The organism is Leisingera sp. ANG-M1 (assembly GCF_000813745.1).
In the GTDB taxonomy this organism is placed as follows: Bacteria; Pseudomonadota; Alphaproteobacteria; order Rhodobacterales; family Rhodobacteraceae; genus Leisingera.
In genome coordinates this window covers 1-222273 of the sequence record NZ_JWLC01000007.1, presented here as the reverse complement: position 1 = coordinate 222273, position 222273 = coordinate 1, and the positions used below count along the sequence as shown (strand labels likewise).

Annotated in this window: 218 protein-coding genes, 2 tRNA genes, 3 pseudogenes and 1 riboswitch (1 of these 224 only partly in view); of the genes and pseudogenes, 117 read left to right on the top strand and 106 right to left on the bottom strand. The window is 62.5% G+C overall.

Annotated elements, in window-relative coordinates:
• A protein-coding gene (locus RA19_RS06485) for an SDR family NAD(P)-dependent oxidoreductase (protein ID WP_039160740.1) crosses the window boundary here: on the top strand, positions 1 to 309 show its end. 420 nt of this gene lie to the left of the window's left edge; only the last 309 of its 729 coding nucleotides appear in the window; its start codon lies off the left edge, out of view; the stop codon is at positions 307 to 309.
• Between the two features lie 243 nt (positions 310 to 552).
• Here RA19_RS06485 and RA19_RS06480 read toward each other — a convergent pair whose 3' ends face one another.
• The 11 genes from RA19_RS06480 to rpmH form a co-directional block, all read right to left on the bottom strand.
• On the bottom strand, positions 553 to 1953 hold the full coding sequence (locus RA19_RS06480) for a PepSY-associated TM helix domain-containing protein (protein ID WP_039160737.1): 1401 nt from the start codon (positions 1951 to 1953) through the stop codon (positions 553 to 555).
• Positions 1954 to 2037: 84 nt separating this feature from the next.
• Complete coding sequence (locus RA19_RS06475; RefSeq protein WP_039160735.1) at positions 2038 to 2412, bottom strand: DUF2946 family protein; 375 nt, start codon at positions 2410 to 2412, stop codon at positions 2038 to 2040.
• Positions 2413 to 2415: 3 nt separating this feature from the next.
• On the bottom strand, positions 2416 to 3063 hold the full coding sequence (yihA, locus tag RA19_RS06470; RefSeq protein WP_039160733.1) for a ribosome biogenesis GTP-binding protein YihA/YsxC: 648 nt from the start codon (positions 3061 to 3063) through the stop codon (positions 2416 to 2418).
• Entirely contained in the window at positions 3063 to 3815 is a 753-nt protein-coding gene (locus tag RA19_RS06465) for an MOSC domain-containing protein (RefSeq protein WP_039160731.1), read from the bottom strand. Before RA19_RS06465 ends, yihA begins: the two co-directional genes overlap by 1 nt.
• Positions 3815 to 5617, bottom strand: a complete 1803-nt coding sequence (gene yidC, locus RA19_RS06460) for a membrane protein insertase YidC (protein WP_039160729.1) — start codon at positions 5615 to 5617, stop codon at positions 3815 to 3817. Before yidC ends, RA19_RS06465 begins: the two co-directional genes overlap by 1 nt.
• Positions 5618 to 5760: 143 nt before the next feature.
• Positions 5761 to 7305, bottom strand: coding sequence for a putative bifunctional diguanylate cyclase/phosphodiesterase (locus RA19_RS06455; RefSeq protein ID WP_039160727.1), 1545 nt, complete (start codon positions 7303 to 7305; stop codon positions 5761 to 5763).
• A gap of 66 nt (positions 7306 to 7371) precedes the next feature.
• Positions 7372 to 8259 carry a tRNA 2-thiocytidine(32) synthetase TtcA gene (ttcA, locus tag RA19_RS06450; RefSeq protein WP_039160725.1) on the bottom strand — a complete coding sequence of 296 codons (888 nt, stop codon included), beginning with the start codon at positions 8257 to 8259 and terminating at the stop codon, positions 7372 to 7374.
• 96 nt (positions 8260 to 8355) lie between these two features.
• On the bottom strand, positions 8356 to 8589 hold the full coding sequence (locus tag RA19_RS06445) for a hypothetical protein (RefSeq protein WP_039160723.1): 234 nt from the start codon (positions 8587 to 8589) through the stop codon (positions 8356 to 8358).
• Between the two features lie 363 nt (positions 8590 to 8952).
• Positions 8953 to 9198 carry a membrane protein insertion efficiency factor YidD gene (gene yidD, locus RA19_RS06440; protein ID WP_039160721.1) on the bottom strand — a complete coding sequence of 82 codons (246 nt, stop codon included), beginning with the start codon at positions 9196 to 9198 and terminating at the stop codon, positions 8953 to 8955.
• 56 nt (positions 9199 to 9254) lie between these two features.
• Positions 9255 to 9680: a ribonuclease P protein component gene (gene rnpA, locus RA19_RS06435; RefSeq protein WP_039160719.1), complete on the bottom strand. Its 426-nt coding sequence runs from the start codon at positions 9678 to 9680 to the stop codon at positions 9255 to 9257.
• A 23-nt stretch (positions 9681 to 9703) separates the two neighbouring features.
• Positions 9704 to 9838 carry a 50S ribosomal protein L34 gene (gene rpmH, locus RA19_RS06430; RefSeq protein WP_008554144.1) on the bottom strand — a complete coding sequence of 45 codons (135 nt, stop codon included), beginning with the start codon at positions 9836 to 9838 and terminating at the stop codon, positions 9704 to 9706.
• A gap of 319 nt (positions 9839 to 10157) precedes the next feature.
• Here rpmH and RA19_RS06425 point away from each other — a divergent pair, with 319 nt between their 5' ends.
• The 4 genes from RA19_RS06425 (at position 10158) to RA19_RS06410 (ending at position 13919) form a co-directional block, all read left to right on the top strand.
• Positions 10158 to 10919 carry a TVP38/TMEM64 family protein gene (locus RA19_RS06425; protein WP_039160717.1) on the top strand — a complete coding sequence of 254 codons (762 nt, stop codon included), beginning with the start codon at positions 10158 to 10160 and terminating at the stop codon, positions 10917 to 10919.
• A gap of 3 nt (positions 10920 to 10922) precedes the next feature.
• Positions 10923 to 12341 carry a dihydrolipoyl dehydrogenase family protein gene (locus RA19_RS06420; RefSeq protein ID WP_039160715.1) on the top strand — a complete coding sequence of 473 codons (1419 nt, stop codon included), beginning with the start codon at positions 10923 to 10925 and terminating at the stop codon, positions 12339 to 12341.
• A gap of 15 nt (positions 12342 to 12356) precedes the next feature.
• Entirely contained in the window at positions 12357 to 13742 is a 1386-nt protein-coding gene (locus RA19_RS06415) for a sensor histidine kinase (RefSeq protein WP_039160713.1), read from the top strand.
• 100 nt (positions 13743 to 13842) lie between these two features.
• Positions 13843 to 13919: transfer RNA gene (locus RA19_RS06410), tRNA-Arg, on the top strand.
• Between the two features lie 528 nt (positions 13920 to 14447).
• Here RA19_RS06410 and RA19_RS06405 read toward each other — a convergent pair.
• Both RA19_RS06405 and RA19_RS27745 read right to left on the bottom strand, forming a co-directional pair.
• On the bottom strand, positions 14448 to 15548 hold the full coding sequence (locus RA19_RS06405; protein WP_275041714.1) for an RNA-directed DNA polymerase: 1101 nt from the start codon (positions 15546 to 15548) through the stop codon (positions 14448 to 14450).
• Positions 15549 to 16124: 576 nt separating this feature from the next.
• Positions 16125 to 16361 (bottom strand): hypothetical protein, encoded by a 237-nt coding sequence (locus RA19_RS27745; RefSeq protein ID WP_446720263.1) that lies wholly within the window; start codon positions 16359 to 16361, stop codon positions 16125 to 16127.
• Positions 16362 to 17026: 665 nt separating this feature from the next.
• Between RA19_RS27745 and RA19_RS26480 the strand changes: the two genes are divergently transcribed.
• Positions 17027 to 17911, top strand: coding sequence for a hypothetical protein (locus RA19_RS26480; RefSeq protein ID WP_152615698.1), 885 nt, complete (start codon positions 17027 to 17029; stop codon positions 17909 to 17911).
• 134 nt (positions 17912 to 18045) lie between these two features.
• On the opposite strand, the gene RA19_RS06395 is transcribed toward RA19_RS26480, so the two are convergent.
• The 3 genes from RA19_RS06395 to RA19_RS26920 all read right to left on the bottom strand — a co-directional run bounded on the left by RA19_RS06395 (position 18046) and on the right by RA19_RS26920 (position 20017).
• On the bottom strand, positions 18046 to 18918 hold the full coding sequence (locus tag RA19_RS06395; protein ID WP_039160707.1) for a glyoxalase superfamily protein: 873 nt from the start codon (positions 18916 to 18918) through the stop codon (positions 18046 to 18048).
• Positions 18919 to 19207: 289 nt separating this feature from the next.
• A complete protein-coding gene (locus RA19_RS26475) occupies positions 19208 to 19792 on the bottom strand; it encodes a hypothetical protein (protein WP_152615697.1) in 585 nt (194 codons plus the stop codon).
• A 60-nt stretch (positions 19793 to 19852) separates the two neighbouring features.
• Positions 19853 to 20017: a hypothetical protein gene (locus RA19_RS26920; protein WP_193748233.1), complete on the bottom strand. Its 165-nt coding sequence runs from the start codon at positions 20015 to 20017 to the stop codon at positions 19853 to 19855.
• 1355 nt (positions 20018 to 21372) lie between these two features.
• On the opposite strand from RA19_RS26920, the gene RA19_RS25685 reads away from it, so the two are divergent.
• The 4 genes and pseudogenes from RA19_RS25685 to RA19_RS06380 all read left to right on the top strand — a co-directional run bounded on the left by RA19_RS25685 (position 21373) and on the right by RA19_RS06380 (position 25733).
• Positions 21373 to 23754, top strand: a complete 2382-nt coding sequence (locus RA19_RS25685) for an FG-GAP repeat protein (RefSeq protein WP_052261678.1) — start codon at positions 21373 to 21375, stop codon at positions 23752 to 23754.
• Positions 23755 to 23867: 113 nt separating this feature from the next.
• Entirely contained in the window at positions 23868 to 24077 is a 210-nt protein-coding gene (locus RA19_RS26470; RefSeq protein WP_152615696.1) for a hypothetical protein, read from the top strand.
• Between the two features lie 117 nt (positions 24078 to 24194).
• Positions 24195 to 24422: pseudogene (locus RA19_RS27740) on the top strand (hypothetical protein); the annotation flags it as partial.
• Between the two features lie 39 nt (positions 24423 to 24461).
• The gene (locus RA19_RS06380) at positions 24462 to 25733 is read left to right on the top strand and encodes a tetratricopeptide repeat protein (protein WP_241479030.1); all 1272 of its coding nucleotides are present in this window, start codon (positions 24462 to 24464) and stop codon (positions 25731 to 25733) included.
• A gap of 59 nt (positions 25734 to 25792) precedes the next feature.
• On the opposite strand, the pseudogene RA19_RS26465 reads toward RA19_RS06380, so the two are convergent.
• The 3 genes and pseudogenes from RA19_RS26465 to RA19_RS06375 all read right to left on the bottom strand — a co-directional run.
• Positions 25793 to 25876, bottom strand: a pseudogene (locus tag RA19_RS26465) (IS5/IS1182 family transposase); the annotation flags it as partial.
• A 156-nt stretch (positions 25877 to 26032) separates the two neighbouring features.
• A pseudogene (locus RA19_RS26095) lies at positions 26033 to 26164 on the bottom strand (integrase core domain-containing protein); the annotation flags it as partial.
• A gap of 832 nt (positions 26165 to 26996) precedes the next feature.
• Complete coding sequence (locus RA19_RS06375; protein WP_052261677.1) at positions 26997 to 27881, bottom strand: LysR substrate-binding domain-containing protein; 885 nt, start codon at positions 27879 to 27881, stop codon at positions 26997 to 26999.
• A 112-nt stretch (positions 27882 to 27993) separates the two neighbouring features.
• On the opposite strand from RA19_RS06375, the gene glyA reads away from it, so the two are divergent.
• Both glyA and RA19_RS06365 read left to right on the top strand, forming a co-directional pair.
• On the top strand, positions 27994 to 29259 hold the full coding sequence (gene glyA, locus RA19_RS06370; RefSeq protein ID WP_039160701.1) for a serine hydroxymethyltransferase: 1266 nt from the start codon (positions 27994 to 27996) through the stop codon (positions 29257 to 29259).
• Between the two features lie 170 nt (positions 29260 to 29429).
• Positions 29430 to 30725, top strand: coding sequence for a D-serine ammonia-lyase (locus RA19_RS06365; protein ID WP_052261676.1), 1296 nt, complete (start codon positions 29430 to 29432; stop codon positions 30723 to 30725).
• 16 nt (positions 30726 to 30741) lie between these two features.
• Here the strand turns inward: RA19_RS06365 and RA19_RS06360 are convergent, their stop codons facing one another.
• From RA19_RS06360 to dctP, 8 genes are all read right to left on the bottom strand, one after another.
• The gene (locus RA19_RS06360; RefSeq protein ID WP_039160699.1) at positions 30742 to 31713 is read right to left on the bottom strand and encodes a GlxA family transcriptional regulator; all 972 of its coding nucleotides are present in this window, start codon (positions 31711 to 31713) and stop codon (positions 30742 to 30744) included.
• A 166-nt stretch (positions 31714 to 31879) separates the two neighbouring features.
• A complete protein-coding gene (locus RA19_RS06355) occupies positions 31880 to 32449 on the bottom strand; it encodes a sarcosine oxidase subunit gamma (protein WP_193748232.1) in 570 nt (189 codons plus the stop codon).
• The gene (locus tag RA19_RS06350; protein WP_039160697.1) at positions 32442 to 35441 is read right to left on the bottom strand and encodes a sarcosine oxidase subunit alpha family protein; all 3000 of its coding nucleotides are present in this window, start codon (positions 35439 to 35441) and stop codon (positions 32442 to 32444) included. The genes RA19_RS06355 and RA19_RS06350 overlap by 8 nt, the downstream gene beginning before the upstream one ends.
• A gap of 1 nt (position 35442) precedes the next feature.
• The gene (locus RA19_RS06345) at positions 35443 to 35784 is read right to left on the bottom strand and encodes a sarcosine oxidase subunit delta (protein ID WP_082020465.1); all 342 of its coding nucleotides are present in this window, start codon (positions 35782 to 35784) and stop codon (positions 35443 to 35445) included.
• Between the two features lie 11 nt (positions 35785 to 35795).
• Positions 35796 to 37040 carry a sarcosine oxidase subunit beta family protein gene (locus RA19_RS06340; protein WP_039160695.1) on the bottom strand — a complete coding sequence of 415 codons (1245 nt, stop codon included), beginning with the start codon at positions 37038 to 37040 and terminating at the stop codon, positions 35796 to 35798.
• Positions 37041 to 37143: 103 nt separating this feature from the next.
• A complete protein-coding gene (locus RA19_RS06335; RefSeq protein ID WP_039160693.1) occupies positions 37144 to 38433 on the bottom strand; it encodes a TRAP transporter large permease in 1290 nt (429 codons plus the stop codon).
• Positions 38430 to 39008: a TRAP transporter small permease gene (locus RA19_RS06330; protein WP_052261674.1), complete on the bottom strand. Its 579-nt coding sequence runs from the start codon at positions 39006 to 39008 to the stop codon at positions 38430 to 38432. The genes RA19_RS06335 and RA19_RS06330 overlap by 4 nt, the downstream gene beginning before the upstream one ends.
• A 95-nt stretch (positions 39009 to 39103) precedes the next feature.
• Positions 39104 to 40108, bottom strand: coding sequence for a TRAP transporter substrate-binding protein DctP (dctP, locus tag RA19_RS06325; protein WP_082020464.1), 1005 nt, complete (start codon positions 40106 to 40108; stop codon positions 39104 to 39106).
• A 178-nt stretch (positions 40109 to 40286) separates the two neighbouring features.
• Here dctP and RA19_RS06320 point away from each other — a divergent pair, with 178 nt between their 5' ends.
• Both RA19_RS06320 and RA19_RS06315 read left to right on the top strand, forming a co-directional pair.
• A complete protein-coding gene (locus tag RA19_RS06320; protein ID WP_039160692.1) occupies positions 40287 to 41297 on the top strand; it encodes a GlxA family transcriptional regulator in 1011 nt (336 codons plus the stop codon).
• Positions 41298 to 41336: 39 nt separating this feature from the next.
• On the top strand, positions 41337 to 42230 hold the full coding sequence (locus RA19_RS06315) for a LysR substrate-binding domain-containing protein (protein ID WP_039160690.1): 894 nt from the start codon (positions 41337 to 41339) through the stop codon (positions 42228 to 42230).
• Positions 42231 to 42348: 118 nt separating this feature from the next.
• Here the strand turns inward: RA19_RS06315 and RA19_RS06310 are convergent, their stop codons facing one another.
• The 4 genes from RA19_RS06310 to RA19_RS06295 all read right to left on the bottom strand — a co-directional run bounded on the left by RA19_RS06310 (position 42349) and on the right by RA19_RS06295 (position 46468).
• The gene (locus RA19_RS06310; protein WP_052261673.1) at positions 42349 to 43536 is read right to left on the bottom strand and encodes a M20 family metallopeptidase; all 1188 of its coding nucleotides are present in this window, start codon (positions 43534 to 43536) and stop codon (positions 42349 to 42351) included.
• Positions 43536 to 44081 carry an amino acid synthesis family protein gene (locus tag RA19_RS06305; RefSeq protein WP_039160688.1) on the bottom strand — a complete coding sequence of 182 codons (546 nt, stop codon included), beginning with the start codon at positions 44079 to 44081 and terminating at the stop codon, positions 43536 to 43538. Before RA19_RS06305 ends, RA19_RS06310 begins: the two co-directional genes overlap by 1 nt.
• Positions 44082 to 44150: 69 nt before the next feature.
• Positions 44151 to 45416 carry a pyridoxal phosphate-dependent decarboxylase family protein gene (locus RA19_RS06300; protein WP_039160686.1) on the bottom strand — a complete coding sequence of 422 codons (1266 nt, stop codon included), beginning with the start codon at positions 45414 to 45416 and terminating at the stop codon, positions 44151 to 44153.
• A 158-nt stretch (positions 45417 to 45574) separates the two neighbouring features.
• Positions 45575 to 46468, bottom strand: coding sequence for a LysR family transcriptional regulator (locus RA19_RS06295; RefSeq protein ID WP_039160684.1), 894 nt, complete (start codon positions 46466 to 46468; stop codon positions 45575 to 45577).
• A 125-nt stretch (positions 46469 to 46593) separates the two neighbouring features.
• Between RA19_RS06295 and RA19_RS06290 the strand changes: the two genes are divergently transcribed.
• From RA19_RS06290 to RA19_RS06265, 6 genes are all read left to right on the top strand, one after another.
• Positions 46594 to 47913 (top strand): NAD(P)/FAD-dependent oxidoreductase, encoded by a 1320-nt coding sequence (locus tag RA19_RS06290; RefSeq protein WP_039160682.1) that lies wholly within the window; start codon positions 46594 to 46596, stop codon positions 47911 to 47913.
• Positions 47914 to 47985: 72 nt separating this feature from the next.
• Entirely contained in the window at positions 47986 to 48813 is an 828-nt protein-coding gene (locus RA19_RS06285) for a transporter substrate-binding domain-containing protein (protein WP_039160680.1), read from the top strand.
• 60 nt (positions 48814 to 48873) lie between these two features.
• A complete protein-coding gene (locus RA19_RS06280; protein ID WP_039160678.1) occupies positions 48874 to 49839 on the top strand; it encodes an amino acid ABC transporter permease in 966 nt (321 codons plus the stop codon).
• A 40-nt stretch (positions 49840 to 49879) separates the two neighbouring features.
• The gene (locus RA19_RS06275; RefSeq protein WP_152615695.1) at positions 49880 to 50635 is read left to right on the top strand and encodes an amino acid ABC transporter ATP-binding protein; all 756 of its coding nucleotides are present in this window, start codon (positions 49880 to 49882) and stop codon (positions 50633 to 50635) included.
• A gap of 80 nt (positions 50636 to 50715) precedes the next feature.
• Positions 50716 to 51888: an IS5 family transposase gene (locus RA19_RS06270; RefSeq protein ID WP_039160846.1), complete on the top strand. Its 1173-nt coding sequence runs from the start codon at positions 50716 to 50718 to the stop codon at positions 51886 to 51888.
• Positions 51889 to 52198: 310 nt separating this feature from the next.
• Complete coding sequence (locus RA19_RS06265) at positions 52199 to 53197, top strand: GlxA family transcriptional regulator (protein WP_152615694.1); 999 nt, start codon at positions 52199 to 52201, stop codon at positions 53195 to 53197.
• A 21-nt stretch (positions 53198 to 53218) separates the two neighbouring features.
• Here RA19_RS06265 and RA19_RS06260 read toward each other — a convergent pair whose 3' ends face one another.
• The 5 genes from RA19_RS06260 to RA19_RS06240 form a co-directional block, all read right to left on the bottom strand.
• The gene (locus RA19_RS06260; protein ID WP_152615693.1) at positions 53219 to 53758 is read right to left on the bottom strand and encodes a GNAT family N-acetyltransferase; all 540 of its coding nucleotides are present in this window, start codon (positions 53756 to 53758) and stop codon (positions 53219 to 53221) included.
• Positions 53715 to 54626, bottom strand: coding sequence for a GlxA family transcriptional regulator (locus RA19_RS06255; protein ID WP_039160842.1), 912 nt, complete (start codon positions 54624 to 54626; stop codon positions 53715 to 53717). Before RA19_RS06255 ends, RA19_RS06260 begins: the two co-directional genes overlap by 44 nt.
• Before the next feature lie 154 nt (positions 54627 to 54780).
• A complete protein-coding gene (locus tag RA19_RS06250; RefSeq protein ID WP_039160673.1) occupies positions 54781 to 55806 on the bottom strand; it encodes a succinylglutamate desuccinylase/aspartoacylase family protein in 1026 nt (341 codons plus the stop codon).
• A gap of 17 nt (positions 55807 to 55823) precedes the next feature.
• Positions 55824 to 57008 (bottom strand): aminotransferase-like domain-containing protein, encoded by a 1185-nt coding sequence (locus RA19_RS06245; protein ID WP_039160671.1) that lies wholly within the window; start codon positions 57006 to 57008, stop codon positions 55824 to 55826.
• A gap of 17 nt (positions 57009 to 57025) precedes the next feature.
• Positions 57026 to 57955, bottom strand: coding sequence for an ornithine cyclodeaminase family protein (locus RA19_RS06240; RefSeq protein WP_082020460.1), 930 nt, complete (start codon positions 57953 to 57955; stop codon positions 57026 to 57028).
• A 382-nt stretch (positions 57956 to 58337) separates the two neighbouring features.
• Here RA19_RS06240 and RA19_RS06235 point away from each other — a divergent pair, with 382 nt between their 5' ends.
• The 10 genes from RA19_RS06235 to RA19_RS06190 all read left to right on the top strand — a co-directional run bounded on the left by RA19_RS06235 (position 58338) and on the right by RA19_RS06190 (position 68127).
• On the top strand, positions 58338 to 59501 hold the full coding sequence (locus tag RA19_RS06235; protein WP_039160669.1) for a M24 family metallopeptidase: 1164 nt from the start codon (positions 58338 to 58340) through the stop codon (positions 59499 to 59501).
• A gap of 61 nt (positions 59502 to 59562) precedes the next feature.
• Complete coding sequence (gene ehuB, locus RA19_RS06230; RefSeq protein ID WP_039160667.1) at positions 59563 to 60417, top strand: ectoine/hydroxyectoine ABC transporter substrate-binding protein EhuB; 855 nt, start codon at positions 59563 to 59565, stop codon at positions 60415 to 60417.
• Between the two features lie 55 nt (positions 60418 to 60472).
• Positions 60473 to 61231 (top strand): maleate cis-trans isomerase family protein, encoded by a 759-nt coding sequence (locus RA19_RS06225; RefSeq protein ID WP_052261670.1) that lies wholly within the window; start codon positions 60473 to 60475, stop codon positions 61229 to 61231.
• 27 nt (positions 61232 to 61258) lie between these two features.
• On the top strand, positions 61259 to 62116 hold the full coding sequence (ehuB, locus tag RA19_RS06220) for an ectoine/hydroxyectoine ABC transporter substrate-binding protein EhuB (RefSeq protein WP_039160665.1): 858 nt from the start codon (positions 61259 to 61261) through the stop codon (positions 62114 to 62116).
• 61 nt (positions 62117 to 62177) lie between these two features.
• Positions 62178 to 62900 carry an ectoine/hydroxyectoine ABC transporter permease subunit EhuC gene (ehuC, locus tag RA19_RS06215; protein WP_206540262.1) on the top strand — a complete coding sequence of 241 codons (723 nt, stop codon included), beginning with the start codon at positions 62178 to 62180 and terminating at the stop codon, positions 62898 to 62900.
• A gap of 3 nt (positions 62901 to 62903) precedes the next feature.
• On the top strand, positions 62904 to 63569 hold the full coding sequence (gene ehuD / locus RA19_RS06210; RefSeq protein ID WP_039127002.1) for an ectoine/hydroxyectoine ABC transporter permease subunit EhuD: 666 nt from the start codon (positions 62904 to 62906) through the stop codon (positions 63567 to 63569).
• A gap of 8 nt (positions 63570 to 63577) precedes the next feature.
• A complete protein-coding gene (ehuA, locus tag RA19_RS06205) occupies positions 63578 to 64342 on the top strand; it encodes an ectoine/hydroxyectoine ABC transporter ATP-binding protein EhuA (RefSeq protein ID WP_039160663.1) in 765 nt (254 codons plus the stop codon).
• Positions 64343 to 64353: 11 nt separating this feature from the next.
• Positions 64354 to 65742 carry an amidase family protein gene (locus RA19_RS06200; protein ID WP_206540261.1) on the top strand — a complete coding sequence of 463 codons (1389 nt, stop codon included), beginning with the start codon at positions 64354 to 64356 and terminating at the stop codon, positions 65740 to 65742.
• A gap of 12 nt (positions 65743 to 65754) precedes the next feature.
• Positions 65755 to 66456 (top strand): GntR family transcriptional regulator, encoded by a 702-nt coding sequence (locus RA19_RS06195; RefSeq protein WP_039160661.1) that lies wholly within the window; start codon positions 65755 to 65757, stop codon positions 66454 to 66456.
• A gap of 27 nt (positions 66457 to 66483) precedes the next feature.
• Complete coding sequence (locus RA19_RS06190; RefSeq protein WP_039160659.1) at positions 66484 to 68127, top strand: choline dehydrogenase; 1644 nt, start codon at positions 66484 to 66486, stop codon at positions 68125 to 68127.
• 192 nt (positions 68128 to 68319) lie between these two features.
• Here the strand turns inward: RA19_RS06190 and RA19_RS06185 are convergent, their stop codons facing one another.
• Together RA19_RS06185 and RA19_RS06180 are read right to left on the bottom strand one after the other, a co-directional pair.
• Entirely contained in the window at positions 68320 to 69747 is a 1428-nt protein-coding gene (locus tag RA19_RS06185) for an aldehyde dehydrogenase family protein (protein ID WP_052261668.1), read from the bottom strand.
• 481 nt (positions 69748 to 70228) lie between these two features.
• Positions 70229 to 71332, bottom strand: coding sequence for a cis-3-hydroxy-L-proline dehydratase (locus RA19_RS06180; RefSeq protein ID WP_039160657.1), 1104 nt, complete (start codon positions 71330 to 71332; stop codon positions 70229 to 70231).
• 139 nt (positions 71333 to 71471) lie between these two features.
• Between RA19_RS06180 and RA19_RS06175 the strand changes: the two genes are divergently transcribed.
• Complete coding sequence (locus tag RA19_RS06175) at positions 71472 to 72509, top strand: GlxA family transcriptional regulator (RefSeq protein WP_039160655.1); 1038 nt, start codon at positions 71472 to 71474, stop codon at positions 72507 to 72509.
• A 104-nt stretch (positions 72510 to 72613) separates the two neighbouring features.
• On the top strand, positions 72614 to 72865 hold the full coding sequence (locus RA19_RS06170; RefSeq protein WP_039160653.1) for a hypothetical protein: 252 nt from the start codon (positions 72614 to 72616) through the stop codon (positions 72863 to 72865).
• A gap of 35 nt (positions 72866 to 72900) precedes the next feature.
• Here RA19_RS06170 and betC read toward each other — a convergent pair whose 3' ends face one another.
• The gene (betC, locus tag RA19_RS06165; protein ID WP_039160651.1) at positions 72901 to 74436 is read right to left on the bottom strand and encodes a choline-sulfatase; all 1536 of its coding nucleotides are present in this window, start codon (positions 74434 to 74436) and stop codon (positions 72901 to 72903) included.
• Positions 74437 to 74521: 85 nt separating this feature from the next.
• Positions 74522 to 75502 carry a Bug family tripartite tricarboxylate transporter substrate binding protein gene (locus RA19_RS06160; protein ID WP_052261667.1) on the bottom strand — a complete coding sequence of 327 codons (981 nt, stop codon included), beginning with the start codon at positions 75500 to 75502 and terminating at the stop codon, positions 74522 to 74524.
• 111 nt (positions 75503 to 75613) lie between these two features.
• Between RA19_RS06160 and RA19_RS06155 the strand changes: the two genes are divergently transcribed.
• The 10 genes from RA19_RS06155 to RA19_RS06110 all read left to right on the top strand — a co-directional run bounded on the left by RA19_RS06155 (position 75614) and on the right by RA19_RS06110 (position 87475).
• Positions 75614 to 76831, top strand: a complete 1218-nt coding sequence (locus RA19_RS06155) for an ROK family transcriptional regulator (protein ID WP_039160649.1) — start codon at positions 75614 to 75616, stop codon at positions 76829 to 76831.
• Positions 76828 to 77337 carry a tripartite tricarboxylate transporter TctB family protein gene (locus tag RA19_RS06150; RefSeq protein ID WP_039160647.1) on the top strand — a complete coding sequence of 170 codons (510 nt, stop codon included), beginning with the start codon at positions 76828 to 76830 and terminating at the stop codon, positions 77335 to 77337. The genes RA19_RS06155 and RA19_RS06150 overlap by 4 nt, the downstream gene beginning before the upstream one ends.
• 10 nt (positions 77338 to 77347) lie before the next feature.
• Positions 77348 to 78856: a tripartite tricarboxylate transporter permease gene (locus RA19_RS06145; protein ID WP_039160644.1), complete on the top strand. Its 1509-nt coding sequence runs from the start codon at positions 77348 to 77350 to the stop codon at positions 78854 to 78856.
• 1 nt (position 78857) lies between these two features.
• Positions 78858 to 80651 (top strand): metallophosphoesterase family protein, encoded by a 1794-nt coding sequence (locus RA19_RS06140; protein WP_052261666.1) that lies wholly within the window; start codon positions 78858 to 78860, stop codon positions 80649 to 80651.
• A 209-nt stretch (positions 80652 to 80860) separates the two neighbouring features.
• Positions 80861 to 82426, top strand: a complete 1566-nt coding sequence (locus RA19_RS06135; RefSeq protein WP_039160643.1) for an ABC transporter substrate-binding protein — start codon at positions 80861 to 80863, stop codon at positions 82424 to 82426.
• 146 nt (positions 82427 to 82572) lie between these two features.
• Positions 82573 to 83553 carry an ABC transporter permease gene (locus RA19_RS06130; protein ID WP_039160640.1) on the top strand — a complete coding sequence of 327 codons (981 nt, stop codon included), beginning with the start codon at positions 82573 to 82575 and terminating at the stop codon, positions 83551 to 83553.
• Positions 83550 to 84500, top strand: coding sequence for an ABC transporter permease (locus RA19_RS06125; protein WP_039160638.1), 951 nt, complete (start codon positions 83550 to 83552; stop codon positions 84498 to 84500). The genes RA19_RS06130 and RA19_RS06125 overlap by 4 nt, the downstream gene beginning before the upstream one ends.
• Before the next feature lie 4 nt (positions 84501 to 84504).
• A complete protein-coding gene (locus tag RA19_RS06120; RefSeq protein WP_039160635.1) occupies positions 84505 to 85500 on the top strand; it encodes an ABC transporter ATP-binding protein in 996 nt (331 codons plus the stop codon).
• Positions 85497 to 86540, top strand: a complete 1044-nt coding sequence (locus RA19_RS06115; protein WP_039160633.1) for an ABC transporter ATP-binding protein — start codon at positions 85497 to 85499, stop codon at positions 86538 to 86540. Before RA19_RS06120 ends, RA19_RS06115 begins: the two co-directional genes overlap by 4 nt.
• 14 nt (positions 86541 to 86554) lie before the next feature.
• On the top strand, positions 86555 to 87475 hold the full coding sequence (locus tag RA19_RS06110) for a LysR family transcriptional regulator (RefSeq protein WP_039160631.1): 921 nt from the start codon (positions 86555 to 86557) through the stop codon (positions 87473 to 87475).
• A gap of 12 nt (positions 87476 to 87487) precedes the next feature.
• On the opposite strand, the gene RA19_RS06105 is transcribed toward RA19_RS06110, so the two are convergent.
• From RA19_RS06105 to RA19_RS06095, 3 genes are read right to left on the bottom strand one after another with little or no spacing between them, the layout of a single operon-like run.
• A complete protein-coding gene (locus tag RA19_RS06105; protein WP_039160628.1) occupies positions 87488 to 88285 on the bottom strand; it encodes an SDR family NAD(P)-dependent oxidoreductase in 798 nt (265 codons plus the stop codon).
• Between the two features lie 41 nt (positions 88286 to 88326).
• Entirely contained in the window at positions 88327 to 88629 is a 303-nt protein-coding gene (locus RA19_RS06100; RefSeq protein ID WP_039160626.1) for a DUF1330 domain-containing protein, read from the bottom strand.
• Positions 88630 to 88683: 54 nt separating this feature from the next.
• Complete coding sequence (locus tag RA19_RS06095) at positions 88684 to 89685, bottom strand: zinc-binding alcohol dehydrogenase family protein (protein WP_039160830.1); 1002 nt, start codon at positions 89683 to 89685, stop codon at positions 88684 to 88686.
• A gap of 122 nt (positions 89686 to 89807) precedes the next feature.
• Between RA19_RS06095 and RA19_RS06090 the strand changes: the two genes are divergently transcribed.
• On the top strand, positions 89808 to 90719 hold the full coding sequence (locus RA19_RS06090) for a LysR family transcriptional regulator (protein ID WP_039160624.1): 912 nt from the start codon (positions 89808 to 89810) through the stop codon (positions 90717 to 90719).
• On the opposite strand, the gene RA19_RS06085 is transcribed toward RA19_RS06090, so the two are convergent.
• Complete coding sequence (locus RA19_RS06085; protein ID WP_039160622.1) at positions 90716 to 92311, bottom strand: GMC family oxidoreductase; 1596 nt, start codon at positions 92309 to 92311, stop codon at positions 90716 to 90718. The two genes, RA19_RS06090 and RA19_RS06085, sit on opposite strands and share 4 nt — an antisense overlap.
• 108 nt (positions 92312 to 92419) lie before the next feature.
• Between RA19_RS06085 and RA19_RS06080 the strand changes: the two genes are divergently transcribed.
• The 4 genes from RA19_RS06080 to RA19_RS06065 all read left to right on the top strand — a co-directional run bounded on the left by RA19_RS06080 (position 92420) and on the right by RA19_RS06065 (position 96564).
• Positions 92420 to 93652, top strand: a complete 1233-nt coding sequence (locus tag RA19_RS06080; RefSeq protein ID WP_039160620.1) for a TRAP transporter substrate-binding protein — start codon at positions 92420 to 92422, stop codon at positions 93650 to 93652.
• Positions 93653 to 93750: 98 nt separating this feature from the next.
• Positions 93751 to 94419 carry a TRAP transporter small permease gene (locus RA19_RS06075; RefSeq protein ID WP_039160618.1) on the top strand — a complete coding sequence of 223 codons (669 nt, stop codon included), beginning with the start codon at positions 93751 to 93753 and terminating at the stop codon, positions 94417 to 94419.
• Positions 94419 to 95777, top strand: coding sequence for a TRAP transporter large permease (locus RA19_RS06070; RefSeq protein WP_039160615.1), 1359 nt, complete (start codon positions 94419 to 94421; stop codon positions 95775 to 95777). The genes RA19_RS06075 and RA19_RS06070 overlap by 1 nt, the downstream gene beginning before the upstream one ends.
• Before the next feature lie 13 nt (positions 95778 to 95790).
• Complete coding sequence (locus tag RA19_RS06065; protein ID WP_039160613.1) at positions 95791 to 96564, top strand: IclR family transcriptional regulator; 774 nt, start codon at positions 95791 to 95793, stop codon at positions 96562 to 96564.
• A gap of 85 nt (positions 96565 to 96649) precedes the next feature.
• On the opposite strand, the gene RA19_RS06060 is transcribed toward RA19_RS06065, so the two are convergent.
• The 11 genes from RA19_RS06060 to RA19_RS06010 form a co-directional block, all read right to left on the bottom strand.
• Entirely contained in the window at positions 96650 to 98023 is a 1374-nt protein-coding gene (locus RA19_RS06060) for an ammonium transporter (RefSeq protein ID WP_039160610.1), read from the bottom strand.
• A gap of 336 nt (positions 98024 to 98359) precedes the next feature.
• Positions 98360 to 98436, bottom strand: a tRNA-Pro gene (locus tag RA19_RS06055).
• 43 nt (positions 98437 to 98479) lie between these two features.
• The gene (locus RA19_RS06050) at positions 98480 to 99439 is read right to left on the bottom strand and encodes a DMT family transporter (protein ID WP_039160607.1); all 960 of its coding nucleotides are present in this window, start codon (positions 99437 to 99439) and stop codon (positions 98480 to 98482) included.
• 175 nt (positions 99440 to 99614) lie between these two features.
• Positions 99615 to 100718 (bottom strand): 3-isopropylmalate dehydrogenase, encoded by a 1104-nt coding sequence (gene leuB / locus RA19_RS06045; RefSeq protein WP_039160605.1) that lies wholly within the window; start codon positions 100716 to 100718, stop codon positions 99615 to 99617.
• A gap of 113 nt (positions 100719 to 100831) precedes the next feature.
• A complete protein-coding gene (locus RA19_RS06040; RefSeq protein ID WP_039160601.1) occupies positions 100832 to 101875 on the bottom strand; it encodes an endonuclease/exonuclease/phosphatase family protein in 1044 nt (347 codons plus the stop codon).
• The gene (locus tag RA19_RS06035) at positions 101872 to 102708 is read right to left on the bottom strand and encodes a hypothetical protein (protein ID WP_039160600.1); all 837 of its coding nucleotides are present in this window, start codon (positions 102706 to 102708) and stop codon (positions 101872 to 101874) included. The genes RA19_RS06040 and RA19_RS06035 overlap by 4 nt, the downstream gene beginning before the upstream one ends.
• 375 nt (positions 102709 to 103083) lie before the next feature.
• On the bottom strand, positions 103084 to 103689 hold the full coding sequence (leuD, locus tag RA19_RS06030) for a 3-isopropylmalate dehydratase small subunit (RefSeq protein WP_039160598.1): 606 nt from the start codon (positions 103687 to 103689) through the stop codon (positions 103084 to 103086).
• Entirely contained in the window at positions 103689 to 104516 is an 828-nt protein-coding gene (locus RA19_RS06025; protein ID WP_039160596.1) for a hypothetical protein, read from the bottom strand. Before RA19_RS06025 ends, leuD begins: the two co-directional genes overlap by 1 nt.
• A 16-nt stretch (positions 104517 to 104532) precedes the next feature.
• Positions 104533 to 105939 (bottom strand): 3-isopropylmalate dehydratase large subunit, encoded by a 1407-nt coding sequence (gene leuC / locus RA19_RS06020; protein WP_039160594.1) that lies wholly within the window; start codon positions 105937 to 105939, stop codon positions 104533 to 104535.
• 52 nt (positions 105940 to 105991) lie between these two features.
• A complete protein-coding gene (locus RA19_RS06015; protein ID WP_039128958.1) occupies positions 105992 to 106105 on the bottom strand; it encodes a hypothetical protein in 114 nt (37 codons plus the stop codon).
• A gap of 114 nt (positions 106106 to 106219) precedes the next feature.
• Complete coding sequence (locus RA19_RS06010) at positions 106220 to 106714, bottom strand: DUF3592 domain-containing protein (protein WP_039160591.1); 495 nt, start codon at positions 106712 to 106714, stop codon at positions 106220 to 106222.
• 111 nt (positions 106715 to 106825) lie between these two features.
• Here RA19_RS06010 and RA19_RS06005 point away from each other — a divergent pair, with 111 nt between their 5' ends.
• The 3 genes from RA19_RS06005 (at position 106826) to rlmH (ending at position 109263) form a co-directional block, all read left to right on the top strand.
• Positions 106826 to 108199, top strand: coding sequence for a mechanosensitive ion channel family protein (locus RA19_RS06005; protein WP_039160590.1), 1374 nt, complete (start codon positions 106826 to 106828; stop codon positions 108197 to 108199).
• 168 nt (positions 108200 to 108367) lie between these two features.
• Positions 108368 to 108730, top strand: a complete 363-nt coding sequence (gene rsfS / locus RA19_RS06000) for a ribosome silencing factor (protein WP_039160588.1) — start codon at positions 108368 to 108370, stop codon at positions 108728 to 108730.
• Positions 108731 to 108792: 62 nt separating this feature from the next.
• Positions 108793 to 109263, top strand: coding sequence for a 23S rRNA (pseudouridine(1915)-N(3))-methyltransferase RlmH (gene rlmH, locus RA19_RS05995; RefSeq protein ID WP_039160585.1), 471 nt, complete (start codon positions 108793 to 108795; stop codon positions 109261 to 109263).
• A gap of 50 nt (positions 109264 to 109313) precedes the next feature.
• On the opposite strand, the gene RA19_RS05990 is transcribed toward rlmH, so the two are convergent.
• Together RA19_RS05990 and RA19_RS05985 are read right to left on the bottom strand one after the other, a co-directional pair.
• Positions 109314 to 109664: a hypothetical protein gene (locus tag RA19_RS05990; RefSeq protein ID WP_052261683.1), complete on the bottom strand. Its 351-nt coding sequence runs from the start codon at positions 109662 to 109664 to the stop codon at positions 109314 to 109316.
• Positions 109665 to 109699: 35 nt separating this feature from the next.
• The gene (locus tag RA19_RS05985) at positions 109700 to 110422 is read right to left on the bottom strand and encodes a DUF599 domain-containing protein (protein WP_039160582.1); all 723 of its coding nucleotides are present in this window, start codon (positions 110420 to 110422) and stop codon (positions 109700 to 109702) included.
• Positions 110423 to 110502: 80 nt separating this feature from the next.
• Between RA19_RS05985 and RA19_RS05980 the strand changes: the two genes are divergently transcribed.
• The 7 genes from RA19_RS05980 (at position 110503) to RA19_RS05950 (ending at position 117434) form a co-directional block, all read left to right on the top strand.
• Complete coding sequence (locus RA19_RS05980; RefSeq protein WP_039160580.1) at positions 110503 to 111951, top strand: FAD-linked oxidase C-terminal domain-containing protein; 1449 nt, start codon at positions 110503 to 110505, stop codon at positions 111949 to 111951.
• Positions 111952 to 112004: 53 nt separating this feature from the next.
• Positions 112005 to 113102: an FAD-binding protein gene (locus tag RA19_RS05975; RefSeq protein WP_039160828.1), complete on the top strand. Its 1098-nt coding sequence runs from the start codon at positions 112005 to 112007 to the stop codon at positions 113100 to 113102.
• A gap of 3 nt (positions 113103 to 113105) precedes the next feature.
• Entirely contained in the window at positions 113106 to 114428 is a 1323-nt protein-coding gene (glcF, locus tag RA19_RS05970) for a glycolate oxidase subunit GlcF (protein ID WP_039160578.1), read from the top strand.
• Between the two features lie 110 nt (positions 114429 to 114538).
• Positions 114539 to 115348, top strand: a complete 810-nt coding sequence (locus RA19_RS05965; protein WP_039160575.1) for a trypsin-like serine peptidase — start codon at positions 114539 to 114541, stop codon at positions 115346 to 115348.
• Positions 115345 to 116160 (top strand): trypsin-like serine peptidase, encoded by an 816-nt coding sequence (locus tag RA19_RS05960; RefSeq protein ID WP_039160573.1) that lies wholly within the window; start codon positions 115345 to 115347, stop codon positions 116158 to 116160. The genes RA19_RS05965 and RA19_RS05960 overlap by 4 nt, the downstream gene beginning before the upstream one ends.
• A gap of 133 nt (positions 116161 to 116293) precedes the next feature.
• The gene (locus tag RA19_RS05955; protein ID WP_039160571.1) at positions 116294 to 116758 is read left to right on the top strand and encodes an Hsp20 family protein; all 465 of its coding nucleotides are present in this window, start codon (positions 116294 to 116296) and stop codon (positions 116756 to 116758) included.
• Between the two features lie 277 nt (positions 116759 to 117035).
• On the top strand, positions 117036 to 117434 hold the full coding sequence (locus RA19_RS05950) for a globin domain-containing protein (protein WP_039160569.1): 399 nt from the start codon (positions 117036 to 117038) through the stop codon (positions 117432 to 117434).
• 7 nt (positions 117435 to 117441) lie between these two features.
• Here RA19_RS05950 and RA19_RS05945 read toward each other — a convergent pair whose 3' ends face one another.
• Entirely contained in the window at positions 117442 to 118914 is a 1473-nt protein-coding gene (locus RA19_RS05945; protein ID WP_039128994.1) for an NAD-dependent succinate-semialdehyde dehydrogenase, read from the bottom strand.
• Between the two features lie 186 nt (positions 118915 to 119100).
• On the opposite strand from RA19_RS05945, the gene RA19_RS05940 reads away from it, so the two are divergent.
• Positions 119101 to 119886, top strand: a complete 786-nt coding sequence (locus RA19_RS05940) for an alpha/beta hydrolase (protein WP_039160567.1) — start codon at positions 119101 to 119103, stop codon at positions 119884 to 119886.
• A gap of 294 nt (positions 119887 to 120180) precedes the next feature.
• On the top strand, positions 120181 to 121389 hold the full coding sequence (locus RA19_RS05935; protein WP_039160565.1) for an aminopeptidase P family protein: 1209 nt from the start codon (positions 120181 to 120183) through the stop codon (positions 121387 to 121389).
• A 95-nt stretch (positions 121390 to 121484) separates the two neighbouring features.
• Here RA19_RS05935 and RA19_RS05930 read toward each other — a convergent pair whose 3' ends face one another.
• Positions 121485 to 121958 carry a phosphoribosyl-AMP cyclohydrolase gene (locus RA19_RS05930; RefSeq protein ID WP_039160827.1) on the bottom strand — a complete coding sequence of 158 codons (474 nt, stop codon included), beginning with the start codon at positions 121956 to 121958 and terminating at the stop codon, positions 121485 to 121487.
• Positions 121959 to 122114: 156 nt separating this feature from the next.
• Positions 122115 to 123341, bottom strand: coding sequence for a 50S ribosomal protein L11 methyltransferase (locus tag RA19_RS05925; protein WP_052261665.1), 1227 nt, complete (start codon positions 123339 to 123341; stop codon positions 122115 to 122117).
• Positions 123342 to 123608: 267 nt separating this feature from the next.
• On the opposite strand from RA19_RS05925, the gene RA19_RS05920 reads away from it, so the two are divergent.
• The 12 genes from RA19_RS05920 (at position 123609) to RA19_RS05865 (ending at position 136261) form a co-directional block, all read left to right on the top strand.
• The gene (locus RA19_RS05920) at positions 123609 to 124352 is read left to right on the top strand and encodes a CDP-alcohol phosphatidyltransferase family protein (RefSeq protein ID WP_039160563.1); all 744 of its coding nucleotides are present in this window, start codon (positions 123609 to 123611) and stop codon (positions 124350 to 124352) included.
• Positions 124353 to 124379: 27 nt separating this feature from the next.
• Positions 124380 to 125003 carry a class I SAM-dependent methyltransferase gene (locus tag RA19_RS05915; protein WP_039160561.1) on the top strand — a complete coding sequence of 208 codons (624 nt, stop codon included), beginning with the start codon at positions 124380 to 124382 and terminating at the stop codon, positions 125001 to 125003.
• A gap of 262 nt (positions 125004 to 125265) precedes the next feature.
• The gene (locus tag RA19_RS05910; RefSeq protein ID WP_039160559.1) at positions 125266 to 126348 is read left to right on the top strand and encodes a hypothetical protein; all 1083 of its coding nucleotides are present in this window, start codon (positions 125266 to 125268) and stop codon (positions 126346 to 126348) included.
• Positions 126338 to 126640, top strand: a complete 303-nt coding sequence (locus RA19_RS05905) for a hypothetical protein (protein ID WP_039160557.1) — start codon at positions 126338 to 126340, stop codon at positions 126638 to 126640. The genes RA19_RS05910 and RA19_RS05905 overlap by 11 nt, the downstream gene beginning before the upstream one ends.
• Positions 126641 to 126748: 108 nt before the next feature.
• Positions 126749 to 127870, top strand: a complete 1122-nt coding sequence (locus RA19_RS05900) for a hypothetical protein (RefSeq protein ID WP_039160555.1) — start codon at positions 126749 to 126751, stop codon at positions 127868 to 127870.
• Between the two features lie 105 nt (positions 127871 to 127975).
• Entirely contained in the window at positions 127976 to 129913 is a 1938-nt protein-coding gene (locus tag RA19_RS05895; RefSeq protein ID WP_039160553.1) for an AAA family ATPase, read from the top strand.
• Positions 129914 to 130055: 142 nt separating this feature from the next.
• Complete coding sequence (locus RA19_RS05890) at positions 130056 to 130958, top strand: hypothetical protein (protein WP_039160551.1); 903 nt, start codon at positions 130056 to 130058, stop codon at positions 130956 to 130958.
• On the top strand, positions 130955 to 132316 hold the full coding sequence (locus tag RA19_RS05885) for a DUF6638 family protein (protein ID WP_039160549.1): 1362 nt from the start codon (positions 130955 to 130957) through the stop codon (positions 132314 to 132316). Before RA19_RS05890 ends, RA19_RS05885 begins: the two co-directional genes overlap by 4 nt.
• Before the next feature lie 157 nt (positions 132317 to 132473).
• Complete coding sequence (locus RA19_RS05880; RefSeq protein WP_039160547.1) at positions 132474 to 132740, top strand: hypothetical protein; 267 nt, start codon at positions 132474 to 132476, stop codon at positions 132738 to 132740.
• 10 nt (positions 132741 to 132750) lie between these two features.
• Entirely contained in the window at positions 132751 to 133395 is a 645-nt protein-coding gene (locus RA19_RS05875; protein WP_039160544.1) for a DUF1523 family protein, read from the top strand.
• 231 nt (positions 133396 to 133626) lie between these two features.
• Positions 133627 to 133826, top strand: a riboswitch (cobalamin riboswitch).
• Positions 133827 to 133935: 109 nt separating this feature from the next.
• Entirely contained in the window at positions 133936 to 135171 is a 1236-nt protein-coding gene (locus tag RA19_RS05870; RefSeq protein WP_039160541.1) for an aromatic ring-hydroxylating oxygenase subunit alpha, read from the top strand.
• A 4-nt stretch (positions 135172 to 135175) separates the two neighbouring features.
• A complete protein-coding gene (locus RA19_RS05865; RefSeq protein WP_039160538.1) occupies positions 135176 to 136261 on the top strand; it encodes a hybrid-cluster NAD(P)-dependent oxidoreductase in 1086 nt (361 codons plus the stop codon).
• 54 nt (positions 136262 to 136315) lie between these two features.
• Here the strand turns inward: RA19_RS05865 and RA19_RS05860 are convergent, their stop codons facing one another.
• Together RA19_RS05860 and RA19_RS05855 are read right to left on the bottom strand one after the other, a co-directional pair.
• Positions 136316 to 137968 (bottom strand): ABC transporter substrate-binding protein, encoded by a 1653-nt coding sequence (locus RA19_RS05860; RefSeq protein WP_039160537.1) that lies wholly within the window; start codon positions 137966 to 137968, stop codon positions 136316 to 136318.
• 105 nt (positions 137969 to 138073) lie between these two features.
• Positions 138074 to 139732 (bottom strand): BCCT family transporter, encoded by a 1659-nt coding sequence (locus RA19_RS05855; protein ID WP_039160534.1) that lies wholly within the window; start codon positions 139730 to 139732, stop codon positions 138074 to 138076.
• 118 nt (positions 139733 to 139850) lie between these two features.
• Here RA19_RS05855 and RA19_RS05850 point away from each other — a divergent pair, with 118 nt between their 5' ends.
• Both RA19_RS05850 and RA19_RS05845 read left to right on the top strand, forming a co-directional pair.
• A complete protein-coding gene (locus RA19_RS05850) occupies positions 139851 to 140783 on the top strand; it encodes a LysR family transcriptional regulator (protein WP_039160532.1) in 933 nt (310 codons plus the stop codon).
• 62 nt (positions 140784 to 140845) lie between these two features.
• Positions 140846 to 141163 carry an ArsR/SmtB family transcription factor gene (locus RA19_RS05845; protein WP_039160530.1) on the top strand — a complete coding sequence of 106 codons (318 nt, stop codon included), beginning with the start codon at positions 140846 to 140848 and terminating at the stop codon, positions 141161 to 141163.
• Between the two features lie 3 nt (positions 141164 to 141166).
• On the opposite strand, the gene RA19_RS05840 is transcribed toward RA19_RS05845, so the two are convergent.
• Together RA19_RS05840 and RA19_RS05835 are read right to left on the bottom strand one after the other, a co-directional pair.
• A complete protein-coding gene (locus RA19_RS05840) occupies positions 141167 to 142570 on the bottom strand; it encodes an MATE family efflux transporter (RefSeq protein WP_039160527.1) in 1404 nt (467 codons plus the stop codon).
• A 119-nt stretch (positions 142571 to 142689) separates the two neighbouring features.
• The gene (locus tag RA19_RS05835) at positions 142690 to 144267 is read right to left on the bottom strand and encodes a DUF5928 domain-containing protein (protein ID WP_039160525.1); all 1578 of its coding nucleotides are present in this window, start codon (positions 144265 to 144267) and stop codon (positions 142690 to 142692) included.
• A 142-nt stretch (positions 144268 to 144409) separates the two neighbouring features.
• On the opposite strand from RA19_RS05835, the gene RA19_RS05830 reads away from it, so the two are divergent.
• The gene (locus tag RA19_RS05830; RefSeq protein WP_039160523.1) at positions 144410 to 145228 is read left to right on the top strand and encodes a sulfotransferase family protein; all 819 of its coding nucleotides are present in this window, start codon (positions 144410 to 144412) and stop codon (positions 145226 to 145228) included.
• An 87-nt stretch (positions 145229 to 145315) separates the two neighbouring features.
• Here the strand turns inward: RA19_RS05830 and RA19_RS05825 are convergent, their stop codons facing one another.
• The 3 genes from RA19_RS05825 to RA19_RS05815 form a co-directional block, all read right to left on the bottom strand.
• Positions 145316 to 145792: a hypothetical protein gene (locus tag RA19_RS05825; RefSeq protein ID WP_039160521.1), complete on the bottom strand. Its 477-nt coding sequence runs from the start codon at positions 145790 to 145792 to the stop codon at positions 145316 to 145318.
• 243 nt (positions 145793 to 146035) lie between these two features.
• Positions 146036 to 147880, bottom strand: coding sequence for a dihydroxy-acid dehydratase (gene ilvD / locus RA19_RS05820; RefSeq protein ID WP_039160519.1), 1845 nt, complete (start codon positions 147878 to 147880; stop codon positions 146036 to 146038).
• Positions 147881 to 148014: 134 nt separating this feature from the next.
• Positions 148015 to 149193: a benzoate/H(+) symporter BenE family transporter gene (locus tag RA19_RS05815; protein WP_039160516.1), complete on the bottom strand. Its 1179-nt coding sequence runs from the start codon at positions 149191 to 149193 to the stop codon at positions 148015 to 148017.
• A 105-nt stretch (positions 149194 to 149298) separates the two neighbouring features.
• Between RA19_RS05815 and RA19_RS05810 the strand changes: the two genes are divergently transcribed.
• The 4 genes from RA19_RS05810 (at position 149299) to RA19_RS05795 (ending at position 152049) form a co-directional block, all read left to right on the top strand.
• Positions 149299 to 149859 carry a helix-turn-helix domain-containing protein gene (locus RA19_RS05810; RefSeq protein ID WP_039160514.1) on the top strand — a complete coding sequence of 187 codons (561 nt, stop codon included), beginning with the start codon at positions 149299 to 149301 and terminating at the stop codon, positions 149857 to 149859.
• A gap of 81 nt (positions 149860 to 149940) precedes the next feature.
• Complete coding sequence (locus RA19_RS05805) at positions 149941 to 150795, top strand: DMT family transporter (protein ID WP_039160512.1); 855 nt, start codon at positions 149941 to 149943, stop codon at positions 150793 to 150795.
• 44 nt (positions 150796 to 150839) lie between these two features.
• Positions 150840 to 151322, top strand: a complete 483-nt coding sequence (gene smpB / locus RA19_RS05800) for an SsrA-binding protein SmpB (RefSeq protein WP_039160509.1) — start codon at positions 150840 to 150842, stop codon at positions 151320 to 151322.
• Positions 151323 to 151566: 244 nt separating this feature from the next.
• Positions 151567 to 152049 (top strand): hypothetical protein, encoded by a 483-nt coding sequence (locus tag RA19_RS05795; RefSeq protein ID WP_039160507.1) that lies wholly within the window; start codon positions 151567 to 151569, stop codon positions 152047 to 152049.
• A gap of 50 nt (positions 152050 to 152099) precedes the next feature.
• Here RA19_RS05795 and RA19_RS05790 read toward each other — a convergent pair whose 3' ends face one another.
• The 4 genes from RA19_RS05790 to RA19_RS05775 form a co-directional block, all read right to left on the bottom strand.
• Entirely contained in the window at positions 152100 to 152705 is a 606-nt protein-coding gene (locus tag RA19_RS05790) for a hypothetical protein (RefSeq protein ID WP_039160505.1), read from the bottom strand.
• Between the two features lie 17 nt (positions 152706 to 152722).
• The gene (locus RA19_RS05785) at positions 152723 to 153445 is read right to left on the bottom strand and encodes a HupE/UreJ family protein (protein WP_039160503.1); all 723 of its coding nucleotides are present in this window, start codon (positions 153443 to 153445) and stop codon (positions 152723 to 152725) included.
• A gap of 39 nt (positions 153446 to 153484) precedes the next feature.
• Positions 153485 to 153820: a hypothetical protein gene (locus RA19_RS05780; RefSeq protein WP_206540260.1), complete on the bottom strand. Its 336-nt coding sequence runs from the start codon at positions 153818 to 153820 to the stop codon at positions 153485 to 153487.
• Positions 153821 to 153958: 138 nt separating this feature from the next.
• Positions 153959 to 155002 carry a leucine-rich repeat domain-containing protein gene (locus RA19_RS05775; RefSeq protein WP_241479029.1) on the bottom strand — a complete coding sequence of 348 codons (1044 nt, stop codon included), beginning with the start codon at positions 155000 to 155002 and terminating at the stop codon, positions 153959 to 153961.
• 329 nt (positions 155003 to 155331) lie between these two features.
• Here RA19_RS05775 and sseA point away from each other — a divergent pair, with 329 nt between their 5' ends.
• The 3 genes from sseA to RA19_RS05760 all read left to right on the top strand — a co-directional run bounded on the left by sseA (position 155332) and on the right by RA19_RS05760 (position 158043).
• Positions 155332 to 156186 carry a 3-mercaptopyruvate sulfurtransferase gene (gene sseA, locus RA19_RS05770; protein WP_039160501.1) on the top strand — a complete coding sequence of 285 codons (855 nt, stop codon included), beginning with the start codon at positions 155332 to 155334 and terminating at the stop codon, positions 156184 to 156186.
• Positions 156186 to 157370, top strand: a complete 1185-nt coding sequence (locus RA19_RS05765) for an amino acid aminotransferase (protein ID WP_039160499.1) — start codon at positions 156186 to 156188, stop codon at positions 157368 to 157370. Before sseA ends, RA19_RS05765 begins: the two co-directional genes overlap by 1 nt.
• A gap of 415 nt (positions 157371 to 157785) precedes the next feature.
• Positions 157786 to 158043 carry a hypothetical protein gene (locus RA19_RS05760; RefSeq protein WP_039160497.1) on the top strand — a complete coding sequence of 86 codons (258 nt, stop codon included), beginning with the start codon at positions 157786 to 157788 and terminating at the stop codon, positions 158041 to 158043.
• Between the two features lie 148 nt (positions 158044 to 158191).
• Here the strand turns inward: RA19_RS05760 and RA19_RS05755 are convergent, their stop codons facing one another.
• The gene (locus RA19_RS05755; protein ID WP_039160494.1) at positions 158192 to 159526 is read right to left on the bottom strand and encodes an ammonium transporter; all 1335 of its coding nucleotides are present in this window, start codon (positions 159524 to 159526) and stop codon (positions 158192 to 158194) included.
• A gap of 26 nt (positions 159527 to 159552) precedes the next feature.
• Positions 159553 to 159891 (bottom strand): P-II family nitrogen regulator, encoded by a 339-nt coding sequence (locus tag RA19_RS05750; RefSeq protein ID WP_039129668.1) that lies wholly within the window; start codon positions 159889 to 159891, stop codon positions 159553 to 159555.
• A 269-nt stretch (positions 159892 to 160160) separates the two neighbouring features.
• On the opposite strand from RA19_RS05750, the gene RA19_RS05745 reads away from it, so the two are divergent.
• Positions 160161 to 162371 (top strand): transglycosylase domain-containing protein, encoded by a 2211-nt coding sequence (locus RA19_RS05745; RefSeq protein ID WP_039160492.1) that lies wholly within the window; start codon positions 160161 to 160163, stop codon positions 162369 to 162371.
• 260 nt (positions 162372 to 162631) lie between these two features.
• On the opposite strand, the gene RA19_RS05740 is transcribed toward RA19_RS05745, so the two are convergent.
• Both RA19_RS05740 and RA19_RS05735 read right to left on the bottom strand, forming a co-directional pair.
• Entirely contained in the window at positions 162632 to 163219 is a 588-nt protein-coding gene (locus RA19_RS05740; protein ID WP_152615689.1) for an MlaC/ttg2D family ABC transporter substrate-binding protein, read from the bottom strand.
• Between the two features lie 3 nt (positions 163220 to 163222).
• On the bottom strand, positions 163223 to 163984 hold the full coding sequence (locus tag RA19_RS05735) for an MlaA family lipoprotein (RefSeq protein ID WP_039160488.1): 762 nt from the start codon (positions 163982 to 163984) through the stop codon (positions 163223 to 163225).
• A 163-nt stretch (positions 163985 to 164147) separates the two neighbouring features.
• Between RA19_RS05735 and RA19_RS05730 the strand changes: the two genes are divergently transcribed.
• From RA19_RS05730 to RA19_RS05705, 6 genes are all read left to right on the top strand, one after another.
• Positions 164148 to 165881: a type I secretion system permease/ATPase gene (locus tag RA19_RS05730; protein WP_039160486.1), complete on the top strand. Its 1734-nt coding sequence runs from the start codon at positions 164148 to 164150 to the stop codon at positions 165879 to 165881.
• Complete coding sequence (locus RA19_RS05725) at positions 165878 to 167182, top strand: HlyD family type I secretion periplasmic adaptor subunit (protein WP_039160484.1); 1305 nt, start codon at positions 165878 to 165880, stop codon at positions 167180 to 167182. The genes RA19_RS05730 and RA19_RS05725 overlap by 4 nt, the downstream gene beginning before the upstream one ends.
• A gap of 111 nt (positions 167183 to 167293) precedes the next feature.
• Positions 167294 to 167752, top strand: a complete 459-nt coding sequence (locus RA19_RS05720; protein WP_039160481.1) for a RidA family protein — start codon at positions 167294 to 167296, stop codon at positions 167750 to 167752.
• Positions 167749 to 168522 carry a glycerophosphodiester phosphodiesterase family protein gene (locus tag RA19_RS05715; RefSeq protein ID WP_039160479.1) on the top strand — a complete coding sequence of 258 codons (774 nt, stop codon included), beginning with the start codon at positions 167749 to 167751 and terminating at the stop codon, positions 168520 to 168522. Before RA19_RS05720 ends, RA19_RS05715 begins: the two co-directional genes overlap by 4 nt.
• A 48-nt stretch (positions 168523 to 168570) precedes the next feature.
• Positions 168571 to 169758: a GNAT family N-acetyltransferase gene (locus tag RA19_RS05710; RefSeq protein ID WP_039160477.1), complete on the top strand. Its 1188-nt coding sequence runs from the start codon at positions 168571 to 168573 to the stop codon at positions 169756 to 169758.
• Positions 169755 to 170063, top strand: a complete 309-nt coding sequence (locus RA19_RS05705; protein ID WP_039160475.1) for a 4a-hydroxytetrahydrobiopterin dehydratase — start codon at positions 169755 to 169757, stop codon at positions 170061 to 170063. Before RA19_RS05710 ends, RA19_RS05705 begins: the two co-directional genes overlap by 4 nt.
• A gap of 27 nt (positions 170064 to 170090) precedes the next feature.
• Here the strand turns inward: RA19_RS05705 and RA19_RS05700 are convergent, their stop codons facing one another.
• Together RA19_RS05700 and RA19_RS05695 are read right to left on the bottom strand one after the other, a co-directional pair.
• On the bottom strand, positions 170091 to 170357 hold the full coding sequence (locus RA19_RS05700) for a hypothetical protein (RefSeq protein ID WP_039160473.1): 267 nt from the start codon (positions 170355 to 170357) through the stop codon (positions 170091 to 170093).
• Positions 170358 to 170504: 147 nt separating this feature from the next.
• Positions 170505 to 170993 (bottom strand): peroxiredoxin, encoded by a 489-nt coding sequence (locus tag RA19_RS05695; RefSeq protein WP_039160470.1) that lies wholly within the window; start codon positions 170991 to 170993, stop codon positions 170505 to 170507.
• A 95-nt stretch (positions 170994 to 171088) separates the two neighbouring features.
• On the opposite strand from RA19_RS05695, the gene RA19_RS05690 reads away from it, so the two are divergent.
• From RA19_RS05690 to RA19_RS05675, 4 genes are all read left to right on the top strand, one after another.
• On the top strand, positions 171089 to 172300 hold the full coding sequence (locus RA19_RS05690; RefSeq protein WP_039160466.1) for an NAD(P)/FAD-dependent oxidoreductase: 1212 nt from the start codon (positions 171089 to 171091) through the stop codon (positions 172298 to 172300).
• A complete protein-coding gene (gene rsmD / locus RA19_RS05685) occupies positions 172297 to 172857 on the top strand; it encodes a 16S rRNA (guanine(966)-N(2))-methyltransferase RsmD (protein ID WP_039160463.1) in 561 nt (186 codons plus the stop codon). Before RA19_RS05690 ends, rsmD begins: the two co-directional genes overlap by 4 nt.
• Positions 172858 to 172982: 125 nt before the next feature.
• Complete coding sequence (locus RA19_RS05680) at positions 172983 to 173645, top strand: HAD family hydrolase (protein WP_039160461.1); 663 nt, start codon at positions 172983 to 172985, stop codon at positions 173643 to 173645.
• A gap of 24 nt (positions 173646 to 173669) precedes the next feature.
• On the top strand, positions 173670 to 173852 hold the full coding sequence (locus tag RA19_RS05675; RefSeq protein ID WP_039160459.1) for a hypothetical protein: 183 nt from the start codon (positions 173670 to 173672) through the stop codon (positions 173850 to 173852).
• A gap of 82 nt (positions 173853 to 173934) precedes the next feature.
• Here the strand turns inward: RA19_RS05675 and map are convergent, their stop codons facing one another.
• Positions 173935 to 174744, bottom strand: coding sequence for a type I methionyl aminopeptidase (map, locus tag RA19_RS05670; RefSeq protein ID WP_039160457.1), 810 nt, complete (start codon positions 174742 to 174744; stop codon positions 173935 to 173937).
• Positions 174745 to 174917: 173 nt separating this feature from the next.
• On the bottom strand, positions 174918 to 175619 hold the full coding sequence (gene sfsA, locus RA19_RS05665) for a DNA/RNA nuclease SfsA (RefSeq protein WP_039160454.1): 702 nt from the start codon (positions 175617 to 175619) through the stop codon (positions 174918 to 174920).
• A 48-nt stretch (positions 175620 to 175667) separates the two neighbouring features.
• On the opposite strand from sfsA, the gene RA19_RS05660 reads away from it, so the two are divergent.
• From RA19_RS05660 to RA19_RS05645, 4 genes are read left to right on the top strand one after another with little or no spacing between them, the layout of a single operon-like run.
• Positions 175668 to 176390 carry a competence/damage-inducible protein A gene (locus RA19_RS05660; RefSeq protein WP_039160452.1) on the top strand — a complete coding sequence of 241 codons (723 nt, stop codon included), beginning with the start codon at positions 175668 to 175670 and terminating at the stop codon, positions 176388 to 176390.
• On the top strand, positions 176387 to 177112 hold the full coding sequence (locus RA19_RS05655) for a GNAT family N-acetyltransferase (protein WP_039160450.1): 726 nt from the start codon (positions 176387 to 176389) through the stop codon (positions 177110 to 177112). Before RA19_RS05660 ends, RA19_RS05655 begins: the two co-directional genes overlap by 4 nt.
• 5 nt (positions 177113 to 177117) lie before the next feature.
• Positions 177118 to 177690, top strand: a complete 573-nt coding sequence (locus tag RA19_RS05650; RefSeq protein WP_039160823.1) for a peroxidase-related enzyme — start codon at positions 177118 to 177120, stop codon at positions 177688 to 177690.
• On the top strand, positions 177687 to 178595 hold the full coding sequence (locus RA19_RS05645; protein WP_342586043.1) for an OmpA family protein: 909 nt from the start codon (positions 177687 to 177689) through the stop codon (positions 178593 to 178595). Before RA19_RS05650 ends, RA19_RS05645 begins: the two co-directional genes overlap by 4 nt.
• Positions 178596 to 178787: 192 nt before the next feature.
• On the opposite strand, the gene RA19_RS05640 is transcribed toward RA19_RS05645, so the two are convergent.
• Entirely contained in the window at positions 178788 to 179711 is a 924-nt protein-coding gene (locus RA19_RS05640) for a GlxA family transcriptional regulator (RefSeq protein WP_039160447.1), read from the bottom strand.
• Between the two features lie 96 nt (positions 179712 to 179807).
• Here RA19_RS05640 and RA19_RS05635 point away from each other — a divergent pair, with 96 nt between their 5' ends.
• Entirely contained in the window at positions 179808 to 180599 is a 792-nt protein-coding gene (locus RA19_RS05635; RefSeq protein WP_039160445.1) for a class II aldolase/adducin family protein, read from the top strand.
• A 66-nt stretch (positions 180600 to 180665) separates the two neighbouring features.
• Here the strand turns inward: RA19_RS05635 and RA19_RS05630 are convergent, their stop codons facing one another.
• Positions 180666 to 181532 carry an MBL fold metallo-hydrolase gene (locus RA19_RS05630; RefSeq protein WP_052261663.1) on the bottom strand — a complete coding sequence of 289 codons (867 nt, stop codon included), beginning with the start codon at positions 181530 to 181532 and terminating at the stop codon, positions 180666 to 180668.
• 96 nt (positions 181533 to 181628) lie between these two features.
• On the opposite strand from RA19_RS05630, the gene RA19_RS05625 reads away from it, so the two are divergent.
• Complete coding sequence (locus RA19_RS05625; RefSeq protein ID WP_039160443.1) at positions 181629 to 182255, top strand: TetR/AcrR family transcriptional regulator; 627 nt, start codon at positions 181629 to 181631, stop codon at positions 182253 to 182255.
• Positions 182256 to 182342: 87 nt separating this feature from the next.
• Here RA19_RS05625 and RA19_RS05620 read toward each other — a convergent pair whose 3' ends face one another.
• The gene (locus tag RA19_RS05620) at positions 182343 to 183254 is read right to left on the bottom strand and encodes a LysR family transcriptional regulator (protein WP_039160441.1); all 912 of its coding nucleotides are present in this window, start codon (positions 183252 to 183254) and stop codon (positions 182343 to 182345) included.
• Between the two features lie 546 nt (positions 183255 to 183800).
• On the opposite strand from RA19_RS05620, the gene RA19_RS05615 reads away from it, so the two are divergent.
• Together RA19_RS05615 and RA19_RS05610 are read left to right on the top strand one after the other, a co-directional pair.
• The gene (locus RA19_RS05615) at positions 183801 to 184136 is read left to right on the top strand and encodes an NIPSNAP family protein (protein WP_039160438.1); all 336 of its coding nucleotides are present in this window, start codon (positions 183801 to 183803) and stop codon (positions 184134 to 184136) included.
• The gene (locus RA19_RS05610) at positions 184133 to 184477 is read left to right on the top strand and encodes an antibiotic biosynthesis monooxygenase family protein (protein WP_039160436.1); all 345 of its coding nucleotides are present in this window, start codon (positions 184133 to 184135) and stop codon (positions 184475 to 184477) included. Before RA19_RS05615 ends, RA19_RS05610 begins: the two co-directional genes overlap by 4 nt.
• A gap of 332 nt (positions 184478 to 184809) precedes the next feature.
• On the opposite strand, the gene RA19_RS05605 is transcribed toward RA19_RS05610, so the two are convergent.
• The gene (locus RA19_RS05605; RefSeq protein ID WP_039160434.1) at positions 184810 to 186837 is read right to left on the bottom strand and encodes an NADPH-dependent 2,4-dienoyl-CoA reductase; all 2028 of its coding nucleotides are present in this window, start codon (positions 186835 to 186837) and stop codon (positions 184810 to 184812) included.
• 139 nt (positions 186838 to 186976) lie between these two features.
• Between RA19_RS05605 and RA19_RS05600 the strand changes: the two genes are divergently transcribed.
• Together RA19_RS05600 and RA19_RS05595 are read left to right on the top strand one after the other, a co-directional pair.
• Positions 186977 to 187459, top strand: a complete 483-nt coding sequence (locus tag RA19_RS05600) for an RNA pyrophosphohydrolase (protein ID WP_039160433.1) — start codon at positions 186977 to 186979, stop codon at positions 187457 to 187459.
• A 1-nt stretch (position 187460) separates the two neighbouring features.
• Positions 187461 to 187976 carry a hypothetical protein gene (locus tag RA19_RS05595; RefSeq protein ID WP_241479028.1) on the top strand — a complete coding sequence of 172 codons (516 nt, stop codon included), beginning with the start codon at positions 187461 to 187463 and terminating at the stop codon, positions 187974 to 187976.
• A gap of 6 nt (positions 187977 to 187982) precedes the next feature.
• Here RA19_RS05595 and RA19_RS05590 read toward each other — a convergent pair whose 3' ends face one another.
• Positions 187983 to 188852 (bottom strand): EamA family transporter, encoded by an 870-nt coding sequence (locus RA19_RS05590; RefSeq protein WP_039160430.1) that lies wholly within the window; start codon positions 188850 to 188852, stop codon positions 187983 to 187985.
• A gap of 75 nt (positions 188853 to 188927) precedes the next feature.
• On the opposite strand from RA19_RS05590, the gene RA19_RS05585 reads away from it, so the two are divergent.
• The gene (locus RA19_RS05585; RefSeq protein ID WP_039160427.1) at positions 188928 to 189416 is read left to right on the top strand and encodes a MarR family winged helix-turn-helix transcriptional regulator; all 489 of its coding nucleotides are present in this window, start codon (positions 188928 to 188930) and stop codon (positions 189414 to 189416) included.
• Between the two features lie 183 nt (positions 189417 to 189599).
• Here RA19_RS05585 and RA19_RS05580 read toward each other — a convergent pair whose 3' ends face one another.
• The 4 genes from RA19_RS05580 to RA19_RS05565 form a co-directional block, all read right to left on the bottom strand.
• Positions 189600 to 190592, bottom strand: a complete 993-nt coding sequence (locus RA19_RS05580) for an adenosine kinase (RefSeq protein WP_039160425.1) — start codon at positions 190590 to 190592, stop codon at positions 189600 to 189602.
• A 60-nt stretch (positions 190593 to 190652) separates the two neighbouring features.
• A complete protein-coding gene (gene nth, locus RA19_RS05575) occupies positions 190653 to 191297 on the bottom strand; it encodes an endonuclease III (RefSeq protein ID WP_039160422.1) in 645 nt (214 codons plus the stop codon).
• A 95-nt stretch (positions 191298 to 191392) separates the two neighbouring features.
• Positions 191393 to 192049, bottom strand: coding sequence for a cysteine hydrolase (locus tag RA19_RS05570; RefSeq protein ID WP_039160420.1), 657 nt, complete (start codon positions 192047 to 192049; stop codon positions 191393 to 191395).
• 1 nt (position 192050) lies between these two features.
• Entirely contained in the window at positions 192051 to 192500 is a 450-nt protein-coding gene (locus tag RA19_RS05565) for a MarR family winged helix-turn-helix transcriptional regulator (protein WP_039160417.1), read from the bottom strand.
• Between the two features lie 133 nt (positions 192501 to 192633).
• On the opposite strand from RA19_RS05565, the gene RA19_RS05560 reads away from it, so the two are divergent.
• The 5 genes from RA19_RS05560 to RA19_RS05540 all read left to right on the top strand — a co-directional run bounded on the left by RA19_RS05560 (position 192634) and on the right by RA19_RS05540 (position 196831).
• Positions 192634 to 193503: a methylated-DNA--[protein]-cysteine S-methyltransferase gene (locus RA19_RS05560; protein ID WP_039160414.1), complete on the top strand. Its 870-nt coding sequence runs from the start codon at positions 192634 to 192636 to the stop codon at positions 193501 to 193503.
• A gap of 271 nt (positions 193504 to 193774) precedes the next feature.
• A complete protein-coding gene (locus tag RA19_RS05555) occupies positions 193775 to 194464 on the top strand; it encodes a helix-turn-helix transcriptional regulator (protein ID WP_039160412.1) in 690 nt (229 codons plus the stop codon).
• Between the two features lie 128 nt (positions 194465 to 194592).
• A complete protein-coding gene (locus RA19_RS05550; protein WP_039160409.1) occupies positions 194593 to 195252 on the top strand; it encodes an OmpA family protein in 660 nt (219 codons plus the stop codon).
• A gap of 181 nt (positions 195253 to 195433) precedes the next feature.
• Complete coding sequence (locus RA19_RS05545; RefSeq protein ID WP_039160406.1) at positions 195434 to 195976, top strand: NADPH-dependent FMN reductase; 543 nt, start codon at positions 195434 to 195436, stop codon at positions 195974 to 195976.
• 36 nt (positions 195977 to 196012) lie between these two features.
• Positions 196013 to 196831, top strand: coding sequence for an acyl dehydratase (locus tag RA19_RS05540; protein ID WP_039160404.1), 819 nt, complete (start codon positions 196013 to 196015; stop codon positions 196829 to 196831).
• 231 nt (positions 196832 to 197062) lie between these two features.
• Here the strand turns inward: RA19_RS05540 and RA19_RS05535 are convergent, their stop codons facing one another.
• The gene (locus tag RA19_RS05535; protein ID WP_039160402.1) at positions 197063 to 198103 is read right to left on the bottom strand and encodes an NAD(P)/FAD-dependent oxidoreductase; all 1041 of its coding nucleotides are present in this window, start codon (positions 198101 to 198103) and stop codon (positions 197063 to 197065) included.
• 58 nt (positions 198104 to 198161) lie between these two features.
• On the opposite strand from RA19_RS05535, the gene mnmD reads away from it, so the two are divergent.
• Entirely contained in the window at positions 198162 to 198830 is a 669-nt protein-coding gene (gene mnmD, locus RA19_RS05530) for a tRNA (5-methylaminomethyl-2-thiouridine)(34)-methyltransferase MnmD (protein ID WP_039160400.1), read from the top strand.
• On the top strand, positions 198827 to 199717 hold the full coding sequence (locus RA19_RS05525) for a DMT family transporter (RefSeq protein WP_039160398.1): 891 nt from the start codon (positions 198827 to 198829) through the stop codon (positions 199715 to 199717). The genes mnmD and RA19_RS05525 overlap by 4 nt, the downstream gene beginning before the upstream one ends.
• Here the strand turns inward: RA19_RS05525 and RA19_RS05520 are convergent.
• The gene (locus RA19_RS05520; RefSeq protein WP_039160396.1) at positions 199691 to 201649 is read right to left on the bottom strand and encodes a lytic transglycosylase domain-containing protein; all 1959 of its coding nucleotides are present in this window, start codon (positions 201647 to 201649) and stop codon (positions 199691 to 199693) included. The genes RA19_RS05525 and RA19_RS05520 overlap by 27 nt on opposite strands.
• A 139-nt stretch (positions 201650 to 201788) precedes the next feature.
• On the opposite strand from RA19_RS05520, the gene dapA reads away from it, so the two are divergent.
• A complete protein-coding gene (gene dapA / locus RA19_RS05515) occupies positions 201789 to 202661 on the top strand; it encodes a 4-hydroxy-tetrahydrodipicolinate synthase (protein WP_039160394.1) in 873 nt (290 codons plus the stop codon).
• Between the two features lie 177 nt (positions 202662 to 202838).
• On the opposite strand, the gene scpA is transcribed toward dapA, so the two are convergent.
• Positions 202839 to 204968, bottom strand: coding sequence for a methylmalonyl-CoA mutase (scpA, locus tag RA19_RS05510; protein ID WP_039160391.1), 2130 nt, complete (start codon positions 204966 to 204968; stop codon positions 202839 to 202841).
• The gene (locus RA19_RS05505; protein ID WP_039160389.1) at positions 204934 to 205869 is read right to left on the bottom strand and encodes a hypothetical protein; all 936 of its coding nucleotides are present in this window, start codon (positions 205867 to 205869) and stop codon (positions 204934 to 204936) included. Before RA19_RS05505 ends, scpA begins: the two co-directional genes overlap by 35 nt.
• Positions 205870 to 206046: 177 nt before the next feature.
• Here RA19_RS05505 and RA19_RS05500 point away from each other — a divergent pair, with 177 nt between their 5' ends.
• The gene (locus RA19_RS05500) at positions 206047 to 206481 is read left to right on the top strand and encodes a DUF4174 domain-containing protein (protein WP_039160386.1); all 435 of its coding nucleotides are present in this window, start codon (positions 206047 to 206049) and stop codon (positions 206479 to 206481) included.
• A 22-nt stretch (positions 206482 to 206503) separates the two neighbouring features.
• On the opposite strand, the gene RA19_RS05495 is transcribed toward RA19_RS05500, so the two are convergent.
• The 3 genes from RA19_RS05495 to RA19_RS05485 all read right to left on the bottom strand — a co-directional run bounded on the left by RA19_RS05495 (position 206504) and on the right by RA19_RS05485 (position 209535).
• The gene (locus tag RA19_RS05495; RefSeq protein ID WP_039160383.1) at positions 206504 to 207007 is read right to left on the bottom strand and encodes a hypothetical protein; all 504 of its coding nucleotides are present in this window, start codon (positions 207005 to 207007) and stop codon (positions 206504 to 206506) included.
• A 132-nt stretch (positions 207008 to 207139) separates the two neighbouring features.
• Positions 207140 to 209185: an acetyl-CoA carboxylase biotin carboxylase subunit gene (locus RA19_RS05490; protein WP_039160382.1), complete on the bottom strand. Its 2046-nt coding sequence runs from the start codon at positions 209183 to 209185 to the stop codon at positions 207140 to 207142.
• Between the two features lie 146 nt (positions 209186 to 209331).
• A complete protein-coding gene (locus RA19_RS05485; protein ID WP_039160380.1) occupies positions 209332 to 209535 on the bottom strand; it encodes a hypothetical protein in 204 nt (67 codons plus the stop codon).
• A gap of 677 nt (positions 209536 to 210212) precedes the next feature.
• Between RA19_RS05485 and RA19_RS05475 the strand changes: the two genes are divergently transcribed.
• Positions 210213 to 211364 (top strand): DcaP family trimeric outer membrane transporter, encoded by a 1152-nt coding sequence (locus RA19_RS05475; RefSeq protein WP_039160374.1) that lies wholly within the window; start codon positions 210213 to 210215, stop codon positions 211362 to 211364.
• A gap of 83 nt (positions 211365 to 211447) precedes the next feature.
• Here the strand turns inward: RA19_RS05475 and RA19_RS05470 are convergent, their stop codons facing one another.
• From RA19_RS05470 to RA19_RS05450, 6 genes are all read right to left on the bottom strand, one after another.
• Positions 211448 to 211792, bottom strand: coding sequence for a hypothetical protein (locus tag RA19_RS05470; RefSeq protein ID WP_039160373.1), 345 nt, complete (start codon positions 211790 to 211792; stop codon positions 211448 to 211450).
• A gap of 69 nt (positions 211793 to 211861) precedes the next feature.
• Complete coding sequence (locus RA19_RS26915) at positions 211862 to 212002, bottom strand: hypothetical protein (RefSeq protein WP_193748230.1); 141 nt, start codon at positions 212000 to 212002, stop codon at positions 211862 to 211864.
• A gap of 214 nt (positions 212003 to 212216) precedes the next feature.
• Positions 212217 to 212579: a DUF6497 family protein gene (locus RA19_RS05465; protein ID WP_342586054.1), complete on the bottom strand. Its 363-nt coding sequence runs from the start codon at positions 212577 to 212579 to the stop codon at positions 212217 to 212219.
• A 119-nt stretch (positions 212580 to 212698) separates the two neighbouring features.
• Positions 212699 to 213127, bottom strand: coding sequence for a hypothetical protein (locus RA19_RS05460; protein ID WP_039160368.1), 429 nt, complete (start codon positions 213125 to 213127; stop codon positions 212699 to 212701).
• Positions 213127 to 213732, bottom strand: a complete 606-nt coding sequence (locus tag RA19_RS05455) for a hypothetical protein (RefSeq protein ID WP_039160367.1) — start codon at positions 213730 to 213732, stop codon at positions 213127 to 213129. Before RA19_RS05455 ends, RA19_RS05460 begins: the two co-directional genes overlap by 1 nt.
• A 17-nt stretch (positions 213733 to 213749) precedes the next feature.
• On the bottom strand, positions 213750 to 215282 hold the full coding sequence (locus RA19_RS05450; RefSeq protein ID WP_039160365.1) for an acyl-CoA carboxylase subunit beta: 1533 nt from the start codon (positions 215280 to 215282) through the stop codon (positions 213750 to 213752).
• Between RA19_RS05450 and RA19_RS27180 the strand changes: the two genes are divergently transcribed.
• Positions 215281 to 215487, top strand: coding sequence for a hypothetical protein (locus tag RA19_RS27180; protein ID WP_206540259.1), 207 nt, complete (start codon positions 215281 to 215283; stop codon positions 215485 to 215487). The genes RA19_RS05450 and RA19_RS27180 overlap by 2 nt on opposite strands.
• 10 nt (positions 215488 to 215497) lie before the next feature.
• Entirely contained in the window at positions 215498 to 216709 is a 1212-nt protein-coding gene (locus RA19_RS05445; RefSeq protein ID WP_039160363.1) for a multidrug effflux MFS transporter, read from the top strand.
• 3 nt (positions 216710 to 216712) lie between these two features.
• Here the strand turns inward: RA19_RS05445 and RA19_RS05440 are convergent, their stop codons facing one another.
• Positions 216713 to 217567, bottom strand: a complete 855-nt coding sequence (locus tag RA19_RS05440) for a LysR family transcriptional regulator (protein WP_039160360.1) — start codon at positions 217565 to 217567, stop codon at positions 216713 to 216715.
• A 78-nt stretch (positions 217568 to 217645) separates the two neighbouring features.
• On the opposite strand from RA19_RS05440, the gene RA19_RS05435 reads away from it, so the two are divergent.
• Both RA19_RS05435 and RA19_RS05430 read left to right on the top strand, forming a co-directional pair.
• Complete coding sequence (locus tag RA19_RS05435) at positions 217646 to 217948, top strand: YciI family protein (RefSeq protein ID WP_206540258.1); 303 nt, start codon at positions 217646 to 217648, stop codon at positions 217946 to 217948.
• A 65-nt stretch (positions 217949 to 218013) separates the two neighbouring features.
• A complete protein-coding gene (locus tag RA19_RS05430) occupies positions 218014 to 219402 on the top strand; it encodes a helix-turn-helix domain-containing protein (protein WP_039160356.1) in 1389 nt (462 codons plus the stop codon).
• Between the two features lie 116 nt (positions 219403 to 219518).
• Here the strand turns inward: RA19_RS05430 and RA19_RS05425 are convergent, their stop codons facing one another.
• The 4 genes from RA19_RS05425 to RA19_RS05410 form a co-directional block, all read right to left on the bottom strand.
• Entirely contained in the window at positions 219519 to 219995 is a 477-nt protein-coding gene (locus RA19_RS05425; protein ID WP_152615687.1) for a hypothetical protein, read from the bottom strand.
• 19 nt (positions 219996 to 220014) lie between these two features.
• Positions 220015 to 220200, bottom strand: a complete 186-nt coding sequence (locus RA19_RS05420) for a hypothetical protein (protein WP_039160350.1) — start codon at positions 220198 to 220200, stop codon at positions 220015 to 220017.
• 345 nt (positions 220201 to 220545) lie between these two features.
• Positions 220546 to 220785 carry a YdcH family protein gene (locus tag RA19_RS05415; protein WP_039160349.1) on the bottom strand — a complete coding sequence of 80 codons (240 nt, stop codon included), beginning with the start codon at positions 220783 to 220785 and terminating at the stop codon, positions 220546 to 220548.
• Between the two features lie 164 nt (positions 220786 to 220949).
• On the bottom strand, positions 220950 to 222273 hold a 1324-nt coding region (locus RA19_RS05410), incomplete at its 5' end, for a choline dehydrogenase (protein WP_039160347.1).

Genomic DNA, 222273 nt, shown 5'->3' with positions numbered 1-222273 from the left:
ATTGCGGGCAGCCGTGTGCATCCTTTTGCGGGTGCGGCTTATGCCACCTCCAAGGCGGCTCTGGCGGCGCTGACGCGGGAGATGGCGCATGATTTCGGCCCGCTGGGGGTGCGGGTCAATGCGATTGCCCCGGGGGAGGTGGAGACCTCGATTCTGTCGCCCGGCACTGAGAAGATTGTCGAGAAGCTGCCAATGCAGCGGCTGGGCCAGCCTGAGGAAGTGGCCTCGGCGATCTATTTTCTGTGCTCGGAGGGCAGTTCCTATATCTCCGGCGCCGAGATCGAGGTGAACGGGGCGCAGCACGTCTAAAGGCTTGGGAAATGGCTGCGCGGCGCCTCAAAGGACGCAAAAGACACCGCGCAGCTGCCGGCTCTGCCAAAGACGGAACAGAGCCGGAAGGCGGCACGCGCTGCGGTTCCTTTGCCGGTCAACGGCCTCCTCAGGACAGGGGAAGCCATGAGCCGGTTCCGGAGACGCAAATCCGCAATGCGTGCCTGATCAGATGCCCGCCGGTGAGGGATTGGCGGGCATCTGTTCCGGGGTCAGGCGGGCTCAGGTCAACGCGCGTTTCATCGCCGGGATGTTGCTGACCAGCAGCACGTCAAAGGCCAGTACGGCCAGCAGCGTGATACCGACCAGCGGGAAGGCCAGGGAGGTGAAGAGGCCGATCAGCAGCGCGCCCTTCCAGAACGGCAGATCCGCGGGCACCGGCGGCGCAGCCAGGCGGGCGGCACCGGCCGGGCGGCGCTTCAGCCACATCACCACGCCGGAGACCGACACAAAGATCACAGAAAGGCAGAACACCACGTTCAGCACGAAGTTCCAGGTGCCCATCAGCCCCATGTGGAAGGGAATGCCGACGGCCATGGATTTGCCGGCCCAGGAGTAATCCTCGAACTTCACGTCAGCGAGGATCTTGCCGCTGTGCCGGTCGATGTGGATGGTACGGTCGATGAAAGGATCGTCGGAGTCGCTGCTCATGCTGTCGCGGTTGATGGTCCAGACGCCGTCCTCACCGCCGGGATAGGCGAGGCGGAAGCGGCCTTCCATGCCCAGCAGCCGGCCCAGGATCACCAGGCTGTCGCTGTTCACCGGGGTGCCTGCGGGAATGCCGTCGATGCCGGCGTCAGAGCCCGAGGCAGGCATCGGGGTCTGTTCCAGCGCCCAGGGCACATCGTTGGTGTGGCCGTGGTTCATATGCTCGGCGTGGGTGGTGTCCGACAGGGGCACGTTGTCCCATTTCTCGGCCGGGAAGGTGGACCAGGCCTGCACGAACTTGCCGCCCCAGATGCCGGTCCACGACAGGCCTGAGATCAGGAAGACAATCAGCAGCGCCGACATCCAGAAGCCGGTGACCGCGTGCAGAGATTTCCACAGGGCGCGGCCGCGGGCGCGGAAATTGGGGATGAAGGCCGAGGCGGCATTGCCGCGGGGCCACCAGATGTAAAGGCCGGTGAAGACCAGCAGCAGGCCGAGACCCGCAGCGATCTCAATCAGCCGGTCGCCAGTGTCGCCGATCAGCAGAGAGCCGTGCATATTGTCGGCCCAGTCGTACCAGCCCGCGCGGCGGTCCCAGCTGGAGAGCACCTCGCCGGTGTACTGGTCGATGGCGACCAGGCGCTGGCCTTCCTCGGTTTTCACCCGGAACACTGTGGCCAGATCCGGGGCCTTGGGGCCGATCCACTCGGCGATAGCGCCGGGCTGGGCGGCCAGGACGCTGTCTTCAAGCCGGGGGAGGGGCAGGGCGGTCTCGCCCTGGGTGATCCGGATGGTTTCGCCGTCGCGGCCGTCGAATTGGGTGATGAACATCATCATCAGGCCGGTCACTGCCAGCATGATCATGAACGGCACCACATAGAGGCCGGCATAGAAATGCCAGCGCCAGGCGGCGAAGTAGAATTTTTCGGTAAGCGGACGCGATTGGCCCGCGGAATGCGGTTGGCTGGTCGCCATTGTTCTCTCCATGTCAGAACAGGGCCGGGCACAGGAGGTGCCGGCGGGAATGTCAAAGATTGTTCAGGGACAGGCCGTCAGGCCTTAGGAGAGCGCGGGCGGTCCGCGGGCGTCATAGCGCCAGTGGAAGCCGGCAGTATGGTGGGTGAAGGCCTCGCGCGACCAGCGGTCGGACAAGGGCGCATCCAGGTTCAGGTCAATCAGATTATCCGGCAGCAGGGCAGTGGCGCCAAGGGCGGCAAAGGGGCAGCTGCGGTCTTCCATCTGTTCGGTGGGGGCATGGCCGCCGCTGCTGTCGCCGCCGTCCAGGTCGACCCAGGTTTCGACGGCGCCCTCGGTGGTACAGATCACCAACAGCACTTTGCCGTCAGACCCGGTGCCCGGCATCCATCCAGCCGGGATCAGCCCGGCCACGGCCAGGGCAATCACAACCAGGTAGGAGGCGAGCCGGTCAAACATTGCTCAGAGAGTAGCGATAATCGACCTAAGCGTCGAGATTCCATCGCCTTTTTCAGACGAGGTCAGGACGATTTCCGGGTAGGCGGCAGGGTGCTTTGCCAGCGCACCACGAACCTGCTCCAGCACCTTGGCGCGGTCCTTTTCCTTGACCTTGTCGGCCTTGGTCATCACGCACTGGAAGGTCACCGCAGAGCTGTCCAGGAGCTTCATGATGTCGTCATCGACTTTCTTGACGCCATGACGGCTGTCGATCAGCACAAACGCGCGGCGCAGGGAGACGCGGCCGGAAAGATACTGCTTCAGCAGCTTCTGCCATTTCTCCACCACCGACAGCGGCGCATTGGCATAGCCATAGCCGGGCAGGTCGACGAGATAAAGCTCGGGGCCTTGGGTGAAGAAGTTGATCTCCTGCGTGCGGCCCGGCGTGTTGGAGGCGCGGGCAATGCCCTTGGTGCCGGTCAGCGCGTTGATCAGGCTCGACTTGCCGACGTTGGAGCGGCCGGCAAAGCAGACCTCAACCCGGTCAGCGGGCGGCAGGCCGTTCATCGCCACGACGCCCTTCAGGAAACCGGTTTCACCCGCAAACAGCTTGCGGCCCTTTTCGGTGGAGAACTCGTCCGGCGCTTCGGCCAGGGGAAATTGCATCTGCATCACAGCACCTTTACCGCATCAGTGATGCGGATGCGGCCGCCGCGGACGACCTCGGCATAAACCGAGAAGTCCTGGTGGCCCCAGTTGTCTTTCAAAGTTTTCAATGTGTCGGCGTCGCGTTCACCGGTTTCCGGGCTGGCAGCGGTGGCCAGGCAGCGCACCACGCGCTCACGAACAGCGAACACGGCCTCGCCAATCTGGACCTCGCGGCCGAGCCAGTTGTTCTCGGCCCAGGGCTCATTCAGATCAAACCAGATGTTGCCGCGCCAGCGCTTGGCCGAGAGGTCGTGGCCGATTGCCTGTTCCACGGCCCGGTGGGAGGCCCAGTTGCACAAGGTGATCGAGGGGAATTCGGTGTCGGTCATGCCGCGGCCCGGGACGCGCACGATATGGGACGAGCCGGCGCGGTTTTCCGGCAGCAGCGGTTTTTCCCATTCCAGGAAACGGGCCTGATCTTCCGGTTTGTCCGGGTCAAAGGTCAGGCCGGGGCGGTCCGGGTGGGTCAGGGTCAGAAGGCCCGCTGCCTCGTCATAAGACGAGTTGATCGCCATCAGCCGGGGGGCCTTGGCGCCGCGGGTGAAATTGGCCCAGGATACCCACTGGCTGCCGTCGGCATCCGAGGCCTCATGCGCAACCGCCCAAACGCGGTCGCCGGGCATGGTCTGCCCGGCGCTCACGGTAACGTCCTCCAGTGCCTCCCGCCCATGCGATTTGAGCGGGTGGCGCCAGATATGTGTGACCTCGGCGGTCATCAGCTGTCGGCCTTGGGCTTCTTCTTGAAGCCCGACTTGATGTTGCCGAACACGTCCGGCGTATAGCCGTGGCGGCGCATGATCAGATACTGCTGCGCGAAGGTGATCGTGTTGTTGGCGATCCAGTAGACCACCAGGCCGGAGGCAAAGCCGCCGAGCATGAACATGAACACCCAGGGCATCCAGGCAAAGATCATCTGCTGCGTCGGGTCGGTGGGCGCCGGGTTCAGTTTCTGCTGCAGCCACATCGAGATGCCGAGCAGGATCGGCAGGATGCCGATAAAGACCAGGGCCAGGATGCTTTCCGGTGCCGGTGCTGCAAAGGGAAGCAGGCCGAAGAGGTTCATGATCGAGGTCGGGTCCGGCGCGCTGAGGTCCTGGAAGGGGCCGAAGAAGGGCGCGTGGCGCAGTTCCAGAGTGACGAAGATCACCTTGTAGAGCGAGAAGAAGATCGGGATCTGGATCAGGATCGGCAGACAGCCCGCGGCGGGGTTCACCTTCTCCTTTTTGTACAGCTCCATCATCTCCTTTTGCATCTTCTGGCGGTCGTCGCCGGCGCGCTCTTTGAGCTTCTCCATCTCCGGCTGCAGTTCCTTCATCTTCGCCATCGACGCATAGGATTTATACGCCAGCGGGAAGACCAGGATCTTGATCAGCACGGTGAGGCCGATGATCGCCCAGCCCATGTTGCCGATCATCACGTTCAGCCAGTGCAGCACAGCGAACATCGGCTTGGTCAGGAAGAAGAACCAGCCCCAGTCGATCGAGTCGAGGAAGCCCTGGATGCCATCTTTCTGGTAGCCGCGGATGGTGGCCCATTCCTTGGCGCCGGCAAACAGTTCGGTGGTCACTTCCGAGGACTGGCCGTCGGCCAAGGTCACGGTCGGCAGCACGATGTCGGTCTGGTAGATCTCGCGGCGTTCGTCGAATTTGGCGATTGAGCGGAAGGGCTGACCCGGAGCAGGCGCCAGGGTGGACATCCAGTAATGGTCGGTGAAGCCGGTCCAGCCGTTGGTTTCGACCTGTTTGACCTCAGATTTGGAGCCGTCGCGCGGATCGGGCTCGAAATCGGCCATGTCGTCATAATCGGTTTCGGCCAGCTCGCCGTCCGCCATCGACACCAGGCCCTCGTGCAGGATGAAGAAGTTCTTCAGGTCCGCAGGCTGGCCGTGGCGTGCCAGGGTGCCATATGGCGCCAGGGCGACGGTGCCGCCGGAGGTGTTGGTAACCGACTGGGTGACCGAGAACATGTAGTTTTCATCCACCGAGATGGTGCGCGAGAATGCCAGGCCCTTGCCGTTGTCCCAGGTGAGGGTGACCGGGCTTTCGGGGGTCAGGGTTGCGTCAGCGGGTGCGGTCCAGACGGTGTTGGCGCCCGGCACGTCGCTGGGGCTCAGGCCCGCGCCCGGAGCCCAGCCGTAAAGCGCGTAATAGGCCTGGGCTTCGCCCACGGGTTTCAGCAGTTTGACGATCGGAGAGTCTGCGTCCAGGGTCTCGCGGTAGTCTTTCAGCGACAGGTCGTCGATCCGGCCGCCCTGCAGCGAGATGCTGCCGGTCACCCGCGGGGTGTCGATGGAGACACGCGGCGCTTGCGGGGCTTCGGCCTCTTCCGCGGCGGTTCCGGCCACCGCATCCGCAGAGGCGCTGGGTGCCAGGGCGGTATCGCCTGCTGGCGCGGTTTCGCTGATTGCGGTTTCAGGCGCCTGTTCCGGCTCCGGCGGCGGGAACAGGGTGTACCACCCGAGGATCACCAGAAAGCTGAGTGCGGTTGCGAGAATAAGATTTTTGTTCTGATCGTCCATTGGGGACAGGCGCCTCGTGCATGGAATGACAGAAGGGGTTCAACAGAGGTGGGCCGCAAAGGTCAAGCAGAATCGCGGCGCGCCGGGGCGGCATAGGGCCCCGGCGCGGCAGAAAATCAAAGGAATTGCGAGGATTCGGGCGCTCAGGGCGTATGGCGGCCGATCACCGGAGCGTCCTGCAGCTTGGCCTCATGGGCGGTGATCCAATCCAGGGTCTGGTCGAAGGGCATCGGGCGGCCGATGCCGAAGCCCTGGACATGGCCGCAGCCCAGCTGCGCCAGTAAGGCATGCTCGCCTGCGGTTTCGACACCCTCGGCCAAGGTTTCCAGATCCAGCCGCTCGGCCATGGTGAGGATGGCGGAGATCAGTTTCTGCTGCTCCGGATCCCGGTCCGCCTTCATGACAAAGGAGCGGTCGATCTTGATGCGGGAAATGCTGAAACGGCGCACCGCAGCGATGGAGGCATGGCCGGTGCCGAAATCATCCAGGTCGATCTGGCAGCCCAGGTCGCTCAGCGCCAGGATGTTGCGGGTGACCACATCATCGGGCTGATCGGTCATCACGGTTTCCAGAATTTCCACACAGAGCCGTTCCGGCGGCAGCTCAAAACGCTCAAGCTCCCATTTCACCCGGGAGGCAAGACCGGGGTTGCGCAGTTCCTGGGTGGCGAAGTTCACCCCGACGCTGGGCACATGCACGCCCGCTGCGTCCCAGGCCTTGATCGCGACCAAAGCGTTGTAGAGCATCACCTGGCTGAGCCGGTCCATCAGCCCGGCTTCTTCCAGCGCGGGCAGGAAGGTCGAGGGCGGGATCAGCCCTTGCACCGGGTGCGACCAGCGCGCCAGGGCTTCAAATCCCGATACCCGGCCGGTGTCAGTGCAGATCTGCGGCTGGAACCAGGCCTGGATCTGACCGCCCTCCAGTGCAGCGGCGGCCTCCTCGCGCAGGTTGGTGCGGGAATTGCCGCGGCCCGACATGTCGGCGGAAAAGGCGCGAATGCCCCCGGGGCCGCTGCTTTGAGCTTCGGCCAGGGCGGTGGTCGCGGAACTGATCCAGTCGTTGGCACCTGTTGCGGGAGCCCGGTTGCGCTGGCAGAAGCCGATAGAGGAGGTCATGTAGACAGTGGTGCCGTCCAGAGGCACAGGTTCTTCGGCGGCGGTCTGCATCCGGCCCGCCAGCTGAATGCAGAGTTCCAGGTCCAGCTGCAACGTGGGCGCAAGGGCGATGGCAAACCGGCTGTCGCCGATCCGGGCCACCGTATCGCTTTGGCGCAGCACCGAGGCGATTTGCGCCCCGCAATGCTGCATGATCCGGTCGCCGGCTTCCTGGCCGTGGCGGTCCGCCAGATCCTTGTAGTCATCCAGCTCCAGCACAAAGATGGCTGAGCGGAGATCGGAATCGGCGCATTCCTCGTAAATGCGGGCGGTTTCCTTTTCAAACCCGTCGCGCAGAATCATGCCGGTGACACTGTCACGCGGAAGGCTGGAGCCGCCGAGCTTGCTGAAGCCGCCGGTCGCGGCAATCAGCACCGGCAGGCCGAGGGCAACCGACAGCAGCGCAGCCTCGCCGCCAAGCCAATAGGTGGCCAGGGTGAGGGCAGGCAGAAAGGCGAGCACGGGCGGCCCGAAAAGTGCGGGGGCAAGGGTTTGCCGGAGGCGCGCCAGGAGACCTGAACCCGTGTTTGTCATTCTCAGACCTTTCGTCTGCAGCCAGTCGTTCCGGCATGAGACTAAGGCGCTGTTCTAACCCGGGAGTTAACGCAGCTTGGGAATTCCATCTATTTCCGGTTCGGAAACCGGATTCTTCAGTTCCAGACCCGCGAAATCGAACAGTTTCGGGTCGAGCAGGTGCGAAGGACGCGCATTCATCAGCGCCCGGAACATCACCTGGCGCCGCCCGGGTGAATTTGATTCCCACTGATCCAGGATCTGTTTCACCTGCTGGCGCTGCAGCCCGTCCTGGCTGCCGCAGAGGTCGCAGGGGATGATCGGGTAGTTCATCGAGCGGGCGAATTTCTCACAGTCGGCCTCGGCCACATGCGCCAGCGGGCGGAACACGAACAGGTCGCCTTCCTCATTGACCAGCTTGGGCGGCATGGTTGCTAGCCGGCCGCCGTGGAACAGGTTCATGAAGAAAGTTTCCAGGATGTCATCCCGGTGATGGCCCAAAACCACCGCCGAGCAGCCTTCTTCGCGGGCAATGCGGTATAGGTTGCCGCGGCGCAGGCGCGAGCACAGGGCGCAGTAGGTGCGGCCCTGCGGCACCTTGTCGACGACGATGGAATAGGTGTCCTGGTATTCGATCCGGTGCGGCACGCCCATCTTTTCCAGGAACTCGGGCAAAACAGTAGCCGGAAAGCCGGGCTGGCCCTGGTCCAGGTTGCAGGCCAGCAGATCCACCGGCAAAAGGCCGCGCCACTTCAGTTCGTAGAGAACCGCCAGCAGTGTGTAACTGTCCTTGCCGCCGGACAGGCAGACCAGCCACTTGGGCGTGCTGCCGTCTTCGCGGCGCTCCACCATGCCGTATTGCTCGATCGCTTCGCGCGCATAGCGTACGATGCGCTTCCTGAGTTTCTTGAACTCAGTCGTCGAGGGTGCGCCTGCAAACAGCGGGTGGATTTCGTCCAGATCATCATCAAGCATGGCCGCGCCCTAGCCGAGGCCGCGCGTTTTGCCAAGGAAAAAAGGCAAATGCCCAAAGGCCGGGCCTGTGCCGGCCTCTGGTGGTTCAGCCCTGAGCTACAGGTAGCCGCGCGACGAGGGCAGTTCCTCGGGCAGCGGCGCCAGGCCGATGTCGCGGCGCATGTGGTTGCTGAGCGCCTGGGTGCGCGCTGCTTTTCGCGGAGGACTGTGGGCGGCAAGGATCTGGCGCAGGATCGCCGTCAGGGTGCGGCGCAGGCCGAGGTCGGCCAGGATCTGGGCCAGGGCGGCATGGGGGTCGCGGATAGGCGTGGTAAACTCTGTGCGTGTCATGGTTTTCTCCGGCTGCGGGCAGCCGGGTCCTGTTGTGTGAAGTTGAAAGGTGACGCTAAAGCGGTCAGCGTGAGCCGGAAAACGGGCTCTGGCAGAGGCTTAGCTGTCGGTGGTTTGGGAAGTGACGATCAGAGCAGGCGCGGGTCAGCGCATGGAGCGGGTCATAGGCCAGCCGGAACCGGCGGCTGCCATACCTGCATAAGCTGCGGGAGCGCGTCGCGAGCGAACCAGATTGTTCATGAACAGCCCTCCCTGCATCTATAGGTTGATCGTTCGCACCGGTTAGCATGGCCGCCAGGCTGCGGATCATGCCGGATTTCCTTACTGTGGCAAAAATGCAGCAAAAGCGCCGGGGGGAGAGGATTACTCACCGGGTTTGCGGCTGGTTTGATCCGGCACCGGGTCATATCCATCGCCACCAAAGGGATGGCAGCGGCCGATGCGGCGCGCGGTGAGCCAGGCGCCTTTGATGGCCCCGTGTTTCTCCAGCGCTTCCAGCGCGTAGGCCGAGCAGGTGGGCTGGTAACGGCAATTGAAGCCGACCCAGGGGCTGAACAGCAGCCGGTAGGCGCGCACGGGCAGGGCGAAGATTTGAGCCAGCAGGGTCATGCGGGATAGATAGGGGCAGGGCGGCTGCGTGGCAATGAGGCCAAAAGTCCGGCCGGCTACTTCCCGTGGATTTTCTTCAAGGCGTAGACCAGGTCGCGCTTCAGCTCCTCGAAGGGACGCTGGGCGGTTTCTACGGCCCGGCCGATCAGAACATAGTCCCAGCCGGGGCGGCCATGGATGGGCAGAATCATCCGCGCGGCCTCGCGTAGGCGGCGCTTGGCACGGTTGCGGGCAACGGCATTGCCGACTTTCTTGGAACAGGTGAAGCCGACGCGGATGCCGCCCTCGTCCTTTCGGTTCCGGCCCTGCACCATCATCCCCTTGGTGCCCTGCTTGCGGGCAGGCGGGCGGGCGCAGGCGAGGAAATCACGGCGCTTGGCCATGACCTCGGGCTTGGGCGCAGCAGATGCGCAAACGGACACCGCCGGAGGCGTATCCCCGCGGGCAGCGTTGCCGTCCTTGGGGGCCTCCGGCGGTGTCATGTCCGTCAGAACGGGAACTGAGCTTATGCGCTCAGTTCTTTGCGGCCGCGTGCGCGGCGAGCGTTCAGGATCTTGCGGCCTGCTTTGGTGGCCATGCGCGCACGGAAGCCGTGGCGGCGTTTACGAACCAGGTTCGAAGGCTGATAGGTGCGTTTCATCGCTCCGGTCTCCACATTGTCTACGGGCACAGCGGAATCGCCCGCCCGGGGTCTATCTCGAAGCCCGGTCTTTAGAAGCGAACGGCGGGTAAGTCAAACCCTGCAGCACGGGTTTTCGGGAAGATGTGCAACATTTCTGCCAAAAACCGCGCCGGAAGCCGTCTCCGGGCAAGGTGGATGTAACAAGCCCCGCCTGATTCTGCCACAAATCTCACGAATCCGGGGGCGGGTGATCAAGCGGCCGTGAGCCGGGCTGCCGTGCCCTCGCATGCAGGCCATTTAACACGTAGCAACAAAGGGCACCTATAGAGACGGACCTATGAGCGATATGAGCGAGACCCCGAAAACCGATTCCCAGTCCGGCAGCAAGCCTGGCCTGGCCCGTCACCTGCCGTTGATCGCCCTTGTGGCGGTCGCGCTGGTCGGGGCGATGACTCTGAAGGACTACCTGACCTTTGACACGCTGCGCGACAACCGCGAGGCGCTGATGGCCTTCCGCGACCAGAACTATCTGGGCCTCGCGGCGTTGTTCATCGGCATCTATATCGTGATCGTGGTGTTCTCGCTGCCCGGTGCGGCAGTGGCCTCGGTCACCGGCGGGTTTCTGTTCGGGCTGTTAACCGGGACAGCCTTTAATGTGATTTCGGCGACTATTGGTGCTGCGGGGATATTCCTGGCAGCGCGTTGGGGGCTTGGGGCCACGCTGACTGCCAAGATGGAATCAGCCGAGGGCCGGGTGCAGATGCTGAAGCAGGCGCTGCGGCAGAATGAGATCGAGGTTCTGCTGCTGCTGCGGCTGGTGCCGGCAGTGCCGTTCTTTGTCGCCAATCTGCTGCCCGCGCTGGTGGGGGTGAAGTTCCGCAACTTCCTGTGGACCACTGCGGTGGGCATCATTCCGGGCGGCATCGTGTTTACCTGGATCGGGGTCGGCCTGGGTGAGGTGTTCGACCGCGGCGAGAGCCCGGATCTGAGCCTGTTGTGGGAGCCGCATGTGATCGGGCCGATTCTGGGCCTGTGCGTGCTGGCGGCAATGCCGATCATCGTGAAATCCATCCGCGGCAAGAAAAACAAGGGTCTGTAAGTCATGAGCAGCATTACATGTGATCTCCTGGTCATCGGCGCCGGGTCGGGCGGGTTGTCGGTGGCAGCAGGGGCCAGCCAGATGGGCGCATCGGTGGTGCTGCTGGAAGGCCACAAGATGGGCGGCGACTGCCTGAACTATGGATGTGTGCCCTCCAAGGCGCTGCTGGCTAGCGGCAAGGCGGCGCATGTGCAGGCCCATACGCAGGGTTTTGGTGTCGCAGATCAGGTGCCGCATGCGGACTACGCTGCCGCCAAGGATCATGTGCAAGCAGTGATTGATACGATCGCGCCGGTTGACAGCCAGGAGCGGTTCGAAGGCTTCGGCGTGCGGGTGATCCGGGAGTTCGGACGTTTCGTGTCGCCCACCGAGGTCGAGGCCGGCCCGCACCGCATCACCGCGCGGCGGGTGGTGATTGCCACAGGATCCTCGCCGCTGGTGCCGCGGATTCCCGGCTTGGACACAGTTCCTTATGAAACCAACGAGACCTTGTTTGAGCTGCGTGAAAAGCCGGAGCATCTGCTGATTATCGGCGGCGGCCCGATTGGCATGGAGATGGCGCAGGCGCATATCCGGCTGGGCAGCAAGGTGACAGTGATCGAGGGCTACAAGGCGCTGGGCAAAGATGACCCAGAGGCTGCAGCCCTGGTGCTGGACAGTTTGCGCGCCGAGGGCGTGGAGATCGCCGAGGGCGCCATGGTTTCGCGCATTGGCGGGCAGGCAGGGGCCATTGAAGTCGAGACCAAGGACGGCAGCCGCTTCAAGGGCACGCATCTGCTGATGGCGGTGGGGCGCAAGGCCAATATGGAACGGCTGAACCTTGAGGCCGCCGGGATTGAGACCCAGGGCAACGGCATCAAGGTGGATGAGAGCCTGCTGACCACCAACAAGAAGGTATACGCCATTGGTGATGTGGCTGGCGGGCTGCAGTTCACTCATGTGGCGGGCTATCATGCGGGCATCATCATCCGCTCAGCCCTGTTCGGCCTGCCCTCCAAAGCCAAGACCAGCCATATCCCCTGGGCCACCTATACCGATCCGGAACTGGCGCAGGTCGGGCTGACCGAGGCACAGGCGCGGGACATCTATGGCGTGAAACTGGAAGTGGCACGGTTCGACTACCACCACAACGACCGCGCCATTGCCGAGCGCAAGACCAAGGGTTTCGTCAAGGTGATGGTGTTCAAGGGCCGCCCCGTCGGCGTCACCATCGCAGGCCATCAGGCGGGCGAGCAGATCGGATTGTGGTCGATGGCCATCGCCAACAACCTGAAAATGAGCCAAGTGGCGGCAATGGTTGCGCCTTATCCAAGTATCAGCGAAATTAACAAGCGGGCGGCAGGGGCGTATTTTTCCCCGCGGCTGTTTGAGAGTAGCTTTGTTAAACGCGCAGTGCGCTTTGTTCAGCGCTGGATTCCTTGAAGCAAAGGCGGCGGAATGCTCAACACGCTTTCGGGCAGATTTCTGATCCTGACCACGGTCTTCGTGATGCTGGCCGAGGTTCTGATCTTTGTGCCATCGATCGCGCGGTTCCGCGAGGATTACCTGTCTGACCGGCTGCAGCGGGCGCAGATCGCCTCGCTGGCATTGCTGGCAGACGACATGCTTGAGACCGAGCTGGAAGCGGAGCTTCTGGAAAATGCGGGCGTCTACAACGTGGTGCTGCGCCGCGATGAAATCCGCCAGCTGATGCTGGCCTCGCCGATCCCGCAGGAGATCGGTGCCACCTATGATTTGCGCATGGCAGGCGCCATGGTGCTGATCATGGATGCAATGAACCGTCTGCTGCGCCCGGAGAATGAGATCATCCGGGTGATCGGGGCGCCGGTGCGGGATGCGGGCCTGCTGATCGAGGTCACCATGGAGACCGCGCCCCTGCGCGCCGCAATGGTGGACTACGGGGTGCGGATCCTGATTCTTTCGGCGGTGATTTCAGTCTTTACGGCGCTGCTCTTATTTGTCGCGGTGCGGATTGTGCTGGTGAAGCCGATCAAAGGGGTGATCGGCTATATGCAGCGCTATGCGGCAGCGCCGGAAGACGGGCGCGGCATCATCAACCCAAGTTCCGGCGTAGTGGAGCTGCGCGAGGCGGAAGAGGCGCTGATGCAGTTGCAGACCGAGCTGACCCACGCGCTGAAGCAGCGCGAGCGGCTGGCGCAGCTGGGCGGAGCGGTGGCAAAGGTGAGTCATGATCTGCGCAATATCCTGACCTCGGCGCAGCTGTTCACCGACCGTATCGAGATGAGCGAGGACCCCTTGGTGCGCCGTCTGGCGCCAAAGCTGGTGAATTCGATCACCCGCGCAGTGTCCCTGTGCGAGGGCACGCTTGCCTTTGGGCGCGCGGAAGAGCCGGCCCCCGCCTTTGCCCATGTGGCGCTGGGCGAGTTGGCAGCAGATATTGCCGAAAGCGAAACCCTGGCGGCGGGAGAGGCCGGGGTGGAGATCGTCAGCGAAGTGGCGCCGGGGCTGATGCTGCGCGCCGATCCCGAGCAGCTGTTCCGCATCATCATGAACCTGGTGCGCAACGCCCGCCAGGCGATCGCCGCCACCGGCAAGCCTGGCAGAGTCGTGATTTCCGCCAGCGACGGCGACGAGGCCTGGCTGATCACTGTGGCCGACACCGGCCCGGGTTTGCCGAAAAAAGCGCAGGACAACCTTTTCACCCCGTTTCAGGGCGGTGCTCGCAAGGGCGGCACCGGGCTGGGGCTGGCGATTGCCGGCGAGCTGGCCCGCGGCCACGGCGGTTCAGTGATGCTGAAGAACACCGGCCCGGAAGGCACGGTGTTTGAGATTTGCCTGCCCAAGGGGGACGGTGCGCTTTGACCGTTCCATCCCTGTCAGGGCAAAACGTAACAGGCAGGTGAAACTATTTTTGTTTTTGGGGTTGCGACTCTGCGGTGCTATGATTAAACCCCGCCGCAGTGGACCGATAGCTCAGCTGGATAGAGTACTTGACTACGAATCAAGGGGTCGGGGGTTCGAATCCTCCTCGGTCCGCCACTACCTTCTTGTCGGGCGACAGATAGTTTTGCCAGTTGCGACAGAACCTTTCCTTTTTCCGTGTCTCCAACATCTCCGCTCGCGCCTCCTATTCCGCCAGTGGCGAAGCCTTCCCTGATTTTCACTTCGGAAGACCTCGTGTCTTCCGGAGGGCAAAGCAGGGTGGGCGCAGCCCGGACTGCGGCCGGAAGGTGATCTGACACACGGGGCCGAAGCGGCGAAATTGGGAGGGGCCCGCGCCTGGCGCGGGAGGAACCGGATTTCTCCGTGGAGGCTGACGCGCAGCGGCATCAGAACCCGTGTTCAGATTGCCAGCCGGATGGCAGGCGGACTAATCAAACGGAAGATGCCAGGCGCGCAAGAGCGGAGCGGAGGCGCGGCTGTCTCCTGTGCAAGCGATCGCGGTCTCGTCCGCGATCACATTCTAAACTAGACAGGATGGGCAGGAGGAAAGCAGCCGGGACGGAAATCAGCTGTCTATCGCTACCATAGCTCACCATATAGCAGTGTTCTTTGGTAGATTAGCCGTCAATAACCACCAGAGTTTGCACCGAAATCCACGGTCTCCCGCTCCATTCTGGCCACTTGCCCTCGAACGATTGACCAATAGAGCTCATCAAGATCTTCCCGGTCCATTCGACCTAGACGCTCCTCCGAAATCCCGCGAATAAGAGAAATGACGCGAATTTTGTCAGCTAGAGTGAAGTGATCAAAATCTGGGATATGGGTCGTCGCCTCTCGATTATACCTGATCTCGCGATAAGCTTTTACGAAACTCTTGGCCCGGCCAACTTGGTGCGCAAGTCCATAGATTCCCATTTGTTTCGCGACGAAAACATCCATGCGGTGAAACTGTGCCATGTCCGTTGACTGCCGAAAGAAGAAAACCCAACCAACGGAACGGTTCTCAAATCGGCAACCAGTGACGATCAAATTGAGTTTCCAAAGCACTTGTTCCACTGTGCCTGTGCCTCGTAAAGACCGCAAGCACCCTACAATCGCACGAAACATTATTTTGTACGACGTATCACGAATACTGAGACCAGTGGCTCTAACCCTGTACCCTAGATAGTCTGTTCCCATAGCCACAGTTGAAATCATTGTCATACCTCCTCCTTCCTCCAGCGGATGGGTTTCCAAACGCAGACGGTCAGAAAGATATTCTTCGATATCTGAGTGAATTCCGCTGACTTCTCCTTGCTTTGCTAGGACCACAATGTCGTCTACATATCGAAAATAATTGTGTTTCCGATTGCAGGAGGTCTCGAAGTCATGAATGTAAACCATTGATAGAATATTCGATATGCTCAGCCCCTGCGGGACGCCCAGCGAACGTCTTTCCGGCTCATCAAACCCTGTTGGTGTCGCTATCGAGTCACGAACAAGCTGCAATGCGAGGTGATCTGGCACACGTTTCCTCAGCTGCGCAAGCAGCAGATCATGAGCAATGGTCGGGTAAAAGTTGACGACATCCATCCGCAGAAAACAATCATCGGCCGCTGCCGCCCGTGCTGCCGTAGCTAAACGTTTGATGACATCATGCGGCGGTGTCATGCGGCAATCATCAAAGAATCTGGTTAGATAGTCACACAGTGCGCGCAACACCAGGGCGTCTCGGACCGTTGGGATCTCGATCTGCCTCGGGGGTTTCTATGGTTCTTAATGATCAGTTTTTCACGAAACCTAGTGAACCTGTAGCGGCCCGCATGTATCTTCATCACCACTGTGGCAACAACGTCTTCAAGGTTCTCTTCCAGCGCTGAAGCGCTCACTCCATCCAAACCAATGAATTTTGCATCTCTAATACGCTCATCGAATATACGGGATAGATTTTCTTCACAGAAGAAAAATTCAAATAGCAGGCTTTGATCATTAGATGACATAGATCGCAGCAATAACAATGGCGGGAGAGGTGATCATAGCCACCCCGAACACCCAAACAAAAAGTTCTTTCACCAAGTACTTAACAGCCCTCGGTCAACCCATTTTTACAGGCCCTCGCGCCGTTTCCAATGACGTATCCTCAATCCATAATTTCCGAAAGATAAATCGCTCATAGTCAAGATCGCTTTGGTCTGGGTGTTTCTCTAGAATGTCTTGGTAGGCAACTCTTTTATCCACTTCACTCAAATCAGCATCATAAAGCTTTTGTAAGGATAAATAGCATTCACGGTGATTTCTGGCTGTTTCCCCAAATCCCAACCCCTATACCACAAGAGAGGCACAAAGAATGCTGGCAGAAAGAACTATAGAAATCTCTGAGGTGTAGGGTCCAAGGGGAGTGTTTGCTAAATGAGATTGGAATACAGAAAAACCGAGTAGAGCGACTGAGTAAATCGTCAAAGTTATGTGTGAAAGTCGGTCGAGGCGAGTGAACTTCGCGTGGGCATCCATGCGAATTCGGCTCGTGATCCAAATATTGCCGAAGGGGTCACTGCTCATGTCGTTCAACCTATTCTCCTGGTGTGTGCGAGCGTAATTTTTTCACCGTTTAGCCCCCTAGAGGCCCTAGAGGTAGCCGAAACTGGGCCGTTGACCCGTGCTTTAAGTTTAGTCCCTGCAATGGGAACTAGCGCCGTGCGCTCCGCCCGCACACACCACTACCGTATGTATTACACGCACAATTTCAACAAGAACCTTTACACTTCTGCACGCCACTAAGGGGTCCTAGTTGCTTCCGCGAACAACGGCCGTTTTGGTTACGCCGCGTTGCGGCATCGGTTGATCAAGCGTTGGTAGCCATGCGTGACAATAGTTTCTCCAAGAACTCGAGTGTTTGATAGTTCGCTCTACCGAACGAACAACAGAAGACATCAGCGGTTCACCAGAGGAAAAGGGCATCTCGATAGGGAACTCTACTGCAACACAGGACGCAAATTAGTGACCCCCTTTAAACTTCTCCTGGTCGGAAATTTTCGCAGTCACTTCGGAAGAATGGTTGAAAATTCTAAATGGAGCTCCTAGTTTCAAATTTCCGGAGCACGCCACCCGAGCCGTCCACATTGGCAAAGCCTACCCGGCAGGTTTGAAGAACTCTTGATGCAACCCGAATCAGAGCATCTAGCGCAGTGGACACGTTGAGATACAGCTCTGGTTGGAGTTAAATCATGAGACTACGTCATCTGCCTATCGGTAGCGTGAACAAAGCCGCCAAAATGCTGGTGCACGAATCGGCAGCGTCCCTGAGTCAGTGCCGTGAGGTAATCTCGACGGCCGTTGGTTACAAAGACTACTTTGATCTCAGCCGGAACGGGCCAACGGAACCTGGAGAGCATAACCTTTCAGAAGACCAACTGATTGAAATCGAGATCACTACCACGGCACAGATCTCGAACCAGCTTGGTGTAGGTCCAGTGGCCGCCCAACATGTTCTTGCAAATACCATTTTTCGTAGTGGCCGCACGTCTGACATGAGCCGCGCAATCCAGGTCATTACTCAGGTCTTTGAAAAAACTGCCCTTCCGCCGCAAGGTTGGCGCCAACCTGGCCAAATCGGAAAGTTGAAAAGCCCAGGCCGCAATGGTGAACATGTCATTTTGCGTGAATTTGGCCGACCAACCCGTGTTATTACTCACAAGTCAGCAAATGCCGGGGTGGCTGACTTCGAGTACATCGGACCTCGCACTCCATTGCCACTTTTTATTCCGATGCGCCTTTACGTTCCCTATGGTGTTTGGACTGAACAAGATGGAAGCCGAGTTCTATTCTCCAGGGACTACTTCCCAATGTGGCGGTTGCGCGAAGGCAAAACACCTGAACGCATGAACCCATGGGAACGGATCAACTTCGTAGAGGAGACATGGCTTCTCTCAGAAGGGCAAATGCCGTGGTACAATTCGAACAACTTTAATCTTTGCATAAGCGTTCTTGAGCGCGCAGAGATCAGATCATTCCCACGCCTACTGGAAGCTCTACCCTTGATTGTCAAAGACCCGTCGGTGGGTGATTATCGCCAACTGGCAAAAGTGCTTAAAGCCCGAGCCAGCAGTTAGTGGCACTCAGCGCCTTCTACATGCAAAAGACGCTCTAGTAACAAAAGGCCCGCCCCAAAAGGGCGGGTTCATTGTCGTTCAAGATCAAGAGAATTTGCCCCTGCCTTATGACAAAAAGGCGGGCCTCTTATCGCTCAACGAAAGATGCTCAGGGACTGGATCGGTCCCAGCGGATCCTTGCTCCGTGTCGCACGGATGTTTAGCCCGGTCCGGCCGGTAAAGGACACGTACTCAGGATCCTCTACAACGACGCCACCGTTAAAAGTTTCGAATGTCTTGAATTTCTTGCGTTCACGAGCGTGCCAGAGACAGGTCAGCTCATCCCCGTCTAGGAGCTTGGCGCGCCTAATTTTGGGGAGGAAGTCTTCATAAAACACCTCCGGGTGTGTGTCGAAGCCGAGACGTTCGAGCCAGACTAGTACTGCGGCAAACCCAGCAGGGCGTAGTCCCGTGGTAGCATAAGTGGTCGTGTCGGTGGCCTTCGGTCGGTGATACCGCGCAATCTCCGCCGCACCGGATAGCTCTGTGATTGTGTCCGCCCCTATGTCAAAAACCATTCCACCTAGATTAGGGTCCAGCGTGTCTAGCCAGCCCTCAAGGGAGATCGGGAGAATAATTTCCTGCTTCAAAAGCTCGGCAGTTTTGGCCCGGGTTTTTCCGGTAGGTGCGGTGTCTCGGGCCTTCTCGAGGCCGCTCAACAGCGCCCTAATGGTGCGTTGTTCGAGCATCTTTCCGGAGGGAGATGGCGGTCTGGTGGCTGGTGCGCTTTGAGGAGTTTCCTCTCGCTTTGGGGGAACCGGCTCGGAGGTGCTGATAAGCGAGTTCAAACGCCCCCAGCTGGTTTCTCCATGTACCCGGGCGATGAGTTCGAGTGCTTGACTATGCCCGACCTTGTAGTCCGGGGCGAGGGCAGTCCGCAGGCGCTTGGCCTGGGCTTTGGCAACGTCGGTGGTGGCCGGGAGGCCGAATTTTTGATCAGATTTTTGATCAGATTTTTGATCAGACATGGCTATTTCGTTTCCCAAAAGGGTCATCGAGATCGAGGGCTCGGTCCATTGCCGCCACGAAGACCCTGGGTGAGGATGCCTTGTTGCGATCATCTGTGCGCATGTTCTTCATGGGAAACCCGGACCGGAATGGCCATGCGCGGCACGGTTTCAATATGGCTAGACCCCGGCACAGATACAAGGGGCCATGGCTTAACCGCGTAAAAGTCTGCTTCGAGATTTCGGACGGCAACCCAGGATCGGTTGACTTAGGCTAGCAGCAGATAACCAAAGTGTTTTTTCCCTACACTTAGTTTCTGGCCAAGTCGCTAAGCGTTTCGATATTTGAGATTCGTTCGGGCAGGATTGCGACCCGTTGCGTCATACAACAGTCGGTTCGCAGCTTTTCGATATCAAAGCTAGGATTTGCCGCTTTGAATGCCCAGGGGTTAAGGAAGGTTCGTGCAATCCCAGGTATTTCGCCCATGCCCAAGATGTCGGAATAGCTGAAGTGCGGATGAGCGCCTTGAATGAGCTCTTCGCCGCTGAAGCAGACATGAACAAGGAAGGGAACGGTCTCAGAGTTGAGCAACTGGAGGCCTGACTGGTCACCAAATAGCAGCCGCACAACATGCTGATCAAACTCTGACCCATGCGTCAAATAATGGTCGAATCCATTCACCAACCCTGATCTGGAAAGGCTAAAATGGACTTGCCCTTCCCTTCGGCCCTGCTTTTCCTTTGGGCCAACATTTTCAAGTATTTCACAAAGTTTGTTTTTTATAGAATTCCAATTGGAATGGCGCTCAAGGATTTCTCTAAGGCGTTTTTCGCGGTCACCGGCAATCAAGGGGCGTAGGCCTTCCTGCTGCACAGAGAGAATTTCCTCGGGCAACAGTCTAGTTCCATGGAAGACGCAAAAATCACGTGCCTGGAGCCAGCTTTGAATTGCGTCTTAAATTGATATGACATCCGTATGGCTGACCACGTAATCGCCCGCATCTTCAATATATTCGAAGGTCGACGCAGCGAGGTTATCAACCACTTCCTTTCCCACCAGATCAACGACTAGGTCGCCGAAAGACCCGCCCCACGTTTCGAATTTGTCGTAGTAAATCATCATGTCTCCGGTGAAGTTTTACAGGCGCTTACAACCCCACTCGTCTAGCTTGTGGGGTGAACTCGGCGATCAGCGTTCCCTGCCTATAGCTGACGTTCGAGTGAGATGCAGCATTGATCAAAGTCGGTTAAAGTCCGATTTCGCCGCGCACGGCATGAAATTCTGCTTCCGCCAATGGAAAACCTATGAGTCGTAAAAGGAAAGACTGGTGCGATCGAGAGAACCCCTTTGGTTTGCAATCAATGACTTGGCGGATCCTAGATGGAAATACTATGTGTCGCCCGACACTTCTTGTTGATCGACGCATAGTTTTGCCATTTGGCACCCACAGTCGTTCCATTCCCCGTCCTTTCGGTTCTATACGCTGGCGGCTGAAGTGCAAGCCAGACGCCGAAGGCGCCTGTTCCAGCTGATCTGCCACGCGGCGAACGGGGGAGAGGTCGAGGCATTACTATTCGACAGGGTTGGTGCGGCCCGCAGGCGCAGCCTAGGAAACGTCCTTATCTAATTGGGGTGCCCGAGGGGGAGGGCAGTGCACTCACCCTTACGGCCAGGGGCGGTTGGCTTGTCAAAATCCCGTTGGTTCTCAAAATAAAAAAGCAGTGGCGTAGGTGGCTGCTATCGGTTGTAGGCATCTAAAATTGGAAATGCGGATTCACACAATGGGGGCAGCGCGCTGGCGCAATTTTCTACGACGAATTTGCAGACGCACTGACAATAGCTGCAGCTGTTGAAATTGGCTCACTTGGGCCGTTCGGTGTGGACGGCTCAGAGCTGCCCTTGGTCAGGGTTTCCGCCGCCGCAGTGCAGCTTCTCCAGAGCGGCCATTCGCAATCAAATGCAGAATTTCAAACCGAACGATGCTCCGTCCGGAACCTTGCGGACATTCGCTGCAACTGCAAACCCCTACGTCCGAAAAGTAGCGGGTACTCCTTTCAAAATCCGCTTTCCCGGTCTCGCATACCCGCTCCCTCAGCTCAGGCTGCGGTACGGGAATAGATCGTCGAGGCCCCCTCTAAGCAAAGGGGTCACGCACTTGTTACCGCATTGGGCGGGCTTTCATGCGGCAATTCACAAAAAGGGATAGAAAGCACAACTGGCCATTTGCTAGATTTTCGGAATGCAAAGTTCTGGGGAGTTCCGATCGATTTGAGACCCACACCCATTTTTTGATTTCGGACCTAACACTAGTTCGTCCGGCCCAATGAGACAGAATGCTTGCTTGGCGTTACCGCAAGCAACATGTGGCAGCCGCTAAGGGCCCTTTCCGTCATTGTGCGGTGCAGGGCCATTTTGGCTCGCTCTCACAAGGCATTCAATCCTTTAGTCCTAATGAGTAACGAAAGAAAAAGAGTATGATTAAGTCCTTTGTTTTGCTTGGCGAAGATGCAGCCGCACGTGGTGGTTCAGCCGAGGAATTTGGAACCTCGGTTGCACTAGGCGACACCAACGCAGACGGTATCTCAGAAATGCTGATCGGCGGACCGGAAACGGACTTCGGCCAAGCCCAGAATGCAGGGGTCTTCCTGCTCACCACGGGAGATCTCGCAGCCGCCGACGGCGCTGACGGAAGCCGGGACAACCAACTGGACATCGCTCGGCTTGTCGGCACAAACGCCTACCATTTCAGTCATGGTGCAGAGAGCGACACCGGCTTTGGCGAAACCGTTGCCTTTGCCGACGTTGATGGCGATGGGCGCGACGACGTCATTATCGGCGCTAGCTTTGACGATACCTCTGCCACCAATGCCGGCGCGGTTTACATCTTTTTAGGAGATGAACTTGCAGCGGCTGACGCAGCCGATGGCGATATCGACGGCCGGATCGATACATCTCAGGCCTCCTATACACTTTATGGAAACAACGAAGCCAACTTGCTGTTCGGCAGCAGTATTGGCCGCCTTCCTGCCAGCTTCGACCAAATTGGCCCAGCAGAAGGCCTTCTGATCGGAACGCCCGGCGCGGACGGAACGATTGAGCCGGACCGTGGCGGTTTCTGGATTGTCTCCGGTGATGATCTGGACCGCCTGGATGCTCTGGATGGCACCGTGGATGGCGAAATCACGATGACGGATGACGCTCCGCGACCGAGCTTCATTAACGGCACAACCCTGGTGGATGGCGAGCTGTCCGGCGACGGGTTGGGCACGAATGTCGTGTCAGTCGGTGAAGTCCTGGACAGCGCCGCCGATACGCCGCAGTTTCTGGTTAGCGGTGAAACCCACAGCGGCGGGGCTGGTGTTGCCTATCTGGTGACGGCTACTGCCCTGGGTGCGGCTGACACCAACAATGACGGGCGGATTGATGCCGAATTTCTGGACGGGGCTGGTGGCAGCTACCGTTTCATTGGAGTGGACACACCGCTCGAAGACGGCCTCGGCCGCGGTCTGGGTACGGCAGGCGATATTGATGGCGATGGCCTGAATGATCTGCTGATTTCAGCCACGGACTCTGAGGCCGGATCGGCCAACGGCGGCGCGGTTTACCTCATAACATCCAAGGGACTGCTAACCGCTGACCGGGCGGACGGCGTTGACGATAATTCCATTGATCTGTCTATGATTGCCGGGCTGGAAGTCAGTGATGCGCCGGCTGTTTACCGGTTGCTGGGCGATGCGCCGGGTGCAAGGCTCGGGACCGATGTGGCCTCGGCAGGGGACTGGGATGGCGACGGGCTGGGCGACTTCCTGATCTCCGCTCCCTTTTCAGCAGCGAACGGAGGGAACAGCACCTATCTGGTGACCGGTGCAGCGCTCCGGCTGGCTGATGCCGCTGATGGCAGCGCGGACGGGGATATTCTAATGTCCAACGTACCCGGTACCGCGGGCAGCTATCGCTTTGATGGCCCTGCGCTGGGGAGCGATGACCAGTTGGGCCTGTCAGTCTCCATGGCAGGGAATATCGACAGTGATGGTTTCGGGGACTTCCTGATCGGCGCCCCGCAGCTGCAGGCCGTCGCTTTTGAAAATAGAGGCGGCGCGTATGTGCTGTCGGGTGCAGAGCTGGATGAAGCCGATGCCCTGGACGGAACCCAGGACGGAATAATCGACTTGGGCCTTATCCTTGATGACACAATTGCTTTGAACATGATGGGAAGCCGTTCAGCCGATCAGATGACCGGCCGCAGCGGTGCCGACACGCTTATCGGCAAAGGCGGCAACGATACAATCAGCGGCGACCGGGGCAGCGACGCTCTGGAGGGTGGTCGTGGCAATGACGTTTTGAGGGGGCAGCAGAACCGCGACACTCTGGAAGGCGGCGGTGGCAATGACCTTTTGCTGGGCGGTACCGGAAGTGACAGGCTCTCAGGGAATAGTGGCAGAGATACACTTTCAGGCGGATCCGGAAACGACCAAGTAAACGGAGGCCGCGGCAATGACCGGCTTCAGGGTAACGGCGGCAATGATGATTTGTCCGGGAGTTCTGGGAATGACCGCCTGATTGGCGGCGGCGGCAGAGACACTTTGGACGGCGGGTCTGGTAATGATATCCTGCAAGGCGGCCGCGGCGCTGATCACTTCATATTCTCACGCGGCGATGACAGGGTCCTGGATTTTGGTGGCCGGGACGTAATCGACCTGAGTTCCGCCAGAGGTATTCGTTCCTATAACGACCTGAGCAGAAATCACATTTCACAGGACGGCAGCTCTGTTCTGATCGAGGATGCAAGAGGAAACACCTTGGAGCTTGTAAACACCAGTCTTTCGGATCTGAGCTCTTCGGATTTCCTTTTCTGAATTTGGCCCCCCAAGGGTTCAAAGGAAAATCCAGCGCTCTTCCCTTTCTTCAGGTCGCCGAAGAATTCCGGTGCCCTGGAGAAAGGGCTTGCCGCCCGCAAAGAGGCATCCTGGTGGCCAATGACCGCTTTGGGCTCCTGACGCCATTGGAACTACCCCTAGCATTAGAGCGTCATCAGCTCGACTCCGATTTCGCCCTGCTGGATGAAGCACCAGGACGTGTGATGCGCGCGCGTGCGTCTTTTGTTGACGGGTCAGAGTATCAAACCAAACGCTGTGGTGAGCTCCTCTCCCGGATCAACGCGGCCGAGGCTGGCGAATAAAGCAGCACCCTAATAAGCACAGCACCCCTCCACATCCTCGCCTTAAACGCTTATTAAAAATTTATCATGTGAAGCACTGCAAGATGTGTTTGCAGCTGCTGTTTCAAAGGACTTTCTATGTATTTCACGCGTAATTCCACCTGGGCTGCCAGTGCGTCGCTGGCGGTTTCTCTACTCACTGCTCCCGGTTTTGCCCAGGATCACTCTGACCGGTTCGCTCAGCTCGACACCAATTGCAGCGGCGGTGACAGCGAAAGCTGCTTTAAGCTCGGCCATATGTTTTATGAAGGCGACGGCGTCTCGCCTGACAATGCAAAGGCGCTGGCGCTCTACACCCAGGCCTGTAAAGCGGGCTATCAGCCCAGCTGCGCCGATGCTGGCTATATGTTTGCCCGCGCTGAAGGCACCGATCTCAACTACACCCTGGGCGTGGACTATCTCGCCCTGGGCTGTGACGCAGACGTAGGCTGGGCCTGCAATGAACTGGGCAGTATCTTGCTCCATGGGCGTGAAAATACCCAATCTGATGGGAGCCAACTGCCCCAGAAAAACGTTGCAGCTGACGCGCCCCGCGCAGCGGATCTTTTTGGCAAGGCCTGCGGCACCGGGCATCTCTATGGCTGCAACAACTTTGCCGAAGTGCTCAAAGAGGGCCATGGCACAGCACAAGATTACACCCGCGCCGTTGCGCATTTTGAAACCGCCTGCACCGGTCGCATCGCTTCTGCCTGTATGAACCTTGCGCATCTGCTTGCGGGTGGCAAAGGCGTCGAAAAAGATGAACCGCGCGCCGCGCTCTTGCATGCCTACGCCTGTGACCGCCAGCAATGGAAAAGCTGCCGATCGCTGGGCAATATGTATGAATACGGCTATGGCACGCTGATGGACAAACAGCTGGGGCTCTCCAAATACCGTACTGCCTGCGCGGGGGGCTATGGCTATGATGCCACCGGCTGCACCTATGCGGGGATCATCTATGAAAACGGCGAAATCGTCGCACGCGATGCCACTCGTGCGCTGAAATATTATCAGCGCGGCTGCGACGGCGGCTCCGGTTATGGCTGTTCTTTGCTCGGGGGCTCCTATGCCAAGGGCGACATTGTTGAGATCAACTATGAGAAAGCCCATCACTTTTCGAAACTCGGGTGCGACATGGGCGAAGACGCCGCCTGCTACAATCTGGGCCTGTTTTATGAACACGCCAATGGGGTGGAACATGATGCGGCCACAGCTGCAGCCTATTACCAGCAGGCCTGCAGTATGAACCATACCTACGCCTGCACCAATCTCGGCAATGCCAAACAACATGGCAAAGGGGTAGCGCAGGATCTGAAACAGGCTTTCGCCCTTTATACGCAGAGCTGCGAAGCAGGCGACGGTCTGGCCTGCAACAATCTCGCCTGGCTCCACCGCGAGGGCGACGGCACCCCCCGCGATCGCAGCGCAGCCGTGCGCTACTTTGAAAAATCCTGTGAGCTCAACCACGCTTCCGGCTGCAACGCCATGGGCTTCCATTTGCGCGACGGTGATGGTGTGGCCAAAGACAAGGATCAGGCCCTCGCCTATTTCGAGCGCGGCTGCGACATGGGCAACGCCCAAAGCTGTGAAGAGCTCGAAAGCAGCGGCAACGGCTTCAAAACCCGCAAACGCAGATAAACACGCCAAAGGTAGGCTGTCGCTCGGATGGCCTGCGCTTTCGCCACTAAGGTCAGGGTTCACGACCAATAGATGACGAGTGCGGCGAGAGCGATGGCTGAGAGGAACACATTGGGGCATCTATCATGGCCGGTATTCACCCGCGCCCTGCTCCCGTTCCGAGGGTCCGGTCACGCCGCCTCTAAAACGAGGCGGATGTCTTGAAAACGCTGCTTGCGCCATGCTGCACATGCGGAGAACTGTGAGCTAACCAAGGGCTGCTATGGGCTCTGACGTGCTCCCCTTAGAGCCCGCGTTTTTCAGTTAGCTCTGTTCAGGGTTTGGTCCGCTCTTGACCCTTGGTGATACTCCCGCGGGATGAGCCCGTCGAGGCTCGAATGCGGGCGGTGGTGATTGTAGTCGTCGCGCCAGGCATGGATCAGGCGACATGCGCACATATTGCGCCGCGGCAATTAGGCGTCTGTCTCTGCTGTTGTCGCCGTTTGACCAACTCAATGCCTTGGCCCTCCGTTTTCCAAATTTGCAAATCTGCGCAGTTGAGTTGCGATTCTGCCCTCAGTTTGAGCGGTAGAGGACCGGAAACATGTTTCATAAAACGGGCAATACGTTTCATCGAACGGGTCAAGGAGCGGTTTCTGCGGCAGAATACCGGGAAGGAAACAGCGCAGCATTGTCGCAAGAACTGGATAGCAGGATCGTATGGACCGACAGGCGAACATTTGATCGAGCTCCTGAGGCATTCAGATACTGTCTTGGTTGTCGTCTTGGAACTGGCGGGGCGGCAAGAGGTGCTTGCGGCACATCGCATGGGCCTCCTGAGGCGAAAACTGGCTAGCATTCTATGCCGTTTAGACGAAATTTGCGGTGTCAGCGAAAGCTAGCCAGTAAGCCTAACGGTCAACGGAACCCGAAGTGCTGCTCACCCAAGTGGAAAAGCTATGAGGCGCAAAAGGTAATTCTGCTGCGTCGGCTGAAAATATTTCCCTTTAAAATCAATTGGCCAAGTCTCCAAAAGGAAAAACTATGTGTCGCCCGACACGTCTTTTAGCAGAAAATCCCTTCTGGCACCTTGGATCACAAGGTGATGTCCGGTGCTGGAAGTTCCTCATTCCGGGCGCAGGCAGGCTGTCTGGCTAAGGCCGGCCTCAAGATTGTTCCCTGGGGACGCCATCTTTTACTTTTCCAATTTTTAAACGGGTTTTGTTGTTCCCCGGTTATTCGCGGAATCTCTGCGGCATTGGCGGGCTGCGGCGGCCTAATGTCTCAGCCCGTCTCGAACAACACGCTTCGCAACTGATCAAAGAATGCGGAACGGTGCAATGACGGGGTGATGCGCGCGACGATTCTCGCAGGCAGCTCGGTGGCTTCTGCGAAGGGGCGCACGAGTTCCCCGCTGTCGAGCAGAGGGGCAACCAGGGCCTCGTGGGCGATCAGCACGCCGCCGCCATGCCGGGCTTCTTCCAAGGCAACCGAGAACAGGGAGTGCACCGTCCCGCCGCGGGCGACTGAGCCGCCGCCGGGCAGGGCGTTCAGCCACATGTCCCAGTCATTGGCCCAGGCGCCGTCGTGCAGCAGAGTTTCGTTGTTCAGATCTTCGAGCCTGGAAATCCGGGCCGCGATTTCCGGCGCGCAGACCGGAAAGATCCGGTCCCGGGCGACTTCGGCTTCGTCTGTTCCTAGCGGGGCAGCGCTGTAAAACAGGGTCAGGTCAAAGGGCTCGCGGGTCAGGTTGGGCGGGGATTCCATCGCCACCACCGAGACCGAAATCTCCGGCGCTGCCTGGCGCAGCCGTCCAAGCCGCGGCGGCAGCCAGAGCTGGGCAATTGACGGCAGTGCGGCGACCTTGATCTTGCCGGGGGCCGCCTTGGTGCGCAGCGCCTGCACGGCCAGGCCCAGCTGATCAAAAGCTGCGGTGAAACCGGGCAGCAATTCCTCGGCCAGGGGGGTTAGCACCACGCCGCGGGCATTGCGGAAGAACAAGGGCGCCTCGGCCCATGCCTCCAGTGATTTGATATGCTGCGTCACCGCGCCGGGGGTCACCGACAGCTCCTCAGCGGCGGCGGTAAAGCTGCCCAGCCGGGCGGCGGCTTCAAAAGCCCGAAGCGCGTTCAGATGCGGCCCTTTGGGGCGGACGGGGGCAATTGCCATTTTTTTGAGCCTTAGTTTTTCTACGCGAAAATAATAGCAATACTGATTTGCTGTGAACAGGGCCGAAGCCGCATCCTTGAGGCAGTTCTACATGTGATGCGGAGGAGCCCTCATGTCGCAGCATTTCACCCAAACCGTTGCCGCCGCCGACCCGCTGGTGGCCGAAGCCCTGGCTGGCGAAAAGTCGCGCCAGCAGGATCAGATCGAGCTCATTGCCTCGGAGAACATCGTCAGCCGCGCAGTGCTGGACGCGCTGGGCCACGAGATGACCAACAAAACGCTGGAAGGCTATCCGGGCAACCGCTTCCACGGCGGCGGGCGCTTTGTCGATGTGGTCGAGGATGCTGCGATCGACCGTGCCAAGCAGCTGTTCGGCTGCGATTACGCCAACGTGCAGCCGCACTCCGGTTCGCAGGCCAACCTGGCGGTGTTCTTCCTGCTGCTGAAGCCCGGCGACAAGGTGCTGTCGCTTGCCCTGGCGGCTGGCGGACACTTGAGCCATGGGCTGAAGGCCAACCTCTCGGGGCGCTGGTTCGAACCGCACCACTATGGTGTCGATGCGGACAGCGAAGTCATCGATTATGACGCGCTGGAAAAGCAAGCCGAAGAGATCCAGCCCAAGCTGATCATTACCGGCGGCTCAGCCTATCCGCGGGCGATTGATTTCGAGCGTATGGGGGCGATTGCCAAGAAGGTCGGCGCCTGGTTCCACGTCGATATGGCTCATATCGCAGGCCTGGTTGCCGCGGGCGAGCACCCGTCGCCGTTTCCGCATGCGGATATCGTCACCTGCACCACCACCAAGACTCTGCGCGGCCCGCGCGGCGGCCTGATCCTCACCAACAACGAGGAGTGGTTCAAGAAGCTGCAGTCAGCGGTGTTCCCGGGTGTCCAGGGGTCGATCCACAGCCAGGTGCTGGCGGCCAAGGCGGTCTGCCTGGGCGAAGCGCTGACTGGTGAGTTCAAGGATTATGCGGCCCAGGTGAAAGCCAATGCGGCAACCCTGGCGGCGACCCTGCAAAAGCGCGGCCTGCGGATCGTTTCCGGCGGCACTGACACCCATCTGGTGCTGGTGGACCTCAGCCCCAAGGGCATCACCGGCAAACGCGCCGAGGTGGTGCTGGAGAAGGCCAATATCACCGCCAACAAGAACGCCATCCCGAACGACAGCCCGCGTCCGCCCGAGTGGGTCGGCTTGCGGCTGGGCGCCGGTGCCGCCACCACCCGCGGCATGAAGGAAGCGGAGTTCGAGGCGCTGGGCGAAATGATCGCGGACCTGGTGGAAGCTGAGGCGGCCGGGGATACGGATGCCGCCGTGGCGCGCTGTGCCGCACAAGTGGCCGAGCTCTGCGCCGCTTTCCCGGTCTACCGCGGCTGACGCCCGCGTTCTCCCCGGCAGGCCGCCCACGGCCTGCTGACCCGGCCCCGCCGCGCTCCATTTCGCGGCGGGGCTTTTTCGTGCCGCAAACGCTTTGCCTGTCCGGCGCTTTTCCGGGTGGCGGCTGCGGCAAAACCGGGCATTGTGCCTGCAATCAAGAGGACAGAGATATGGATGAAACCCTGCTGCGCCGCCTGCAATCGCTTGAGCCGCTTATGTGGATCAACCCGGAGCTGGGACCTGTTGCCGCCGCCCAGGTGCCGGTGCGGCCGGACCAGGTAGTCCAGGCGGAAGCCAACTGGCGTGCGCTGGCGCCCTTGCTGCAGCATTGCTTTGCGGATCTGGAACCGAGCGGCGGGGTGATTGCCTCAGAGCTTGCCGAAGCGGCGGAACTGGCTGCGGCTTTGGGGCTGGGCGCTGGGCGGTATTTTGTGAAAGGCGACCACGCCTTGCCGGTGGCTGGTTCGGTCAAGGCGCGCGGCGGCGTCTACGAGGTCTTCCTGCATGGGCTGTCGCTGGCGCGGGAGCTGGGGCTGGTCGCGCCGGATGCGGCGCCGGAAGCGCTGGCCTCCGAGGCCGTGCGGGCGCGTTTCGGCAGCTACACTGTGGCGGTGGGCTCGACCGGCAACCTTGGCCTGAGCGTCGGCATTGCCGCCCGGGCGCTGGGATTCCGCGCGGTGGTGCATATGTCGGCGGATGCCAAGCCCTGGAAGGTCGAGCGCCTGCGCCGCCATGGGGTTGAGGTGGTGCAGCATCAGGCGGATTACGGCACCGCGGTGGCCTCAGCCCGGCAGCAGGCCGAAGCGGATCCAGCAATCTATTTCGTCGACGACGAACGCTCGGAGCTGTTGTTCTTTGGCTATTCCGCCGCGGCCGCCGAACTGCGCGATCAGCTGGCAGAGAAGGACATTCCGGTGGATGCCGTGCACCCGCTGTTCCTCTATCTGCCCTGCGGCATCGGCGGCGCGCCGGGTGGCGTGGCCTATGGGTTGAAGCAGGTATTCGGTGATCACGCCCATTGCTTCTTTGTCGAGCCGGCCCAGTCGCCCTGCGCGCTGGTGCAATTGGCCTCGGGGCTGGAGCAGGTGGTCAATGTCTATGACGCGGGCCTCACCAATAAGACTGAGGCCGACGGCATGGCGGTGGCCGAGGTGAGCCAGTTTGTGGCGCAGGTCATGCAGCCGCTGCTGAGCGGGGTATACACCGTTGCTGACGACGATCTCTTCCGCTGGCTGGCGCTTGCGCAGGACCATGCCGGGCTGCAGCTGGAGCCTTCGGCAGCAGCCTGTCTGGGCGGGCCGCAGATGCTGCTCTCAACCGCGGAGGGGCAGGGCTATCTGGCACAGCACGGGCTGGAAGGCTGTATGGGGCAGGGCACTCATGTGATGTGGGCCACCGGCGGCAGTCTGGTTCCGGAGGCTGAGTATCAGGGCTTTCTGCAGAAGGGCCGCGCCCTGCTGGCCTGATATCGGCCGGGGCGGTTCAGCCGGCCGCCCCGGTATAGCGGGTCTTGCGGGCCTGGGATGGCATCTGCCCGTACCGCTCCCGGTACCAATGGGCAAAGTTGGATTTGGACGCAAAGCCGCTGGCAATGCAGACTTCCATCATCGGCAGATCGGTCTGATAAAGCAGCTGGTGCGCGTGCTCGAGCCGGATGTTGCGGTAGACGGTCATCGGGGTTTCGCCGAACTTGGCCCGGAAGCTGCGTTCCAGCTGCCGCGGCGACACCGCCAGCGCTGCGGCCAGCTGGCGCCCTGGTATCGGATTTTCGATGTTTTCCTGCATCATGCCCAGCCCGCGCAGCAGCAGCAGGCTGCCTTCGGCCTGGCGCATGTATTTGCTGCGCTCAGACAGTTTGCGCGCCCGACCGCTGGGGCTGAGGCCGACATCCTCGGCGACGGATTGCGCCAGGAATGCCCCAAGATCCTCGGCAATCATCGCCAGGATCATATGCATCGCAGCAAGGCCGCCAAAGGCGCTGTGGACGGGGCCGTCCTGCCAGACCGGGCCGGGGTCGGAGCAGACGGTGATCCGGCTTTCGCGGGCCGCAAACTCCAGACGGGGGTGGACGGTCGCCTCGCGGTCTTTCAGCCCCGGCAGGTCCTGCAGCAGGAACACGGCACCGCCGACCAGGCCGATGCGGTGAAAGCAGGGCAGCTTGCTGCGCAGCGGAGCCTGGATTTCCGGCGGTGCTTGCCAGCGCTCGCTGCTTTGGCCGAACAGGATCAGGGTCTGATTGCGGCCAGCGCTGTTCAGCCCGCGCAGCGGGTCCAGCCCATAGGCGATCTCAAAACTGTAGAAACCTTTCCCTGACAGCTCGTTTGCCGCCTCCAGCAGTTCCGCGGAGGCGCCAACTGCCGCGGTCGAGCGGTCGGAGTGCACTAGGAAAATGATCCTGTGCAGACTGGCAGCGGCTGTATCGCTGCTGCGCTGGGCAGGTGCTTGATCATACATTGGAACACTCCTGCATGAGGGGGCGGGAATTGGCTAAGTTTCGCTGCCGGGGCGGGGCGGAGCAAATCAGTATTTCTGTAAACTTGGCCTAGAAAAAATGAGTCATTTGCGGAATTGGACCCGGTATGAAATGGCAGGCCCGGTCACACCGGGCCTGCCTGCGGGTTCAGCCTTTGGCGATGGCATCGGCCAGCGCATCCCACAGGTATTCGCTCATCGAGCGGCGTACCCGCAGCAGGTAGCGGTCCTGATCCAGCTGGGCGAGGAGGATTACCGCCTGAAGGAAGTGGCTCTGGGCACAGTGGCCGGTGCTGAAGGTCCGCGGGTGCAGATCCAGAGGGCAGCCTTTTTCCAGGATCCGCCGGGCGCCGGCGCCGCTCAGCACCATGGCGACCGAGTGGTCCGACACTTCTGTCACCGCCGCGTGCTGGCCGGACAGTGCAGCCTCCAGCGCCGCCTGCAGATCCGCAAGCGTATCGCGCGGGGCCTGCGCCATCCACTCGTCCGGACCCAGCCACAGAACCGTGACCGAGCCATTGCTGGCGAAAGTATTGGCCGTCTTCGGCACCGCGACGCCCAGGGCCTTGGCGGCGGCGGCGCGGGCGGTCTCATCCGCCAGACGCAGGTTCAGGGTGCCGAACTCCTCGGACTGGTTCAGGCTGGCGGTGCCGGCCACCGGGGATTTTCCGGTGATCAGCGACCGTGCAACGGGGGCAAAAACCATGTCTTTAGGCATGGGCGCGTTCTCCTTTTGCATCATAGAAGACCGGGTCGGTCAGGGTGACCTTTTCGGCATCGCCGTTGATGTTGCGCACCGTCAGGCTTTGGCCGATGCGGGCGCGGCCGTCTTCCACCAGCGCCAGTGCGATTGAACGGCCCAGGGTTTCCGACCAATAGGTCGAGCAGACCCAGCCCACGGTTTTCACCGGCGGCGCCTGGGTGGCCATTTCGACCAGGTGGCTGCCGTGCGGGATCACATAGTCCCGCTTGTCGGTCAGCAGGCCGACAAGCTGCTTGCGCCCGCCGCGTGCCACTTCCGGCGCGTCGAAGCCGCGTTTGCCGATGAAATCGCCTTTGTTCTTGGAGACGATCCAGCCCATGCCCAGATCCATCGGCGTCACGGTGCCGTCGGTGTCCTGGCCGACCACGACAAAGCCGCGCTCGGCGCGCAGGATGTGCAGCGCCTCGGTGCCGAAGGGGATGATATCGAACTCCCGGCCGGCTTCCATGATCTGTTCCCAGACATATTGGCCGTAACGCGCGGGCACGTTGATCTCAAAGCTCGATTCACCGGTGAAGCTCACCCGCAGGATTCGCGCGTCGACGCCCGCCACCTTGCCTTCCTTCATAGTCATGAAGGGGAAGGCACCGGCCGAGACATCCAGCGAGGTGAGCTTTTCCAGCACCTTGCGGGCGTTCGGACCGGCCAGCGAGCAGACCGCCCATTGTTCGGCCACATTGGTCAGATGCACGTCCAGGTCGGGCCATTCCACCTGCAGCCAGTCTTCCAGCCAGGCCAGAACCGCCGCCGCGTTCCCGGTGGTGGTGGTCATGTGGTAGTGGTTCTCGCCCAGTTTGGTGGTGACGCCATCATCATAGACCATGCCGCGCTCGTTCAGCATGAAGCCATACTTTGCCCGGCCCACCTTCAGCTTGTCCCATGCGTTGGTGTAGACAAGGTTCAGGAATTGGGTGGCGTCCGGCCCGCGCACGTCGATCTTGCCCAGGGTCGAGGCGTCATAGACCCCAACTGACTGGCGCACCATCTTCACCTCGCGGTTCTCGGCCGCCTTGGTGCTTTCACCCGGGCGGGCATAGGCCAGCGGCCTCAGGTAGTCGCCCATGGCCTCCATCACCGCGCCGTTGGCGGCGTGCCAGTCCCACATCGGGGTCTTCTGAGTGAAGTGGAACAACTCGCCCGCGCTTTGTCCCGCCATCGCGCCGAATGTGGTTGGCGTGTAGGGCGGGCGGAAGGTGGTGGTGCCGACACCGGGGATGGTGTCGCCGCGCAGATCCGCCATGATCGCCAGCGCGTTCACGTTCGACATCTTGCCCTGGTCGGTGGCCATACCGGTCGTGGTATAGCGCTTCAGATGCTCGACCGAGATGAACCCCTCGCGGTGGGCGAGGTGGATGTCTGCGGCGGTCACATCGTTCTGGTGATCGTGGAAGGCTTTCTTGCCTTCGCCAACTGGTCTTCGCGATGGCACATAGTAGATCGGACGCAGGTCAAAGGCTTCTTCGGCAGCCGCAACAGGCGCCTTGGCAATGCCGTCGAATCCGGCATCCCGAGCTGCGGCAACGCCGGCCTCGGCGCCCTCGGCCAGGCAGCCAGCAAGGTCAAAGGTGCCGTTGCAGGAGCCTGCGGCCCGGACCTTCTGCTGGCAGAAGTCCGGCTTGAAGCAGGCAACCGCCGGATCCCAGGCGACCTTGCCGCGCGCTTGGCTCCACATGTGGACCGAAGGGTTCCAGCCTGCGGATACACCGATAGCGTCGCAGGGGATCAGGATCGATTTGCCGGAGACTGAGCGCCCGTCATTGCTGAGCGGCGCAATCTCGCAGCCTTTGACCCCGTGCTTGCCCTTGGTTGCGACAATGCCATAGCCTTCGTCGATGTGGATGCCCTTGGCTTTGGCTGCTTCAAATGCAGGCCCCGAGGGCGACGGGCGGGTGTCGACGATGGTGACCTCGGCGCCGGCATCCTTGGCGTCGATTGCCGCTGCATAGGCCGAGTTGTTGTTGGTGAAGATCACCACCTGCTTACCCGGCAGCACGCCGTACTGGTTCACATAGGTGCGCAGAGCGCTGGCCATCATGATGCCGGGGCGGTCGTTTTCGGCAAACACCGGCGGGCGTTCATGGGCGCCGGTAGCCAGCACCACCTGGGCCGCCCGGATTTTCCAGAACCGCTCGCGCACGCCTTGTTGACGCGGGCCAAAGTGATTGGTCACACGCTCGGGCGCGGTGATGTAGTTGTGGTCATAATAGGCCGAGGCGGTGGTGCGGGTCAGCACGGTCACCTCTTCCATCGCGTCCAGCTCGGCCAGGGTGTCGGCGATCCACTGGTCTGCGGGCTTGCTGTCGATGTCCTCGCCGGTGGTCAGCAGCGAGCCGCCGGCCTCGGCGTTTTCATCCAGCACGATGACCCGCGCACCGCTACGCCCCGCGTTCAACGCCGCTGACAGGCCCGCAGGCCCCATGCCGACAACCAGCACGTCGCAATGCACATGGCGGTGCTCATAGACGTCCGGGTCGTTCTCCTCGGGGCATTTGCCCAGGCCCGCGGAATGGCGGATCGCCTTCTCATAGACGCTTTCCCACCAGCTGGCCGGCCACATGAAGGTTTTGTAGTAGAACCCCGACGGGATCAGGCGGGAGCCGAGGTTGTTGACCTCGCCCACGTCCCAGCGGACCGAGGGCCAGCAGTTCTGGCTGGCGGCACTCAAGCCCTCATAAAGCTCGATCATGGTGGCGCGGGTGTTCGGCTCGGTATAGGCGCCGGTTTCCAGCTGCACGAGGCCTGAAGGCTCGTCCGACCCGGCGGTGTAGACGCCGCGCGGGCGGTGGTATTTGAACGACCGGCCCAGCAGTTTGACATTATTGGCCAAGAGCGCTGAGGCAAGCGTGTCGCCCTCGTAGCCCTGGTAGCTTTTGCCATTGAAGGTGAAGCTGACCGGTTTCGAGCGGTTCACCCGCCCTTTGCCGGTTACACGGTTTACTTGTGCCATCTTACTTGGCCCCGGTTTCAGTGGTTGCTTCGAATTCGGATTTCGACAGGACGCCGTCCCAGCCTGCGGGCGGCAGCGGTGCGGTCTCGCCCACCTTGTAAGTGGCCCAGAACTGGTCGGTCACCGTGTGGCGCACCGCGTTGAACCAGCGGCGGCAGCCCATCGCGTGGTTCCAGCGCTCCTGGTGGGTGCCCTTGGGGTTCTTGCGGGTGAACAGATAGCGGGCGAACTCCGCATCGCTGATTTCGGCGATGTTTTCCGGCCGCGCGATGTGGGCTTCGCCGCCATAGGTGAATTCCGTCAGGTTGCGTTTGCCGCAGAAGGGGCAGTCTACTTGGATCATGCGCATTCTCCTTAGTGGGCAGCCGCAGCCGCAGCGGCCTCGTCGACCAGGCGGCCGGAGGTGAAGCGGTCAAGCGAGAAGGGTTTGGCGATGGTGTGCAACGCGTCCTGGGCAAGGCTGGCGGCAAAGACGTTGCCCGAGCCGGGTGTCGCTTTGAAACCGCCGGTGCCCCAGCCTGAGTTGACGTACAGGCCATCGACTTCGGTATGGCTGATGATCGGCGAGCGGTCGGGCGAGATATCCACGATCCCGGCCCATTGCCGCATCATCCGAAGGCGCGAGAAGATCGGCATCAGTTCGATCAGCGGGCCGATCACATGGTCGACCGCATCCAAGCCCCCGCGCTGCGAATAGGAGTTCTGCGGGTCGGTGCCTGCGCCCACCACCAACTCGCCCTTGTCGGACTGGCTGACATAGACGTGGATGCCGTTGGACATCAGAACGCAGTCGATGACCGGTTTGATCGGCTCGGAGACCAGCGCCTGCAGCGGCACTGATTCCAGCGGCATCTCCACGCCCGCCTTCTGCATCACAACCGAGGTATGGCCCGCTGCCACCACGCCCACGCGGTTCGAGCGGATGTCGCCGCGGGTGGTTTTCACCCCCATCACCCGGCCGCCTTGGATGTCGAAGCCGGTAACCTCGCAGTTCTGGATGATATCCACGCCAAGGCTGTCCGCCGCACGGGCATAGCCCCAGGCCACCGCGTCATGGCGGGCTGTGCCTGCGCGTTTCTGCAGCAGTGCGCCCATCACCGGATAGCGGCAGTCGATGTTGATCTCGGGGATCATCTCCTTGACCTGGCCGGGTGTCAGGAACTCATTCTCGATGCCGTTCAGGTGGATCGCATTGCCGCGGCGCTGGATCTCCTGCATCTCATGCTCGGAATGCGCGAGGAAGCAGAGCCCGCGCTGCGAGAACATCAGGTTGTAGTTCAGCTCCTGGGTCAGCCCTTCCCAGAGCTTCATCGAATGCTCGTAGATGGCCGAGCTGTCGTCCCACAGGTAGTTGGAGCGCACAACGGTGGTGTTGCGCCCGGTGTTGCCGCCGCCGATCCAGCCCTTTTCCAGGATCGCGACATTGGTGATGCCGTGTTCCTTGGCCAGATAGTATGCGGTCGCCAGGCCATGGCCGCCGCCGCCGATGATGATCACATCATAGGCCGGTTTGGGCTCGGGGTCGCGCCAGGCGCGCTGCCAGCCCTTATGATACCCTAGGCTTTTGCCCAGGATATTCAGGAATGAATATCGTTGCATTTTCAGGAGTCTCTTGGTTGGTCTTGCCGCCCCGGCAGAGCGGGCCGGCAAGGAGCTTGTTCAAACATGGCCGGGAGTTTTCTGCCCCGGTAGGGAGTTTGCCTCAGCCGAAGATCAGCGTCGGCAGCCACAGCGCCACAGAGGGCACGTAGGTGGTGATGATCAGCGTCGGCAGCCAGGCAAACGCGATAAACATCAGGATCGGCTTCAGCATGGTGTTCACCGGCGTGTCCGTCACCCGCGCGCCCAGGTAGAGCAGCGGCGCAGTCGGCGGGGTGATGTTCGCCATCCCGAGGTTCACGCCCAGAACAGCCGCGAAATGCACCGGGTCCATGCCCACCGAGGTCACGATCGGCAGCAGCAGAGGCGCCGACAGCAAGAGCCCGGAGATGTCGTCCATCAGCATCCCGATCAGGATCATCACGATGTTCACCATCAAGAGGATGATGATCGGGTTTGAGGACACCGAATAGACCAGTTCCTTGGCCAGGGTCGGGATGTCTTCGAAGATCAGGAAGCGCGACACGATCAGCACCATGAAGATCATCGCCATCACCACGCCGATGGTGACACCGGACTGGCGCAGGGTCAGCAGCAGGGTGCGCCAGGTCAGGCCCTTGTAGATGTAGATGCCGATCGGGATCGCATAGAGCACGGCGACGCCCGCAGCCTCGGTCGGGGTCATGATGCCGCCATAGATGCCGCCCAGGATGATCGCGGGCATCAGGAAGGCGGGCATGGCGATCGCAGACCGTTTGCGCCATTCACGCAGGAAGTGCTGCGGCCGGTCGGTCAGCACGATGTCCTGGTTCTTGCGCAGCATGAAGAAGTTCACGATGCACAGCAGCGTCACCAGGATGATGCCCGGCACAACGGTGGACAAAAAGCACTTCAGCACCGACTGCTGGGTCACCCAGGCATAAAGGATCTGCGCCGCCGATGGCGGGATCAGCAGGCCCAAGGGGCTCGCCGCCACGATCAGGGCTGCCGACATGCCTTGAGGGTACTTCGCCTCACGAAGGTGCGGCATCATGATGCCGCCGATGCATGTCAGCGTGGCCGCGCCCGAACCGGAGATGGCCCCGAAGACCGCCGAAGCCACAACCGCTGCTGCTGTCAGGCCGCCCTTGATATGGCCCACGAACAGCTCGGCCAGGTTGACCAAGGGTCCGGCGATCTTGCCTTTTTCCATGATCGCGCCGGCCATGATGAACAGCGGAATCGCCAGCAGCACGACCGAGTTCATCTTCCAGTGGCCCGAGGGCAGGTAGCCCGCCACGTCATGGCCGCCGAACAGCCACAGGAACACCAGCACCCCGCCGAAGGACAGCGGTACCGAGACGCCGATCAGCAGCAGGAAGCAGATGATGAGAATGGAGATGCCGATGATCATTTGTTGGCTCCTCTCGCGCTCTGGCGCGGGATCAGCTGGTTGTCCTCGCGGGTGTCCGGTGCACCGGTTTTCAGCAGGACGTACAGATGCAGGATTGAGTAGACGGCCATCAGGATGAAGCCGAGGAAGATGCCGATGCGCGGCACCAGGAACGGGATCTGCAGCGCGATGGTGGTCTGCCAGTTCGGGTAGTAGCTGATCTCGTCCGCGATCATCAGCCAGGCCCAATAGATGATGGCGAAGGTCACCAGCACCTCGATGAACTCGATGATCACATTGCGCAGCCACAGTTTGCGCGGATCCTTGATGACGAAGCCGAGCAGGTCGGCGTTCACATGGCTTTTGTCATAGGTGCCCATGGCCGAGGCCATGAAGAACATCCAGAAACAGATCACCATCAGCCATTCTTCATAGGCAAACAGGTCTGCGCTGAAGCCGTAGCGGGCGACCACGACAAAGCCGAAGGTTACGGCCATGATCAGCGAGGCCACAACGATGATGAAGTTCTTGATCGCCAGCGCAACCCGGACGGGCCCGGCGATGGCATTTGGAAGTTTGTCGACAAGCTCAGGCATTGTCTCTCCCCTGTCTTGTGGAGGGTCCGCGTCTGCGGACAAAAAACGGGCGGCAGCCGGCTTGCACCGTGCCACCGCCCGGCGGGGAGAAGGGCTTATTTGTCAGCCAGCAGGCGGTCCAGAATGTCCTGGCCGACGATCTCGCCAACCTGCGGCCAGACGTTTTCGCGGACATGGGCAACCATCGCCGCTTTTTCCTCGGCGGTGGGGTCCAGGATCTCGTAGCCGGACTCCAGCAGTTTGGCGCGGAAGGCGTCGTCGTTGTCCAGGTTCCACTGGGTGAATTCGGCCGAGGCTTTCTCGAACGCCGCGGTGACAACCGCTTGCTGCTCGTCGTTCATTTTCTCCCAGGTGCGGTTCGAGGCGTAGTAGGTCGAGCCTTCGATGAACGCGCCGTAGGGGATGAAGTATTTGCCGACGTCGGAGACCGCAAAGGTGGTGTAGGTCAGCTGCGCGGTGCAGCAGATGGCGCCGTCAACCACGCCGGACTGGATTGCCGGGAAGACTTCTGCCCAGTTCATGGTGGTTGTGTTGAAGCCGAGGCTCTCGGTGGTTGCCTTGGCGACATTCGAGGACCACACGCGGATGTTCATGTCCTTGGTGCCGGTGCCGGCCCAGTCGGTGGGCTTCTTGTCGGCCACGATGCCGATGAAACCTTCGGCGTTGTTGGCCAAGAGGTGGATGCCGATGTTGTCCAGACGCTCGCGGAAGATCTGGTTATAGGCGCTGTCGCGATTCATGTAGATGCGCTCGACGTCGGCATTGTCCGACACCAGGAACGGCAGCGAGTTGATTTCGAACGCCGGGTCCTTGTGTGCATAGACAAAGCCGTAGACCAGATCGACGTTGCCGCGGATCGCGTCTTCCAGCAGCTCTTCACCGGAGCCGAGCTGGTTGGCGGGGAACAGCGAAACTTTCAGGCCGACATCCGCGGCTTCAATCTCGGCTTTGATCTGTTCCATCATTTTCGAGCCCTGATGCTCGACCGGGAAGGTGCCGGCGAATTTCAAGCGCAGATCGGCGGCCATTGCGGGCAGTGCAGATACGGCTGCAACCGCGCCTGCAAGCAGGGCGCCCATGACGGATTTCTTGAATGTCATCGTAGAAGTTCCTCTGTTTTCCTGCCCGGCTGTTTTGCGGCAGCGCGGGCCTCCTCCCATCCGGCGAATCTGCTGATTCACCGTTGGCACAGAATTCCAAGGCGCCCGTGCTTTGTATTGAACATGAAGACGGATTCGTTGTAGAAAACGGACAAGGCAAAACAGAATTTGGTCTTAAATGTTCAGCAGCGCAGCATATCCGAGCGAACCCGACCTGCGAGTCGGTCTGGTCCCGCTCAATCAATTCACCCTGATGCCCTTTACCTGCATGGTGGAATGCCTGCGCCATGCGGCTGATAGATTGGACTTTAGCCGTCAGATTTACTGCCAGTGGAGCCTGCTTTCTAAAGATAAAATGCCGATCCGGGCTAGCTGCGGCTTTGAAATCCTGCCGACTGAAATTTTCAACCCTAAGGCCAAGTTTGATTATCTCATCGTATTTGCCGGGTTGATGCCAGCCGCTCTGATGGCGCCGCCGGAGACCCGCGCGTTCCTTCAACAGATGCATGCGGAGGGCACGCCGCTAGTTGGGGTCGACACCGGGGTGATGCTGCTGGCGCAGCTTGGCCTGCTGGATGCGCGCGACTGCGCCACCCACTTTCACCACAAGACCGATCTGGAGGAGAACTTCCCCGCAGTCCGCCCGGTGCTGGACCAGCCCTTCATCGACCATGGCGATGTTATCACCTGTCCCGGCGGTGCCCGGGCGCTGGACCTCATCCTGCATCTGGTCGGCAAGCACTGCGGCAAGGCGCGGGCGCAAAAGGCGATGCGCCAGCTGATGGTCGACCCCAAGCATATCTCCAGCACCTCCGCTCATATGCCCTATGCCAGCCTCACCGATTGCGGCGACTGGCGGGTGGAGAAGGCGGTCGCGCTGATGGAGGAGCATGTCTCCAGCCCGCTGCAGGTCTCGGAACTGGCCGGGCTGATGGGGATCAGCAGCCGCAACCTGACCCGAGCCTTTCAGGAGCAGGCCGGCGAAAGCCCCGCCGCCGTGTTCCGCAATATCCGCCTGGCCAGCGGCCACTGGCTGCTGCTGAACACCAACCGCTCGATCGCGCAGATCGCCTATGAATGCGGTTTTGCCGATTCCGCCCATTTCAGCCGCTGGTTCCACAAGACCTACAGCCTGCCGCCCAACGAATTCCGCCAAAGCCGCAAACGGCTTGGCCAGATCGACGGCTGACTCTAGTCTAGCCGATGCTGCGAACAGAAAGAGACTGACATGCGCCGCCGTTTGCCCCCGCTTTACTCCTTGCGCGCCTTTGAGGCCGCTGCCCGCCATTCCAGCTTCTCCAAGGCTTCCAAGGAACTGAATCTGACCGCGGCGGCCATCGCCCATCAGGTCAAGAAGCTGGAGATGGAGCTGGGGGTGGAGCTGTTCTCGCGCCAGCCGCGCGGGGTGGTGCTGAATGCGGCGGGGCAGGAGTATCTGCGCATTGTTGAACGGCTGCTGGACGATCTCACCCGCGAGACCCAGCTGTTCAAGGCGCAGCACCGGGCCCAGCCGATCCGCATCGCTGCGCTGCATGTGGTGAGCGAGCGGCTGGTGCGGCCTTTGGTGCAATCGTTCCTGTCCGATCATCCGGATGTGCGGGCCGAGTTGATCGCCGACACCATCGAGCCGGACTTCCGCTCCGGCAATCTGGATGTGATTGTCTGGCACGGTGAGATGCCGCCGCCGCAATATCCGTCGATCCGGATCATGTCGGAGACCCTGACCCCAGTCTGCGCGCCGCAGTTGCTGGAGGAATACCCGGACGGGCTGACGCTGGAGGATGTACGCGAGATCCCGGCGCTGTATGACCTGTATTGGGACGACGACTGGACCGCCTGGCTGGAGGCCGCGGGCGGCAAGGACCTGCAGAACAGCCTCGGCTTCAGCCTGTATTCGGTGATGATCCAGACCGTGCGCGAGGGCGCCGGCATCGCCATTGGCCACACCGGCCTGCTGGAGAAAGAGCTGGCCAGCGGCCAGCTGGTCAAGCCCTTCGATCTCGAGATCCCCAGCCGCAAGAGCTACTACGCGCTGACCACTTCCGAGATTCTTAGAAAGCCGGGCGTGGCGGCGTTCTGGGAGTGGCTGTCGAATTCCGCGCGGGCCATGGGCAAGGACTAGGCCTTATGCCTGGCCGATAGGCCGGGCAGCGCCCGACCCTCCCCACGGGAGGGCGCTTACGCACCCACCCAGGGTCGGGCGCTGCCCTCCGCGTTGTTTCCCAAAACTTTTTCGCGTTTCAGCCCTGGCCGTTCATCTTCAGCACCGTCTGCAGATAGATGCTGCTGGCCTGCACCAGCTGCTTCACTTCGATGTATTCGTCAGTGCTGTGCGCTTGCGCCAGATCGCCGGGGCCGCAGATCACGCAGGGAAAGCCCAGGTTCGGCGCGTCGGTGCCGCCGGGGAAGGCGGTGATCTCGGGCTCCCGGCCCAGCACGCCTCGGGCAGCCTCAGTCAGGGCGGCCACAACGGCTGAATCCTGCGGCACGTTCAGAGCGGGCGCCAGCAGGGAGGGGCCGGAAACCTCTGCCTTCAGATCCGGCAGCTCTTTCTTCAGCTCCCGCAGCCGGCGGCGGTAGTCCTCCAGGATTTCCTCCGGGTCTTCGCCGGGCAGGAAGCGGCGGTCGATCTCCATCTCGCAATAATCCGGGATGCCGGAGACAAAGGCGCCGCCACGGATTACATTCATCGAGAACCGGCCGGTGCCGCACAGCGGGTGCGGTTCCGGGTTCTGCTGCAGCTCTGCGTTCAGGCCGGAGAGATGCGCGATCACCGCGCCCATATGCTCCACCGCGTTGACTCCGTTTTCCGGCCCCGAGGAATGAGTGGCCACGCCATAAGTGCGGATCATCGCACCTAGCTGGCCCTTGTGCGAGGGGCAGATTGCCAGCTTTGAGGGTTCGCCGATGATGCCGAAATCCGCACCAGGCCCGTTGCGGCCCATTTCCGCTGAGCCAGTCAGCAGGTGCTCCTCATCTGCGATGCCGGCAATGATCAGGTCGCCAGGCAATTCGGTGCCGCTGGCCTGCAGCATCCGGATCACCTCAAGATAGCAGGCAAAGGCCCCCTTCATGTCGCAGGAGCCGCGCCCGGTGACCTTGCCGTCGACCAGCCGAGCGTCAAAGGCGTCGCCATAGCCCTCGGTGCCAACCGTATCCATATGCGCCGCCAGCATGATCGCGGGGCCGCCGCCGGTGCCTTTGAGCCGCCCCCAGATATTGGGGCGGCCTTGCTCCACTTCGCGCCAGCCGGTTTCCAGGCCCAGCAGGTGAAAACGGGCCAGCAGATCCTCGGCCATCTCCTGCTCGCGGCGGCCTGGTCCGGGCGCCTCGTCAAACGGGTTCACGCTTTGGATGCGGACCAGTTCGATCAGGGTGTCCGCCAGCCGGGTTGCATCAGGTGCCGCATTCATCATCAGGTCTTTCATCACACCGCAGCCCGGGCCTTGCCTACCCGGGCGTTCAGGCGCCCGCCGTCGGCCAGCGCCACCACCATCATGATTTCATCGGGGCGCGGGCTGTCCGCCACGCTGACGGTCATCGCGTCGAAATGATCAAACGACCAGGCGTCGTCCTTGTGCCCCAGCGGCACGTCCAGCGCGGCGCCCGCCGCTGCCAGCTTGGCGGCTGAGGGGATCAGCGCTTTGCCGCCGCCAACCGGTGCCCGCATCACCTTGCCCAGCTTCGGGTGCAGCAGCGCATGGCCATGCTCAATGTCGCCATTGACGCCGACAATCGCCGCTTTGCCGTAAGATACCGCCCGTCCTGGCAAATGCGGCAGCGCCGCCTGCATCAGCCGCTCGCCCAGGGCCTCGCCCATGTCGAACAATGGGCTTAGATCCTCCTCGAACCGCCCGGCAAAGGGGTTTGCGAGGATCCCGCAGGCAGCAACGCGGGTGACCGGGGCAGGAGCGTCCTGCCCGGCCTCGGCAAACAGGGTTTCACTATACACCGCAATCTTGCGCAGTTTCATCGTGTGCTCCTCCTCCAAGAAGCCTGCGGGGACGGCCAAGAGACGGCCCGCCCCCGCAGGCGCATGGCATCAGTAGATGCCATAAACTTCTTCTTCGCCACGGGCCTTCAGGCTGCCGGCCTTGACCGCGGCCACCACCGCACAGAGGTCACCCAGGAAGTCCTCGGCGATCTGGTGGTGGTGGCAGCTGAGCATCAGCAGGATCGCATCCGGCTTGCTGCCGATGTTGATCGCCCAGCCCTTGGCCATCAGCCCGTCGGCCACCGCAAGGATGTTCAGCCCTTCGGCCTTGAAGGCAAAATGCGGCCCCTGCGGGGTGCCCAGGATCTCCAGGCCTTCGATCGCCGCGATGCCCTCGCAAAAGGCCTGTCGGCCTTTGATGATATCCGCGGTGACCCGCAGAAAGCCCGCGCGGCCGAGGTAGTTGAACACCGCCCAGGCGGAAGCGATTGGCCCCGAGTTCCGCGATCCGGCAGTGTTTTTCGAATAGTAGTCGCCGGCATTCCAGTTGCTGGCGGCAAAGCCCTGCCATTTGACCAGTTCCTCATCCAGCAGCACCAGGATCGAGCAGCCACGGTAGCCATAACCGTATTTGTGGAAGTCGGCCGACATCGAAGTGACGCCCGGCACCCGGAAATCAAAGTCCGGCACGTCCTCGCCCAGTTCCTTGGCAAAGGGCAGCATGAAGCCACCAATGCAGGCATCCACATGCATCCACAGGTCATGTTTCTGCGCCAGCGCGGCGATCTCGGTTATTGGATCCACGACGCCCAGCGGGAACGGCGGGCAGGAGCCGACCAGCATGATGGTGTTCTCATCGATTGCTGCTTCCATACCCGCCACGTCGGCGCGGTAGTCCGGGCTCTCCTGCATTTGGATCACTTCGATGCCAAGGAAATGCGACAGTTTGTTGAACACCGCATAGGCCGACTGCGGCACGATGATGTTGGGGCTGGTGATCCCCTTCAGCTCCCGCGCCCGGTCGCGTGCAGTTTTCAACGCCAGAACAATGCTTTCCGAGCCGCCGGTGGTGATGGTCGCGGCGGCGTTTTCCGGTGCGTTGAACAGATCCTTCACCATGGCGATGACGTCGGTTTCGTATTTTCGCACCGACGGGTGCAGCCCGGTCTGATGCACCACATTGTCGCCGATATGCTTGACAAAGGCTTCCTTGGCGACCTCAGCCACATCCGGGCCGCCATAGTAGGAGGCGGTCAGGTTTTTCAGTGAAAACCAGTCCCAGTCGCCGGCGCGGGCGGCGTCCATTTCGCCGAGGATTTCAGCGCTTGGCTTTCCGGTCTCGGGAAAGCGCTGGGTGTTCTGAGGTGTGCTCATAGCGGGTCTCATTCAGGCAATTTCGTTGCCCGGAAGCATGCAGAGCCGTCCCTGGCCGCGCAAACGCAAAGAATTGAGTCTTGGCATAGGCAGATTTGGCCAAATTGCTAAAACTGCCTGTCTGAGGGGGCTAAGCCAGCATCCGCAGGGGCCAGCGGCTAGAACTCGGCCAGCTTTTCTTTCACTGCATTCAGCAGCAGTTGGGCGGGCGGCGAAAGCCGGCGGCAGTTGGGCCAGACCAGGTCTATCGCCTCAAAGAACGGTCTCTGCAGCTTTTTGTAGCGCACGTTGGGGTAGAGGGCGTTGTCCAGGCTGTGCCGGTGGCTGATCGGATCGACGATGGTCATTCCCATTTTCAAATCAACCAGTTGCAGGGCCTGAAGCGTGTTGTCTACAAACAGGCCCGAGCGGAACAGGCCGCCGCTTTCGATATAGGCCTGGCGCAGTTGCGGCAGCATGCCGTGGCGGGAGCCGAAAGTGATCCAATTGGCACCGTCTAGGTCTTCGAAGCGGAGCCGCTCCGGCAGGACGCCCGCCTGGCTTTGGTGAACCGCGGCGAGGCATTCCATTTTGAAATGCTGCGAGCTGTACCGGTGGCTACCGGTATCGGCGTCAGTGAGGCCGATGTCGATTTGCCCGGTCGCGGCCAGCTCGCGGATTTGCTGGCAGTCATTGACCCAGAGCTCCAGCTGGATGCCGGGGCTTTTCTCCAGCAGCCTTTGCGCCTGGTCGGCGATCAGCCCCATCATGATGCCAACGGTTCCCGACACCACGACTTTGCCGCGCCCGCCTTCGGAGGTGGCAGCAAAGCTGCGGTTCAGGTCGTCAAAGCGCTCCAGCAGCCCGCGTACCTCTTCGAACAGATGTTCCGTGCCGGGGTTGGGCCGCAGGTTGCGGCCGTCCCGTGAAAACAGCTTCATGCCGACTTCCTCTTCCAAGCTGCGCAGCAGCTTGCTGGCGGCGGGCTGGGTCACGCAGATGCGGTCGGCGGCATAGGTCAGAGATCCCGAGGAGTGGATCTCGTAGAAGAGCCTGAGCTGCTTGATGTTCATAGATAGCCCCCGGGTTATCAATCTATGACATGTCATTATGTGTATCGAAATTTGCCTATCAATAAGAAAATTGCATGTTAGGCCGGGTGCCGAACGATCCTGCAAACAGCAATTGAGACAGCAGCATGACGCGGCATTCAGTTATTCCTGCAAGCGGTTCCTACCGGGACACATACTATACGCGCTCGATGCAGCCGCCTTTGGGGGCGCCGCTGCTGAATGGCCAGGCGGAGGCGGATGTCTGCATTGTGGGCGGTGGTATTGCCGGGATCAGCTGTGCTTATGAACTGACGGCGGCGGGCAAATCGGTGGTCCTGCTGGAAGCGGATCAAATTGCCTGGGGCGCGAGCGGCCGCAATGGCGGGCTAGTGCTGCCCGGGTTTGCGGCTGAGACGGATGCCATTGAAAGACGGGTGGGGTTGGAGCGGTCCAAGGCGATCTTTGATCTTTCCACCGAAGGGATGGAGATTTTCCGTTCTTACACCAAACGCCTTGCCTTGCCGGGGGTTGGGATCCGCCGGGGCGGTATCGTGGTGTCGCGTTACCGTGATGCAAAGGCAATGCAGGCGGCAGCGCAGCATAAGGCCAAGGCCTATGGCTATGATGTCGAGTATCTGCCGGCAGGCAGGCTGCGGGAGCTGGTGTGTTCGCAGCGGTATTTCGACGGGCTCCATGATCCGAACGGCTTTCACGCCCACTCGCTGAACTACTGCCTTGGGCTGGCGCGGGAGGTGCAGCGGCAGGGCGGCCGCATTTTTGAGAACTCGCGGGCGCTGTCGATGACACGGCAAGGGGCCGGGCACCTCATCACGGTCCCGCAAGGCACCGTTGCATGCCAGACCGTTGTGCTGTGCCAGGGCGGGCTGGTGGACGGCTTTGACAGTAAAATGCAGCGCAGCCTGCTGCCGGTGGGCACCTTTGTCACGGTGACCGAGCCATTGGGCGCGCTGGCGCAGGAGGTGATCAAGACGTCTGCCGCGATCGTCGATACGCGGATGTCCTGCGACTATTTCCGGATCACGCCGGACGGGCGGCTCTTGTGGGGCAGCGGCATGTCGGGTTTTGCCCGCGAGCCTGCCAATCTGGCACAGAAGCTGAAGCGGGGGTTTGCCTCGGTTTTCCCGCAGCTTGCCGATGTGCGGACCGAGGCCGTCTGGAGCGGGCTGACCGGCTACACCCGCCACCGGATGCCCTATTTGCGGGAACTGCATCCGGGTGTCTGGGCGGCGACGGGTCTGGGCGGCCACGGGGTGAATACCGGGCCGCTGTTCGGGCGGCTTGTAGCAGAGGCTTTGGTGGAAAACGGCCGTCGCCACCGGGTGTTCGATCCCTTCGGGCTGACCTGGAACGGTTCGGTGTTCGGGCCGCTGGCGGCCGATACGGTCTATTTCTGGGAAGCGCTGAAGGAAAGCTGCAATGAATGGCGGCATGGCAAAAAGCTATGAGTTCATAACCTGGCATGCCTTGTTGGGATGAAAACGCCATCCTAGCGTCAACAAAATCCAAGGGAGGAAAATATGTTTAACTTGAAAACGGCGTCGCTGGGCGCCGCATTCATTCTTGCGGCCTCGTGGTCGCTGGCGGGCGAAGCGTTGGACCGGGTGATGGAGTCCAAAACCCTGACAGTGGCCACCGATCCGGCCTGGCCGCCGCAGTCGTTCCTGAATGACAATCAGGAGATGGACGGTTTCGACGTGGACGTGGCCCGGGAGATCGCCAGGCGGCTGGGCGTCGGCGTGGAATTCGTCACTCCCGACTGGAGCCTGATAACCGGAGGCCGCTGGGCCGGGCGCTGGGACATCTCGGTGGGGTCGATGACGCCGACACCGGCGCGGGCGGAGGTGCTGCAGTTTCCGGCAATCTACTACTACGTGCCGGCTTCGGCAGCAGTTCATAATGACTCGGACGCCAAGACCATTGCGGATCTCAATGGCCGCAAGATAGGCGTCAGCGCCGGCTCGACCTGGGAGGAGTACCTGAAACACGAGCTGGTAATCAGCGCCATCGGCGCGCCGGAGTTCGAGTATCAGATCACTCCGGGCGAGCTGCAGTCCTTTGATGCCTCGGCGTTCAACGTGGTGGACCAGCTGCGCATCGGCGACGGGGTGCGGATCGAGGGCATGGTCGACTCGCTGTCCGCTTTGAACAACGCCATTGCGGAAGGCTACCCGATCCGGGTGGTTGGCGATCCGCTTTTCTATGAGCCGCTGGCTGTGGCCATTGATCTGGGTGATGAGGCCTTTAACGGTAAGGTCGCCGGGATCATCGCCGGGATGAAGGCAGACGGCACGCTGAAAGGCCTGTCTGAGAAGTGGTACGGCACCGACTACACGTCCACCAAGTAATCCAGCTCCCCCTGCGCGGTCCGTTTCCGCGCGGGGGCACGAAATACGGGAGACGGTAACGTGCTTTTTGCCGATACAGTCCGAAACCGCGGCCTCCATGAGAAGCCGCGCATCATCCTGGCTTTGTTTGTCCTGTCCTCGCTTCTGGCCTGGTGGGCCGGCGGCGGCGCGGCGGGGTATGCAGCCCTGTTTCCCGTCCGGGAAGCCGCCTTGGGTCTGCTGGGCGATCTGGGCCTGGCCTGTCTGCTGGGCGCTGCCTTCACCGCCAATCTGGTGCTGATCTCGCGGTTCCGCTTCCGGCTGCAGGTGCTGATCGTCTGGGCCGAACTGCTGACCCTGTTCCTGCTGTTTTTCCTGGCTTTCGATCTGAGTTTCCCCTTCATCCTGAAGAAGCTGCCTTATCTGATCACCCAGGGCGCGGTTACGACGGTTTATGTGTCGGCTATTTCGATCGCGATTGCGTCGGTGATTGCCATCATCGGCGCGGTGGCAAAGCTGTCATCCAATGGCTTTGCCTTTGCGGTTGCGTCTTTCTACACCTCGCTTTTCCGCGGCCTGCCGCTGCTGGTGCAGATTTACCTGCTGTACCTCGGGCTGCCGCAGCTGGGCATTTACATCGATGCCATCCCGGCCGGTATCATCGCCCTGTCTCTTTGTTATGGCGCCTATATGACCGAGGTGTTCCGGGCCGGCATCCTGAGCATTCCGGCCGGGCAGTGGGAGGCCTCGCGATCGATGGGGTTCAAGTTCGGCCTCACCATGCGGCGTATCATCCTGCCGCAGTCGGTACCGGTGATCATCCCGCCCCTGGGCAATCAGTTCATTGCCATGCTGAAGGACAGCTCGCTGGTGTCGGTGCTGGGGATCTGGGAGCTGATGTTCCTCGCGCGGACCTTGGGCAACAAGGAATTCCGGCACTTGGAAATGCTGATCACCGTTGCCGTGATCTATTGGGTTCTGACCATCCTGTTCGAACTCGTTCAGGCCCGGATCGAGGCCTATTTCCAGAAGCACCGGAAGCGCTGAGCCTTTGCAGGCAGCAAATCGAGATACAAGGAGCGGAGCTATGGACAACGCGCAGCCGAAGGCAGGTATCATCCAAATCAGGGGCATGAACAAATGGTACGGCTCGTTTCATGCCTTGAAAGACATCAATCTGACGGTGCGTCTGGGTGAGCGGATTGTTGTCTGCGGTCCCTCCGGCTCGGGCAAGTCGACGATGATCCGCTGCATCAACCGGCTGGAGGCGCACCAAAGCGGTTCTATTTCGGTGGACGGTATCGAACTGCACGAGGACATGCGCCAGATCGACGTGGTGCGGCAGGAGGTCGGCATGGTGTTTCAGCACTTCAACCTGTTTCCGCATCTGACGGTGCTTGAGAATCTGACGGCAGGCCCGATGTGGGTCAAGAACACGCCGCGGACTGAGGCCGAAGCAAATGCCCGCACATATCTGAAGCGGGTGAATATCCTGGAGCAGGCGGACAAGTACCCCGGGCAGCTGTCGGGCGGCCAGCAGCAACGGGTGGCTATTGCCCGGTCTTTGTGCATGGAGCCGAAAGTTCTGCTGTTTGACGAGCCCACATCGGCGCTGGACCCGGAAATGGTATCCGAGGTGCTGGATGTGATGACCGGGCTGGCCCGCGGCGGCATGACGATGATTTGTGTCACCCATGAGATGGGTTTTGCCAAGGCTGTGGCGGACCGGGTGGTCTTCATGGATGCGGGGCAGATTGTCGAGGAAGGTGCTCCGGTGGAGTTTTTCGGAAATCCGCGCAGCCGCCGCACCAGGGACTTCCTCAGCCAGGTGCTTCAGCACTAACAGGCTGCTGAAGAAGTCGGCTCTCGACGCGGCCTGAGGAACATGATTCACCCTCAGCACAATTTCGGCGGGGGTTGGTGATGCGCGGGACGGACGAAGCGAGCGGATCGCTTTTCAGCTATGTCGATCTGGAAGAGCGCATCCCAGCACGGCACCCTCTCCGCAAGATCAGGCAGGTGGTCAACGACGCGCTGGCCAGTCTGGATGCCGATTTCGAGGCGGTCTACACCGATTTCGGCCGCCCCTCGATCCCGCCGGAACGACTGATCCGGGCCAGCCTGCTGCAGATCCTGTTCTCAATCCGCTCCGAGCGGCAGTTGATGGAACAGATGCAGTATAATCTGCTGTTCCGCTGGTTCGTTGGCCTCGGGATCGACGATCCGGTATGGGTGCCGACGGTGTTCACCAAGAACCGCGACCGGCTGCTGACGGCCGACATGTCGCGCAAGGTGATGGCGGCTATCCTGGCGCATCGCGAGGTCGCGCCGCTACTGTCGGACGACCACTTCTCGGTCGATGGCACGCTCATAAAGGCCTGGGCGTCGATGAAGAGTTTCCAGCCGAAGTCGGCGGGCACGCCGCCCGGCGATGATGGGCCGGATGACCCGCCCGCGACATCCATTGCCCCTGCCGCACAACCCGCCCAGACCGAACCCGAGACCGCTCCAATGCCCCGCTACAGCCGCCGCACCCGAAATCCCGAGGTCAACTTCAAGGGCGAGAAGCGTTCGAATGCGACCCATGCCTCGGTCACCGACCCGGACGCACGGCTCTATAAGAAATCCCCTGGCACAGGTGCGGTGCTGTGCTTCATGGGGCATGCGCTGATGGAGAACCGGCACGGGCTGGTTGTGCAAGGCGACCTAACCCACGCTGACGGCCGCGCCGAGCGAAAGGCTGCGCTGGACATGCTGCACCGCCACTCCCCCGGATCGACCCGGCAGCTGACCTTGGGAACCGACAAGGGATACGATGCGGCCGAATTCGTCGCAGATCTCCGCCAGGCCTGCGTCACCCCGCACGTCGCCAGGAAGGCGCGGCATTCAGCAATCGACGGGCGCACAACCCGGCACAAAGGCTATGCCCTGTCCCAGAAGCACCGCAAACGGATCGAGGAGGCGTTTGGCTGGGCCAAGACCGTTGGCGGCATGTCCCAGACCGTCTATCGCGGCGTCGAACGGGTGCGGTCGCGCTTCATCCTGACGCTCGCAGCCGGAAATCTCGCCCGGCTGCCCCGGTTGCTGGCGGAATGAGGCTGGAGGGGGGGGGGCGCAGGCCTGCTTCCAGCCACCCAATCCGGAAGACCGATGAGAGAACTCATTCCACCACGGAGAACAGCGTCCCACTGGCCTGACTAATTCAGCGGCCTGCTAAGGCGGGATTTGCAGCCGGGGAAAATCCAGTCCGGCGTCGTTTCCGGAGGCACTGTGTGCCGGTTCGGGATAGTCCGGTTGGCACAGGGCGCTGCTATAATGCTGCAATCGCGGTTCTTTTCCGCTTGGCAGCGCGGCGGCTGGCGGCGAAAATCCAGAGATCGCAAGCTGTCAGCATGGAAAGGATGCAGTGCCAGTCCGTCCCCAGAAACCCGCCCCGGCTCCGGATAGGCCCGGGAAGGTTCAGAGCTTTGAAATCTATGTGCGGCCCGGGTTTTCGCATCTTGAGCTGTCGTCGGTCATTGCGGTTCTGCAGGCGGCCAGCGCGCTGGAGACCGGGGTGCATTTCACATGGCAGGTGGCGTCGGATCTCCCGGGGCTGGTCTCCAGCAGTTCGGAAATCCTGGTGCGGGCGGAACCTGCGATCGGCGACCAGTATTTGAAGGATTACCTGTTCGTCACCGGCGGGCGGAACTGCCGGGGCGGCAACTGGATGCAGCGTGCACGGGCGATGCAGAAGCTGCGCCGGCCGGTGTTCCTGCTGTCGGATGCCGCCACGGCCTATATCCGGTCTTCGGCGCGTTTGTCGGGACCGGTTACGACCCATTGGCAGGACGCAAGGGCTTTGGCGGAAACCGGCGATTACCCCACGGTTTCCAACCGGCTTGCCGAGGAGAATGCCGGGATCTTCACCTGTGCAGGCCATGCGCATACGGCGGAAATTGTCATTCGGCTGCTGTCCGGCGTGCTGTCACCGCAGGATTGCGCAGAGCTGACCAGCGCCATGACCCTGGAAACCGCACGCGGCTTTTCAGGGGAACAGCCGAAAGGAGCCGGCGGCAATTTCAACTTCCTAGGGGGCAAGCTGGCCAAAGCGGTCGCTATCATGGAAGAAAGCGTTGAGACACCGCTGCCCACTGCGGTCATTGCCGAGCGGGCCGGGCTTTCAGTGCGCCACTTGGAACGGCTGTTCCTGACCCATCTGGATACCACGCCGGCACGGCACTACCGGCGGGTGCGGCTGAAACTGGCCGGCAAGCTGATTGCCGACACCAGCCTGCCGGTGGTCGATATCGCTCTGGCGTGCGGCTTTCCCTCTTCGGCATCCCTGGCCAAGGCCTACCGGCATGAATTCGGCGTGACCCCGCACCAGTTGCGCAACAGCAAAAAGGGCGGCCGGGCAGGTTAGCACGGCAGGGCCTGCTTTGGCTCAATCCACCCGGCGTGCCATCCGGAAGGTGGTGATCCCCTGGTATCCGGCGTGGGCCCGGCCGCCGGTGATCTGAAACCCCAGAGCACGGAATTTGGCCTGATTTCCGGTCAGGGCGGTGCGGGTTTCCAGCACCAGCGTGGACTTGCCGCGCTGGCGGGCCAATTCGGCTGCGTGCCTGATCATCCGGCGGGCCAAGCCACCGCCTTTGTATTCGTTGCGGATGGCAAAGCGGCCCAGGAACAGCTCGTGGCCGGTCTCCTTCAGAAACAGGCAGCCTGCCAGCCGGATGCCGTCTGCGGCGACCATCAAGTGCTCGCGCTTTGCCCGCTGCGCCAGGTCGGCAGCGGTGCAGGCGTAGACCGTGCTGGGCGGGTCGACTTTGCCGACAGTATGGGCAAAGGCATGGCGCAAGAGCCCCAGCAGGCAGGGCCAATCGTCAAAACCATCCGGGTTGAGCGTGATTACTGGCCGGGCTGGGCAGGGGGCGAAAATCTCAGGCGCGGCGGGGCCTGCGGGATTGGTATTCAACAGGAGCAATGCCGAATTTCCTTTTGAAGTTGCGGGCAAAGACAGTGGGGCTCGAAAAACCGCAGGCGGCCGAGATAACGGGAAGCCTGTAGTCGGTCTCACTCAGCAGCTTGCGGCCGCGCTCCAGCCGCAGGTCGCGGTAGTAATGCGCAGGCGTGCGGCCGGTGTGGGTGCTGAACAGGCGTTCCATGTGGCGGCGCGAGATGGCGGCGCGGTGAGCGATCTCCTGCAGCGGCAGGGGGTCCTCCAGGTTTTCGGCCATGATGCCTGCGGCCTTCACCAGATGCGGGCTGCGGCTGCCAAGCACATAAGAGAGCGAGCTTTGCGGCCGCTCCCCTCCGCTGCGCAGGCCGGCATGGACGCACATGTCCGACACTGTGCGGGCAAACCGCTGACCGTGATGGGTGGCAATCAGATGCAGCGATAGGTCCAACGCTGCGGTGCCGCCGCTGCAGGTGAGGATCTGGCCGTCGGCGCAGAACAGCTGGTCTAGAGGTTCCAGCCCGGGGAAATGCTCGCAAAAACCCAGCCGGTCCTCCCAGTGCAGGGTGAAACCGCCGGATGCCAGCAAGCCGGCCTCGGCCAGCAGCCCGGTACCGCCGGAGATGGCCCCCACCGTGCCGCCGAACCGCGCCTTGCGCCGCAGCCAGCTGACGGCGGGAGATTGTGCAGCGTTTTGCGCCGCAGGACCTGCCACGATGAGCGAGTAGTCCGCCTGGGGCGCGTTCGAAAGCGGCCCGTTGACCGTCAGTTCGGTGCCGTTGGAGCAGGTCACGCTGGTGCCGTCTTCGGACAGGGTGTGCCAGGAATAAAGCGGCTGTGCTGCCAGCTGATTGGCGATCCGAAGGGGTTCGATCGCCGAGCTGAAACTGAGCATGGAAGCGCCGGGCAGAAGGAAGAACGCAAAGGACTTTTGCGGCAGGTCCCGGGGGAGAGAGAGGGTGGGCGCCTGCGCAAGGGCTTTGCCAGGTCCGGCGCTTCCAGCTGAGCACGGCCCCATGGAGCCAGGGGGCCGTGCAGAGAGGTTCCGGTCAGCCTTCATAATCGCTGAGGGTGAAGAACAGCGTATCGCCGATTTCGCAGAGCGCTGGCGTGCGTTTGCAGAACACCACGCCGCCTTTGTTGAAATGCAGCTCTTCCGGCTTTTCCCATGGCTCTTTCAGGTTCCAGATGTAGCCGGCCAGCTGGCCGTCTTCGACCACGTCGCCCAGATTGACAACCGGCTCGAACATGCCGTCCTTGCCTGCAAAGATGTAGTGGTCGCCGGTCTGCATCGCCTTGAGCGCAACCTTGTGCTCAGGCTCGGGCAGGTGCTCGTCTTTGACGAAGAGGCCCATTTCCCGCATGCAGCGCTTCATGCCGTTGAAGCCGAATTCGCGGATCCACGGGCGGATCTTGCCGGCGCCGCCCAGTTCGGTCGACAGGTAGATTTTGTCTTGCGGCAGGATCTCGCCCGACAGGGTGGTCTCATGCACCCGGTCGCCGACGATGCCCAGGGGCGCGCCGAAGAGTTCCAGGAATTTCATCTGCATCGCGTCTTTTTGGGCGTCGCCCATCAGACGGATTTTGACCGAGGGGTGGTGATCGATGGATTTGCCGGCCGAGTGCAGGTCAAAGAAGGCATCGCCGCGCGGCACGATGTGGTTGGTGATGTACCAGGCGATCATCTCGGTCGGGGAGCCGTACTGGTTGCCCGGGAACATCCGGTTCAGGTTAGCTTCGCCGGTCCAGTCGAGCGGCGAGGTGCGGCGGCCGGCATAGAAGGCCGGCGCGTTGGCCGCGGGCAGGAAGATGATCTGGCCTTTGATGTCTTCAGGCTCAAGCTCCTGGTAGAGGCCGTTGCAGATCGACACGCCTTCGTACTCGTCGCCATGGTTGGCGCCGATCACCACCGCGACGGGGCCGTCGCCGTTCTTGATCGACATGATCGGCATCGGCAGCCAGCCGTAGGCGGAGCGGTCCGAGGAGAACTGGATGCGCACGTAGCCGTGCTGTTTGCCTTCGGCGTCCAGATCGATCTCGCAGCTGGGGGCGAGGGAGACTTTGGGGCAGGGCATGGGAATATTCCTTCTTTTTATGCCGCTTGAGCTTGGGATTGGAGTTTGCGCCAGGCGGCGCCGAGTTTGGCGATGCCGTCCTTGATGTCGTCCACGGTGATGAAGCTGTAGGCCATGCGGATGCAGTTGCCGGGATCGTCATTGGGGAAGCTGAGGCGGCCCGAGGAGACCTCGACGCCTTCCTCAATGCCCAGTTCGACCAGGCGCTCGGTATCGGTGCCTTCGGGCAGGGTCGCCCAAAGGAAATAGCCGCCTTTGGGGGCCTTGATGGTGGCTTCGGGGATGTGTTCGGCAAAGGCCTCGATCATCGCATCGCGGTGAATGCGCATCTGGTGGATCATCTCGTCGATGTGATGCGCCATCTTGTTGGACTGCATCAGCTGCACCACGATGCGCTGGGCAAAGGCGTTGGAGCCGCCGTCGGCCTTTTGCATTGCCATGCGGCGGATCACGCCGGCATCGCCGATGGCCCAGCCGACACGCAGGCCGGGGGCGAGGATTTTCGAGACGGTGCCGAGGCTGATCACATGGCCGGTGGTGTCCATCGACTTGATCGAGGGGATCACCTCGCCCTCAAAGCGGATACGGCGGTAGGGGTCGTCCTCGCAGATCACGAAGTTATAGCGCTGCGCCAGCGCCAGCATTTTCTTGCGCCGCGCCAGCGAAGTGGTGATGCCGGTCGGGTTGTGGAAGTCCGGCACGTCGAACAGCAGCTTGGGCATCTGCTCGGCGTTGTTTTCCATCCGCTGCAGCTTTTCTTCCAGCTCGTCGGCGCAGAAGCCTTCCTCGTCCTGGCCGATGTCCAGGAAACGCACGTTGTGGGTGCGCATGATGTGGACGGCGGTCATATAGGTCGGGCGGGTGACGATCACGGTGTCGCCGGCCTCGCAGAAGGTGCGCAGGGCAAGATCAAAGGCGCTTTTGGAGCCGTAGGTGACCAGCACGTTTTCGCGGGAGGCCTTGATGCCATCCTCGGCGACGAAATTGCAGATCTCGTCACGCAGATCGTCGAGGCCCATCAGCGGCGCGTATTGCATGGCTTCTTCGCGCAGGGGGCCCACGGCCTCGGTCGCCTCGCGCACCACGTCGGGCAGGCAGGGCGGGTAGGCGGCGCCGGAATTGAGGGCGATGGTGCCCGGCGCGTGGTCAAACACCGATTTGCCAAGAATGGCAGAGCGGCGGGCGAATCTGAAATCAGTCATTGTCTTTCCAGTCAGGTTCAGGATGCGGCGGCCATGCGGGCGGCGGTAAAATCCTCGATCGCGGCCCCCACGGATTTGAAAACGGTGATTTGGCTGTCCGAGGTGCGCGGCTGCGCCTCGCCGCGGCACAACTCGGCCATGTCGCCCACGATGTCAGCGCGGGTGATGGTGCCCTCAGCAAGCGGCTGGGTGATGTCGCCGGCCTCGGCCATGGCGCCATCATAGGTGTCAACGATGATGCCGCCGGCGGCGCGTTTCAGCGCCTCGCTGTCGGCTTCGCGCATCTCAGTCGTGAAGCCGCCGACCAGATCCAGATGCGCGCCGTCTTTCAGCAGCGCACCCTTGATCAGCGGCTCGTTGGTGATGGTTGCGGCGGCGATCACATCTGCCTCTGCGACGGCGGCGTCCAGATCGGTGGCCACGGTGACGGCCTCGTCGAACTGACCGGCCAGCGCCTGGGCCTGCTCGGGGCGGCGGGCCCAGATCTTGACCGTTTCATAGTCGCGAACTGCGCGGTGGGCCGGGATCAGGTTTCCTGCGATGGTGCCCGCGCCGACGATCAGCAGCGATTTTGCATCTTTGCGCGCCATCTGATCTGCGGCGAGGGCAGAGGTGGCGGCAGTGCGGCGCGCGGTCAGCTCGCCGCCTTCCATCACTGCTTCGGCCTGGCCGGTCACCGCGTCGAAGACCATCACGCTGGCGTTCACTGCGGGCAGGTTGCGGGCCGAGTTTCCGGGGGCGATGAACAAGATCTTCACCGCCAGCTTGCCGCCTTCCTCCCAGGCGGGCATCGCCAGGAAGGAGGCATCCGGCTCGCCCGGCACCGGCACCGCATGCGCAGTGCGCAGGGGCTGCGAGACGCCTTTGGCAAAGGCCTCCTTCAGTTCGGAAATCAGCGCCTCCCAGGGCAGGGCGGCCTGCATGTCGCTGTCGGTGAAGAGTTTCAACTGGCTATCCTCCCGCTGCCGGTTTTGCTGGATAATATATTATCTAGTATCAAGTGGCGTCAAGCGTTGTGACAGCCCGCGTAAAAGCGCCGGATTGGCCCTGCGCAGCAAGGCCGGGCGGCAGTTCACCTGCCGCTTCCGCCGGGATGCCGTTTTGAGAATCAGCCTTGCCGGATTGCAGGTTCGATCCTGTGATTCTTCGGGGCGCCGCCTGTTTCGGCAGATTGCGCGGCTGAGGAGGGTGCGCGCTGAGAGGCCCTGTTTTCTTGGGCAATTACCCCATTGCGGATACTGCTTCTGCTCAATTTGCAGAAATTTCTTGCCCTGAATAATATATTATCTAGTATGGCGGCACGCAAACACAGCTCGTGTAAGGTACGACATGACAGCCCCATACGCAGATTTCACCAAAGAAGAGTTCGAAGCGCGCTACGCCAAAACCCGTGCGCTGATGGCCGAGAAAAACCTCGACGCCATGCTGATCACCGAACGGCTGAACTATCAGTATTACACCGGCCACCGCTCCGAGCAGTGCGCCGTGGACAAGATCCGCTCCTACATGTTCATTCTGCCCAAGGATGGCGACCCGACCCTGATCACCATGCCGTTCGAAGTTGCGCAGGTGGAGCAGACCTCCTTCATCACCGACATCCGCACCACCGGCGGGCTGATGGGCCATCCCGAGTTCATCATCGGCGTGCTGAAGGATCTGGGCCTCAGCAAAGCCCGCATCGGCGCCGAACTGGGCCGCGAGCAGTATCTGGGCATTTCCTACCTGGGCCTGCAGGAAGTGATGAAGGGCCTGCCGGAGGCAGACTTCATCGACGCCGCCGACATCATCCTGAAGGTGCGCAACGTGAAGTCGCCGCAGGAAATCGAATACCTGCGCCGCGCCTCGATCATTTCTGCCGAAGCGCAGAAGAAGACCTTCCAGGAGGTGCGCGCGGGCATGACCGAAAACGAGGTCGCCCAGATCCTGCGTCAGAACCTGATTGCCAACGGAGCTGAGAAGATCTCGCTGCTGTGCGTGCTGTCCGGTGCCAATGAAAAGGGCATTGTGCTGCTGCCGACCGACCGGGTGATCCAGAAGGGTGAGACCCTCGGCTTCGATGTGGGCGTCAGCTACAAGGGCTACTGGTCCGACCTGGCGCGGACCGCCTCCATCGGCAAACCCTCGGATGCGCTTAGTGAATTCTACACCTGGGCCATGCAGCTGCGCCATGACTGCAACATGCAGCTGACCGCGGGCAACACCCCGGCGCATGTGATCGAGGTGGTCGACAAATACCTGTCCGAGCGCGGGCTCAAGACCATGGGCGTCGGCCGGGTCGGCCACGGCGTCGGCATCGAGACCACCGAATACCCGTCGCTGGCGGCGTTTGAGGATATCACCTTCGAGGTTGGCAACGTCTTTGCCTGCAACCCGAATTTCTCGAACGAGCTGGGCTTCATCAACGCCGAGGATAACTGGGCGGTGACGGAAGGCGAGCCGGACCTGCTGTCGGCGCCGGTTGCCGAATGGGAGATCCCGGTCATCGAAGCTTGATGCGGATGCGAACCATTGGCGTCACGGGGAGACCCGTGGCGCCGCACCAAGGGAGGAAACAATGAAATTCAACGGATTGCGCCGGACACTGCTCAAGACAGTGGCGGCTGCTGCATTTGCCGGAGTGCCCGCGATGGGCACGGCCGAGACGCTGGAAGACCGCGGCAAGGCGGATGGCCTGCGCGTCGCCTATTACAACTTTGCCCCCTTCGCCTATGTCGATGGCGAGGGCAAGGTGATCGGCGAGCAGGTGGAAATCCTGCGCCATGTGCTGGGCGAAATGGGCCTGAGCATCGCCTCTGAGACCTCGACCGAATGGGGCAACCTGATCCCGGGGCTGAAGGCGGACCGGTTCGATATCGTGGCGGCCGCGATGTTCGTCACCCCCAAGCGCTGCAACGAAGTGGCGTTTTCCGAGCCGACGTTCGGCATACAGCAGGCGCTGGTGGTGAAAAACGGCAACCCCTCTGGCCTGACCGAATACGAAAGCGTGCGCGAGGCGGGCGTGACCATGGCAGCGATCTCTGGCACCGCACAGGTTGACTGGGCAAAGAGTGTTGGCGTCCAAGAGGCCAGCATCATGCAGGTGCCGGATACCCCGACCGGGCTAGCGGCCGTGCGCGCGGGCCGGGCGGATGCCTTTGCCATCGATGCGCCGGGTGCCCGGCTGGCAGTGGCCAGCAATGACGGCGGCGAATTTGAAATGCTGCAGCCTTTTGCCGAGGTGGATGGCAAACCCGCCAGCCCGCATGGCGCCTATGCGGTGCGCCCGGATGAAGCGGCTTTTGTCGCGGCGTTCAACGCCAAGCTGGCCGCGTTCATCGGCACGCCGGAACACCTGAAGATCATGGAAGCGCATGGGCTGCAGCCCAGCGAGCTGCCGTCGCGCAGCACCGCCGATCTTTGCAAAGGCTAACCCGGGCGGGGCCTGCGGGCCCCATCCACTGACTGCTCAAGGCCGGAAGGTGACGATGCAAGACCAGACCCCGCTGACAGAGACCGTGCTGGGCGACAGCCCCGGCCCGTTCCGCGTGGGTGTGCTGGCGCTGGCCAATGATCAGGTGATCGAACGCGACCTGGGGCTGCTGCTGCCGCCGGAGGTGCTGACCTTCACCACCCGCATCGCCTTTGGCGGCGATTGCACGATGGAGCAGCTGGCAAAGATGGTGCCGCAACTGGCGGAAGCCGCCCAGCTGCTGAACCCGGAGGTGGCGCTGGATGCGGTCATTTTCGGCTGCACTTCGGGCACGATTGCAATCGGACCGGAGACAATCCGCGATGCTATCCAATCCGTGAGTCCCGGCGCCTTGGCGGTGAACCCGGTGGAGGCCGCCTCAGGTGCGCTGCGCCACCTGGGCGCCCGCCGCATCAACCTGGTGACGCCCTACGAATTCGAAATCGCCGACCGCATGGCGGCGCAATTCGAGGCAGCGGGCTTTGCCATCAACCGCAGGTTCGACTTCGGCATCACCGCCTCGGAAGATATCAGCCGGGTCCGGCCTGAGGCGATCCTTGAAGCTGCAGCCCGGCTGGGCGGCGAGGGGGCGGAGGCTACCTTTATCTCCTGCACGGATTTCCAGTCGCTGGAGGTGCTGGAGCGGATTGAAACAGAAACCGGCATGCCGACGGTATCCAGCAACCAGGCAATGGCCTGGGACATTCTGGCCTCGCTGGGTGTGACGGGCGGCGTGCCGGGCTATGGCCGGCTGCTGCGTGAACTACCGAATTGACGACACAAAAAAACAGGGAGAATACTCATGACACTCAACAAAATCCGCAGAACCGTGCTGAAAGGTGCCCTGGCGGCAAGCGTGGCAATGCTGCCGGCAATGGCGGCCCATGCTGAAAGCCTGATGGACCGCGCCAAGGGCGAGGGCCTGCGCGTCGCCTTCTACAACTTCAAGCCCTACGCTTATAAGGACGACAGCGGCAATCTGACCGGCACCGATGTGGAAACTCTGCGCGCTGTGCTGGACGCGATGGGCGGTAAGATCGCCGAGGCGAAATCCACCGATTGGGGCGCACTGATCCCCGGCGTCAAGGCCGACCGTTTCGATGTGGTGGCCGCGGGCATGTTCGTCACCCCCAAGCGCTGCGCCGAAGTGCAGTTCTCTGAGCCGACCTTTGGCATCCAGCAGGCGATGGTGGTGTCCAAGGGCAACCCCAAGGGCGTCACCAACTATGAATCCGTGGCCGAGCAGGGGCTGAAGATCGGCGTGGTCTCTGGCTCTGCACAAAAAGGCTATGCCGAGGCGGTGGGCCTGAGCGATGCCAGCATCTCGCAGCTGCCAGATAACCCGACCGGGGTGGCTGCCCTGCGCGCGGGCCGCATCGACGCTTGGGCGGTCTCGGCCCCCGGCGTGCGCCAGATTATCGCCAGCCTGCCGGATGCGCCGATTGAGTCCACCGAGCCCTTTGCCGAGGTGGCGGGCAATGTTGCTGTGTCTCATGGTGCGTTTGCCTTCCGCCCGGCGGATGCTGAATTCGTCGCAGCATTCAACGCCGAGTTGACTAAATTCATCGGTTCTGACGCGCATATCGCGCTGCTGCAGGAACACGGCATGACTGCCGATGAACTGCCGATCAGCGCCACTGCCGAACTCTGCGGCAGCTAAGACCAACAGCCTCCTCCGGGGCCTGTACCCGGGGGAGGCATGAACGGATGGGGAGGGCCGGATGGTACCAAGAATTGCCATTGTCATTGGCTTGGCCGCCTTTTTGGCAGGCTTGTCGGTGGCGACTTTTGCCGAGCTGAAGATGTTTCTGCCTGCGATCCTGAGGGGCGCGGTGGTGACGGTTCAGATTTCGGTGCTGTCCTGGCTTGTCTTCATGGCTATGTCGCTGATTGCCGGTGTTGCCCGGGCCAAGGCTTCGGGCGCGGTGCTGTGGCTGGCGGTCGGCTATATCGAGGTCTTCCGCGGCACCTCGCTGCTGGTGATCCTGTTCTGGCTGTTCTTCGTGATGCCTGAGTTCGGCCTCACCATGTCGCCGGTGCTGGCGGGTGTTTTGGGCATCGGGCTGAACTTCGGCGCCTATGGTGCTGAGATTGCCCGCGGTGCCATCGGCGCAGTGCCGCGCGGCCAGACCGAGGCAACTATTGCACTCAACATCTCGCCCTGGAACCGGATGACTCGGATCATCCTGCCGCAGGCTATCGCCATCATGATCCCCGGCATGGTCAACCTCACCATCGAGCTGATCAAGGCCACCGCGCTGGTCTCGGCCGTTACATTGGTCGATATCACCTACGCCAGCGTGCAGCAGAACCAGCTGCATTTCCGCACCGTGGAGATCTTCGCGATCACGCTGATGCTGTATTACTGCTTTGCCCAGTTCGTGCGCTTTGGCGGTGACGCATTGGAAGAGCGCTTCTCCCGCCACCTGAGCAAGAGGGTCTGAGCCATGGACTGGAGATGGGATTTCACATTCGATGTGGTGCTGCCCAAGATGTGGGAAGCGGCAGGCGTCACCGTCTGGGCTACGGTTGCGAGCTTTGTGCTGGCGCTGATCGGCGGTCTGATCCTGATGCTGCTGAAGACGCACCGCTCACCCTGGATCAGCAGGCCGGCCACTGAGTTCATCGAGTTCATCCGGGCCACGCCCCTCTTGGTGCAGATTTTCTTTCTGTTTTTCCTGCTGCCCGATTTCGGCATCACCCTGCCGCCGCTGACCACCGGCATTCTGGCCATCGGCATCTACAATTCGGCTCTGTGCGCCGAGGTCTACCGGGCCGGGTTTCAGGCCGTGCCCAAAGGCCAGTGGGAGGCCTGCATTGCGCTGAACCTGTCGACCTACCGCACCTTCCGGGATGTGATCATCCCGCAATCGCTGCCGCCGATCGTGCCTGCGCTGGGCAATTACCTGGTGGCGATCTTCAAGGAAACGCCGCTGCTGTCTTTCGTGGCGGTAGCGGAAATCATGCAAATCTCCAAGCTGATCGGCGCGGAATACTACCGCTTTACCGAAGCCGTCACCATTGCCGGGATCTTCTTCCTGGTGATGAGCCTGATCGCCGCCTTCCTGATCCGCCTGGTTGAGAATTACGTCAAGAGGAGCATCCTGCATTGACCCATCCCATGATCCAATTCGACAAGGTGCTGAAGGCCTATGGCGCGCTGCAGGTTCTGAAGGATCTCGATTTCAGCGTCGGCAAGGGCGAGGTGGTCTCGATCATCGGGCCCTCCGGCTCGGGCAAGACCACGGTGCTGCGGGTGCTGATGACGCTGGAGGGTATCCAGGACGGCACCATGTATGTCGACGGCGAGCCGCTGAACCGGATGCAGAAGAACGGTGTGCTGGTGGATGCCAGCAAGGCACATGTGCGCCGGATCCGCTCGAAAATCGGCATGGTGTTCCAGAACTTCAACCTGTTCCCGCATATGACGGCGCTGGAGAACTGCATCGAGGCGCCGGTGCATACTTTGGGCCAGTCGAAGGCCGAGGCGACCGAAGAGGCAATGCGGCTGCTGACCATGGTCGGGCTGGCCGACAAGGCAGGCCATTACCCCAGCCAGCTGTCAGGCGGCCAGCAGCAGCGGGTGGCGATTGCCCGCACCCTGGCGATGCACCCGGAAGTGCTGCTGTTTGACGAGCCGACCTCGGCCTTGGACCCGGAGATGGTAGGCGAGGTGCTGGAGGTGATCCGCGATCTGGCCAAATCAGGCCGCTACACCATCCTGCTGGTCACCCATCAGATGGGTTTTGCCAAAGAAGTGTCTGACCGGGTGTGCTTCTTTGACGGCGGCCGCATGGTTGAGCAGGGGGCGCCGGACCAATTGTTCGACAACCCGCAGAACGCGCGGCTGCAGCAGTTCCTGTCCAAGGTGCTGGAGGCAGGCTGAGCATGGTGGCGGTGCGGTATCCTCTGCCGGAGGGCGTGTGGCCCGATGCGGTTGCGCTGCGTCAGGCGCTGGCGCAGGGGGCGGTTTCCGCGCGCGCAGCGCTGGAGGGCTGTTTCGCGGCCATCGACCGGGTAAACGGTGCGTTGAATGCGGTGGTCTATCAGGACCGGGCCGGGGCGCGTGCGGCGGCTGAGGCCTGCGATGCCGCGGCGGCTCCCATCGGGCCGCTGCACGGGGTGCCGGTGACGGTGAAGGAGTGTTTCGACTGGCAGGGGCACCCCACTACCTGGGGCGATCCGGCGCGGGCGGGTGATATTGCCGCGGAGGACTCCGCCGTGGTGGCGGCGCTGAAACGGGCTGGGGCGGTGATCCTGGGCAAGACGAACATCCCGCCATACCTGTCTGATTGGGAGACTGCCAACCCGCTGTTCGGCGCCACCCGCAACCCGCATGATCCGGAGCGCAGCGCCGGCGGTTCCTCGGGCGGGTCGGCAGCGGCGGTGGCTTCGGGCATGTCCTACATCGACATCGGCAGCGACCAAGGCGGCTCGATCCGCCTGCCGGCGCATAACTGCGGGGTGCATGGGCTGAAGCCGAGCTGGGGGCGGATTTCGCTGCGCGGCCACAGCCCCTTGGGTGAGCTGCGGGAGCCGGATATCGGCGCAGCAGGGCCGCTGGCGCGTTCGGCGCGGGATGCAGCGCTGGCCTATGGGGTTCTCAGCGGCGATGCCAATACTGATGCGGTGGGGGTGGAAGGGCTGCGGATTGCGCTGCTGCCTGATTTGCCTGGCTGCCCGATGGACGACAGCTATCGCACAGTCATTGCAACCTTCGCCAACCGGCTGCGCTCTGCTGGCGCTGACGTCACAGAAACTGCGCCGGATATCGATTTCACCCGCGCGACCGAGCTGATGAACCTGCTGGTGCGGGCCGAAACCGCGCGCAAGTCGGAGCTGGCGGCAGAGTTCCGCGCCCGGCAGGGGGCAGATGCTCCGCAGGGTGCATACGCGGCGCTCAATGCTCGCGGCAATACGCTGAGCCACCGCGATTGGCTGGTGCTGCACGAGGAACGTCTGCAGCTGTGCCGCAAGCTGGAGGGGTTCTTTGCGGACTACGACCTGCTGCTCTGCCCGGCGGCAGCCGGGGCAGCTGCGCCCCTGCGCCCAGATTGCGATCCCACCGCACGGACGGTGGTGGTGAACGGGTGCGAAGAACCCATACTCAAGCAGCATATGCTGCAAATGCTGGGCAGCCTGTGCTATCTGCCCGTGCATGTGATGCCAATCGGGGGGCTGCCTTCCGGCCTGCCGCTTGGTATTCAGCTGATTGGCGCTTTGGGGCAGGACCATAAGGTCCTGGCGGCGGCCGAGGCCTTTAGCCGCCTGGAATGTGACGAATAGGTACGGTGGATCATGAAGAACATCCTCAACTACGGTGATGGCCCCAAGGCGATCTATGAAGTGCTGAAGCAGCAGATCATTGCAGGCGAACTGAAGGCCGGGGAAGAGCTGAAGATCATGCCGCTGGCCAAGGAGATGGACATCTCCATCGTGCCCCTGCGTGAGGCGATCCGGATGCTGGCGGCGGAAAGCCTGGTGGAGCTGCGGCCGCGGCGCAGCCCGATCATCGCCAAGATGAACGAGCGCGAGCTGATCGAGATGAACCAGATCCGCGGCGCTCTGGAACCCATCGTGCTGGCCGACGCGGTGCCGCGCCACACCGAGGCGACCATTGCCGCCTGCCAGACGCTGATCGAACAGGACGAGCGCTCCACCGATCTGTGGGAGAAGGTGGAGCTGAACCGGCAGTTCCACCTGTCGCTGCTGGAGCCGTCGATCATGAAGCGCTCGCTGGCGATCATCGGGGACCAGTATGACGGCATCGCCCGCATCACCCAGTTCCGGGTGGTCGATCATGGCGGCCTGATCGGCAAGCACAATTTCGAGCATGAGGCGATCCTGGACGCGGTCCGGGTGGCCAATGTGGAAAAGGCGGTGGTGCTGATGACCCGCCATATCGATCACGCCACGGTGCGTGCCAGGCACGAGCTGAGTCAAGCGGTGGAGGCGGGCCCGGCTGCGGGCGGCTCCGCTGCGCAAGCGACCAAGGGCTGATCCAGCCCTCAACAGGGAAGACAACAGATGAAGACCTGCGACTATGTCGTGGTGGGAGCCGGCAGTGCCGGCGCCATCATTGCTGCACGCCTTGCGGAAGACCCCTCGGTCTCTGTCCTGCTGCTGGAGGCGGGGCCGAGGGACAACAGCCCCTTGTTCCATGTCCCGGCGGCGATGCGCTATGCCTACAACGCTCCGAAGTACAACTGGAACTACGAGACCGAGCCGGAACCGTTCCTGAACAACCGGGTGCTGGTGCAGCCGCGCGGCAAGGTTCTGGGCGGCTCAAGTTCGATCAACGGCCAGCTGTATCTGCGCGGACATCCGATGGATTACGAGGGTTGGGCAGAGGCGGGCGCGCGCGGCTGGTCCTATGCCGATGTGCTGCCTTACTTCAAAAGGCTGGAGACAAGGGTGGACGGCGCCAGCGGCTACCGCGGGGGCGAAGGCAGGATCCGCGCCTCGACGATGGGGGCGGACAACCCGCTGACCCAGGCCTTCCTGCAGGCGGGCAGCGAAGCGGGATACCTGCGCACCGATGATGTGAACGGCGGCCAGCAGGATGGCTTTGGCCTGTTGCCCAAGAACGTCGCCGACGGCCGCCGCTCCTCGACCGCGCACTGCTATCTGCGCAATCCGCCTGCCAACCTGACCATCGAGACCGGCTGCCATGTGCGCAACATCGTGATGGAGGGGCGCAAAGCCACCGGCCTGCGGATGGTGCAGAACGGTCAGGAGGCGACGGTCAAGGCCAACCGCGAGGTGATCCTGTCGGCGGGCGCCTTCAACAGCCCGATGATCCTGATGCATTCCGGCATCGGCCCCGCGGGACAGCTGCGCGGGCAGGGGATTGAAGTGCTGCACGACCTTCCGGGTGTAGGCGAGAACCTGATGGACCACCCGCTGACCTCGCTGCAGGTGGCCTGTACCCAGCCGGTAACGCTCTACAAGCATCTGAACCTGTTCTCGCAGGCGAAGGGTGTGCTGGACTGGCTTCTGACCCGCAAGGGGCTGCTGGCCAATAACCACTTCGATGCGGTGGGTTTTGTGCGGACCAAGGCAGGTGTGCGCTTCCCCAACCTGCAGATCGCGCTGTTCCAGATTGCGGTGGCCGAGGGGTCGGCGGATTTCGTCAAGGAACACGCGTTCCAGCTGCAATTCGCCAACCAGCGCCCGCAAAGCCGCGGCTATGTGCGGCTGGCGTCAAACGATCCCTTTGCCGCGCCGCGCATCCGCTACAACATGCTGGAGCATCCAGAGGATGTGGAAGAACTGAAGGCAGGCTTCCGCCTCAGCCGGGAACTGGTGCAGCAGCCGTCGCTGGCGGCCTTTACCGGCAAGGAGATCTTCCCCGGCTCAAAAGTCGAAAGCGATGCGGATCTTGAAGCCTGGCTGCGTGAAACCTGCCATTCCTCGTATCACCCCTGCGGCACCTGCAAGATGGGGACTGATCCGATGGCAGTGGTCGACCCGGAATGCCGGGTGCATGGCATCGAAGGCCTGCGGGTGGCGGATGCCTCGGTGATGCCCATTATCCCCTCGGCCAACCTCAACTGCCCGTCGATGATGATTGGCGAGAAGGCGGCCGATATGATCGCGGGCAAGGACCCGTTGCCGCCGTCGAACCTGCCCTATTACAGCGATCCGAACTGGGAAACCTCCCAGCGCTAGAGTGCTCAGCTGTGTCGGTTAATTTGTTGAGGGCAGCGCCCGACCCTGGGTGGGCGTGAAGCGCCTTCCTGTGGGGAGGGGCGGGCGCTGCCCGGCCTATCAGCCGGGCGGTTCAGTTTATCAGATCACAGCGTTAGGCAAAAAAAGAGGGCGCCCGGTTGGGCACCCTTTCCAGTCGGGGGAGTTTCCGGCCTATTGCGCAGCCGCCGTCAGCCGCGGGAAGAGATACTCCTGCACCGCCGCTTCGCCGCCGACGCAGCCCAGCCCGCTCTGCTTGATGCCGCCAAAGGGCACGTCGATATAGGCCGTGGTCAGCTGGTTCACCGCAACGCTGCCGACCTGCAGCCGGGCGCCAACGGCTTCGGCTTCAGCCTGATCGGGGCCGTAGACATAGCCCGACAGCGCCAGCTCGCAGTTGTTGACCTCGGCAATCACCGCTTCCAGGTCGTCATAGGGGGTGATGCAGGCAATCGGGCCAAAGATCTCTTCACGCAGGCCTAGAGCGTCCCAAGGCACATTGGCAAAGACCTTGGGCGACACCCAGTTGCCTCCCTCCTGCGGAGCGGAGTCATTCACGATGGCGGTTGCACCCTTGGCCAGGGCATCCTCGGCAATCCGCTGCATTGAGGCGACGCGCTCGGTGGTGGCCAGCGGTCCCATGGTCGTCGCGTCTTGCAGCCCGTCTCCCAGCACCAAATTGCGCACATAGGCGCCTGCGGCCTCGGCAAAGGCATCATGCTGGGCGCGGTTCACAAAGATCCGGTTGGGCGCGGTGCAGACTTGGCCCGCGTTCCAGAAACGTTTGGAAATCAGCGCCTTGGCGGCTGCCTCCACGTCCGCGCCGGGCAGCACGATGGCGGGCGCATTGCCGCCCAGCTCCAGCGTGCAGCGCATGATCTCTGCGCCGCATTGCGCCGCCAGCTGGCGGCCCACCCGGACCGAGCCGGTGTAGGAAAGATGCCGGGTGGCGGGGTGCTTGATCAGGGTTTCCGACAGCATGGCCGAAGAGCCCATCAAGAGGTTCACCGCGCCCTCCGGCAGACCGGCCTCATGCATCAGGCCGATCAGCCGGGCCACCGAGGCAGGGGTGGAGTTGTTGGCGATCACCACAGCGGTGCAGCCGGCTGCCAGCGCCGGGGCCAGATGCACGGCTGCAGTTTCGACCGGGAAGTTCCAGGTGGTGATGATGATCACAGGCCCGGCCGGGATCATGTCGATGGTGCGGTTGGTGCCCTTGTCGGGGCGCTCATAGCGGAACGGCATGGTCTCGGCGACCGAGGCGAAATGTTCGAACATTTCGATCACCCCGTCCATCTCCATCCGCGCTTCCGCCAGCGGCTTGCCCTGCTCGGTGGTGATCAGGCGCGAGAGCTCTTCATGCGCCTCCTGAACGCGCTGCGCAATGGTACCCAGCATCCGCGCCCGTTGCTGGGGAGCCAGAGCGGACCAAACAGGAAAAGCCTTGGCTGCCGCATCTGCCGCGGCCCGCGCGTCTTCTGCAGTGGCGCAGACCATGGTGCCAACCGGCGCGCCGGTTGCAGGCGACAGGTTGTCCCGGGTTTCGCGGTTTGTTTCGGAGAGCCATTCGCCGCTGACGAAGGGCGCGCAGTTCTGGGCCATGGGAAAGTCCTGAGTGTGGTTTGATCTTGATAATATATAATATATTATTTTTCGGACAGCAAGCACACTCTGCCTCATGACAGGCGTCCCGGGATGTTGCTGCAGGGCGGTGGGTGCCATCAGATTGATATGGGCGCACCCGGCAGTTTTGTTGAGGGTGATCTGCTCCAGGCAGCGGGCGGGGCGCAACCGGGTCAGCTTTGCCCCGCCGGGAATTGCGTAGATTCGCTTGCTGTTTTCGTCGATCCCGCAAAGGCGGTAGGCTCTGCCAGGGAGGGCCCGGTTTCGACAGATTAGGTGAGTGGGCTGAGGCGATTTTCATGCCCATCCCCGGATCCGGCAGAATGGCCATGCGTCCGAACAGCGAAAAGGCGCCGTCATTCGGTGGCAGGTCCCGCATTATCGGCGTCACCCGGAAATGGCGCTCCCCAAACCTGGCCCGGCGCAGAACTCAGCGGCGGAAAGCAGTTTCACTCACTTCTCATGCGGTGACGGTTGCAACGGGCGCGCCTAGCAGATCCCAATCCGGTTCCACGCCAAGCCCCGGTGCGCCGGACATGGCCATGAATCCGTCTTTGATGACCGGCCCGCCAGAGGCAATCGGATGAGTCGCGTATTCATGGAAGGCAGAGGACTGGAAGTGGAAATTCCGCGGTGTCGAATGCGCCAGATGAGCAATGGCTGCATCTGCTATTTCACCGCCCCAGCTGTCCTCGATGGTCATGATGATGCCCAGCTGCGTGCAGACATCGCGGATGGTGCGGGACTTGGTCAGCCCGCCCATGCGGCTGATCTTGAGGTTGACCACATCCATCGCCCGTTCCTGGTGGCCGCGCAGCACCGCTTGCAAGCTGTCCATGCATTCATCCAGAATCATCGGATGGGCAGAATGATCGCGCACCACCCGGCATTCTTCGTATGTTTCGCAAGGCTGCTCGATATAGAGGCTCATGTCCGACACCGCCGAGACCACCCGCACGGCGTCGTGCTGGCGCCAGCCGCAATTGGCGTCTGCCGCCAGTTTCTTGCCCGGCTGCAGTGCAGAGGCCACCTTGCGGATGCGTTCGATATCGGTGTCCGGATCCGCGCCGACCTTCATCTGGAACTGGCTGAACCCTTGTTCCTGGTAGGAAATCAGCTTCTCTGCCATCACCTCGGGATCCGCGCGCGAGACCACTTTGAACAGCCGCACTTGCTCCTGCAAGCGGCCGCCCAGGAGGTTGCATACCGGCTGACCGGTGGCCTTGCCCCAAATGTCGTAGCAGGCGATGTCTACGGCCGGTTTCACATAAGGGTGGCCTTTCAGCAGCTGGTCCATCAGCCTATTGATGGCGCCGGGCTGTGTTGGGTCCTGGCCGATCAGTCCCGGCGCCATTGTGGCTATGCCGGTGCGCGCGCCTTCGGCATAGGCAGGCAGATAGGCCGGGCCCAGCGGGCAGATTTCGCCAACGCCGTAAAGACCCTCGTCGGTGTCGACCCGCACAACGGTGCTGTCAAAGGCGGCAAAGCTTTGGTTGGACCAGGAATAGGCGCCTTCCTTCATTGGCAGGCTGACCTGATACAGGCTGATCTTGGTGATTTTCATGGAAAACCCTCTCCCTTGCGGGGCCTGGCTGATGCGCAGCCGCCCCAGATGCTGGCGGAGAGTGTGGGATTTCGTTCTGGGCAAGAATAGTACATTTGGGTCATAGTTTTGTACGTGCGCTTCAGAAGGAGAGGGGGCGATGGCCGACCGGACAGACTATCAATGGATCGGCCCGACCATGCCGCCGCCGGAGATTGAGCCACCGCTGAAGGTGGCAATTGTGCCAACCCCGGATTTCACGCTGATGTCCTTTTCCTGCCTGGTCGAATACTTGCGCCTCGCCGCGGATGAGAGCGACTTCAGCCGCCAGGTCTATTGCTCCTGGTCGCTGCTGGCCGCCGATGACCGGCCTTTGGTTTCCAGCAGCGGCCTGGCGATGCTGCCGACCGCGGATATGGGCAATCTGGAGCAGTATGACGTGGTGGTTTTTCATGGCGGCACCATGCATTCCACCAAGCCGGTGCCGCAGTATGTCTATGACGGTATCCAGCAGGCGGTGGACAAAAACCTGCCTATTGTAGGCCTGTGCACCGGGCAGTTCCTGCTCGCCGAGATGGGGCTGCTGGATGGCCGCCAATGTGCTGTCCACTTCTCTCTGGAGCCGCTCCTGCGCAAGCATTTTCCAAAGGTTACACCGATTTCAGACCGTCCGGTGGTGGAGGACGGGCGTTTCATGACATGCCCCGGCGGGTTGGCCTCCATCAACCTCGGCACCCAGTTGGTGTCTAAACGCTGCGGCGCCTCGCGGGCGGAAAAAGTGCTGCACTACCTGATGGCCGACAAGAAAAGCATTTTCGAGGGCACCGCCGCACAGGATCAGGCTTTCATCGGCGAGCATTGCCTGGACCGGCGGGTGGTCAATGCCATTGGCATCATGCGCCAGCGTATGTACGAGCGCTGCGATATCTCGGATATTGCCCAGCAGGTCGGCACCACCAAGCGCGAGCTGACCCGGCTGTTCAACCGCTATCTGCGGGTGCCGCCGGCCGAGTACTGGCGCGGTATCCGGCTGTCGGCGGCGCATTGGATGGTGGTCAACACAGACCGCTCGATCACCCAGATCGCCTATGAATGCGGTTTTACCGACAGCTCGCACCTGATCCGCTGGTTCCAAAAGCGCTACAAGCTGACCCCGACGGCGCTGCGCAGGGCCAGTATCTCGGCCAGCGTTCACTGACGGACTTACAATTTCCTGTCCCTTACATACAATTAATCATCGGCATACGGCTCGAACCGTTTACATCGGTGATGATACGGCTGTGGGTCTGTATATTGGCCTGCATGGCCGACGCGGTGAAGCTTGGCATCAACCTTAACGCGGAAAAGGGTGAGGTGATGGATACCTTCCGGCTGCTGGCGGACGAAGGGATCACCATGATCGCGGTGGTGCATGAGGTTCCCTTTTTTCCGCGAGGTCACCGGCCGGGTGGCATTCTTCCAGCAGGGGGCCTTCACGAGAACGGGTCCGCTGAGGAGCTGACCAGTTACTCGCCGTTGCCACGGACGCAAGAGTTCCGGAGCAAGATCCTCTGATCGCTGCCGGGTTCAGGTGCAATTGGCCGCCTGCGCTACACCAAGTCGGGCTTGGCAGGCGCCACATAAGGCAGGCGGGCGCGGGCCTTGGTATCGGCAGCGCCGGCATTGCGGATGTAGCGGGTATCGTCATCAAGCCGGATCGAATGCACATAGGTCGGATCGCCGCCGGTCACTTGGTGGATCGCCAGGCGGCGGACCTGGCTGGCGCGGATGGTCTCGCGCAGCGCCTCCGGATCCCAGCCATCGAACAGGATGGCTTCCAGCTCCGCCCGGATCTTCGCGCAGGCAGGATCATCTGCCCTGTTGCTGACCTCGTTGGGGTCTTCCTCGATGTTGTAGAGCAGGGTGTCCACCCCTTCGAGCCACATCAGCTTCCACGGGCCTTTGCGCACCATGCGGCTGGGGCCGGTGGAGCCGTCGGCTGCAAACTCGGACATCGCCACGTCGCGCAGTCCCGACGTATCGCCATTCAGCGCGGGCACCAGAGACTGCCCGTCAACCGGTGCGGCATATTCTTCGAACGGGCGGCCAGCAGCCAGATCGCTGAGGGTCGGGAGGAGATCCACCAGCGAAATGTTTTCCTTCACCCGCGCGGGGGAGAAACGATCAGGCGCGTAAACGATGAAGGGCACACTGGCAGCCCATTCGAAGAAATGCTGTTTGAACCACATGCCGCGCTCGCCCATCATCTCGCCGTGGTCGGCGGTCAGGATGACGATGGTGTTCTGCATCTGGCCGGTCTTTTCCAGAACATCGACCAGGCGGCCGACCTTCTCGTCGATATAGGAGATCATGCCGTAGTAGCCGTGCCGCGCCATGCGGCGGTGCTCGGGCGTGACAGTGAACTCATGGCGCGACTGGCAGTAGTGCAGATTGCGGCTGAGGTGGTCCATGTCATCAAGCTCCAGCGGCGGCACCGCCGGAGACTCGATATCGTCGTGGTCGTAGAGGTCCCAGTACTCCTGGCCGATCACAAAGGGCGAATGCGGCGAGGTGAAGGAGACCGTAAGCATAAAGGGGCGGTCGTCGCCCTTGCGGGCCAGATCATACAGCGCCTGCACGCCGTGGTATTCGACCTCGTCGTCATAATCCATCTGCATCGAGCGGATACAAGGCCCGCTTTCAATGATCGGCGCCATGGTCAGATTGGTCGGCTTGTACTCGCGCCCCTTGGACCAATCGACGGTCCAGGCAAAGTTGGCCGGATAAATCTCGGTGGTGTGGCGCTTGTCGTAGCCGTGCAGCTGGTCGGGGCCGACAAAATGCATCTTACCGGACATCTCGACCCGGTAATCCATGGCGCGCAGGTAATGGGCAAAGGTCGGGATGTCGGCGTGAAATTCGTTGGCATTGTCGTACATGCCAATGGAGAACGGCAGCCGTCCTGCATGCATCGAGGCGCGCGAGGGGCCGCACATGGGCAGGTTGCAGTAGCAGTTTTCAAAGACCACGCCGTTCTGCGCCAGCCGGTCGATATTGGGCGCCTTGACGGTCTGGTTGCCATAAGCCGCAAGCGCATTGGCGGCGAGCTGGTCGGCCTGAATGAACAGAATATTGGGGCGTGTCATCCTGAAAACCTGTGTCTTTGCGTGAGAGGGTAAGTGCCGGGCGGCGCACTTTAGGAGAGAGAGCCGCCCGGCCGCGAGGGCAGGATTATTCGATTACCATGCCCAGGCTTTCGGCGACGCTGCTGAAGGTCTGAACCTGGCCTGCAACAAACGCCTGGGTATCGGCGGGGGATAGAACCGCAGGCACCGAGCCCAGCTTGCCGGTGGCCTCCAGCCAGCTGTCATCGGCCGAGATCTTGCCCAGCACATCAACCCAGGCCGTAACCACATCCTCGGGCAGGTCCTTGGGCCCCCAGACGCCGGTCCATCCGATGACGTTTTCCAGGTTGGGGTGGCCCATTTCCTGCGCGGTCGGCGTGTCCGGGATGGAGGCGAAGCGCTCGGGCGTAGTGGTCAGCAGCGGGCGGATCTGGCCGGATTCGATGGCGCCGGACAGGCCCGACAGATTGTGGAAGATCAGATCGGCATGGCCGCCGACCACTGCCGCGGTCGCCTTGCCGCCGCCCTTGAAGGGGACATGGATCAGTGCCTCAGACCCGACTCCGATGTCATCCAGCAGGATCAGCATGGCCATATGCAGCAGGGTGCCGACCCCGGCCGACGCATAAGACAAGCGTTCGCCGTTCTGGATTGCCGCCTTCAGCTCTTCAAAGCTCTGGTATTTTGAATCCGCGGCGACGCCCAGGACAAAGGGGTTCTTCTCGATCAGCCCGAGGAAGGTGAAGTCGTCCCACTTATAAGGAATGGTGCGGTTGATGGCCGGCACTGTCGCCTGCGAGCCGACCCGCGCCATCAGCAGCGTGTAGCCGTCCTTGCGCGATTTCGCGACCTGGGTCGAGCCGACCACGCCGCCGGCACCGGTCTTGTTCACCACCAGGATATTCTGCCCCAGATACTCAGGCGCCTCATTGCTGAGGGTGCGCGCCGCAAGGTCCGCAGCCCCGCCCGGGCCATAGGGCACCACCAGGGTCACCGGTTTGGCCGGGTAGTCAGCAGCCATGGCGCCGCCTGAGGCAACCAGAGCGGCCAAACCCGCCGCGGCCCCGAGCCGTTTGAGAATCATCATCGCATTTCCTCCCTGTTGTCCGCTGGTTTTCCTCACCCAATCATATTTGCTTGCAGAAAGCAATTAAATATGCAGAATGAATTTCAGGAGAGAGAAACACGAGGAAAACCAATGGCTGCGCGCACCCATGAAGAGACAGGCAAGCTGAACCGCAGGCTGGTGCTGGGGGAGGTTTTGAAGAATCGCTGCATCTCGCGCACCGAGATCGCCAGCAATGTCGGGCTGAACGCCGCCAGCATCTCGCGCATCACCCGCGACCTTCTGGATGCCGACCTGATTGTCGAGCAGGAGCTGTCTGACCCCAACGGCCGCCGCGGCCGCCGCTTTGTGCAGCTGGCGCCGCAGGCCGAGGGCGGCTTCATCATCGGCATCGGCATCAATGCCTTCCGCCAGTCCGTGACCCTCGCCGATCTGGAAAACAACAAAATCGCCGCCTGGGAGGCCACTGGCACCCCGCTGCACGACGGTCCGGCCTTTCTGGATCTCTGCGCCCAGAAGGCCGCTGAGCTGGTGGCGGAGCACGTCGGGGACCCGAACCGGTTCTTCGGCACCGGAATCGCCATCGCCGGCCATATTGACAAGCGCTCGAAGAAACTTCTCTCCGCGCCGGTGCTGGGCTGGGTGGAGGAAATCGATGTCGAGGCAATCTTTGCCCGTCATCTGGACGGCCCGCTGGCACTGGAAACACCATCCGCGGCAATCAATCTGGCCGAGGGCACATTCGGCATGGCCCGCGACTATCAGAACGTTGTCACTTTGAACTGCAGCCTGGTGACAGGCATCGGCCTGACCGTGAACGGCGGTGCCGTCGGCGGCGCGCTGAATGCCAGCAGCGTTCTTAGCGATACGCCCTATACCTTCGTGCCCGAGGCCACCGGTCCGGTAGAGCATTTCCCAACCTTGGAGGACGCGATGAGCGGCCGCTCCTTTGTCCGCGAGATGCTGGGCGAAAAAGCTGGCAACCTGAAGGATGACGCGGAGCTTGGCCGCGAACTGATGGCGCTGATCGCCCAAGCTAATGCAGGCGATGCGCGCGTAGCTGCGTCGCTGACAAACCTGGGCGCAGCTTATGCCCGGTCCTTTGCCATGCTGTTTTCTGTGCTGCGGCCGGAATTGGTGCTGCTGGCCGGACCGCTGTCGGAGTCCAAAGACTTCGTGCAGGCGCTGCAGCAGCAGCTTGCCTATCAGACGCCGCCGCGGCTTGGCCCGATCCAGGTTCAGGCGACGGAGATGACTCACATCGGCGCCGCCCGCTGGCTGTCGATCCGCGAGAACCTGATCTTCAAGGACATCAATCTGAGCCAGCTATTGGACAAGGGGGGAACATGAACAACCGGCCCAAGGACCTGATTACCGCGGTGCTCTTCATCGCCCTGGGACTGGCCGCAGTCCTGCTGCTGATCCCCTCCGGCGTGGTGGTGCCCGGATCCGTCAGCATCCCGGCGCTGTCGCCGGACTTCTGGCCCTATACCATTGCCTGGGGCGTGATCCTCTCTTCCGCCTTCCTGCTTGTGGAGGCTTTGGCGCTGAAGGTCCCCGGCGGGGGCGAGGAGGATGACACCGAAGACGCGCAATACAATCTGGAAACCCTTCCGGCCACGCTGCGCACCGTCATTCTCACTTTCGCTCTGTTTCTCTTTTACTATGTGCTGACCCATCTGGGCATCGTTGCCAGCTCCATCGTGCTGATGCCCGCCATGATGCTGTTCTTCGGCGAGCAGAACTGGAAGTTCATCCTGCCGCTCAGCATCCTGATCCCGATCGGTCTCTACCTGTTCTTCCTGCACGCCGCCGGCATCCCGATGCCGCTGGGCATCTTCGAAAACCTGCTGTGAGGAGACGCAGATGATCGAGAACCTATCCGCCGCATTGGACCTGTTCCTGAGTGTCGAGAACTTCCTGGCCGTGGGGCTGGGCGTGCTGATCGGCACCATCATCGGCGCCATCCCCGGCATGACTACTCCAATGGGCGTGGCGCTGGTGCTGCCCTTCACTTTCTCGCTGCCGCCGGTGACCGGCATCCTGCTGCTGCTCGGGGTCTACAAGGGCGGCCTCTACGGCGGCTCGCTGACCGCGATCCTGATCAAGACGCCGGGCACGCCCGCCGCCTCCTGCACCATCCTCGACGGCTATCCGCTGGCGCAGAAGGGCGAAGCGCGCAAGGCGCTGGACATCGCGCTCTATGCTTCCTGTGTGGCGGATATGATTTCGAACATTGCGCTCATCCTGTTCGCTGGGGTGCTGGCGAGCTTCGCCCTGCGCTTCGGCCCGCCGGAGTTCTTCACCCTGATTGTCTTCTCGCTGACCATCATTGCAGGCGTCGCGGGCCCCAGCCTCACCAAGGGCATCCTGTCTGCCTGCCTGGGCCTGATGCTGGCCACTGTCGGGCTCGATTTGATCTACGGCACTGACCGCTTCATCTTCGGCAATTTCGAGCTGATGTCGGGCCTCAATTTCATACCCGTGCTGATCGGCCTGTTTGCCCTGCCTGAGATCATCCACCGCTCCACCCGCCTGCCGCGGTTCGGCGCGGGGCAGCGCAGCCGGCTGGGCAATGGCGCCAGTTTTGCCGAGTTCAGCAAGACCCTGAAATCGGTGATCCGCGGCAGCGTGATCGGCGTGATCCTAGGGGCCATCCCGGGCATCGGCGGCGCGCCCGCGGCCTTCCTCAGCTATTCCGAGGCCCGCCGCAATTCCCCCAACAAGGACAACTTCGGCAAGGGCGAGCCCGAAGGCGTCGCTGCGGCCGAGGCGGGCAACAATGGCGTCGCCGGCGCCACGATGATCCCGCTCTTGGCACTCGGCGTGCCGGGCGATGTGATTACCGCGGTGATCCTCGGTGCCTTCATGATCCACGGGCTGCGCCCCGGGCCGATCCTGTTCGAGCAGAACCTGCCGATGATCTATGCGCTGTTCATGGGAATCCTGCTCAGCTCCGCTTACCTGTTCGGCATCGGCAAGATGGCAATCCGGGTGTTCAGCCGCGTAGCGCTGGTGCCCAACCGCATCCTCTACCCGATTGTCTTCGTGCTCTGCGTCTATGGCGCCTATGCGGTGAACAACAACCTGTTCGACATTCTGGTGATGCTCTGCATGGGTGTGGTCGGCTACATGATGCTGCGGCTTGAAATTCCGGTGGCACCCTTCCTGATCGCATTTGTGCTGGGTCCGCTGCTGGAGGACAATTTCCGCCAGTCGCTGCTCCTGTCAGACGGCGACCTTACGATCTTCCTGCGCAACACGATCTGCATTGCCTTCTGGGTGCTTACCGCCCTGTCGGTCTTTGTGCTGATCCGCAGCCGCATCCAGGCCTCCCGCACCGGGCAGGCATCCACCCTGACAACCGGAGGCTAATATGGCCGGACATTTGGGCGCCAAGCTTGGCTGCTTTGCAGTCATTTCCGACACGCATGTGAACCCCGAGGAGGACCGCTGCAATTCCCCTTTTCCAGTCAACAAACGCGCCAACCGCCGGTTCCGCCATGTGATCCGCGATCTCAACCAGCAGCCGGTTGATTTCGTAGTTCACACCGGAGACCTGGTGCATCCGGTGCCGGAAGCGGGTCCAGCCTATGCGCAGGCGGCGGAGGTCTACCGCGGCCTCACTGCCGAGCTGACCGTGCCGCTCCACGAGCTGCCAGGCAACCACGATATTGGCGACACGCCGATCAGCGGCGCGCCGGCCAGCCCGGCCACGGACAGTATGATCGAGGCCTGGACCCAGGAGTTTGGCGCCCAGTATCAGGCGTTTGAGGCTTATGGGATCAAGTTCGTCCTTCTTAACGCCCAGCTTATCAACTCCGGTCTGCCCAGCGAGGCGGCGCAGCGGGAATGGCTGGATGCCGAGCTGCAGCGAGCCAGCGGCCAGCGCATCATGCTGTTCCTGCACCATCCGCCCTACCTGATGGAACCGGAGGAGGGCGACCACTACGACAACACCAACCAGCCCGGCCGGGCCTGGCTGTTGGATCTGGTCCAGCAGCACGGGGTGGAGGCGATGTTTGCAGGCCACGCCCATAACTTCTGGTACGACCGCCTCGGGCAAACCGATTACTACATGGCGCCTGCCACCAGCTTTGTCCGCCAGGATTACAGCGAAATGCTGCGCGCCGCGCCGCCCGAGGACAGCGAGTTTGGCCGCGACGACAAGGCCAAGCTCGGCTATTTCCTGGTCACCGTCTACGAGAACGGTCACACCACCCGCATGATCCGCACCAACGGGGCAGAGGCGGGGGCAGAGGACAGCGTGCCGGCTCCGGCACTGCAGGCTGCGGATCCGCGCGGCCCCTCCCGTCCGGTGCTGGGTTTCGACCTGCGCCAGAACTGGGCCGAAGTCACCGAGGTGCCGCCCAGCGGCGGGTTGGACGAATTCGACCGCAAGCTGGTGCGCAACGACTACCCGCTGCTGGCGCTGCAGGAGATGGGGGTGCAGCACATCCGTATTCCGCTGACCGATCTGGCGGACCCGCAGCGCAGCAAGCGCCTCGCCGCGCTGAGGCATCTGGGGTTCGAGATCACCTTGTTCTCCTACGGCCCGGGCAGTGAGGCCGCGCAAGCGCTGATCCAGCGCCATACCCACCTGCTGACGGATTGGGAGGTGACGGTGGACTGGCCCGATTTCCCGGCGCTCTGGCCCGCCATCGCACAGGCGGCGGAGCGGGCAGGGCTGCCGGTCTATGTCTCCCGGATGCGCACCAAGGACGACGTGCGCCGGTCCGGCACCTATTTCCACGTCATCAACCACGGGTTTGCCGCGCAAGACCAGCTTATGCTGCAAGACCTCGCTGCAGCCGGAGCTGCCGGTGCGGTCTTCCGCCTCGGCTGCCAGGACCCGGTCCCGGAGATCCTGCAGCAGATTGAGCAAGCCTCGGCGGAGGCCGGAATCCGTGCCTCAGTCCACCTGCGGATGGGGGCAGACAACCCGGCTGAGGCGGTCACCGATACCGGGGTTCAGGCTGAGCGGCTGGCGCAAGCGATGCGCACAGCGGCGGCTCTGACACGCTCCCGGCTGGTCTGCGACACACTGGTCTCGGTCGACCGCGGCTACTTCCCGCGCACTGGCATGATCGACCGCTGCGGCAACCCGACTCCGCTGCTGGACGTGGTCAAAACACTGCATTGCCAGCTGGGTGGAGCAGGCGGAAACTGACCCAAGGCCCTGCCGTTCACGCACCGATTGCAGGGCGGCAGGCCGGTCCGACAGTCAGGCAGCGGCTCGCTAAGCTGCTGCCAGTGCTTGGTTATTCCTGCTTTGCATAGCCCCGATGTGCTGCCTGCATACCCTATGCGATATCGGCATTTCACAGTGCCGAGCCCAGCGGGTAGCGTTTGCGCCATAATCACAGGGGAGTATGCCTAATGACGAAATTTGTCAGAAGCCTGGCGGCCGCAGCCGTCGTGGCGGCAATGGCACCGATGGCCTATGCCGAAACCACCGTGCGCGTTGCCTATGACGCCGACCCGGTCTCGCTGGACCCGCATGAGCAGCTGTCCGGCGGCACGCTGCAGCTGTCGCACATGGTCTTTGACCCGCTGGTGCGCTGGACCCAGGACCTGCAGTTCGAACCGCGCCTGGCCGAGAGCTGGGAGCAGATCGACGGCACCACCATGCGCTTCAAGCTGCGCAGCGGCGTCACCTTCCACAGCGGCAACCCGCTGACCGCCAAGGACGTCGACTGGACCTTTGACCGCCTGAAGCAGAGCGACGATTTCAAGGGCATCTTCGCCCCCTTCACCGACGTTGAAGTTGTCGATGACATGACCTTCGACCTCAAGACCGCAGAGCCCTATCCGCTGGTCCTGCACACCGCGACCTACATCTTCCCGATGGACAGCGCCTATTACACCGGCACCACCGCTGACGGCAAAGACAAGGGTGAGATCGTCAAGCACGGCGACAGCTTTGCCTCGCGCAACGTTTCCGGCACCGGGCCGTTCATCGTGTCCGAACGTGAGCAGGGCGTGCGGGTGGTCTTCGACCGCTACGCAGACTATTGGGACACCGAAAGCGGCGGCAATGTCGACAAGATTGTGCTGACCCCGATCAAGGAAGACCCGACCCGCGTGGCGGCCCTGCTGTCCGGCGACGTGGACTTCATCGCACCGGTCCCACCGACCGATCTGAAGCGCGTGGCCGATGCTGACGGCGTCGACTTGATCACCATGCCCGGCACCCGCATCATCACCTTCCAGATGAACCAGAACCGGGTTGAGGCCTTCAAGGACGCCCGCGTCCGCAAGGCGATCGACTATGCGGTGAACAACGCAGGCATCGTTGACCGCATCATGCGCGGCTTTGGCACCGTCGGCGCACAGGCGAGCCCGGCCGGCTACCTGGGCTACAGCGAAGATTTCGCCCCGCGCTATGACCTGGAGAAAGCCAAGGCGCTGATGGCCGAGGCAGGCTATGCCGACGGCTTCTCGATCACCATGATGGCGCCCAACAACCGCTATGTGAACGACGACAAGATCGCCCAGGCGGTGGCCTCGATGCTGTCCAAGATCAACATCACCGTTGACCTGCAGACCATGCCCAAGGCGCAGTACTGGCCGACCTTCGACGAGCGCGCTGCGGACATGATGATGATCGGCTGGCACGCGGATACCGAGGACTCGGCCAACTTCCACCAGTTCCTGACCGCTTGCCCGGATGAAGCCACCGGCAACGGCCAGTACAACTCGGGCAACTACTGCAACGCCGAGGCCGACGCGCTGATGAACCAGGCCAACGCAGAAACCGACCCGGCCAAGCGCGCCGACCTGCTGCAGAAGCTGGAAGGCATCCTGTATGATGAGGCCGCCTTCATCCCGCTGCACTGGCAGAACCTGGCCTGGGGCGCAAAGTCCGGCATGAACTCCGCCGACATCGTGAACGCCCTGAACTTCCCCTATTTCGGTGACCTGGTTGTCGAGACCGGCAGCTAAGACACGCGAAAGACCCGGGCCGGTCTCCCCCGGCCGGCCCGGGACCCTTCAATAACAAGCGGCTGCCAAGGCCGTGCTTGCAGGATGTGCCGTTCCACGGAACAATGCACCTTGCGCCGTCAACAAACTCTACAAAGGTCAGGAAGATGTTTGCCTATCTCGCGAAGCGAGTGATTCAGGCGATAGCCGTGATGTTTGTCATCTCGCTCATCGCCTTCGCCATCCAGGGCAACCTGGGCGACCCGCTGCGCGAGCTGGTCGGGCAGTCGGTCTCGGAAGAAGTGCGCCAGCAGCTGCGCGATGAACTGGGGCTGAACGACAGCTTCGTGACCCAATACCTGCGCTTTGCCGGCAATGCGCTGCAGGGCGATCTGGGCACCTCTTATTTCTTCAAGGAACCGGCGCTGGACGTGATCCTGAAAAAGCTGCCCGCGACGCTGGAGCTGGTGTTCGGCGCCACCCTGATCATCGTCGGATTCTCGGTGCCGCTGGGCGTCTATACCGCGATCAAGCCCGACACCATCTTCAGCCGCATCATCATGGGCCTGTCGATCATCGGCATCTCGATCCCTGTCTTCCTGACTGCGATCCTGATGATCTTTGTCTTCTCGGTGGAATACGGCTGGCTGCCCTCCTACGGCCGCGGCGACACCGTGCATGTCTGGGGCTATTGGCAGACCAACTTCGCCACCGCCGACGGCTGGCTGCACATCATCCTGCCCAGCTTTGCGCTGGCCTCGATCATGCTGCCTCTGTTTGTCCGCCTGATCCGCGCCGAGATGATGGAAGTGCTGCAGTCGGAATACGTCAAATACGCCAAGGCCAAGGGCATCAAACCCTGGCGGATCTATTTCATCCACGCGCTGAAAAACACGCTTTTGCCAGTGATCACCGTGGGCGGTGTGCAGATCGGCACCATGGTTGCCTACACCATCCTGACCGAGACGGTGTTTCAGTGGCCGGGCATGGGCTTCATGTTCCTTGAGGCGGTGAACCGCGTCGATACCCCGCTGATCGTTGCCTATCTGATCGTTGTCGGCTTCATCTTTGTGGTCACCAACACCATCGTCGACCTGATCTACGGCCTGGTGAACCCGACCGTGAACATCGCGAGGATGGGCGCATGAGCACCGAAATGCTGAACTCGAAACAGCAGCCCTCGCGCTGGTCCAAGGCCTGGAACTCCAACATGGGCTACAGCTTCCGCCGCAACCCGGTGGCAGTGGTGAGCATGGTGGTCTTCCTGCTGATTGCGGCGGCCTCCTTCCTGGCCCCGCTTATCGCGCCTTATGATCCCTACGATCCGGCGCAGATCGACATCATGAATTCCGAGTATCCGCCGATCTGGATCAACGACTCGCTGCCCGAGTTCCTGCTGGGCACTGACGACCAGGGCAGGGACCTGCTGTCAACAATCCTCTATGGCACCCGGCTGTCGCTGCTGATCGGCATCTGCGCGGTGGCGCTGCAGGCCTTCCTGGGCATCTCTATCGGCCTCATCGCCGGCTATGTCGGCGGCCGTCTGGACAGCCTCTTGATGCGGCTTGCGGATATCCAGCTGTCCTTCTCGACCCTGATGGTGGCGATCATCTTCCTCGCCGTGACCCAGGCGATGTTCGGCTCAGAGACCTTCAACCGCTATGCCATCGTCTTCCTGATCGCGGTGATCGGCGTGGCCGAATGGCCGCAATATGCCCGCACCGTCCGTGCCACCGTGCTGGCCGAGAAGAAGAAAGAATATGTCGACAGCGCCCGGGTGCTGGGCTTTGGCCCGATGCGCATCATGGTGCGGCACATCCTGCCCAACTCGCTGTCGCCGATCTTTGTGATCTCCACCGTTCAGGTCGCCAACGCGATCATCTCCGAGGCCTCGCTCAGCTTCCTGGGCCTGGGCATGCCGCCCAGCCAGCCGTCGCTGGGCTCGCTGATCTCCTCGGGCTTCGACTACATCTTCTCGGGCAGCTGGTGGATCACCGCCATCCCCGGCGTGGTGCTGGTGGTGCTGGTCCTTGTCATCAACCTGCTGGGCGACTGGATGCGCGACGTCCTGAACCCGAAACTCTACAAGGGGTAACGCGATGAGCCTGCTTTCCGTTCGCGACCTCACCGTCAAATTCGCCATGCGCGACCAGACGGTCACCGCCCTCAACGGCATCTCCTTCGACCTCGCCAAGGGCGAGCGCCTCGGCATCGTCGGCGAAAGCGGCGCCGGCAAGTCGATCACCGGGTTCTCGCTGATGAACCTCCTCAGCCGCCCGGGCTATATCGACAACGGCCAGATCCTGTTCGAGGGTGAGGATGTCGTTCAAATGAACGACAAGCGGTTGCGCAACCTGCGCGGCAACCGGATGGCGATGATTTTCCAGGACCCGATGGTGACGCTGAACCCGGTGCTGACCATCGGCCAGCAGATGACCGAAACCCTGATGGCGCACCGCAAGCTCAGCCGCGAAGAGGCCCGTCAGATCGCCATCGTCAAGCTGCGCGAGGTCTATATCCCCTCGCCGGAGGAACGGCTGGAGCAATACCCGCACGAGTTGTCGGGGGGCATGCGCCAGCGGATCATCATTGCGATTGCCCTGCTGCTGGACCCGCAGCTGATCATCGCCGATGAGCCGACCACCGCTCTGGATGTGACCATCCAGGCCGACATCATGGAGCTGATGCTGGAGCTGTGCCAGTCCAACCAGGTCGGCCTGATCCTGATCACCCACGACCTGGGCGTCGTCAGCCAGATGACCGAGCGCACGCTGGTCATGTATGCGGGCCGCATCATTGAATCGGGCCGCACCCGCGAGATCATCAACGACCCGCAGCACCCCTATACCCAAGGGCTGATCAATGCGCTGCCGCAGCAAACCCTTCCGGGCCAGCGGTTGAAGCAGATCCCGGGCAACATGCCGGGCCTCGCCAGCATCCCCGCCGGCTGCGCTTTCAACCCGCGCTGCAAATACGCTACCGACCTTTGCCGCAGCCGGGTTCCGGAAACCGTGCACTACGGCGAGGTTGAGGTGGCCTGCCACGAGGTGCAGCGCCTGCACAGCGATGAAGACCGTCAGGAGGCACGGGCATGAAGGACGCCAAGACAGACCGCCCGCTCTTGGAGATCAAGAACCTGGAAAAACGGTTCGACCTCGACCACGGGTTCCTGGAGACGCTCAAGTTCAAGCAGGGCCGGATCGTGCGCGAGACCCGCTCAGTCCATGCGGTGAATAACATCTCGCTGGAGGCCAGCCGCGGCGAAGCACTCTGCGTGGTTGGCGAGTCCGGCTGCGGCAAGTCCACCGTTGCCCGTCTGGTGGCGGGTCTGCTGACCCCGACTGCGGGGGAAATCCACTATGGCGGCCAGCGCATCGACAGCCTGTCGCGCGGCGAGATGCAGCCGCTGCGCAAGAAGATCCAGATGATCTTCCAGAACCCCTATGCCTCGCTCAACCCGCGCATGACTATTCGTCAGGCACTGGAAGAACCGGTGCGCCATCACAATCCCGGCGCCTCGGCGGGCGAGGTGCGCGACAAGGTGACCGCGGTGATGATGTCGGTGGGGGTCGATCCCAGCTGGGCGAAACGCTACCCGCACGAATTCTCCGGCGGCCAGCGCCAGCGGATCGCCATCGCCCGCGCCCTGACCGTGGACCCTGAATTCATCATCGCGGATGAACCGATCAGCGCGCTGGACGTCTCGATCCAGGCGCAGGTGCTGAACCTGATGCTGGAAGCCAAGGAAAGCCGCGGCCTCACCTATCTGTTTATCACCCATGACCTTAGCGTGGTGGAGCACTTCGGTACCCGCGTCGCGGTGCTTTACCTCGGGTCGGTTTGCGAGGTGGCGGACACTAGGACGCTGTTCTCCAACCCGAAACACCCCTATACTCGGGCCTTGCTGTCCGCGGTGCCGCAGCTCAAGGACGACCGGCCGAACCATATCCGCCTCAAAGGCGAGATCCCGACGCCGATCAACCTGCCGCAAGGCTGCCCCTTCCAAAGCCGCTGCGCCTTTGCGGACGCACGTTGCAAGAGTGAAAAGCCCAAAGCCATTCACCAGCCCGATGGCAGCACTGTCGCCTGCCATGCTGTCGAAGAAGACAGGCTGGATGCGGTGGCCGCCGGTTAAGACGGGACGCCCAGTTGGACATCATCTGGCTCAAAGACTTCGAGGCTTTGGTCGCGTGCAAGAATTTCTCGCGCGCGGCCGAGGAGCGCAATGTCAGCCAGCCGGCCTTCTCCCGCCGCATCCGGGCGCTGGAGAACGAAATCGGCGTGCGGCTGATCAACCGCGAGACCCTGCCGTTGACGCTGACCCCGGCAGGGGAGGTGTTCCTGTCCCAGTCCCGTATCATGCTGCGCACCTATGAAGAAACCATCGAGCGCTGCCAGACCATTGACGCAGCCAGCGAAAACGTCATCCGCTTTGCCGCTTCGCAGTCGCTCTACATGACTCATTACAAGACCCTGATCGCGCCCCTGGCCAGCGAAGGGGGGCTGGACACCGACCTCAACTCCACCTCCTGGGCCGCCGACCAGTTCGTGAGCGCGCTGCAGCAGGGCTATTGCGACGTGATCCTGACTTACTGGCATCCGTCAATGGACTTCCTTGGACCGCTGGAAGTCGCCAATTTCGAATACCTGACACTGTCCACCGATCGCTATGTTCCGGTTTCCCGCACCACACCGGATGGCGCGCCGGAATTCGGCTTCAAGGAAGGTGCCAAGGACGCGGTGCCGCTCTTGTCCTATGGCGCGGTCTCTGCCCTGCGCTCGGTGCAGGAGTTCGCGCTGGACCAGCTGCTGCCCGGCCAGAAGGTCTTTGTGGTCAACCAGAACGCGCTCGCCAACAGCGTTAAGGCGATGATTCAGGAGGGCTTTGGCATGGGCTGGCTGCCACTCAGCCTATGCCGCGAGGAGATTTCCGCCGGGCGTTTCGGGATTGTCGACGAACGCCTGGCCACCGACTTGGAAATTCGCCTCTACCGCGACCCGCGCAGCACCAAGCAGACGCTGGACGTGTTGTGGAAGCAGCTGAAACGCTCGGCTTTGGAAACCGCCTGACCTTGAAAAGGGTTACACTCTCCCGGCAAGGATCGCCTCGATTGCCTTGACCACCGCGGCACGTTTGCCCGGGTCCAGCGCATCGGGGTGCGGTTGCGCAAACCCGCCGGTATCATTGTCAAAATACTGGCCGGAGGCCTTTGCGAAACTGTCAGACAGCGCTGCATCCTGCAGTACTGCGGCGCCAATGCCCAGATCGTTTCCCGCCACGCCAAAGCCTTCCCTGACCATTTTGCTGGCCAGCAGCGAGCCCGGGTTGACAGCAAGCATGACCGGGCTGCCGCTTATACCGGCCAGATGCAGAGACCACATCGTGAGAGCCAGCTTGCTTTGCGCATAGGCCTCCATCGCGGGCAGGGTGCCTTGGCCTGCTAGCGCTTGAAGATTGACCGGCGCTTGCGCTGCCGACGATAGGTTGATCACCCTGCCGCCGGAGCCCAGCAGCGGCCGCAACCGCTTGGCCAGCAGATAGGGCGCCACGGTATTGACGGCAAAGCGCACATCCAGCCCGTCCGGGGAGCGCGTGGCCTCTGTCTTGAAAATGCCGGCATTGTTGATCAACACGTCCAGCCGTTCATGCGCCCCGGCGGCAGCCTCCGCCAGGGCAGCGGTTTCCTTCAGATCGGACAGATCCGCAACGTATGTTTCCAAGCGGCCTGCGCCAGGCAGTGCTGCCAGCATTTGCGCCGTCTGCGCCAGCTTCGCCTCATTGCGGCCATGCAGCAAAAGGGTGTGGCCCTGGCCTGCAAGACGCTTTGCCGTTTCCAGCCCGATCCCGTCGGTCGCGCCGGTAAGCAGAATAGTTTTCATGCCTTTCCCCTTTGTTCACTCTTGCGGGATGGCCGGGCGGTTCAGCCCAGCTCGTCCTTGCCCTCGACCAGAAAATGAAAGCTCTCGGATCCTTTGCTGCGGGCGTTCAAATGAGGAGTATACTCCGCATCGTTCATGAAGCCGATTGCCGCTTCGCGGGATGGCCATTCGATGACGATCCGCAGTGCAGCAGGCTGGGCAGCGCCTTCCAACTGCTCATGGCTGGAGGTCCGGGCAAGGTAGGTGCCGCCGTACTGCGCCACCAGCCTGTTCGCTGCTGGCAGGTAATCGGGCACCCAGCCATCACTGGAAGGCGTGACGGCGAGTACAGAGTAATAGGCCATAGTTTTTTCCTTCAGTTACGCATGTTTGAGACGGGCGGTGTGCCTGCCTCCCGTTCAAAATCCCTCAAGAACGTTTTTGCCGATAACCCGGCCGCTCTCCTGAAGCATGTGGGCCTGCTTCAGCGTCTCCACACTCATCCGGCCAAGGTTGGCAGTCACGGTTGATTGCAGCCTCTCAGCGTCGACCAGTTCAGACACCCGGTTCAGCAAGGCGCGCTGCTGATCCATGTCGGCGGTCTGGTACATCGGGCGGGCAAACATGAACTCCCAGCTGAGGCTCAGCGCCTTCATCTTGATGGCCTTGATATCCAGCACTTCCGGATCGTCGATCAGCGCAATATGGCCGCGCGGCTGGATCAGCTCCACGATGCCGGCAAAATGCTCTCCGGTTCCCGAAAGCGATGCAACATAGCGCGGCTCCAGCCCCAGTGCCTTGACCTGAGGGGGCAGCGGCTCGCGGTGGGTAATCACGTGGTCGGCTCCCATGTTCCGGACCCAATCCGCCGTTTCCGGGCGCGACGCAGTGGCAATCACAGTAAGGCCGGTCAGCTGTTTTGCCAGTTGGATCAGGATCGAGCCAACACCGCCGGCCGCGCCGATGACCAGCAGGCTGTCGCCCTGGCCGCCGCCTTCGGCCAGCCGGAAACAATCAAACAGGATCTCCCAAGCCGTGATCGAGGTCAGCGGCAGTCCTGCCGCTTCGGCAAAGCCAAGCGTCTGCGGCTTACGCCCCGCGATGCGCTCGTCCACCGCATGCAGTTCGGCATTGGTGCCCTGGCGGGTGAAATCACCTGCGTAGAAGACCTCATCGCCAACCGCAAAACCGCTGACACCGCTGCCAACAGCGCGGACGATACCAGCCGCATCAAACCCAAGAGTGCGAAGGCCCTCAGGCTCCAGCAATGCGCGGAGTTTCACATCCACCGGATTGACCGAGACGCCCTTGACCTCAACCAGCAAGTCGCGCGGGCCGATTTCCGGCACTTCTGCCTCAAATCTGACCAGGGCTTCCGCTTCGGTGATGGGGCCGGTGTTCCGGTATCCAACAGCTTTCATGAACATGTCCTTTCATCTGGCGCCCTGCGCCTGTGTCCTTTCTGTCTCCCCAGGTATCACTTGTGAAAATTGGATAAAGGCGCCAAAAGTGAGTTCATAATTCGGATTTTGGAGATAATGCCGTGGATACTGACAGCGTGCGCCTGTTTGTGCTGGCAGCGGAGAAACTGAACATCAGCGCTGCGGGCCGGGCGCTGGGGATGGCGCCTGCGGTGGCCAGCGCCCGGCTTGCCAAGCTGGAGAATACGCTGGGGGCCGATCTGCTGCACCGCTCGACCCGCAAGGTGGTACTGTCGCTGGAAGGTGCGGAATTCCTGCCGTATGCACGCGAAATCCTGGCCCAGGAGGCAGCTGGCCGCGCTGCTCTGGGGCAGGGCAGCTCCGACCCCACCGGCACCCTGCGGTTCACCGCGCCCAGCACTTTTGCACAGCTTTACATTGCCCCGCAGCTGCCTGAATTCCTGCGGCTTTATCCCGGCATTTCATTAGATCTGAGGCTGTCGGATTCCCGCTTTGACCTGATTGAAGGCAGTTTTGACCTTGCCTTGCGCAATGCGGCGCTGGAGGACACCAGCCTCAAGGGGCGCAAGCTGGCCGAGGATACCCGCATTTTATGCGCCGCGCCGCAGTACCTGGAGGAGTACGGTCAGCCGCAAAGCCCGGCTGATCTTGTTGCGCACCAGCTGATCGCCTTTCAGGACCAGTCACCGCGCAGGCTGATCAGCGCCGAAGGGGCACAGGGGCTGTTCGATCCGGGGCAATCCGCGGGCCGCCTCATTCTTGATGACGGGCTGAGCCAGAAGCTGGCCACAATCGCCGGAGGCGGGATCTCCATCAACTCGCTGTGGAGCGTCCACCGTGAACTTGCTGACGGAACCCTGGTGCGGATCCTTCCTGAATACAGGATTGATGACCAATCGGTCCTGTGGCTGGTCTATCCCAAGTCGAACGTGCTGTCCGCCAAGGTCCGGGTTTTTATGGATTTCCTGCTGGACCGGATTGGCAGGGACCCGGCCTGGCTGAAGCCGGCCTAGGCCGAGGCCGCGATCAGGTCGCTGGCCTTCTCTCCGATCATGATCGCAGGCGCGTTGGTGTTGCCCGAGACGATCTCTGGCATGATCGAGCAATCCGCCACCCGCAGCCCGCGGATACCATGCACGCGCAACTCAGCGTCGACAACTGCGTCCTCGCCCTGGCCCATCTTGCAGGTGCCGGTGGGGTGGTAGATCGAGGCGGTGTTGCTGCGCGCCCAGTCCAGCGTCGCCTCGTAGTCGTCCATCGGCAGATCCGCGCTGGGGCGGAACTCCTCCGAGATCTTCGAGGTCAGCGGCGCGTGGCGGGCGATTTTGCGGGCGATGTTCACCCCGGCCACCACGGTGCGGCAGTCGGTTTCCGCCGACAGGTAGTTCGGGATGATCTTGGGGTAGGTATTGGGATCGGAGGACACAATCCGGATCTCCCCCTTGCTTTCCGGCCGCAGCTGGCAGACCGACATGGTGAAGGCCGAGAAGGGATCAGCACCTTTTCCCGGGTTCTCGGCCGACAGCGGCTGCACGTGGAACTGGATGTCCGGGGTCTCCAGATCGTCGCGGGTCTTCATGAACCCGGTGGCAAGGCTTGCCGCCATGGTCATCGGGCCAGCCCGGAACAGCGCGTATTTCAGGCCGATCTTGGCCTGGCCGAACAGGGTGCGGACTTCATCGTTCAGCGTCGGCTCGTTGCATTTGTAAACCAGCCGCGCCTGCAGGTGGTCCTGCATGTTCTTGCCGACACCATAGAGGTTCTTCTTCACCTCAATCCCTTGTTCGGCAAGCTGCGCGCCCTCGCCGATGCCCGACATCATCAGAATCTGGGGCGAGTTGATGGCGCCGCCCGACAGCACGATCTCGCGCCGGGCGGTGATTCTCTGGATCTGCCCCGCGCGGTCCTTGTACAGAACCGCCACGGCGCGGCCTTCCTGGATATCGACCTTCTGCACCATGGCGCGGGTGATGATCTGCAGGTTCTCACGCTTTTTCACCGGGTTCAGAAAGGCCACGGCCGCGCTGCAGCGGCGGCCATTCCGGGCAGTCAGCTGGAAGAAGCCGACGCCTTCCTGGCTGGCCCCGTTGTAATCCGGATTGAACGGATAGCCCGCAGCCTGCGCCGCGGCGACCCAGGCGTCAGTAATCGGGCGCTGAATGCGCATGTTGGAAACCGACAGCGGCCCGTCGCTGCCATGGAACTCATCCGCGCCGCGCTCGTTGTTTTCCGAGCGTTTGAACAGCGGCAGAACATCCTCCCAGCCCCAGCCCGCATTGCCCATCTGGCGCCAGCGGTCATAGTCCTGCGGCTGGCCGCGCACGTACAGCAGCCCGTTCAGCGAGGAGGAGCCGCCCAGCACCTTGCCGCGGGGCCACTCAATGGAACGGCCATTGAGACCCGGGTCCGGCTCGGTCTTGTAGCACCAGTCGACCGAGGGGTTATGGATCGTCTTGAAGTAACCGACCGGAATGTGGATCCAGGGATTGATATCCCGCCCGCCTGCCTCCAGCAGCACCACTTTGTTGTTAGGATTTGCGCTCAGCCGGTTGGCGATGACGCACCCCGATGACCCCGCTCCGATAACAATGAAATCTGCTTCCACGACCTTCTCTCCGCCCTGTGTGGAAAAAACTTCTATACAGATCGCAGGAAATAATCTAGATATTTTTGATACGAAACGTCTCAATAATTGATCTTAGGGAGGAGAATTATGGGGCTTACTAACAAACTGAGCCGTATTTCGCGGCGGGATCTGTTCCGTGTAGCAGGGACTTACGGGATGAGCTCGACCCTGCTTGCGGCAGGCAGCTTTGGCGGGGCGATGAGCCTGGCGAATCTCGCCTCGGCGGCCGAATCGACCTACGAGCGGCGCTTTTCCAAGCCTGCTAAACACACGCTGAAATTCGGCGCCTCGGGCTTTAATGCGCGCAACCTGCTGATCGAGCGGGCCGGCGCCTTGGAGTTTGCACGCGACCTGGAAGCTCGGACGGATGGGGAGATCCGGATCGAGTTCATCGGTGACAACCAGATCTGCGGCCAACTGAGCTGTGTTGAGAAAACCCAGCAGGGGATTGTCGACATCTATGCCGCCTCGACCCAGAACTCGGCTGGCGGCGCGCCTTATCTGAACGTGCTGGACTATGCCTTCATGTTCCCGGGCCGCGCTTCGCAGTATCATTTCCTCTATCACCCCAAGAGCCAGGAAATCCTGCGCGACCCGCTGGAGAAACGCCACGGGCTGAAATTCCTGTTCAGCCACTGTGAGCTGCGCGGCATCCAGCTGGGCCTGAAGTACAAGGACGCGCCCACCATCACCAAGCTGGAGCAGCTGTTCGGCACCAAGAACCGCGTGACCGGAACCCAGCTGGGCCGCATCGCCATGAAGGCGCTGAACCTGAACCCGGTGCCGGTGGCCTGGGAAGAAACCCTGGACGGCCTGAAACAGGGTCTGATCGACGGCGCCGAAACCTGGGCCTCGGCTGTGGCCTACGCCAACATGTCACCGGTGGTCAGCCAATCCGTCGACCTCAAATTCTTCTGCGGCACCGAGCACACCTCGATGTCGGCGAAGGTTTTTGATGGTCTCGAAGGCTACCTGCAAGACGCGGTGATGGAGAGCGCCTATTGGGCTCAGGCCCATGTGCAGGCGGCCAACGAGGCGGCGCTGGTCAAGACCGTGGGCTTCTCGGACCCGCAGCTGCCAGGCACCATGTTCGTCGAGCACAACGTGCGCCCAGCCTTCCTGCCGGATAGCGAGATCCGCATGGCCGAGGAAATGTGCTCACCCGAGTTCCAGCCGCAGCTGTGGGAGCAGTGGCGCGACCGCCTGAACAAATGGGCCGGCGGCATCGACACTTACCAGGAAATCTACAACATCGCGCGCGAAGTCGACAAAGACATGAAGCCCGAAAACGTAGAGCCCCGCCGCTGGTGGAAAGGCTGACCAGCACTTAGGCTGAAACGATCCGTTCCCCGGCGCTGCTACAGGCGCCGGGGAACGCCCCTCCGGACGGGAGACCGGAGGTTTCATGGGAGGAACGAATGACGCTCTGGTCTGATATCAGTGCGATTTTCAGCGCGTTTGCATCGCAGGACAGCTGGGAAATCCGCAATGCCTTGGAAAGCAATGCAGCCTGGGTGCTGGGCACCGCCGCCGCCGCCATCGGCGGCCTTGTGGTGATACTGATCTACAAGCTGGTGCCGCTGCTGGACCGGCATCTGGAGCGCACCATCATGGTGTGGAGCTACCTGGCGATTGCCTTCATCATTTTCTGGGGCGTGATAGACCGCTTCGTCTTCAAAAACCAGGAGCCCTGGTCCACCACCATTCCGCCCTTGCTGTTCATGGTGATGGCCTGGTTCGGAGCTGCCTTTAACGTCAGGCTCCGCACGCATCTGAGTTTCTCTGAATTCCGCACCATCATGCCCCGCTGGGCCCAGATGGGCTGCCTGGCATTGGACGCAGTGCTGTGGTTCGGCTTTGCCGTCATCGTCTTTGTCACCACCACCCGGCTGACCGCGCTGTCGGCCTCCAACTTTCAGATCGTGCTGGGCACTGACAGCGTGCTGCAATGGTGGTTCCTGATCACCGCGCCCTTGTCCTTTGTCCTGATGATCGCCCGGGTTTTTGAAAACCTGGCTGACGACATCCGCAACTACCGCAGCGGTGAACCGCTGATCAAACAGGCCGTGATCGGAGGAGACGTGTAATGGATACCGGAACCTGGGTCACGCTGATCTCGCTTGGGGTTACCTTCCTGTTCATGCTGGGCGTACCGGTGCTGCTGGTCATCGGCTATTGGGTCATCGGCTGCTCCTTTGTGCTGGGGCTGACGCTCGACAACATGGGCGCGGAGCTGCTGAACGTCTTCAACAAGGGCTTTGCTCTTCTGGCGATGCCGCTGTTCATCCTGACCGGCGACCTGATCAACCAGTCAGGGATTGCGCGGCGCCTTTCGGACTTCGCCTATGCCTGCCTTGGCTGGATGCGCGGCGGGCTGGCGATGGCCTCGCTTGGTGCCTGCGGTTTGTTTGCCGCAATCTCCGGCTCCAACTCAGCCACCACCGCCACCATCGGCTCCATGCTGCACCCGGAAATGGTCAAGGGCGGCTATGACGAGCGTTTCTCGGCTGCCACCGCCGCCGCGGGCGGAACCGTGGGCATCATCATTCCGCCGTCGATCATCTTCATCGTCTACGGCTTCCTGATGAACCTGCCGATCTCGGACCTGTTTGTGGCCGGCATCCTGCCGGGCGCAATGATGGTCATCGGCATGCAGCTCGCCTGCTGGATCATCTGCTACCGCAACGGCTGGGGCTTCCTGATCCCGCTGCAGCTGACCCGGGTGCTGAAAACCGCCTTCGGCGCCTGGCTCGGCTTCTTTGCCATCGGCCTGGTGCTGTGGGGCATCTACACCGGCAAATTCTCCCCGACCGAGGCCGCAGGCGTCACCGTCGGCTTCTGTGTCATCGCAGGTGTTCTGTCCTGGGTGGTGACCAAAATCACAGGTGCCAAGACGGACAAGACCTGGGAGGAGAAGTCTTATGCCGAGATGCTGGTTGTCGAAGGCTTCACCATCCCGCAAATCCCCTCGATCGTGGTGCGTTCAGCCCAGATCACCGGCATCCTGGCACCGCTGATCGCGATCTCGGTGGTGATGCAGCAGATCCTGTCACTCTTGGGCGCGCAGCAGACCATCGGTGATTTCGTCACCTCGATGGGTGGCTACCATGCGGTGCTGTTCACCTCGATGGTCATCGTGTTCTTCTCGGGCATGGTGCTGGAAAGCCTGCCGGTCACCATCATCCTGGCCCCGATCCTGGCCCCCATCGCGGCCTCGGTCGGTGTGGATCCGATCCATTTCTCGGTGATCTTCCTGGTTGGTGCCTCCATCGGCTTCATCACGCCGCCTTACGGGCTGAACCTCTACGTCGCATCCGGTGTTACCGGTGTTCCGTATTTCCGACTGCTTCGCTATACCGTTCCTTACCTTGCAGCCCTGATCGGGGTCTGGGTACTGGTCTCTCTGGTGCCTGACTTCGCCCTGGTGCTGCTGCCCAACAAGTAGGGAACAAGCGGCCATGGCAGAGGACGCGTCAGACAAGAAAGAGGGCCAGCTCCCCACCAACCTGCGACTGCTGGTACTGCTGGAGGAGGTGGCCCGGCGCGGGGTGGCGGTGAAGCCGGCCGAGATGATCGAGGCCATGGGACTGCCCAAGCCGACCGTCCACCGCCTGATGCAGACCGCCGAAGCCGAAGGTTTTCTGCAGCGCGACCTTGACGGGCGGGCCTACGGGCCCGGCCCGCGGCTGCGCAAGCTGGCCTTGAACACAATGTCCTCGGAGCATCTGCGCACCGCCCGCCTCAGCATCCTCAAAAGCGTGGCCGAGGATTTCGGTGAGACCTGCAATCTGGCGACACCGGACCGCGAGGGGATGATCTACCTCGACCGGGTCGAAACCAAATGGCCATTGCGCATCCAGCTGCCGATCGGCACCGAGGTACCCTTCCACTGCACCGCCAGCGGCAAGATGTATCTCTCCACCTTGAAATCCAGTTCGTTGGAGGCGGTGCTGCGTTCGCGCGCGCTGCCGGCCATGACAGAGCAGACACGAACGGATCCGGATGCTCTGATCGAAGAGCTGGAGGAGATCCGCCGCCGGGGCTATTCCACGGATGAAGAGGAATTCATCGCCGGTATGGTCGCGGTTGCCGTACCGGTGCTGGATGCCCGGAACCGGCTGATGGCCACTTTGTCGATCCACGCCCCGGTGCAGCGCCGCAGCCTGGAGGATCTGATAGGGTTCCTGCCGTCGCTGCAGGAAGCGGCTGCCGAACTGGCCAATCTGTCCTGACAGGCTGATCCCGGCGGCTCTGCTCAGGTTCTGCAATAGAAAAGGCCCCGGCAGATACCGGGGCCTTTCTGCTTTCTTCGCTGGATCAGGCGTTCTGCGCGCTGTCCGCGTGGGTGATGACGTCGGGCTCCAGATCCCAGATCTTGCCGTCCAGGCCGTCGATCTGGTCATCTTCCGAGACCCGCAGGCCCACGGTCCGCTCCAGGATGAAGCTCAGGATCAGGGCGGTGACGACACCGGTGCCGATGCAGGTTGCGGTGCCAACCAGCTGCATCACCAGCGAAATCTCACCATGCTGGAAGGCATAGGCGCCTTCTTCGATGCCGAAGAAACCACCGCGCGGGGTGCCGGCCTTGAAGATGCCCAGCATCACCATGCCCAGGGTTCCGCAGCCCAGGAACAGAGGGAACAGCTTGTGCTCGTCGATGCCGCGCTTGAGGGTGAACTCATAGACGATGAAGGCTGCAAACGGCGCCACCAGGCCGACGGTGAAGGCCTGCCAGGGCAGGTAGACGTCAAAGCCCGACGCACCCGCAACATAGCCCGCAAGCGGACCCAGCAGGGTATAGGCATAGTTGCCGGAGGCATAGGCAATCACCAGGCCGGTGACCGCACCGCCTGCCCAGACCAGAGCATAGTTGTTGATGGCAATGCCAACGCTGGTGTCGGCCATGGTGACACTGATTGCCAGCGCTTCCGGATCAAAGAAGAACAGGCAGGACAAGATCACCATCGGCAGGCCGGCAAAGATCAGCAGCAAGCCGGGGGCGCACAGGCCGATGCTCGGTGCCAGGTACTTCGACACCCGCGGATGCGGGGTCATCATGCCCGGACGGGCGCCCAGCTTGGGGGTGAACACCAGCGCCATGCCGGCCGGGAACAGGTAGACAAAGCCCACGCCGAAGAAGTCGTGGAAGCCTGCGTTGGTCAGCGGACCGACCGAACCCCAGGTGGCCCAGCTCAAGGCCGACGAGACCACAGCCGCGACGACACAGGTGATGAAATAGGCCGAGGCCTTCATCCGCTCGGACACGGCAAAATGCAGCAGGATGTTGATGATGCCCGCAAACACAGCCAGGAAGAACACGAAGATCTGGAATGTGTTCAGCCCCGGGAAAATTGCCGGATCAACATGGTGCGCCACCGAATTGGTCATAGCGCCGCCAAGCCACCAGTCCTTGATCGAATCCATCATGGTTGCGTCCGCCATGATATAGTACTGGCCCGCCCACAGGCCAAAACCGATCACGTAATAGGTTGCGAAGCCCAGGAAAAAGCCAAGCGTCTTTTCGATGGTGGAGTTGAAGAGGTTCCTGCGCCGTGCGGTGCCCGCGTCGATCAGCAGAAGCCCGACAACCACCAGAAGCGCCCCGACGACGCCCGAAGCATACAGAATGTTCTGTACCAGCGAATTCAGGGTGACCTGCTGAGCATATATTGTGCTCACGTCCAATGACATTACCAATTTCCTCCCGGTTTATTTGTCATCGCGCCGATTTTTTCTCTATCGGCTTGGTTTGGCCGGCAGGCAGCGCTCATGAGAGCGCCGCTCGCCGGTCCGCAGTGCGCCAGGCGGGGTCAAAGGGGAGTGACTGGCCCGGCTAGGAGGAATGATGGGGAATTTAATGTACTTTACAAAGACATTTTTTCACTTGTGGAAAAAATGTTCACTCTCAGTACGCATATGGCCAAGTTGATGCCGCATCTCATGAGGGTGAGGGGGCGGCGTGCTTGGATATTAGGCTAAGCGGATTGGTTTTGAAAATAAAAAAGGCGCCTTGCGGCGCCGATTTTTTGGTCGGAGTGAGAGGATTCGAACCTCCGACCCCTGCCTCCCGAAGACAGTGCTCTACCAGGCTGAGCTACACTCCGACCGTGGCGCGTGACTAAACGCCAGCCGGGGGATTTGCAAGGCCTATTTCGGAGTATTTTCCCGGGTGGAGCGTTTTTTCAGGATCACCGAAATATTCATGCCGCCGTTGGTCACGGCACGGCTGCGGGTGCGCAGAACCGGGGTGTTGGCAGACCGGCCGCCGCGGGATTCGCGGATCACGATAAAGACGCCGCTGAGGATGATAATGGCCGCGCCCAGCAGCGTTGAGACGTCCAGTGGCTCGCCAAACAGAAGCACACCGGAGACCGTTGCCCAGATGATCTGGGAATACTGCATAGGCGCCACGATGACGGCCTCGCCAAGCGTGTAGGCCTGAACCAGAAGCAGCATTGCAACAAATCCGAGAACGGCAATGACTGCGAGGCCGGCCAGACCGGTACCGCTCATGGGGACGTAGACGAAGGGCAGGGCCAGGCCCGTCATCAGCAGTGTCACGAGCATAGGGTACAGCATCAGTACCACGCCGCGTTCGCAATTGCTGAGGCGGCGCAGAATGACAGACTGCAGCGCCGTTCCAAACGCCGCTGTCAGGGCCGCAGCATGGCCCAGCCCCAGTTCCGTTCCGTCCGGGCGCAGCACGACGAGAACTCCGGCAAACCCTGCCACGACCGCCAGCAGCCGCGGCAGGCCCACCTTTTCTCCCAGCAGGGGGATGGCCAGTAGGGTAATCAGCAGCGGCGAGGCAAACAGCAGGGCATAAGTCTGCGCCAGTGGCAGCACCGAAAAGGCATAAAACGCGCTCACTGGCACCACCGACATCGCCAGAGACCGGAGGGCGGTCCAATACGGGTGCCTGGGCCGCAGGTTTCCCGGGCTGGCATCCCGCACCATGAGAAGTGTCAGCAACGGAAAGGACAGCAGGATGCTGAAGAACACGATCTGAAAGGCCGGCACGTTCCCGCTGACGAACTTCACCACCACGTCATGGGCTGAAAACAGGGCAAAGGCGCTCAGCGCTAAAAGGGCAGCTTTGGAGTTCATGGAAGCCAGGGCAATGGATCGGGAAGAACAAGTTTAGCGCTACCGGCCGCTTGGCCGCAACGCAAGTCAAGAATGCAGGCGGTGTTCGGGAGAGCGCGGCAGCGCACCGCGAGCAGCAAAAGAAAAAGGGCCGGAATGTCCGGCCCTTTCCCTTGTTTCGTGATGAAACGCCGTGTCAGAGGCTTGCGTCCAGCGCTGCAATCACAGCATCGCCCATCTGGCTGGTCGAGACCGGCTCGACGCCTTCGCTGGCCAGCAGGTCCGCGGTGCGCACGCCGTCGGCCAGCACCTTCTCGATTGCAGCTTCCAGGCGGCCGGCCTCTTCACCCTGGTCAAAGCTGTAGCGCAGCGCCATGGCAAAGCTCAGGATGCAGGCGATCGGGTTGGCCTTGCCCTGGCCCGCGATGTCGGGAGCGGAGCCGTGCACGGGTTCATACAGCGCCTTGGGGCGGCCGTTTTCCATCGGCGCGCCCAGCGATGCGGAGGGCAGCATGCCGAGCGAGCCAGTCAGCATCGCGGCACAGTCGGACAGGATGTCGCCGAACAGGTTGTCGGTCAGGATCACATCGAACTGCTTGGGCGCGCGCACCAGCTGCATCGCACCATTGTCAGCATACATGTGGCTGAGCTCGACTTCCGGATAATCCGCTGCAACACGGGTCACCACCTCGCGCCACAGGATACCGCTCTCCATCACATTGGCCTTCTCCATCGAGCAGACCTTCTTGTTCCGGCGCATCGCCAGTTCAAAGGCGGAGCGGGCTGCACGTTCGATTTCGGACTCGGTGTAGCGCTGGGTGTTGATACCGACGCGCTCATTGCCTTCCTCGAAGATGCCCCGCGGCTCGCCGAAGTAGACGCCCGAGGTCAGCTCGCGCACGATCATGATATCCAGACCGGCGACGATGTCCTTTTTCAGCGAGGAGAAATCCGCCAGTGCGTCAAAGCACTGCGCCGGGCGCAGGTTGGAATAAAGGTCCATCTCCTTGCGCAGGCGCAAGAGGCCGCGCTCGGGCTTCACCGAGAAGTCCAGATCGTCATAAGCCGGGCCGCCAACAGCGCCCAGCAGCACCGCGTCGACTTCCTGCGCCTTGGCCATGGTCTCATCCGCCAGCGGCTTGCCGTGCTTGTCATAGGCCGCACCGCCGACCAGATCCTCGCTCACATCGAACTGCAGGCCGCGCTTGTCGCCGAACCATGAGATGACCTTGCGCACCTCGGTCATGACTTCGGGGCCGATCCCGTCGCCGGGCAGAATCAGAATCGATGGGTTGGGCATGGGGATCCTCCTAAAAACAGCTGGCACGGGCGTAGCGGGACAGCGGCGCAGGGTCAATAACAGCCCCGGGAAATATGGGGTTATGCAGGGGAATTGCTGAGCTTTGCAGACGCCTAGTCGAAAGCGATATCGACCCAGACCAATCGGTGCCGGCTGGCTTTGGCGGCAGCGGCTTCCGGATCCTCCGGCCACACAACGCCGCTGCCGGCAACAGTCAGCCCGGCCGAGGGCAGCACATAGTCAACCCGCATCTGTCCAACGCCCTGCCACTCCACCGTGGCTGTGCTGCCCCCGGGACTTTCCGGGCGCGGGTCCTGCAGGCGTGGATCGCCGAGCAAATTGCGGATTGCAGGTTTCAGCCCCTCACCGCGCTCAGGGTCGAGATTGGCATCCCCGGCAATGACAAAATCCCCTTTCGGGGCAAGCCCCAGCTGACCGTCCAGCAGCAACTGCCACAGGCGGATTTCGTCTCGGTTGCGGCGGCCGTTGCGGTCCTCGGGCCCGTCAAAGACCGGCGGAGCGGCGTGGAATGTCATCACGTTCAGCCGCCCGCCATCCGGCAGCGCGACCGGCACCAGCCAATGCGTGGTGGAGGACAGCCGCTGAACAGCCAGCGCTTCAGGTGACGGAAAGGGAGAGCCATCCGGATGCCGCGGCAGCAGCGCGCCGGGCAGGTCCTGCCACAGCAGTTCTGAAAAGTCGCGGAGGCCGTCGCGGTCCACTGGCAGCCGCGACATCAGTGCGATCCCGCCCTGGCCGCGGAACCGCCCGTATCCCTGATTGTCGCGCGGGCCTCCGTTCCGCCCATCGCCATCCAGGTCCAGAGGCTCCGGCGGCGGCAGGCCGGCGTTGGGCTGCAATGACACCAGATGCGGATAGGGAGCGCCTGCTGCTGCCAGCGCCTCTGCCAGGGCGGCCAGGGCACGGCCTTCGTAGTCCCAGTCGATTCCCTGCAGCGCCAGAATATCGGGTTGCGACGCGGCTATGACCTCCACAACCGCAGCAATCTGCGGGTCCTTGCCGCGCTGGATATCGCGCAGCAGCAGGCCGGGGCCGTCGCGGGAGAGTTCGGTGTTGAAGGTGGCGATGCGCAGCGTTTCCGCCCGGGCCGCTCCGGCGGCAAGGATCAGCAGAAGACAGCCCGCCAGCCGCCTCATGCGGTCTGCATTGCCTCATTTGCGTCCAGGCTGGCGGCGCGCCGTTTCTGCGCGATCAGCCCGGCGATGCGCAGCATTGCCATGCCGCGCATGACCATCGAGGCAGGCACCAGTGCCCAGCCGCTGACCGCCCAGACCAGCATATGCGGTGCGGCGAGCATGGCCGGATCAATCAGCCCGGTGGCAAGTTTGACCGCGGCGGGCAGCGCAAAGGGCAGCAGCACACCGCAGATGATGTTGATCCGGGCATCCCGCTGCAGCCGCTGCACCACATCGCCGCCAGTGGTGGGATCGAACAGCGGCAGATTGATCCAGACATTGAAAGCACCGCTGCCGACCGGCCAATGGCCGACCCGGATCACCAGCGCAAAGACCGCAATTGCCGCAACGGCGGCGGCACTGGCCAGCGCGGCGGCATCGCGCACCATCAGCACTGTGGCCTCAGGCACCTGCGGCGGCATCATCAAAACGGCGAGCTGTACCGGTGAAAACGCAAATTCCAGCTGGCTGCCCAGCCAGCCGCCCAGCTGCTGCACCAGGGCTGTCAGCCCGGTCGGCGCCAGCGGGTGTGCGGCCAAAAGGCTTAAGCTGCCGACGGTGGCGGCAAAGGCGGCAAACCGCATCCGGTTGATCGGCGGCGCGCTGCGGAATTCCACGAAGCTGGGGAAATGGGAATAGTATTCGGCAAAGGCAAGCGCCGCGCCCAAGAGCGCGATAAAGACGATGATCTCGGGCGACTCGGTGGCCGATGCCGGCAGAATCAATGACGGCATGGCAAACAGCATGGCCACCAGTATGCCGCGGAACGCCGCGCCTGTGATGCGTGCAAACACGTCTACGTTTCCCTTCAAACCGGACCGGGCGTTTTTTCTCCCTGGTTCCGGCTTTGAAGCCCCCCGGATTGAATCGGGGTGCTCTGCCTCATTTTTGCCCCATTCTTGCCCGCCGGCATCTTTCCGCTCAAGGGCTGGCAGCCGGACAAGCGGCACATTCGCTGCAGCACTGGTGCGGGATTGCATCAGCGTTTTGGTTGAATTTGAGAGGCTTGGCCGTGCGGACACCAGATGATGTGCCAGCCGCGCCACAGCGCACAAGGGGGCGGCGCCATTTGAATTACGGCGGAAATGCGGCGCGAATCTGGCGTGCTGGCCAAAAAAGAGCCGCCCGGGCAGGGCGGCTCTGAAGCGCTTGCAGAGGCTAAGCCGGGATCAGACCCAGGGGCGCGCCTGTGCAGCCTGTTCTTCGAAGGTCTTGATCGAGTCCTGTTTCTCCAGGGTCAGGCCGATATCGTCCAGCCCGTTCAGCAGGCAATGCTTCTTGAAGGCATCAACTTCGAACTTGATCACTTCGCCGTCCGAGGTGGTGATTTCCTGCGCTTCCAGGTCCACGGTCATGCGGGCGTTTTCGCCCTTTTCCGCGTCGGCCATCAGGATGTCGACCTGTTCCTGCGGCAGCACGATCGGCAGGATGCCGTTCTTGAAGCTGTTGTTGAAGAAGATGTCGGCAAAGGAGGTGGAGATGATGCACTTGATGCCGAAATCGGCAATCGCCCAGGGCGCGTGCTCGCGCGAGGAGCCGCAGCCGAAGTTGTCGCCCGCGACCAGGATCTCGGCGTTGCGGTACTGCGGCTTGTTCAGCACGAAATCCTCGATCTCGGTGCCGTCGCGGTTAAAGCGCATCTCGTCGAACAGGTTCTTGCCGAAGCCGGTGCGCTGGATGGATTTCAGGAACACCTTCGGGATGATCATGTCGGTGTCGATGTTCACCAGCGGCATCGGAGCTGCGATACCGTGCAGTTTCTCGAACTTTTCCATTACTCGTTTCCTTGTTTCTGGTGCTTCAAACCGCCGAGATCAAATCCGATCTCTTCCGCCAGGCGGGCGATGAAGCTGTGTTTTTCGGGCCGGTGCGCCTTGTGGTAGCGGCGCACCATTGATGCGTAGAGGTGGATGGCCAGCGTATCGCCGGTGAGCCAGCCGTCTTCCTGGCAGTTGCCGCTGAACAGAACGTCGGTCAGCACGCCGCGGATCGGGTAGAACACATCCGGCTCACGGACATGCTCCACTTCGCCGGTCTGTTTCAGCGTGTAGTCCAGCGCCCTTGGGCCCAGCGAAGGCCGCTGCAGCTCAAACGCTGTCAGCAGCCGTTTGCCGGGCGCCGCCGCCTCGACCTCTGCCTTGACCTTCCGGTTCAGCCAGGGCGGCACAAACCCAGGGTCCTCGAACCAGTCCAGAAGATGGTTCAGGGTTGCCGAGTTTTTGGGCAGCCGCAGCACCGCGCCGTTGATCGACCGCGTCGGCTCATAGCCCACGTGATAGTCCGTGTCCGGCAAAGGCCGGTAGCAGAGCATATCGGTGTCGATCCAGATCATCTCCGTCTGCTTCAGCAGATACAGGCGGAACAGATCCGACAGCATCGAAGCAGGCGCGTCCCCATGCCCTGCCGCGGCAGGGTCCCAGATCTCCGCCGCCGGGCAGGTGCGGACACCTGCCGGAACCGGCGGCGCGGCCGGGCCTGTATGGAACAGTACAACCTCGTGGCCGCGCTGCACGAAACTGGCCAAGGACAGTTCGTGCAGCCAGTTGAGGCTGTCGCCGACCCACAGGCTTGCAACCGCAGGGAGGGAAGTGCTGGACGCCATTGCTGCCCCCTCAGGCTCAGATCAGCTCGCGCACATCCGTCAGCTTGCCGGTCAGCGCAGCCGCCGCGGCCATCGCCGGGCTCACCAGGTGGGTGCGGCCCTTGTAGCCCTGACGCCCCTCGAAGTTCCGGTTCGAGGTTGCGGCGCAACGCTCGTGCTCGGACAACTGGTCGGGGTTCATCGCCAGGCACATGGAGCAGCCTGCAAGGCGCCATTCGAAACCGGCTTCCTCAAAGATCGCGGCCAGGCCTTCTTCTTCGGCCTGCGCCCGCACCAGGCCGGAGCCCGGAACGATCATGGCGCGGATGCCGTCCTTGATCTTCTTGCCCTTCACCACTTCGGCCACGGCGCGCATGTCTTCGATGCGGCCGTTGGTGCAGGAGCCGATGAACACGGTGTCGATTTCGATGTCGGTCAGCTTCTGGCCCGGGGTCAGGCCCATGTACTCGAGCGAGCGGCGGGCCGCTTCGACCTTGCCGCCTTCAAAGTCCTCGGGTGCCGGAACAACACCGGTGATCGGCAGCACGTCCTCAGGGCTGGTGCCCCAGGTCACAACCGGCTCGATGTCTTCGCCGCGGATGGTAACAACCTTGTCGAAATGCGCGCCTTCGTCGGTGTAGAGGGTCTTCCACCAGTTCAGCGCGGCTTCCCACTGGGCGCCCTTGGGCGCATGGGTGCGGCCGTTCACATAGGCAAATGTGGTTTCATCCGGCGCCACCAGGCCCGCGCGCGCGCCGCCTTCGATGGCCATGTTGCAGACGGTCATGCGGCCTTCCATCGACATGTCGCGGAACACTTCGCCGCAATATTCGATGACATAGCCGGTGCCGCCGCCGGTGCCGGTTTCGCCGATGATCGCCAGGGTCACGTCCTTGGGGGTGACGCCGGGGCGCAGCTTGCCGGTGACTTCGACCTTCATGTTCTTGGATTTCTTCTGGATCAGCGTCTGGGTGGCCAGCACGTGCTCCACTTCCGAGGTGCCGATGCCATGCGCCAGCGCGCCGAATGCGCCGTGCGTTGCAGTGTGCGAGTCGCCGCAGACCACGGTCATGCCGGGCAGGGTCCAGCCGTTTTCCGGGCCGACGATGTGCACGATGCCCTGGCGGATGTCCGACACCGGGTAGTAATGCACGCCGAATTCCTTGGCGTTCTTGTCGAGCGCCTCAACCTGGATGCGGCTTTCCTCGGTCATCGTGGCCGGGTCGGCGCGGTCCAGGGTGGTCGGCACGTTGTGATCCGGCACCGCGATGGTTTTGTCCGGCGCGTGCACCTTGCGGCCGGCCATGCGCAGGCCTTCGAAGGCCTGCGGGCTGGTCACTTCGTGGACCAGATGGCGGTCGATATAGAGCAGGCAGGTGCCGTCCTCTGCTTCATGCGCAACATGCGCATCCCAGATCTTGTCATAGAGTGTTTTGGGGGACATGAGTCCTCTCCCGTATCTTGTAGAAATGCTGGCTTTGGGCTGGGCAGGCACCTTATAGGCGCGCCAGGACCGTGCGGGCGGCGCCAAAGAACCGCTCGCGCAGGCGTGCGCGGTCTTGCAGTTCAATCTTCTGGGCCAAGACATAGGTCATGGCTGTCAGATACATCCCGACGGGCCGGCAATCAAGATTCGTTCGCAGGCGGGTACTGACGCCTGATATGCGTGCAAGAGGGCAGGAGGCCGTTCAATAGAGAAACCGTGCCCCAGATGCTGGCCATGGTCAGGCACCGCGGTTTTTCTCCGCCAGCCGCCTGGCATCAGCCCGCGACATCGACCGCAGGGCAAACCGCATGCCAAAGGCGCCGGCAATGCCTAGCCCGGACATGATCAGCGGCATCATCCAGGTGGAGAAGAAACCGTGCCGCTCCTGCACCCAGCCGCGGTTTTCCTCATGATACAGAATCCCGAATGTCTGACCCACCTCGGGCGTGAAGCGCACCGGCAGAAAAACCTCTGCCTGCCACCAGTCGCCGGCGGCATCCTGATAACGGACAGTCGGGTAATAATCGCCGTCATCAACCGTGCGTTTGGTGACCGTATCGGTGCGGGTCCCGTGGACATAGCGGACTGACAGGATCTCGGCTTCGGCAGGCAGCGCGTGGCGCACGAAGCGCCAGCTGTCCAGAAAGGCGATCAGGCCGAAGAGGATGAAAATCCCCGGCACCAGAAACATCAGGATGCGCATCCACAGCGGTTGTTTGACAGTTTCTGCCATATGCCCCTCCGTTTTCTGCAGCTTAGCAAAGCCTTGGCTGCCTGGCGATGTTTCCCGTGCGGCTTGATCGAAACGCGGCAGAGCGGCAGACTGCTCTGAAAAGGGGGCGTGATGGAGCAGGAAGAAACCCAACCAAAGGACGCTCTGGCGGAAAGCACCGCCGAGGCGCTGGAATTCGGCCAGCGGATCTGGGAGCTGGCAGCCCAGGGCGGCGAGATGCTGATGCGGCCCTGGAACGCCTATCAGGTCGGTATTGCCGTTGCTGTCTTTGTGCTGGCGGCCCTGGTTGCCCGGCCGCTGGGGCGGGCCTACCACGACTGGCTGCGCAGCCGCAGCGGCTGGCCGCGCTGGCGGATGCGGGTGGCGCTGGTCTTGCACAAGCGAGTGCGGGCAATCCTGTTTGTGGTGCTGATCTGGGCCGTGGTGCTGATCATGCAGGAGGCGACCTGGCCCAGCCGCTCCCGCGTTCTGATGGTGATTGCCAACCTGTCTCTGGCCTGGCTGATCGTTGCTTTCGCCACCCGGCTGGTCAGCAATCCGCTGCTGCGCAACCTGGTCAAATACGGCGCCTGGACCTGGATCACCCTGCGTATTCTCGGCATCACGGCTGAGGCCGAGGACCTCTTGAACAGCGTTGCCATCGATTTCGGCGATCTGCGAATCTCGCTTCTGCTGATCATTCAGGCGGTGGTGATCCTTGGGCTGATGCTGACGCTGGCGCGGCTGGTTTCCGCTGCTGCCGCCAACCGCATCCGCAGCAACCCGGAAATCTCCCCTTCGATGCAGGTGCTGGGCGCCAAACTGGCGCAGATCCTGTTCTACAGCGCCGCCTTTTTCATCGGACTGAAGGCAATCGGCATCGACCTCACCGGCCTGGCGGTGCTCTCCGGCGCCATCGGCGTTGGCCTTGGCTTCGGCCTGCAAAAAGTGGTCTCGAACCTGGTTTCCGGCCTGATCATTCTCTTGGATAAATCCATCAAGCCCGGCGACGTGATCTCGCTGGGCGACACCTTCGGCTGGATCAACGCGCTGGGCGCCCGCTATGTCTCGGTGGTGACCCGCGATGGGCGTGAGTACCTGATTCCAAACGAGGATCTCATCACCTCGCAGGTGGTGAACTGGTCCCATTCGGACAAATACGTGCGCCTCGACCTGCGGTTCGGCACCGGTTACGGCGACGATCCCCACAAGGTGCGCAGGATCGCCATCGAGGCCGCCTCTGCCGTCGACCGGGTGCTGAGCTCTGCGGGCAAGAAACCGGTCTGCCACGTCACCGGCTTCGGCGACAGCAGCGTCGACTACGTGCTGCGGATCTGGATCGACGACCCCACCGGCGGCCTCACCAATATCCGCGGTGCGGTCTTCCTGGCGCTGTGGGACGCGTTCCAGGCCGAGGGCATTTCGATCCCCTTCCCGCAGCGCGAAGTGCGGATGCTGAACGACCCCCTGCCGGTTCGGGTTGCACCTGCCGGGAATGACGGATAAAGCACAGTCTTCGCAACGCCAGGGCGGGGTTTCATTGAAAGTTTACCCTCTGGTTGCTACATTATTAACAGGCCCGGCGCCGGGGCATTGGCGGCGCGTTGTAAGGAGGACTATGTCCTGTCACCCGTACCTCAAGCGGCAGATGCCGCTGCTAATGGGGCAGCCGTGATGGCTTCCCAGTCCCAGCCCACCAGCGAACAGCTGCTGGAGCGGATTCTCTCCTCACTCAGCGATGACAAAGCCGAAGATGTTGTGCAGATCGATCTGCGCGGCAAGACTGAGATCGGCGATTACATGGTCATCGCCTCCGGCCGTTCGACCCGTCAGGTCGCTGCCATGTCGGAAAAGCTGATGGACCGCCTGAAACAGGACTACGGCATCATCTGCAAGACCGAAGGCAAAGGCGCCGGCGATTGGGTGCTGATCGACAGCGGCGATGTGATCGTCCATCTGTTCCGCCCGGAAGTGCGCGAGTTCTACCAGCTCGAGAAGATGTGGATGCCTGCAGGCTCCGCCGCTGCCGAAGGCTGAACCCGGGACTGATTTGATGCAGGCCCGCGCATGGGTGCGGGCCGGATTGCTTCGGGAATTTCATGCGTCTGCATATCTGTGCGGCCGGGCGCCTGCGCTCTGGCCCGGAAAAATCCCTCATCGACGACTATCTCACCCGCTTCGACCGCACCGGCCGGGCGCTGGGCCTGGGGCCTGCGCGGGTGGTCGAGATCGAGGACAAGAAAAACGGCGGCATGGCAGCCGAAGCGGTGCTGCTGCGCAAGGCGCTGCCCAAGGGCGCGGTGATCTGCACCCTGGATGAGCGAGGCAAGGTGATCTCGTCCCCGGATTTCGCGGACAAGCTGGCCGGCTGGCGCGACAGCGGCCGCCAGGACCTGGCGCTGATCATCGGCGGTGCCGACGGGATTGACCCGTCCTTGCGCGCTGAGGCCGATTTTTCGATTTCTTTCGGCAAGATGGTCTGGCCGCATATGCTGGTGCGGGTGATGCTGGCCGAGCAAATCTACCGTGCAGCCACCATTCTGGCCGGGAGCCCGTATCACAGGGTATGAATGCGCCTGCGGCGCATGCCTCCGGCGGGAGTATTTTTGGAAAGATGAAATCAGGGCAGGGTGAGGATGTAAGTGCCCTGGCCCCAGCCGTCGACCAGGCACCGCGCCTGGATTTGCACGCTTGCGGTTCCCTCCGGGATCTGCACGCCGCTCAAGGACCGGGTGAAAGGCTGCTCGTGCTCATGCGGATGCGCCAGCACCCGCAGGCCCAGCTCGTTGCCCTCCATGTCCAGCACCCGCCAGCCGTCGGCGTAATGCTCCCAGCCGGTATCGGGATGGGACAGCGTGACGCTGAAGGTCCAGCTGCTGCCGGACTGGCGTGCTGTGGCGTTTTCGATCACCGGCTCCTCTGCAAAGGCGGGGGCGGCGGCGAGCGTGAAAGGCAGGAGCAAGTGTTTCATATCGCCACCATATCCGCGCAAAACCGCAGTCATAGTCACGAAACCGTGTCCCCTTTGCTGTTTGGCGGGATGCGCAGCAGGATCATGCGGGAGTGCGAGGCAAATTCCCGCCGGTAGAGCACCGCAAAGGTGATCAGCACAGCAGCGGCGAGAGCTGCGGCACCCGCCAGCCAGGCCACTGCCGCAAGTGCGAAATAGGTTGCCCGCATGCCGCGGTTGAAGCTGCGCGCGGCGGTGATGCTGATCTCGGCCGCCTGCGCCGCGCGCGGGTAAGCCAGCGCGTCGTCAGGATCATTCGGCACTGCAGCCATCAGCACCGAGCAATAGCCGAACAGCCGGTGCGCCCAGACGTATTTCAGAAACGCATTGGACAGAAACAGCAGCACCACCAGGATCTTCACTTCCCAGACAAAGGCCGGGGCGCTGTCCTGGATCAGGTCCTGGGCCACGCCTGCCAGCTGCTCGGTATTGCCGATCAGCGCCAGCCCGCCGCCGATGGCGATCATCGAGGCGGATGCGAAAAACGCCGTGCCCTGGCGCAGGTTGCCGATCAGCTGCGCATCAAAGATCCGCGGATCGCGCCCCACCATCTGCTTCATCCAGTCACGCCGGAAATCCGCCATCAGCCAGGACACCGACGGCTTGCCCGCCGGCGGGTTCTCGATGCGCCAGCCGATCCACAGCCAGCCGGTGATCAGCAGGGCAAGGGCAGCAAGGTCAAAGAGGGAAAACTGGGTCAAACGGTCGAGCCAAATCATGGCCCGACCCTAGCGCGGCAATCCGCCCCTTGCCAGACGGGATAAATTGGTAATATTATTTTACCAAATAGGAGAGCCCGATGCAGATGCCATCCCCGAACCCCGCCATTCTGGCCCGCAAGCAAGCGCTTGCAGCGCGGCTTTTGAAGGTGCTGCCGCCAGATGCGGTCATTCAGGACGAGATGGAAACCCGGGCCTATGAGTGCGATGCGCTGACCGCCTACAAGTGCCCGCCGCTGCTGGCGGTGTTGCCGCGCACGACGCAGGAGGTCTCGGATATCCTGCGCATCTGCCATGAGGAGGGCGTGCCGGTGGTGCCGCGGGGTGCGGGTACCTCGCTGGCGGGCGGTGCGCTGCCGACAGCAGACTGCGTGATCCTGGGCGTGGCGCGGATGAATGAAGTGCTGGAGACGGATTATGAGAACCGCATCATCCGGGTTCAAACCGGGCGCACCAACCTCAGCGTGTCCGGCGCGGTGGAGGAAGAAGATTTCTTCTATGCGCCCGACCCATCCTCGCAGCTCGCCTGCGCCATTGCGGGCAATATCGCGATGAACTCCGGCGGGGCGCATTGCCTGAAATACGGGGTGACGACGAACAACCTCATGGGCGTCACCATGGTGATGATGGATGGCACTGTGGTCGAGATCGGCGGCGCCCATCTGGATGCCGGAGGTTTGGACCTGCTCGGCGTGATCTGCGGCAGCGAGGGGCAGCTGGGGGTGGTGACCGAGGCCACCCTGCGGATCCTGCGCAAGCCCGAAGGCGCACGCCCGGTGCTGATCGGCTATGACAGCAATGAGGTGGCGGGCGCCTGTGTCAGCGATATCATCAAGGCGGGCGTGCTGCCGGTGGCCATCGAATTCATGGACCGCCCCTGCATCGAGGCCTGCGAGGCCTTTGCCAAGGCGGGCTATCCGATGTGCGAGGCGCTGCTGATCATCGAGGTCGAGGGCAGTGACGAGGAAATCGCCCACCAGCTAGGGGTGATCACGGAGATCGCCCGGTCGCACAGCCCGGTGGAGCTGCGCGAGGCTGGAGATGCCGATGAGGCTGGGCGTATCTGGCTGGGCCGCAAGTCGGCCTTTGGCGCCATGGGGCAGATCAACGACTACATGTGCCTGGACGGCACCATTCCAGTGTCTTCACTGCCGTTTGTGCTGCGCCGGATCGGCGAGATGAGCAAGGAGTTCGGGCTGGACGTGGCCAATGTATTCCATGCGGGCGACGGCAATATGCACCCGCTGATCCTGTTTGACGCCAACAAGCCCGGCGATCTGGAAACCTGCGAGGCCTTTGGTGCCGAGATCCTGAAGCTCTGCGTCGAGGCAGGCGGGTGCCTGACCGGCGAACACGGGGTGGGCATCGAGAAGCGCGACCTGATGCTGCATCAGTATTCAGCTGAAGACTTGGAAGCGCAGCTGAAGGTCAAGGATGTGTTTGATCCCAAGTGGCTGCTGAACCCGGCCAAGGTGTTTCCGCTGTCTGTGACAGAGGGCCGCCGCAGCATGGCGCTGGCGGCTGAGTGATCTTTGGGGGCTAGCCCCCAAACCCCCAGAGTATTTTTGGCAAGATGAAAATGATGACACCTCAGAGCGAGGCCGAGCTGGCCGAAATGATAGCGGGCGCAAGCGGGCCTTTGTGCATCCAGGGCGGTGGCACCCGCGGACTGGACGTTGAAGGCGGGGTCTTGAGCACGCGAGGCTTGTCCGGCGTTGAACTCTACGAACCCGGCGCGCTGACGCTGGTGATCAAGGCGGGCACGCCGGTGGCTGAGGTGGAGGCGCTGCTGGCTGCCGAGAACCAGCGGCTGGCGTTTGAGCCGATGGATTGCCGCGGGCTGCTGGGCACGGCGGGTGAGCCGACCATTGGCGGGGTGATTGCTGTAAATGTCTCCGGCCCCCGGCGCATCCAGACGGGGGCGGCGCGGGATCATCTCTTGGGCGTGCGCTTTGTAGATGGCGCCGGCCAAGCGGTGAAGAACGGCGGCCGGGTAATGAAGAACGTCACCGGCTATGATCTGGTCAAGCTGATGTGCGGCGCCCATGGCACGCTGGGGGTGCTGACGGAAGTGTCGCTGAAAGTGCTGCCGCAGGCCGAAGCAATGGCCACGGTTGCAGTGGCAGGCGTGGGCTTGAGCCAGGCAGTGGCGGCGATGTCGGCGGCCTTGGGCTCACCTTATGATGTGACCGGCGCAGCCTATGATCCGGACAGCAAGACCGCTTTTGTCCGGGTGGAAGGCTTTGGGGCTTCGGTGAACTACCGGAGTGGAAAACTGGCTGCCGAGCTCGCGGACTTAGGCGATACAAGCATTACAGCGGACGGGGAGAGGCTTTGGCAGGGTATCCGCGATGTCTCTGCTTTCCATGGGAAGGACGGGGATGTCTGGCGGATCTCGGTGAAACCCTCCGATGCGGTGATCCTGGCGCCGCGGCTGGAGGCGGAGGCGCTGCAGTTCGACTGGGGCGGCGGGCTGATCTGGGCGCGGGTCGCCGAAGGCACGGACTTGCGGGCGCGGATCAATGTGCCCGGCCATGCCACGCTGGTGCGGGCCAGAGCGGACACCCGGTCACGCCTGGGTGTGTTCCAGCCGCAGCCTGGCCCCTTGGCTGCGATCTCAGAAGGATTGCGCCGCCAGTTCGACCCGAAGGGCATCCTCAACCCGGGACTGATGGGGTAAGACATGCAGACCACTTTCACCGATGAACAGCTGCAGGACCCCGGCACCAAACGCGCCAATGAAATCCTGCGTTCCTGCGTGCATTGCGGGTTTTGCACTGCCACTTGCCCCACCTACCAGGTTCTGGGCGACGAGCTCGACAGCCCCCGCGGCCGGATCTATCTGATCAAGGACATGCTCGAGAACGAACGGGTGCCGGACGCAAAGACCGTCAAGCACATCGACCGCTGCCTGTCGTGCCTCGCCTGCATGACCACCTGCCCCTCGGGCGTGCATTACATGCATCTGGTCGACCATGCCCGCGCCTATATCGAGAAACACTATGACCGGCCCTGGAGCGACCGTGCCCTGCGCTGGCTGCTGGCGCAGATCCTGCCCTATCCCACAAGGTTCCGGCTGGCGCTGATGGGGGCGAAGCTGGCGAAACCCTTTAAAGGCCTGCTGCCAGACGCGCGGCTCAGGGCGATGCTGGATATGGCGCCGAAAACCATTCCGCCGGTCAGCCGCAATGACGATCCGCAAAGCTTTACGCCGGCCCAGCCGCTAAGGAAACGCGTGGCGCTGATGACCGGCTGCGCCCAGAAGGCACTCAACACCGACATCAACGACGCCACCATCCGTCTGCTCACCCGGCTCGGCTGCGAGGTGGTTGTGGCTAAAGGCGCTGGCTGCTGCGGCGCGCTCACTCACCACATGGGGCGCGAGGACGAAAGCCACGCAACAGCCGCCAGGAACATCCGCGCCTGGGCGGCAGAGATGGACGGGCAGGGGCTCGACGCCATTGTCATCAACACCTCCGGTTGCGGCACCACGGTCAAGGACTACGGGTATATGTTCCGCAATGAACCCTTGGCCGCAGACGCGGCGCGGGTATCGGCAATCGCAATGGACATCTCGGAACTGCTGATGCAGCTGGAACTGCCGGAGGGCGCGGACATGGGGCTGACCGTGGCATACCATGCGGCCTGTTCCTTGCAGCACGGCCAGCAGATCAAGACTCATCCCAAGACCTTGCTCAAACGCGCAGGCTTCAAAGTGGTGGAGCCTGCCGACAGCCACCTGTGCTGCGGTTCTGCCGGTACCTACAACCTGATGCAGCCAGAGATCTCGGCCCAGCTGAAGGAGCGCAAGGTGCGGATGCTGGAAGCTAAAAAGCCGGACCTGATCGCTGCAGGCAATATCGGCTGCATGATGCAGATCGGTTCCGGAACAGAACTGCCCATCATGCACACGGTCGAGCTTCTGGATTGGGCCACCGGCGGCCCGCAGCCTCCTGCGCTGACCGCACCAGGCAAGCGGGCGCCGGAGGTGCCCATCTTGCGCTGACGCAGCCCGGACAGGATGTCAAAGAATCGGGCTGCATAAACCGCGCGCTTGCCCTAATTTTGCCTGAGCAAACGAATAACCTCCCACCCGGTGGATAAGAGGAGACGCATGTGAGGCAGTGGATTCTGGCAACTCTGGCGGCATTGCTGCCGGTTGCGGCCGCAGCGCAGGACAGTCGCTTGCAGCGGATGGACACGCTGGACGCGGGCCGCCAGTGGGAAGCCGTTGGGCGCCTGGACGTGAATGGCGAAGGTTTTTGCACCGGTGCGCTGATTGCGCCCGATCTCGTGCTGACCGCAGCCCACTGCCTCTATGACAGCCGCACCAAGGAGCGGATTGACCCCGCCACTATCGAATTCCTGGCCGGCTGGCGCAACGGCCGCGCCTCGGCCTACCGTTCGGTGCGACGCGCGGTGCAGCACCCGTCGTATGTCTATGACGGTGAGCTGTCGACCGACCGGGTGCGCAACGATATCGCACTGCTGCAATTGCAGCGCCCGATCCGCAACACCACTGTCACTCCGTTTGAGACCGATGCGCGCCCGCGCAAGGGCGCCAGCATCGGCGTGGTTTCCTATGCCCATGACCGCTCCGAGGCACCATCCCTGCAGGAGGTCTGTGCGGTGATGGCACGCCAGCAGGGCGTGCTGGTGATGTCCTGCGACGTGGATTTCGGCTCTTCCGGGGCACCGGTGTTTTCCTTTGAGGGCGATGTGCCGCGAATTGTCTCGGTGGTGTCGGCCAAGGCCGAAGTGAGCGGCGAACGGGTGTCGCTTGGCTCTGCCCTGGCTGAAGAGCTGACGCTGCTGCAGGCGCAGCTGACCGGGGTTGCAACCGGGGGCCGCTTGCCGCCGGGCGTGGGCCGGGTGAAAGTGGGCGAGGGGCGCAGTTCCTCTGGCGCAAAGTTCATCAAGCAATGATCTGGCGTGCGCTTATATTGGCTGTTGCCACTCTGGCGTACGCTGGCAGCGCAACAGCCCAGAACACCGGCCTCCGGCGTTTGACAGATCGCGATGACCTGTTCGGCTGGGAGGCCGTCGGGAGGCTGGAGCTGAACCGCCAGGGTTTTTGCACCGGCACGCTGATCGCGCCGGATCTGGTGCTGACCGCGGCTCATTGCGTCTATGACCGCAACAATACCCTGCGTCCGGCAGAGCAGATTTCCTTCCGGGCCGGCCTGCGTGACGGGATCGCCATTGCCGAGCGCCAAGCGCTGCAGATCGCTGCGCACCCGGGCTTCACCCCGGGGGGACGGCTGGACGTGGAGAACATCCGGCACGACGTTGCGCTGATCCGGCTGGCGGAACCGATTCTGAGCGGCGAGGCAGATGCCTTTGCGCTGCACTCGGGCCGCGATTACGGCAGCGATATCTCGGTGACCTCCTATGGCATGGGCCGGGCCGAGGCTTTGTCGCGCCAGCGCCAGTGCAACCTTATGGGCGAATTCAGGGATGTGCTGATGATCGATTGCAATGTCACCTTCGGCTCCTCCGGCGCACCGGTTCTGTCGCAGGTCGGCGGGCGCGGGCGTATCCTTGCGCTGGTTTCCGGCGGCGGCGCGTATCAGGGCCGGCAGGTGGCCTTTGGCATGAAACTGCCCGAGCGTGTTGCCGAGCTGAAAGCCCAGCTGCGCCGCAATCCGGTGGCGCCGCCGGACCGGCGGATCAAACGGATCCGGGTCGGCGGCGGCGCGTCCGCGGGCGGCGCGAAATTTGTGCGCGTGGGCGAGTGATCCCCCTCTTGAAGGCGCCTTTTCCTTCCCTATCTCGAGTGTATCCGGACAGCCGCTGATTGGGGTCCGGAAAATTCCAGCCTGTCCCCGCGGGGAAGGCGCCTTGAAATCGCTCAGATATGAGGATGACACTATGCGTACGTTTGATTTTGCACCGCTGCACCGGGCCACCATCGGTTTTGACCAGATCGCCAGCCTGATGGACCGCGCGCTCAGCGCCGATGCCGCGCAGCCGAGCTACCCGCCCTACAACATCGAAAAGACCGACGCCGACAGCTACCGCATCTCGATTGCTGTTGCCGGTTTTGCTGAGGACGACCTCAGCGTCGAAGTGAAAGAAAACGCGCTGGTGGTGGCCGCCAAGAAGGCCGATAGCAAGGATGAACGCACCTTCCTGCACCGCGGTATCGCCACCCGCGCCTTTGAACGCCGTTTCACCCTGGCCGACCACGTCCGCGTGACCGGAGCGAGCCACGAAAACGGCATGCTGCATATCGATCTGCACCGCGAGGTGCCCGAGGCGCTGAAACCGCGCCGGATCGAAATCTCCTCCTCCCGCTCGAACCGCCCCGAGATTGAGGCCAAGGCCGTCAACTGATCCCCCTCGGTAAGGTTTGAGTGCACCTGCCCCCCTGGCCCTGCCTGGGGGGCTTTGCCGTTTTGCGGCGCTGTCCCCGCGGGGACAGGCGGCCCAGCGGCGTGGGTAACCCGCCGGAATCCTAGGATTTTACGGTAACTAAATTATATATTAATTTTCGCATGTTAAGATAGGTTAAGTTGATTGGTTTTGTGCCGGGCCAGCCTGCCGGTGCATGGTGCGCCCATGCGGCAAGCAGCTTCCGGTCCCGGTGCCCTAGGTGTTTCAGGGAGGGCAGATGAATACTCAGGAAATTGATTTTGTGCAGCAAAGCTTTGCGCTGGTGTTTGCGCGCAAGGCGGATCTGGCGGAACGGTTTTACGTGCATCTCTTTGCCCGAATCCCCGAGGCGCGCGCCATGTTCCGCGGCGATTTTCTCAAGCAGAAGACGATGCTGACAACGATGATTGCCGCCTGCGTGAAAAAACTGGATGACAGGAGAACGCTGCAGGAGCTGGGCGAGCAATTGGTCCTGGTGCATGCCCATCTTGACCTGGGGCAGCGCGAGACCGAAGCGGCAAAGCGGTCGCTGATTGCCGCTTTGCGCGATGTGCTTGGCGCCGACCTGGACCGCCAGACCGAAGCCGCCTGGGGCCGCGCCATCGGCCTGGTGGCAGGCACAATGACGCGGCATTGAGGCCGGATCAGACCGACATGCAGATGTATTTCATCTCCAGGTAGTCCTCGATGCCGTGGTGGCTACCTTCGCGGCCCAGGCCCGACTGTTTGACGCCGCCAAACGGGGCCACTTCGGTGGAGATGATGCCGGTGTTGACGCCGACAATCCCGTATTCCAGCGCCTCGGCGACCTTGTACACGCGGCTCAGGTCCTTGGCGTAGAAATAGGACGCGAGGCCGAAGATGGTGTCATTGGCCATGGCAATGACTTCGTCCTCGTCCTCGAACTTGAACAGCGGCGCCAGCGGGCCGAAGGTCTCGTCGGTGGCGAATGCCATCTCCTGGGTTGCGCCCTTGACAATGGTCGGCTGGAAGAAGCTGCCGCCCAGTTCCGACGGGTTGCCGCCCAGGATCACTTCGCCGCCTTTGGAGGTCGCGTCGGCAATATGCTCCTGCACCTTCTCGACCGCTTCCATGTTGATCAGCGGACCGAAGTGGATGCCGTCCTTGAGGCCATCGCCCACGTTCATCGCTTCAACCGCTGCTTTCAGCTTCTCCGCAAAGGCATCGTAAACGCCGGCCTGCACATAGATCCGGTTGGCGCAGACGCAGGTCTGGCCGTTGTTGCGGAACTTGCACATGATGGCGCCTTCGACGGCGGCGTCGAGGTCTGCATCGTCAAACACGATGAAAGGCGCGTTGCCGCCCAGCTCCATCGAGCATTTCATCACGGTATCGGCGGCCTGGCGCATCAGGATGCGGCCGACCTCGGTGGAGCCGGTGAAGGTCAGTTTGCGCACCGCGTCGTTCTCGCAGAACTCCTTGCCGATTTCCGAGGCGCGCGAGGACGGCACCACGTTGAAGACGCCAGCCGGAATGCCTGCGCGCTCCGCCAGCACTGCCAGCACGGTGGCTGACAGCGGGGTCTCAGCTGCCGGGCGGGCCACAAAGGCGCAGCCTGCGGCCAGCGCCGGGCCTGCCTTGCGGGTGATCATCGCGTTGGGGAAATTCCAGGGCGTGATCGAGGCGGCGACGCCGATCGGCTGCTTCAGCACGGTGATGCGCTTGTCGCGCTGGTGGCCAGGGATGGTCTCGCCGTAGATCCGCTTGGCCTCTTCTGCGAAGAATTCGATGAACGACGCACCATAAGCAATCTCGCCCCGCGATTCCGCCAGCGGCTTGCCCATTTCGGCGGTCAGGATCACCGCCAGGTCCTCCTGGTTCGCCATCATCAGGTCGAACCACTTGCGCAGCACGGCAGCGCGTTCCTTGCCGGTCCACTTGGCCCATTCCTTTTGCGCGGCTTCCGCCTGGGCAATGGCACCGGCTACTTGGGCGCGGCTGATATCGGCCATTTGGGCGATCACATCGCCGCGGGCCGGGTTGGAGACGTCAAAGGTGCTTTCACCGTCAACAAACTGGCCGCCGATATAACCGCGGGTCTCCAGCAGGCTGGGGTCTTTGAGCAGGGATTTCAGATCTGTGGTTGCGTCGAGCATTGCGGGCCTCCCGGGGTGTTCTGTCGCTGGAATGCAAATCAGCTGTGCCTTGATATGTCCAGAAGCTTCGATGAGTCCAGAATTTGATCAAATTTTTCCTGCACTGCATTTCTGCCGCGCAATTTGACATGTGCTGTGGCAGACTGTCAGGTAGCCGATAATAAGAATTTTCAGGGGAGAATGGGCATGGAATTGGATGATGCCTATGCCAACGGGGCCTATATCGAAAATGCAGAGAGCTATCCGCCGCGCTGGGGGGCTTCGGCGGAGGATTTCCGCAACAGCTTGCATGAGCGCGCCCGGCTGGACATTCCCTATGGCGCGGGGGAGCGGCAGAAGTTCGACCTGTTCCTGCCGGAGGGTGCGCCCAAAGGCGTGTTTGTCTTTGTGCATGGCGGGTATTGGCTGGCCTTCGACAAAAGCTCCTGGTCGCATCTGGCGCGCGGCGCAATTTCCCATGGCTGGGCGGTGGCGATGCCGTCTTATGACCTGTGCCCCGAGGTGCGGATTGCCGATATCACCCGGCAGATCACCGCGGCGGTGACCCGGATTGCCGGGGAAGTGGAGGGGCCGATTGCGCTGGCGGGGCATTCCGCGGGCGGCCATCTGGTGGCGCGGATGCTGGACAAGGGCTTGCTGACTGCGGAAGTCGGGAAACGGATCAAGACGGTGATCCCGATCTCGCCGCTGGCCGATCTGCGGCCGCTGCTGCGCACCTCGATGAACCAGAAGTTCAAGATGGATTCGGCGGCTGCCATTGCCGAAAGCCCGGTGGATATGACAGAGCGCTACCCGGCTGAAGTGACAGTCTGGGTTGGCGGCGAGGAACGCCCGGCGTTTCTGGATCAGGCGATCTGGCTGGTCGAAGCCTGGGAGGCGGATCATGTGATTGCTTTCGGCAAGCACCATTTCAATGTGATTGATCCGCTGGCGGACCCCGAGAGCGATCTTGTGGCGTTGATAGTGAACTGAAATCTTCTGTCCGGCCTGCCGGCCGGACAGCGCCCGACCCTCCCCGTCAAACCAAAGGTTTGCCTCCGGCAAAACGGGGAGGGCGCTTTCAGCCCCCACCCCGAGGATCGGGCGCTGCCCTCAGTGAGAAATGGCGGGAGGCAGTTTATCTTTTCTCTTGCCAGAATCCGCATTCCGCCCCATCTTCCAGCCAAGGGCCAGGCGATGGCGTCGCCGCATGGATCACATGCCGCCCTCAAAATCCAAAACTGTCCTGAACGCCGGGACCTTTCTTGTAAGAAGGAAGGGTCTAATATGACTTCACGTCCTGAAATGTACCGTTTTCACAATGGTGAAAAAGCGCCGCTGCAATTTGCTGTCTCGGAATACGAGGCCCGGATCGCAGGCCTGCGCAAGATCATGGCTGAAACAGGGGTAAGCGCCGCTGTCTTCACCTCGATGCACAACATTTCCTACTACTCGGGCTTCACCTACTGCGCCTTTGGCCGCCCCTATGGTATGGTGGTGACAGCGTCTGAGGCGGTGACTATCTCGGCCGGCATCGACGCAGGCCAGCCGTGGCGCCGCTCGTTCTGCGACAACATCACCTACACCGACTGGCAGCGCGACAATTTCTGGCGTGCAATCAAATCGGTAAGCGGCGAGGGCGCGGTTGTTGGCTATGAAAGCGACCACCTGACTCTGCTGCAGAAGGCCAAGCTGGAAGGCTTCCTGGCGCCGTCCAAGCTGGTTGATCTTTATGAGCCGACCATGCGTCAGCGCATGGGCAAATCCGCGGCTGAGCTGGAAATGATCCGCGCCGGTGCTGCCGTGGCCGACGTTGGCGGCTTTGCGATCCGCGACGCGGTCAAGGAAGGCGCGCGGGAGATCGACGTGGCGATGGCGGGCCGCGATGCGATGGAGCTGGAGATCGCCAAGCGCTTCCCGGATGCGGAGTACCGCGACACCTGGGTGTGGTTCCAGTCCGGCATCAACACCGACGGCGCCCACAACCCGGTCACGGGCCGCACCCTGCAGCGCGGTGATATCCTGTCATTGAACACCTTCCCGATGATCTCGGGCTACTACACCGCGCTGGAGCGCACCATGTTCGTGAAGGAAGTGGATGCCGAATCCCTGCGCATCTGGGAGGCCAACGTGGCGGCGCATGAGCTGGGTATCTCGCTGCTGAAGCCGGGCGCGAGCTGTGCGGAAATCACCCATAAGATCAACGCCTTCTTCGAAGAGCAGGATCTGCTGCAGTACCGCACCTTCGGCTATGGCCACTCCTTTGGTGTCCTGTCGCACTACTATGGCCGCGAGGCAGGCCTGGAGCTGCGCGAGGACATCGACACGGTGCTGGAGCCCGGCATGGTGATCTCAATGGAGCCGATGCTGACCATCGCCGACGGCCAGCCGGGTGCCGGCGGCTACCGTGAGCATGACATCCTGATCATCCATGAGGACGGCAACGAGAACATCACCAAGTACCCCTACGGGCCTGAGTTCAACGTCGTCGGCTGAGGTTTTCAGTCCTTGAAATGAAACAGGGGGTGCCGTGCGTGCACCCCCTGTACACCCCCGGTACACCGGCGGGGGCATCCGGATATTGCAGCCGCTTACGGCTTGTAGGGCAGCGACGAGTGATGCAGCACAATGCGCAGCACGCCGTCAGCGTCCTTTTTGTAGCCAAAGCTCTTGTCGACCTTGGTGACCTGGCCGTCCTTGTCGGTCAGCGAGATCCAGCCCATCCACATGCCGACATCGCCTTCGATGAACTCGGCCGCGGTTTCGGACGTCATGCTGCGCCAGCCCTTGATGCCAAAGCCGCCGTCCAGCGGGTATTCGGCGTCATGGCCGACAAAATAGGACAGGGCGCCCTCGCGGGTGGGGCGGAAGGTCTGGTCGCCGCTGGCCAGCGTCGGTTTGAACAGAACCGGGCCCAGGTTGTAGCCATAGGCTGAGTCCAGCACCCCTTCGGCTACCGCGCGGGCGCCGTCGATCCCGTCCGCCTCAAAGGCTTTGGAAATGGCGATGAGGGCATCGCCCCAGGCCTGGCGGGCGTCTGCGAGTTCGGTTGAAGTGATCGGCATCATGTCGTCCTTCTGATGTCCCCTGCCGCCCGAAGACTGGGGCCGGGCGTGCAGTCTGTTGCGCTTGGAGGCTGATACTGCAAAACGGCGCCGTGATCGACAGGCATTTTCGCCGCGGGCTGTGGCGCCCGCAGCAGAGGATTTCAGGCCGCGGCGTTAGTGGCTGACGCGGGTTTCGCCGCCGGTGGCGTCGGCCTGCTGCCACACCGGATTGGCCGCGGCAGCAGGATGGTCCTGGCCCGCGGGAGCGCGGCGCGCGTTCCAGCCCCGGGTCATCCAGAGTGCGGCCTGGTCCGCCGCTTCTGCGCGCGGCAGCCAATCCTGCACCGTCAGGCTCAGCTGCGCGGCATCATGCTGCGCGGTTATCTGCAAGCGGTCCCCGGCCTCGGCCGCATGAGGGCGCTCGAGCAGGAAGGCGGTGCGCCCCCAATGGCCGCCGGTTTCCAATCCGTTTGCCACCTGGATGCCGGGTGCCAAGTGCATCTCGAAGCTGACAAAGACCGCATGGGCGGTGCCGGCAGCGGTGCAAGCCAGATCCGTTTCTGTCCGCGCCGGGTTGATGTTCGGCCGGGTGAAGTCGAACTCGAAAAGGTCGGCCGCGGGGCCCAGCGGACGCAGATCGCAGGCGGCCAGATCATTGGGTGTGATTTGCGCAATATTGGCAAAATGGTGGAAGGCGCTCAGGTCAAAGCCCTCGGCCTGTTGCGGGCGCCAGAGGTTCAGGAGCTTTTCGCTTTCGATCACCTGGGCCATCAGGGTGCCGCGTTCGGGCACTGCCCGCGCGTCCGGTTTGGCCAGCACTGCCATCGCATGGGTCAGCGTGGCCAGTGCCCCTTCGCCCAGTAAAACAGTGTCGACGATTTCCGAAATCACCACATCCGCTGGCTCCGGCATATCCGCGCCCAGGACAATGTCGTGTGACCATTTCGGGATGACGGTAATGCGGCTGCTCAGCCCATTGTCCGCAATGACACGCTCTGCCGCCTGGGCGATCAGCGGCTGCTGCTCGCAGGTATAGACGTGCTTGGCCCCGGCGCGCGCTGCCAGCATCGCCGTCAGCCCGGCACCGCAGCCGATGTCCAGAACCACATCGCCCGGCTTGACCTTGGCTGCAATGGCCTGGGCGTAGGCGCGGTTGCGGGCGGTGTCTGCCAGCATAGGGAAGTGCCAGCGGGGGACAAAGGTTTGAAACAGCCGCTCCTGCAGCACCTGCGCTTCGTGGTGGCTGGGGTCGAGGGACAGGGCTTGGGACAAAAGCTGCGAGGTGCGGAGCCCGCCGTCCTCCAAGGGTTCTGATTTGGCGCGCCGGACGAGTTCTTCGGCGTTCTGGGCTGCGTGGCTGTTATGGCTTTGGGGGAGTTCGGGCGGTTGTCTGTCAGGCAACTGGAATTCTTCCTTAGTTGAAGCAAATGCGACTGACCGGCATATTCTGCACCCGCCGCTAAGATATCGTAAATCGGGAGCACAGCCTGCTCAGGGCCTTCCTGGCGCGCCCGGATGCGCCGTTCTGCGCGGGCGCAGGCGTTGCGCCGGGGCGGGTCTTGGGGCATATGTCGCGCAGCCCCGAAATTTGCCTCCCGGCTGCTCCGGGCAGCGGCGCGGACCCCGTGCCCCCGTGAGCGCCCCGATGAGGAAGAAAGAGCCGCCGCCATGTATGACGTTCCGGAAAAGAAGAAATCCGAGTTTGCACTGATTCAGCTGATGCCGAACATGATGACCATCGGTGCCATCTGTGCAGGGCTGACCGCGATCCGCTTTGCGGTTTACGGCAATTTCAAGCTGGCGGTGATGATGATCATCCTGGCTGCGGTGCTGGACGGGCTCGACGGACGGCTGGCGCGGGCGCTGCGCAGCGTCAGCAAAATGGGCGCGGAGCTGGATTCGCTGGCGGATTTCCTGAATTTCGGGGTGGCAACGCCGCTGGTGATCTATCTTTGGGCCTTGCAGGACATGCGCGGGCTGGGGTGGATCTCGGTCTTGGTGTTCTCGGTCTGCTGCGTGGTGCGGCTGGCGCGGTTCAATGTCAGCTCCAAGTCCGAGGAGGAGGCGCCGAAGCTGCGCAAGGGGTATTTCGAGGGCATCCCGTCGCCCGCGGGCGCCTTGCTGGCGCTGCTGCCGATGTTTGCCTCCTTTGCCTATGACGGTGCGCCGGTTCTGCCGGAACTGCTGATCTGCCTCAATATGGTGCTGGTGGGACTGGCAATGATCAGCCACATTCCGACCTGGTCGCCGAAAGCGATGAAAATCTCCCGCGAGCATGTTAAATATCTTCTGGTGGGCTTTGCCTTCATGGCTGCGGCATTGTTGACCTATGCATGGACGGTGCTGGTTGTGCTATGCCTTGGCTATGTGGCGATGGTGATATGGGGGCTGATCGCCAAGCCGAAGGGCTGAGCCAAATCGCCCCGCGGGAGGGACGAATTGGACATCAAGGCGGTTGAAGACTCATATGCGCGCTGGGCGCCGGTGTATGACAAGACTTTTGGCGCGGTGACGCGCGCGGGCCGCCGCCGGGCGACCCGCTTTATCAATGCGCGTCAGGGCCGGGTGCTGGAGGTTGGGGTCGGCACTGGCCTGTCGCTGCAGCATTACGCGCCGCATCTGCAGGTGACGGGCATCGATTTCAGCCATGACATGCTGGAGAAGGCCGAGGCCAAGGTGCAGGAAATGGGCCTGGCCCAGGTCGAGGCGCTGCGGCAGATGGATGCGCGGCAGCTGGATTTTCCGGACAACAGTTTTGACAGCGTGGCAGCGATGCATGTGCTGTCCGTGGTGCCCGAGCCCGAACGGGTGATGCGCGAGATCGCGCGCGTCCTGAAACCAGGAGGCAAGCTGGTGATCACCAACCACTTCAAGAGCGGCAAGGGGGTGCGGGCGTCGCTTGAGCGGCTGTCAGCGCCGCTGGCCAATGTGATCGGCTGGCATTCGGATTTCGAACTGCAAACCGTACTGCAGGAGGACCGTCTGCGGGTGGAGCAGCAGGAGAGTATTCCGCCTTTCGGCATGATGACCTTCCTGGTGCTGGGCAAGCAGCAAACCATGTGAAGCCGCTGCCGGAGCCAATCGGCTGCGAGGGGAGCATGGGGGTTTCACCCCCAAACCCCCAGGATATTTCTGGCAAGAGGAAGGGGGCTGGCGGGCTGTCGGCCAGGGTGCAGGGATGCTGCCGGTTATCCCTGCTTTCCTTTCTGCGGCCTCTCTGCAACAGTATCGGCGAAACGGGCGGAATTTGACTGCCCGAAGGGATGTAAAGTCCATTTACATCCCCATCTATGGATCAGAAATTTAAGCGGGAGGAACGGATACTATGAGTGTTTCCCAGTTCGAGAAAATGGTGGCGGAGAGCCAGGACAAGGTCCGGGAGTCGCAGAGCAAGATTGAAGCTTTGACCAGCCGGATTGAAAGCGCGCGCAGCAAGATCGAAGCGGGCGAGGATGCCAGCATCGACATCGAGAACGCGACGCTGGATGACGTGCACGCCCATACCGAGGTGATGAACGCGAACATTGCCGAGCTGATCATGGGGCTCGATGACGTGACGGCGGCATTCTCCAAAGACTTTGACGAAATGCGCTCGAAAACCGGCTGGGAGAACTTTGTCGGTTTCTTCTCCAAGGGCAAATCGGACTCGATGCGCCAGGAGCGGATGCGCACCGCTAATATCGATGACAAGCTGCAGGACCTGATTGCCAAGTCGGATGTGATCGTGAAGCTGCTGGAAGGCCAGCTGGCGACGCTGGAAGAGCAGCGCGAAAAGGTGCAGGAGAATCTGACCGCGACGCTGGATGACCGCGAGTTCACCGTGCAGGAGTTGGAAGCCGTGAAGGCGGAAATCACTGCGCTGGACCCGCAGATCATCGAGCTGGAAAACAAGATCGCAGTTGAGCAGGACGCCGCTGCGCGCACCAAGCTGGAGACCGAGTTGGCCGAGCTCAATGCGAAATACAACGCGCTGGTGCAGGACGAGCAGGTGAAGCTGGCGAAGAGCCAGACGCTGGAGCGCTATATCGAGAAGGGCAAGACCTGGGTCGACTCACTGCAGAACCAGGCGGCGACGCAGATGGTGCTGATCAACAAGCTGCAGACGGACACTCAGCAGCGGGTGGTGCTGTATGACGCGCTGACCAAATCGCTGAAGACCGCGCAGCAGCAGGATGTGGCGCACCGGATCAACGAGATCGGGGTGCAGACCGACAAGGAAGCCCAGACCGCAATGGCGGCGATCGGCACTGCGACCAACCAGAAGATGGCTGACATGCTGGAAGCGCATGAGGACAACATGGTGTTCGCCCGAGACGTGCTGGAGAAGAAGGCCAAGGCCGATGAACGCTTTGCCCGGCGGTTTGCGGCGATTGTCGAGAAGCACGACAAGAATCTGTATGGGGGGTAAAGGCCGCGAAGGCAGCCCGTGGGGCTTTCTGCCTGTCTGGGCCATACTGGGCGCATTCGTTCTGGCAGGTTACCTTGTTGGGGGCGTGGTGCTGGATCACCGGGAGACAGCAGAAGGGTATGAGCTGCTTTTCCGTGATCCTCAGCAGAATTGGCAAGCTGTTGCGGCTTGGCAGTATTGGTTGCACCGCTTCAGTATGGTCGCCTTTTTTGCCATCTTCTTTGCGGCTCTTGCGGCGGGGCTGTTCACTTGGTGCAAGAAAGAAATGTTCGATGGAAACAGCCAGAGCTGAATTGGTTTGGAACAGAGGATCGCGCCCGGCCCGAGGGTGGGCGTTCGCGCCCGCCCTGGGGGGCGGGTCGGGCGCGATCCGGGCTGCTGCGCACCCCGGAGGTTTGTCATGACCGACCCTGCCAAAGACCATGCTGGCCTCACCGATACCTTTGCCTCGCGCCGGTACTTCAAGAAGTTCGACACTATCATCCGGCATCTGACCCGGGTGGCCGCAGCGATGCAGGCGGAGGGGCGGCTCTCAAAATCCGATGTGAAGGTGTTGACGGCTTATCTGATGCGCCTGAACTTCACCTTCCGCGCGCTCTCGATGAAATACCTGATGACAGGCCGCGACACCGGCCGTTTCTTCGGCAGCCTTGCGATGGACAAGCGCGACAGCGGCTTTCCGGTGGCGGCTGAGCTGATGACCATGGCCAATGATGCCCAGCAAGCAGAGCGGCATCTGGCCAATATGGCCAGCGAAGGGGTGCTGAAGGACGATATGGTGCGCACCATCATCTCGGACCGGGTTGTGCCCTCGAAGCTGCAGTTCGCGCTGTCGCAGCGGCTTTATTATCAGGAGCTGCTGAAGGGCGAGCTGTTCTGGACGCAGAACGATCCGGAATGCGAATGGCTGGAGAACCTTGGCCCGCGCCGCCGGCGCTTCCTGCTGCATTGGGCGGCTTATGACAGCCAGGTGAACCTGCCGGTGATCTACCTGATGGAGCTGGAGGACAGCGGCAAGGTGGCGCTGCCCAAGGACGAGCGCCGCTGGCCGGAAGTGCAGGCGCATCTGATGGCGCAGGCCTTGGCGGGGCTGAAGCTAGTGACCATTGCCAAGGGGTTTGACGAGGATTTCGATGACCTCCATCCCAAGCTTCTGCGCCGCTACCACGTAGGGCCGATGTATTCCTCGGCCTATACCGAGCAGACCGGGCCGCTGCGCCGTGTGCTGGAGGAGGCGGAGGCGCCCGCGGGCCAGGACTGGGCGCTGGCCTGGACGCTGGAGGAGCTGGAAAGCGAAGACGTGCGCGAGGAGCGTTCGGGCTGGTTCGGCAAAGTGGAGCGGGAGATCTTTGCGCTCGATCCTTTTGGCGGCCGTGGCGCGGACACCGGGGCGACCCGCACCCAGCGAGCGATCATTTTGCCGCAGCGTCCGTTCCAGGTGCTGGCGGAGCTGGACCCGCCGGGGTTTGCGGATGTGCAGAAGTTCGTGGTGAGCGAGGCGGGGCAGGTGCTGCGGTATTGACGCCTGCGCGTGTTGCCGGGTGCGGGAGCCTCCGGCGGGGATATTTTTAGCCAGATGAAGAGCGGATCGGAATTGCGTTCGCAGCGTAGGGATTGAGAGGGTGAGATGAGCATTTCAGGCAATCAGATGGAGCTGCGGGAAGAGGATATCCGCAAACATTACGCCGCTGCGGCTGCGCTGCTGGAAGGGTTTGACCACACGCCGCGCATTGCCAAGCCCGCGGTGGAAGGGAAGGCGCCGGAGCGCTCGCCCGGGATTGCCCGCACCCGCCGCTTCCGCTCGACCACGCCGGGGCTGGTGACGCGCTCCACCGCGCGGCCCGAAGGGGTGCATCTGATTGCCCGGATTGAGGCCGCGGATGACGATGACCCGCTGACCTCGCCCCTGCAGGCGACGTTGCAGCATGCCTTGCGCCGGGCGCTGGCAATTTCGCTGGCGATGGGGGAGGCTTATGCTGAGGTTTCTGGCCTAGGGGATCTGAAGCGCGCTAATTTGGCTGGCTCGCTGGATGCCGCCCGCAAGGGGGAGTTCACAGAACTGCTGGCCGCCGAGGCGCTGATTGCCGCGCATGTCTTTGCCAATGCGGCAGCCTATCTGCTGGCCCCGCATGGGAGTGAGGCACAAGCGGAAGTGGGCGAGGCAGAGGAACTGCTCACAGACAACGCACCGCTGGCCTTGCATGGGGCGCTGTGGGAGCTGGATCAGAAGCTGGCGCTGCATGCGCCCGATGATGCGCATCTGATTGCGGCTGCGGCGGCCTATGCCGAGCAGCTGATGGAGAAGGCGGCGTTGCGCGCCCAGAATGCTCCAAGACTGGAGGCGTTTACCGCTGCGGCCTGGCGGGTGGAGGCGGATGACCTGACCATCAGCGGCTTTGAGCCGGCGGCCAAGGCGAAGTCCACAACGCTCACCATGGCGTTCAAGAAACCGCATGAGGTGGTGGGCAACCATATCGCCAAATATCAGGCGCTGCGGCTCGCCAAGATGCTGATGGCCTATGACTTTGACCGCCGCCTGAACCCCTTTGCCGAAATGGGCGGTTTCATCTTCACCTTCATGGGCGATGGCAAGCCGGGGACCGGTAAGACGACGCTCATTCAGATGATGGCCGGCCTCATCCACGACTATTGCCAGAACGCGGGCTATGCCTTCCGGTACCAGAACTTCGGCATCGACAATATCGACAGCTATCAGGGCAAGTCCGGCCAGAACGCCAAGAGCTTCATCCAGAATGTGATCGACCCGGGCGTCATCGGCTTTGGCACCATCGACGACATCGACCAGATCGCGGGCAAGCGCGGCGACCGCCAGTCCAGCGCAGGCCAGCAGGAGGTGACGGCAGTCTTCATGGAGGCCTTTGCCGGCGCCAATACCGTGGTGCGCGGCAACTGCACCTTTGGCATGTTCTCCAACTACCCGGAGAATGTGGACGACGCCCTGCGCCAGCGTGCGGGCGCGCGCTTCCTGGTGGACGGGCCGCAGACACGGGAGGATTACATCGACATCCTGACCCTGCTGATGGGCAAGAACCACGCCATCCCGCAGGGCGATCACGACCTGTATGGCGCGCAGGAGATCAAGAAGGCCGTCGCGCGCTCATTCGAGGCCCACAACCGGCCGCAGGAGCCGGGGCTGGCGGAGGTATTCGGCCGGGTGCATGACCAGATCGGGGAACTGGATGATCTGGCCAAGCTGGGCACTTATCTGAAGGCCATTCAGCAGGCGGATGAGCGCTTTACCGGCCGCGCCATCAAGAACATCACCGATGCGGTTAAGGTCCGGGCGATGGATTTCGAGCTGCCTGATGAATGGATGGAGAACCCGGAGCTGTTCCTGTTCAAGGACTACGATACCAAATCCGCGATGATTGCCGAGCTTCGGGTGCCCATCACGGTCGACATGGTGGTGCAGGAGATCAACCGCTACGCCGACTCTGAGTTCCGCTATGCCGACAAGTCGGATGAGGTGGCGATTGAAAACATGGTGCGCGATTTCGGGCGGCAGGAAGAGGCCAAGCGTCGGTATCTGGAGGGGCAGGGGTGACTGTTGCGCGCAACACAAGGGCAGAGCCTGTCCGCGGGCGGAAGCGGAGCGCCCGCCCGTTTCGCCGGAGGCAAACCTTCGGTTTGACGGGGCGGACGGGCGCTGCCCGAGCCGCAAGCGCCTCGGGCGGGGTGGTCGACCCGTGAACCGGTTTGTTGAGTGGCTGATTTATGTCGTGATGTGGTGGCGTTTCACAAGGGTGCGCGATGAAGTGCTGCGGAGGTATGCTCGCATCTACTGGAGAACCGTTGATGGGTTAATCAAGTTTGGCTTGGCAGGGACGCTAGTATTCCTCTCGCTCGCGTTGGCTTTCTCACTAGATGATACGTGCAGCTATTGGGGACGTTGTGAAATGCGCCTCGTGGCTTTCTTGGATGCGCCAGCAAATGAAGCGGGAGACACTCTGGCAGGGCTAGCTGGCGCGCTAGCGTTTCTTTGGTTGATCGTCACCGTAACACTCCAAGGAAAAGAGCTCTCGGCTCAACGGAATGAGTTGAGGCTGACACGTCGTGAGTCCGCAAAAATGGCAGCAGCGTTGGAGGCTCAGGCCGATGTCTTCATAGATGAGAAAAAACAACGCGATGAAACTAGAGCCAAGAGGCACCTGGATGAGCTGCTAGCCGGGTTGGTTGATCAGTTAAAGACAGAGCCAAACTCAGGAGCAACTTGGCTGCGGCGCAGCAGGACAAACAAAGAGTTCCGCCAGGAAAACTTTCTAGAGGTGTTCCATCATAATCCGTTGAGTGATCGAAACTTGGACCAAGAGATAAAGATACAAGCGGCAAGGCCAATTGCTTTCCTAGAAGAGTTCAAGCTTTTGAAACAGGACCGTTTAGTTTCAGGAAGGTCCCAGTACAATTGGTACTTTGCAGGTCTATCAGAGCAAGTGGATCGAATTTGGGATTTGCATGATAGGTTGGCTGACGATCAAAAAGAAAGACTCCGAAACTTGCGTTTGGAGTTGTTCTCCAGCGGTTTAGAACTAATGCTTAGCAATGAAGAACTGTGGATAAAGGCTGAAAAAAATCTGGAGGCCGCCGAATGAAACGCCTCATCCAGCATGGCCTGATGTTCGGCAATCTCTTCCATGTGGCCTCGCCCGCGCTGGTGGAGCGCTATAACCGCGCGCTGAAACATCTGACCGGCAAGACCACGGCTCTCACCGATTTCCACGTTGATATCTCGGGCTTTTCGCCGGAGATCGGGGATGAACTGGGGGACGATCACTATCTGAACCATGCGGGCGTGAACCGGCAGTTCATTCTCCTTAGCACCGAGCAGAAGCGCTGCCCGCTGCTGCATGTGAAATTCTCCACCAGCCGGGACATTCTGCGCCGGTTCATCGAGGTCAACGAACGCCAGCTGTTTGCGCTGACCGCGACCGATGCGGTGGCAGGGGAGCTGGTGAATTCGGTGTTTGAGGTCTCCACTCCCGCCAAGCTGTTCGACATCCAGCAGGTGCGGATCGAGGCGGATACCACCAAGGGCACGCTGCGCCATGCGGACCGTCTGGCGGAGCTGGTGGAGCGGTTCAAGACCGGCGAGGATGCTTGGTTTGATGATGTGCTGATCGGGGAGATGATCTCGACCGCGGAAAAGACCGGCGATGTGACTCGCAATCCGGTGCATCTGGAGCATGAGGTGTTTGCGCAGTCGAACTTCTGGACCGCGCATTTCGGCGGTATGTATGTGTTTCAGGGCGTTGAGCATCCGGCTGTGATTGCCAGCGGTGAGAAGCCAGAGGGTGTGCCGCTTGACCGGGTGTTTGATCTGGGGCAGCGCAATGCGATTGCCAAGTTCCTGGAGCTGAACGGCTTGGCCGAGCCGGTGATCCGGGCGCGCGGCGTTGATGGCGCGGCGATCCTGCGGCAGAAGATGGGGTTCCTGGCGGTCTCGGTGCTGACGGAGAAGGGGCGGGACTTGTCAGACATGTCGCGCGCGGATCTGCGGCGGCTGGCGGCGCGGCATGCCGACGAACTGCCGGAGGAGTTCGAGGGGTTGTCCGCGCTGGTGCGCTGGGCGGAGGGCGGCGGCAAGTGGCCGAAGATCCGCTCGGACCATCCGGCCTATTTCTATTCCCTGCGGGCGGCGGATACGCCGGAGCGGGATCTGGTCAATATGCTGCTGGCGGAGCTCTGCCCGCATGACTTCCGCCAGATGTTCATCTGCCACAAGGAGCTGTTTTACAGCCAGTACCGGGGCTGGCCGGAAACCAAGAAGGCTTATGCGGCGGAGTTCCTGGCGCGGGAGTATGCGGTGGACAAGGCCGGGGCGCGCGAGGCGCTGTTCGGGCATGAGCCGGACATGGAGGGCCGCTCGCCCGCGCTGCCGCGGGTGCGGCGCAAGGGGATGGTTGAGCGGGTCGGCCCCTGGGGTGCGGTGAACCGGGTTAGGGGGCGCTGATATGAGGATTTTGGATCGTGAATGCTTTTCCCGGGCCGCTTGCGGCCCGGTTCACGCCCGACCCGCCCCCCAGGGCGGGCGTGAAACGCCCCCCCACGGGACGGGCGCGAACCTCTGTTGGATGCAAACCTGCGGTTTAGGTGGGGGAGAGTGCTGAATGTTCGGCTTCTTCCGCCTTGTGCTGATCCTTTTGGTCGGGCTGACCGTGATCTACGGAGTTGCCCGGCTCTACTCGCGCGAGATGCGGCGGGCGCAGCTGAAGCGGCGCTGGAAACAGAAGGGGTTGACCGGCGACCGCGCGGCCTTCATCCAGCGGGGGCTGAAGCAATACGACCGCTCGCCCCGGCGCAAGCTCTTGCTGCTGATCTACATCATTCCGCTGGGAGCGCTGGCGCTTCTGGTCTACGTCATTAACTTCATGTGAGGTCACTCCCATGCGTTTCATCAAATGGGCCTTCCTGATCACCTTCTGGGGGCTGTTCGCCGCCTTCCTGCATTACACGCTGCCGCAATACGACGTGGTGCGCATCGTCAACACCTATGAGGAGCGGCAGGAGCTGAACGATTGGACCCGGATTTTCTGGTCCAAGCCGGATGACCAGTCGGCCGAGCTGTTGAACCGCGATGTGCAGTTCATCCAGGGCGTGCGGCCGGGCGGCGATCCCATTGTTTACCGCAACGAGGACACCGGCTGGAACTGGCCGCCTTATTTCAAGTTCGACACTGCCAACCTTTATACAGATGCCAATGACGCGGTTTCGACCAAGGACGCGCCGGAGTGGGTCTCGGTGATGCATTACGGCTGGCGCAACCAGTTTCTGTCGATCTTCCCCAATGCGGTGACGATCAAGCCGGTGGCGGGGCCGGACGACAAGCCCACCAACTGGTTTGCGATCATCTTCCTGGTGCTGCTGGCGGCGGTGATGTGGGCCATCTATGTGCGCTGGCGCCGGTTCCGGCAGGCCAGGATCGACCCGATGATCGAAAGCGCCGAGGACAGCCTTTATGCAGCGGGCGATGCGCTGGCCGAGCGCAAGGGGCGGTTCCGCCGCTGGCTGGACAGCTGGAAATCGAAGTGAGCAAAGGCCGCCGGTTGGGCGGCCTTTTTCTTTGGCATCGCGGGGTGTGAATCGATTCGCCAGGCCGGGCGGCTGGTAACTGTGTGGAAGATCAGCACCTTGCCGCAAAAAGGCGGGCGAGTGCCGGTTTGGGATTCTGGACATCTCTGTGCACCTTGGCGCGGCACACATGCATGTCTTTTTCCGGTTTCGGCGGGTCGGATTTGTTTTCGCCGAACGGCCCGTGATCGGGCAATTTCCCCTCAGCAAGGTGCCGTCCTTCGGGGCGGAGAATTGGGAAGCTGGTGAAAGTCCGGCACTGCCCCCGCAACGGTGACCCCGGGTCAGGCCTGGCAAAGACCACTGAAGCCGATGGTTTCGGGAAGGTGCCAGGCTCCGCCGCCAAGCGGCCCCGGGACAGTCCGGAAACCAGCCTTGCCATGAAAACACGTCAACCGCGGGCGGCGGCGGGGCGGTTGCGGGTGCGTGGCCTGCAATCTCTCTTCCTATGCCTGTACCCTAGCCAAGACGCCGCGGGGATGCGGCAAAGGAGAGAAGCAGATGCTTCACGACAGTGAGATTCTGGCCAAACTGGTGGCCCGTCAGAAAAACTATTCCCTGGAGCAGGCGTTTTACACCGATCCGGGTGTGCTGGATCTGGACATGCGCCAGATCTTCTACCGCGAGTGGCTGTTTGCCATTCCGGCCTGCGAGATCCCCAAGGCGGGCAATTTCGTGACCCATCAGGTGGGCGCCTACAACGTTGTCATCGTGCGCGGCACCGATGGCGAGGTGCGCGCCTTCCACAACGCCTGCCGCCACCGCGGCTCGGTTGTCTGCAAGGCCAAGAAGGGCAATGCGCCGAAACTGGTCTGCCCCTACCACCAGTGGACCTATGAGCTGGATGGCTCGCTTCTGTGGGCGCGCGACATGGGGCCGGACTTTGATGCCTCCAAGCACGGGCTGAAGCCGGTGCATTGCCGCGATCTGGCTGGGCTGATCTATATCTGCCTGGCCGATGAGGCGCCTGATTTTGACGCCTTTGCCGAAGTCGCACGCCCCTATCTGGCGCCGCATGACCTGGGCAATGCCAAGGTGGCTTATGAAAGCTCGATCATCGAGAACGGCAACTGGAAGCTGGTCTGGGAGAACAACCGCGAGTGCTACCACTGCGGCGGTAACCACCCGTCGCTGTGCCGGACTTTCCCGGAGGATCCCTCGGTCACCGGCATTGAGGGCGGCGAGACCCCGGCACACCTGCAGAAGCATTTCGAACGGGTCGAGGCCGCGGGCATCCCGTCGGCCTTCACTATCGACACCCGCGGCCAGCACCGGCTGGCCCGGATGCCGCTGAATGAGGGCGCCGAGAGCTATACGCTGGACGGCAAGGCAGCTGTGGCCAAGAAGCTGGGCCGGGTGCCCTTTGCCGATGCGGGCACATTGCTGAAGTTCCACTACCCGACCACCTGGAACCACTTCCTGCCGGATCATTCCATCGTGTTCCGGGTGACCCCGATCAGCCCGACCGAGACCGAGGTCACCACCAAATGGCTGGTGCACAAGGATGCGGTTGAGGGCCAGGACTATGACCTGAAGCGCCTGACCGAGGTCTGGATCGCCACCAATGACGAAGACCGGATCGTGGTCGAGGACAACCAGCGCGGCATCAACTCGCCCGCTTATGAACCGGGCCCGTACTCGGAAGTGCAGGAAAGCGGCGTCATCCAGTTCTCCAACTGGTATGCCGACCACCTGACCCGCGCGCTGACCGGGCGCCATCTGATCGCGGCGGAGTAAGCATATGGGACTGCAGGCCAATTTCGAGACGCTGGACGAAACCCTGGCGTGGAAGGACGACGAGATGCTGGAATGCGTTTCGGTTGTGCCGGAAGCGCCGAACACAGCCACCTTCAGCTTCCGCGCGCCGTCCGGCGCGTGGTTCAAGTACCAGCCGGGCCAGTTCCTGACGCTGGAGCTGCCGGTGCCGGGGGAGACTGTCTGGCGCACCTACACCATCAGCTCCTCGCCGTCGCGGCCGCTGTCGATTTCGGTGACGGTGAAGGCGCAGGCGGACAGCATCGGCACCCGCTGGATGCTGGACCACCTGAAGCCGGGGATGTTCCTCAAGGCCTCCGGCCCGGCGGGCGTGTTCACCCTGCCCAAGCGGCCGAACGGCAAGTTCCTGTTCATCTCGGCGGGTTCCGGTATCACGCCCAGCCTGTCGATGACCCAGTATCTGTTCGACCGCGGCCAGTCGCCGGACATCTGCTTCATCAACTGCGCCAAGCGGCCGAGCGAGATCATCGCGCGCCAGCAGCTGGAAAGCATGGCGTCGCGGGTGCCGGGGCTGAAGCTGAACTTTGTGGTCGAAGAGGACGACCCTTATCAGGTCTGGACCGGCTACCGCGGGCAGCTGAGCCAGATCATGCTGGGGATCATCGCCCAGGACTATCTGGAGCGCGAAGTCTACTGCTGCGGGCCTGAGCCGTTCATGCAGGCGGTGCGCGACATGCTGATCGGCCTCGGCTTTGACATGGAAAACTACAACCAGGAGAGCTTTGGCGCGCCGGTTGAGACTGAGGCAGACGCGCCGGAGCTGGACGATGTGGTTCCAGAGGAAAGCGCCACCGCCGAGATCAGCTTTGCGGCATCGGGCGTCATGGCGACCTGCACCGAGACCGATACGGTGCTGGCGGTTGCCAAGGCCTCGGGCCTCAACATCCCGTCGGGCTGTACATTCGGCATCTGCGGCACCTGCAAGGTCAAGAAAACCGCGGGCGAGGTGCATATGGTCCACAACGGCGGCATCTCGGAGGAGGATGTGGAGGCAGGGTACATCCTGGCCTGCTGCTCCAACCCGATCGGCCGGGTTGTGGTCGATATCTAAAGACACAGGGCGCGCGCCGGATCCGGCGCGCACCCTTTCTGTTGCAGTGCCTGATCAGGCTTCCAGTGCCAGCTTGTGCACGTGGATTTCGTTGATCGGGTGGCTCTCGGCGCCGATGATGCCGGGGCGGGCGTGGCGGTAGAGCGAGCGCCAGTAGGGCTGGATCACGGTGCCGTCGTCACGCATGAACTGCTCGATCTTCTCCATGTGGCCGCGGCGGGTGTCGGCGTCGGCAATGGCCGATGCAGCCTCGAGCATGCTGTCGAACTCGGCGCTGGCGAGGCCGGTTTCGTTCCAGGCGACCCCGGTCTTGTAGGCCAGTGTCAGCACTTGCACCCCCAGCGGGCGGTGGCCCCAGTCGGTGGAGCTGAACGGGTATTTGTCCCAGTCGTTCCAGAAGGTGTTTCCGGGCAGCACGGTGCGTTTGACCTTGAGGCCCGCATCGCGCATCTGGGCTGCTAGCGCATCCGTTGTGTTGCGGCGCCAGTCGTCGTCGATCGAGACCAGCTCATGCTCGAAATCGAGCATTCCGGCCTCTTCCATCAGCTGGCGGGCAGCCTCCGCGTCGCGCACTGGGGCGCCGATGTCGGCGTATTCCGGGTGGATCGGGCAGACGTGGTGGTTTTCGGCCAGGGTGCCGCGGCCGTCATAGCCCAGCTCCAGCAGCACCGAGTTGTCGCAGGCCAGCGCCAGGGCGCGGCGGACGCGGGCGTCGGCATAGGGTGCGGTGCCATCCACCAGCGAGTCGCGGTTGGTGCGCAGCACCAGGGTGTTGGCGGAGACCGACTCGCTGACGTTCCAGCCAATGGAGGTGAAGATATCGACATATTCGCCCACGGTTTCGTAGGTCATGTCGATTTCCTCGGCCTCGGCTGCCGACAGATGGGTGGAAGCATCGGTGCCGAAGTCGATGAACTCGATCCGGTCGAGATAGGCGCCTTCGCCCCACCATTCGTGATCGGTGTTCTTTTCCAGCGCGACCTTCACGCCGACCTCGTATTCCACCAGCTTGTAAGGGCCGGTGCCGACCGGATCGGCGCCCGGGTCGCCGGACCAGCCGTCTGGCACGATGGCCGCGGGATATTCTGTCACGGCTGGGATGATGGTGATGTCCGGGCGGGTGAGCTTCAGCTTGAGCGTCAGATCGTCGACGATCTCCAGCGCGCCCTCGGCCGGGCCGTCGCCGGCCTCGTTCTGCAGCGAGCCCATGCGGGCCGCCATCGAGTTGCCTTCCCATTTGCCGTCGCACCAGCGGGCGAAGTTGTAGGCGACGTCTTTGGCGGTCAGGGTGCCGCGGCCGTCGTTCCAGTTCACGCCGGGGCGGATGTGCAGCAGGTATTCGGTCGCGTCCTCGTTGACCTCCCAGCTTTCCAGCAGGCGCGGCTCAAAAGTGCCGTCGGCGTTGTACTGCACCAGGTACTCCAGGTAGCCGCGCACAAGGTTGCCGAGCTGCGGCCAGTTGAACAGCGGCGGGTCGAGCAGGGCACGCACGACCTGCTGAATGCGGATGGTGCCGCCCGCTTGCGGGTTGGCGGCGGCCTGCACCGGCTGGCTGAGGCCGATCATGCCGTAGGCGGCAGAGGCAGTCACGCCAAGCGCGGTTGCGCGCGACAGGAACTCGCGGCGGTCCAGTTTGCCTTGGGCGGCTTCCTTCGCATGCATGCGGACCGCGGGGTGGAGGGTTTCCCTGTTATAGTATTGGGTCATTTTGCTTCCTTTGTTGCTGTTGTCAGCGCCGGAAAGGGTGCGGGCAGCAGTATGGAGGATGGAACGGCAGCCCTGCCCGCTGGCCGCCGTTCCCGGGGAGATGCCTTATTCAGCAGGCTCCTGCGTGACCGTGGTGGCGACGCCTGCTTGTTCGCGGCGGCCGTCGTTGTAGATCGCTTTCACCAGGGCAGCGCATTGCAGCACCATCACCAGCGAGAAGGGCAGGGCGCCGATCACCATCGCGGTCTGGATCGCCTTGAGGCCGCCGACCAGCAAGAGTGCCGTCACCACCGAACCCAGGGCGACGCCCCAGAAGATGATATGCGGGCGGGCCTTGGGGCCTTCGTCACCGGCGGCGTTGATGGTGTTGACGATCAGCACGGCGCTATCCGCGGTGGTCACCAGATAGGTCATCAACAGGACCACGATCATCACCGACATCGCCCAGCCCAGCCAGGGCGACAGCATGTACTGCACCATGGCAAAGATCTTGTCGCCATCTGGCGCGGTGGCGATCTGGCCGCCGGCATTGCCGTTCAGCTCAAGGTCGATGGCGGTGCCGCCGGCCCAGGTGAACCAGACAAAGCACATCAAAGACGGCACGATCATCGCCCCCAGCACAAACTCGCGGATGGTGCGGCCCTTGGAGATGCGGGCCAGGAACAGGCCGACGAAAGGCGCGAACGCAATCCACCAGGCCCAGTAGAACACCGACCAGCCGCCCTGCCAGCCTTCCAGCTTGGAGGCGACGCTGTCGGGGTTGCCGTCATCGGTCCAGACGCGGAACATCATGTCGGGCATGGCGATCAGGTAGTCCCACAGGCCGACGAACAGCGCCTGCATGCCAAAGAAGGTGGAGCCGAACAGCAGGAAGAAGCCTAGCAGCGCGATGCTGAGCACCATGTTGATGTTGGAGAGCCACTTGATGCCCTTGCCGACACCCGAAAGCGCCGAAGCGGTGGAGGCCAGCATGATCACCAGAATGGCGACGATGACACCGGAGGTGTTGGCGGTGCCTGCCTCGTTGGTCAGGCCGGTGATGCCGATCCGGGTGAGGCCGGAGACAAACTGCTCAACCCCGAAACCCAGGGTTTGGGCCACGCCCAGGATGGTGGCAACCACGGCAACGATATCCACCACATGGCCGATGGAGCCTGACAGGCGGGCGCCGAACAGCGGCGTCAGCGAGGAGCGCATGGTCAGCGGCAGCCCGCGGCGGTAGCTGAAGAACCCCAGCGCCAGCCCGGCAATCGCATAGCAGGCCCAGGCGCCCAGGCCCCAGTGCAGGAAGGACCATTTGTAGGCCATGCGGATATTGTCGGCAGTGCCGCCGTTGGTCAGGCCCTGGATGACTTCCGGATTGTTGTTCCAGTGATAGATCGGCTCGGCCACAGCCCAAGTCAGCATGCCGACCCCGATACCGGCCCCGAACATCATCGAGAACCAGGAAAAGTTGGAGAACTCCGGCTTGTCGCCGTCCTGGCCCAGCTTCAGCCGGCCCGCAGTGGGCCACATCGCCAGCGCGACGCAGCACAGCACAAACAGCGCCACGGTCCAGATGTACCAGGCGCCGAAGGAGGCGAGGATGAAGCCGTTGATCGAATTCAGGATGGCGCCGGACTGTTCGGGGAAGGCAATGGCCCAGATCACCAGCCCGCCGATCAGCAGTTTGGAGGAAACGGTGACGATCTGGCTGAAGCCCCGGTAAAATCCGCTGTCGGATGTGCCGATCGGCAAATCCGTTAAAGGTGGTTTGATTGACATGTAGTATCCCTGTTTTCCCTGCTCTGCCGGGGAAGCCGCCGGGGCTGCGGTCTTAGCAGAACTTACGCAGGGCATTTTTTGTTATAAAAAAACTGCCTTTTGCAGTAGGCAATAATTTATGAGTGACATTAGCAGTCTTAATAGGAAGCTGAGCTACAACCTGGTTGCGCTGCATGCGTTCGACCTGGTGGCGCGCCATGGCAACTTTACCGGTGCAGCAGAGGCGCTGGGGCTGACGCAATCGGCGGTTTCCCAGAAAATCAAAGGGTTGGAGACGGAATTGGGCATTGCCTTGTTCCGGCGCGAGCACCGCGGCGTGTCGCTGACCAATGAAGGGGTGCGGCTTTTGAACGTGGTGCGCCCGGCTATGACGCAAATGGGCAACTCGGTATCCTCTCTGATGGAGCGCAAGTCGCGGCCAAGGGTGCGAATTTCCGCGGATTTTGCCTTTTGCAGCTTCTGGCTGCTGCCGCAGCTGTCGCATTTGCGGGCCGAATTGGGGGATGAGATCGAGATCCAGATCCTGGCGGCGCAGGTGCCGCCGGAGGATTACGGCGAGGATTGCGATATCAAGATCCATGTGGCGCCGCGCAACAGCATGGTGAAAGGAGATGTCATGCTTCTGCAGGAGCGGGTGGCGGCGGTCTCCAGTCCGTCGTATCTGGCGGCGCATGGGGGGATCTCCAGCTCGGCAGAGCTGCTGGATGTGCAGCTTCTCAGCCTGTCGAAGCCGGCCTCGGCGGAATGGCAGACCTGGCAGGGATGGTTTGATGCGCTTGGCATTTCCGGCGAACGGTCGCGGAACTACATCAGTTTCAATAATTACGACATGGTGGTGCAGTCGGCGGTCTCGGGAGACGGGATTGCCCTGGGCTGGCTGGGGCTGATCGACCGGGTGCTGCAGAACGGCTCTCTGGTGCAGGTCACCGGCGATGTGGTCGAAAGTGACGCGGGCTACGTCATGTCACGTGATTATTCCAGCCAGTTGCGCGGACCCAGCCTGGTGTTTGATTGGATTGCTGCGCATTCACCGGTGCCTGTGCTGCAGTAGCAGAAAGGGCTGCTGGTGCGGGGGCCTGTTGACGCAGCCGGTGGCCGCAGTATCTTGCCGGCATGACCGCTACCAGCTCCCATGCCCGCGCCCTTGCCGCTCTTGGCCATGATGCCCGTCTGGCGATCTTCCGCCTGCTGGTGAAGGCCGGAGAAGAGGGCTTGCGGGTCAGCGATATTGGCGCGCATCTAGGTATTGCGCCCTCGACACTGGCGCATCATCTGTCGGCGCTGGTGGATGCCGGCCTGGTGCTGCAGGAGCGGCAGGGGCGCGAGGTGTTCAACCGCGCTGACTATCCCCAAATGCAGAAGGTGATTGATTTCCTGACTTCGGAATGCTGCGAAGGTGTCAGCCTCAAAGGCAGCGAAGACGCAGCCTGAGGGTTACCAGCTGCGCCGGCCCAGCAGTGCGTGCAGCCGGTTTTGCGGCGCAAAGGCATCGACATCTGCTGGCTGTTCGAGATGCGACAGCACGCGGCTCACCAGCAGAAATCCCAGGCCTGCAAAGATCATGCCGCCAAAAGCCTGTCCCAGCAGCACCCCCGGTGCGCCTGCCAGATAGCCGCCCAGAACGGCCAGCGGCCAGGTGCCAAGCGTGTGGCGGCCCCAGTTGATCCAGGTGGAATAGACCGGGTGGCCGAGGTTGTTGAAACTGGCGTTCTCGACAAAGATCACCCCGTTGAAGAAGAGCATCAGTGCCAGCGGCCCGCAAAACAGATAGATCAGGCTGCGGGTCTCCCCGGTGGCGGCGAACAGATCAGCAATGGGCGCGCGCAGAGCGAACAGCACCGCGGCTGCCAGCAGGGTGTAGATTGCGGTGAAGGCGATGCCGGCCAGAAAAGCTTGGCGCACACGCGGGAACAGCCGGGCGCCGAAGTTCTGGCCGACGATGGGGCCGATGGCGCCGGAGAGGGCAAAGATCACCGAAAACGCTACCGGCATCAGGCGTCCGATCACTGCCATGCCCGCAACCGCATCGGTGCCGAACTGGGCGATTTCTCGGATCACGATGGCGCTGCCAACAGGCGTGGCCACATTGGTCAGCACTGCAGGAACGGCAATGGCCCGGATGGCGCGGATGTCACCGGCAATCTGCCGCAGCGACGGCCGCATGAACCCCTGGTGCACACGGATTGCAGGCCATAGCGCGGCAATCAGCATGCAGATCCGGGCCAGCACCGAGGCAATGGCGGCGCCATCCAGCCCCAGCCCGACCCCAAAGATCAGGATCGGGTCCAGCACCGCATTCAAGCCACCGCCATAGAGCGTGGACAGCATCGCCCGGCGGGCATCGCCGTGGGCGCGCAGCACTGCCATAGCGCTCATCCCCAGCGCCATCACCCACATCGTTGGCAGAATGATGGTGACATAGCGTGCGGCCAGCCGCAGCACCTCGCCTTCGGCTCCCAGCAGCGCCAGAACCGGATTGAGGTAGGACAGAACCAGAATTGGCACCAGCAGCCCGGTCAGCGCTCCGATCACGGCCACGCTGGAGGCGTTGCGCCGGGCACTGTCCGGCTGCCCGGCGCCAAGCGCGCGCGCCACCAGCGAGCCTGCGGCAATCGACAGCCCGATATTGATGGAATTGGTGAAGAACAGCAGCGTGCCGGCATAGCCCACAGCCGCGGCAAGCGCGTCATTGCCCAGCATGGCTATGAAGGCCATGTCGACAAAATCCACCGCAAACATCGCCATAAGCCCGATGCTGGCGGTCAGCGACATGCGGGTGACATGCCCCATCAGGCTGCCGCTCAGAAAGACCGCTTTTTTCTCGGGCTGATCTGCCATTGTTCTTCCTTCCGGTGCTGAAGTTCCGGAGCCATGCTCCGGACGCCGGCGTATGACATAACCAGATTTCCGGTTGTGTCAGTGAACCCTGTCACACAGCGGAGCCGAGGGCCAGAGGATCAATCGGCAAACAGATAGTGCGTTTCGGCGATCTGCCTGGTCTTGTCCTCAGCCAGGCCAAGGAAGCCGCTGAGCTGGGCGGCGTTCTCCTCGGGAGAGCTGCTTTCGCGCATCTGAAACAGCTGGCTGAAGCCGGCGTCGCGGATCCGGTCGGCTTCATGCACGATATCGTTGCGGATGGTCGGCAGCAGCCGCTCCAGCGTCTGCTGCGAGGTGCGTTCCCCCGCAAGGCCGACGCGGCGTGCGTGACCGATCAGGTAGTCGTCGGTGAACTCGCACTCGATCTGCAGGAAGCGGGTCGAGGAGCGGTCCGAATGAAAATCGTTCATCAGTTCGATGGCGCCGGGATCGAGGCAGATGATCAGCTGATCCGACTCGTAGTATTCGAACAGCATCCGCATCAGCGCACGGCGGTGGCGGGTGCGCTTCATCAGCGCCGCCTGGATGCCGCCGAGGTCGGGCAGCGGGGTGTCTTCCTCGTTGAACAGGTATTCGATGGCCGGGATATTCGTGACCTGGCGAATCTGTTCCAGCAGCCGCTTGGCCACATGCCATTTCTTGCAGATCACAATCAAAAGCTCTCGCTCGCGCCCCAGGGTGCTTTCGGTTTCCCAGAACCGCGGAGAGAAACGGCGACCGATGCGGCCGCGCTGGACCAGGAATTTGTAGAGGCTGCGGCCCTCGTTGGAGATCTGAAAGTCGACCCCCTGCGCCGCGTAAAGCCGTCCCAGCCGCGATTTCAGCTCTTTGGCTTCGGGGCTGATCTTGCGGGCAAACAGAAAATCCTGGCTGAGCAGCAGGTCGTAATGGTCGTTGTGAAAGTTCACCGGCATCCCGTAGTCGGTGAACATCAGGAAGGTGAGGGTGCGGGCCTCGATCTCCTTCTCTGGGATCAGGTGGCGCACCAGGGTCTGAAAGAAGGTCTCATCCGGGATCCAGGTGGTGCGGAAGAACCGCATCACATCCTTGCGCTTGGTTATGAAGTCGAGGATCCATTCCACAGTGCGGCGGCGCAGGCACCACCACTGGCTGCCGATCTGAACCTGGATGTCGGCGGGAATTTCGCGTGTGAGCCCAAGCCGCTTTTGCGCTTCGAACATGGCGTAGAAGCGTTTCTTCTGGGTGCGCTCGTTGAAGTAATGGCGGTAGATCAGCCGCTCTTCCTTCCAGCCGGTTTTGATCCAGTCGCTTTCGAAATAGTCGAAGCTCTCAATGAAGTCGCAGTCATGCGAATCCAGGAAATCGTGGGCGTATTCCGCCGTCTTCACCGCCATGCAGTCGCCCGACAGCATGTAGAAATGGGTGGCGCGGGGGAAGTCCTCCACCGCGGTTTCCAGCGCATAGAGCGTCGCCTCGACCAGCGACCACTCGCCCCATCCGCACTTGATCCGCTTGCGGGCAAAGGCGACGTTGGGGTTGTCCGCCAGCTCGCTGCGGATCAGCTGGTAATCTTCGGCGGCCGCGCGCGCATCGAAGTGAATCGACATATAGTCGCCGGCCGCGGTCAGCCGCTCGGCCTGCTGGATGATCGCCTCGGGGTCTTTATGGCAGAGCAGAATATATGCGATTTTTGCCATTGCGCGGACGGACTGCCTTGTTTTGCCTGATTGTTTCCCTTGATAAGGGGCCTTTAGGCACGAATAAACCAGATAGTTCCCGTTTCGGTAAACATATGCGATGACTGCGGGTAACGGCGCATCAAAAAGAAGAGGGCAGCGGATGGGGTTCCCCGGCACCTGGATGACGGAAAGTGAAAGTGTGGTTTACCGGGTGGTGCCGAAATGCGCCTGCTCGACCATTGGGCAGATCCTCTTTTACTCCGACCACGGAGAATTCTTCGAAGGCGACATTCATGATGCCAAGGGGGGCTTGCACAAATGGGCGCTGGAGCACAGCCAGGGGCCGATCACCCGCAATGTGCGCGGCCAGAGGTCCTACGCCTTCACCTGTGTGCGGAACCCCTACACCCGCATTCTTTCGTCCTTCTTCGACAAGATCTGCGGCATCCAGCGCAACGGGCGGCGCTACCGGGGCAACCTGGTGCCCAAGCTTGCCTATGAATACGGCATCGAGGTCGGCGGCGAGGACGGCAAGCAGGAATTCGACCAGATCGCCAGCTTCCGCCGGTTCCTGCTGTTTGCCCGCGACACCATCCGCTGGCGCCGCCCGATGGACCCGGACATCCACTGGTCGGCGATGTCCGGGCATGTGTCGACCTTCATCCACAATGGCGGCCGCTACAACAAGATCTTCTGGACCGAGGACTTCAACAGCGGCATGCAGGATGTGCTGGACGCAATCGAAACCCCGCATGCGGTGGACCTGGCTGCGATTCCGCGCTTCAACGAAAGCGAGGGCCACGGCCCCAAGCGCGCGCATCCGGTCGAAGACTATTTCGACGACCTGTCGATGCATCTGGTCTACGAGATCTACAAGCGCGATTTCGAACTGTTCAAATACGATTTCGAAAATCCGGGCAACAAGATGCCGGTGGGCGAGATCGACTTGGAAGAAGTGCACGCCAAGCTGGGGGAGTAGAGCCTGGGAGTGGGCTGCCGCGCCCTTGTAGACGCAGCAATAGAAACTTGAACCCGGCGCCGCTTGCGTGACGGCGGGGCAGGGCAATTAGCGGAAGGCCAAAGACTTATTAGTTTTCTGGCATACCAGTTTTGCTGAGGAGGTGAACCTTTCACCTGCACCACTGGCAGAAAGTATTCCTTGCATTGCTTCAGGATCAAACAGCACCGAGTACCGCATAGTGAACGTGGTTTCGATGATGTCCGGTATGCCGTAGTCAACGGTTTTTGTGACGATAACCGGCACTTGGGCAAGTTTCCATCTCAGCCGGTACTGCCCATCTCGTTTCCGGGTGAATTTAGCAGTAACTGGAGCGCCGTCCACACTATGGGCCAGAGCGTCATAGGCTGTTGCAGTGCTGTTTCCGGCGTCAATTTCCAACAGGTACTTCTCTGAAATAAAACCGCCGTCATCAACCTTGCGGGGCGTATCGTGACCAGTAAAGTCGCACAGGTATTTTTGGGGTGCTGCCTGTGCAGTGGCGGGTACGGCTGCAGCCAGAACCGCAGCGAGTAATCTAAACATAGCTCTCCTCGAAATCTCTTGTTATGAATCCATTTTGGACAACTAGGCCGAATGTCACAACCTTAATGCGTGTGGTGATTTCTTTAGAGGTGAGCCTGCAAAACGTTGGCTGGTCAGGCAAAACGATAAAAGAGCCAGCGAACCGCGGCTCAGGCTTTCGCGGCTTGCTCCTGAATTCTTCAAAGTAAAAGCCCGCTGCGGATGGGGCGGCGGGCTTTGCATGTTTTTCAATCTGGACTGGCTTTAGTCCTCGTCAGGCAGCGCGCGGACGGCACCTTTGGCGGCTGAAGTGGCCAGCAGCGCATAGGCCTTCAGCGCTTTGGAGACTTTGCGCTTGCGCGGCTCGGCGGGCTTCCAGCCTTTGGCGTCCTGCTCTTCGCGGCGTGCGGCCAGCTCCTCGTCGGAGACCGCCAGATGGATCGAGCGGTTGGGGATGTCGATCTCGATCTTGTCGCCCTGGCGCACCAGGCCGATGGTGCCGCCCTCAGCTGCCTCAGGAGAGACATGGCCGATCGACAGGCCGGAAGTGCCGCCGGAGAAGCGGCCATCGGTCAGAAGCGCGCATTTCTTGCCGAGGCCTTTCGACTTCAGATAGGAGGTCGGGTAGAGCATTTCCTGCATGCCCGGACCGCCGCGCGGGCCTTCGTAGCGGATCACCACCACATCGCCTTCAGTGACTTTGCCGGTCAGGATGTCGTTCACTGCCTGATCCTGGCTTTCGCAGACGTAAGCCGTGCCGGTGAAGGTCAGGTTGCTGGCGTCCACACCTGCGGTTTTCACGATGCAGCCATCCAGCGCGATATTGCCGAACAGAACCGCAAGGCCGCCGTCCTGGCTGAACGCGTGCTCTTTCGAGCGGATCACGCCGTTTTCGCGGTCGTTGTCCAGCTCCTTATAGCGGTTGGACTGGCTGAACGCCTGGGTGGTGCGCACGCCGCCGGGGGCCGCTTTGAACAGTTCTTCGGCTTCCGGGTTGTTGGCGACCTTGATGTCCCATTTGGCGATAGCTTCGCCCATGGTCGAGGAGTGCACGGTCCCGCAGTGGTCGTGCAGCAGGCCTGCGCGGCTAAGTTCGCCCAGGATCGAGAAGATGCCGCCGGCCCGGTGCACGTCTTCCATATGCACGTTGGCGGTGTTCGGCGCCACTTTGCACAGGCAGGGCACCTTGCGGCTCAACGCGTCCATGTGGGACATGTTGAAGTCCACTTCGCCTTCGTTGGCAATGGCCAGCAGGTGCAGGACGGTGTTGGTGGAGCCGCCCATGGCGATATCCAGGCTCATCGCGTTCTCAAAGGCGTCAAAGGTCGCGATTTCGCGCGGCAGCAGGCCTTTTTCCTCGTCCTGGTAGTGGCGCTTGGTGATCTCGACGATCTTGCGCCCCGCTTCCAGGAACAGGCCCTTGCGGTCGGCATGGGTCGCCAGAGTCGAACCGTTGCCCGGCAGCGCCAGGCCCAGGGCCTCAGCCAGGCAGTTCATCGAGTTTGCGGTGAACATGCCGGAGCAGGAGCCGCAGGTGGGGCAGGCGTTTTCTTCGATGTGCTGGACCTGCTCGTCGGTGAACTTGTCATTCGCCGCGGCAACCATGGCGTCGACCAGGTCGATCTTCTTCATGTCCAGATCGGCGATGTCGATCTTGCCTGCTTCCATCGGGCCGCCGGAGACAAAGATCGCGGGGATATTGAGGCGCATGGCGGCCATCAGCATGCCGGGGGTGATCTTGTCGCAGTTGGAGATGCAGACCATGGCGTCGGCACAATGGGCGTTGACCATGTACTCGACGCTGTCCGCGATCACTTCGCGCGAGGGCAGCGAGTAGAGCATGCCGTCATGGCCCATGGCGATGCCGTCATCCACCGCGATGGTGTTGAACTCTTTCGCCACACCGCCGGCCGCCTCGACCTCGCGGGCAACCATCTGGCCCAGGTCCTTGAGGTGCACGTGGCCGGGCACGAACTGAGTGAAGGAGTTGACGATGGCGATGATCGGCTTGCCGAAATCATCGTCCTTCATGCCGGTGGCGCGCCACAGTCCGCGCGCGCCCGCCATGTTGCGGCCATGGGTGGAGGTTCTGGATCGGTACTTTGGCATCAGGCTGGTTCCCTTAGTCTTTGCCCTCAGGGACACGATTTGCGCAATAAAGGCAACCTGCCGGGGCGGTGTTCGGTAACTTTGGCGCAGTATACGCCGGTTTTTGCGGGGTTAAATGTCTTGCGGGCGGTTGTTCAGGCACGCGCCGGGCCGGGTTCGGGGCCTTTCAGCCAGTGATTCACGGCAATTCCTAGCAGCAGCGCCCAGAAGGGGGCGCCGATTCCCAGGAAGCTGATGCCCGAGACGGTGGTCATGAAGGTGATCAGCGCCGCTTCGCGGCCCTTGGCGTCTGCCAGCGCGGCAGAGAGACTGTTGCCGATGGTCGACAGCAGCGCCAGGCCCGCGACCGTGGCGACCAGCGCCTTGGGTGCGATCAGGAAAAGGCTGATGACGGTGGCGCCGCCAAGCCCCACCAGGATGTAGACCACGCCGGTCATCACGCCCGCCAAATAGCGGGTCTCGGGGTTTTCATCCGCCTCCGGACCTGCGCAGATGGCGGCGGTGATGGCAGCGAGGTTGAAGGCAAAACCGCCGAAGGGCGCAAGGATCAGCGAGGCCAAACCGGTGACGGTCAGGCTGGCGGAGACCGGCGCGTTGTAGCCGCAGGCTTTCAGCGCCACTACGCCGGGCATGTTCTGCGAGGACATGGTGACGATATAGAGCGGCAGGCCGATGCCGATCAGCACCGGCAGTGAGAAGGCGGGCATGACGAACTCGGGGGCTGCCAGGGTCAGGTCCAGCGCCTCCAGGCTGCCAAAGGCGCCGGTACCTGCGCACCAGGCGACGCCTGCCGCCAGCACGGCGGGGATGGTGTAGCGGGGAAACAGCTTGCGGCCTGCCAGGAAGGTGAGGCCCATCACGGCGACCAGCGCAGTGTCTGTTTGCAGCGAAGTGAAGGCCGAAAGGCCGAACTGGAACAGGATACCTGCAAGCATTGCGCTGGCCAGGCTGTCCGGGATCAGCCGCGACAAGGCGGCGAACCAGCCGGTTATGCCGGTCAGGGTCAGGAGCACAGCGCAGAACAGGAAGGCGCCGACGGCCTCTGTTAGCGTGACGCCGTTGAGGCTGACGGCCAGCAGCGCCGCACCGGGTGTCGACCAGGCGGTCAGGATCGGCATCCGGTACATCAGCGACAGGATCAGGCAGGTGAACCCCATGCCGAGGCCCAAAACCAGCATCCAGCTGTTGGCCTGGGACTGGGTGGCGCCGACGGCCTCGATGGCTTGGAAAATGATCGCGACCGAGCCGGTGTAGCCGACCAGCACCGCCACGGCGCCGGAGACGATATGCGAAAGCTTCAGATCCTTGAGCATGCGGGTTTTCCTCTGGCGCCGGATCGGGTAGGGGTTTTGTGCGTTATAGCGCACACTACCGTTTGTGCGTTATAACGCACAAGGCTTTTTTGACGGGCGGATAGAATGAGCGATGACGGCATCACCCTGAACCTGCGGGAAATCCGTGCAGCAGCGGGGCTTAGCCTCAGCAAGGCGGCCGAGGCGACGGGCGTCAGCAAGGCGATGCTGGGACAGATCGAGCGCGGCGAATCAAGCCCGACGATCGCCACGCTGTGGAAGATCGCCAAGGGGTTCCACCTGCCGCTAACGGCGCTGCTGGGCGAGGCGGCGCGGCCAGTCAGCGCGGCCACGGGAGTTTATGAGACCGTGCAGTTTCCGGGCAGTATCGCTGTGAAGATTGTCTTTCCCTTCGATCCGCTTTTGGGGGCCGAAACTTTTCAAGTGACGCTGCAGCCCGGCCAAAGCCACCAGTCGCAGCCGCATGACACCGGCGTGACCGAGGAAGTCTATGTGCTGAATGGCTCCATGGAGGTGCTGCGAAACGATGAATGGGTGGCGCTGGAGCCGGGGCAGGGGCTGCGCTTTGCCGCTGACCAGCCGCATGGCTATCGCAGCGTGGAAACCGGGGCGTCATTCCTCAACATGCATCACTACCGGCAGGCCATTCTGACGCAGCGGGACTGACAGCTGGCACTTGTGTCTCCCCAACAGGCTGCCTACCACTTGCTCAAGTCATTGAGATCACGGGATTTGAGGGGCACGGGAATGGACACGCTGCGCGGAAGCCTTCTGATGGTGCTGGCCATGGCCGCTTTTGCGCTGGAAGATATGTTCATCAAATCCGCTGCCGCCAGCTTGCCGGTGGGGCAGATCCTGATCCTCTTTGGCCTCGGTGGTATGGTCATTTTTGCGAGCCTGGCGCGTGCGCAAGGGCATGCTCCCTGGCACCCGGGCTTTGGCACGCGCCCGATGCTATGGCGTTCCTTGGCAGAGGTGGTCGGGCGTCTGTGTTTCACCCTGGCGATTGCGCTGACGCCTTTGTCCTCGGCTTCGGCCATTCTGCAGGCAACGCCGCTGGTGGTGGCGGCTGGCGCGGTGGTGTTCTTTGGCGAGACCGTGGGCTGGCGGCGCTGGCTGGCAATCGGCTTGGGCTTCGCCGGGGTGCTGCTGATCCTGCGGCCGGGGGTGAGCGGGTTTGAACCCGCTTCACTGTTTGCGGTTGCGGGCACGCTGGGGTTTGCGGGGCGTGATCTGGCGACCCGGGCCGCACCCAAGGACATGAGCAACAACCAGCTGGGGTTCCTGGGCTTTGCTATGCTGGTGGTAGCAGGGGTTATTGCGCTGGGCTGGACAGGCGGGGCGGTTTGGCCCGCGCCGCGCAATTGGCTGGACATTGCTGCCGCCACGGTGATTGGGGTGATTGCTTACAATGCGCTGTCGGGTGCGATGCGGGCAGGGGAGATCTCGGTGATTGCGCCGTTCCGCTACACGCGGCTGGTCTTTGCAATGGTGCTGGGGGTGCTGGTGTTCGGCGAGCGTCCCGATGCTCTGACCCTGATCGGCAGCGCGGTCATCGTTGGCAGTGGCGTCTTTACACTGCTGCGCAGCCGTAAAGCGTAACCCTGTCTTGCGCCCGCCGCCGCGCCGCCTTACATCTGCCGCCCATGGCCAAGAAGAAGCAGACATCAGACCCCAACTACAAGGTGATCGCCGAGAACCGGCGGGCGCGCTTCGATTACGCGATCGAGGACGATATCGAATGCGGTCTTGCGCTCGAGGGGTCCGAGGTCAAAGCGCTGCGCGGCAACGGCACCAATATCGCCGATTCTTACGCTGCGGTGGAGGAGGGCGAGCTGTGGCTGGTGAACTCCTATATTCCGCCGTACGAGCAGGCCAAAGTCTTCAAGCATGAGGAGCGCCGCCGCCGCAAGCTCTTGGTGTCCAAGAAGGAATTGGCGGATCTGTGGAATCTGACGCAGCGCAAGGGGATGACCCTGGTGCCGCTGGTGATCTACTTCAACCACCGCGGCCGCGCCAAGATCAAGCTGGGCATCGCCAAGGGCAAGAAGCTGCACGACAAGCGCGAAACCCAGGCCAAGCGCGACTGGGGGCGTCAGAAGCAGCGGCTGCTGAAGGACGCACGGTAGGGGGAAGAGGGCGCTGCCCTCTTGGCCTGCGGCCAATTCACCCGGGGTATTTGAGACCAGAAAGAAGCAGGGGGGCTGCGCTTGCCGCAGGGTCTTGCCGTGGCGTCCATGGTTTCGAAATGGCTTGTTGCACTACCTGACTAAATAGGTCAGACGCTCGTTGCCCAGCAGATTTGCCTTTGAATCAAGCCCGGTCGGAGAGGACAGCCCGCCTGCTGTCCGGAATTCGGTATGGGAGAAGCGGATGAGTGCCCGATTGTCTGAGGCCGCGCTGGCAGCGCATGGGTTTGATGGTTTTGAAGAGGGTCTGCTGCCGGTGCTGCGGCAGTTTCTTCTGAGTTATGAGCAGCCGGACAGCCGGGCCTGGCAGCACGCCTATGCGGTGGCCGCGGAGCGCTGGGGCGAGGCGGTGGGCCTGCCTGTGGCACAGTCGCTGATGAAGCTGGTCCGGGCGGTGCTGGAACGCCGGGAGGACAAGTTCCGGTTCATCGATTCCCTGGATATGGAGCAGCGCGGGATGGTGACCGGGGATGAGGCCGCGCTGCTGCGTATGCTGCATCATATGCGGCGGGATCAGACAGCGCAGGCGCGCGAGGCGGTTGCGGATGTGACTTGCGGGCTGATGGAGCCGCATGTGATCCGGGCCGGGCTTGCCTTCGCCAGCCGGTTTTCTGCCGGGCAGGCGGCGGGACGGGGTGAAGCACCGCGGCTGCGGGTGGTGGCGTAGTGCCAGAGGGTATGCCCGCGGATTTGGCCGCGGGCATGGTGTTTCCAGAGTCAGTAGGTCTGCTTGATGCTGCTGTAGGCACCGCGCAGGCGGACGGTGACGGTCACGTCATTGCTGGTGCGGTTGCGCCAGAACCAGCCGTGGTTGCCGGTGAACTCCGCCTTCAGCACGCCGGTTGCCCCCGGCACGCCGCGGCCTTTCTCATAAGAGATCGAATTGCCACCGCCGTCGCCGTGCAGGTCGTAGTTCACCACGCCTTCGGAGACCGACCAGTCAAAGACCGCTTCCGCGTCCTTGTCCATAGCCAGCTTCCACTCAACGCCCTGGCCGGGGGTGAGGGTGAAGGAGAACTCATTCTGCCAGGCCGGGGCCTCCTGCGCCTGGGCGCCGGAGACGAAAAGGCTCAGGAAGCCGCCGGAGGGGGACATGGCGGCCTGCTGGTCGGCTTTGGCTTCCTCGGCAAGCTGGTTCTTGATCTCGCCCATCTCAGTGAGGCCCAGCAGGCGGCCGATGCCGGTGGGGTCGATGGCGTATTCCGAGGGCAGCACCACGGTGACCAGGATCGCAGCAGCGGAGATTGCAGCGATCACGGTGGATTTCACCAGTTTCTGCGGAGTGGGGAGGTCTTCGGGCTTGGGTTTGTCTGCGTTGTACATGTTTGAAATTCCTGTGATCAGAGAGAGAGGGCGAGACCGGTCAGCTGATATCCCATCAGCACAAAGCCGGCCGTCATCATCACAACGTTTGCGGTGTAGGCGTGGCGCCAGAAGCTGTCCGAGCGGCGCCACCAGCTCATCCCGATCAGGATGGCCGAGAGCGCCAGCACCTGTCCGATCTCGACACCGACGTTGAAGGCCAGGAGGTTGACCAAGAGCCCGTCGGGGGCGATCTCGTAGTCGAGGATCTTGGTGGCCAGCCCGAGCCCGTGGAAGAAGCCGAAGATCAGCGTTGCGGCCTTGGTATTGGGCTGCACGCCGAACCAGCGCTGGAAGGCGCCGAGGTTGTCGAGTGCCTTGTAGACCACCGACAGGCCGATGATGGCGTCGATCAGGTAGGCGTTGACGTTCCAGCCGAACCAGACACCCAGCAGCATCGTGGTGGAGTGGCCAAGGGCAAACAGGCTCACATAGATCGCCACGTGGTTCATCTTGTAGAGGAAGAAGACCACGCCGAAGAGGAACAGGATATGGTCGTAGCCGGTGACCATATGCTTGGCGCCGAGATACATGAAGGGGATCAGCTTCACCCCCCAGATCTCCTGGATGTAGCCGGCATCGCCGGGGGTGACGTTGTGGGCAGCCGCCATCGTGGCGCTGAAGATCAGCGCCAGGGCCGCCAGCAGGACAGGGCCCCGGCGCGCGCGCCGTTTGGGCCTGCCGAAAGGGGCAGAGTTCATCAAAATGCTCCGTTGGTTTGGATATGTTCTGAGGTTTGGTCAGGACATCCAGACGCGCGGAGGGTGTTCGATTGCGAAGATGGGGGGAGGGGCGAACCCCGGACCTGCCGCCTGATGCCGGTCTGCTGCAGGAATTTGCAGGGCAAGGCCGCCGGGGGCGGGTGTCAGGGCTGTGTTGTGATCATGGTCGGCGGCGTCATGGCTGTGGCCGTGCTGGTTCCACATCAGATCCGCTGCTTCGCCATGGGCGTGGCCGTGCGCGGCAGCCTGTTCGGCGATGCTTTGCTGGATCAGAAGCTGGCCCGGGTCATGGCGCAGCGGCGCTTTCAGGCTCCAGGCGGCCACGGCAAGGCACAGCGCGATGTTCAGCGCCATCAGCCATTTGCTTATGCCTGCCCGCATTTTCCCTGCCCGGTTCGGTTGCTCTCATCGCGGAATATCCCCGGGGGGAGGATTTGGTCAACCGTAATAGCTGTATGCAGCCGGCGCCGGCGGCTGTTTCCTGCCGGCGCACTACCGGGTTGCGGCGATGTAGGCGGCGATTTTCTCTTTGCCGAGAAGGCGTTTTTGGTTGTCCGGATCCGGCCCGGCAAAGACAATCCGCAGATTTTTAACATCCAGCAGGGGGCGGAGCGTTTCAGCCGGCAGGCCGATCACCCGCAGAATGGAGAGCTTCTGCAGGTCCTTGAGCGGGGACAGATCAGTGACAGCCGTACCTGAAATGCTGAAATCCCACAGTTCCTGCATGTCTTTTACCGCAGCCAGGCTGGACACCGCGGTATCGGTGACCGACAGCTCGCGCAGGTTATTGCCCGCCAGCGGCGAAAGGCTGGTGATGGCGGTGCCCTTCAAGGTCAGTTTGCGCAGCGCCCCGAGGCCGGACAGCGGTGTGATGTCGCTGACGTTGGTGCCGTCCAGTTCCAGTTCCGTCAGGCTGATTGCGCCGGCGAGCGGGCCGAGATCTGCGACTTCGGTATCCGAGAGAATCAGTGTTTGCAGCGCGGGTTTGTTTTGCAGCCCTTCCAGGCTTTGCAGCCGGGTGCCGTCGGCGCGCAGCATCTCCAGCCGGTCCGAGGCTGCCAATGCGGCGACGCTTTCGACCGGGCAGTTGGAGATCCAGGCAACCCGCAGATTGGCTGCTGCCAGCGGGCTCAGGTCCGAGACCTGGGTGTTGAAGGCCAGGAAGATTTCCAGGTTTTCCAGACCGTCCAGGGGGCTGAGGTCGGTGACCCCGGAGTCGGCGATATTGAGGCTTTGCAGCCGGGTGAAGCCGCGCAGAAAGCCGAGGTCGGTGACCGCTTCGATGCCCCAGACCGACAGATGCTCCAGCCTGGTCAGGCTTGTCAAAGGCGAGAAATCCGGGGCGCTGACAGAATCAAGGCTCAGCCGCTTCAGTTCCGGCAGCCGGGTAAGCGGCGTCAGATCAGGGGCGGTAATGCTGACCAGCGCCAGCTTTTCCAGGTTGGGCAGGGCGGCAAGCGGGGTCAGGTCCAGCGGTTCCGCGTAGCGCAAATCGGCCAGCAGCGTGAGGTCGGTGAGCCGCGTAAACCGGGTCACCGCCTGCAAGTCAGGGGTGTGCTCTCCAATCCGGATCTGCGCTTTTAAGTCGCTGTTTTTGATGCATGTTTCACCTATCTCCACGCAGTCTGCCCGGACCGCTTGCGGCGTCATCATGCCGGCGGCGGTCAAGAGGGCTGCAAGGAAATGACGGAGACCGGGCATGCAATAAACCTTTGCGGGAACGCGCTGAAATGGTGACCCTTGTTATTACCGCTCCGCAAAAGGCCCGCAAGATTTTTGTAACCGCAGGTAGAGGGCCGCGATGTCTTGCACCGCTGTGCTGCCGGATGTACCCATGGCGCATGCACAGAGAGGGAGAAGCTTTGATGCAGGACGATCCGAAGACACTCGTTTCCACAGACTGGCTGGCCGCCCATCTGAAGGACCCGGATCTTCGGGTGCTGGATGCGTCATGGTATCTGCCGCAGCAAGGCCGGGACGCCAAGGCGGAATACGAGGCTGCCCATATCCCCGGCGCGCGCTTCTTTGACATTGACGATATTTCCGACAACCGCTCGGACCTGCCGCATATGGTGCCGCCAGTTGAGAAATTCATGTCCCGCCTGCGGGCGATGGGCGTGGGCGACGGCCATCAGGTGGTGGTCTATGATGGCGCAGGTCTGTTCTCGGCCGCCCGTGTCTGGTGGCTGTTCCGGCTGATGGGGCAGAACAACATTGCGGTCCTGGATGGCGGCCTGCCGAAATGGCAGGCCGAGGGCCACCCGGTCGAGGATCTGCCGCCGGTGATCCGCGACCGCCATATGACGGTGCGGGTGCAGAACCACATGGTGCGCGACGTGACGCAAGTGTCTTCCGCGGCCAAACTGGGCGACCACGAGATTATCGATGCGCGTTCTGCCGAACGCTACCGCGGCGACGCGCCGGAGCCGCGAGAGGGCCTTCGCGCCGGCCATATTCCCGGTTCAAAAAACGTGCCCTTTGGCCAGGTGCTGAATGCCGACGGCACCATGAAGGATGCCGCAGGCATCCGCGCTGCCTTTGAGGCGGCCGGGGTCGACCTGAACAAACCTGCGATTACTTCCTGCGGCTCGGGTGTCACCGCCGCCATCCTCAGCCTCGCCATGGAGCGGGCCGGCAAGACCGACCATGCGCTTTATGACGGGTCCTGGGTGGAATGGGGTGCTTTCCCGACCCTTCCCGTTGCTACCGGAGAGAACTGATGTTCGAGACCCTGAAACCCCAGCCCGCCGACAAGATCCTGGCGCTGATGCAGATGTACCGCGACGATCCGCGCGCGGACAAGATCGACCTTGGCGTCGGCGTCTACAAGAACGCCGAGGGCGTCACCCCGGTGATGCGCGCCATCAAGGCGGCCGAGCACAAGCTGTGGGAAGAGCAGACCAGCAAGGCCTATGTCGGCCTGGCCGGTGATCCGGCTTATGGTGAGGCGATGATCAAGCTGATCCTGGGCGATGCGGTTGCACGCGGCAATATCGCCGCTGCGGCTACTCCCGGCGGAACTGGCGCCGTGCGTCAGGCGTTTGAGCTGATCAAAATGGCCAATCCTTCGGCGCGGGTGTTCGTGTCGGACCCGACCTGGCCGAACCACGTGTCGATTCTGAAATACGTCGGCATTGAAACCGTGGTCTACCGCTACTTCGACCGCGAGACCCGCGGTGTGAACTTCGACGCCATGATGGAAGACCTGAAGGGCGCGAACAAAGGCGACGTGGTGCTGCTGCACGGCTGCTGCCACAACCCGACCGGTGCCAACCTGAACGAGGTGCAGTGGAAAGAAGTCATCGCGCTCTTGAACGCGCGCGGCCTGATCCCGATGATCGACATCGCCTATCAGGGCTTTGGCGACGGTCTGGAAGAGGATGCGCTGGGCGTGCGCCTGGTGGCCTCCGGCTGCCCCGAGACGCTGATCGCGGCGAGCTGCTCCAAGAACTTCGGCATCTACCGCGAGCGCACCGGCCTGCTGATGGCGGTCTCCAACGATGCCGGTGCGCAAGCGCTGAACCAGGGCACCCTGGCATTCCTGAACCGCCAGAACTACTCCTTCCCGCCGGATCACGGCGCGCGTCTGGTGACCATGATCCTGAACGACGAGGCCCTGCGCGCCGATTGGGCAGCGGAACTGGAGGAAACCCGCCTGGGCATGCTGGGCCTGCGCCAGCAACTGGCGGATGAGCTGCAGCGGCTGACCGGCTCTGACCGCTTCGGTTTCATCGCCCAGCACCGCGGCATGTTCTCGCTCTTGGGTACCACGCCGGAGCTGGTCGAGAAGATGCGTGTGAACAACGGCATCTATATGGTCGGCGACAGCCGCCTGAATATTGCGGGCCTGAATGCACAGACCGTGCCGGTCCTCGCCAAGGCGATTGTCGACGCCGGCGTCTGAAGGCTATCGGTTATGAAGATTGGAAACGCGCTCCTTTGGGGCGCGTTTTTCGTTGCGGCCGGAGCCGGGGGGCGGATCGGGTGGAAAGAGGCACTCCCGCGCCTGGCTGCGTGCCTTGGCTGCGCCAAGACCCTTGCAGGCTTGGGCGTGGCACCGCTGCCGCGGTGCGGAAGGCTGCTGAGAAGCCCTTGAGGGCAGATCCTGCCCTCAAGGGCCGTGCCAATTATGCCGGCGCCTTGCCGCGTCAAGGGCAAGCCGCGCTTGCCAGCGCGGCCGCCTGGGTGGCGGCCCTTGACCCGGCAAAGCGCAAGATTGGCGCTTGACGCAAGGTTAACCTGAAGGTGGCGACGGAAGCGCCAGAAGCCTGCGTTTGTGCTTGCGGAAGTCACGAGTAACACAGCCTAGGAGACCTGAAATGACCCTCGCAAAATCCGCGCTTGCCCTGATCCTGTCTGCCGCCGTTGCCCTGCCGCTGGCGGCCCCCGCCTTTGCCGCCAATGGAGAGGTCATTGACAGGGTGGAAAACCGCGCCGACCGCCGCGAAAACCGTCGTGACGAGGCCGTGGACACCGGCGTCTGGGATGTGGTGGAGGACCATCTGGACCGTGCCGAGGACCGCCGCGACTACCGCGACCAGAAAGCGCCCAGGGTTATTGTTGTCCCCAAAGGCTGAGCCGCCCGCCCGCGCCGCGCCAGCGGCGCTTGGCCCAACAGGCGGAGATCATCTCTTGATGATCGATCAACTGGCGGGAGCCTCCCCGCCCAAACAGAAACGCGGCGCCCGGAATAGGCGCCGCGCTTTTTGTTGGCCGGAACCGGCCTCAGCTGGGCGAGAACTCCGGATAGGCCTCCATGCCCAGTTCTGCCATGTCGAGTCCGTTGACCTCGTCCTCTTCCTCCACCCGGATACCGGTGGTGGCGCGCAGGGCGATCCAGACCACGGCAGAGGCGGCGACAGTGAAGACACCCACCACGGCGATGCCGGTCAGCTGCTTCAGCAAGGTCGCGTCCGGGTTGGACAGCACCACGGCAACAGTGCCCCAGATGCCGCAGAAGAGGTGCACCGGGATGGCGCCGACCACGTCGTCGATCTGCAGTTTGTCGAGGAACGGCACCGCAAAGACCACGATCACGCCGCCGATGGCACCGATCAGTGTGGCCAGGCCCAGGCCCGGGGTTAGCGGTTCGGCAGTGATCGCGACCAGGCCGGCCAGCGCACCGTTCAGGATCATGGTGAGGTCCGGTTTTTTGAACAGAAGCTGGGTCAGGATCAGAGCCGCGACCGCGCCGCCGGCCGCGGCTGCATTGGTATTGGCAAAGATGCGCGAGATATCGGCCACATCACCCACCGAGCCCATCGCCAGCTGCGAACCGCCGTTGAAGCCGAACCAGCCCATCCACAGGATGAAGGTGCCAAGGGTGGCCAGTGCCAGGTTGGAGCCGGGCATCGGAATGGTCTTGCCGTCCTTGTACTTGCCGATGCGCGGGCCCAGGATCAGCGCGCCGGTCAATGCGGCCCAGCCGCCCACGGAATGCACCACGGTGGAGCCTGCGAAATCCAGGAAACCCATCTCCTCCAGGAAGCCGCCACCCCATTTCCAGCTGGCCTGGATCGGGTAGATCACCGATGTCAGCACGATGGTAAAGATCAGGAAGGGCCACAGCTTGATGCGTTCGGCCAAGGTGCCCGACACGATTGAGGCGGTGGCAGCGCAGAACATCAGCTGAAAGAAGAAATCCGAGCCGGTGGAGGCGTAGGAATAATCATCCGCACCCTCGGCACTGATCCCGACAGCCTCCAGCACGCCGGGGCCAAAGACGCCGGAAAGGATGCCGTCCATCGACCAATTGCCCAGCGGATACATCAGGTTATAGCCGATCAGCCAGTAGAACACGGCGGCCAGAGAGAACAGCGCCATGTTCTTGGTTAGCTGCATGGTGACGTTCTTGGAGCGCACCAGGCCCGCCTCCAGCATGGCGAATCCGGCCGCCATCCAGAACACCAGGAAGCCGCCGACCAGGAACAGGAGCGAGTTCAGGATGAACACAGTGTCAGTGGATGGGTTCACGCCCGGGGCAGGGCCGTCCTGGGCCAGCGCCAGGCCCGGCAGCGCGGCCAGGGCCAGCGCAATGAGGGGGAGTTTCAGGGTCTTCATAGGTCTTTCCTCCATGCCGGGCGCCGTCACAGCGCCTCGAGATTGGTTTCGCCGGTGCGCACCCGCACGGCCTGTTCCACATCCAGAACAAAAATCTTGCCGTCGCCGATCTTGCCGGTGCGGGCGGTTTCAGAGATGACGCTGACGGCCTGTTCGGCGAGGTCCGCAGGCACCACCAGCTCCAGCTTCAGCTTGGGGACGAAATTCACTTCGTATTCAGCACCGCGGTAGATCTCCGTGTGGCCTGCCTGGGCGCCAAAGCCCTTTATTTCGGTGACCATCAGCCCGCTCACGCCCAGAGAGGTCAGCGCCTGGCGGACCTCGTCCAGCTTGAAGGGTTTGATGGCAGCTATGATCATTTTCATATGTGCACCTTCCGGTTTCGCGCTGCCCCGGCCCCGTGCCGACGCATTGTGCACCTGCAGCAAAACTCCTGTCCTGAGTCGTGCAAATGGCAGGGCAGCAGGAATCCGCGCGTCTTTCTGCGCGCGCACAATAATTTTGCGCCTTTGGGCGGGTTCGCTTAAAAACCGGCCAGCTGGCAAAGGGGAAAGGTCCGGATTCTGCCCCCTCTACAAACCGCGGCAGTCAGAGTATTGTCGCGGTAAACGGGCAAACCGGGCAGGAACAGACGATGGCACAAGGATCCGGGCGCAAGCCTCTGGTGGCAGAAAAACGCTATTCCGCAGGCGGCAAGGGCAAGGCTCCCGCTGCCAAGAAACCTGCACGCAAGAAGCCTGTGCGCAAACCCAAGAAACCGGGCTTGTTCGGCCTGTTCGCACGCAAGAAGGTGCGCGCAAAGCCCGTGAAAAAGAAACGCGGGCTGATTGGTCTCTTGCTGGCGCCGTTCACCTTTGCCTTCCGGCTGGTCTGGGGGTTTGCCTGGCGCGTCGGCATGGTGGTCTGTCTGCTGGTTGGCCTTGCTGTGGCTTTCCAATATTCCAAGCTGCCTGATGTATCGGCCTACCTTGACGGCCGCGCCCGCGGCTCTGTGACATTGCTCGACCGCAATGGAGAGGTCTTTGCCTGGCGCGGCGACCAATTCGGCGGAGTGGTGACAGCGGAGACGGTTTCGCCGCATCTGAAGAACGCCATCGTGGCGACCGAGGACAAACGCTTCTACCGCCACTTCGGCCTGTCGCCGCGCGGCATCGCCAGCGCCGTGCGCATCAACCTGCGCGAAGGGCGCGGGCCGCTGTCGGGCCATGGCGGCTCCACAATCACCCAGCAAACGGCAAAACTGCTGTGCCTGGGGCGCGTCTATGATCCGTCTGAATGGAAAAGCGAAAGCGCTTATGAGGCCGACTGCCGCAAGGGGTCGCTGTGGCGCAAGGGCACCGAGGCGATCTTTGCCCTGGCGATGGAAGCGAAATACCGCAAGGACGAGATTCTCTCGATCTACATGAACCGCGCCTATATGGGCGGCGGCGCCTATGGTGCCGAGGCCGCAGCGCAGCGCTATTTCGGCAAGTCCGCCAATCAGCTCTCAGCGGCCGAAGGCGCGATGCTGGCGGGGCTGCTGACCGCGCCGACCAAACTGGCGCCGACCAACAACCTGCAGCGCTCGCAGGACCGCGCTGCTACAGTGCTGCGGCTGATGCAGGAGCAGGGGTATCTCACCACCGCCGAGATGCAGCGCAATCAGGACAGCCCTGCGGTGCTCAGTGAAGCCGCGGCGGCGCGGGCAGGGGGGTATTTTGCGGACTGGGTGATGGACACGATCCCGGATTTTCTGGGCGATCAAACCACCGAGGACGTGGTGATCCGCTCTACCCTCGATCAGCGCCTGCAGAGCGCTGCCGAAGAAGCGCTCAAGTATGTTTTCGAAAATAAGGTCCGTAAGGGATCCAAGGCGCAGGCCGCTATTGTGGTGATGAGCGCAGACGGCGCCGTGCGCGCGATGGTGGGCGGCCGCAAGACGCGGGTCTCCGGTGTGTTCAACCGCGCGACCCAGGCCAAACGGCAAACCGGCTCGGCCTTTAAGCCCTTTGTCTATGCCACAGCGCTGGAACTGGGCTATTCGCCGCTGGACCGGGTGCTTGATGCCAAATACTGCCTGAACATTCCCGGCTCCGGCCAATGGTGCCCCAAGAACTATACCAACAAGTTCTACGGCGAAGTGACGCTGGCGCGGGCGCTGCGGGATTCGCTGAACGTGCCGGCGGTGAAGGTGGCCGAAGCTGTCGGCCGCGACAAGGTAGGGATCGTGGCCAAGGATTTCGGCATCGACAGCGGATTGGCAGACGGGCCGGCAATGGCGCTGGGCGCTTCGGAAAGCACCCTTTTGGAGATGACCGGCGCCTATGCGGGGATCCTGAACGGCGGCTCTTCGGTGACGCCTTACGGGGTGACCGAGCTGAAACTGGTCGAGGACAGCGATGCGCTGATGGGCGCCAGCGGCGGCATCGGCGAGCGGGTGATCCGCACCGAGGCGGCACAGCAGCTGGTTTGGATGATGGAGAAGGTGATTGCTGGCGGCACCGGTCAGCGGGCGCAGATCCCGGGCTGGCAGGCGGCGGGCAAGTCGGGGACCACCTCGGCGGCCAAGGACGCCTGGTTCATCGGCTTTACCGCGGATTATGTGGCGGGCGTCTGGATGGGGTATGACGACAACACGCCCCTGTCCGGCGTGACCGGCGGCGGCCTGCCGGCAGAGATCTGGCGCGAGACCATGGTGCGTGTGCATGACGGGCTGGCGCCGAAGCCGCTGCCGATGCTGGAGCCCGCCCCGATCGCGCCGTCGCCGCAGCCAACCCGCCGCGAGCGCCGCCGCCAGGGCCCTAAGCTTGGCCAGGAACTGGGCCGTGCTGTGGACAACATCCTGCGCGACATCCTCGGCAATTGACAGGCAGGCAAAGGGGGAGCTCCCGCCCGGCTCAGGCCTCCTTGCGGAGACCTGAGCCAGTTGGGTCCGGCGCCGCACCTGCGGTGCGGCGCGCGCCCTGCCGGGCGGGCAGGGCGCCAGGCCCAACGGGAGCGCGGCATCTTTGATGCTGCAGCGACGGGCGGGAGGCTCCCGGAGCGGATGTTTGCGATCCGGCGGAAGACAAAGAAAAAGGCTCCCCGCAGGGAGCCCTTGTTTGCAGACATGAGGCAGTATGCCCTTCAGCTGAGCCGCTTTAGCTCGGCAATCAGCGCGTCGATGTCGCCCTTTTTGCTGTCCAGGATCGCCCCGATCTCGGTGCGCTCGGTCAGCAGCAGATTCACGCCCTCGATGAACATATTGAAGAACAGGTCCTTGCCGGAGCGGTCCGATACCAGGAAGGTCACCTCAAACGGCGATTGGCCCTTGAGGTGGGCAATGGTGCTCACCTCGTACCATTTCTTCACCTTGCGCACGCCGGTCACTTCCAGCTTGCCGCCGATGAATTCGCGGAAGCGCTTGCCGTATTTGCGCGAGATGTAGCCCTGGAAGGCCTTGGAGAAGGCTTTTTTCTGCGCCGTGGTTGCCCGCCGCCCGTCCACACCCAGTGCATAGGCGGCGATCGCCGAGGTGTCGCCATAGCGCTGGAAGATCCGCTCAAACTCGCGGAACATTGCGGTTTCGCCCTTGCCGGACGCGATCACGGCATTGATGTCTGCGACCAGGGCATTGATCAGCCGGCTGGCGCCGTTCTCGGTCAGCGCCCAAAGCGCTTGCGGTGCTGCGGCCAGCGCAGTGCCCAGGCCAATCAGGAAATTGCGGCGTTGCATCATTCAAAATCCTTCAGTGTTCAGGTCGAACGGGTCGACTTCCTGGATCTCTTCGCCATCGCCGAGCTGGAACCGGCGGTTCTGCAGATAGATCAGGCGCGATTGCGCATAGCTGTCGGCGCTCTCGTAGAGAATCGAATCGATCGTGTCGGAATAGTTGCCACGATCACCCATGCGGCGCACGATCTCGGCGTAGATCGTGATGTTGTCGGCAGTATTCTGCTCGGCGTAGCCCAGCGGGTTGGTAAAGAAATCAACACCGATGCCAACTGCGTCCCGGGCGGTGGAGGGGCCGAAAAACGGCAGTTCCACATAAGCACCTTCGCCGACGCCCCAGGTGTGCAAAGTCTCGCCGAAATCGGTGTCGACTTCGGGCACGTTGAATTCACTGGCCGGGTCCGCCAGCCCGGCAAACCCCACAGTCGAATTGATCAGGAAGCGCGACAGCGCATTGCCGGCCAGTTTCAGATCGCCTTGCAGAAGGGCGTTGACCATCTGCCCCGGCATCGACAGGTTTTCGGCAAAATGCGAAAAACTGGTAACCATCGGCTCAGGCACAATCGCCACATAGCCTTTGGAGGCCGGGCGGAAGGCGAGCCGGTCGACGCCACGGTTGAACGCGTGGACGGTGCGGTTGGTCCGCTCATACGGGTCGAAGACTTCGCCGCTGGCCCGTGCAACCGGATCCTGTGTGGCGCAGCCCGCAGCAAAAGCGGCCAAAATCAGCGCAGATACAAATTTAAGCGGTCGCAACATGAAGGGCATTCGGGTAAGTGTCCAAATTGATACTGGGGCCGGCGGATCGGAGCGCAAATAAGGGTTCTCCTGCCTTTTTCCAGTGCGATTACATTTTTTTACCTGCTTGTGTCAGAACTGTTACAAATTCAGTCCTGACCTGAAGCCAAGGAACCACTATTGCAGTCTGACCATGAATAAAAGCATTTATAAAAACGGGTATGAGGAACTGCGCCGGGTCCGGCAGCAGAGCCGCGGGCTGTACTGGTTCACCGGCATCTTCAGTTTCTTTGTAAATTTGCTGATGCTGACCGGGCCCTTGTACATGATGCAGGTCTATGACCGGGTGCTTGGCAGCCGCTCAGAGGCGACGCTTTTGGCGCTGTCGCTTCTGGTGGTCTTCCTCTACGGCATGATGGGGCTTTTGGACTATGCCCGCGGCCGGATCATGGCGCGGGTGGGCGCGCGGTTCCAGGCGGCGCTCGACAAGCGGGTGTTTGATGCGATGATCCGCCGCTCGGCAGTGGCGCAGGATCAGACCGCGCAGACCGGTCTCAGCGATCTGGAGTCTGTGCAGCGGCTGATCTCCTCGCCGGTGCTGACAGCCGCTTTTGACTTGCCGTGGACGCCGGTGTTTCTGGCGGGCATCGCCCTGTTCCACCCCTGGCTGGGCTTGCTGGCGCTGGCGGGCGGCGCTGTGCTGGTGGTGATTGCGATCTTCAACCAGGTCTTTACCCGGCAGCCGATGCAAAAGGCCAATATGACCGGCCACAAAGCCAATCTTATGTCCGAGGAGATCCGCAACGAAGCGGAGATGATCCAGTCGATGGGCATGCGCGGCGCCTCGTTCGAGCGCTGGAAACAGGCCCGTGATGCGGCGCTCACCGACAGCGTTGCGGCCAACGACACCGGTGGCGGCTTCACCACGCTGACCAAGACCCTGCGCCTGTTCCTGCAATCGGCGATGCTGGGGCTGGGCGCCTATCTGGTGCTGCAGAACGAGGTGACGCCGGGTGCAATGATTGCAGGTTCGATACTGATGGGCCGGGCACTGGCGCCGATCGAGCTTGGGCTGGGGCAATGGGCCATGGTGCAGCGGGCCATGAAAGGCTGGCACAGCCTGGCCGAGCTTCTGGATAAGGTGCCGGAGGAGGCCGAGCGCACCGCGCTGCCGAAACCCAAGGCGCTCTTGGAAGTGCAGGGGCTGGCCATCGTGCCGCCGGGCAGCAACACGCCGCTGCTGCGCAATGTGAATTTCCGGGTGCAGCCGGGCCAGGCCATCGGGGTGATCGGGCCGTCCGGTTCGGGCAAGTCGACATTGGCGCGGGCACTGACCGGGGTGTGGCGGCCTGCGGCAGGTTCGGTGCGGCTGGACGGCGCTGCGCTTGATCAATACGCGCCGGATGTCCTGGGCGGCCACATCGGCTATTTGCCGCAGCGGGTGCAGGTGTTTGACGGAACCATCGCTCAGAACATCGCCCGCCTGAACCAGCAGCCTGATGCCGAAAAGGTGGTGGAAGCTGCCCGCAAGGCTGCCGCGCATGAGATGATCCTGAAGCTGCCCGAAGGCTATGACACGCGGGTCAACGCCAGCGGCGGGCGGCTCTCGGGCGGGCAGATGCAACGGGTCGGCCTGGCGCGCGCGCTGTATGCTGATCCGGTGATCGTTATCCTGGATGAGCCGAACTCCAACCTCGACAATGAAGGCTCGATTGCGCTGAACCAGGCGATCAAGCAGATCAAGGCCGAGGGACGTTCGGTGCTGATCATGGCGCACCGGCCGGCGGCGATCCAGGAATGTGATATGCTCCTGGTGATCGACAAAGGCACCCAGACGGCCTTTGGCCCCAAGGACAAAGTGCTGCAGGAAATGGTCGCCAACCATCAGAATATCCGCCAGGCCACTGGCGCAGGAGGTGTGCGATGAGCGTGGAAAGCAACTGGCCCGCACGGCGGCCGCTGATCATCGGCCTCTTGGCAATGGTAATTCTGGTCGGCGGCTTCGGCTCTTGGTCGGTGCTGTCGTCGATTTCCGGCGCGGTGGTTGCAACGGGCAAGATCGAGGTCGACCGCAACCGTCAAGTAGTGCAGCATCTTGACGGCGGCATCGTGGCCGAGATTCTGGTCGACGAGGGCGACACCGTGGCCGAAGGTGCAACGCTGCTGCGGCTTGATGCCAACGAGCTTACCTCGCAGCTGTTGATCACTGAAGGCCAGCTGTTCGAGCTGATGGCGCGCCGCGGCCGCCTGGAAGCCGAGCGCGACACCGCCGCTGATATCATCTTTGACGCTGAGCTGCTGAAGATTGCCGAAGAACGGCCGGATGTGATGGATCTCGTACAGGGCCAGGACCGGCTGTTCCAGGCCCGCAAGGACACCACTGCGCGGGAGATCGAGCAGCTGGAGAAGCGCCGGGTGCAGATCGAAGAGCAGATCCGCGGCATCCAGGCACAGCAGCAGTCGCTGAACGTGCAGCTAGAGCTGATCGGCGAAGAGCTGGGCAACCAGCAATCGCTTTTGGACCGGGGCCTGGCCCAGGCGGCAACGGTGCTGAACCTGCGCCGCACCCAGGCGAGCCTGGACGGGCAGCTGGGTGAACTGGTGGCTTCCGAGGCCCAGGCCGAGGGCCGCATCACTGAAATCGATATCGAGATTCTGAAGCTGGGCACCGGTCAGCGCGAGGAGGCGATCAGCCGTCTGCGCGACCTGCGCTACCAGGAGCTGGAACTGGCCGAGACCCGCCGCTCGCTGCAAGGGCGGCTGGCGCGGCTGGACATCACCGCGCCGGTCTCCGGCGTCGTCTACGGTCTGCAGGTGCAGACCCCCCGCTCGGTGATCCGCCCGGCCGATCCGGTGCTCTATCTGGTGCCGCAGGACCGGCCGCTGGTGATTGCCGCCCAGGTGGCACCCACCGATATTGACCAGCTTTACACCGGCCAGGAGGTGACTCTGCGGTTCTCGGCGCTGGACCAGCGCTCAACACCGGAGCTGTTCGGCCATGTCACCCAGGTCTCGGCGGATGCGTTTGAGGATCAGGGCAGCGGGCTGTCTTATTACCGGGCCGAGATCGAGCTCAATCCCGGCGAACGCGGCCGCCTGCCGGCCGGCACGGTATTGATCCCGGGGATGCCGGTGGAAAGCTACATCCGCACCGCCGACCGGTCGCCTTTGGCCTATCTGGTCAAGCCGCTGTCGGATTACTTCGTCAAAGCCTTCCGCGAAAGCTGATGCCAATTGCCTGCAGGCCGGAAAGGGCTGCGGGCAGGGCGTATTTGCTCTTTCCGATCCCCGCTGTCCCGGTTAGCGTCCCGGCCAGCAAAGACTCGGAGGAATTCAGCCATGAGCATTGAAGCAAAACTGAAAGAGCTGGGCGTCACTCTGCCCGACGCGCCGGCACCGGCGGCCAACTATGTGCCTTATGTTGTCTCGGGCAATATGGTCTATATTTCCGGCCAGATTTCGGCTGATGAAAACGGGCTGATCACCGGCAAACTGGGCGCGGACCTGGATGTCGAAGCGGGCCAGGCAGCAGCCAAGCGCTGCGCCATTGCGCTGCTGGCGCAGCTGAAAGCAGCCTGCGGCGGCGATCTGGACCGTCTGGCCCGTGTGGTGAAACTGGGCGCCTTTGTGAATTCCGCCCCGGATTTCACCGGTCAGCCGATGGTGGTGAACGGCGCTTCCGACTTCCTGGTCGAAGCTCTGGGCGACATCGGCCGCCACGCCCGCTCTGCAGTCGGCTCGGTGTCGCTGCCGCTGGGCGTTGCAGTTGAGATCGACGGCGTCTTCGAAATCAAATGAGACCAGCCCTGCCTGCTGCCTTCCTGAGCGTGCCGCTCGCGCATCGTGCGCTGCATGACGTGGCGAAGGGGCGCCCGGAGAACAGTCGCGCGGCCATCCGTGCGGCGCTGGCAGCAGGCTATGGGATCGAGATCGACTTGCAGCTGTCCAGCGACGGCTACGCCATGGTCTTTCACGACGACGGTCTGGACCGGCTGGCGGAAGCCACCGGTCCGGTCCAAGCACGCAGCCGTTCAGAGCTGCAGGCAATCCCGCTGAAGGGCGGGGACGGCGAAGGCATCCCGGACTTGGCGGAAGTGCTGCGGATGGTGGCGGGCCGGGTGCCGCTCTTGATTGAGCTGAAGGACCAGCACGGTGAGATGGGCGTTACCGATGGCCGCCTGGAACGTGCAACGACCGAGGCATTACAGGGGTATCAGGGCACCGTGGCGCTGATGTCCTTCAATCCCAATTCGGTTGCGGAACTGGCCCGTTTGGCGCCGGGAATTCCGCGCGGCATTGTCACCAGCGCCTATGATCCGGCGGAATGGCCAGAGCTGCCGAAGGCTGTCTGCACCCGCCTGCGTGCTATGCCGGATTACGAGCGCGCGCTGTGCAGTTTCATCAGCCACGAGGCTTGTGACCTCAGCCGCCCGCTGGTGCAGCAGATGCGCGAAGATGGCGTCACAGTGCTGTGCTGGACTGTAACGTCGCGGGAGCAGGAAACCGCTGCCCGTGTCTTTGCCGATAATGTGACTTTCGAACAATACCTTGCGCCGCTAACCTCTTGATCGAACAGGCTCACACCCCACATCTTTGAATCGGTGCGGAGGAAAGGCATGGATCAGGCGCAAATCGAAATCCGGGTGCTGGGCTCGCTGTCGCAGATCGCGGCCGCGGACTGGGACGCCTGCGCCTGTCCCGAGGCCGCGGACGGCGGCCCCCCGAACGATCCCTTCACCACGCACCGGTTCCTCAGCGCGCTGGAAGAAAGCGGATCGGTCGGCCCCGGCACGGGCTGGCAGCCGCAATATCTGACCGCCTATCTGGGCAGTAAATTGATCGCCTGCGCGCCGCTTTATGCCAAGGGGCACAGCCAGGGCGAATACATTTTCGACCACAACTGGGCCCATGCGTTTGAGCGGGCAGGGGGGCACTATTACCCCAAGCTGCAGATGGCGGTGCCCTTCACCCCGGTCACCGGGCGGCGGTTTCTGGTCAAGCCTGGCTATGACGGCATCGGGCATTCCGCGCTGGTGCAGGGCGCGGTGCAGCTGGCGGCGGACAACAGCTTGTCTTCGCTGCATGTGACCTTCTGCACCAAAGACGAGGCACGGATGGGGGAGGAAATGGGGCTGATGCCCCGCGCCACCCAGCAGTTCCACTGGCTGAACCAAGGCTATCAGGATTTCGAAGGCTTCATGCGGGCGCTGTCTTCGCGCAAGCGCAAGAACATCCGCAAGGAGCGAATGCAGGCGCAGTGTTTCGGCGGTGAGATCCAAGTTTATCAGGGCAGCAGCCTGCGGCCCGAACACTGGGACGCCTTCTGGGAGTTTTACCAGGACACCGGCGCGCGCAAATGGGGTTCGCCCTATCTGACACGGGCCTTCTTTCAAATTGCGCATGAAACCATGGCTGGCGACATGGCGCTGATTCTCGCCTGGCGCAACGGGCGCTATGTCGCCGGTGCGCTGAATTTCATTGGCCGTGAAACGCTTTACGGCCGCTATTGGGGATGCGTGGAACACCACCCCTGCTTGCATTTCGAACTGTGCTACTATCAGGCCATCGAATTGGCCATTGCCATGAAGCTTGACCGGATCGAGGCCGGCGCGCAGGGTGAGCACAAGCTGGCGCGTGGCTATCTGCCGACCCAGACCCATAGTTTGCACTGGATCGGTGATCCCGGGTTTGCCGAGGCTGTCGGCCGCTACCTTGAGGCCGAGCGGGCTGCGGTGGAGGAAGAGATCGAGATCCTCACCGACTACGGCCCGTTCCGCAAAGCGCATGTGGAGGAGCAAGAATGACGGAAAAACTCTCCGACGCCACCCGCGGCCCCTTGCTGGAGCCGCTGTTTGCCACCGGATGGGAAATGGTCGAGGGCCGCGATGCGATCATTAAGACCTTCAAGTTCGCCAATTTCACCGATGCCTTCGGCTGGATGACCCGCGCCGCGATCTGGGCCGAAAAATGGAACCACCATCCGGAATGGAGCAATGTGTACAACCGGGTCACGGTGGTGCTGACCACACATGACGTGGACGGGATCAGCGCCCAGGACGCCAAACTAGCGCGCAAGATGGATGGTCTTTTCGGCGAGCCGCAGGGGTGATCGTATTCGCAGGCTCTGCAATAGCAACTAACTGTCCTTGGCTGTTAGCAGGCTGAATAGCTTGGTTAAAACTTGATTGCCCTCGTCAGAGCCAGAGATGAGGCAAGGGTCATCCCACTCGTTCTGGAAGGTGAGTTTACACCCTGCAATTTCAATGGCGGAGCTAATAGCGTGTTGGGTGATCTTAGGGTGCCCAAAGGCGGCTTCGATAACTTCTCTGACATGGGGCAAGTCAGATGTTTCGAATTCAAGAGAGAAAAACCCGCTGGAAAGTTTGAGCAAGCTGAATGGCATACGAGTATCCTTGCACAAACAAGCAAGTACGAAGACGCAATGTTGCGTGTGAAAAGTTAGAATAGGGCTGCAGCCGTAAGTTTTGACAATGTTTTTAAGTCGCGCGCTCGCGGCCGCCCGGAACAGACGGCCGCAAACAGATAAATGTTAGCCCATTGAGTCCAGCAGGCCTTCGCCCGCCGACAGCTCGCATTGACCGGGGTTCTCTTCCTTGTTGAGGACCTTCACTTCGCCGTCCTCCACCAGCATCGCATACCGCAGCGAGCGGCCGATCAGACCGGCGGCTGGGGCGTCCAGGCGCATGCCGATGGCCTCGGTAAAGGTGCATTCGGCATCCGACAGCATGGTGATCCCGGCCTCTTTCGCGCCGGTGTTGTCGCCCCAGATCGACATCACAAAGGGATCGTTGCCCGCCAGGCAGATGATTTCCTCCACGCCCTTTTCTGCAAACTGGTCCTTGGTGCGGATGAAACTGGGCACATGCGCCGAGTGGCAGGTGCTGGTAAAGGCACCGGGAACCGCGAACAGCACCACTTTTCGCCCCTTCAGCTTGTCTGACAGCTGCACCTGCTCGGGGCCGTTGTCTCCAATCAGCGTCAGTGTCGCGTCCGGCAGTTGGTCTCCAACAGAAATCATCGCACGTTCCTCTTTCTCATGATTGCGTTTTGGGGCCCTGTGTCTATAGGGTCCGTTCAAAGCGTGACTGGAACTATTGCGGGAGGCAAGCGTAGATGTCCCACATCGTTGTGATTGGAGCAGGCCAGGCGGGATCCTCGCTTGTGGCGAAACTGCGCAAGGACGGGTTTGACGGTGAAATTACCCTGATCGGTGCAGAAGAGGCACTGCCCTATCAGCGTCCGCCGCTGTCCAAAGCCTATCTGCTGGGCGAGATGGAGCTGGAGCGTCTGTTCCTGCGGCCTGCGAGCTTCTATGAGGAAAACAACATCACCGTGAAGCTGGGTGCGCGGGTGACCGCAATTGATCCTGCGGCCAAGACGGTTTCGCTGGGGGATGAAGTGGTCTCCTACGACCAGCTGGCGCTGACCACCGGCTCCGACCCGCGCCGCCTGCCGGCTGCGATCGGCGGCGATCTGGACGATGTCTATGTGGTGCGCGGCCTGACCGACGTTGATGCAATGGCGCCGAATGTCACCGAAGGCAAGCGCGCGCTGATCGTTGGCGGCGGTTATATCGGGCTGGAGGCAGCCGCGGTCTGCGCCAAGCGCGGCGTGCAGGTGACTTTGGTCGAGATGGCCGACCGTATCCTGCAGCGCGTTGCAGCGCCCGAGACCTCGGACTACTTCCGCAGCCTGCATTCCTCGCACGGTGTCAGCATCCGCGAAGGTGTCGGGCTGGAGCGGCTGGAAGGCGAAGACGGCAAGGTCACCCGCGCGGTGCTGAGCGGCGGCGAAGCGGTAGAAGTGGATTTCGTCGTGGTTGGGGTGGGCATCACCCCGTCTTCACAGCTGGCCGAAATGGCGGGGCTGGAGCTGGACAACGGTATCAAGGTGGACGCCAAGGGCCGCACCTCGGACGCGTCGATCTGGTCGGCGGGCGACTGTGCCTCCTTCCCGTTCAAGGACAACCGCATTCGCCTGGAAAGCGTGCCGAACGCGATCGACCAGGCCGAAGTTGTGGCGCAGAACATGCTGGGCGCGGACAAGGATTATGTGGCGCAGCCCTGGTTCTGGTCGGACCAGTATGACGTCAAGCTGCAGATCGCGGGGCTCAACACCGGCTACGACAACGTGGTGACGCGTCAGGGCGAGGGGCAGCAGGTGTCGTTCTGGTACTATGCCGGCGATCAGCTGGTGGCGGTTGACGCGATGAACGACCCGCGCGCCTATATGGTGGCCAAGCGCCTGATCGACATGGGCAAGACCGCCGACAAAGGCGTGGTTGCCGACTCTGCCGCCGATCTGAAGCCGCTTCTGAAAGCGTGAGGATCATTGCAGGAGACTTCCGCGGCCGGGCTCTGGCCGCGGTGGGCAAGGGGGATGCGGGCGCCCATCTGCGCCCCACCACCGACCGGGTGCGCGAAAGCCTGTTCAATGTTTTGACCCACACCGGCGCCATTCCCGGCGCCCGGGTGCTGGACTTGTTTGCGGGCACCGGTGCTTTGGGACTGGAGGCGCTGTCGCGCGGCGCCGCCGAAGTGCTGTTTGTCGATGACGGGCGTGTTTCCGGCGGGCTGATCAAGAAGAACATCGCGATCTGCAAGGCGGAAGACCGCTGCACGCTTGCACGCCGCGACGCGCTGAAACTGGGGCAGAATCCGGATGCGCCGTTTGACCTGATTTTCCTTGATCCCCCCTATGGCAAGGGGCTTGGCGAAAAGGCGCTGGCAGCTGCGGTCAAAGGCGGCTGGGTCGCGGATGACGCGCTGGTTGTCTGGGAGGAAAACACCGCAATGCCCGCGCCCGAGGGGTTCGAGCTGCAGGACAGCCGCAAATACGGTGATACCCATATCTCACTGATGTGGCGGGATGTTTCAGGCTGAAACAGGCCGGGCAGGGGATTGCTCACCGCTGGTTTGCTGCAGCCGGCAGGCTACTTTACTTGAGTACAGGATTAGAGTCTGCGCGCTGCGCGGGCATCGCCAATTCTGCGATGAGGTAAGTTAGCATGCCCAAGACCTTTCCCACCCCGAAGCTGGTAATCTTTGACTGTGACGGCGTGCTGGTGGACAGCGAGCCTGCGTCGAACCAAGCGCTGATCGACAATCTGGCACGGCACGGGCTGGTGCTGACCCTGGAGCAGTCGATGACTCATTTCGTTGGCGGCACCATGACGGGGGTCATGGAGAAGGCCCGCGGCCTGGGGGCGGTTCTGCCGGAGGATTGGATCGCCGAAGTCTTCGCTGACACCTATGCCCAGCTGAAGCAAGGCGTGCCGCTGACACCGGGCATTCCTGCGCTTCTCGCCCGGCTGGATGCCAAGGGGATCCCGGTCTGCGTTGCGTCCAACGGCAGCGAGGAGAAGATGCGCATCACCCTGGGCCAGAACGGGTTGTGGGAGCGGTTCCACCCTCAGGCAATGTTCTCGGCCCAGGCCCTTGGCGTGGCAAAGCCCGAGCCGGGGCTGTTCCTGGCCGCCGCCAGCCATTTCGGCGTGCAGGCGCGTGACTGTTTGGTCATCGAAGACAGCGGCAGCGGCGTGACTGCGGCGGTGCGGGCCGGCATGCGCTGCCTGGGCTTCGCGCCGCAGGGGCAGGGTCAAAAGCTGGCGGCGCTCGGGGCTGAAGTGTTCAGCGATATGGCAGAGGTGCCCGCGCTTTTGTCGATCTGAGGCGGCTGTGCTACTGTTCCAGGCATGGAACAGACATTGCGCACCCCGTTCCTGCAGCCCGCACAGGACGCTGAAACCCGGACCCGGCCCAAGCCGAAACCGGTGCGGGCGCCGCTGTTCATTCAGGATGCGGTGACCCCATGGGCGGATGGCACCATGCTGCTGGCCCTGTGGCGGCTGCAGGAGGCAGAGGAGCGGGACAGCTAGCTGCCGAAACTCTCGGCTGCTTCTTTCTGGTCAGAAATACCCCGGGGGTGCGGGGGCTGGCCCCCGCTTCCGTCCTGTCCGCTTATCCGTAGGTCGGGTGGAATTTCCCCGCCGGCGACAGGGTGAAAATCTCGGCCCCGTCTGCGGTTACCCCGATCGAATGCTCAAACTGCGCCGACAGCGACTTGTCGCGGGTGACGGCGGTCCATTCATCAGCCAGGATCTTGGTTTCCGGTCGGCCCAGGTTGATCATCGGCTCGATGGTAAAGAACATGCCCTCTTCCAGAACCGGGCCGGTACCGGGGCGGCCGTAGTGCAGCACGTTGGGCGGCGCGTGGAACACGGTGCCCAGCCCGTGGCCGCAGAAATCGCGCACCACGCTCATCCGCTGGCTTTCGGCGTAGGACTGGATTGCGTGGCCGATGTCCCCGAAGGTGTTGCCGGGCTTCACCGCCTCGATTCCCTTCATCAGCGAATCGTGGGTTACCTGGATGAGGCGCTCGGCCTTGCGCGGCAGCTTGCCGGCCACGAACATGCGCGAAGTGTCGCCGAACCAGCCGTCGACGATCACCGTCACGTCGATGTTGAGGATATCGCCGTCTTTCAGCTTCTTGTCGCCGGGGATGCCGTGGCAGACCACATGGTTCACCGAGATGCAGCTGGCGTGCTGATAGCCCTTGTAGCCGATGGTGGCGGATTTGGCGCCGGAGTCCTCGACCATCTGGGTGATGATGCGGTCGATCTCGCCGGTGCTTTGGCCGGGGAACACATGGGCAGCGATGTCATCCAGGATGCGCGCAGCCAAGGCGCCTGCCTTGTGCATGCCGGCATAGTCGCCGGGCTCATGAATGCGGATGCCGTCCTTGGTGGTGCGGCCGTCTTTTGATCTCATCCCGATGGGCTCCAATCGATGCCTGTTGCCCCCGTATGTAAGGGTTTTGCGGGCAAAGGGCCAGAGGGGGCGGGAACAAGAGCGAAGGGCAGCGCCCTCCCATTTTGCTGAAAGCAAACCTCAGGTTTGACGGGGAGGGTCGGGCGCTGCCCGGCCTGAAGCCGGGCAGGACATTAGTCGGACTGGAAAGCTGTGCCCAGTTCAACACCCGCAGGCGTGATCAAGGTTCCGTAGACCAGCCGCTCAACGCCCGCGGCATGGGCGCTGGCAAAGGCGTCCGAATAGGCCGGGTCGATGTCCGCCGCCAGCTGGAAGCGGCTGCAATCGGTACGCTGCACCAGATAGAGCATCACCGCGCGGTGGCCTTGCGCCACCATATTCGCCAGTTCTCCAAGGTGCTTGGTGCCGCGGGCGGTGACGCTGTCTGGGAATTCCGCCAGGCCTGGCTGGCGCGACAGGGTCACGCTTTTCACCTCGACATAACAATCTGGCAGCCCGTCTTGGCTGAGCAGGAAGTCGATACGGCTTTTCTCGCCGTATTTCACTTCGGGGCGCACGGTTTTATAAGCGGCGAGCTCGGGGATTTCGCCTGCTTCCAGTGCAGCCCGCAGGGCGCGGTTGGGCACCGAGGTGTCGACGCCGGTGAAATGCCCGCCGTCATGTTCGACCAGGCGCCAGCCGTATTTCAGCTTTTTCTTCGGGTCGTCGTTGGGCTCCAGCCAGATTTTCATGCCCGGCTCCGCCAGCCCCATCATGGAGCCGGGGTTGGCGCAATGGGCGGTGACTTCGCGGCCGTCCTGCAGCCGGCAATCGGCAAGGAAGCGTTTGTAGCGGCGGATCAGCACGGCGGGGATCAGAGGGGTTTCAAAGCGCATAAGATCGGGCCTATACCTGCGAAAGCGAGGTATCAAGGGAGGAAGAACATGGCCAATCCAACGGCAGCCATGCTGGTCATCGGGGATGAGATCCTGTCCGGCCGCACCCAGGATGCCAATATGCACTATCTGGCGGGTGAGCTGGCCAAGCATGGCATTGATCTGAAGGAAGCACGGGTGGTCAGCGATGACGAGGCTGCAATCGTTGCAGCGGTGCAGGCGCTGGCGGCGGCATATGATCATGTCTTCACCAGCGGCGGTATCGGGCCGACTCATGATGACATTACCGCCGATTGCATCGCCAAGGCTTTTGGTGCGCATTTGGATGTGCGCGCGGACGCCCGTGCGATTCTGCAGGCCCACTACGACACCCAGGGGATTGAGCTGAACGCGGCGCGGCTGCGGATGGCGCGCATTCCCGATGGGGCTGCGCTGATCGACAATCCGGTCTCGGCGGCACCGGGGTTCATCTTGGGCAATGTGCATGTAATGGCTGGCGTGCCAATGATTTTTCAGGCCATGGTGGCCAGCGTGATGCCGACTTTGACAGGCGGCCGGCCGATGCTGTCGCAGACGCTGCGTGTGTTCCGCGGAGAGGGCGAGATCGCCGGGCCGCTGCGGGCGCTGGCCGAGGCCTATGAGGATCTCTCGGTGGGCTGCTACCCGTTTCAGAAAGACGGCGTATTTGGCGCCAACATCGTGATCCGGGGCACAGATGGCGCCCGGATTGATACGGCAATGACCGCATTGGCAAAGGAGCTGGAGCTGTGACCACCGATCCCCGTTATTACGCCGTGACCGAGGCGACATGGCCCTCTGCTGCGGTCCGCGAACTGGGTCCGGTGACCTTGCGCGAAGGGCAGGGCGGCGGCAGCCGGGTGTCGGCGGCAACGGTGAATGGAGCGGCTTCGGAGGCGGAGATTGCTGCCGCAGAAGAGGCGATGCGGGCCATGGGCCAGGACTGCCTGTTTATGATCCGCGACGGCGAGGCGGAATTGGACGCGCAGCTTGAGGCGCGCGGCTATGCGGTGAAAGACCCGGTCAACCTGTGGACCTGCCGGGCTGAGGCGCTGACGGACATTCCGGTGCCGCGGGTCACTGCCTTTTGCATCTGGGAGCCGCTGGCGATACAGCGCGAGATCTGGGCGCAGGGCGGCATCGGGCCGGAGCGGATCGCGGTGATGGGCCGCGTAAAAGGTCCAAAAACCGGCCTGCTGGGCCGCCACAAGGACAAGCCCGCGGGGGTGGGATTCGTGGCAATCCATGATGGCGTGGCGATGGTGCATGCGCTGGAGATCCTGCCGCATCAGCGCCGGGCCGGCATGGGCGCTTGGATGATGCGGCAGGCGGCGTTCTGGGCGGTTGAGAACGGCGCCGCTGAGCTGGCGGTGCTGTGCACGAAACGTAACGAAGGCGCCAACGGGCTTTATGCTTCCCTCGGGATGGACTGCGTTGGAGAGTATCACTACCGGATTTTGCAAGAAGGCGATTGACCTCGATGAGTGATCAGACCCAGCCCACCGCTCTTGACCTGCCAATGGTGGACCCGCTGCCGCCGGAGACACAGAAGTATTTCGATATCTGCACCGAGAAGCTGGGATTTGTGCCCAATGTGCTGAAGGCCAATGCGTTTGACATCGATAAGCTCAATGCTTTCACCGCGATGTACAATGACCTGATGCTGGCGGACAGTGGTCTCAGCAAGCTGGAGCGGGAGATGATTGCGGTGGTGGTCTCGGCGATCAACCGCTGTTTCTACTGCCTGGTGGCGCATGGCGCAGCGGTGCGGCAGCTGTCGGGGGACCCGCAGCTGGGTGAGATGCTGGTGATGAACTACCGGGTGGCGCCATTGGACGCGCGGCAGCGGGCAATACTGGATTTTGCTGCCAAGATGACCACGGCGAGCTCCGAGGTCGAGGAGGCGGACCGGCAGGCTTTGCGCGATGCGGGGTTCACGGACCGGGATATTTGGGACATTGCCAATGTCACCGGCTTCTTCAACATGTCCAACCGGGTGGCCAGCGCGACTGCCATGGCGCCCAATCCGGAATACCACAGCCAGTGCCGGTGAGACGTATCCTTGCCGTGATCTGCGCGGCGGTATTGCCGGGATGGCTTGCGGCTGCAGAGCTTGTTCTGCCGGCCGGCGCGGTTGCAGTGTCCGAGCGGGCCACGGCGCTGGGGGTCTATCAGCTGCCGGCCGGGCCGGAGGCGGCAGACAAGGTTCCGTCGCAACGGTTCGAAGGCAGGATCCTGCGCCGGACCTGGCGGCTGGAGGGGCAGGCCGCGGTTTTGCAGATCCTGGCACCTCTGCGCGAGCAGCTGCTGGCCCAAGGCTATGAGGTGCTCCTGGACTGCGCTGCACGCGACTGCGGCGGCTTCGGATTCCGTTTCGGGATCGAGGTCGTGCCGTCGCCGGATATGATGGTGGATATCTCCGCTTACCATTTTCTCTCGGCGGTCAAGGCGGAGCGGGCGGTTTCGGTGCTGGTGTCCCAATCTGGCGGCGCTGCCTATCTGCAAGTGATCGACGTTGCGCCGCCGGCCGCGGGGCCTGCTATTATGAAGCCCGCGCAGCAGGCTTTGGTGGAGGAACTGCCGCTGGAGCTCGCCAAAGTGCTGGAGGTGCAAGGGCATACTGCGCTGCGGGACTTGGAGTTCCAGAGCGGATCGGCGAGGCTCGGCGAGCGGGACTATGCTAGCCTGCGCGACCTCGCTGCGGTGCTGGAAGCCAACCCGGGCTACCGCATACTGCTGGTGGGCCATACGGATACAGTGGGCGGGCTGAAGCAGAACATTGCCATCTCAAAGCGCCGGGCGGGGTCGGTGAAGGCGCGGATGGTCGAAAGCCTGGGTGTTGACAGCGGCCGCATTGATGTGGCCGGGGCGGGTTACCTGGCGCCTATAGCCAGCAACAGGACGCCGGAGGGCCGTGAAGTGAACCGGCGGGTGGAAGCGGTGCTGATCAGCAATTGAGGCTGGCTGCCAAAGAAAACGGATGTGCTCCCGCCCCCGCAGCAGCCCTGGCTGCGCCAGACCCGCTTAGCGGCGTTGGGCCAGGCTCGGCGCAGCGCGCCGAGCCTGGCCCAACCGGACCGGTGCAGGTTTCCTGCAGTGGGGACGGGCGGGAGCGCTTCGGGAGCCGGTGTTGCGAGGGGCGGAAGGAGTTCAGCGGCGGCGCAAGGTGCGGGGGCTGTGATGGTAGCGGGATTTGAACTGGCGTGAAAAGCTTGCAGGCGACGCAAATCCCGCCGCAAAGCTCACCTCGGTCACCGGCATTTCCGTATTGCGCAGCAGATCCCTGGCATAGGCCAGGCGCAGTTGCAGGTAGTGGGCTTTGGGTGTCATGCCGATCCCGCGCTGGCAGCGCAGGCGCAGTGCTTTGAGGCTGAGGTTCAGCTCGTCTGCAATTTGCTGAAGCGGTTTCGGCTCCTGGATGGCGGCGGCCATCAGCCGGTGCATCTGCTGCAGAACGGGGTCGGCTGTCTTCTCGATCCGCTGCCTGGCAGCGGGCGGGCGGATTTCGCCGTGGGCCATGGCGTCTGACGTTGCCGCGGCCAGCGCCGCGGAGGCAACAGACGCAATCCAGGCCAGCATGGCATCGCTTGTGGCAATGCCGCCGGCAGCGGTCAGGCGCCGGTTGCCGAGACAGTAAATCCGGTCGCTGACGTTGATGTCAGGCCAAGCCTCGCGGAAGCCGGGTTCGGCTTCGTAATGCAGAACCGCCTCATGCCCGTCCAGAAATCCAAGCGCGGCCAGCACCACCGAGCCGGTATCGACACCGCCGAGCGTGGCACCGCTGCGCTCCATTCTGGCCAGCCAGGCGCGTGCGCCTGCAGGCACATTGTGCAGCGGATCATAGCCGGCGCAGAGCAGCACCAGGCTGGGACGGGGAGTGCCGTGCCAGCCAGTCCGGTCCGGCGAAACCAGCGCCCCGTTGGAGGCGCGCACTGCACTCTGCGTGGCGGTCAGCGTCTCCCATTCAAATACCTGGACGCCGGCGCATTTGTTGGCCAGGCGCAGGGTCTCGGTGGCCAGCACATAGGCCAGCATCTGGAAGCCGGGAAACAGGAGGAAGTCTACCTTTTGCATGGCGGGGAGTATTTCGCAAAGTTTTGGGCGTTTACAGATAAATTTAACTCCGGACCTGCGGCATAGGCTGGGCCGGAAAGAGGAGAAGGAAACGCCATGACCGTCATGACCCCCACCCCGCTGGAAGGCCGTCCTGCCAATTGCTCGGATGCCGAATGGGAAGCCCGCTGCGAGCTGGCCGCGATCTACAACGCGCTGGTGAAATACCGGCTGACCGACCAGACCAACCAATGGCACGCGATCCGGGTTCCCGGCGAAGATGCGCTGATCACCCATCACTATGGCTGGATGCATGAGGAGGTGACCGCCTCCAACCTGATCAAGGTCGGCTTTGACCGGGTCAATCACAATCCGGAGAACGGTGAGCCGAACCCTTCGGCGACTGAGATTGGCAAGCTGTTCTTCGAGGCGGAGCCTGAGAAGAACTGCATCATGCACATCCATACCAAAGCGATCATGGGCGTAAGTGCGCAAAAGGACGGAGTCGGCCCATACAGCCAAGCCTATCTAATGATCGGCGGCGGCGATGTGCTGGGCTATACCGACTATGAGTTTGAATGCACCGATGACTTCCTGAACGGTCTGCTGGAGGCAGGCCGCGGCAAGAAAGCGGTGGTTGAGGCCTGGCACGGCGCCTTTGTGTTCGGAGGCAGGGCGGGCGAGGCCTTCTTCCGTTCCTTCTATCTGGACCAGGCTTGCGCGGTGCAATTGGAAGTGCAAAAGGCGGCGGCTTGCCCGGGTGTCGAGATCCGCACCATTCCGGAAAGCGAGCAGAAGCGGCACCTCAGCGACATGGCGGCCAGCGACTGGTACGGTTATGAGGGCGAGCTGGAATGGCATGCGATCCGCCGCCGCCTGGACGCCGAGGCGCCGCACTACAAGAGCTGATCAACCCCTCAGACTGGAACGGGCCGCGCGGGCGGCCCGTTTTGTTTCCCTTGTCCAGGCCGGGACTCAGCCGCCGTGCAGCACCGACAGCGCCATCCGGCGGACATAGGCAGGGAAGTTCTCCTCATAGCCTTCCCAATCCGAATATTCCGGCATCTCCACTTCCTCCGATATGCTGAACAGCAGGTTCCAGGGCGCCGCGGGATCATCGCTGGCAAAGGCCTCTTCGAACCGGGCGCTGACCACGGCCTGCAAATCGGTGTAGAACTTGGCGTTTTCCTTCAGCGCTTCGACGCTGTTGCCCGCCGAATGGCCGTTGATCGCATAGGCCGGATCCCAGCCGGCCAGAGTGTTCAGCACCAGTGCAGAACCGACAAAATTGGTGTCCTCTTTGAACTCATGAGGCGACAGTTTCCGCGGCACATAGAGATCGGCTGAAAACACCACATTGCTTTCCAGAACCCGGGCCACGGCGGTGGCCACGCCGTCGGCAATGGCTGGCTGGCTGAGCTCAACCGTCTGGCCGCCCAGATCAATGGTCAGGGCCTCGTCAAAGGTGGTGGTCACCTCGGGGGACGGCATCAGCGGCGACAGCTTCAGCACGTCCAGCCCGTTCTCCTGCATGATGATCTCGGCATCCGGGAATACTTCGGTGCCGCCGATATGGTCGAAATGCTCATGGCTCAGCACCACATGGGTCACCGGCTTGTCGGTGACCTTGGCCAGCTCCTCTTTGAACATCTCGGCGCGGGGAGAAAAGGCCGGGTCAATAATCAGCACGCCGGTCTCCCCGACTACGGCCATGCTGGAATAGCCCATCGCGAAGAAGTGGTAGACGCCATCGGCGGCCTCGGTCAGCGGCGCGGTCTGGGCTTGTGCGGCAGAGCCGGCTGCTATCAGGGCAGCTGCGGCAAGGGTGGATCTCAAGGGCATGGTTTTCTCCAAAACTAACATTGGTAGTTTTGACTAACACCGTTAGTTAAAGAGTCAAATGAAAGCCGCGCGACGGCGGATCACGGAAGAGTGAGCATGGCAGGCAAGGCAAAGCGGATTGCGGAAGAATTTGCTGGTTTTTCAACGCCTGAGGCGATTCTGATCGCGGCGGAAAAACTATGTGGGGAAGAGGGGCCGTCGGGGCTGAAACTGCGCGGGATTGCCCGCCGCGTCGGGATTGAACCTGCCTCTGCCTACAATCACTACAAGGGGCTGCCGGGAATTCTGGCAGCTTTGATTCGCAACGCACTGACGGCAGAGACAGCACTTCTGAAGCTGCCGGAGGACCTGCAGGGCGACGGGGCAGTGGAGGAACTGTGCCTGCGCACCACCCGGTTCTTTGCTGAGCGGCCGGGGATTGTTCGGCTGTCGTTGAATGATTTCGCCGAGGTGCATCATCAGACGCCCAATGCCTTTGATGAAAACCAGGCCTTGATCGTGCAAATGCTGGATCTGGAAGCAGAGTTTCACCGCCGCCACCTTGGGCTGGGGCACCTTAGCCGAAAACGGCTGGGCGAGATTGCAACTTCGCGGCGGTCGATGATCCTGGCGCTGCTCAGCCTGACCTGGCTGAACCAAAAGGAAGTGGATGAAGCGCGGGTGCAGGAGATCGCGGGGCTGGCAGCGGCCTTCATGAAGGGGCTGCCCGCGCAGCTGAAGTAGCAGCGCACGCCGAAAAAAAAGCCCCCGCGTTTGGCGCAGGGGCAGGTCTTCGAGGGAGGTCTTGGCCCGGTTTTCCGTTAAACCGGTTCAGGTTTTCCATTCCGAGGGGTCGCGGTCGGCAAAGGCATGGACCAGGAAGTCAATGAAGGCGCGCACCTTGGGCTGGGTGAACTTGCCCGGCGGGTAGACCGCGTAGATGCCTTGGGTTTCCATCGGCAGGCTGGGCATCACGTCCTCGACCAGCCCTTCTTCCAGCGCTTCCGAGTAGAGGTAGCTGGGCAGGTAAGCGATGCCGAGGCCGGAGATAGCTGCGTTCAGCAGCGATTGCCCGTCATTCACCGACAGCCAGCCGGAGGTGCGCACCTGGCGCTTTTCGCCTGACGGCGCGGTGATCTTCCAGACATTCCCGCTGGACTGGCTGGAGTAATGCAGAAGCTTGTGGGTGTTCAGCTCGTCGATCTTCTGGGGCCGCCCGTATTTCTCCAGATAGGCCGGCGAGGCGATCATCCGCTTGGTGGTCTCGGTCAGCTTGCGTGCCCGCAAGCTGCTGTCTTCCAGCTCGCCGATCCGCACCGCCATGTCGAAACCTTCGGAGATCAGCTCCACATAGCGGTTGTTCAGCACCATGTTGACGGTGATGTCCGGGAAGTCGCGCAGGAAGTCCGACAGCACTGGCGATAGGTGGTTGACGCCGAAATCGGTGGCGACCGAGATCCTGAGCAGCCCAGAGGGCGCCGATTGCATCGAGGTAACCAGCGCGTCCGCTTCGCCGGCATCGTTCAGTACCCGGCGGGCGCGGTCGTAATAGGCCAGGCCGATCTCAGTGGGGGAGACGCGGCGGGTGGTCCGGTTCAGAAGCCGTGCGCCAAGGCGGGCCTCCAGGCTGGAGACATGTTTGGAAACCGCCGATTTCGAGATCCCCATCTTGCGTGCCGCGTCGGTGAAGCCACCCTGGTCCACCACATTGGCAAAGGCCTCCATTTCCGTAAGCCGATCCATATTCACCCATCCTCGTAAAGCCGTGTTGCCTTAAGTGTTGCCGGTGAAATCGGGCAAGAACGGGGCAGGGGTGGGATAATTGCTGGGTTTTAAGGGGATCGTTTTCGGGAAGGAAACGGCAGGGTCGAGGCCAGCGGGCGGGCCGACTCCGGGAGGGAAACCCAAAATTACAGGTGTGCCGCAGGGCAAAGTGCTCCCGCCTGGCAAATGGTTCCCTAGCGGGAGCCCGTGCCAGTTGGGTCCGGCGCCGCACCTGATGGTGCGGCGCGCGCCCCGCCCGCCGGGCAGGGCGCCAGGCCCAACGGGAGCGCGGCATCTTTGATGCTGCCGCGACGGGCGGGAGCTCTCTCCAACAACCGGAAGAAACAAGCGGCTCTGCCGTTATCGCAGCGGGCGCCGGTTCCGGAAAAGGTGCGTTCTGAAAGCGTGTGCAACCAGCCTATGAAGTGAAATCAGGGCGCATGCTTGCCACACTTCGGTGCTGAGCGAAGCTTCCGGCCGCAAGCCCAGGGTAGGCAAAGAGCACAAGCAAGCAAAGGAGTGGCTATGCTGACTTGCATCATCCGGTATCAGATCGACCCGGCCAAGAAGGCGCAGTTCGAACAATACGCCCGTGTATGGGGACAGGCTATCCCGCGCTGCGGTGCCGGCCTGGTTGGCTATTACGCACCTCATGAAGGGTCGTCGTCGCTGGCCTATGGGATCTACAATATCGAGAGCTTGGCGGCGTACGAGGCTTATCGGGCCCGGCTGGCCGCTGACCCGCTGGGGCGGCAGAATTACGAATTTGCGCAGCAAGAACGTTTTTTGCTGCGTGAGGACCGGACCTGGTTGACTCTGGCCTCTGCACCGCATGGGGCCGGGCCGGGAGGAGTGGCATGATTGCCGTGATCTTTGAAGTTGAAATCGCCGGCGGGCGTCAGCAGGCCTACCTTGAGGCCGCCGGGGAATTGCGGCCGCTGCTGGAGCAAGCGGAGGGGTTCCTTTCGGTGGAGCGGTTCCAGAGCCTGACAGCGTCGGAGAAGCTGCTGTCGCTTTCGTTTTGGCGGGATGAGGAGGCGGTGCAGCGCTGGCGGCAGCTGGAGGAGCACCGGGCGGTGCAGGCGCAGGGCCGTGCCGGGATCTTTGCGGATTACCGGCTGCGGGTCGCTGGCGTGATCCGGGACTATGGGCTGCGGGAGCGTATGGAGGCCCCACACGACAGCCGCGACGCGCACGGCTGAGTTATATGCAGCCTGATCAGGTCCTGGAGGAAGACAGTGGTTACAAGCCCGAACAGGCTAACGGGAGTGCGCCCCGCCGCAGCTTCGCCGGATGTGCTTCACGACCAAGGACTATCGGTCCTCAGCCGGACCAGGGTAGGGGGGAACGGCTGGTTCTGGGAAGCAGCATGTTCCCGCCAGGCTTAGGAGCATTGAAAATGCTCCGCGCCCGTTGGGCATGGCACCGTGCCTTGCGCGGTGCCTTCCGTCGTGCAGCAGGCACGGCGCCGGGCCCAACTGCGGGCCGGGCCCGTCAGGGCGTGGAACCGCAGGCGGGAGTGCCTCGGTGCCTTTCAGAGTGCTGCCGCCAGCCGGGTGCCTTGATTGATGGCGCGTTTGGCATCCAGTTCTGCTGCTACGTCGGCGCCGCCGATAACATGGGCCGTTATACCATGCTGTGCCAAGTCATCAGCCAGGCTGCGGTCGGAGATCTGGCCTGCGCAAAGCACAATGCTGTCCACAGGGACTAGCCTGGGGTTTTCGCGGGCCTCGCCAAAGCTGATGTGCAGGCCATCCTCATCAATCCGCTCGTAATTCACGCCGCCTAGGAATTCCACATCCTTCATCTTGAGCGTGGCGCGGTGGATCCAGCCGGTGGTCTTGCCCAGCCGTTTGCCATGGCGCTCCGCCTTGCGCTGCAGCAAGATGACCTGCCGGGCGGGCTCTGCAGGCTGTGGGCCCTCGGGGGCAAGGCCTGCGCGGTGCTCGCCAGGGTCCGCCACCCCCCATTCCCGCATCCACACAGGCAGGTCGGTGGCAGGGCTGTGGCCCTCTTCCAAAAGGAATTCGCAAACGTCAAACCCGATGCCGCCGGCGCCGATCACTGCAACCCGCTTGCCCACCGGTTTCTTGCGGCGGAGCACGTCGATGTAGCTCAGCACGTTTTCGCAGTCCTGGCCCGGAATCTTGGGATCGCGCGGGGTGACGCCCGTGGCAATGACCACGTCATCGAACCCGGTCAGGTCCTCCGCTGTTACTTCTCGGCCAAGTTCCAATGCGACCCCAGCCTCACCCACCATCACCCGGTACCAGTCGACGAGCCCCCAGAATTCTTCCTTGCCCGGCACCTGTTTGGCCATGTTGAGCTGACCGCCAATCTCATCAGCTTTGTCAAACAGGGTGACGCTGTGTCCGCGCTGGGCGGCTGTCAGTGCCGCAGACAACCCGGCCGGGCCAGCGCCCACAACGGCTACTGACTTGGCGGCCGTTGCCGGCTCGATCATTAGTTCGGTTTCATGGCAGGCACGCGGATTGACCAGGCAGGACGTCAGCTTGCCGCCGAAGGTATGATCCAGGCAGGCCTGGTTGCAGGCGATGCAGGGGGCAATGCGCTCGGCCTGCCCGGCTGCAGCCTTGGCCACGAAATCCGCATCCGCCAGCATCGGCCGCGCCATCGAGACCATGTCGGCGCAGCCTTCCGCCAGCACCTGCTCGGCCACCTCGGGCGTGTTGATGCGGTTTGAGGTGATCACCGGGATCGAGACCTTGCCCATCAGCTTCTTTGTCACCCAGGCAAAAGCCGCCCGCGGCACCGAGGTGGCGATGGTTGGGATGCGCGCTTCATGCCAGCCGATGCCGGTGTTGAGGATAGTGGCGCCGGCCTTCTCGATCTCTTGTGCCAGTTGCACCACTTCCTCATGGGTGGAGCCCTCCGGGACCAGGTCGATCATCGACAGGCGGAAGATGATGATGAACTCGCGGCCCACGGCCTCGCGGGTGCGGCGGACAACCTCAATCGCCAGCCGCATCCGGTTCTCATACGGCCCGCCCCAGCGGTCCTCGCGCTTGTTGGTGCGGGTGACCAGGAACTGGTTGAGGAAATAGCCTTCGCTCCCCATGATCTCGACCCCGTCATATCCTGCTTCCTGCGCCAGCCGGGCGGCGTTCACGATGTCAGAGATCTGCTTCTCGATGCCAGCCTCATCCAGCTCCTTGGGCGGGAAGGGGGAGATCGGCGATTTCACCGGGCTGGGTCCGACGCATTCCGGCCCGTAGGCGTAGCGGCCGGCATGCAGGATCTGCATCGCAATCTTGCCGCCTGCGGCATGCACCCGTTCCGTCACCACCCGGTGGTTTTCCACGTCCTTGGCCGTGGTCATCATCGAGGCCCCCGGCAAAACCGATCCTTCCAGATTCGGACCAATGCCGCCGGTCACCATTAATGCCACGCCGCCCCGCGCGCGAGCGGCATAGAATTCGGCCACCCGGTTCCAGTCGCCGGTCTCCTCCAGCCCGGTATGCATTGAGCCCATCAGCACCCGGTTCTTCAATGTGGTGAAACCCAGGTCCAGCGGGGCCAGCAGGTTCGGGTACGCAGTCATCTTCAACTCTCCCTGGCAGTTGGGCTCAGGATCAGTGCCATGGGCCGCCTTGTCACGGGCAAACGCCGCGTCACCCCCTTGCGTGCCTTGGCGGCAAGCAGTCTAAGGTGCAAGTTAAAGTATACTGAGGAGAGCCGCCATGACCCCGGAACAGATCGCCAAGCTGCCCTACCGCCCCAATGTCGGTGTCATGCTGATCAACGCCGGCGGCGGTGTCTGGGTCGGCCAGCGCAAGGACCGTTTCAAAGACGCCTGGCAGATGCCGCAGGGCGGAATCGATGCGGGCGAAGACCCGCGCACTGCGGCCCTGCGCGAGCTGGAAGAGGAAACCGGTGTGGCCCCGGAGCTGGTGGAGATCATCGCCGAGAGCGATGGCTGGCTGCCCTATGATCTGCCCCATGACGTCGTCCCCAAGTTCTGGGGCGGCAAATACCGCGGCCAGGAGCAGAAATGGTATCTGATGCGGTTCCTTGGTTCTGACGATCAGATCAACATCGAGACCGACCATCAGGAGTTCTCGGCCTGGTGCTGGCAACCGGTGGACAGCCTGGTGGAGAAGATCGTGCCCTTCAAACGCGAGGTTTATGCGCGGGTGGTGGAAGAGTTCAGGGAGCATTTGTGAGATGCGGGTTTCCAAAACTGTTTTTTCTGGCGGTGCCTTACTGATTGCGGGCTGTCTTTTGATTACGGCAGGGCCTGCCGCGGCTCTGAGCTGCCTGCCTTGGGGACCCTCGGACGCCTACCTGCAGGCTGCAGAGTCCGAAAGCGCTTACAACATCATCGCGGGCGAGCTGCGGTTCGACGAATCGCTGCTGCCGCAGTCGCACTCGGACAATCCGAATGACACCCCGCCGCTGACCCGCATTCCGGCGCAGCTTTCGGGCAAGATGCTGGAGGGCAAGTATTTCTCCAAACGGGTCAAAGTAGCAGCGGTGCTGGAGGTGGAATGCCTCGGCCCCTGGTGCGGCGGCTTGGCGTCTGGCGCCGATCTTCTATTCTTTGCCGAACAGCGCGGCAGTGATCTGGTAATCCGGGCGGGTGCCTGCGGCGGCTTTGTTTTTGCCGACACCTCCGAAGCCAGGCGGCAGGTGCTGGATTGCCACCGCGGCAAGGCTTGCGAGCCTGCCCTGCCGCGGTGATGGGGTTTATTCTGCTGCGGTTGCCGCCCGCCTAGCTCCAAGCCGGGACTGCCCAAGCCAGAGGCTGTACAGCGCCAGAACTGCGCCCAGCATCTGATTGGATGTCAGGGTCTCGTTCAGCAGCAGCCAGCCCAGGATCACCGCCGACAGAGGGCTGAGCACACCGAGCAGAGAGACTTGCGCAGGGTCAATCCGGGCCAGGCCGCGGAACCACAGGATATAGGTCAGCGCGCCTCCGATCAGGCTCATGTATGCCAAGCCTGCGATATTGGCGGCGGTGAAGACCGGCCACTCCGGCACCGTCCACAGCGCAACCGGCACCAGCAGCAGCCCGCCTGCTGTCAGCTGCCATGCCGTAAAGGTGAGGGGCGGAACCGGCGGCTGCCATTTGCGGGTCAGCACGACGCCCGCAGCCATCGACAGCGCTCCGCCAAGCCCGGCTAAAACGCCGATTGCGTCCAGTTCGGCAGTCGGGGTCAGCACCAGCAGGGCAACCCCGGCAATGCTCAGCAGTGCGGCAGCGATCGCAGCGGCCCGGATCTGCGTGCTGAGCAGCATCGCCGACAAGAACACCACGATCAGCGGCTGCACCGCGCCCAGGGTGGCAGCAACGCCTCCCGGCAGACGGTAGGCGGAGACAAACAGCAGCACCCAGAACAGCGAGAAGTTCAGTGCGCCCAACACCATCAGCCGCGGCAGCCAGTTCAGCGGCGGCAGCTGGCGCACCAGCAGCAGCAGCAGCAGCCCCGCAGGCAGCGCCCGCAGCAGCGCGACTACCAGCGGCGAATGGCCGGGCAGCAGGGTAGTGGTCACGACGTAACTGCTGCCCCAGATCGCAGGGGCCAGCGCGGTCAGCAGTAGGGTTCGTACCGGCATATTGATCTCCTTATCTCGATGTCGAGATAATGGTTTTTATCTTGACGTCAAGATGAACTCGCCTAAACCGGAAATATGGACCATGTGGATTTTGTCACCCAGCAATGGGAACGGGAGCGGCCGGACCTGGATGTCACGGCAATGGGGATCATTGGCCGGGTAGCGCGGCTGTATTTGGCGTATCAGCGTGAAATGCATAAGACTTTTGCGGAGTTCGGGCTGAATGCTGCCAAGTTCGACGTGCTGGCCACGCTGCGCCGGTCCGGCGCGCCGTATGTGCTGTCGCCGGGGAATCTCTTGAAGGCGACGATGGTGGCCTCCGGAACGATGACCAACCGGCTCGACCGGCTGGAGGCGGACGGGCTGGTCAAGCGTGAGGTGAACCCGGAGGACAGCCGTAGTTTCCTGGTCGGGCTGACCGACGCAGGCTTTGCTCTGATCGAGCGGGCGGTGAGTGCGCATGTGCAGACCCAGGCGCGGCTGCTGGCGGGGCTTAGCGGGCAAGAGGTGGAGATGCTCAAAATGCTGTTGAGCAAAGCTCAGGCTGCAGCGGACTCCGGTTAGGCCGGAAATTGCAACCGGATGCGCAAAGCTTGGCAGGGCCGAAGCTGCGCGGGCTGAAGCCCTTGCGTCCTGCGGACGGCGGGGCGGGCGTGGCGCGGGGCGGCTTTGCCGCCCCGCGCCACGCCAACGGGAGGGATAGCACCGTCAGGTGCTGTTCCGACGGGCGGGAGAGCTCCGGCTGAGTTAAAGCAGCCCGGCTTCCTCCAGAAGCGCGCGCACATTGGTTTCCGGGCGCGGGCCGATGTGGCGGATCACTTCGCCGGCGCAGATGCAGCCCATGCGGGCGCAAACTTCCATGCTGCGCCCCGTCGCCATGCCAAACAGGAAGCCGGCTGCAAACTGGTCGCCCGCCCCGGTGGCATCCACCGGCACAATCGCCTCGACCGGGACGTCAATGCGCACGCCCTCATTCAGCACCGTCACCCCGTCGCCCGAGCGGGTGCAGACCACCAGCGGGCAGATCGTTGCGGTCCTGGCCATCGCCGCTTCCAGGTCATCGGTCTGAAACAGCGCCATCAGCTCATCCTGATTGCCAATCACGAAATCCAGCTGGTTGCCGATCAGGTCCAGGAAGTCCGCCCGGTGCCGTTCGACGCAGAACGGGTCCGAAATCGACATCCCCACTTTGCCGCCGCCGGCCTGGCAGGCGCGCGCAGCTTCGCGGAACGCGGTTTTGCCTTTGTCCTTGTCAAACAGATAGCCTTCCAGGAACATGATTTGGGCGTTGCCGGCAGCCCCATCCGGAACATCCGCCGAACTCAGCTCCGAGGACGTGCCCAGATAGGTGTTCATCGACCGCTCGCCGTCAGGCGAGACAAAGATCATCGAGCGCGAGGTCGGCAGATCGTCTTCGGTGACCGGCGGGTTCACAAAGGCGACGCCTTCGTTGTTCATCGCATCGGCGTAGAATTTCCCAAGCGCATCCTCACGCACCCGGCCGATAAAGGCAGCCTCGAGCCCCAGCGCGCCGGCGCCCGCAATGGTATTTGCCACTGAGCCGCCGGGTGTCAGCACCCGGTTGCCCATTGCCGCATAAAGCTCTTCGCAGCGGTCGCGCTCGATCAGCTGCATGATGCCTTTTTCGATGCCCTGTTCAGCCAGGAAGCTGTCTTCGCATTGGGCGATCACGTCGACCACGGCATTGCCGATGCCGACGAGCTGATAGGTCTTTGTCATGGTCCCTCCTTGGGGATGTCCGGGGCGGCTTCAGGTAAGTGAATATGCCGCATCAATGGTTTACAGGTTCTTGTCTTCATACATGCAGAGGTCGCGGATCAGACAGTTGCCGCACATTGGCTTGCGGGCCTTGCAGTGATAGCGGCCATGCAGGATCAGCCAGTGGTGGGCATGCTGCTGGAAATCTGCCGGGATGTTGTCTTCCACCGCACGCTCCACCGCATCGACATCTTTGCCGGGGGCAATGCCCGAGCGGTTGCCAACCCGGAAGATATGGGTGTCCACCGCCTGCGCTGGCTGTTTCCACCACATGTTCAGCACCACATTGGCGGTCTTGCGGCCGACGCCGGGCAGCGACTGCAGCGCGGCGCGGGAATTGGGCACCTCGCCGCCGTAGTCCTCGACCAGGATCTTCGACAGCTTGATCACGTTCTTGGCCTTGTTGCGGTAGAGGCCAATGGTCTTGATATGCTCGATCAGTTGCTCTTCGCCCAGATCCAGCATCTTTTGCGGCGTGTCCGCAATCTTGAATAACTCGTGGGTGGCCTTGTTCACTCCGGCGTCGGTGGCCTGCGCCGACAGCGCCACGGCGACCACCAGCGTATAAGCGTTGACATGCTCCAGCTCGCCCTTGGGCTCGGGCTCAGCTGCCTGAAAGCGCGTGAAGATCTCACGCAGCGTATGATAATCGAGTTGCTTTGCCATGGCTGCGCTTATGGCCTGTTCTCACCGGCGGGTGCAATAATTTAGCACAGCGCAGGCTGAGGCTCTGTTATCTTGCGGCCCCGCCGCAACTTGGCCTAGGCCGAAGGGAAGGGCCGTAGTTTCGCGCCGCTCTTGGCAAGCTGGTCTTGCACGCGTTCCCAGCCCGCGCGATCGGCGGCGAGGACTGCAGAGGGGACGATCTCCACCTCATATCCCCGGTTCAGGGCGCCGCAGGCGGTCTTGTGGACGCAATGGCAGCCGTCGAGGCCAGTCAGCCGCAGTTTGCCAATGCGGTTTTCAGCCAGATAGTCTTCCAGCGCGGCCGACGAAAACGCATCGCCGATGTGTTTTACGAACTCGGCTGATGCCGGCAGCTGAAGGCGGGGATCCAGACCCAGGCCCGCCGAGTTCTGATTGCCCAGGCCCTGGTTGGCCCAGCTGTTCAGCCGGTTGGTCCACCAGCCTTTCATGATGTGGCGGATTACGATCACCGGCTCGCCGCGGGAGCGGGCCTCGCGGGCAAGCTGCCGGATGCTGCTGATGGCAGCCAGGAGGTCCGCTTCGCTCCAGTCGCGGCCAGCTTGCAGCTGGGTGAAATCTTCCTGCATGTCGATCACCAGCAGCGCTGTGCCGGGACGACTGGCGGTGTCAATGCGGCGGCCCCGGGTCGGAGCGGTCATCCGGCGGATGCTCCAGGCCGTGTAAGCGGCGGCGAGCACGGCCAGGCCGCCCAGGATCCATAAAACAACCATGTCAGGCCTCCTGCGCCTGGGTCATAAAGAAATGCGTAAGTGCCAGTTGCACCCGGTGATGGGTGGCGATGTCCTCGTCGGAGAAATCGCTGGCAAAGCGCTGCAAAACCGCCGTTTCGCGGGCCCGGATCTCCCGGATGATTTCCGTGCCGCGGGGCTTGAGGCAGTAGCAGGAGCTGCCCTTGCGGGCCGGGCTGGGGCTGGCCTCGATCAGCGCCGCCTGCCGCAGCTCTTTCAGGATGCGCGACACGAACTGCCGTTTGAGCTGCAGGTCCTGGCCAAGCTGCGGCGCGGTGGCGCCGGGGCGGTTCAGGAGCCCTTCTAAAAGCGCCCGCTGGCCCAGGGATATGCCATGCGGCAGGGTGCCTTGCTCCACCGCCGCAGTGATTCCGCGCATCAGCGGACGGGTGGCCTGAACGGCCTCATAAAGCTGATCCAGTGTTTTTGTCATGGCGGCACAGTAAGTTCTGTCATGATGATTCGTCAACTTAGTTGACAAATTGCGAGCTGTAACCGCAAGTTCCGGGTCGATTGCCGCGACCGCCCGTATTACTTTCAAAGGCAAGTCAGAACAGGATGAACCGATGAATATCGAAGCACGGGAAAGCACCTATCACTACGGCGTCATGCGCCGGGCGATTGAGCTGATCGACGATGGCGGCGAGGATCTGACGCTGGAGCAGCTGGCGGTCCGCATGGATATGAGCCCGGCGCATTTTCAGCGGCTGTTCTCGGCCTGGGTCGGAGTTTCACCCAAACGCTATCAGCAGTACTTGCGGCTCGGCCATGCCAAGGCGCTCCTGCGTGAACGGTTCACTACGCTGGAGGCTTCGCATGCGGTGGGACTGTCCGGTTCGGGGCGTCTGCACGACTTGTTTCTGCGCTGGGAGGCGATGAGCCCTGGCGAATATGCCCGCAAGGGCGATGGTCTGCGAATCTTCTGGGGTTGGTTCGACAGCCCCTTTGGCCTGGCCTTGGTGATGGGCACCGCCAAGGGCATATGCGGGATGGCCTTTGCGGCTGAGACCGGGGCAGAGCCTGCAATGGCTGATATGCGGGCCCGCTGGCCGCAGGCGGAGTTCATTGAGGATCCCACGGCTCTGCGCCCGCTGGCCGAGGCGGCCTTTGCCCAAAAGGGCGAAACCGCGCTGCACATGATCGGCGCCCCCTTGCAGATCAAGGTGTGGGAGGCGCTGCTGCGCATTCCCTCGGGCCATGTCACCACATACTCCGAGCTGGCCCAGGCGATTGGCTCGCCCAAGGCGGTGCGCGCGGTGGGCACTGCGGTGGGCCGCAACCCCGTCAGCTGGCTGATTCCCTGCCATCGCGCCCTGCGTAAATCCGGCGCCTTGGGCGGCTATCATTGGGGACTGCCGGTCAAACGGGCTATGCTTGCCTTTGAGGCCGCGCGCGGCGAGGAGGCTGCGGCAGATGAAATGCGCGCCGCCGGCTGAACAGGCGCTGCAACAGTCCGGGGGCCGGTCGCGTGACCGCTTGCCGGGCCTCATGGCGCCTTCGGGCTTCCTCAAGTTCTATTTCATGCGGTGCCAACGGGCGGGGGTGTGTTCCGCAACCTGTCTTGCCAAGGCTGATCATGACGATCCAGTCGTAGGTAAGCATGGTGTCTCTCCTTTTTTCTGAGGACCAGAAAACCAGACCACTGCTGACAGGCTGTTGTCAGCGGCTTGTGCTAGGGTGTCAGCAGACTGTCACTGGAGCCTGCCCATGCCCCGCACCGGCCGCCTGTTTGAAATCATCCAGATCCTGCGCTCCGCCACCGCTCCGGTGCGGGCTGAGGATCTGGCCGAGAAGCTGGAAGTCAGCAAACGCACCATCTACCGCGACATCGCGGCGCTGCAGGCAATGCGCACTCCGGTCGAGGGCGAGGCCGGGATCGGTTATATCCTGCGCAACGGCTATGACCTGCCGCCGCTCAACTTCGACGAGGAGGAACTGGAGGCGCTGCATGTGGGGCTGGCGATGCTGATGCGCACCGGCGATGGCGCCATGCAGCAGGCTGCGGCCCGCGTCAGCCGCAAAATCCGCGATGTGCATGCTTCGGCCGACTGGCTGCAGGTGGCGCCATGGGGTGCGCCGCTGGACGACCCTGAGCAGGGCTGCGTCTCCAAAGCCCTGCTGCGCCAGGCGGTGCGGGAGTGCCGCAAGCTGCAGATAACCTATGTCAGCCCGGAAAGCGGCGAGACCTGCCGCACCTTGCGGCCGCTGGCGCTGATCTATCATATCGAATGCACCATGCTCGCCGCCTGGTGCGAGCTGCGCGGCGGTTTCCGCCACTTCCGCACCGACCGGATGTTTTCGGCGGAACTGCAGGAGGAGCAGTTTGCGGGCGAGGCGCAAACCCTGCGCAAACTGTGGATGGAACAGGAGGGCTGGGACTTTGCCTTTGCACCGTAACAGCAGATTTTGCGCGGTATTTCGCCTAATCAGGAAAGCCTTATCTTGAGAAGGCGGCGCCACGGCCCGATATTCCATTGGAATGCCGGGAATGGACCGGATCTGAGAAAGCAGAAGGCAGAATTTTGATGATGCAGATGAAACTCACCACGGCAGGTATTGTCGCCGCAGCCCTGGGCCTTGGCGCCTGCACCGATCCGGCAACCATTGGCACGCCGGGCAGCAACACCCAGAAAGGCGCGGTGCTGGGCGGGATCATCGGCGCAGGCGTTGGCGCGATTGCCAACGATTCCGACCGCGGTCTGGGGGCAGTCACCGGAGCGCTGGTGGGGGCGACCGCCGGCGGCGTGATCGGCAACCAGCTGGATGCGCAGGAGCGCGAGTTGCGCCAGACCCTGGCCAACGACGATATCACCATCGTCAATACTGGCGACCGGCTGATCCTGTCGTTCCCGAACGACCTGACCTTTGCCACCGATAGCGCCGCGGTCTCGCCCGCGGTGCAGGGCGACCTGCGCCGGGTGGCCGACAGTCTGGTACGCTACCCCAACAGCACTGTGCGGGTGATCGGCCATACCGACAGCGACGGCGATGCCTCATATAACCAGGGCCTGTCCGAGCGCCGCGCCAATGCGGTGGCCGACCAGATCCAGGCCGGCGGCGTGCCCTATCACCGGCTGCGGATTGTCGGCTATGGCGAAGAGCAGCCAGTGGCCTCGAATCTGACGCCGGAGGGCAAGGCCCGCAACCGCCGTGTCGAAGTCGTGGTGATCCCGCAGGCGGCCTGATCCCCGGCTCTTGCGGTTATGCCGGCCCGTCCCTTTGGGGCGGGCTTTTTCTTTGCGCCAGGCTGTTCGGGACAGTGGTATTGTAAAGCTGCACATGGGCTGCGCGTGCATGGCTGTTTCCAGAGCGGCGCGAGCCCATACATGATGGGCGCAACAACAGATGCGAACAAAGGATTTCCCGATGACCACTCCCGTATTGCTCACGATTTCCGGCTCGCTGCGCCGAGGCGCCACCAACCGCAAGCTGCTGGCGGAAGCCGCCAGGGTGTTCGGGCCTGCCGCGGTGGCGGAGGCGGATCTGAACCTGCCGCTCTATGACGGCGATGCCGAGGCGGCCGAAGGTATCCCGCCTGCAGTGCAGGCGCTGGCGGATCAGATCGCGGCCGCAGATGCGATACTGATCTCCACCCCGGAATACAACAAAGGCCCGTCGGGTGTGCTGAAAAACGCGCTGGACTGGGTCAGCCGCACCGAGGGCAACCCCTGGGCGGACAAGCCGGTGGCGGTGATGTCGGCAGCGGCCGGCAGGGCAGGCGGCGAACAGGCGCAGGCGCTGCTGCGGGGCTTCCTGGTGCCGTTCCAGCCGCGGCTGATCATCGGCCCAGGTGTGCATTTGGCGGGGTCCGGCAAGGAATTCGATGAGACCGGGCGGCTGATCAGCGAACATTATGAGGCAACCCTGACCAAACTGATGCAGAAGCTGCGGGCAGAGCTGCAGCGCTGATCTTGCCTCGCCGCCGGCTGCGGCTAAGGTGGCAGCATGAACAATGCGAGCGCACCGCCGGAGCAGCGGCTGACGGACATGATGGACCCGGCCCGGGCGGCAGCCTTTCAAATCGCGCTGGGGCTGGATCCGGACATTGCGGAGGGCAGCGCGCTGCCGCCGTTCTTTCACCAGCTCTATTTCTGGACGCCGCTGCCGCCCGGCGAACTGGGCCGGGACGGCCATCCGAAGGTCGGGGGTGCCGGGCTGATTCCGGATCTGGGCCTGCCGCGGCGGATGTGGGCCGGCGGACGGCTGCGCTTTGGGGCGCCCTTGCGGGCGGGGGCCGCGGCGGAAAAGAGCTCCGTGCTAGAAAGCGCCGAGCGCAAAACCGGCCGCACCGGCCCTCTGGGCCTGGTAACGCTGCGCCATGAGATCAGCCAGGAGGGGCGGCTGTGCCTCAGTGAATGGCACGATCTGGTCTACCGCGAGGATCCGGATCCGGGGGCGCCGAAGCCGGTGCCGCCCGTGGCGCGCACGGATGAGACAGATGTGCGGGAAGTCTCTTTCAGCTCGACTTTGCTGTTCCGTTATTCTGCGCTGACTTTCAATGGCCACCGGATCCATTATGACCTCGACTATGCCCGCGATGTGGAGGGCTACTCGGGGCTGGTAGTGCATGGGCCGCTTCTGGCGCAGCAGCTGATGCTGCTGGCGGAAGAGCTTATGGGGCCGCTGGCGGAGTTTTCCTTCCGGGCGACATCTCCGCTGATGCATTTCGAAAGTGCTGATCTGTGCCGCAACGGCCAGGATCTGTGGGTGCGCGGACCGGATGGGCGGCAGTGCATGAGTGCGATTGCGGTGCCGCGCGGCTGAGGGGGCGCTCCCGCGCCCCAAGCTGCCCTGCCGGGCAGATTAGGGGCTTGGGCATGGCGCCGCTTGCGCGGCGCAAAGGGTTCGGCTGAGAAGCCCATTAAGGGCAGGATTGCCCTGAATGGGCCCGGTCCATTGTGGGACGCCCTTTGACGCCTCAAGGGTGAACCGCGCGTGCGCGCGGCGGCTGCGCCGCCCTTGACCCGCCAAAGGGCAGGATAGGAGGCGCGGGGATCAGAAGTTATCTTCGACCCGGAAGCCTTCGGGGATGCTGTCGTTGTCTTCCAAGAGCAGGTCCGCCATCACATGCGCGGTCTTAGGGGCCATGCCGAAGCCGATCTTGAAGCCGCCGTTTGAAATGAAGTGGTTCTCACGGCCCGGCCAGGCGCCGAGCATCGGCGCGCGGGATTTTGCACGCGGACGCACCCCGGCCCAGCGTTCGATCACCTCGGCACCATGCAGCACCGGGATGGCGGTGCGGGCGCGCTCGATCACATCATCCAGCTGTTCGTCGGTTGCCTTGCCATCCTCGAAATCGCGCTCGGAGGTGGAACCGATCGCCAGGGTGCCGTCGGCGTGCGGGATGATGTGCAGGCTGTCCGCATAGAGCTGCGGCACCTCGCCTTCGTGAAAGCGCAGGAGGGCGGCCTGGCCTTTAACGCCGCCGCCAATGGTTTTGCCGAAGGCCTCGTTCAGCTCCAGCAGGCCGGCAAAGCCCTTGGCGTGCACTACCTTGCCCTGGTCCGGGGCCTCCGGCTGTATTTCAACACCCATTACCGCCAGAGCAGACACCAGCGCGGCGCAGGCGCGGCGGGGGTGCATGCGGGCGCTGAGGGTGTCGTGGATGACATAGCCGGTGGCGCTGGGCGGCACCCAGGGACCGAGGGCAGAAGTCTCGCAGACCCGCCATTCGGCCTCATCCTTCCAGAATTCGCGGGCGGTGATTTCGCGGGCGCGCGCCAGTTCCAGCGTGCGCGTATCATTGATCGGCTGCAGGCGGCCGGTGCGGCCGTAGCCGGGAGAGACGCCGCCGGTGGCCTCAACCTCTGCCCAGAAGCTTTCCGCCATCAGAAGGCTTTCCAGCTGGAACTGTTTCTTGGAGTTCCAGTTTTCGGGCACATGCGGGGCGAGGGCGCCGACCAGCCCGCCGCTGGAGCCTGCACCGGCGCCGAACGGGTCCACCACCTGCACTTTGGCGCCGCGCCGGGCGCAGACCCAGGCGGCCGAGAGGCCGAAAATGCCTGCACCGCGCACCGTAATATCTGCCATTGCCATTTGCCGTTCCTTTCGCCAGTGTCGCGCCGTTCCGGACAACCGCTTAGAGGATTATAGCATGGCAGACCAGCAGGCCCGCCTCAGCTGGCGCGATGGCACCGTGCCGGTGTCGGACCAGTTCGACGATCCCTATTTCTCGATCCAGGACGGGCTGGCGGAGACGGAGCATGTGTTTCTGGCCGGCAATGATCTGCCCGCGCGGTTTGTCCCTGGCTTTCATATTGCCGAGCTGGGGTTCGGCACCGGCCTCAACATGCTGGCAGCCTGGCGCGCTTGGGAAGAGGCGGGGCAGGAAGGGCCGCTGCGTTTCCCCAGTTTCGAAGCCTTCCCGATGGCGCCCGCCGATATGGCCAAGGCGCTGGAGGCCTTTCCCGCCGTGGCCCCCTGGGCAGACCGGTTCCTGGCAAAATGGCAGGGCACCGGCGTTTGCGACCTGGGAACCCTGCAACTGGAGGTGATCCAGGGCGACGCCCGCATGTCGCTACCGGAGTGGACAGAGCAGGCGGATGCCTGGTTTCTGGACGGGTTCTCTCCGGCCAAGAACCCCGAATTGTGGGAAGAGGCGCTGATGGCTGAAGTTGCGGCGCATACCGCGCCGGGCGGCTCGGCGGCGACCTATACCGCGGCAGGCTTTGTGCGGCGCGGGCTGGAGACAGCAGGATTTGAGGTGACCCGCATCCCCGGCTACGGGCGCAAGCGGCATATGACAAAGGCAACAAAGGCATGACCCAGGCAGCGCCTGCATCCGCGCAGACCAACAACGTGACCGCCGGCATCCTGTTGATGATCGCGGCAACCATTGTGTTTGCGCTGCAGGACGGCATCTCGCGGCATCTGGCCGGCGAATACAACACCTTCATGGTGATCATGGTGCGCTACTGGTTCTTTGCGCTGTTTGTGCTGTCGCTGGCCGCCCGCGCGCCCGGCGGCATTCGCAAGACCGCGCGGACCGGGCAGCTGGGTCTGCAGATCTTCCGCGGCGTACTGCTGGCGGGTGAGATCTGCGTTGCGGTTTACGGCTTTACCCTCTTGGGGCTGGTGGACAGCCTGGCGGTTTTCATCTGCTACCCGCTGCTGGTAGCAGCGCTCAGCGGCCCGGTGCTGGGCGAGAGCGTCGGCTGGCGGCGCTGGGCGGCGATCGGGGTCGGCCTTATCGGGGTTCTGATCATCCTGCAGCCGGGGGCAGGGGTGTTCGACGTGGCCGCCATCATCCCCTTCATCTCGGCCTTGATGTTTGCGGTCTACGGCCTGGTGACCCGCTATGCCGCGCGCAAGGACAGCACCGCCACCAGCTTCTTCTGGACCGGCATTTCCGGCATGGTGTTCATGACGGCGGTCGGCATGTGGTACTGGGAGCCGATGAGCCAGGATGACTGGCTGTGGATGGGGCTGTTGTGCGTCTCGGGAGTCACCGGCCACTGGCTGCTGATCAAATGCTACGAGATGGCCGAGGCCAGCGCGGTGCAGCCGTTTGCCTATTTCCACCTGATCTGGGCGGCCATCCTGGGCGTCACTGTGTTCGGCGAGGTGATCCGTGCCAACGTAGCCATCGGCACGGCCATCATCATTGGTGCAGGCCTCTTCACCCTATGGCGCGAACGCGTGAAGGGTTGAGCCCCTCAGCTCCTGCGAAAAGGGCACCGGCAAAGGCGTTTTGCCGAGCCGGGCCCGGTAGACCGGCAGGCTTTCGGTGACCCGCATCACGTAGTTGCGGGTCTCGTTGAACGGGATGTGCTCAATCCAGTCGATGATGTCCGGATCGCCATCACGCGGGTCGCCATAGCGTTCCATCCAGGCTTTGGGACGGTGGGGCCCGGCGTTATAGCCTGCCGCCATCATCACCACATTGCCGCGGAACTCACCTGCCAGCCCGGCCAGATAGTTGGCGCCCAGCTTGGCGTTGTAGTCCCACTCTGCGGTCAGGCGGGAGGTCTTGTGGTTTGCCAGAATGCCCAGCTCGGTCGCTACCAGCTTGGCGGTGGCAGGCATCACCTGCATCAGCCCGCGGGCGCCTGCATGGCTGATCACGGCCGGGTCAAACTCGCTTTCGCGCCGCGCGATGGCCAGGGTCATCTCCTCGGCCATCGGCAGCTGCCGTTTGGCGACCGGGTGCAGCGGGTAATAGGCGCCCTCCAGCTCCAGCCCGCGCCGCGCCGCGCGTTTTGAGATCATCACCGCCAGATGCGGCTGGTCCAGCTCCACCGCCATCTGCCCCAGCTGGCGCGCCTGCACCGGCGGCAGTGTCTCAACCAGATGGGTGAAGAAGCGTTCGGCCAAGGCCAGCTCGCCGACCTTCAGCAGCTCCAGACCGGCATGGGTGACCGAGGAGGAGGCAAATTCCGCGGTGCTCCAATCCGGCAGTTCCGCCGGCTTGGTCAGCGCCGGGTCAAACGGGCGGCCCAGCTGCTCGGCGGCCAGCAGCCCGTAAAAGGCGGTCTGATACTCCGCCGCCTGGGCATAGGCCTCATAGGCCTTGTCGGCCTGGCCCATTGCCGCCTGGGCGCGGCCCAGCCAATAGCCGCCGCGGCTGACCGAGATCGGCGTCTCGACCGAGGCCAGGAACCGCTGGAAATGCACCGCGGCCAGCTCGGGATCGCGCAGTTTGCGCAGCGCGATATAGCCGGCCAGCCATTCGCAGTCGGAATAGCCATAGCCGTCCTCAGGCGAGGAGAAATGGTAGGCGGCAAGCTGATAGGCCCGCTCATAATCCTTGTCGCGCATCAGCTGCCGCGCCAGATCGCGGCGGCGGCGCAGCCACTTGCCGGGCTCGCCCAAGGCTTTGGCGCTGGTGCTGCGCTCCATCATCATTTCGATGGCGCTGTCCTGAAGCCGCTTGCGGTCGCGCCAGGCAAAGCGGTCATAGGCGAGGCCTGCTGATCCTTTCAGACGGGCAGGCACCGCTGCAATCTTGCCATCCACCCCCGGCGCGCGCTCCTGCAGCGCGATCCGCGCCTCGGCCAGCTTGCGCTCGCCCTCGGGCACCAGCGGCAGCATCCGCTTGGAGCTGACCAGGTGGTCCTCCCACAGCAGCCGGTTCAGCCGGGCCGTGTGATGCGGTTTCAGCAGCTTGGCGAAGTCCCGCATATAGTCTTTCTGAATGGCGCTGCCCATCGCCATGGTGCGCCAGGCCAGCACAATCTCCGCCTCGCCGTCGCCGCGCCGTCCTGAGGCGATCAGCGCCTTGCCCAGGCTCAGCGCGCCCTCGGCGGTTTGCGGCCGTTCCTTGGCATAGAAGGCCAGGACCGCGCTGCGGCCAGCCCCGGCGATGGCATCCTCGTTCTGGCGCCGCAAATAGGCCAGCCCGGGCCAGTCCGGCCGCCGCTCCAGGAACGCGGTCACGTCGCGGGCCGAGCCCAGCCCGGCGCGCAGCCGGTGCCATTCGATGATGTCGCGGGACACGCTCTGCCGCCGCCCGGCCTCGCGCGCGGCCTCATCCCATTTCTCGGCCCGCATCAATTCCAATGCATCGCCAAGCCCGCGCGCCTGGGCAGGCGCCGCGGCGAAGGCTGCGGTAATCAGCAGAAACAGGGCCAGGATGCGTGTCATCTCTTGCATTTTCCAGCAGTCCGGGGATAGAGGCTTGAACGTTACTCATTGGCGTGCCGGTATCAACTCAAATCCCCGGCATTCCATATCTTGACGGCGGCGGATTGCCGCTTGCACCACTAACGAAGGGAGCGTGCCCATGTTCAAAGGCTCTATGCCAGCACTCGTCACCCCGTTTTCGAACGGCGAGCTGGATCTGGATGCGCTCAAACGCTTGGTGGAATGGCAGATTGCCGAAGGCTCCACCGGCCTGGTGCCGGTCGGCACCACCGGCGAAAGCCCGACCCTGACCCATGACGAGCATGAGCTGGTCATCGCGGAAACCGTCAAGGCAGCCGCCGGCCGGGTGCCGGTGATCGCCGGTGCGGGCTCCAACAATACCGTTGAGATGATTCGTTTCGTCGAGTTTGCCGCGAAGGCCGGCGCCGACGGCGCGCTGGTTGTGACCCCCTATTACAACAAGCCGACCCAGCGCGGCATGCTGCAGCATTTTACCGCAGCCCATGACTGCGCCGAGATCCCGATCATCATCTACAACATCCCGGGCCGATCGATTGTCGACATGACCCCGGCCACCATGGGGGAGCTGGCCAAGCTGCCGCGCATTGTGGGTGTGAAGGACGCCACCGGCGATATCGCCCGTGTCAGCCAGCAGCGCGCGTCCTGCGGCGCGGATTTCATCCAGCTGTCGGGCGAAGACGCCACTGCCCTGGGCTTCAACGCCCATGGCGGCGTGGGCTGCATCTCGGTCACTGCCAACGTGGCGCCGAAGCTCTGCGCCGAGTTCCAGGCCGCCACCCTGGCAGGCGATTACGCTAAAGCGCTGGAGTATCAGGACAAGCTGATGCCGCTGCATGAGGCGATCTTCATCGAGCCGGGCCTGGCGGGTGCGAAATACGGCCTCAGCAAGCTCGGCATGTGCAGCGAAGAGGTCCGCTCGCCGCTGACCACGCTGGAAGACAGCACCAAGGCTGCCATCGATGCTGCCATGGTGCACGCAGGCCTGCTGTAAACCGCACCAGCCTATCCAATCAGCAAGGGCGGCCTCCACTGGAGCGCCGCCCTTTTTGCTTCTTTCTGGTCCGAAATACCCCCGGGGGGTCAGGGGGGCAGGCAGCCCCCCTGCTCTTTTGCGCCGCCATTGGTTCAAGCCCAATGGCGGCGGGACAGGCAGCCCCCCCTGCTCTGTTCAGCTGCGCGCTTCGCGGATCAGGCGCAGGATGTCCTGGGCGGCTTCCGGGATGTTGGTGCCCGGGCCGAAGATCGCCTTGACGCCTTTGGAATACAGGAACTCGTAGTCCTGCTGCGGAATGACGCCGCCGCAGATCACGATGATGTCGCCTGCGCCTTCGGCTTCCAGCGCCTCGACCAGCTGCGGCGCGAGGGTCTTGTGGCCTGCCGCCTGGGACGAGATGCCGATCACGTGGACGTCATTGTCGATGGCGTCCTGGGCGGCCTCGGCCGGAGTCTGGAACAGCGGGCCCACGTCAACGTCAAAGCCGATGTCGGCAAAGGCGGTTGCGATCACCTTGGCGCCGCGGTCGTGGCCGTCCTGGCCCATTTTCACCACCAGCAGACGCGGGCGGCGGCCTTCTTCCTCGGCGAAGTCCTCGATCGATTTCTGGATCGCGGCAAAGCCCTCGTCGCCCTCATAGGCTGCGCCATAGACGCCGGCCAGGGTTTTGACTTCCGCACGGTGGCGGCCGAATTCCTTTTCCATCGCCATGGAGATCTCTCCGACTGAGGCCCGCGCGCGGGCGGCTTCAACAGCTGCTTCCAGAAGGTTGCCGCTGCCGGCCTCGGCGCGGCGGGTGAGTTCATCGAGGGCGGCCTGGCAGGCGGCCTCGTCGCGGTCGGCGCGCATTTTCTCAAGCCGGGCAATCTGGGCATCGCGCACCGCGTGGTTGTCGACATCCAGGATGTCGATCGGGTCTTCCTTGTCCTTGCGGTACTTGTTGACGCCGACCACAACCTCGTCGCCGCGGTCGACCATCGCCTGGCGGCGGGCGGCCGACTCTTCGATGCGCAGCTTGGGCATGCCGGACTCAACAGCCTTGGTCATGCCGCCCATCTCCTCGACCTCTTCCATCAGCGCCCAGGCTTTTTCGATGAGGTCGTTGGTCAGGCTTTCGATGTAGTAGGAGCCGGCCAGCGGGTCAACCACGTTGGTCACACCGGTTTCCTCCTGCAGCACCAGCTGGGTGTTGCGGGCGATGCGGGCGGAGAAATCGGTGGGCAGCGCGATGGCTTCATCGAGCGCGTTGGTGTGCAGCGACTGGGTGCCGCCGAGCACAGCCGACATCGCCTCGTAGGCGGTGCGGATCACGTTGTTGTAGGGATCCTGTTCCTGCAAGGAGACGCCCGAGGTCTGGCAGTGGGTGCGCAGCATCTTGGAGCGTTCGGACTTGGCGCCGAACTCGGTCATCACCCGGTGCCACAGGGTGCGGGCTGCGCGCAGCTTGGCAATTTCCATGAAGAAGTTCATGCCGATCGCAAAGAAGAACGACAGGCGGCCAGCGAACTTGTCCACGTCCATGCCCGCGTTCAGCGCCGCGCGCACATATTCGCGCCCGTCTGCGATGGTATAGGCCAGTTCCTGCACCAGGTTCGCGCCGGCCTCCTGCATGTGGTAGCCGGAGATCGAGATCGAGTTGAATTTCGGCATCTCGTTCGAGGTGTACTCGATGATGTCGGAGATAATCCGCATCGAGGGTTCCGGCGGGTAGATATAGGTGTTGCGGACCATGAACTCCTTCAGAATGTCGTTCTGAATGGTGCCCGCGAGGACCGATTTGTCGTGGCCCTGCTCCTCGCCTGCGACGATGAAAGACGCCAGCACCGGGATCACCGCGCCGTTCATGGTCATCGAGACCGAGACCTTGTCGAGCGGGATGCCGTCGAACAGGATTTTCATGTCCTCGACAGAGTCGATGGCCACGCCGGCCTTGCCGACATCGCCGACCACACGGGGGTGGTCGCTGTCATAGCCGCGGTGGGTGGCCAGGTCGAAGGCGACCGAGACGCCCTGCTGGCCGGCGGCCAGGTTGCGGCGGTAAAACGCGTTGGATTCTTCTGCGGTGGAGAAGCCCGCGTACTGGCGGATGGTCCAGGGGCGGCCTGCGTACATGGTCGCCTTTACGCCGCGGGTGAAGGGGCCAAAGCCCGGCAGAGTGCCCATGTGGGGCAGCTCTTTGGTGTCTTCCTCGGTGTAGAGCGGCTTGACCTCAATGCCTTCCAGCGTCTGCCAGTTGAGGTCGTCAACCGCCCGTCCGCGGAGCTCTTTCTCAGCCAGAGCCCGCCATTCGTCTTTGTTTGTCATCAGGTCTTCCTCTTGTCAGGTCGTAACGGGGCGGGTTCAGGCCCGCCGCCAGTTTATCCGGGTCTTGCACCAGCAAGGCGGTGCCATCGGCGCCGCTTGCCAGCCACATCATGTCGTCGGCGTAAGTCTCACGCAGGTGTGCGGCCTGCGTGTCGTCAAAGGGGCGCCAGCGGCCTGTCCCCTGGGGCAGCCGGGCGGCAACAGAAGCCGGCAGGCTGGCGCGCAGGTCCTGCAGGCAAAGCGAGCCGTTGAGGCGCACCCGCGCATGGGTCATTGGCGCCGTCTCCACGCCGGTCAGCGCCGTCAGCTGTGCCTCGGGGCGGGTACCGAAGGTTTCAAACGGCAGCACATGCAGGCGTGCGTCCGGCAGAGCGCATGCAATGTCGGTGATCACATCCCGCCAGCTGCGCGGTGCCTGCACCAGACGGTCCAGCTGCGCAGGCGACGGCACCCGGTGGCCGCGCGCCACCGCATAGGCCAGCGCCGAGGTCCAATAGCTGTCCAGGCTGCGGATGCTGACCGCCACATCGGTGACGGTGCGGCCAAACGCCTGCGAGAACCGGGCCATCCGCTCCCCTACGCCGCTGTAAAGATCGCCCAGGCGCAGGTTCTCGCGGATTGTGCCCATCATGTTCTCGTCGCTGACCAGAAGCTGGTGCACCCCGCTGTCCCGGCAGTTGGCCAGCTGCAGCTGCAGCCGTCCGCGGGCGCGCTGCGCCAGATTGCGGCCGGTCACCCGGGCCGGCCCCGGCTGGATGCCATGGAACAGCCCATTGCGGGTGCGGAACGGCCCCCAGAAGCCAAGGCCCTGCATTTTAAGCCCTTGCGCGTTCTGGCGCATGTATTCCTGGAACGACGTGGTGGCGCAGCGGTGGGCGCCGGTATGAAGGATCACTTTCATCGTGCTTCGGGACCTCTGCTGGAGGGCCGCAGGCCGCAGCCCGGTCAAGGGGAATGGCACAATCATGGCCGGCAACCCCTCATTATCCCGTTAACGATGATATTTTTTGCCCAAGTCACGGATTTCTCAGTCGCATTTGCCGCAGCTGACCATATATTCAACGGGACAGGAGAGATCATGAGAGCAATCCTAAGCGTTGTTATGGCAGGTTTTCTGCCGCTGGCCGCCGCCGCTGCTGACGGCAGCACGCCCGAATTGATCCAGCCCGGGTATGACGTGGCATTGGAGGATTTCCAATGGGTGCAGCGCCCGGTGGTGGTGTTTGCCGACAGCCCCGAAGACCCCCGCTTCCACGAGCAGATGGAGCGGCTGATGGACGGAATCGAGGCCCTGAAGGAGCGCGATGTTGTGGTGCTGACGGACACCGATCCGGCAGCGAGGTCCGCCCTGCGCAAGAAGCTGCGTCCGCGCGGTTTCATGCTGGTGCTGGTGGGCAAGGACGGCGGTGTGAAGCTCAGGAAGCCGCATCCATGGACAGTGCGCGAGCTGTCCCGGACCATCGACAAATTTCCGGAACGGCAGCGCGAAGTCGAAGAGCGGCGCGGCGGCTGAACAGAACCGGAGGCGGCTGGCGTCAGCTGTCGCCGCGGACGTAGATCATGGCCATCGCCTGTTTGTCGAGCACCACCATGGCGTGGGACTCCGGCACAAAGACCAGATTGGACTCCGGATTCAGGATCGCCCGGTAGTAGACGCCTTTGACAACCTCGTTCATGCAATTGACCCCGGCAAGCCCGGAGTTCAGAATGCCGATCCCCTGCGGCAGATTGCGCGACATGATCGCCTCGGTCACTGCGTTCGGCGATTTGCCGGAGACGCGGAACACCACCGGCTTGCCGCCCGCCAGCATCTTCATGCCGGTTTCGACCGAACGGGCCCGGTCCAGCAACGATGTGATGCGCGGAGCCTCGGAGGTGTGAAAGACGGCTGCGGTGCAGCTGGATGAGGACTCGAAGAAGAAGGTTTCGCCGATTTCCGTCCATTCTGACAGCAGCATGCGCACTTCTTCTTCTTTGTCGAGCGTGCACCCGGTCAATAGGAAGAAGCCCGAAAGCAGGCTGATGAGTATTCGATTCATGCGGCACCTTGAGGTCGTCAGACCCGGTGAATGTCGCATAAAATCCTGAAGAAATGGTGTGCGGGGCAGGCACGCCGACGGGGGCGGGAAAACCCGCCTGCCCGTCTGCATATGTGCCTTCCCCGTAGTGCATTATTCGAATTCCATGATCACATCGTCGACCGCCAGGCTGTCGCCCGCGCCCGCGTTGATCTTGGAGACGACGCCTTTGCGCTCGGCGCGCAGGATGTTTTCCATCTTCATCGCCTCGACGGTGCAGAGCGCCTGGCCCTCCTGGACCTCCTGTCCCACTTCGACGTCGACCTTCACAATGAGGCCGGGCATCGGGCAGAGCAGCATCTTGGAGGTGTCCGGCGGCAGTTTTTCCGGCATCAGCTCGGCCAGCTCGGCCTGGCGCGGGGTGCGGACCTTAACAGTCAGATCAGCGCCGCGGGAGCGGACGCGGAAGCCCTGGGTCACCTTGCCCACCTTCAGCACCAGGGTTTCGCCGCTGACATCCAGAGTGGCCAGCTGGTCGCCCGGGGTCCAGTCGGAGGCAACCCGCAGCTCGGTGCCGTCATCAAAGCGCACGGTGGCACCTTCGCGGTCGGCATCGGTCACGACTTTGAAGGACTGGCCCTGCAGGCTGACGACCCAATCGGTGCCCACCTTGCGCTCGTGGTTGTCCATCCGGCCCGACACACGGGTGCGGCGGATTTCGGCAACCCGGTGCATGGCGGCGCAGGAGGCCGCGATCTTGCGCAGGTCGGCTTCGGGCAGTTCGACACCTTCGAAACCGTCCGGGTATTCCTCGGCGATGAAAGCGGTGGTCATGTCGCCGGAGACGAATTTCGGGTGGTCCATCACCGCCGCCACAAACGGCAGGTTGTGGCCGATGCCCTCAACCTCGAAACTGTCGAGCGCCACGCGCATCGCCTCAATCGCCTCGCCGCGGGTCGGTGCCCAGGTGCAGAGCTTGGCGATCATCGGGTCGTAGTACATGGAGATCTCGCCGCCTTCATAGACGCCGGTATCGTTGCGCACGGCGGTCTCGCCGGTCGGCGCGTCACCATGCCAAGTGCCGCCTTCCAGCATCGGGCCGGAGGCCACTTCCGCCGGCGGGCGGTAGCGGGTCAGGCGGCCGATGGACGGCAGGAAGTTGCGGTAGGGATCTTCCGCATAAAGACGGTTTTCAATCGCCCAGCCGGTGAGTTTCACATCTTCCTGGCGCAAGGGCAGCTCGCCCCCGTCAGCGACGCGGATCATCTGCTCGACCAGGTCGACGCCGGTGATCAGCTCGGTCACCGGGTGTTCCACCTGCAGGCGGGTGTTCATTTCCAGGAAGTAGAAGTTCTTGTCGCCGTCCACGATGAACTCCACGGTGCCGGCCGAGGCGTAGCCCACAGCCTTGGCCAGGGCCACTGCCTGCTCGCCCATGGCTTTGCGGGTTTCCTCGTCCAGGAAGGGCGACGGGGCTTCTTCGACGACTTTCTGGTTGCGGCGCTGGATCGAGCATTCGCGCTCGCCGAGGTAGATGCCGTTGCCATGCTTGTCGCAGAGCACCTGGATTTCGATGTGGCGCGGCTGGGTCACGAATTTCTCGATGAAGATCCGGTCATCGCCAAAGGAGTTCGCGGCCTCGTTCTTGGAGGACTGGAAGCCTTCGCGGGCTTCTTCGTCGTTCCAGGCGATCCGCATGCCCTTGCCACCGCCGCCGGCGGAAGCCTTGATCATCACCGGGTAGCCGATGTCGTTGGAGATGCGCACGGCCTCGTCCGCGTCCTCGATCAGGCCCATGTAGCCGGGGACGGTGGAGACGCCTGCCTCCTGGGCGATCTTCTTGGAGGTGATCTTGTCGCCCATGCTTTCGATGGCGCCCACCGGAGGGCCGACAAAGGCAACGCCTTCGGCTTCGAGCGCCTCGGCGAATTTCGCGTTCTCGGACAGGAAGCCATAGCCCGGGTGCACCGCCTGGGCGCCGGTTGCGCGGATCGCCTCCATCACCTTGTCGATGACGATATAGGATTGGTTGGCGGGCGGCGGGCCGATGTGAACGGCCTCATCCGCCATCTGGACATGCAGGGCCTGCTTGTCGGCGTCGGAGTAGATGGCAACGGTCTTGATGCCCATTTTCCGAGCGGTTTTGATCACGCGGCAGGCGATCTCGCCCCGGTTGGCGATCAGGATCTTATCAAACATAGGCGGTCCCTTTGTATTCTGGCCCTTGGTCCTTGGCATTCCGGAATGCAAAACGCCGCGCCCGGGACAAGCCCAGGCACGGCGCATGCGCGATGTTACGAGCGGCCCGGAGGGGCCGGCTGTTCAGATGTGCAGAGGCCGCAGCCTCAGCACTTGCGGGGGTTTTGCTCGCAGTAGACGAGGTTTGCTGCAACACCGATGGCGGCACCGGTGATCGGGTTGGCATCCAGCAGCACAGCACCTGCTGCGCCCGCGCCGCCGCCATAGATGATCCGTTCGCCAGTGGTGTCGCCGCACGCCGCAACGAGGCCGCAGAGCGAGAGCGCCGCGATGAGAGATTTTGCCCGCATGTCCAGTTTCCTTCTTCCGGGGACGTCAGTGTCCCAGCGGAATTTGCAGGCCTGGAGGATTGGGGCAACGGCTCCGTCGCGGGGCCGGAAAGTTGGGCGGAGGCTTGCCGCATTTGGGGGGGGATACGGCAAGCTTCCGCCAGTGCCTGAAGGGGATAAAAGACGGGCAGGCCGCGGATGGGGGCGCGTACCTGCCCGTTCAGGCGAAGGGGCCGGAACAGATGCTCGGCACTGCAGCGTGGCTGCGCTGCTTGACCTACGATGCACAGGCCGGCGCCCCCTGTAAGCCCCTGAAATGCAAGGCGGTTGATTTGGGCAGATTCCTGCTGAACTGAAGGGCCCATGTGCAAATTCACGCCGAAACGGCGATGGGAGCCTTGGCTGGTGGCGCCAGAGCGCACCGGTGCTGTCACATCGCCGTGACAGGCATGGCGCAGATCCGCACGGCGGGCGGCAAGCGCCTGAAACTTGCGTGAACGAACACGGTGCAGCGGAGCCGGAAATTGCCCTGCGGACAGATACTTGACCGATCGGTTCACAAAGCCGGCAATGCCGCGTGATTTCTGATCACTTTTCCAAGCTCCCGAAGTCACGGCGGCTCGCCTTGATGTCATTTCCCCCTGTTTGCGGTCCGTGAAAACGTGGCCGCACACCATTGAAGGAGGAGGGATAACCCCATGAATCAGGTGCATAAAGGGCGTTTCGCCCTGGCTGCTGCTGCACTTGCCGGCAGCGCCGGGCTGGCCCAGGCGGACACAAGTTCCGAGCTGCAGGAATTGCGCGCGCGGGTCGAGGCCCTGGAGGCAGAGAACCAGCAGGTGACCGGCGCCCCCGGCGATTTCCGGCTGGGCAACACCACCATTGATATCTACGGCTACGTCAAAGCCGATTTTTTCTACGACTTTGATTCCAACCTCGGCGACTTCGCCGTCGTCACCAACATCGGCGAGCCTGCAAATGCCACCGACGGCAACTTTGGCGCCACGGTGCGGCAGTCGCGGCTGGGCGTCCGCACCAGCACGCAAAGCGACTTTGGCGAGATCGGCTCGCAGCTGGAGTTCGATCTGTTCAATGGCGGCGCCAACGGAACGTCGGAACTGCGGCTGCGCCACGCCAATGTGACACTTGGCGACAATTGGCTGATTGGTCAGTACTGGACCAACTTCATGCCGCTGAACGAGTACCCCACAAGCGTGGAATTCAACGGACCGGTCGGCATTACCTTCGCCCGGGTGCCGCAGATCCGCTATACGAACACTTGGGGGCAAACCACGTTCAGCGCCTCGCTCGAGGAAAGCTTCAACGAAACCGCGTCGACCGATCCGGTTGTCACCGCTGCCCTGTCCCATTCCACGGACAGGTTCACGGCCAGAATTGCCGGCCTGGCCGGCACCGTTGATGTCGGCGGTCAGGAGTTCGACCAAACCGGTGTCACCCTGTCGGGCTCGGTCCGCCCCTGGGATGGCGGCCTGTTCCAGGCCACCTACGTGGACGGCGAAGCGCTGGGGCCGCTGCTGATCGGTTTCGGCGATGCTGTCGTCGGCGGCCAGGCCAATGACGTCGAGGGCTACACCCTCGAGTTCCGCCAGGACATCGGCAGAAAGTGGAATGTCGGCATCGCCTACGGCCGCGAGGATTACGACCTGCCGACCTCGACCGGCACCCTGGCCTTCACCGAACTGGAGACCGTCCACGTGAACGCCTTCTACAACGCCACTGATAATCTCACCTTCAGTGCCGAATACCTGTTCGGCGAGCGCAATGATGCAGCTTCCGGCAGCACCTTTGACGGCGACCGGGTGCAGTTTGCGGTGCAACTGAACTTCTAGAACGTGTCCCCCCGGACGCGGCAGCGGGCATCGCGGAGAAATCCGCGGTGCCTGCTGCACGTTATGCGTCCAGGGCTTCGCCATTACTCGAACGCCTCCGGGAAGGACGCGCGCGCCACAGCCTCGTCGATGACCAGCAGCGCCTCGTAGCTTTCCGGATCAAACGGATCTTCGGCCGGGATCACTTCGCGGCCGAACAGCCAGCTCAGGCGGCCGGCATCGAGGTTGCCGCGCTCGAACGGCTCGGTGCCGAACTGCTCCCACAGCGCCTGCATGAAGGTCATATCGACGCGTTTGTCGACATTCTTGCGGTCGCGGAAGCGCTCGCGCCGGGTCAGCGGCGTCACCCCTTTGGGGTTCGGGCGGCGGATGGTGAATTGGAAATCGGTGCCGGGCATACGGCCCGGGAACCCGCGGTGTTTCAGCATTTGGGTGCCTCCTGTCCGGCACCCTGCGGGCGGGAAAGGGCCGGCCGCAGGGCCGGACCCTTATGGTCGTTACTTGAGCTTGCCGGTGTAGGTCGGCTCGGTCGAGATCGGCTCGGGATCGACCACGACGAATTCTTCTTCCTGCTGAGCGCAGGCTGCAACGGCGGCCAGCAGGCCTGCCAGTGCGAAAAGCTTGATGCTCTTGGACATCTCTGTCTCCTGATTACAAATGCGAAACCTGCGGGGGTCTCGCCGCCCGCGTGCCTCAACCTCAATGTGAAGGCAGCCTTCTGGCTGCCCGCGCCAAGGATAGCGGGGTTTGCAGCGGTGTCACAGGCGAATCGCGGCAATTGGCAGCGCTGTGGCTGCAATGCCGCAAGAATCCGCCGATCTGAAGTATGCCCCGCAAGATGTTGTGGATGCATCAGAAAGCCTCCCACATGCAGCTTGCGTTTTCCAGGCGGTAGGCCTCGAAAAACTGGGTGGCAGCGGGGTCTTGCGCGCCAAAAGGCAGCACGCGGTCGGACAGCGAGATCACCACCCGGGCGGGTTCCAGCCCGTGTTCGGCCAGATACGGCAGCACCAGCGTCTTGCAGAGATGGTCCATGTCCGGTGCCGCCGCCTCATAGCTGACAGTGCCGGTTTCGCGGGCGATTTCCGGCGCCACAAATCGGAAGCGCGCCCAGGTCTGGCCCGGCGCGTCATCCAGCAGCACCTCAGACAGTGTCACCGGCTGGCCAGAGGGCACGGCGACGGGTTCACTGCCCGCGGCAGCAGAGGTGCACAGCGCAAAAGGGATTGCCGCCAGAAATCCGCAGCCCCGGCCCCCGGCGAACCAGGCTCCTCCGGCCGGGGCTGCAGGCGCAGCACAAAAAGCGCGCGCTATCTGATTTCGGCTGACGCGGATCATGAGACTGATTCGCTCCCCATGTCAATTTTTGCCGCAATTTTGTGCGGATTCTTCGCTTTCGGACCGGTTTCAGGGCACAGTCCGCCCTTGCGCTGCCGTGCATGGCGCAGCCAGCGGGCGCGGTTGCCGGGGTGTTCCAGCACGTCTGCGATCAATCCGGCGGCATTGAAAGGCACCCGGCCCATCACCTGCCCGCCGGCACGCACCCGCAGCCCCTGCCCGTGCGCCGTGATTTCCACCACTGGAGAGAAGCCCCGCAAGGACTGCAGCTTGCGCCACATATCCTGGCGGATCTGATGCGCCAGCCGCAACGGGTCAGCGGCTGGAAGCACAGTCTCCACCGCCACGTCGAACTGCGCAGGCAGACGGCGCGACAGCGTTAGAGCGCTGTCCGTGCGGGTGATATGCCAGGAGGCGCGGGTCATCAGCGGAAAGAGACCTTGCTAAGGCTAGTCTGTTTACCAATTTTGCAAGACAGCTTGTGCGGACGGTTGTCACAAGAAACAGACACAGCACCACCCGGAACATACCGTAAAGATTGGGCCTTTTTGCCCAATTGAGCAACCATTTGCTCCTTGATGTAGGCGATCGCTTCATCCATAGGAATCCCGCCTTGCGGGTAGACGACAACTGTCCCTGGTGAAATATCCGCAAAATACGTGATATTCCCGACACCGTAGTACCGGTTTCCTACAGACTGGCCGGTGAAGTAATACCTGCCAGCCGGCGCCTTCAATTTTCCATGAGCAAAGGCAATATTAAACCTGCGCTGTCCCGACGTACTCGTCCAAAAATTATGAAAAAACGGCGTGAACCCTCCGGATTTCAAGAAGCCTCCGCAGCTTTCGAACACGTCATTTTTTGCAGGGCAAAATGTGGCGCCCGTCCCGACGCCATGACCCATGCGCCCGCTGAAAACGGTCACGAGAAACACATGCTTGTTCATACCGTTCACACGGTATTCCTGCGCTTTGGCCGGTAAAATACCGGCCAAAGCCAAGAACGCACTTGCGATCAGAGAAAGCTTCATTTCCTGCCTCGTTTCTTTTACAGCGGAATGTTGTCGTGCTTTTTCCACGGGTTCTTCAGCTGCTTGCCGCGCAGGGAAGCAAAGGCGCGGGCGACGCGGCGGCGGGTGGACTGGGGCATGATCACCTCGTCGATGAAGCCGCGCTCAGCCGCCACAAAGGGGTTGGCGAAACGGTCTTCATAGTCCGCAGTGTGGGCCGCGATCTTGTCCGCATCGCCGAGGTCGGCGCGGTGGATGATCTCGGTGGCGCCCTTGGCGCCCATCACTGCGATCTCGGCCGTCGGCCAGGCATAGTTGAAATCGCCGCGCAGGTGTTTGGAGGCCATCACGTCATAGGCGCCGCCATAGGCCTTGCGGGTGATCACGGTGACCTTGGGCACGGTGGCCTCGCCATAGGCAAACAGCAGCTTGGCGCCGTGCTTGATGACGCCGCCGTATTCCTGGGAGGTGCCCGGCAGGAAGCCCGGCACGTCGACGAAGGTCAGGATCGGGATTTCAAAACAGTCGCAGAAGCGCACAAACCGCGCGGCCTTGCGCGACGAGTCGATATCGAGGCAGCCTGCCAGCACCATCGGCTGGTTGGCGACAACGCCCACGGTCTGGCCTTCGAGGCGGATGAATCCGGTGATGATGTTCTTGGCGAAGTCTTCCTGGATCTCGTAGAAATCGCCCTCATCCGCAACCTTGGTGATCAGCTCCTTCATGTCGTAGGGGCTGTTGGGGTTTTCCGGGATCAGGGTGTCGAGGCTGGATTCGATGCGGCCGGGTTCGTCGAAGAACGGGCGCACCGGGGGCTTTTCACGGTTGTTTGCAGGCAGGAAGTCGACCAGGCGGCGGACCTCAGCCAGCGCCTCTACGTCGTTTTCAAAGGCGCCGTCCGCGACCGAGGACTTTTTGGTGTGGGTGGAGGCACCGCCCAGCTCCTCAGCGGTCACGACCTCGTTGGTCACGGTTTTCACCACGTCCGGGCCGGTCACGAACATGTAGGAGGTGTCTTTGACCATGAAGATGAAGTCGGTCATCGCAGGCGAATACACCGCGCCGCCGGCGCAGGGGCCCATGATGACAGAGATCTGCGGGATCACGCCGGAGGCCATGATGTTGCGCTGGAAGATTTCGGCGTAGCCTGCGAGCGCGTCAACGCCTTCCTGGATGCGGGCACCGCCGGAATCGTTGATGCCGATAACGGGCGCGCCATTCTGCATCGCCATGTCCATGATCTTGCAGATTTTCTGGGCGTGGGTGGCAGAGACCGAGCCCCCCAGAACGGTGAAGTCCTGAGAGAAGACATAGACCTGGCGGCCGTTGATGGTGCCCCAGCCGGTGACCACGCCGTCGCCTGCCGGTTTGTTGTTCTCCATGCCGAAATCGGTGCAGCGATGGGCGATGAACATGTCGAATTCTTCAAAGCTGCCTTCGTCCAGCAAGAGTTCGATCCGTTCGCGGGCTGTCAGCTTGCCGCGCCCATGCTGTGCGTCGATGCGGCGCTGGCCGCCGCCCAGCCGCGCGTCCTGGCGGCGGTCTTCCAGCTCGGAAAGGATGTCTTTCATGGCACATGTCCCCTGTAGATTTCAGCGCGAACATATATTGCGCCGCAGCGAAGCCAAAGGACATTTTCGCAAATTTGCAAATCGTTTGCATATGGTGTTAGCAAAGTTGAAAATCAGCAAATTCCGCCGACTGCAACCGGCGGCCCGCAGCGCACATAAGAGTCTCCCGGATTGCGCGATAGACAACGGCAGCGGGCTGCTCTAAGGCAGATGGTATGTCCACATATAATGCCCGCATTTCCGGCCAGCGGACGCCTCCGCGCATTTTCACCCTGATCCTGCTAGCAGGCCTGTCGGCGCTTGGCATGAACCTGCATCTGCCGTCGCTTGCGGGGATGGCGGAGTATTATGCGGTTGAATACCGGGTGATGCAGTTGTCGGTGGCGCTGTATCTGGCGGGCAATGCTGTAGTGCAGATCTTTGTTGGGCCGATTTCCGACCAGATGGGGCGGCGTCCGGTAATCCTGGCCAGCATTGTGCTGTTCCTGCTGGCGACGCTAGGCTGCATCTATGCCCCCACGGCCGAGGCCTTCCTGATGTTCCGGGTGGCGCAGACCGTGGTGGCCGCCACCATGGTGCTGAGCCGTGCTGCGGTGCGGGACATGTATGACACCGACCAGGCGGCCAGCATGATCGGCTATGTCACCATGGGCATGGCGGTGGTGCCGATGATCGGCCCGGCCATCGGCGGCTTTCTGGATCAGTGGATGGGCTGGAAGACCAATTTCTGGCTGCTGTTCCTGGTGGGCGCCGCAACGCTGGCCATCACCTTCACCGATTTCGGCGAGACCGCCCGCAAGAGCGGCAAGACGCTGACCGCGCAATTCAAGGAATACCCGGAGCTGCTGCGCTCGCCGCGGTTCTGGGGCTATTCACTGGCCTCCGGCCTCGCCTCGGGCTCTTTCTTTGCCTACCTGGGCGGCGCGCCGTTTGTCGGCACCGAGGTGTACGGCCTCAGCACGGCGGAACTTGGCGTCTATTTCTCGGCGCCTGCAATCGGCTACTTTGCCGGGAACTTCGTCTCCGGCCGGTATTCCACCCGCATCGGCATCAACCGGATGGTGCTTTGGGGCTGCGTGATCAATGGCGGCGGGGTGCTGGTGTCGCTGCTGATCGCGGCGTCCGGCGCGGATACGGTGTGGACGTTCTTCGGCCTCATGTGCTTTGTCGGGATCGGCAACGGCATGGCTATCCCCAACGCAACTGCTGGCGCCATCTCGGTGCGGCCGCACCTGGCGGGCACCGCATCGGGCCTTAGCGGCGCGATCATGATCGGCGCGGGCGCCGCGCTCAGCGCCTTTGCCGGCATGCTGCTGGTGCCGGGTTCCACCGCGGTGCCACTTTTGACGATCATGCTTGCCACTGGCGTCTGCGGGCTGATTTCAATTCTGCTGGTGGTCTGGCGGGAGCGGCGCATCGGCGTCTGAGGCTCAGCCAGCCCCTCCAAAGAGCTTGTCGAGCCAGGCCACCGCGGCCCGGATCCGCTCCAACCCGCGCAGATCGCGGCGCACCATCAGCCACAGTTCGCGCTGCGGCGCAGGCACCGGGCACTGCAGCTCCTGCAGCCTGGCATCATTGGCGCCGATGATCCGGGGCAGCAGGGTTTTGCCCTGCCCGGCCAGCGCCGCAAGGTACACTGCCTCGGCATCATTGAACCTGACCGGATGCAGGGCTTGGCCGGGCATAGCAGCGGCTTGGGCAATGGCCTCGGCATGGGGCAGGAAGCCCATCCGCGCCTCGTAGCCCAGCCACGGCAGGTCCGGCACGGCGCCGCAGGCGCCAAAGGCAGCATAGGGCAAAACCGCCAGCTTGCGCGCCAGAACCCCCTGCCCGGCGCCGGGCGGGCGCGCAAGGCGCAACGCAATGTCCGCCTCGCCCTCGGGCAGGCTCAGGTCGCGCGGCTCGCTGACCAGCTCCACCCGCAGGCCCGGCGCGGCGGCCAGCAGCTCCGGCAACCGGGGCAGCAGCAGATGGTTAGCGATCAGCGGCACCGCGGTCAGCCGGACGCTGCCGACAAATTGCGCCTCCTGCGCCTCCCCCAGCGCGCGCAGAGCCTGCGCCGCATCCGCCATCTTCTCGGCGTGGCGTGCAGCCTCCTGCCCCGCCGCAGTGAGGCGCAGGGCGCCGTTGCCCGCACGTTCGGTCAGGGGCAGGCCTACTGCCTCTTCCAGCGCCGCAAGCCGCCGGGCCACGGTGCTTTTGTCGGCCCGCAGCAGCCGGGCTGCCGCGGTCAGGCTGCCCGCCTGCGACAAGCCCAGAAGAAAGCGTGCATCATCCCAGTTCATATCCGCATTTGTGCAACTTAATCGCGCAAATTTCCAGCCTGCCGCGCAGTTTTGCAACTTGGCATCCTGTTGCGGCACATGAAGGAACAAACAATGATTTACTGCGTGATGTTTGAAGATGCCGCTGGAAAAGAAGACTTGCGCCAGCAGCATATGGCCGCCCACCTGGAGTTTCTAGGCGCCTGCGGCCTGCAGGTTCTGGGTGCCGGACCGCTGTTGGAAACAGGAACCGGCAGCGGCGGAATGTGGATGGTGGAGGCAGAAAGCCAGGAGGAGGTGCAGGAGATGGTGCAGGAAGACCCCTTCTGGCCCACCGGGCTGCGGAAGTCGGTGCCGATCCTGGAGTGGCGGCAGGTGTTTCGCGAGGGTGCGCGGGTCTGACCGCTTGCCTTGCCATCTTTGCAAAGTTAGCTTGCGCAGAAAGTAAACTTGCAAAGGCACGCCCTATGGCCACCCAGAAACTTTACGCCGGCGCCAAGCTGCGCGAAATGCGCGTGCGGCTGGATCTGACCCAGAAGGATTTTGCCGCCAAGCTGGGCGTGTCGCTGCCCTATCTGAACCAGATGGAGAACAACAACCGGCCGGTCTCGACCACGGTGGTGCTGGCGCTGGCGCAGGAGTTCGGCATGGACGTGACCGAGCTGAGCGCCGGCGACAGCGAGCGGCTGGTCAGCGACATGCGCGAAGCAATGGCGGACCCGGTGTTTGCCGATGACGCGCCGCCGCTGGCCGACCTGCGGCTGACCGCGTCAAATGCCCCTGCCCTGGCACGGGCATTCCTTTCGCTGCACCGGGCCTACAGACAGACCCACGAGCGGCTGGCCTCGCTGGACGAGGCGCTGGGGCGCGAGGATGCCCGCATCCAGGCCTCGCCCTGGGAGGAAGTGCGGGACTTCTTCCACTATTGCGACAACTACATTGACGCGGTGGACCATGCGGCCGAGCGGTTTTCGGCCACGGGGGACATCCGCGCAGCGGCGGTGGCCGAGCTGGAGCGCGGCGGCATCACCGTGCGCCAGACTGAGATGGAAGGGCTGCGCCGCTACGACCCCGAGGCCAAGGTGCTGTATCTGTCGAACCGGTCGGCGCCGCAGACGCAGCTGTTCCAGATGCTGCTGCAGGTGGCCTTGCTCAGGCAGAACACTTTGCTGGAAGCGACCCTGGACTTTGCAAAATTTCAGAGCGAGGAGGCCCGTGCCATCGCCAAGATCGGCCTGGCCAACTATTTCGCCGGCGCGGCCCTGATGCCGTATGGGCGGTTCCTGGAAGCGGCGCAGACTTGCCGCCACGATCTGGAGCTGCTGGCGATCCGCTTTGGCGCTTCGATCGAGCAGATTGCCCATCGCCTCTCGACCCTGCAGAGGCCCGGCGCCAAGGGGCTGCCGTTCTTCTTTGTGCGGGTGGACCAGGCGGGCACAATCACCAAGCGGCACTCTGCCACAAGACTGCAGTTTGCGCGCTTTGGAGGCGCCTGCCCCTTGTGGAATGTGCACCGGGCGTTTGAGACCCCAGGCCGGTTCCTGCGCCAGCTGGCGGAAACGCCGGACGGGGTACGCTATATTTCACTGGCGCGGGATGTGTCGAAACCGGGCGGCTCATACGGCGCGCCGGTGCGGCGGTATGCAATTGCCCTGGGCTGCGAGGTGCGCCACGCGGATGCGCTGGTCTATGCAGACAATCTGGATGTCAGCAACGACAGTGCCTATGAGCCGATTGGCATCTCCTGCCGCATCTGCGAGCGCAAGGACTGCCACCAGCGCTCAGTCCCGCCGCTGGAACGGCGGCTGACCATCAACCCCGGCCAGCGCGGCGTGCTGCCCTATGAGGTGAGCTGAGGCGTCACTTGCAGAGCAAAATTCATAACAAGAAAATTGCCAAAGGTTTTCGAAAAGCCTTGCCCCGGCAAACGAAGCGGGCCGGAGCAAGGCAAGTCCGGATGCGAACCAAGTGCCTATGGTTCCTCCCAGAGGCAGGTTCCAGTCTTATAGTCATACCGGTCGTGCGGATGCGCATAGTAGATTGGGACATACGGCGTTTGAAGCTCAGGCTGAGTGTCCTGCGCATCCAAAACTTCGAACACAGCAACCATGCTTGAATAGTCAAAAAATACAAAAACATTTTCAGCATAAGGGTTAGCGCACTCGATTATGTGACTGCCGAATTTCTCATGCTCCAGATGAAACAGGCAGTAACTTTCTGCCTCATGCATCAAATAGGTCTTGTCAGGAATAGTACCGGGATCCGGGATCACATTATTCCAATCGCCAAGCCGGTACTTCTTGTACAGAAGCGCCAGCCAGCCGAAATGCAAGTTCGGGCTTTGCCCCTCTACCAGCCTTTCCAAAACGTCGTTGGTCGCTTGAGGGATCAGGTGCTCTGCCCAGTCGGTGTCACAAACCGTCCGCATGGCTAAATTGCTATCTGGCAATCAATGGCAGTCTCCGGCCTTACCCGCGCAGCTTGCTGAGAAACGCCGAAACCAGGGAGGTCTTCCCAGGCTGTTCGACCTCAGGATGGCTGACCTCCTCCGCGGTCAGCACCCGGCGGACGGCTGCCAGAATTTCTGCGTCGCTGGCCTCCGCAGCGATGCCCTGAATGTCCTCACCGAAAGCGGTCTGGCAGGTCTGTTCCATCTGGCATCTCCTCAACTCGAAACTCATGCGGCGGCCCGTGTAAAGGCGCATCCATTTGCTGTACCCAGACTATACTAAAGCGCGCGGGATTGCCCCATTTTCGCTCAAATTTGAAGAAATTGGTTAATGATGCGCCTCTACGCAGGAACAGTCCGCCTGCAGAGATGCATTGTTTCCTGCGGCAGTCCAATACAGGTGCACAGCGCCAAAATCCGGCCAGGTTTCCGCCGGGAATCCTCTTTCAATTTTCAACAAAGTGATTCCCCGAAACGGCCTCTGCCCCGCCTGCCCCCCAGAAAAGAGGGCGCCCTGGGCGCCCTCCTGTCTGCATCTATTTCCGCGGCCTCATGCCCTGGACAGAATGCCCCAGATTTCATCCTTCAGTGCTGCACGCTGCTTGCGCAGGCCGGTTTCGGCCTCGGCACTCACCGGTTCCACATTGGTTTCAGCCCGGTGCACGGCGCGGTTCACCTCGTGGTATTCATCCGCCAGCTTGGCAAAATGGGCGTCCGATTGCTTCAGATTGCTCATCAGCGCGGCTTTGTCCGGGAATTCCTCGGCCAGTTCATGGGGGGTGTTGGACACCTGTCCGCTCCTTCTCATTAGGGTCGTGAACAGGTTATGTGCCGGGCCGCGCCGCCACTTTGACGCGGATCAAAAGATGCCGCGGACGTGCTGATTTTCAGGAGAAAAAGTAAGCCGCCCGCACGAAAGGGGAGGTGGCGGGCGGCTTGCTGGTGCGCGGCAGGTCAGCGCTGCGCTTCGCGCCAGTTCGGGTTGAACCAGGGTTCGGCGTTCGAGGACGGCAGGCGGCGGCCCAGGATATGGTCCGAGGCCTTCTCGCCGGTCATGATCGAGGGGCCGTTGAGGTTGCCGTTGGTGATGCGCGGGAAGATCGAGCTGTCGGCGACACGCAGGCCGTCGACACCGATGACGCGGCATTCAGGGTCGACGACGGCCATGGGATCATCCGCCGCGCCCATCTTGCAGGTGCCGCAGGGGTGATAGGCGCTTTCCACATGCTCGCGCAAGAAGCCGTCGATCTCGTCGTCGGTCTGCAGATCGGTGCCGGGCTGGATCTCATGCTTGAGGAACGGCTTCATCGCATCCTGGGCAAAGATCTCGCGCGTCAGGCGCACGCACTTGCGGAAGTCGATCCAGTCCTGCTCGGTCGACATGTAGTTGAACAGGATCCTGGGCGCGTCCTTGGGGTCGCTCGACGCCAGTGTGACCTCGCCGCGGGACGGTGAGCGCATCGGGCCGACATGGGCCTGGAAGCCATGGCCTTCGGCTGCGGCCTGGCCGTCGTAGCGGACGGCGATGGGCAGGAAGTGGTACTGGATGTCCGGGTAATCCACCCCCTTGTCGGAGCGGATGAAGGCGGCGCTTTCAAACTGGTTCGAGGCGCCGAGGCCGGTCTTGGTGAACAGCCACTGAGCGCCGACCAGGCCCTTGCCGACCAGGTTCCAGTATTTGAACAGGGTGATCGGCAGTTTGCAGGCGAACTGGAAGTAGAACTCGAGGTGGTCCTGCAGGTTCTGGCCGACGCCGGGACGGTCAACAACCACGTCGATACCGTGTTCGGCCAGGTGCTTTGCCGGGCCGATGCCGGACAGCATCAGCATCTTGGGCGAGTTCAGCGAGGAAGCCGCCAGGATCACCTCGGCATTTGCACGGATCACCTCGGTCTTGCCGCCGCGTTCGATCTCGACACCCACCGCGCGGCCATCCTCGATCACCACCTTGCGGGCAAAGGCGCGGATCATGTCGCAGTTCTCACGCTTCAGCGCCGGGCGCAGATAGGCGTTGGCGGCGGACCAGCGGCGGCCATTGTGGACCGTCATCTCCATCGGGCCGAAGCCCTCCTGCTGCTCGCCGTTGTAGTCCTGGGTGACCGGGTAGCCGGCCTGCGCGCCCGCCTTGACGAAGGCGTCATGCAGCGGGTTGTCGCGGGGGCCGCGGGTCACATGCAGCGGGCCGTCCTTGCCGCGCCAATCCGGATCGCCGCCGTGGCCGCGGTCGTTCCAGGTTTCCATGCGTTTGAAATACGGGAGCACATCGGCATAGGACCAG

What these genes read in the sequence shown, in the direction of transcription:
- RA19_RS06015 (WP_039128958.1), bottom strand. Translation starts at nt 106,105, where the DNA reads ATGTATCTGACAGCCATGACCTATGTCTTGGCCCAGAAGATTGAACTG.
- RA19_RS06095 (WP_039160830.1), bottom strand. Translation starts at nt 89,685, where the DNA reads ATGAAAGCTGTTGGATACCGGAACACCGGCCCCATCACCGAAGCGGAA.
- RA19_RS05705 (WP_039160475.1), top strand. Translation starts at nt 169,755, where the DNA reads ATGACGGAAAAACTCTCCGACGCCACCCGCGGCCCCTTGCTGGAGCCG.
- RA19_RS05520 (WP_039160396.1), bottom strand. Translation starts at nt 201,649, where the DNA reads ATGACACGCATCCTGGCCCTGTTTCTGCTGATTACCGCAGCCTTCGCC.
- RA19_RS05955 (WP_039160571.1), top strand. Translation starts at nt 116,294, where the DNA reads ATGCGTACGTTTGATTTTGCACCGCTGCACCGGGCCACCATCGGTTTT.
- RA19_RS05595 (WP_241479028.1), top strand. Translation starts at nt 187,461, where the DNA reads ATGCGGGTTTCCAAAACTGTTTTTTCTGGCGGTGCCTTACTGATTGCG.
- RA19_RS06420 (WP_039160715.1), top strand. Translation starts at nt 10,923, where the DNA reads ATGAGCAGCATTACATGTGATCTCCTGGTCATCGGCGCCGGGTCGGGC.
- RA19_RS06235 (WP_039160669.1), top strand. Translation starts at nt 58,338, where the DNA reads ATGACAGCCCCATACGCAGATTTCACCAAAGAAGAGTTCGAAGCGCGC.
- RA19_RS05610 (WP_039160436.1), top strand. Translation starts at nt 184,133, where the DNA reads ATGATTGCCGTGATCTTTGAAGTTGAAATCGCCGGCGGGCGTCAGCAG.
- RA19_RS05860 (WP_039160537.1), bottom strand. Translation starts at nt 137,968, where the DNA reads ATGACCCAATACTATAACAGGGAAACCCTCCACCCCGCGGTCCGCATG.
- RA19_RS05885 (WP_039160549.1), top strand. Translation starts at nt 130,955, where the DNA reads ATGAAACGCCTCATCCAGCATGGCCTGATGTTCGGCAATCTCTTCCAT.
- RA19_RS05715 (WP_039160479.1), top strand. Translation starts at nt 167,749, where the DNA reads ATGAGACCAGCCCTGCCTGCTGCCTTCCTGAGCGTGCCGCTCGCGCAT.
- dctP (WP_082020464.1), bottom strand. Translation starts at nt 40,108, where the DNA reads ATGACATTCAAGAAATCCGTCATGGGCGCCCTGCTTGCAGGCGCGGTT.
- RA19_RS06180 (WP_039160657.1), bottom strand. Translation starts at nt 71,332, where the DNA reads ATGAAAATCACCAAGATCAGCCTGTATCAGGTCAGCCTGCCAATGAAG.
- dapA (WP_039160394.1), top strand. Translation starts at nt 201,789, where the DNA reads ATGTTCAAAGGCTCTATGCCAGCACTCGTCACCCCGTTTTCGAACGGC.
- RA19_RS05790 (WP_039160505.1), bottom strand. Translation starts at nt 152,705, where the DNA reads ATGTACAACGCAGACAAACCCAAGCCCGAAGACCTCCCCACTCCGCAG.
- RA19_RS05835 (WP_039160525.1), bottom strand. Translation starts at nt 144,267, where the DNA reads ATGGCAAAAATCGCATATATTCTGCTCTGCCATAAAGACCCCGAGGCG.
- RA19_RS06275 (WP_152615695.1), top strand. Translation starts at nt 49,880, where the DNA reads ATGGACAACGCGCAGCCGAAGGCAGGTATCATCCAAATCAGGGGCATG.
- RA19_RS05430 (WP_039160356.1), top strand. Translation starts at nt 218,014, where the DNA reads ATGGCCACCCAGAAACTTTACGCCGGCGCCAAGCTGCGCGAAATGCGC.
- RA19_RS05730 (WP_039160486.1), top strand. Translation starts at nt 164,148, where the DNA reads ATGAATAAAAGCATTTATAAAAACGGGTATGAGGAACTGCGCCGGGTC.
- RA19_RS05695 (WP_039160470.1), bottom strand. Translation starts at nt 170,993, where the DNA reads ATGATTTCTGTTGGAGACCAACTGCCGGACGCGACACTGACGCTGATT.
- RA19_RS06080 (WP_039160620.1), top strand. Translation starts at nt 92,420, where the DNA reads ATGGGGCTTACTAACAAACTGAGCCGTATTTCGCGGCGGGATCTGTTC.
- RA19_RS05825 (WP_039160521.1), bottom strand. Translation starts at nt 145,792, where the DNA reads ATGTTTAGATTACTCGCTGCGGTTCTGGCTGCAGCCGTACCCGCCACT.
- RA19_RS05585 (WP_039160427.1), top strand. Translation starts at nt 188,928, where the DNA reads ATGGACCATGTGGATTTTGTCACCCAGCAATGGGAACGGGAGCGGCCG.
- RA19_RS05975 (WP_039160828.1), top strand. Translation starts at nt 112,005, where the DNA reads ATGACACCTCAGAGCGAGGCCGAGCTGGCCGAAATGATAGCGGGCGCA.
- RA19_RS06360 (WP_039160699.1), bottom strand. Translation starts at nt 31,713, where the DNA reads ATGTATGATCAAGCACCTGCCCAGCGCAGCAGCGATACAGCCGCTGCC.
- yidD (WP_039160721.1), bottom strand. Translation starts at nt 9,198, where the DNA reads ATGACCCTGCTGGCTCAAATCTTCGCCCTGCCCGTGCGCGCCTACCGG.
- RA19_RS05675 (WP_039160459.1), top strand. Translation starts at nt 173,670, where the DNA reads ATGGAACAGACATTGCGCACCCCGTTCCTGCAGCCCGCACAGGACGCT.
- RA19_RS05450 (WP_039160365.1), bottom strand. Translation starts at nt 215,282, where the DNA reads ATGAAAGACATCCTTTCCGAGCTGGAAGACCGCCGCCAGGACGCGCGG.
- RA19_RS06445 (WP_039160723.1), bottom strand. Translation starts at nt 8,589, where the DNA reads ATGACACGCACAGAGTTTACCACGCCTATCCGCGACCCCCATGCCGCC.
- glcF (WP_039160578.1), top strand. Translation starts at nt 113,106, where the DNA reads ATGCAGACCACTTTCACCGATGAACAGCTGCAGGACCCCGGCACCAAA.
- RA19_RS05940 (WP_039160567.1), top strand. Translation starts at nt 119,101, where the DNA reads ATGGAATTGGATGATGCCTATGCCAACGGGGCCTATATCGAAAATGCA.
- ttcA (WP_039160725.1), bottom strand. Translation starts at nt 8,259, where the DNA reads ATGCTTGATGATGATCTGGACGAAATCCACCCGCTGTTTGCAGGCGCA.
- RA19_RS06415 (WP_039160713.1), top strand. Translation starts at nt 12,357, where the DNA reads ATGCTCAACACGCTTTCGGGCAGATTTCTGATCCTGACCACGGTCTTC.
- RA19_RS05905 (WP_039160557.1), top strand. Translation starts at nt 126,338, where the DNA reads ATGGGGGGTAAAGGCCGCGAAGGCAGCCCGTGGGGCTTTCTGCCTGTC.
- RA19_RS06075 (WP_039160618.1), top strand. Translation starts at nt 93,751, where the DNA reads ATGACGCTCTGGTCTGATATCAGTGCGATTTTCAGCGCGTTTGCATCG.
- RA19_RS05560 (WP_039160414.1), top strand. Translation starts at nt 192,634, where the DNA reads ATGAATATCGAAGCACGGGAAAGCACCTATCACTACGGCGTCATGCGC.
- RA19_RS05785 (WP_039160503.1), bottom strand. Translation starts at nt 153,445, where the DNA reads ATGAACTCTGCCCCTTTCGGCAGGCCCAAACGGCGCGCGCGCCGGGGC.
- RA19_RS06365 (WP_052261676.1), top strand. Translation starts at nt 29,430, where the DNA reads ATGGATGAAACCCTGCTGCGCCGCCTGCAATCGCTTGAGCCGCTTATG.
- RA19_RS05570 (WP_039160420.1), bottom strand. Translation starts at nt 192,049, where the DNA reads ATGGTTGTTTTATGGATCCTGGGCGGCCTGGCCGTGCTCGCCGCCGCT.
- RA19_RS06125 (WP_039160638.1), top strand. Translation starts at nt 83,550, where the DNA reads ATGAGCACCGAAATGCTGAACTCGAAACAGCAGCCCTCGCGCTGGTCC.
- RA19_RS05565 (WP_039160417.1), bottom strand. Translation starts at nt 192,500, where the DNA reads ATGACAAAAACACTGGATCAGCTTTATGAGGCCGTTCAGGCCACCCGT.
- RA19_RS06050 (WP_039160607.1), bottom strand. Translation starts at nt 99,439, where the DNA reads ATGAACTCCAAAGCTGCCCTTTTAGCGCTGAGCGCCTTTGCCCTGTTT.
- RA19_RS05740 (WP_152615689.1), bottom strand. Translation starts at nt 163,219, where the DNA reads ATGCAACGCCGCAATTTCCTGATTGGCCTGGGCACTGCGCTGGCCGCA.
- RA19_RS05580 (WP_039160425.1), bottom strand. Translation starts at nt 190,592, where the DNA reads ATGACAAAGACCTATCAGCTCGTCGGCATCGGCAATGCCGTGGTCGAC.
- RA19_RS05485 (WP_039160380.1), bottom strand. Translation starts at nt 209,535, where the DNA reads ATGCGGGCAAAATCTCTCATCGCGGCGCTCTCGCTCTGCGGCCTCGTT.
- RA19_RS06025 (WP_039160596.1), bottom strand. Translation starts at nt 104,516, where the DNA reads ATGGCGTCCAGCACTTCCCTCCCTGCGGTTGCAAGCCTGTGGGTCGGC.
- ehuA (WP_039160663.1), top strand. Translation starts at nt 63,578, where the DNA reads ATGATCCAATTCGACAAGGTGCTGAAGGCCTATGGCGCGCTGCAGGTT.
- RA19_RS06150 (WP_039160647.1), top strand. Translation starts at nt 76,828, where the DNA reads ATGAACAACCGGCCCAAGGACCTGATTACCGCGGTGCTCTTCATCGCC.
- RA19_RS05945 (WP_039128994.1), bottom strand. Translation starts at nt 118,914, where the DNA reads ATGCTCGACGCAACCACAGATCTGAAATCCCTGCTCAAAGACCCCAGC.
- RA19_RS05500 (WP_039160386.1), top strand. Translation starts at nt 206,047, where the DNA reads ATGAGAGCAATCCTAAGCGTTGTTATGGCAGGTTTTCTGCCGCTGGCC.
- RA19_RS06225 (WP_052261670.1), top strand. Translation starts at nt 60,473, where the DNA reads ATGCAAGACCAGACCCCGCTGACAGAGACCGTGCTGGGCGACAGCCCC.
- RA19_RS05525 (WP_039160398.1), top strand. Translation starts at nt 198,827, where the DNA reads ATGACCCAGGCAGCGCCTGCATCCGCGCAGACCAACAACGTGACCGCC.
- RA19_RS06160 (WP_052261667.1), bottom strand. Translation starts at nt 75,502, where the DNA reads ATGATGATTCTCAAACGGCTCGGGGCCGCGGCGGGTTTGGCCGCTCTG.
- RA19_RS06065 (WP_039160613.1), top strand. Translation starts at nt 95,791, where the DNA reads ATGGCAGAGGACGCGTCAGACAAGAAAGAGGGCCAGCTCCCCACCAAC.
- RA19_RS05855 (WP_039160534.1), bottom strand. Translation starts at nt 139,732, where the DNA reads ATGTCAATCAAACCACCTTTAACGGATTTGCCGATCGGCACATCCGAC.
- mnmD (WP_039160400.1), top strand. Translation starts at nt 198,162, where the DNA reads ATGGCAGACCAGCAGGCCCGCCTCAGCTGGCGCGATGGCACCGTGCCG.
- RA19_RS05795 (WP_039160507.1), top strand. Translation starts at nt 151,567, where the DNA reads ATGAGTGCCCGATTGTCTGAGGCCGCGCTGGCAGCGCATGGGTTTGAT.
- RA19_RS06350 (WP_039160697.1), bottom strand. Translation starts at nt 35,441, where the DNA reads ATGGCACAAGTAAACCGTGTAACCGGCAAAGGGCGGGTGAACCGCTCG.
- RA19_RS05760 (WP_039160497.1), top strand. Translation starts at nt 157,786, where the DNA reads ATGACCCTCGCAAAATCCGCGCTTGCCCTGATCCTGTCTGCCGCCGTT.
- RA19_RS06245 (WP_039160671.1), bottom strand. Translation starts at nt 57,008, where the DNA reads ATGACTGATTTCAGATTCGCCCGCCGCTCTGCCATTCTTGGCAAATCG.
- RA19_RS06190 (WP_039160659.1), top strand. Translation starts at nt 66,484, where the DNA reads ATGAAGACCTGCGACTATGTCGTGGTGGGAGCCGGCAGTGCCGGCGCC.
- RA19_RS06290 (WP_039160682.1), top strand. Translation starts at nt 46,594, where the DNA reads ATGACGCGGCATTCAGTTATTCCTGCAAGCGGTTCCTACCGGGACACA.
- leuB (WP_039160605.1), bottom strand. Translation starts at nt 100,718, where the DNA reads ATGCCCAACCCATCGATTCTGATTCTGCCCGGCGACGGGATCGGCCCC.
- RA19_RS06395 (WP_039160707.1), bottom strand. Translation starts at nt 18,918, where the DNA reads ATGTCTGATCAAAAATCTGATCAAAAATCTGATCAAAAATTCGGCCTC.
- RA19_RS05755 (WP_039160494.1), bottom strand. Translation starts at nt 159,526, where the DNA reads ATGAAGACCCTGAAACTCCCCCTCATTGCGCTGGCCCTGGCCGCGCTG.
- RA19_RS06070 (WP_039160615.1), top strand. Translation starts at nt 94,419, where the DNA reads ATGGATACCGGAACCTGGGTCACGCTGATCTCGCTTGGGGTTACCTTC.
- RA19_RS05605 (WP_039160434.1), bottom strand. Translation starts at nt 186,837, where the DNA reads ATGACTGCGTACCCGAACCTGCTGGCCCCGCTGGACCTGGGTTTCACC.
- RA19_RS06255 (WP_039160842.1), bottom strand. Translation starts at nt 54,626, where the DNA reads ATGCTCAGTTTCAGCTCGGCGATCGAACCCCTTCGGATCGCCAATCAG.
- RA19_RS06345 (WP_082020465.1), bottom strand. Translation starts at nt 35,784, where the DNA reads ATGATCCAAGTAGACTGCCCCTTCTGCGGCAAACGCAACCTGACGGAA.
- RA19_RS05920 (WP_039160563.1), top strand. Translation starts at nt 123,609, where the DNA reads ATGTATGACGTTCCGGAAAAGAAGAAATCCGAGTTTGCACTGATTCAG.
- RA19_RS05620 (WP_039160441.1), bottom strand. Translation starts at nt 183,254, where the DNA reads ATGGATCGGCTTACGGAAATGGAGGCCTTTGCCAATGTGGTGGACCAG.
- RA19_RS26920 (WP_193748233.1), bottom strand. Translation starts at nt 20,017, where the DNA reads ATGATTTACTACGACAAATTCGAAACGTGGGGCGGGTCTTTCGGCGAC.
- RA19_RS05870 (WP_039160541.1), top strand. Translation starts at nt 133,936, where the DNA reads ATGCTTCACGACAGTGAGATTCTGGCCAAACTGGTGGCCCGTCAGAAA.
- leuD (WP_039160598.1), bottom strand. Translation starts at nt 103,689, where the DNA reads ATGGAAAAGTTCGAGAAACTGCACGGTATCGCAGCTCCGATGCCGCTG.
- RA19_RS05990 (WP_052261683.1), bottom strand. Translation starts at nt 109,664, where the DNA reads ATGAAACACTTGCTCCTGCCTTTCACGCTCGCCGCCGCCCCCGCCTTT.
- RA19_RS06010 (WP_039160591.1), bottom strand. Translation starts at nt 106,714, where the DNA reads ATGGCAGAAACTGTCAAACAACCGCTGTGGATGCGCATCCTGATGTTT.
- RA19_RS05900 (WP_039160555.1), top strand. Translation starts at nt 126,749, where the DNA reads ATGACCGACCCTGCCAAAGACCATGCTGGCCTCACCGATACCTTTGCC.
- scpA (WP_039160391.1), bottom strand. Translation starts at nt 204,968, where the DNA reads ATGACAAACAAAGACGAATGGCGGGCTCTGGCTGAGAAAGAGCTCCGC.
- RA19_RS05445 (WP_039160363.1), top strand. Translation starts at nt 215,498, where the DNA reads ATGTCCACATATAATGCCCGCATTTCCGGCCAGCGGACGCCTCCGCGC.
- RA19_RS05475 (WP_039160374.1), top strand. Translation starts at nt 210,213, where the DNA reads ATGAATCAGGTGCATAAAGGGCGTTTCGCCCTGGCTGCTGCTGCACTT.
- RA19_RS05815 (WP_039160516.1), bottom strand. Translation starts at nt 149,193, where the DNA reads ATGCTCAAGGATCTGAAGCTTTCGCATATCGTCTCCGGCGCCGTGGCG.
- RA19_RS06315 (WP_039160690.1), top strand. Translation starts at nt 41,337, where the DNA reads ATGCGCCGCCGTTTGCCCCCGCTTTACTCCTTGCGCGCCTTTGAGGCC.
- leuC (WP_039160594.1), bottom strand. Translation starts at nt 105,939, where the DNA reads ATGTCCCCCAAAACACTCTATGACAAGATCTGGGATGCGCATGTTGCG.
- RA19_RS25685 (WP_052261678.1), top strand. Translation starts at nt 21,373, where the DNA reads ATGATTAAGTCCTTTGTTTTGCTTGGCGAAGATGCAGCCGCACGTGGT.
- RA19_RS05720 (WP_039160481.1), top strand. Translation starts at nt 167,294, where the DNA reads ATGAGCATTGAAGCAAAACTGAAAGAGCTGGGCGTCACTCTGCCCGAC.
- RA19_RS06005 (WP_039160590.1), top strand. Translation starts at nt 106,826, where the DNA reads ATGGAGCAGGAAGAAACCCAACCAAAGGACGCTCTGGCGGAAAGCACC.
- RA19_RS06250 (WP_039160673.1), bottom strand. Translation starts at nt 55,806, where the DNA reads ATGCCCTGCCCCAAAGTCTCCCTCGCCCCCAGCTGCGAGATCGATCTG.
- RA19_RS05710 (WP_039160477.1), top strand. Translation starts at nt 168,571, where the DNA reads ATGGATCAGGCGCAAATCGAAATCCGGGTGCTGGGCTCGCTGTCGCAG.
- RA19_RS06330 (WP_052261674.1), bottom strand. Translation starts at nt 39,008, where the DNA reads ATGCCTGAGCTTGTCGACAAACTTCCAAATGCCATCGCCGGGCCCGTC.
- ilvD (WP_039160519.1), bottom strand. Translation starts at nt 147,880, where the DNA reads ATGCCAAAGTACCGATCCAGAACCTCCACCCATGGCCGCAACATGGCG.
- glyA (WP_039160701.1), top strand. Translation starts at nt 27,994, where the DNA reads ATGTCGCAGCATTTCACCCAAACCGTTGCCGCCGCCGACCCGCTGGTG.
- RA19_RS06120 (WP_039160635.1), top strand. Translation starts at nt 84,505, where the DNA reads ATGAGCCTGCTTTCCGTTCGCGACCTCACCGTCAAATTCGCCATGCGC.
- ehuB (WP_039160667.1), top strand. Translation starts at nt 59,563, where the DNA reads ATGAAATTCAACGGATTGCGCCGGACACTGCTCAAGACAGTGGCGGCT.
- RA19_RS05910 (WP_039160559.1), top strand. Translation starts at nt 125,266, where the DNA reads ATGAGTGTTTCCCAGTTCGAGAAAATGGTGGCGGAGAGCCAGGACAAG.
- RA19_RS05950 (WP_039160569.1), top strand. Translation starts at nt 117,036, where the DNA reads ATGAATACTCAGGAAATTGATTTTGTGCAGCAAAGCTTTGCGCTGGTG.
- RA19_RS05725 (WP_039160484.1), top strand. Translation starts at nt 165,878, where the DNA reads ATGAGCGTGGAAAGCAACTGGCCCGCACGGCGGCCGCTGATCATCGGC.
- RA19_RS06285 (WP_039160680.1), top strand. Translation starts at nt 47,986, where the DNA reads ATGTTTAACTTGAAAACGGCGTCGCTGGGCGCCGCATTCATTCTTGCG.
- RA19_RS06145 (WP_039160644.1), top strand. Translation starts at nt 77,348, where the DNA reads ATGATCGAGAACCTATCCGCCGCATTGGACCTGTTCCTGAGTGTCGAG.
- RA19_RS06105 (WP_039160628.1), bottom strand. Translation starts at nt 88,285, where the DNA reads ATGAAAACTATTCTGCTTACCGGCGCGACCGACGGGATCGGGCTGGAA.
- RA19_RS05850 (WP_039160532.1), top strand. Translation starts at nt 139,851, where the DNA reads ATGAGTGACATTAGCAGTCTTAATAGGAAGCTGAGCTACAACCTGGTT.
- RA19_RS05600 (WP_039160433.1), top strand. Translation starts at nt 186,977, where the DNA reads ATGACCCCGGAACAGATCGCCAAGCTGCCCTACCGCCCCAATGTCGGT.
- RA19_RS05660 (WP_039160452.1), top strand. Translation starts at nt 175,668, where the DNA reads ATGGCCAATCCAACGGCAGCCATGCTGGTCATCGGGGATGAGATCCTG.
- RA19_RS05635 (WP_039160445.1), top strand. Translation starts at nt 179,808, where the DNA reads ATGACCGTCATGACCCCCACCCCGCTGGAAGGCCGTCCTGCCAATTGC.
- RA19_RS05540 (WP_039160404.1), top strand. Translation starts at nt 196,013, where the DNA reads ATGAACAATGCGAGCGCACCGCCGGAGCAGCGGCTGACGGACATGATG.
- RA19_RS06310 (WP_052261673.1), bottom strand. Translation starts at nt 43,536, where the DNA reads ATGAAAGACCTGATGATGAATGCGGCACCTGATGCAACCCGGCTGGCG.
- yihA (WP_039160733.1), bottom strand. Translation starts at nt 3,063, where the DNA reads ATGCAGATGCAATTTCCCCTGGCCGAAGCGCCGGACGAGTTCTCCACC.
- RA19_RS06480 (WP_039160737.1), bottom strand. Translation starts at nt 1,953, where the DNA reads ATGGCGACCAGCCAACCGCATTCCGCGGGCCAATCGCGTCCGCTTACC.
- RA19_RS05490 (WP_039160382.1), bottom strand. Translation starts at nt 209,185, where the DNA reads ATGTTTGATAAGATCCTGATCGCCAACCGGGGCGAGATCGCCTGCCGC.
- RA19_RS05765 (WP_039160499.1), top strand. Translation starts at nt 156,186, where the DNA reads ATGTTCGAGACCCTGAAACCCCAGCCCGCCGACAAGATCCTGGCGCTG.
- RA19_RS05440 (WP_039160360.1), bottom strand. Translation starts at nt 217,567, where the DNA reads ATGAACTGGGATGATGCACGCTTTCTTCTGGGCTTGTCGCAGGCGGGC.
- RA19_RS05455 (WP_039160367.1), bottom strand. Translation starts at nt 213,732, where the DNA reads ATGAAGCTTTCTCTGATCGCAAGTGCGTTCTTGGCTTTGGCCGGTATT.
- RA19_RS06155 (WP_039160649.1), top strand. Translation starts at nt 75,614, where the DNA reads ATGGCTGCGCGCACCCATGAAGAGACAGGCAAGCTGAACCGCAGGCTG.
- RA19_RS05555 (WP_039160412.1), top strand. Translation starts at nt 193,775, where the DNA reads ATGCCCCGCACCGGCCGCCTGTTTGAAATCATCCAGATCCTGCGCTCC.
- RA19_RS05750 (WP_039129668.1), bottom strand. Translation starts at nt 159,891, where the DNA reads ATGAAAATGATCATAGCTGCCATCAAACCCTTCAAGCTGGACGAGGTC.
- ehuD (WP_039127002.1), top strand. Translation starts at nt 62,904, where the DNA reads ATGGACTGGAGATGGGATTTCACATTCGATGTGGTGCTGCCCAAGATG.
- RA19_RS06130 (WP_039160640.1), top strand. Translation starts at nt 82,573, where the DNA reads ATGTTTGCCTATCTCGCGAAGCGAGTGATTCAGGCGATAGCCGTGATG.
- RA19_RS06175 (WP_039160655.1), top strand. Translation starts at nt 71,472, where the DNA reads ATGGCCGACCGGACAGACTATCAATGGATCGGCCCGACCATGCCGCCG.
- rsfS (WP_039160588.1), top strand. Translation starts at nt 108,368, where the DNA reads ATGGCTTCCCAGTCCCAGCCCACCAGCGAACAGCTGCTGGAGCGGATT.
- RA19_RS05650 (WP_039160823.1), top strand. Translation starts at nt 177,118, where the DNA reads ATGAGTGATCAGACCCAGCCCACCGCTCTTGACCTGCCAATGGTGGAC.
- rlmH (WP_039160585.1), top strand. Translation starts at nt 108,793, where the DNA reads ATGCGTCTGCATATCTGTGCGGCCGGGCGCCTGCGCTCTGGCCCGGAA.
- RA19_RS05700 (WP_039160473.1), bottom strand. Translation starts at nt 170,357, where the DNA reads ATGCCATTCAGCTTGCTCAAACTTTCCAGCGGGTTTTTCTCTCTTGAA.
- nth (WP_039160422.1), bottom strand. Translation starts at nt 191,297, where the DNA reads ATGGCAAAGCAACTCGATTATCATACGCTGCGTGAGATCTTCACGCGC.
- RA19_RS05875 (WP_039160544.1), top strand. Translation starts at nt 132,751, where the DNA reads ATGCGTTTCATCAAATGGGCCTTCCTGATCACCTTCTGGGGGCTGTTC.
- ehuC (WP_206540262.1), top strand. Translation starts at nt 62,178, where the DNA reads ATGGTACCAAGAATTGCCATTGTCATTGGCTTGGCCGCCTTTTTGGCA.
- RA19_RS05460 (WP_039160368.1), bottom strand. Translation starts at nt 213,127, where the DNA reads ATGACCCGCGCCTCCTGGCATATCACCCGCACGGACAGCGCTCTAACG.
- RA19_RS05830 (WP_039160523.1), top strand. Translation starts at nt 144,410, where the DNA reads ATGGGGTTCCCCGGCACCTGGATGACGGAAAGTGAAAGTGTGGTTTAC.
- RA19_RS05690 (WP_039160466.1), top strand. Translation starts at nt 171,089, where the DNA reads ATGTCCCACATCGTTGTGATTGGAGCAGGCCAGGCGGGATCCTCGCTT.
- RA19_RS05865 (WP_039160538.1), top strand. Translation starts at nt 135,176, where the DNA reads ATGGGACTGCAGGCCAATTTCGAGACGCTGGACGAAACCCTGGCGTGG.
- RA19_RS05625 (WP_039160443.1), top strand. Translation starts at nt 181,629, where the DNA reads ATGGCAGGCAAGGCAAAGCGGATTGCGGAAGAATTTGCTGGTTTTTCA.
- RA19_RS05545 (WP_039160406.1), top strand. Translation starts at nt 195,434, where the DNA reads ATGACCACTCCCGTATTGCTCACGATTTCCGGCTCGCTGCGCCGAGGC.
- RA19_RS06355 (WP_193748232.1), bottom strand. Translation starts at nt 32,449, where the DNA reads ATGCCTAAAGACATGGTTTTTGCCCCCGTTGCACGGTCGCTGATCACC.
- sseA (WP_039160501.1), top strand. Translation starts at nt 155,332, where the DNA reads ATGCAGGACGATCCGAAGACACTCGTTTCCACAGACTGGCTGGCCGCC.
- RA19_RS06295 (WP_039160684.1), bottom strand. Translation starts at nt 46,468, where the DNA reads ATGAACATCAAGCAGCTCAGGCTCTTCTACGAGATCCACTCCTCGGGA.
- RA19_RS05840 (WP_039160527.1), bottom strand. Translation starts at nt 142,570, where the DNA reads ATGGCAGATCAGCCCGAGAAAAAAGCGGTCTTTCTGAGCGGCAGCCTG.
- RA19_RS06340 (WP_039160695.1), bottom strand. Translation starts at nt 37,040, where the DNA reads ATGCAACGATATTCATTCCTGAATATCCTGGGCAAAAGCCTAGGGTAT.
- RA19_RS06195 (WP_039160661.1), top strand. Translation starts at nt 65,755, where the DNA reads ATGAAGAACATCCTCAACTACGGTGATGGCCCCAAGGCGATCTATGAA.
- RA19_RS05590 (WP_039160430.1), bottom strand. Translation starts at nt 188,852, where the DNA reads ATGCCGGTACGAACCCTACTGCTGACCGCGCTGGCCCCTGCGATCTGG.
- RA19_RS06100 (WP_039160626.1), bottom strand. Translation starts at nt 88,629, where the DNA reads ATGGCCTATTACTCTGTACTCGCCGTCACGCCTTCCAGTGATGGCTGG.
- RA19_RS06135 (WP_039160643.1), top strand. Translation starts at nt 80,861, where the DNA reads ATGACGAAATTTGTCAGAAGCCTGGCGGCCGCAGCCGTCGTGGCGGCA.
- RA19_RS05420 (WP_039160350.1), bottom strand. Translation starts at nt 220,200, where the DNA reads ATGGAACAGACCTGCCAGACCGCTTTCGGTGAGGACATTCAGGGCATC.
- RA19_RS06425 (WP_039160717.1), top strand. Translation starts at nt 10,158, where the DNA reads ATGAGCGATATGAGCGAGACCCCGAAAACCGATTCCCAGTCCGGCAGC.
- RA19_RS05550 (WP_039160409.1), top strand. Translation starts at nt 194,593, where the DNA reads ATGATGCAGATGAAACTCACCACGGCAGGTATTGTCGCCGCAGCCCTG.
- RA19_RS05805 (WP_039160512.1), top strand. Translation starts at nt 149,941, where the DNA reads ATGGACACGCTGCGCGGAAGCCTTCTGATGGTGCTGGCCATGGCCGCT.
- RA19_RS06455 (WP_039160727.1), bottom strand. Translation starts at nt 7,305, where the DNA reads ATGACAAACACGGGTTCAGGTCTCCTGGCGCGCCTCCGGCAAACCCTT.
- RA19_RS05935 (WP_039160565.1), top strand. Translation starts at nt 120,181, where the DNA reads ATGACTTCACGTCCTGAAATGTACCGTTTTCACAATGGTGAAAAAGCG.
- RA19_RS05960 (WP_039160573.1), top strand. Translation starts at nt 115,345, where the DNA reads ATGATCTGGCGTGCGCTTATATTGGCTGTTGCCACTCTGGCGTACGCT.
- RA19_RS06185 (WP_052261668.1), bottom strand. Translation starts at nt 69,747, where the DNA reads ATGGCCCAGAACTGCGCGCCCTTCGTCAGCGGCGAATGGCTCTCCGAA.
- yidC (WP_039160729.1), bottom strand. Translation starts at nt 5,617, where the DNA reads ATGGACGATCAGAACAAAAATCTTATTCTCGCAACCGCACTCAGCTTT.
- RA19_RS05895 (WP_039160553.1), top strand. Translation starts at nt 127,976, where the DNA reads ATGAGCATTTCAGGCAATCAGATGGAGCTGCGGGAAGAGGATATCCGC.
- RA19_RS05535 (WP_039160402.1), bottom strand. Translation starts at nt 198,103, where the DNA reads ATGGCAATGGCAGATATTACGGTGCGCGGTGCAGGCATTTTCGGCCTC.
- RA19_RS06375 (WP_052261677.1), bottom strand. Translation starts at nt 27,881, where the DNA reads ATGGCAATTGCCCCCGTCCGCCCCAAAGGGCCGCATCTGAACGCGCTT.
- RA19_RS06170 (WP_039160653.1), top strand. Translation starts at nt 72,614, where the DNA reads ATGGCCGACGCGGTGAAGCTTGGCATCAACCTTAACGCGGAAAAGGGT.
- RA19_RS06465 (WP_039160731.1), bottom strand. Translation starts at nt 3,815, where the DNA reads ATGACCGCCGAGGTCACACATATCTGGCGCCACCCGCTCAAATCGCAT.
- ehuB (WP_039160665.1), top strand. Translation starts at nt 61,259, where the DNA reads ATGACACTCAACAAAATCCGCAGAACCGTGCTGAAAGGTGCCCTGGCG.
- RA19_RS05630 (WP_052261663.1), bottom strand. Translation starts at nt 181,532, where the DNA reads ATGCCCTTGAGATCCACCCTTGCCGCAGCTGCCCTGATAGCAGCCGGC.
- RA19_RS27180 (WP_206540259.1), top strand. Translation starts at nt 215,281, where the DNA reads ATGGCACATGTCCCCTGTAGATTTCAGCGCGAACATATATTGCGCCGC.
- RA19_RS05780 (WP_206540260.1), bottom strand. Translation starts at nt 153,820, where the DNA reads ATGGCGCTGAACATCGCGCTGTGCCTTGCCGTGGCCGCCTGGAGCCTG.
- RA19_RS05745 (WP_039160492.1), top strand. Translation starts at nt 160,161, where the DNA reads ATGGCACAAGGATCCGGGCGCAAGCCTCTGGTGGCAGAAAAACGCTAT.
- RA19_RS06335 (WP_039160693.1), bottom strand. Translation starts at nt 38,433, where the DNA reads ATGATCATCGGCATCTCCATTCTCATCATCTGCTTCCTGCTGCTGATC.
- RA19_RS05845 (WP_039160530.1), top strand. Translation starts at nt 140,846, where the DNA reads ATGACCGCTACCAGCTCCCATGCCCGCGCCCTTGCCGCTCTTGGCCAT.
- RA19_RS06475 (WP_039160735.1), bottom strand. Translation starts at nt 2,412, where the DNA reads ATGTTTGACCGGCTCGCCTCCTACCTGGTTGTGATTGCCCTGGCCGTG.
- sfsA (WP_039160454.1), bottom strand. Translation starts at nt 175,619, where the DNA reads ATGCGCTTTGAAACCCCTCTGATCCCCGCCGTGCTGATCCGCCGCTAC.
- RA19_RS05495 (WP_039160383.1), bottom strand. Translation starts at nt 207,007, where the DNA reads ATGAATCGAATACTCATCAGCCTGCTTTCGGGCTTCTTCCTATTGACC.
- RA19_RS05505 (WP_039160389.1), bottom strand. Translation starts at nt 205,869, where the DNA reads ATGAAAGTGATCCTTCATACCGGCGCCCACCGCTGCGCCACCACGTCG.
- RA19_RS05470 (WP_039160373.1), bottom strand. Translation starts at nt 211,792, where the DNA reads ATGCTGAAACACCGCGGGTTCCCGGGCCGTATGCCCGGCACCGATTTC.
- map (WP_039160457.1), bottom strand. Translation starts at nt 174,744, where the DNA reads ATGAGATCAAAAGACGGCCGCACCACCAAGGACGGCATCCGCATTCAT.
- RA19_RS05615 (WP_039160438.1), top strand. Translation starts at nt 183,801, where the DNA reads ATGCTGACTTGCATCATCCGGTATCAGATCGACCCGGCCAAGAAGGCG.
- RA19_RS06320 (WP_039160692.1), top strand. Translation starts at nt 40,287, where the DNA reads ATGTTCAGCAGCGCAGCATATCCGAGCGAACCCGACCTGCGAGTCGGT.
- RA19_RS05880 (WP_039160547.1), top strand. Translation starts at nt 132,474, where the DNA reads ATGTTCGGCTTCTTCCGCCTTGTGCTGATCCTTTTGGTCGGGCTGACC.
- RA19_RS05930 (WP_039160827.1), bottom strand. Translation starts at nt 121,958, where the DNA reads ATGCCGATCACTTCAACCGAACTCGCAGACGCCCGCCAGGCCTGGGGC.
- RA19_RS06040 (WP_039160601.1), bottom strand. Translation starts at nt 101,875, where the DNA reads ATGAGGCGGCTGGCGGGCTGTCTTCTGCTGATCCTTGCCGCCGGAGCG.
- RA19_RS06140 (WP_052261666.1), top strand. Translation starts at nt 78,858, where the DNA reads ATGGCCGGACATTTGGGCGCCAAGCTTGGCTGCTTTGCAGTCATTTCC.
- RA19_RS06305 (WP_039160688.1), bottom strand. Translation starts at nt 44,081, where the DNA reads ATGAAACTGCGCAAGATTGCGGTGTATAGTGAAACCCTGTTTGCCGAG.
- RA19_RS26915 (WP_193748230.1), bottom strand. Translation starts at nt 212,002, where the DNA reads ATGTCCAAGAGCATCAAGCTTTTCGCACTGGCAGGCCTGCTGGCCGCC.
- RA19_RS06380 (WP_241479030.1), top strand. Translation starts at nt 24,462, where the DNA reads ATGTTTGCCCGCGCTGAAGGCACCGATCTCAACTACACCCTGGGCGTG.
- RA19_RS06060 (WP_039160610.1), bottom strand. Translation starts at nt 98,023, where the DNA reads ATGTCATTGGACGTGAGCACAATATATGCTCAGCAGGTCACCCTGAAT.
- RA19_RS05735 (WP_039160488.1), bottom strand. Translation starts at nt 163,984, where the DNA reads ATGCCCTTCATGTTGCGACCGCTTAAATTTGTATCTGCGCTGATTTTG.
- RA19_RS05435 (WP_206540258.1), top strand. Translation starts at nt 217,646, where the DNA reads ATGAAGGAACAAACAATGATTTACTGCGTGATGTTTGAAGATGCCGCT.
- betC (WP_039160651.1), bottom strand. Translation starts at nt 74,436, where the DNA reads ATGACACGCCCCAATATTCTGTTCATTCAGGCCGACCAGCTCGCCGCC.
- rpmH (WP_008554144.1), bottom strand. Translation starts at nt 9,838, where the DNA reads ATGAAACGCACCTATCAGCCTTCGAACCTGGTTCGTAAACGCCGCCAC.
- smpB (WP_039160509.1), top strand. Translation starts at nt 150,840, where the DNA reads ATGGCCAAGAAGAAGCAGACATCAGACCCCAACTACAAGGTGATCGCC.
- rnpA (WP_039160719.1), bottom strand. Translation starts at nt 9,680, where the DNA reads ATGACACCGCCGGAGGCCCCCAAGGACGGCAACGCTGCCCGCGGGGAT.
- RA19_RS06300 (WP_039160686.1), bottom strand. Translation starts at nt 45,416, where the DNA reads ATGAGCACACCTCAGAACACCCAGCGCTTTCCCGAGACCGGAAAGCCA.
- RA19_RS05980 (WP_039160580.1), top strand. Translation starts at nt 110,503, where the DNA reads ATGCAGATGCCATCCCCGAACCCCGCCATTCTGGCCCGCAAGCAAGCG.
- RA19_RS06115 (WP_039160633.1), top strand. Translation starts at nt 85,497, where the DNA reads ATGAAGGACGCCAAGACAGACCGCCCGCTCTTGGAGATCAAGAACCTG.
- RA19_RS06270 (WP_039160846.1), top strand. Translation starts at nt 50,716, where the DNA reads ATGCGCGGGACGGACGAAGCGAGCGGATCGCTTTTCAGCTATGTCGAT.
- RA19_RS05680 (WP_039160461.1), top strand. Translation starts at nt 172,983, where the DNA reads ATGCCCAAGACCTTTCCCACCCCGAAGCTGGTAATCTTTGACTGTGAC.
- RA19_RS05810 (WP_039160514.1), top strand. Translation starts at nt 149,299, where the DNA reads ATGAGCGATGACGGCATCACCCTGAACCTGCGGGAAATCCGTGCAGCA.
- RA19_RS27745 (WP_446720263.1), bottom strand. Translation starts at nt 16,361, where the DNA reads ATGAGCAGTGACCCCTTCGGCAATATTTGGATCACGAGCCGAATTCGC.
- RA19_RS26480 (WP_152615698.1), top strand. Translation starts at nt 17,027, where the DNA reads ATGAGACTACGTCATCTGCCTATCGGTAGCGTGAACAAAGCCGCCAAA.
- RA19_RS05985 (WP_039160582.1), bottom strand. Translation starts at nt 110,422, where the DNA reads ATGATTTGGCTCGACCGTTTGACCCAGTTTTCCCTCTTTGACCTTGCT.
- RA19_RS05640 (WP_039160447.1), bottom strand. Translation starts at nt 179,711, where the DNA reads ATGCAAAAGGTAGACTTCCTCCTGTTTCCCGGCTTCCAGATGCTGGCC.